198 protein-coding genes, 4 tRNA genes and 1 pseudogene are annotated in these 230,686 nt (G+C 65.3%); 93 read left to right on the forward strand and 110 right to left on the reverse strand.

What is annotated here, in order from left to right; all coding sequences use genetic code 11:
* A partial coding sequence (locus CEJ42_RS11630) for an aromatic amino acid lyase (protein ID WP_165774422.1) occupies positions 1 to 242 on the reverse strand: 242 nt, incomplete at its 3' end.
* A gap of 82 nt (positions 243 to 324) precedes the next feature.
* Complete coding sequence (locus CEJ42_RS11635; protein ID WP_079219001.1) at positions 325 to 1,581, reverse strand: urate hydroxylase PuuD; 1,257 nt, start codon at positions 1,579 to 1,581, stop codon at positions 325 to 327.
* A 794-nt stretch (positions 1,582 to 2,375) separates the two neighbouring features.
* Between CEJ42_RS11635 and CEJ42_RS11640 the strand changes: the two genes are divergently transcribed.
* From CEJ42_RS11640 to CEJ42_RS11665, 6 genes are all read left to right on the forward strand, one after another.
* Positions 2,376 to 3,320 (forward strand): LysR substrate-binding domain-containing protein, encoded by a 945-nt coding sequence (locus tag CEJ42_RS11640; protein ID WP_079219000.1) that lies wholly within the window; start codon positions 2,376 to 2,378, stop codon positions 3,318 to 3,320.
* Between the two features lie 240 nt (positions 3,321 to 3,560).
* The gene (locus CEJ42_RS11645; protein ID WP_088751178.1) at positions 3,561 to 4,955 is read left to right on the forward strand and encodes a nucleobase:cation symporter-2 family protein; all 1,395 of its coding nucleotides are present in this window, start codon (positions 3,561 to 3,563) and stop codon (positions 4,953 to 4,955) included.
* A 298-nt stretch (positions 4,956 to 5,253) separates the two neighbouring features.
* Complete coding sequence (locus tag CEJ42_RS11650) at positions 5,254 to 7,017, forward strand: allantoate amidohydrolase (protein WP_088751179.1); 1,764 nt, start codon at positions 5,254 to 5,256, stop codon at positions 7,015 to 7,017.
* A 644-nt stretch (positions 7,018 to 7,661) separates the two neighbouring features.
* Positions 7,662 to 9,041 carry an 8-oxoguanine deaminase gene (locus tag CEJ42_RS11655; protein ID WP_088751180.1) on the forward strand — a complete coding sequence of 460 codons (1,380 nt, stop codon included), beginning with the start codon at positions 7,662 to 7,664 and terminating at the stop codon, positions 9,039 to 9,041.
* Between the two features lie 415 nt (positions 9,042 to 9,456).
* Complete coding sequence (locus CEJ42_RS11660; protein WP_088751181.1) at positions 9,457 to 11,193, forward strand: methyl-accepting chemotaxis protein; 1,737 nt, start codon at positions 9,457 to 9,459, stop codon at positions 11,191 to 11,193.
* Positions 11,194 to 11,310: 117 nt separating this feature from the next.
* Positions 11,311 to 11,898: a hypothetical protein gene (locus CEJ42_RS11665; RefSeq protein ID WP_088751182.1), complete on the forward strand. Its 588-nt coding sequence runs from the start codon at positions 11,311 to 11,313 to the stop codon at positions 11,896 to 11,898.
* Positions 11,899 to 11,956: 58 nt separating this feature from the next.
* On the opposite strand, the gene pyk is transcribed toward CEJ42_RS11665, so the two are convergent.
* The 4 genes from pyk to gcl form a co-directional block, all read right to left on the reverse strand.
* Positions 11,957 to 13,375 carry a pyruvate kinase gene (pyk, locus tag CEJ42_RS11670; RefSeq protein WP_079218992.1) on the reverse strand — a complete coding sequence of 473 codons (1,419 nt, stop codon included), beginning with the start codon at positions 13,373 to 13,375 and terminating at the stop codon, positions 11,957 to 11,959.
* 203 nt (positions 13,376 to 13,578) lie between these two features.
* Positions 13,579 to 14,469, reverse strand: coding sequence for a 2-hydroxy-3-oxopropionate reductase (gene glxR / locus CEJ42_RS11675; protein WP_079218991.1), 891 nt, complete (start codon positions 14,467 to 14,469; stop codon positions 13,579 to 13,581).
* A gap of 68 nt (positions 14,470 to 14,537) precedes the next feature.
* Entirely contained in the window at positions 14,538 to 15,317 is a 780-nt protein-coding gene (gene hyi / locus CEJ42_RS11680) for a hydroxypyruvate isomerase (protein WP_088751183.1), read from the reverse strand.
* 166 nt (positions 15,318 to 15,483) lie between these two features.
* Positions 15,484 to 17,259 (reverse strand): glyoxylate carboligase, encoded by a 1,776-nt coding sequence (gcl, locus tag CEJ42_RS11685; RefSeq protein ID WP_088751184.1) that lies wholly within the window; start codon positions 17,257 to 17,259, stop codon positions 15,484 to 15,486.
* Between the two features lie 187 nt (positions 17,260 to 17,446).
* Here gcl and CEJ42_RS11690 point away from each other — a divergent pair, with 187 nt between their 5' ends.
* Positions 17,447 to 18,367, forward strand: coding sequence for a LysR family transcriptional regulator (locus tag CEJ42_RS11690; RefSeq protein WP_079218988.1), 921 nt, complete (start codon positions 17,447 to 17,449; stop codon positions 18,365 to 18,367).
* Between the two features lie 109 nt (positions 18,368 to 18,476).
* Here the strand turns inward: CEJ42_RS11690 and CEJ42_RS11695 are convergent, their stop codons facing one another.
* From CEJ42_RS11695 to CEJ42_RS11705, 3 genes are all read right to left on the reverse strand, one after another.
* Complete coding sequence (locus CEJ42_RS11695) at positions 18,477 to 20,120, reverse strand: methyl-accepting chemotaxis protein (RefSeq protein ID WP_088751185.1); 1,644 nt, start codon at positions 20,118 to 20,120, stop codon at positions 18,477 to 18,479.
* 179 nt (positions 20,121 to 20,299) lie between these two features.
* A complete protein-coding gene (locus tag CEJ42_RS11700) occupies positions 20,300 to 21,097 on the reverse strand; it encodes a transporter substrate-binding domain-containing protein (RefSeq protein WP_088751186.1) in 798 nt (265 codons plus the stop codon).
* Between the two features lie 123 nt (positions 21,098 to 21,220).
* The gene (locus tag CEJ42_RS11705) at positions 21,221 to 22,417 is read right to left on the reverse strand and encodes a M20 aminoacylase family protein (RefSeq protein ID WP_088751187.1); all 1,197 of its coding nucleotides are present in this window, start codon (positions 22,415 to 22,417) and stop codon (positions 21,221 to 21,223) included.
* Positions 22,418 to 22,559: 142 nt separating this feature from the next.
* On the opposite strand from CEJ42_RS11705, the gene CEJ42_RS11710 reads away from it, so the two are divergent.
* The 16 genes from CEJ42_RS11710 to CEJ42_RS11785 all read left to right on the forward strand — a co-directional run bounded on the left by CEJ42_RS11710 (position 22,560) and on the right by CEJ42_RS11785 (position 38,813).
* Entirely contained in the window at positions 22,560 to 23,465 is a 906-nt protein-coding gene (locus tag CEJ42_RS11710) for a LysR family transcriptional regulator (protein ID WP_079218984.1), read from the forward strand.
* A gap of 204 nt (positions 23,466 to 23,669) precedes the next feature.
* Positions 23,670 to 25,070 carry an aminotransferase-like domain-containing protein gene (locus CEJ42_RS11715; protein WP_088751188.1) on the forward strand — a complete coding sequence of 467 codons (1,401 nt, stop codon included), beginning with the start codon at positions 23,670 to 23,672 and terminating at the stop codon, positions 25,068 to 25,070.
* Between the two features lie 269 nt (positions 25,071 to 25,339).
* Positions 25,340 to 25,792 carry a hypothetical protein gene (locus CEJ42_RS11720; RefSeq protein ID WP_088751189.1) on the forward strand — a complete coding sequence of 151 codons (453 nt, stop codon included), beginning with the start codon at positions 25,340 to 25,342 and terminating at the stop codon, positions 25,790 to 25,792.
* A gap of 772 nt (positions 25,793 to 26,564) precedes the next feature.
* Positions 26,565 to 27,548 (forward strand): porin, encoded by a 984-nt coding sequence (locus CEJ42_RS11725; RefSeq protein ID WP_088751190.1) that lies wholly within the window; start codon positions 26,565 to 26,567, stop codon positions 27,546 to 27,548.
* A 221-nt stretch (positions 27,549 to 27,769) separates the two neighbouring features.
* On the forward strand, positions 27,770 to 28,447 hold the full coding sequence (locus CEJ42_RS11730) for an SOS response-associated peptidase family protein (RefSeq protein WP_088751191.1): 678 nt from the start codon (positions 27,770 to 27,772) through the stop codon (positions 28,445 to 28,447).
* 145 nt (positions 28,448 to 28,592) lie between these two features.
* Positions 28,593 to 29,579: a LysR family transcriptional regulator gene (locus CEJ42_RS11735; protein ID WP_079219378.1), complete on the forward strand. Its 987-nt coding sequence runs from the start codon at positions 28,593 to 28,595 to the stop codon at positions 29,577 to 29,579.
* A 257-nt stretch (positions 29,580 to 29,836) separates the two neighbouring features.
* Positions 29,837 to 31,318, forward strand: coding sequence for a 2-hydroxymuconic semialdehyde dehydrogenase (locus CEJ42_RS11740; protein WP_420840758.1), 1,482 nt, complete (start codon positions 29,837 to 29,839; stop codon positions 31,316 to 31,318).
* Between the two features lie 10 nt (positions 31,319 to 31,328).
* A complete protein-coding gene (locus CEJ42_RS11745) occupies positions 31,329 to 31,727 on the forward strand; it encodes a RidA family protein (protein WP_088751192.1) in 399 nt (132 codons plus the stop codon).
* Between the two features lie 7 nt (positions 31,728 to 31,734).
* On the forward strand, positions 31,735 to 32,520 hold the full coding sequence (locus CEJ42_RS11750; RefSeq protein ID WP_079218978.1) for a 2-keto-4-pentenoate hydratase: 786 nt from the start codon (positions 31,735 to 31,737) through the stop codon (positions 32,518 to 32,520).
* Between the two features lie 22 nt (positions 32,521 to 32,542).
* On the forward strand, positions 32,543 to 33,487 hold the full coding sequence (locus CEJ42_RS11755; RefSeq protein WP_088751193.1) for an acetaldehyde dehydrogenase (acetylating): 945 nt from the start codon (positions 32,543 to 32,545) through the stop codon (positions 33,485 to 33,487).
* 8 nt (positions 33,488 to 33,495) lie between these two features.
* Positions 33,496 to 34,527 (forward strand): 4-hydroxy-2-oxovalerate aldolase, encoded by a 1,032-nt coding sequence (gene dmpG, locus CEJ42_RS11760; protein WP_088751194.1) that lies wholly within the window; start codon positions 33,496 to 33,498, stop codon positions 34,525 to 34,527.
* Entirely contained in the window at positions 34,524 to 35,303 is a 780-nt protein-coding gene (locus CEJ42_RS11765; protein ID WP_079219376.1) for a 2-keto-4-pentenoate hydratase, read from the forward strand. The genes dmpG and CEJ42_RS11765 overlap by 4 nt, the downstream gene beginning before the upstream one ends.
* The gene (locus CEJ42_RS11770; protein ID WP_088751195.1) at positions 35,300 to 35,731 is read left to right on the forward strand and encodes a RidA family protein; all 432 of its coding nucleotides are present in this window, start codon (positions 35,300 to 35,302) and stop codon (positions 35,729 to 35,731) included. The genes CEJ42_RS11765 and CEJ42_RS11770 overlap by 4 nt, the downstream gene beginning before the upstream one ends.
* A 31-nt stretch (positions 35,732 to 35,762) precedes the next feature.
* Positions 35,763 to 36,332 (forward strand): 3-hydroxyanthranilate 3,4-dioxygenase, encoded by a 570-nt coding sequence (locus CEJ42_RS11775; protein ID WP_079218974.1) that lies wholly within the window; start codon positions 35,763 to 35,765, stop codon positions 36,330 to 36,332.
* Positions 36,329 to 37,336 (forward strand): amidohydrolase family protein, encoded by a 1,008-nt coding sequence (locus CEJ42_RS11780; protein ID WP_217507524.1) that lies wholly within the window; start codon positions 36,329 to 36,331, stop codon positions 37,334 to 37,336. Before CEJ42_RS11775 ends, CEJ42_RS11780 begins: the two co-directional genes overlap by 4 nt.
* A 79-nt stretch (positions 37,337 to 37,415) precedes the next feature.
* Positions 37,416 to 38,813, forward strand: a complete 1,398-nt coding sequence (locus tag CEJ42_RS11785; protein WP_088751196.1) for an amino acid permease — start codon at positions 37,416 to 37,418, stop codon at positions 38,811 to 38,813.
* 277 nt (positions 38,814 to 39,090) lie between these two features.
* Here the strand turns inward: CEJ42_RS11785 and CEJ42_RS11790 are convergent, their stop codons facing one another.
* From CEJ42_RS11790 to CEJ42_RS11850, 13 genes are all read right to left on the reverse strand, one after another.
* A complete protein-coding gene (locus CEJ42_RS11790; protein ID WP_079218972.1) occupies positions 39,091 to 39,420 on the reverse strand; it encodes a c-type cytochrome in 330 nt (109 codons plus the stop codon).
* Positions 39,421 to 39,639: 219 nt separating this feature from the next.
* Positions 39,640 to 41,346, reverse strand: a complete 1,707-nt coding sequence (locus CEJ42_RS11795) for an acyl-CoA carboxylase subunit epsilon (protein ID WP_165774423.1) — start codon at positions 41,344 to 41,346, stop codon at positions 39,640 to 39,642.
* Positions 41,347 to 41,434: 88 nt separating this feature from the next.
* Entirely contained in the window at positions 41,435 to 42,469 is a 1,035-nt protein-coding gene (locus CEJ42_RS11800; RefSeq protein WP_079218970.1) for a porin, read from the reverse strand.
* Between the two features lie 143 nt (positions 42,470 to 42,612).
* Positions 42,613 to 43,848: a kynureninase gene (gene kynU, locus CEJ42_RS11805; protein ID WP_088751198.1), complete on the reverse strand. Its 1,236-nt coding sequence runs from the start codon at positions 43,846 to 43,848 to the stop codon at positions 42,613 to 42,615.
* Positions 43,849 to 44,087: 239 nt separating this feature from the next.
* Positions 44,088 to 44,687, reverse strand: a complete 600-nt coding sequence (locus tag CEJ42_RS11810; protein WP_088751199.1) for a malonic semialdehyde reductase — start codon at positions 44,685 to 44,687, stop codon at positions 44,088 to 44,090.
* Complete coding sequence (locus CEJ42_RS11815; protein ID WP_088751200.1) at positions 44,684 to 45,058, reverse strand: RidA family protein; 375 nt, start codon at positions 45,056 to 45,058, stop codon at positions 44,684 to 44,686. The genes CEJ42_RS11810 and CEJ42_RS11815 overlap by 4 nt, the downstream gene beginning before the upstream one ends.
* 1 nt (position 45,059) lies before the next feature.
* On the reverse strand, positions 45,060 to 45,971 hold the full coding sequence (locus CEJ42_RS11820; RefSeq protein WP_079218966.1) for a dihydrodipicolinate synthase family protein: 912 nt from the start codon (positions 45,969 to 45,971) through the stop codon (positions 45,060 to 45,062).
* A gap of 31 nt (positions 45,972 to 46,002) precedes the next feature.
* Positions 46,003 to 46,923 carry an alpha/beta hydrolase gene (locus CEJ42_RS11825; RefSeq protein WP_088751201.1) on the reverse strand — a complete coding sequence of 307 codons (921 nt, stop codon included), beginning with the start codon at positions 46,921 to 46,923 and terminating at the stop codon, positions 46,003 to 46,005.
* Positions 46,923 to 47,735 (reverse strand): ABC transporter ATP-binding protein, encoded by an 813-nt coding sequence (locus CEJ42_RS11830; protein WP_088751434.1) that lies wholly within the window; start codon positions 47,733 to 47,735, stop codon positions 46,923 to 46,925. The genes CEJ42_RS11825 and CEJ42_RS11830 overlap by 1 nt, the downstream gene beginning before the upstream one ends.
* Before the next feature lie 13 nt (positions 47,736 to 47,748).
* Positions 47,749 to 48,492: an ABC transporter permease gene (locus tag CEJ42_RS11835; RefSeq protein ID WP_079218964.1), complete on the reverse strand. Its 744-nt coding sequence runs from the start codon at positions 48,490 to 48,492 to the stop codon at positions 47,749 to 47,751.
* Positions 48,493 to 48,514: 22 nt separating this feature from the next.
* Positions 48,515 to 49,057: a VOC family protein gene (locus tag CEJ42_RS11840; RefSeq protein WP_088751202.1), complete on the reverse strand. Its 543-nt coding sequence runs from the start codon at positions 49,055 to 49,057 to the stop codon at positions 48,515 to 48,517.
* A 39-nt stretch (positions 49,058 to 49,096) separates the two neighbouring features.
* Positions 49,097 to 50,104 (reverse strand): ABC transporter substrate-binding protein, encoded by a 1,008-nt coding sequence (locus CEJ42_RS11845; protein WP_088751203.1) that lies wholly within the window; start codon positions 50,102 to 50,104, stop codon positions 49,097 to 49,099.
* Positions 50,105 to 50,182: 78 nt separating this feature from the next.
* On the reverse strand, positions 50,183 to 51,061 hold the full coding sequence (locus CEJ42_RS11850; protein WP_338064255.1) for a fumarylacetoacetate hydrolase family protein: 879 nt from the start codon (positions 51,059 to 51,061) through the stop codon (positions 50,183 to 50,185).
* 197 nt (positions 51,062 to 51,258) lie between these two features.
* Between CEJ42_RS11850 and CEJ42_RS11855 the strand changes: the two genes are divergently transcribed.
* Positions 51,259 to 52,203 carry a 2-hydroxyacid dehydrogenase gene (locus CEJ42_RS11855; protein ID WP_088751204.1) on the forward strand — a complete coding sequence of 315 codons (945 nt, stop codon included), beginning with the start codon at positions 51,259 to 51,261 and terminating at the stop codon, positions 52,201 to 52,203.
* 151 nt (positions 52,204 to 52,354) lie between these two features.
* On the opposite strand, the gene CEJ42_RS11860 is transcribed toward CEJ42_RS11855, so the two are convergent.
* Positions 52,355 to 52,825: a VOC family protein gene (locus tag CEJ42_RS11860; RefSeq protein WP_088751205.1), complete on the reverse strand. Its 471-nt coding sequence runs from the start codon at positions 52,823 to 52,825 to the stop codon at positions 52,355 to 52,357.
* Positions 52,826 to 53,069: 244 nt separating this feature from the next.
* Here CEJ42_RS11860 and CEJ42_RS11865 point away from each other — a divergent pair, with 244 nt between their 5' ends.
* On the forward strand, positions 53,070 to 53,714 hold the full coding sequence (locus CEJ42_RS11865; RefSeq protein ID WP_079218958.1) for a GntR family transcriptional regulator: 645 nt from the start codon (positions 53,070 to 53,072) through the stop codon (positions 53,712 to 53,714).
* Positions 53,715 to 54,043: 329 nt separating this feature from the next.
* Positions 54,044 to 55,153, forward strand: a complete 1,110-nt coding sequence (locus tag CEJ42_RS11870) for a porin (RefSeq protein WP_243397845.1) — start codon at positions 54,044 to 54,046, stop codon at positions 55,151 to 55,153.
* A 15-nt stretch (positions 55,154 to 55,168) separates the two neighbouring features.
* Here the strand turns inward: CEJ42_RS11870 and CEJ42_RS25380 are convergent, their stop codons facing one another.
* The 9 genes from CEJ42_RS25380 to acs form a co-directional block, all read right to left on the reverse strand.
* Entirely contained in the window at positions 55,169 to 55,297 is a 129-nt protein-coding gene (locus CEJ42_RS25380) for a hypothetical protein (protein ID WP_269087221.1), read from the reverse strand.
* Positions 55,298 to 55,458: 161 nt separating this feature from the next.
* A complete protein-coding gene (locus tag CEJ42_RS11875) occupies positions 55,459 to 57,168 on the reverse strand; it encodes an ABC transporter permease (protein WP_088751207.1) in 1,710 nt (569 codons plus the stop codon).
* An 18-nt stretch (positions 57,169 to 57,186) separates the two neighbouring features.
* Positions 57,187 to 58,080: an ABC transporter substrate-binding protein gene (locus CEJ42_RS11880; protein WP_338034031.1), complete on the reverse strand. Its 894-nt coding sequence runs from the start codon at positions 58,078 to 58,080 to the stop codon at positions 57,187 to 57,189.
* Between the two features lie 61 nt (positions 58,081 to 58,141).
* On the reverse strand, positions 58,142 to 58,867 hold the full coding sequence (locus tag CEJ42_RS11885; protein ID WP_088751208.1) for an ABC transporter ATP-binding protein: 726 nt from the start codon (positions 58,865 to 58,867) through the stop codon (positions 58,142 to 58,144).
* Positions 58,867 to 60,009, reverse strand: coding sequence for a porin (locus CEJ42_RS11890; protein WP_079218953.1), 1,143 nt, complete (start codon positions 60,007 to 60,009; stop codon positions 58,867 to 58,869). The genes CEJ42_RS11885 and CEJ42_RS11890 overlap by 1 nt, the downstream gene beginning before the upstream one ends.
* Before the next feature lie 550 nt (positions 60,010 to 60,559).
* Entirely contained in the window at positions 60,560 to 60,697 is a 138-nt protein-coding gene (locus tag CEJ42_RS25020; protein WP_165774424.1) for a hypothetical protein, read from the reverse strand.
* Positions 60,698 to 60,939: 242 nt separating this feature from the next.
* On the reverse strand, positions 60,940 to 61,623 hold the full coding sequence (locus CEJ42_RS11895; RefSeq protein WP_088751209.1) for a PEP-CTERM sorting domain-containing protein: 684 nt from the start codon (positions 61,621 to 61,623) through the stop codon (positions 60,940 to 60,942).
* 317 nt (positions 61,624 to 61,940) lie between these two features.
* Positions 61,941 to 62,031, reverse strand: a tRNA-Ser gene (locus CEJ42_RS11900).
* Between the two features lie 196 nt (positions 62,032 to 62,227).
* Positions 62,228 to 64,210, reverse strand: coding sequence for an acetate--CoA ligase (gene acs / locus CEJ42_RS11905; protein WP_079218890.1), 1,983 nt, complete (start codon positions 64,208 to 64,210; stop codon positions 62,228 to 62,230).
* 428 nt (positions 64,211 to 64,638) lie between these two features.
* Between acs and CEJ42_RS11910 the strand changes: the two genes are divergently transcribed.
* The 4 genes from CEJ42_RS11910 to CEJ42_RS11925 all read left to right on the forward strand — a co-directional run bounded on the left by CEJ42_RS11910 (position 64,639) and on the right by CEJ42_RS11925 (position 68,221).
* Positions 64,639 to 65,262 (forward strand): YqhA family protein, encoded by a 624-nt coding sequence (locus tag CEJ42_RS11910; protein ID WP_079218889.1) that lies wholly within the window; start codon positions 64,639 to 64,641, stop codon positions 65,260 to 65,262.
* Positions 65,263 to 65,295: 33 nt separating this feature from the next.
* Positions 65,296 to 66,837: a fumarate hydratase gene (locus tag CEJ42_RS11915; RefSeq protein WP_088751210.1), complete on the forward strand. Its 1,542-nt coding sequence runs from the start codon at positions 65,296 to 65,298 to the stop codon at positions 66,835 to 66,837.
* A 118-nt stretch (positions 66,838 to 66,955) separates the two neighbouring features.
* Positions 66,956 to 67,777, forward strand: a complete 822-nt coding sequence (murI, locus tag CEJ42_RS11920; RefSeq protein WP_165774425.1) for a glutamate racemase — start codon at positions 66,956 to 66,958, stop codon at positions 67,775 to 67,777.
* Between the two features lie 368 nt (positions 67,778 to 68,145).
* A tRNA-His gene (locus CEJ42_RS11925) sits at positions 68,146 to 68,221 on the forward strand.
* A 251-nt stretch (positions 68,222 to 68,472) separates the two neighbouring features.
* Here CEJ42_RS11925 and CEJ42_RS11930 read toward each other — a convergent pair.
* The 4 genes and pseudogenes from CEJ42_RS11930 to CEJ42_RS11940 all read right to left on the reverse strand — a co-directional run bounded on the left by CEJ42_RS11930 (position 68,473) and on the right by CEJ42_RS11940 (position 72,567).
* Complete coding sequence (locus tag CEJ42_RS11930) at positions 68,473 to 70,983, reverse strand: fimbria/pilus outer membrane usher protein (RefSeq protein WP_243397846.1); 2,511 nt, start codon at positions 70,981 to 70,983, stop codon at positions 68,473 to 68,475.
* Positions 70,984 to 71,170: 187 nt separating this feature from the next.
* Positions 71,171 to 71,506, reverse strand: a complete 336-nt coding sequence (locus CEJ42_RS25415) for a fimbrial biogenesis chaperone (protein ID WP_338064257.1) — start codon at positions 71,504 to 71,506, stop codon at positions 71,171 to 71,173.
* A pseudogene (locus CEJ42_RS25420) lies at positions 71,495 to 71,917 on the reverse strand (fimbria/pilus periplasmic chaperone); the annotation flags it as partial. The pseudogene CEJ42_RS25420 and the gene CEJ42_RS25415, both read right to left, overlap by 12 nt.
* Before the next feature lie 122 nt (positions 71,918 to 72,039).
* Positions 72,040 to 72,567 carry a fimbrial protein gene (locus CEJ42_RS11940; protein ID WP_088751213.1) on the reverse strand — a complete coding sequence of 176 codons (528 nt, stop codon included), beginning with the start codon at positions 72,565 to 72,567 and terminating at the stop codon, positions 72,040 to 72,042.
* Positions 72,568 to 73,280: 713 nt separating this feature from the next.
* Here CEJ42_RS11940 and CEJ42_RS11945 point away from each other — a divergent pair.
* A complete protein-coding gene (locus CEJ42_RS11945) occupies positions 73,281 to 73,775 on the forward strand; it encodes a disulfide bond formation protein B (RefSeq protein WP_088751214.1) in 495 nt (164 codons plus the stop codon).
* Positions 73,776 to 73,904: 129 nt separating this feature from the next.
* Complete coding sequence (locus CEJ42_RS11950) at positions 73,905 to 74,972, forward strand: tetratricopeptide repeat protein (protein WP_165774426.1); 1,068 nt, start codon at positions 73,905 to 73,907, stop codon at positions 74,970 to 74,972.
* A 282-nt stretch (positions 74,973 to 75,254) separates the two neighbouring features.
* On the opposite strand, the gene CEJ42_RS11955 is transcribed toward CEJ42_RS11950, so the two are convergent.
* Positions 75,255 to 75,920, reverse strand: coding sequence for a response regulator (locus CEJ42_RS11955; RefSeq protein WP_088751216.1), 666 nt, complete (start codon positions 75,918 to 75,920; stop codon positions 75,255 to 75,257).
* A 154-nt stretch (positions 75,921 to 76,074) separates the two neighbouring features.
* Positions 76,075 to 76,323: a hypothetical protein gene (locus CEJ42_RS24500; RefSeq protein ID WP_129587707.1), complete on the reverse strand. Its 249-nt coding sequence runs from the start codon at positions 76,321 to 76,323 to the stop codon at positions 76,075 to 76,077.
* On the opposite strand from CEJ42_RS24500, the gene CEJ42_RS11960 reads away from it, so the two are divergent.
* Positions 76,322 to 76,807 carry a hypothetical protein gene (locus CEJ42_RS11960; RefSeq protein WP_088751217.1) on the forward strand — a complete coding sequence of 162 codons (486 nt, stop codon included), beginning with the start codon at positions 76,322 to 76,324 and terminating at the stop codon, positions 76,805 to 76,807. The genes CEJ42_RS24500 and CEJ42_RS11960 overlap by 2 nt on opposite strands.
* Before the next feature lie 159 nt (positions 76,808 to 76,966).
* Here the strand turns inward: CEJ42_RS11960 and CEJ42_RS11965 are convergent, their stop codons facing one another.
* Positions 76,967 to 77,749: a ferredoxin--NADP reductase gene (locus tag CEJ42_RS11965; protein ID WP_243397847.1), complete on the reverse strand. Its 783-nt coding sequence runs from the start codon at positions 77,747 to 77,749 to the stop codon at positions 76,967 to 76,969.
* A gap of 330 nt (positions 77,750 to 78,079) precedes the next feature.
* On the opposite strand from CEJ42_RS11965, the gene CEJ42_RS11970 reads away from it, so the two are divergent.
* Entirely contained in the window at positions 78,080 to 79,855 is a 1,776-nt protein-coding gene (locus CEJ42_RS11970; protein ID WP_088751219.1) for an autotransporter assembly complex protein TamA, read from the forward strand.
* Positions 79,856 to 79,898: 43 nt separating this feature from the next.
* On the forward strand, positions 79,899 to 83,933 hold the full coding sequence (locus CEJ42_RS11975) for a translocation/assembly module TamB domain-containing protein (RefSeq protein ID WP_088751220.1): 4,035 nt from the start codon (positions 79,899 to 79,901) through the stop codon (positions 83,931 to 83,933).
* Between the two features lie 106 nt (positions 83,934 to 84,039).
* On the opposite strand, the gene gloA2 is transcribed toward CEJ42_RS11975, so the two are convergent.
* From gloA2 to CEJ42_RS11995, 4 genes are all read right to left on the reverse strand, one after another.
* A complete protein-coding gene (gene gloA2, locus CEJ42_RS11980) occupies positions 84,040 to 84,426 on the reverse strand; it encodes an SMU1112c/YaeR family gloxylase I-like metalloprotein (RefSeq protein ID WP_207760417.1) in 387 nt (128 codons plus the stop codon).
* Between the two features lie 14 nt (positions 84,427 to 84,440).
* Positions 84,441 to 85,427, reverse strand: coding sequence for a magnesium and cobalt transport protein CorA (locus CEJ42_RS11985; protein ID WP_079218875.1), 987 nt, complete (start codon positions 85,425 to 85,427; stop codon positions 84,441 to 84,443).
* Positions 85,428 to 85,506: 79 nt separating this feature from the next.
* Entirely contained in the window at positions 85,507 to 86,406 is a 900-nt protein-coding gene (locus tag CEJ42_RS11990) for a DMT family transporter (protein WP_088751221.1), read from the reverse strand.
* 27 nt (positions 86,407 to 86,433) lie between these two features.
* Complete coding sequence (locus tag CEJ42_RS11995; protein WP_088751222.1) at positions 86,434 to 87,837, reverse strand: MFS transporter; 1,404 nt, start codon at positions 87,835 to 87,837, stop codon at positions 86,434 to 86,436.
* A gap of 171 nt (positions 87,838 to 88,008) precedes the next feature.
* Between CEJ42_RS11995 and pabB the strand changes: the two genes are divergently transcribed.
* Positions 88,009 to 89,841 carry an aminodeoxychorismate synthase component I gene (gene pabB, locus CEJ42_RS12000; protein ID WP_088751223.1) on the forward strand — a complete coding sequence of 611 codons (1,833 nt, stop codon included), beginning with the start codon at positions 88,009 to 88,011 and terminating at the stop codon, positions 89,839 to 89,841.
* Between the two features lie 105 nt (positions 89,842 to 89,946).
* On the opposite strand, the gene CEJ42_RS12005 is transcribed toward pabB, so the two are convergent.
* The 5 genes from CEJ42_RS12005 to CEJ42_RS12025 all read right to left on the reverse strand — a co-directional run bounded on the left by CEJ42_RS12005 (position 89,947) and on the right by CEJ42_RS12025 (position 100,495).
* Positions 89,947 to 91,452: an efflux transporter outer membrane subunit gene (locus CEJ42_RS12005; protein WP_243397848.1), complete on the reverse strand. Its 1,506-nt coding sequence runs from the start codon at positions 91,450 to 91,452 to the stop codon at positions 89,947 to 89,949.
* A gap of 23 nt (positions 91,453 to 91,475) precedes the next feature.
* The gene (locus CEJ42_RS12010) at positions 91,476 to 94,715 is read right to left on the reverse strand and encodes an efflux RND transporter permease subunit (RefSeq protein WP_088751224.1); all 3,240 of its coding nucleotides are present in this window, start codon (positions 94,713 to 94,715) and stop codon (positions 91,476 to 91,478) included.
* Between the two features lie 12 nt (positions 94,716 to 94,727).
* Complete coding sequence (locus tag CEJ42_RS12015; protein WP_088751225.1) at positions 94,728 to 97,877, reverse strand: MdtB/MuxB family multidrug efflux RND transporter permease subunit; 3,150 nt, start codon at positions 97,875 to 97,877, stop codon at positions 94,728 to 94,730.
* Between the two features lie 9 nt (positions 97,878 to 97,886).
* A complete protein-coding gene (locus tag CEJ42_RS12020) occupies positions 97,887 to 99,563 on the reverse strand; it encodes an MdtA/MuxA family multidrug efflux RND transporter periplasmic adaptor subunit (RefSeq protein WP_088751226.1) in 1,677 nt (558 codons plus the stop codon).
* Positions 99,564 to 99,955: 392 nt separating this feature from the next.
* A complete protein-coding gene (locus CEJ42_RS12025) occupies positions 99,956 to 100,495 on the reverse strand; it encodes a Spy/CpxP family protein refolding chaperone (RefSeq protein ID WP_079218867.1) in 540 nt (179 codons plus the stop codon).
* 221 nt (positions 100,496 to 100,716) lie between these two features.
* Here CEJ42_RS12025 and CEJ42_RS12030 point away from each other — a divergent pair, with 221 nt between their 5' ends.
* The gene (locus CEJ42_RS12030; RefSeq protein WP_276329109.1) at positions 100,717 to 101,454 is read left to right on the forward strand and encodes a response regulator; all 738 of its coding nucleotides are present in this window, start codon (positions 100,717 to 100,719) and stop codon (positions 101,452 to 101,454) included.
* Positions 101,451 to 102,866: an ATP-binding protein gene (locus tag CEJ42_RS12035; protein ID WP_088751227.1), complete on the forward strand. Its 1,416-nt coding sequence runs from the start codon at positions 101,451 to 101,453 to the stop codon at positions 102,864 to 102,866. The genes CEJ42_RS12030 and CEJ42_RS12035 overlap by 4 nt, the downstream gene beginning before the upstream one ends.
* A 190-nt stretch (positions 102,867 to 103,056) precedes the next feature.
* On the opposite strand, the gene trpS is transcribed toward CEJ42_RS12035, so the two are convergent.
* From trpS to rpsP, 11 genes are all read right to left on the reverse strand, one after another.
* Entirely contained in the window at positions 103,057 to 104,094 is a 1,038-nt protein-coding gene (gene trpS, locus CEJ42_RS12040; protein ID WP_088751438.1) for a tryptophan--tRNA ligase, read from the reverse strand.
* 325 nt (positions 104,095 to 104,419) lie between these two features.
* The gene (locus tag CEJ42_RS12045) at positions 104,420 to 104,980 is read right to left on the reverse strand and encodes a glycine zipper family protein (RefSeq protein WP_079218864.1); all 561 of its coding nucleotides are present in this window, start codon (positions 104,978 to 104,980) and stop codon (positions 104,420 to 104,422) included.
* Positions 104,981 to 105,066: 86 nt separating this feature from the next.
* The gene (locus tag CEJ42_RS12050) at positions 105,067 to 105,393 is read right to left on the reverse strand and encodes a hypothetical protein (protein WP_079218863.1); all 327 of its coding nucleotides are present in this window, start codon (positions 105,391 to 105,393) and stop codon (positions 105,067 to 105,069) included.
* A 402-nt stretch (positions 105,394 to 105,795) separates the two neighbouring features.
* On the reverse strand, positions 105,796 to 107,184 hold the full coding sequence (fumC, locus tag CEJ42_RS12055; protein ID WP_079218862.1) for a class II fumarate hydratase: 1,389 nt from the start codon (positions 107,182 to 107,184) through the stop codon (positions 105,796 to 105,798).
* Positions 107,185 to 107,498: 314 nt separating this feature from the next.
* Positions 107,499 to 107,834, reverse strand: a complete 336-nt coding sequence (locus tag CEJ42_RS12060) for a DUF3579 domain-containing protein (RefSeq protein WP_079218861.1) — start codon at positions 107,832 to 107,834, stop codon at positions 107,499 to 107,501.
* A 333-nt stretch (positions 107,835 to 108,167) separates the two neighbouring features.
* Positions 108,168 to 109,127: a CobD/CbiB family protein gene (locus tag CEJ42_RS12065; protein WP_079218860.1), complete on the reverse strand. Its 960-nt coding sequence runs from the start codon at positions 109,125 to 109,127 to the stop codon at positions 108,168 to 108,170.
* A gap of 154 nt (positions 109,128 to 109,281) precedes the next feature.
* A complete protein-coding gene (locus CEJ42_RS12070) occupies positions 109,282 to 109,953 on the reverse strand; it encodes a CoA pyrophosphatase (RefSeq protein ID WP_079218859.1) in 672 nt (223 codons plus the stop codon).
* A gap of 106 nt (positions 109,954 to 110,059) precedes the next feature.
* The gene (gene rplS / locus CEJ42_RS12075) at positions 110,060 to 110,437 is read right to left on the reverse strand and encodes a 50S ribosomal protein L19 (protein ID WP_079218858.1); all 378 of its coding nucleotides are present in this window, start codon (positions 110,435 to 110,437) and stop codon (positions 110,060 to 110,062) included.
* 166 nt (positions 110,438 to 110,603) lie between these two features.
* Positions 110,604 to 111,368, reverse strand: a complete 765-nt coding sequence (gene trmD / locus CEJ42_RS12080) for a tRNA (guanosine(37)-N1)-methyltransferase TrmD (protein ID WP_079218857.1) — start codon at positions 111,366 to 111,368, stop codon at positions 110,604 to 110,606.
* Between the two features lie 67 nt (positions 111,369 to 111,435).
* On the reverse strand, positions 111,436 to 112,044 hold the full coding sequence (gene rimM, locus CEJ42_RS12085) for a ribosome maturation factor RimM (RefSeq protein WP_088751228.1): 609 nt from the start codon (positions 112,042 to 112,044) through the stop codon (positions 111,436 to 111,438).
* 72 nt (positions 112,045 to 112,116) lie between these two features.
* Entirely contained in the window at positions 112,117 to 112,368 is a 252-nt protein-coding gene (rpsP, locus tag CEJ42_RS12090; protein WP_079218855.1) for a 30S ribosomal protein S16, read from the reverse strand.
* Between the two features lie 294 nt (positions 112,369 to 112,662).
* Here rpsP and CEJ42_RS12095 point away from each other — a divergent pair, with 294 nt between their 5' ends.
* Entirely contained in the window at positions 112,663 to 113,088 is a 426-nt protein-coding gene (locus tag CEJ42_RS12095) for an NINE protein (RefSeq protein WP_088751229.1), read from the forward strand.
* Between the two features lie 93 nt (positions 113,089 to 113,181).
* On the opposite strand, the gene CEJ42_RS12100 is transcribed toward CEJ42_RS12095, so the two are convergent.
* The 17 genes from CEJ42_RS12100 to CEJ42_RS12180 all read right to left on the reverse strand — a co-directional run bounded on the left by CEJ42_RS12100 (position 113,182) and on the right by CEJ42_RS12180 (position 133,233).
* Complete coding sequence (locus CEJ42_RS12100; protein ID WP_088751230.1) at positions 113,182 to 114,966, reverse strand: acyl-CoA dehydrogenase; 1,785 nt, start codon at positions 114,964 to 114,966, stop codon at positions 113,182 to 113,184.
* Between the two features lie 163 nt (positions 114,967 to 115,129).
* The gene (locus CEJ42_RS12105) at positions 115,130 to 116,059 is read right to left on the reverse strand and encodes an electron transfer flavoprotein subunit alpha/FixB family protein (RefSeq protein ID WP_088751231.1); all 930 of its coding nucleotides are present in this window, start codon (positions 116,057 to 116,059) and stop codon (positions 115,130 to 115,132) included.
* A gap of 2 nt (positions 116,060 to 116,061) precedes the next feature.
* The gene (locus CEJ42_RS12110) at positions 116,062 to 116,817 is read right to left on the reverse strand and encodes an electron transfer flavoprotein subunit beta/FixA family protein (protein WP_079218851.1); all 756 of its coding nucleotides are present in this window, start codon (positions 116,815 to 116,817) and stop codon (positions 116,062 to 116,064) included.
* A 393-nt stretch (positions 116,818 to 117,210) separates the two neighbouring features.
* Positions 117,211 to 118,170: a 2-hydroxyacid dehydrogenase gene (locus CEJ42_RS12115; RefSeq protein ID WP_088751232.1), complete on the reverse strand. Its 960-nt coding sequence runs from the start codon at positions 118,168 to 118,170 to the stop codon at positions 117,211 to 117,213.
* A gap of 35 nt (positions 118,171 to 118,205) precedes the next feature.
* Complete coding sequence (locus tag CEJ42_RS12120) at positions 118,206 to 119,156, reverse strand: sugar kinase (protein ID WP_079218849.1); 951 nt, start codon at positions 119,154 to 119,156, stop codon at positions 118,206 to 118,208.
* A 13-nt stretch (positions 119,157 to 119,169) separates the two neighbouring features.
* Entirely contained in the window at positions 119,170 to 119,913 is a 744-nt protein-coding gene (locus tag CEJ42_RS12125) for a sugar phosphate isomerase/epimerase family protein (protein ID WP_088751233.1), read from the reverse strand.
* On the reverse strand, positions 119,910 to 120,644 hold the full coding sequence (locus CEJ42_RS12130; protein WP_079218847.1) for an amino acid ABC transporter ATP-binding protein: 735 nt from the start codon (positions 120,642 to 120,644) through the stop codon (positions 119,910 to 119,912). The genes CEJ42_RS12125 and CEJ42_RS12130 overlap by 4 nt, the downstream gene beginning before the upstream one ends.
* Complete coding sequence (locus tag CEJ42_RS12135) at positions 120,631 to 121,281, reverse strand: amino acid ABC transporter permease (RefSeq protein WP_079218846.1); 651 nt, start codon at positions 121,279 to 121,281, stop codon at positions 120,631 to 120,633. The genes CEJ42_RS12130 and CEJ42_RS12135 overlap by 14 nt, the downstream gene beginning before the upstream one ends.
* Positions 121,281 to 121,976, reverse strand: a complete 696-nt coding sequence (locus CEJ42_RS12140) for an amino acid ABC transporter permease (protein WP_079218845.1) — start codon at positions 121,974 to 121,976, stop codon at positions 121,281 to 121,283. Before CEJ42_RS12140 ends, CEJ42_RS12135 begins: the two co-directional genes overlap by 1 nt.
* A 259-nt stretch (positions 121,977 to 122,235) precedes the next feature.
* The gene (locus tag CEJ42_RS12145) at positions 122,236 to 123,039 is read right to left on the reverse strand and encodes a transporter substrate-binding domain-containing protein (RefSeq protein ID WP_079218844.1); all 804 of its coding nucleotides are present in this window, start codon (positions 123,037 to 123,039) and stop codon (positions 122,236 to 122,238) included.
* 297 nt (positions 123,040 to 123,336) lie between these two features.
* Complete coding sequence (locus tag CEJ42_RS12150; RefSeq protein ID WP_088751234.1) at positions 123,337 to 124,464, reverse strand: LacI family DNA-binding transcriptional regulator; 1,128 nt, start codon at positions 124,462 to 124,464, stop codon at positions 123,337 to 123,339.
* Positions 124,465 to 124,817: 353 nt separating this feature from the next.
* Positions 124,818 to 125,045, reverse strand: coding sequence for a formate dehydrogenase subunit delta (locus CEJ42_RS12155; protein ID WP_079218842.1), 228 nt, complete (start codon positions 125,043 to 125,045; stop codon positions 124,818 to 124,820).
* A 48-nt stretch (positions 125,046 to 125,093) separates the two neighbouring features.
* Positions 125,094 to 125,939, reverse strand: coding sequence for a formate dehydrogenase accessory sulfurtransferase FdhD (gene fdhD / locus CEJ42_RS12160; protein WP_088751235.1), 846 nt, complete (start codon positions 125,937 to 125,939; stop codon positions 125,094 to 125,096).
* 225 nt (positions 125,940 to 126,164) lie between these two features.
* A complete protein-coding gene (gene fdhF, locus CEJ42_RS12165) occupies positions 126,165 to 129,044 on the reverse strand; it encodes a formate dehydrogenase subunit alpha (RefSeq protein WP_088751236.1) in 2,880 nt (959 codons plus the stop codon).
* Between the two features lie 38 nt (positions 129,045 to 129,082).
* Complete coding sequence (locus CEJ42_RS12170) at positions 129,083 to 130,642, reverse strand: formate dehydrogenase beta subunit (protein ID WP_088751237.1); 1,560 nt, start codon at positions 130,640 to 130,642, stop codon at positions 129,083 to 129,085.
* Entirely contained in the window at positions 130,639 to 131,118 is a 480-nt protein-coding gene (locus CEJ42_RS12175) for a formate dehydrogenase subunit gamma (protein WP_088751238.1), read from the reverse strand. Before CEJ42_RS12175 ends, CEJ42_RS12170 begins: the two co-directional genes overlap by 4 nt.
* 465 nt (positions 131,119 to 131,583) lie before the next feature.
* Positions 131,584 to 133,233, reverse strand: coding sequence for an OFA family MFS transporter (locus CEJ42_RS12180; RefSeq protein WP_088751239.1), 1,650 nt, complete (start codon positions 133,231 to 133,233; stop codon positions 131,584 to 131,586).
* Between the two features lie 220 nt (positions 133,234 to 133,453).
* Here CEJ42_RS12180 and CEJ42_RS12185 point away from each other — a divergent pair, with 220 nt between their 5' ends.
* Positions 133,454 to 134,521 (forward strand): substrate-binding domain-containing protein, encoded by a 1,068-nt coding sequence (locus tag CEJ42_RS12185; RefSeq protein ID WP_079218836.1) that lies wholly within the window; start codon positions 133,454 to 133,456, stop codon positions 134,519 to 134,521.
* A 59-nt stretch (positions 134,522 to 134,580) separates the two neighbouring features.
* On the opposite strand, the gene CEJ42_RS12190 is transcribed toward CEJ42_RS12185, so the two are convergent.
* From CEJ42_RS12190 to CEJ42_RS12200, 3 genes are all read right to left on the reverse strand, one after another.
* Positions 134,581 to 137,085 carry a TonB-dependent siderophore receptor gene (locus CEJ42_RS12190; protein WP_088751240.1) on the reverse strand — a complete coding sequence of 835 codons (2,505 nt, stop codon included), beginning with the start codon at positions 137,083 to 137,085 and terminating at the stop codon, positions 134,581 to 134,583.
* A gap of 140 nt (positions 137,086 to 137,225) precedes the next feature.
* A complete protein-coding gene (locus CEJ42_RS25025) occupies positions 137,226 to 138,215 on the reverse strand; it encodes a FecR domain-containing protein (protein ID WP_165774427.1) in 990 nt (329 codons plus the stop codon).
* A complete protein-coding gene (locus CEJ42_RS12200; RefSeq protein WP_079218834.1) occupies positions 138,212 to 138,724 on the reverse strand; it encodes a sigma-70 family RNA polymerase sigma factor in 513 nt (170 codons plus the stop codon). The genes CEJ42_RS25025 and CEJ42_RS12200 overlap by 4 nt, the downstream gene beginning before the upstream one ends.
* A 209-nt stretch (positions 138,725 to 138,933) precedes the next feature.
* On the opposite strand from CEJ42_RS12200, the gene CEJ42_RS12205 reads away from it, so the two are divergent.
* Positions 138,934 to 139,854: a LysR family transcriptional regulator gene (locus CEJ42_RS12205; RefSeq protein ID WP_088751241.1), complete on the forward strand. Its 921-nt coding sequence runs from the start codon at positions 138,934 to 138,936 to the stop codon at positions 139,852 to 139,854.
* A 15-nt stretch (positions 139,855 to 139,869) separates the two neighbouring features.
* On the opposite strand, the gene CEJ42_RS12210 is transcribed toward CEJ42_RS12205, so the two are convergent.
* Complete coding sequence (locus CEJ42_RS12210; protein WP_088751242.1) at positions 139,870 to 140,784, reverse strand: LysR family transcriptional regulator; 915 nt, start codon at positions 140,782 to 140,784, stop codon at positions 139,870 to 139,872.
* Between the two features lie 169 nt (positions 140,785 to 140,953).
* Here CEJ42_RS12210 and CEJ42_RS12215 point away from each other — a divergent pair, with 169 nt between their 5' ends.
* From CEJ42_RS12215 to CEJ42_RS12240, 5 genes are all read left to right on the forward strand, one after another.
* A complete protein-coding gene (locus CEJ42_RS12215; RefSeq protein WP_088751439.1) occupies positions 140,954 to 141,898 on the forward strand; it encodes a D-hexose-6-phosphate mutarotase in 945 nt (314 codons plus the stop codon).
* A 203-nt stretch (positions 141,899 to 142,101) separates the two neighbouring features.
* The gene (locus tag CEJ42_RS12220; RefSeq protein ID WP_088751243.1) at positions 142,102 to 143,181 is read left to right on the forward strand and encodes a tartrate dehydrogenase; all 1,080 of its coding nucleotides are present in this window, start codon (positions 142,102 to 142,104) and stop codon (positions 143,179 to 143,181) included.
* A 201-nt stretch (positions 143,182 to 143,382) separates the two neighbouring features.
* Positions 143,383 to 144,399, forward strand: a complete 1,017-nt coding sequence (locus tag CEJ42_RS12225; protein WP_088751244.1) for a DctP family TRAP transporter solute-binding subunit — start codon at positions 143,383 to 143,385, stop codon at positions 144,397 to 144,399.
* A 175-nt stretch (positions 144,400 to 144,574) separates the two neighbouring features.
* Positions 144,575 to 145,063: an Hcp family type VI secretion system effector gene (locus tag CEJ42_RS12230; protein WP_079218828.1), complete on the forward strand. Its 489-nt coding sequence runs from the start codon at positions 144,575 to 144,577 to the stop codon at positions 145,061 to 145,063.
* A gap of 324 nt (positions 145,064 to 145,387) precedes the next feature.
* A complete protein-coding gene (locus CEJ42_RS12240; RefSeq protein WP_079219366.1) occupies positions 145,388 to 145,831 on the forward strand; it encodes a surface-adhesin E family protein in 444 nt (147 codons plus the stop codon).
* Between the two features lie 54 nt (positions 145,832 to 145,885).
* Here CEJ42_RS12240 and CEJ42_RS12245 read toward each other — a convergent pair whose 3' ends face one another.
* Positions 145,886 to 147,847, reverse strand: coding sequence for an APC family permease (locus CEJ42_RS12245; protein WP_088751245.1), 1,962 nt, complete (start codon positions 147,845 to 147,847; stop codon positions 145,886 to 145,888).
* Positions 147,848 to 147,971: 124 nt separating this feature from the next.
* Here CEJ42_RS12245 and CEJ42_RS12250 point away from each other — a divergent pair.
* From CEJ42_RS12250 to CEJ42_RS12350, 21 genes are all read left to right on the forward strand, one after another.
* Positions 147,972 to 148,056: transfer RNA gene (locus CEJ42_RS12250), tRNA-Leu, on the forward strand.
* Positions 148,057 to 148,375: 319 nt separating this feature from the next.
* The gene (locus tag CEJ42_RS12255) at positions 148,376 to 149,158 is read left to right on the forward strand and encodes a beta-ketoacyl synthase chain length factor (protein ID WP_088751246.1); all 783 of its coding nucleotides are present in this window, start codon (positions 148,376 to 148,378) and stop codon (positions 149,156 to 149,158) included.
* Complete coding sequence (locus tag CEJ42_RS12260; protein ID WP_088751247.1) at positions 149,151 to 149,939, forward strand: lysophospholipid acyltransferase family protein; 789 nt, start codon at positions 149,151 to 149,153, stop codon at positions 149,937 to 149,939. Before CEJ42_RS12255 ends, CEJ42_RS12260 begins: the two co-directional genes overlap by 8 nt.
* Positions 149,940 to 149,942: 3 nt before the next feature.
* Positions 149,943 to 150,200 (forward strand): phosphopantetheine-binding protein, encoded by a 258-nt coding sequence (locus CEJ42_RS12265; protein ID WP_088751248.1) that lies wholly within the window; start codon positions 149,943 to 149,945, stop codon positions 150,198 to 150,200.
* Positions 150,201 to 150,285: 85 nt separating this feature from the next.
* Positions 150,286 to 150,564 carry an acyl carrier protein gene (locus tag CEJ42_RS12270; RefSeq protein ID WP_088751440.1) on the forward strand — a complete coding sequence of 93 codons (279 nt, stop codon included), beginning with the start codon at positions 150,286 to 150,288 and terminating at the stop codon, positions 150,562 to 150,564.
* A 4-nt stretch (positions 150,565 to 150,568) separates the two neighbouring features.
* Positions 150,569 to 151,126 carry a COG4648 family protein gene (locus tag CEJ42_RS12275; protein ID WP_088751249.1) on the forward strand — a complete coding sequence of 186 codons (558 nt, stop codon included), beginning with the start codon at positions 150,569 to 150,571 and terminating at the stop codon, positions 151,124 to 151,126.
* A complete protein-coding gene (locus CEJ42_RS12280) occupies positions 151,119 to 152,900 on the forward strand; it encodes an ApeI family dehydratase (RefSeq protein ID WP_088751250.1) in 1,782 nt (593 codons plus the stop codon). The genes CEJ42_RS12275 and CEJ42_RS12280 overlap by 8 nt, the downstream gene beginning before the upstream one ends.
* Positions 152,897 to 153,706 carry a glycosyltransferase family 2 protein gene (locus CEJ42_RS12285; protein WP_088751251.1) on the forward strand — a complete coding sequence of 270 codons (810 nt, stop codon included), beginning with the start codon at positions 152,897 to 152,899 and terminating at the stop codon, positions 153,704 to 153,706. The genes CEJ42_RS12280 and CEJ42_RS12285 overlap by 4 nt, the downstream gene beginning before the upstream one ends.
* Positions 153,706 to 154,668: an LpxL/LpxP family acyltransferase gene (locus tag CEJ42_RS12290; RefSeq protein ID WP_088751252.1), complete on the forward strand. Its 963-nt coding sequence runs from the start codon at positions 153,706 to 153,708 to the stop codon at positions 154,666 to 154,668. The genes CEJ42_RS12285 and CEJ42_RS12290 overlap by 1 nt, the downstream gene beginning before the upstream one ends.
* On the forward strand, positions 154,655 to 156,217 hold the full coding sequence (locus tag CEJ42_RS12295; RefSeq protein ID WP_088751253.1) for an HAL/PAL/TAL family ammonia-lyase: 1,563 nt from the start codon (positions 154,655 to 154,657) through the stop codon (positions 156,215 to 156,217). The genes CEJ42_RS12290 and CEJ42_RS12295 overlap by 14 nt, the downstream gene beginning before the upstream one ends.
* Positions 156,210 to 156,683: an acyl-CoA thioesterase gene (locus CEJ42_RS12300; RefSeq protein WP_243397849.1), complete on the forward strand. Its 474-nt coding sequence runs from the start codon at positions 156,210 to 156,212 to the stop codon at positions 156,681 to 156,683. Before CEJ42_RS12295 ends, CEJ42_RS12300 begins: the two co-directional genes overlap by 8 nt.
* The gene (locus CEJ42_RS12305; protein WP_207760418.1) at positions 156,680 to 157,294 is read left to right on the forward strand and encodes an outer membrane lipoprotein carrier protein LolA; all 615 of its coding nucleotides are present in this window, start codon (positions 156,680 to 156,682) and stop codon (positions 157,292 to 157,294) included. Before CEJ42_RS12300 ends, CEJ42_RS12305 begins: the two co-directional genes overlap by 4 nt.
* On the forward strand, positions 157,287 to 159,689 hold the full coding sequence (locus CEJ42_RS12310; RefSeq protein ID WP_088751255.1) for an MMPL family transporter: 2,403 nt from the start codon (positions 157,287 to 157,289) through the stop codon (positions 159,687 to 159,689). Before CEJ42_RS12305 ends, CEJ42_RS12310 begins: the two co-directional genes overlap by 8 nt.
* Positions 159,686 to 160,258, forward strand: a complete 573-nt coding sequence (locus tag CEJ42_RS12315; protein WP_088751256.1) for a DUF3261 domain-containing protein — start codon at positions 159,686 to 159,688, stop codon at positions 160,256 to 160,258. The genes CEJ42_RS12310 and CEJ42_RS12315 overlap by 4 nt, the downstream gene beginning before the upstream one ends.
* 6 nt (positions 160,259 to 160,264) lie before the next feature.
* Positions 160,265 to 161,461, forward strand: coding sequence for a beta-ketoacyl-[acyl-carrier-protein] synthase family protein (locus CEJ42_RS12320; protein WP_088751257.1), 1,197 nt, complete (start codon positions 160,265 to 160,267; stop codon positions 161,459 to 161,461).
* Positions 161,462 to 161,932: a hotdog family protein gene (locus CEJ42_RS12325; protein WP_088751258.1), complete on the forward strand. Its 471-nt coding sequence runs from the start codon at positions 161,462 to 161,464 to the stop codon at positions 161,930 to 161,932.
* On the forward strand, positions 161,929 to 162,666 hold the full coding sequence (gene fabG / locus CEJ42_RS12330) for a 3-oxoacyl-ACP reductase FabG (protein WP_088751259.1): 738 nt from the start codon (positions 161,929 to 161,931) through the stop codon (positions 162,664 to 162,666). Before CEJ42_RS12325 ends, fabG begins: the two co-directional genes overlap by 4 nt.
* Complete coding sequence (locus tag CEJ42_RS12335; protein WP_088751260.1) at positions 162,663 to 163,907, forward strand: beta-ketoacyl-ACP synthase; 1,245 nt, start codon at positions 162,663 to 162,665, stop codon at positions 163,905 to 163,907. The genes fabG and CEJ42_RS12335 overlap by 4 nt, the downstream gene beginning before the upstream one ends.
* 51 nt (positions 163,908 to 163,958) lie before the next feature.
* On the forward strand, positions 163,959 to 164,408 hold the full coding sequence (locus CEJ42_RS12340) for an excinuclease ATPase subunit (RefSeq protein ID WP_088751261.1): 450 nt from the start codon (positions 163,959 to 163,961) through the stop codon (positions 164,406 to 164,408).
* A 13-nt stretch (positions 164,409 to 164,421) separates the two neighbouring features.
* A complete protein-coding gene (locus CEJ42_RS12345) occupies positions 164,422 to 165,159 on the forward strand; it encodes a 4'-phosphopantetheinyl transferase family protein (protein WP_088751262.1) in 738 nt (245 codons plus the stop codon).
* A 59-nt stretch (positions 165,160 to 165,218) separates the two neighbouring features.
* Positions 165,219 to 165,977, forward strand: a complete 759-nt coding sequence (locus tag CEJ42_RS12350; RefSeq protein WP_088751263.1) for a hypothetical protein — start codon at positions 165,219 to 165,221, stop codon at positions 165,975 to 165,977.
* A gap of 84 nt (positions 165,978 to 166,061) precedes the next feature.
* Here the strand turns inward: CEJ42_RS12350 and CEJ42_RS12355 are convergent, their stop codons facing one another.
* The 4 genes from CEJ42_RS12355 to CEJ42_RS12370 all read right to left on the reverse strand — a co-directional run bounded on the left by CEJ42_RS12355 (position 166,062) and on the right by CEJ42_RS12370 (position 174,743).
* Positions 166,062 to 167,393 carry a sigma-54-dependent transcriptional regulator gene (locus tag CEJ42_RS12355; protein ID WP_088751264.1) on the reverse strand — a complete coding sequence of 444 codons (1,332 nt, stop codon included), beginning with the start codon at positions 167,391 to 167,393 and terminating at the stop codon, positions 166,062 to 166,064.
* Positions 167,393 to 169,195: a sensor histidine kinase gene (locus CEJ42_RS12360; protein WP_079218820.1), complete on the reverse strand. Its 1,803-nt coding sequence runs from the start codon at positions 169,193 to 169,195 to the stop codon at positions 167,393 to 167,395. Before CEJ42_RS12360 ends, CEJ42_RS12355 begins: the two co-directional genes overlap by 1 nt.
* 185 nt (positions 169,196 to 169,380) lie before the next feature.
* Complete coding sequence (locus CEJ42_RS12365; protein WP_243397850.1) at positions 169,381 to 170,781, reverse strand: MFS family transporter; 1,401 nt, start codon at positions 170,779 to 170,781, stop codon at positions 169,381 to 169,383.
* A 1,649-nt stretch (positions 170,782 to 172,430) separates the two neighbouring features.
* Positions 172,431 to 174,743 carry an NADP-dependent malic enzyme gene (locus CEJ42_RS12370; RefSeq protein ID WP_088751265.1) on the reverse strand — a complete coding sequence of 771 codons (2,313 nt, stop codon included), beginning with the start codon at positions 174,741 to 174,743 and terminating at the stop codon, positions 172,431 to 172,433.
* 508 nt (positions 174,744 to 175,251) lie between these two features.
* On the opposite strand from CEJ42_RS12370, the gene thiL reads away from it, so the two are divergent.
* From thiL to CEJ42_RS12385, 3 genes are all read left to right on the forward strand, one after another.
* Positions 175,252 to 176,217, forward strand: coding sequence for a thiamine-phosphate kinase (gene thiL / locus CEJ42_RS12375; protein WP_088751266.1), 966 nt, complete (start codon positions 175,252 to 175,254; stop codon positions 176,215 to 176,217).
* Entirely contained in the window at positions 176,214 to 176,798 is a 585-nt protein-coding gene (locus tag CEJ42_RS12380; protein ID WP_420840760.1) for a phosphatidylglycerophosphatase A family protein, read from the forward strand. The genes thiL and CEJ42_RS12380 overlap by 4 nt, the downstream gene beginning before the upstream one ends.
* Positions 176,799 to 176,913: 115 nt before the next feature.
* On the forward strand, positions 176,914 to 177,396 hold the full coding sequence (locus tag CEJ42_RS12385) for a CinA family protein (protein ID WP_079218815.1): 483 nt from the start codon (positions 176,914 to 176,916) through the stop codon (positions 177,394 to 177,396).
* A gap of 78 nt (positions 177,397 to 177,474) precedes the next feature.
* Here CEJ42_RS12385 and pyrF read toward each other — a convergent pair whose 3' ends face one another.
* Entirely contained in the window at positions 177,475 to 178,293 is an 819-nt protein-coding gene (pyrF, locus tag CEJ42_RS12390; RefSeq protein WP_079218814.1) for an orotidine-5'-phosphate decarboxylase, read from the reverse strand.
* Between the two features lie 157 nt (positions 178,294 to 178,450).
* Between pyrF and CEJ42_RS12395 the strand changes: the two genes are divergently transcribed.
* The 3 genes from CEJ42_RS12395 to CEJ42_RS12405 are packed head-to-tail and all read left to right on the forward strand — an operon-like array spanning position 178,451 to position 180,458.
* Positions 178,451 to 179,053 carry a LemA family protein gene (locus CEJ42_RS12395; RefSeq protein ID WP_079218813.1) on the forward strand — a complete coding sequence of 201 codons (603 nt, stop codon included), beginning with the start codon at positions 178,451 to 178,453 and terminating at the stop codon, positions 179,051 to 179,053.
* A 21-nt stretch (positions 179,054 to 179,074) separates the two neighbouring features.
* Positions 179,075 to 179,932, forward strand: a complete 858-nt coding sequence (locus CEJ42_RS12400; protein WP_088751268.1) for a TPM domain-containing protein — start codon at positions 179,075 to 179,077, stop codon at positions 179,930 to 179,932.
* A gap of 1 nt (position 179,933) precedes the next feature.
* Entirely contained in the window at positions 179,934 to 180,458 is a 525-nt protein-coding gene (locus tag CEJ42_RS12405) for a TPM domain-containing protein (RefSeq protein WP_088751269.1), read from the forward strand.
* 91 nt (positions 180,459 to 180,549) lie between these two features.
* Here the strand turns inward: CEJ42_RS12405 and dacB are convergent, their stop codons facing one another.
* A complete protein-coding gene (gene dacB / locus CEJ42_RS12410; protein ID WP_088751270.1) occupies positions 180,550 to 182,007 on the reverse strand; it encodes a D-alanyl-D-alanine carboxypeptidase/D-alanyl-D-alanine endopeptidase in 1,458 nt (485 codons plus the stop codon).
* A 399-nt stretch (positions 182,008 to 182,406) separates the two neighbouring features.
* Between dacB and CEJ42_RS12415 the strand changes: the two genes are divergently transcribed.
* Positions 182,407 to 183,564, forward strand: a complete 1,158-nt coding sequence (locus CEJ42_RS12415) for a diguanylate cyclase (RefSeq protein WP_243397851.1) — start codon at positions 182,407 to 182,409, stop codon at positions 183,562 to 183,564.
* 320 nt (positions 183,565 to 183,884) lie between these two features.
* On the opposite strand, the gene CEJ42_RS12420 is transcribed toward CEJ42_RS12415, so the two are convergent.
* Entirely contained in the window at positions 183,885 to 184,067 is a 183-nt protein-coding gene (locus tag CEJ42_RS12420) for a hypothetical protein (RefSeq protein ID WP_088751442.1), read from the reverse strand.
* A gap of 893 nt (positions 184,068 to 184,960) precedes the next feature.
* Between CEJ42_RS12420 and mgtA the strand changes: the two genes are divergently transcribed.
* Positions 184,961 to 187,723, forward strand: coding sequence for a magnesium-translocating P-type ATPase (gene mgtA / locus CEJ42_RS12425; RefSeq protein WP_079218808.1), 2,763 nt, complete (start codon positions 184,961 to 184,963; stop codon positions 187,721 to 187,723).
* A 197-nt stretch (positions 187,724 to 187,920) separates the two neighbouring features.
* A complete protein-coding gene (locus CEJ42_RS12430) occupies positions 187,921 to 188,190 on the forward strand; it encodes a hypothetical protein (RefSeq protein WP_079218807.1) in 270 nt (89 codons plus the stop codon).
* 42 nt (positions 188,191 to 188,232) lie between these two features.
* On the opposite strand, the gene CEJ42_RS12435 is transcribed toward CEJ42_RS12430, so the two are convergent.
* The 10 genes from CEJ42_RS12435 to CEJ42_RS12480 form a co-directional block, all read right to left on the reverse strand.
* Positions 188,233 to 189,351, reverse strand: a complete 1,119-nt coding sequence (locus CEJ42_RS12435; protein WP_088751273.1) for a hybrid sensor histidine kinase/response regulator — start codon at positions 189,349 to 189,351, stop codon at positions 188,233 to 188,235.
* Positions 189,344 to 189,973: a chemotaxis protein CheB gene (locus CEJ42_RS12440; protein ID WP_088751274.1), complete on the reverse strand. Its 630-nt coding sequence runs from the start codon at positions 189,971 to 189,973 to the stop codon at positions 189,344 to 189,346. Before CEJ42_RS12440 ends, CEJ42_RS12435 begins: the two co-directional genes overlap by 8 nt.
* Positions 189,970 to 190,797 carry a CheR family methyltransferase gene (locus tag CEJ42_RS12445; RefSeq protein WP_079218804.1) on the reverse strand — a complete coding sequence of 276 codons (828 nt, stop codon included), beginning with the start codon at positions 190,795 to 190,797 and terminating at the stop codon, positions 189,970 to 189,972. The genes CEJ42_RS12440 and CEJ42_RS12445 overlap by 4 nt, the downstream gene beginning before the upstream one ends.
* A gap of 13 nt (positions 190,798 to 190,810) precedes the next feature.
* Entirely contained in the window at positions 190,811 to 194,317 is a 3,507-nt protein-coding gene (locus tag CEJ42_RS12450; protein ID WP_088751275.1) for a response regulator, read from the reverse strand.
* A gap of 224 nt (positions 194,318 to 194,541) precedes the next feature.
* Positions 194,542 to 195,195, reverse strand: a complete 654-nt coding sequence (locus CEJ42_RS12455) for a DUF1345 domain-containing protein (RefSeq protein WP_088751443.1) — start codon at positions 195,193 to 195,195, stop codon at positions 194,542 to 194,544.
* 125 nt (positions 195,196 to 195,320) lie between these two features.
* Positions 195,321 to 195,824 (reverse strand): SecDF P1 head subdomain-containing protein, encoded by a 504-nt coding sequence (locus CEJ42_RS12460; RefSeq protein WP_243397852.1) that lies wholly within the window; start codon positions 195,822 to 195,824, stop codon positions 195,321 to 195,323.
* On the reverse strand, positions 195,821 to 196,039 hold the full coding sequence (locus tag CEJ42_RS12465; RefSeq protein WP_079218802.1) for a hypothetical protein: 219 nt from the start codon (positions 196,037 to 196,039) through the stop codon (positions 195,821 to 195,823). The genes CEJ42_RS12460 and CEJ42_RS12465 overlap by 4 nt, the downstream gene beginning before the upstream one ends.
* 94 nt (positions 196,040 to 196,133) lie before the next feature.
* Positions 196,134 to 197,033: an NAD(P)-dependent oxidoreductase gene (locus tag CEJ42_RS12470; protein ID WP_088751276.1), complete on the reverse strand. Its 900-nt coding sequence runs from the start codon at positions 197,031 to 197,033 to the stop codon at positions 196,134 to 196,136.
* 219 nt (positions 197,034 to 197,252) lie between these two features.
* Entirely contained in the window at positions 197,253 to 198,623 is a 1,371-nt protein-coding gene (locus CEJ42_RS12475) for a sensor histidine kinase (RefSeq protein WP_088751277.1), read from the reverse strand.
* Positions 198,624 to 198,636: 13 nt separating this feature from the next.
* The gene (locus CEJ42_RS12480) at positions 198,637 to 199,299 is read right to left on the reverse strand and encodes a response regulator transcription factor (protein WP_079218799.1); all 663 of its coding nucleotides are present in this window, start codon (positions 199,297 to 199,299) and stop codon (positions 198,637 to 198,639) included.
* 400 nt (positions 199,300 to 199,699) lie between these two features.
* Between CEJ42_RS12480 and CEJ42_RS12485 the strand changes: the two genes are divergently transcribed.
* Positions 199,700 to 201,928 (forward strand): TonB-dependent receptor, encoded by a 2,229-nt coding sequence (locus tag CEJ42_RS12485; RefSeq protein WP_088751278.1) that lies wholly within the window; start codon positions 199,700 to 199,702, stop codon positions 201,926 to 201,928.
* Positions 201,929 to 201,951: 23 nt separating this feature from the next.
* Positions 201,952 to 202,638, forward strand: a complete 687-nt coding sequence (locus tag CEJ42_RS12490; protein WP_088751279.1) for a Fe2+-dependent dioxygenase — start codon at positions 201,952 to 201,954, stop codon at positions 202,636 to 202,638.
* Between the two features lie 64 nt (positions 202,639 to 202,702).
* Here the strand turns inward: CEJ42_RS12490 and mdtD are convergent, their stop codons facing one another.
* The 5 genes from mdtD to CEJ42_RS12515 all read right to left on the reverse strand — a co-directional run bounded on the left by mdtD (position 202,703) and on the right by CEJ42_RS12515 (position 208,263).
* Positions 202,703 to 204,109, reverse strand: a complete 1,407-nt coding sequence (gene mdtD / locus CEJ42_RS12495; RefSeq protein WP_088751280.1) for a multidrug transporter subunit MdtD — start codon at positions 204,107 to 204,109, stop codon at positions 202,703 to 202,705.
* A 122-nt stretch (positions 204,110 to 204,231) separates the two neighbouring features.
* Positions 204,232 to 205,089 (reverse strand): ABC transporter permease, encoded by an 858-nt coding sequence (locus CEJ42_RS12500; RefSeq protein WP_079218795.1) that lies wholly within the window; start codon positions 205,087 to 205,089, stop codon positions 204,232 to 204,234.
* Positions 205,090 to 205,134: 45 nt separating this feature from the next.
* Entirely contained in the window at positions 205,135 to 205,962 is an 828-nt protein-coding gene (locus tag CEJ42_RS12505) for an ABC transporter ATP-binding protein (RefSeq protein ID WP_079218794.1), read from the reverse strand.
* A 148-nt stretch (positions 205,963 to 206,110) separates the two neighbouring features.
* The gene (locus CEJ42_RS12510; protein WP_079218793.1) at positions 206,111 to 207,127 is read right to left on the reverse strand and encodes an ABC transporter substrate-binding protein; all 1,017 of its coding nucleotides are present in this window, start codon (positions 207,125 to 207,127) and stop codon (positions 206,111 to 206,113) included.
* A gap of 89 nt (positions 207,128 to 207,216) precedes the next feature.
* Positions 207,217 to 208,263 carry an ABC transporter substrate-binding protein gene (locus CEJ42_RS12515; RefSeq protein WP_088751281.1) on the reverse strand — a complete coding sequence of 349 codons (1,047 nt, stop codon included), beginning with the start codon at positions 208,261 to 208,263 and terminating at the stop codon, positions 207,217 to 207,219.
* 149 nt (positions 208,264 to 208,412) lie between these two features.
* Here CEJ42_RS12515 and CEJ42_RS12520 point away from each other — a divergent pair, with 149 nt between their 5' ends.
* From CEJ42_RS12520 to CEJ42_RS12540, 5 genes are all read left to right on the forward strand, one after another.
* On the forward strand, positions 208,413 to 209,084 hold the full coding sequence (locus CEJ42_RS12520; RefSeq protein ID WP_088751282.1) for a response regulator: 672 nt from the start codon (positions 208,413 to 208,415) through the stop codon (positions 209,082 to 209,084).
* Positions 209,085 to 209,087: 3 nt separating this feature from the next.
* On the forward strand, positions 209,088 to 210,482 hold the full coding sequence (locus CEJ42_RS12525) for a sensor histidine kinase (protein ID WP_088751283.1): 1,395 nt from the start codon (positions 209,088 to 209,090) through the stop codon (positions 210,480 to 210,482).
* A 56-nt stretch (positions 210,483 to 210,538) separates the two neighbouring features.
* A complete protein-coding gene (locus CEJ42_RS12530) occupies positions 210,539 to 211,471 on the forward strand; it encodes a LysR family transcriptional regulator (RefSeq protein ID WP_079218789.1) in 933 nt (310 codons plus the stop codon).
* A 162-nt stretch (positions 211,472 to 211,633) separates the two neighbouring features.
* Positions 211,634 to 212,185 (forward strand): phosphonopyruvate decarboxylase, encoded by a 552-nt coding sequence (locus tag CEJ42_RS12535; RefSeq protein WP_088751284.1) that lies wholly within the window; start codon positions 211,634 to 211,636, stop codon positions 212,183 to 212,185.
* Positions 212,182 to 212,775 carry a thiamine pyrophosphate-dependent enzyme gene (locus CEJ42_RS12540; RefSeq protein ID WP_088751285.1) on the forward strand — a complete coding sequence of 198 codons (594 nt, stop codon included), beginning with the start codon at positions 212,182 to 212,184 and terminating at the stop codon, positions 212,773 to 212,775. Before CEJ42_RS12535 ends, CEJ42_RS12540 begins: the two co-directional genes overlap by 4 nt.
* Positions 212,776 to 212,978: 203 nt before the next feature.
* On the opposite strand, the gene CEJ42_RS12545 is transcribed toward CEJ42_RS12540, so the two are convergent.
* Entirely contained in the window at positions 212,979 to 214,184 is a 1,206-nt protein-coding gene (locus tag CEJ42_RS12545) for an ABC transporter substrate-binding protein (RefSeq protein ID WP_079218786.1), read from the reverse strand.
* Positions 214,185 to 214,491: 307 nt separating this feature from the next.
* Between CEJ42_RS12545 and CEJ42_RS12550 the strand changes: the two genes are divergently transcribed.
* The 3 genes from CEJ42_RS12550 (at position 214,492) to CEJ42_RS12560 (ending at position 218,464) form a co-directional block, all read left to right on the forward strand.
* Positions 214,492 to 215,922 (forward strand): aldehyde dehydrogenase family protein, encoded by a 1,431-nt coding sequence (locus tag CEJ42_RS12550; protein ID WP_088751286.1) that lies wholly within the window; start codon positions 214,492 to 214,494, stop codon positions 215,920 to 215,922.
* A 133-nt stretch (positions 215,923 to 216,055) separates the two neighbouring features.
* Positions 216,056 to 216,967 carry an NAD(P)-dependent oxidoreductase gene (locus tag CEJ42_RS12555; RefSeq protein WP_079218784.1) on the forward strand — a complete coding sequence of 304 codons (912 nt, stop codon included), beginning with the start codon at positions 216,056 to 216,058 and terminating at the stop codon, positions 216,965 to 216,967.
* A gap of 18 nt (positions 216,968 to 216,985) precedes the next feature.
* Positions 216,986 to 218,464, forward strand: coding sequence for an aldehyde dehydrogenase (locus CEJ42_RS12560; protein WP_088751287.1), 1,479 nt, complete (start codon positions 216,986 to 216,988; stop codon positions 218,462 to 218,464).
* An 89-nt stretch (positions 218,465 to 218,553) separates the two neighbouring features.
* Here the strand turns inward: CEJ42_RS12560 and CEJ42_RS12565 are convergent.
* Together CEJ42_RS12565 and dnaQ are read right to left on the reverse strand one after the other, a co-directional pair.
* Positions 218,554 to 218,628 (reverse strand) — tRNA-Val (locus CEJ42_RS12565).
* A 141-nt stretch (positions 218,629 to 218,769) separates the two neighbouring features.
* The gene (dnaQ, locus tag CEJ42_RS12570; RefSeq protein ID WP_088751288.1) at positions 218,770 to 219,522 is read right to left on the reverse strand and encodes a DNA polymerase III subunit epsilon; all 753 of its coding nucleotides are present in this window, start codon (positions 219,520 to 219,522) and stop codon (positions 218,770 to 218,772) included.
* 168 nt (positions 219,523 to 219,690) lie between these two features.
* On the opposite strand from dnaQ, the gene CEJ42_RS12575 reads away from it, so the two are divergent.
* From CEJ42_RS12575 to CEJ42_RS12590, 4 genes are read left to right on the forward strand one after another with little or no spacing between them, the layout of a single operon-like run.
* Positions 219,691 to 220,965 carry a site-specific integrase gene (locus CEJ42_RS12575; protein WP_088751289.1) on the forward strand — a complete coding sequence of 425 codons (1,275 nt, stop codon included), beginning with the start codon at positions 219,691 to 219,693 and terminating at the stop codon, positions 220,963 to 220,965.
* 8 nt (positions 220,966 to 220,973) lie between these two features.
* Entirely contained in the window at positions 220,974 to 222,617 is a 1,644-nt protein-coding gene (locus CEJ42_RS12580) for a site-specific integrase (RefSeq protein ID WP_129587708.1), read from the forward strand.
* Entirely contained in the window at positions 222,610 to 224,679 is a 2,070-nt protein-coding gene (locus CEJ42_RS12585) for a hypothetical protein (protein ID WP_207760419.1), read from the forward strand. The genes CEJ42_RS12580 and CEJ42_RS12585 overlap by 8 nt, the downstream gene beginning before the upstream one ends.
* 2 nt (positions 224,680 to 224,681) lie before the next feature.
* Positions 224,682 to 225,095, forward strand: a complete 414-nt coding sequence (locus CEJ42_RS12590) for a hypothetical protein (RefSeq protein ID WP_088751291.1) — start codon at positions 224,682 to 224,684, stop codon at positions 225,093 to 225,095.
* Positions 225,096 to 225,316: 221 nt separating this feature from the next.
* Here CEJ42_RS12590 and CEJ42_RS12595 read toward each other — a convergent pair whose 3' ends face one another.
* Positions 225,317 to 225,553 (reverse strand): hypothetical protein, encoded by a 237-nt coding sequence (locus CEJ42_RS12595; RefSeq protein WP_088751292.1) that lies wholly within the window; start codon positions 225,551 to 225,553, stop codon positions 225,317 to 225,319.
* 541 nt (positions 225,554 to 226,094) lie between these two features.
* Between CEJ42_RS12595 and CEJ42_RS12600 the strand changes: the two genes are divergently transcribed.
* Positions 226,095 to 226,376 carry a helix-turn-helix domain-containing protein gene (locus CEJ42_RS12600; RefSeq protein ID WP_088751293.1) on the forward strand — a complete coding sequence of 94 codons (282 nt, stop codon included), beginning with the start codon at positions 226,095 to 226,097 and terminating at the stop codon, positions 226,374 to 226,376.
* Between the two features lie 85 nt (positions 226,377 to 226,461).
* On the opposite strand, the gene CEJ42_RS12605 is transcribed toward CEJ42_RS12600, so the two are convergent.
* From CEJ42_RS12605 to CEJ42_RS24505, 3 genes are all read right to left on the reverse strand, one after another.
* The gene (locus tag CEJ42_RS12605) at positions 226,462 to 226,719 is read right to left on the reverse strand and encodes a prevent-host-death protein (RefSeq protein ID WP_088751294.1); all 258 of its coding nucleotides are present in this window, start codon (positions 226,717 to 226,719) and stop codon (positions 226,462 to 226,464) included.
* Positions 226,720 to 227,501: 782 nt separating this feature from the next.
* Positions 227,502 to 228,221 carry an XAC2610-related protein gene (locus CEJ42_RS12610; RefSeq protein WP_088751295.1) on the reverse strand — a complete coding sequence of 240 codons (720 nt, stop codon included), beginning with the start codon at positions 228,219 to 228,221 and terminating at the stop codon, positions 227,502 to 227,504.
* 60 nt (positions 228,222 to 228,281) lie between these two features.
* Positions 228,282 to 228,833: a hypothetical protein gene (locus tag CEJ42_RS24505; protein WP_129587709.1), complete on the reverse strand. Its 552-nt coding sequence runs from the start codon at positions 228,831 to 228,833 to the stop codon at positions 228,282 to 228,284.
* Positions 228,834 to 229,256: 423 nt separating this feature from the next.
* Between CEJ42_RS24505 and CEJ42_RS24510 the strand changes: the two genes are divergently transcribed.
* Complete coding sequence (locus CEJ42_RS24510; protein ID WP_129587710.1) at positions 229,257 to 229,565, forward strand: hypothetical protein; 309 nt, start codon at positions 229,257 to 229,259, stop codon at positions 229,563 to 229,565.
* Between the two features lie 387 nt (positions 229,566 to 229,952).
* Positions 229,953 to 230,327: a hypothetical protein gene (locus CEJ42_RS25240; RefSeq protein WP_243397853.1), complete on the forward strand. Its 375-nt coding sequence runs from the start codon at positions 229,953 to 229,955 to the stop codon at positions 230,325 to 230,327.
* Positions 230,328 to 230,686 lie beyond the last annotated feature (359 nt).

Below are 230,686 nucleotides of genomic sequence, written 5' to 3' on the forward strand. Positions count from 1 at the left end.
GTCTGGAACAGCTCGATGTGCTCGACCTTGATGCGGGTGTCCTTCAGCAAGCCCACGCCGGTGTTGAAGCTGTACATCATCGGCGCCTCGTCGTGCATCCAGGTGCTTTCGATGTAGTCACGGCTTTGCTTCAGGGCCGCGCGCGAGGAGTCCGCCAGCGCGACCTTCAGGAAGGGTGCGCGCGATACGTTGACCACTTGCTGGGCCGTGAGGTTGAAGCCGTCGATGGTGATGGTTTGCATGTCTTGTCCTTGCAATCGGTGAAATGGATCAGCGCGCACCGCACCGTGCCGGGCGATGCGCGCATTGAGGCGACGGTGACGCTTACTTGGCGCCGGCCTGGAACCAGGCGGCGACTTCGGCGCGTTCCTCATCGGTCATCTGGGTCATGTTGGCCAGCGGCATGTCCTTGGTCTGCACCGCGCGCTGGAACACCTTGGCCGCGTGCTGGTGGATCAGCTCGGGGGTCTGCAACATCATGCCCGCCGGCGCGGTGGCGAAGCCGGCCTGGGTCGGCTTGTCCGAGTGGCAGGACGCGCAACGCTGGGTGATGATGGCCTGGATCTTCGCGAAGTCCGGAGCTGCTGCTGCGGCGGCAGGCGCCGCGCCGTCGGCGCCCGGCGCGGTGGCCGCTGCAGCGCTGGCGATCGGCGCTGCCGGACGCGGGGCGATCGCCACCGCCACGGCCAGCAGCAGGATCACGCCGGCGATCGGGTAACCGACCGACACCTTGCCCTTGTGGCGCAGGTTGAAGAAGTGGCGGATCAGCACGCCGGCCGCCATGATGGCCGCCAGCACCAGCCAGCTGTACGGATGGGTGTAGGTCATCGCGTAGTGGTTGCTGATCATGATGAACAGGATCGGCAGCGTGAAGTAGTTGTTGTGCACGCTGCGCTGCTTGCCGCGACGGCCGTGGATCGGGTCGGGCGACTTGCCTTCCTTCATCGCTTCCACCAGCTTGCGCTGGCCGGGGATGATCACCATCAGCACGTTGCCCACCATGATGGTGCCGATCATGGCGCCCACATGGATATAGGCCGCGCGGCCCGACAGCAGGTGCGTGAGCATGTAGGCCACGGCCACGATGAAGACGAACATCACCAGGCCCAGCAGGCCTTCCTTCTTGCCCAGCGGCGAGCGGCACAGGAGGTCGTAGACGATCCAGCCGACCACCAGCGTGCCGATGCCCACGCCCACCGCTTCGATGCCGGAGAGGTTGGCGACCGACTTGTCGACCATCATCGCCGAGGCGTTGAAGTAGTAGACGATGAACAGCATGGCGATGCCGGTGATCCAGGTGGCGTAGGCCTCCCACTTGAACCAGTGCAGTTCTTCAGGCAGCTCGGCCGGGGCCACGAGATATTTCTGCGGGTTGTAGAAACCGCCGCCGTGCACGGCCCACAGCTCGCCGGAAACGCCCTTCTTCTCCAGGTCGCTGCCCGGCTTGGGCGGGCGGATCGAGTTGTCCAGCCAGACGAAATAGAACGATGCGCCGATCCACGCGATGCCGGTGATCAGGTGCAGCCAGCGCACCAGCAGGTTGGCCCATTCGACGCCGTACGATACCAATAATGCTTCCATGTCTTCCTCAACTTGACTCCCGTCCGCCACCGCGGGCAACTCCGAACAGGCGAGGCAACGCCTCAGGAAAGGGCCGCGATGAAAGTCCGTCTTCCCCTTTCACGCGCAGGCATGGCCGGCGCGCGGCAGATGCCGCGCGGCAATGCGAATGTGTGTGGATGAGAGACTTCCAGCGAGCCAGGAAGCCGCAACAGGCGCGTTGCGCCCCGCTGGTCTCCTGCCGTCGCCGCCGCTGCGACCCGATGGCTGCGCGCTATGCGGCGCCATCTGTTATTACGGTCCGCGCTTCGTACTGTTGGCAACGGCCGCCCTCATGAGGCTGGCCTGTTCCGTGGCTCGGACCGGTTGCACGAAAGATAAACGCCGACGGCGCACCAAAACATGCCCCGCAACGTATATTTGACATACGCCGCGCCATATACAAAAATGAGTCGGAAATGTGGGACGCTTGCGGTCGCGCGCAATTAAGCAATATCGACCAAGCTCTCCCGGACCGGGCCGCCAGGCCGGACGGGAGCAAAAAAGGCCGCAGAGACCGGCCGGCGCGCAACGACGGCAATGACCAGGGACTTCCCGACAGGCGAACGACCCGCGGAAAATTGCCGCCGGGCATGACGCTTGCATCCGGGGCATCCCCTGTTGTGCCGTCGATGCAAGACCAAGTGACGAACCGAACCGGCATGCGCGTGTGCAGACGCGCAACGCCACCAGAGTGAACGAAAAACCGTCACCTGCCCTTAGTACGTAATTGGGCGAGAACCACGCCCCAGAACGAAGAACCCGGAGACATCCACATGTCCAGGCTGCCAGACCATCTCGACATCCACCTCATCCGCATCCTTTACCTGTTGCTGTGCGAGAAGAACGTCTCGCGCGTCGCCCTGAAGCTGAACCAGCCGCAGCCGTCGATCTCGGCCTCGCTGCGCAAGCTGCGCGAGCTGACCGGCGACCCGCTGCTGGTACGCGGCGCGCGCGGCATGGTGCCGACCCAGCACGGCGAGAGCCTGTTGAAGCCGGCCAAGCGCATCCTGGACGAGACCGAGCGCCTGTTCGTGCCCAAGACCGCCTTCGTGCCGCAGGACGAGGAGCGCACCTTCCACATCGCCGCGCCCGACTACATGAACACCCCGTTCTTCACCGAGGTGATCGCCCGGCTGCGGCGCGAGTCGCCGCGCAGCCACATCGTGATCCACGCATTGGGGCCGGAGACCGATTACGTGCGCCTGCTGTCGGACGGCGAGCTGGACCTGGTCATCGCCAACTGGGACGAGCCGCCGCCGCACCTGCACCTGTCCAAGCTGTTCGACGACCCCATCGTATGCCTGATGCGCGCCGACTGCGCCTACGCCAAGCGCACCGCGCGCGACGCCATGACCATCGAGGACTACCTCTCGCTGCCGCATGCGGCGCCCTCGCAGATCCTGCCGGGCTACCACGGCACCATCGACACCTTCCTCGAAAAGCAGAACCTGCGCCGCAACGTGGTGGTCGAGTCGGCCCACTTCCGCATGCTGCCCTACATGGTGGCGCAGACCGACCTGGTGCTGACGGCCGGCCAGCAGTTCGCCAGCTTCTACGAGAAACTGCTGTCGCTGAAGAGCTATACGGTGCCGGTGAAATTCCCGCCGCTGCGCTTCTACCAACTGTGGCACGAGCGCGTGCACCAGGCCACCGAGCACAAATGGCTGCGCGCCCAGGTCAGCGCGGCGGCCAAACTGGTCGCCCAGGTTCGCAGCTGATCGGCCACCGGCGCGGGATGGCGGGCGCAACGACTATATCGGCAACGCGCCAGCCGGTATGCCGGGCCTTATATATCGGGCTGACGGGATTGCATTAGTATCCGATGCACCAGGCCTGCATCCGCACACAGAGACGGAGCCGTGACCTGAACCGGAACCACCTTTCAATCGACAAGGCACACCCCGTGAGACGGGTGCGGTCACATGTCAGGTTCCTTTATAAAAATATCAGGAGACAGCATGCAAACCCAAAGCCATCCGGTGGATGAACGCCTACCCGTATTCAAACTCTTTGCACTCGGCATGCAGCACGTGCTGGTGATGTACGCCGGCGCCATCGCCGTGCCGCTGATCATCGGCGGCGCACTGAACCTTCCCAAATCGGAGATCGCCTACCTGATCAGCGCCGACCTGTTCTGCTGCGGCCTGGTTACCATCATCCAGAGCGCCGGCATCTGGAAATTCGGCATCAGGATGCCGGTCATGATGGGGGTCACCTTCGCCGCCGTGGGGCCGATGGTGGCGATGGCCAACAATCCCTCGCTGAGCATTTTGCATATCTATGGCGCCGTGATTGCATCCGGCGTTTTTTGTATCCTGGCGTCGCCTTACATGAGCAAGCTGATGCGCTACTTCCCGCCGGTGGTCACCGGCACCGTGATCACGGTGATCGGGGTCTCGCTGATGGGCGTGGGCATCAACTGGGCCGCCGGCGGCCAGCCGGTGATCGGCAAGCTGGTGGACGGCGTCTTCGTCAAGGTGCCCAACCCGGACTACGGCTCGCCGCTGTCGCTGTCGATCGCGGCCGTGGTGCTGGTGTCGATCCTGCTCATCACCAAGTACACCAAGGGTTTCATTTCCAACATCTCGGTGCTGATGGGCATGGTGGTGGGCTTCGTGATCGCCTTCGGCCTGGGCAAGATCAGCTTCGACGGCCTGGACGCGGCCGACTGGTTCGCCATGATCAAGCCCTTCCACTACGGCGTGCCGCAGTTCGACCTTCCCTCCATCATCAGCATGTGCCTGGTGATGATCGTGACCATGATCGAGTCGACCGGCATGTTCATGGCCCTGGGCGACATCGTCGGCAAGAAGGTCGATGACAAGACCCTGGCCACCGGCCTGCGCGTGGACGGCCTGGGCACGGTCATCGGCGGTATCTTCAATACCTTCCCTTACACCTCGTTCTCGCAGAACGTCGGCCTGGTGGGCGTAACCGGCATTCGCAGCCGCTTCGTCTGCGTGGCCGCCGGCGTGATCCTGATCGCCTTCGGCCTGTTCCCCAAGATGGCGCACGTGGCGGCCTCGATTCCGCAGTTCGTGCTGGGCGGCGCCGGCATCGTGATGTTCGGCATGGTGGCGGCGACCGGCATCAAGATCCTCTCCAAGGTCGATTTCCACGCCAACCGCAACAACCTGTTCATCGTGGCCATCAGCATCGGCGTGGGCATGATCCCGATCGTCGCCCCGACCTTCTTCGACAAGATGCCGCCTTTCCTGGGCACCATCTTCCATAGCGGCATCCTGCTGGCCTCGGCCATGGCGGTCGGGCTGAACCTGTTCTTCAACGGCCGCGGCAGCGAGGAAGACGTGGCGCGCTACGCCGTGGCGGCCGCGCAGAGCTCGGACCACTGAGGCCGGGCGGCAACAAACCGGCAAGGGGCGGCGGATAGGCGGGCCATGCAGATGGCTTATATATCCGCCGCCATATGCCGTGTAATAAGCGAAAACACATATCTCCCAGATAAAACCGTTGATGCCATTCCTGCCCGGATGTTTTAAAGTCTAGGCTAAGGAAAGCCCGCCCCCGGGCGGTTTCCGGCAACATCCGGACACAACAATCGCGGCCGACAATCGGGCACACCCGATGTCGCCCGGCAGCGCAATACCGAACACAAACGAAGGGACCGGTCGGACAGCCGCCGGCAAGCACATGACGACGACACTGGAACAACTCAACCACACCGAGGCCTCGGCCTTCATCGCCGCCCTGCACGGCATCTACGAGCATTCGCCCTGGATTCCCGAGCGCGCGGCGCTGCAGCGTCCCTTCCGCAACCTGACCGCGCTCAAGCTGGCGCTGCAAAAGGTAGTCACCGACGCCACCCGCGCCGAGCAGCTGGGCCTGATCCGTGCCCACCCGGAGCTGGCGGGCCGCGCGGCCATCGCCGGCGAACTGACCGCCGAATCCACCGGCGAACAGGCCAAGGCCGGGCTGAACCTGTGCTCCCCGGAAGAATTCGCCAACCTGCAAAAGCTCAACGCCGACTACAACGCCAAGTTCGGTTTCCCCTTCATCCTGGCGGTGAAGGGCCCGACCGGCGCCGGCCTGACGCGCCAGCAGATCATCGCCACCTTCACCCGCCGCCTGCGCAACCAGCCTGAAGACGAGCTGCGCGAGGCGCTGCGCCAGATCGGGCGGATCGCCGAGATGCGCATCAACGACCTGGTCGGCTACAAGCCGGCGCTGGGCGCCACCGTGATGCAATGGGCCGAGGAGATCGGCGCGCTGTCCGAGGACGAAGGCGCGCTCACCTGCACCTACCTGACCGACACCCACCGCCGCACCGCCGACCAGATCGCGCACTGGATGCGCGAAGCCGGCATGCACGTGCACATCGACGCGGTCGGCAACGTGGTCGGCCGCTATCTCTCCACCGATCCGCAGGCCAAGACCCTGCTGACCGGCTCGCACTACGACACGGTGCGCAACGGCGGCAAGTACGACGGCCGCGAAGGCATCCTGCTGGCCATCGCCGCGGTCAAGCACCTCAACGAGCGCGGCGAAACGCTGCCCTTCCACTTCGAAGTGATCGGCTTCTCGGAAGAAGAAGGGGTGCGCTTCAAGAGCACCTTTCTGGGCAGCAACGCCGTGATCGGCCAGTTCGACCTGAAGCTGCTGGAGCTGCAGGACCGCGACGGCGTCTCCATGCGCGAAGTCATCACCCAGGCCGGCCACGACGTCACCGCCATCCCGCAGATCGCGCGCGACCCGTCGGACATCCTGGGCTACGTCGAAGTCCACATCGAGCAGGGCCCGGTGCTGCTGAACCGCGACCTGCCGGTGGGCATCGTCACCTCGATCGCCGGCAGCTCGCGCTACCTGGTGGACCTGAAGGGCGTGGCCAGCCACGCCGGCACCACGCCGATGGACATGCGCAAGGATGCCGCCGCCGCCGCCGCCGAGATCATCCTGTATGTGGAACAGCGCTGCTCGCAAGACCAGCACGCCTCGCTGGTGGGCACGGTCGGCCAGCTGCAGGTCACGCGCGGCTCCACCAACGTCATCCCCGGCAACTGCCAGCTCTCGCTGGACATCCGCGCCGCCCGCGACGACGTGCGCCAGGCCGCGGTGGCCGACGTGCTGGACAAGATCGAAGAGATCTGCGAGCGCCGCATGGTCGACGCCAAGATCGAAGAAACCGTCTCCGCCCCCGCCGCGCCTTGCGCGCCATGGCTGATGGAACAACTCGCCGCCGCCACCGAGCGCGCCGGCATCCCCCCGTTCCAGCTCGCCTCCGGCGCCGGGCACGATGCGATGACGATCGCCAAGATGACCGACGTCTGCATGCTGTTTACCCGCTGCGGCAACGGCGGCATCAGCCATAATCCGCTGGAGACGATGACGGCGGATGACGCGGAGGTGTCGGGGCAGATCCTGTTGGACTTCCTGCGCAGCTTCAAGGCGAAGGCTTGAGGCTTTCACAGGCACTTAGGTAAAGGCGGGACAGGCTTCGAGACGATGCAATGGAGCACCCGGATCTGGACCGAGTGCGGTGAGGCGCGACGAACGCCGCTGGATCCCGGCCTTCGCCGGGATGACGGATTGCATCAGATAGCGAGCCAGTAGATCGAAGCCGAAGGCGAGGTGCAAACAGCGCGAGGCCGAAGGCGAGCCGGCAACGCTGTCCCCTTGGGGGCCAGCCGCCGGAGCGCGGGGGAAAATGGATCAGAAAGGAGGCCGGAGCGCAGCGACTTGCCTCCTTTCCCATTTTTCCCCGCGCTCCGGCGGGTACCCTCCGCAGGAGGGCTGGCACTTAGGGGCCGCCTTCTTTTGCTTACTTTTCTTGGCGGAGCAAGAAAAGTGAGCGGCTGCCGGGCCGCTCCCGGCGCTCCGCTTCGACCGGAGAAAGAAAGAACCAGAGCCAGTACACCGGCACGCAGCAAGACCAGACTGCCAAACACGCAAACAACAAAACGACCGAGCAATAAAACAAGCAACAAAGAACACCAACCAAACCCGTCGCAGAGTTAATAGGGCTTCAAAGGGACTCCCCTGTCACATGCGCCGACCAGCACCACCACCACCCACAAATAAGGAACAAACAAGGAGTCCCTGCAATGCCCCAGCAACAAGCCAACGACAAGACCCTGCTGATCAAGAACGCCAACGTCGTCGTCACCATGAACGACGCCAGGGAAGAGATCAGCAACGGCGCCATCTTCATCCGCAACAACATCATCGAGCAGGTGGGCAAGAGCGCCGACCTCCCGCAGCAGGCCGATGAAATCATCGACGCGACGCACCACGTCGCCATCCCCGGCCTGGTCAACACCCACCACCACATGTACCAGAGCCTGACGCGCGTGATTCCCGCCGCGCAGAACGGCGAACTGTTCAACTGGCTGACCAACCTCTACCCGATCTGGGCCGGCCTGACGCCCGAGATGATCAAGGTCTCCACGCTCACCGCGATGGCCGAGCTGATCCTCTCCGGCTGCACCACCAGCAGCGACCATCTCTACATCTACCCCAACAAGACCCGCCTGGACGACAGCCTGGAAGCCGCCGCCCAGATCGGCATGCGTTTCCACGGCGCGCGCGGCGCGATGAGCGTGGGTCAGTCCAAGGGCGGCCTGCCGCCGGACCGCGTGGTGGAGGAGGAAGAAGACATCCTCAAGGACACCCGCCGCCTGATCGAGACCTACCACGACGGCAGCCGCCACGCGATGCAGCGCATCGTGGTGGCGCCCTGCTCGCCGTTCTCGGTCTCGCGCGACCTGATGCGCGAGGCGGCCGATCTGGCGCGCCATTACAAGGTATCGCTGCACACCCACCTGGCCGAGAACGTCAACGACATCGCCTACAGCCGCGAGAAATTCAACATGACCCCGGCCGAATACGCCGAGGACTGCGGCTGGGTCGGCCACGACGTCTGGCACGCCCATTGCGTGCAGCTGGACGACCACGGCATCGACCTCTTCGCCCGCACCGGCACCGGCGTGGCCCACTGCCCCTGTTCCAACATGCGGCTGGCCTCGGGCATCGCGCCCATCCGCAAGATGATCGACGCCGGCGTGCCGGTGGGCCTGGGCGTGGACGGTAGCGCCTCCAACGATTCCGCCCACATGATGGGCGAAGTGCGCCAGGCCATGCTGCTGCAGCGCGTGGGCTTCGGCCCGGACGCCATGACCGCGCGCCAGGCGCTGGAAATCGCCACGCTGGGCGGCGCCAAGGTGCTCAACCGCGACGACATCGGCGCATTGAAGCCGGGCATGTCGGCCGACGTGGTGCTGTTCGACACGCGCCAGATCGGTTTTGCCGGTGGCCTGCACGACCCGGTCGCGGCGCTGGTGTTCTGCACCCCGTCCAATGTGGCGTGGAGCATCATCAATGGCCGCGTCGTGGTGCGCGAGGGACAATGCACCACCATCGACCTCGGTTGCGTGTTGGAGCGCCATAACGCACTATCGCTGGAACTGGCCGAAGCAGCGCGCTGACGCCCCAAGCTCGGCAGTAGCGCGTTAGGCAAAGCAAATCGGCAAGACTATTCGTCACGACAAGCCGGGCATGGAAGGGATGCCCGCAGGCGTCGCACAGCGGATCGCAAGCGCCCCCACCCGGGGCGGCTTGCGACGACGCCCCGCATGACAAGAGCAAAGGCGCGCCGCTCGGCGCGACTCATTGCCGCCGCACAACAAGAAAAAACTTCGCCTGATTTTTGGCACAAGACTTGCAATTAGTGACGAGGGGAGTCGTCCGCTTCATTGCGTTCATCCGCTGTGCCGCAATACTCACACAAGCACATATCCAGCGCTCGCCGGATACGCGCGCCTGTATGCGATGCCGCGCACGCCGCTCCTTGTTTCCGCCAATCCCGTTTTGCCTGAACAACGCTAGCGCACAAGGTCCACCATGAACATCTCCAACATGAAAATCGGCGCCCGCCTGACTCTCGGCTTCGGCGCCGTCATCGCGCTGCTGCTCGCCATCGCCGTCCTCGGCAACGTCCAGCTCGGCCGCCTGGCCGACGGCATCAGCCTGATCGTCAAGGACCGCTACCCCAAGACCGTCATGGCCAACACCGTGCAGATCCAGGTCAACAAGATCGCGCTCGACATCCGCGACATCCTGCTCACCAGCGATGCCGAGCGCATCAAGGCGCTGGCGGCCGACGCCACCGCCGCCGACAAGAAAATGAACGAGTTCCTCGCCCGCCTGCGCGAGGTGGCCCGCACCGACGAAGACAAGAAATTCGTCGAAGCCGCCATCGCCGCGCGCGACACCTACATCCCGGCGCGCGACAAGCTCATGGCCCTGGCCCAGGCCGGCCAGGTCGACGAGGCCAAGGCCTACCTGCCGCAGCAATTCATGCCGGTGCAGATCAAGTACTTCATCGCGCTCGACGCCATGTTCGACTACCAGGGCGGCCTGATGGACGCCGCCGGCGCCGCCGCCGCGCAGGACTCCGCCAGCGCCCGCACCATCATCAACAGCCTGGCGGTGGTGGCGCTGCTGCTGGCCGCCGTGGTGGCCTGGCTGGTCTCGCGCAGCATCACCCGTCCGCTGGTCAACGCCGTCGGCGTGGCGCGCCGCGTGGCCGAGGGCGACCTCACCACGCGCGTGGAAGTCACCTCCAGGGACGAAACCGGCGAACTGATGGCCGCGTTGAAGCTGATGAACGACAACCTGCGCAACATCGTCTCGCGCGTGCGCACCGGCACCGACACCATCAACCACGCCTCGGGCGAGATCGCCAGCGGCAACCTCGACCTCTCCTCGCGCACCGAGCAGCAGGCCGGCTCACTGGAAGAAACCGCGTCGGCCATGGAAGAGCTCACCTCCACCGTCAAGCAGAACGCCGACAACGCCCGCCAGGCCAACCAGCTGGCGGCCTCGGCATCGAGCGTCGCGGTCGAAGGCGGCGCCGTGGTCGGCCAGGTGGTCGAGACCATGGCCTCGATCAACGCCTCGTCCAAGAAGATCGTCGACATCATCGGCGTGATCGACGGCATCGCGTTCCAGACCAATATTCTTGCGCTCAACGCCGCGGTGGAAGCCGCGCGCGCCGGCGAACAGGGCCGCGGCTTCGCGGTGGTGGCCTCCGAAGTACGCTCGCTGGCCCAGCGCAGCGCCACCGCCGCCAAGGAAATCAAGGCCCTGATCGACGACTCGGTAGCCAAGGTCGACACCGGCAGCCACCTGGTGGAACAGGCCGGCAGCACCATGACCGAAGTGGTCGCCAGCGTCAAACGGGTGACCGACATCGTCGCCGAGATCAGCGCCGCCAGCACCGAGCAGAGCACCGGCATCGAAGAGATCAACCGCGCCATCACGCTGATGGACGAGTCGACCCAGCAGAACGCCGCCCTGGTGGAAGAAGCCGCCGCCGCCGCACAGGCGATGCAGGACCAGGCGGCGCAGCTGATGGAGGCGGTCAGCGTGTTCAAGGTGGACGCCGGCATGGCGGCCGCACCCTCGCCAGCGGCATCCGCCGCACACGCGGCGCCGAAGGCCGCTGCCCCGGTGATCAGGAAGCCCGCCTCCCCGGCCCGCGCCCTGGCGCACAAACCGGCGGCGCAGACCAGGCCCAACCGCGCGCCGGCAAGCGCGGCGGGCAAGGTGACGGATGACGATTGGGAGCAGTTCTGAGCGGTTTCCTCCGCATGACTGACAAAGGCGCCGGTAGGCGCCTGTGTTTTTGCTTCGCAAGTTTCCTGCGATTTGGCACACTGTGGCGATCTGCGCCCGCCGCATCCCGGATAGACCATGAAGAAACTGCTGCCCGCCACCCTGCTCCTGTGCCTGCTCAACGCCCATGCGCAGCAACCGCGCGTCTTTAGCGGCTACGAGGAGTTCTACGCCAGCCTGCCGGATCGCTTGTTCACCGGCGAGGGCGAAGACATTGCCGTCTCGTCGCGCCATAGCGTGCGCATCGACGGCAGGGAGCATCGCTTCAGGCGCGCCATTGCCTTTCCTGGCGAGAGTGTCTATCCCGATGACCTGGGAAGAAGCGCCACGCTCTATCGCAGCGCCGGACACTACTGCGTAGATGGGATAGGCGCAACCAGCGGGACAGGTTCACGCCACATATCGGTGTACCTGATCGACAGGAACAAGGGCCGATCGTACAAATTGCCGAGCCTGTTCGGCTCCTGTCGAGCACTTTCCCGCAGTGCGAACGGCGTTGGCTTCCTGCGGGCCGACATCGTCAACTATCGGGCAGCCTACGATGCGGACGGCGTGTTGTTCAGCGAACATGTTTTGGCCGACGATAAATTTCTGGCCGGCTCGAGGCAGCTGGAAGTACGCTTCGTCGAACCGGACAACTTCTATCGCTTTCGTCTGATGAAATAAAAAGGCCGTGAAGTTCGCGGCCTTTTTATTTCATCAGCTTCACTGCACTAAGGTATTCCTAGCCCCACACCTCCGCCAACCGCAACAGATTGGTGCTCCCCGGCTGCCCGAACGGCATGCCGGCGGTGATGGCGATCTGGTCGCCCTTCTTCGCAAACCCTTCTTTCAGCGCCGTCTGGCAGGCAGCGCTGACCATTTCGCTTTCGTTGTGGATCTGGTCGCTGATGGTGGAGTGCACGCCCCATACCAGCGCCAGGCGGCGTGCCGTGGCCAGTTGCGGGGTGATCGAGAGGATCGGCGCCATCGGCCGTTCGCGCGCGGCGCGCAGGCTGGTGTGGCCGGAGCTGGTGTAGGTCACGGTGGTGGTGGCGCCGACGATGCCGGCCACGTCGCGCAGGGCCGAGCAGATCGCGTCGGAACGGTTAGGCTGCGGTACTTCGTGCTGGGCGTCGATCATGTTGCGGTACAGCGGATCGCGTTCCACCTCGGCGATCACGCGGTCCATCATCGTCACCGCCTGCAGCGGGTAGGAGCCGTTGGCCGATTCGGCCGAGAGCATGACGGCGTCCGAGCCGTCGTAGATGGCGCTGGCCACGTCCGATACTTCGGCGCGCGTGGGCACCGGCGCGGTGATCATCGACTCCAGCATCTGGGTGGCGATGACGATGGGCTTGCCGTGCTGGCGACAGGTGCGCAGGATGCGCTTTTGCGTCCCCGGTACGCGCTCGGGCGGCAGCTCCACGCCGAGGTCGCCACGGGCGACCATGATGGCGTCGGAGGCCTGCACGATCTCGTCGAGCCGGTCCAGCGCGGCCGGCTTCTCCAGCTTGGACAGCACGGCGGCGCGGTTGCCGATCAGGCCGCGCGCCTCGAACACGTCCTCAGGACGCTGCACGAAGGACAGCGCGATCCAGTCGGCGCCCATGTCCAGCGCGAAGGCCAGGTCGCGCCGGTCCTTCTCGGTCAGCGCGGGAATCGGCAGCACGGCGTCGGGCACGTTGACGCCCTTGCGGTCCGACAGCACGCCGGCATTGACCACGCGGGTGCGGATGCGCGCGCCGTCGCTGTACTCGACCTGCAGGCGCAGCTTGCCGTCGTCCAGCAGCAGCGACTGGCCGGCGGCGATGGCCTCGAACAGTTCCGGATGCGGCAGGCACACGCGGCTGCCGTCGCCGGGCGTGGCGTCGCGGTCCAGCGTGAAGGTCTGGCCCTGCAGCAGCGTCACTTTGCCGTCGGCGAACTGGCCGATGCGCAGCTTAGGGCCCTGCAGGTCGGCCAGCACCGCGATCGGACGGCCGACCTCGCGCTCCACTTCGCGCACGATCTGGTAGCGCGCCTGGTGGTCGGCATGGGTGCCGTGGCTGAAGTTGAAGCGGAACACGTCGGCGCCGGCTTCGAACAGCGCCTGGATCATCTGGCGGGAAGCGCTGGCGGGGCCCAAGGTGGCGACGATTTTGGCCTGGCGTTGGCGGCGCATGGTGAGTCTCCGGAAAATGGTTTTTGGTTGTTGTTTGAAATGACGCTTGCTTGAACGGACAAGCGACCAAGCGATCGAGCAATTGAACAGCGACTTCAAAAGCAAGTCGTCCCCGCGCAGGCGGGGACCCAAGAACTTTCAACATGCCTCGACGGCCGTTCAACGTCGCTGGGTCCCCGCCTGCGCGGGGACGACAGGCTGCATCAGGATGCCTTGGCGATCTCGTGGTTCGACATGATCTCCACCGCGCGGCACAGCGCCGAGTGGTCCAGGCCGCTCATGCCGTTGGCGGCGCAGGCGTTCATCAGTTCCTGGGCGGCGGCGGTGTTGGGCAGGCTGATGCCCAGCTGCTTGGCGCCCTGCAGGGCCAGGTTCAGGTCCTTCTGGTGCAGCTCGATGCGGAAGCCCGGGTTGAAGGTGCGCTTGACCATGCGCTCGCCGTGCACTTCCAGGATGCGCGAGGAAGCAAAGCCGCCCATCAGCGCCTGGCGCACGCGCGCCGGATCGGCGCCGGCCTTGGAGGCGAACAGCAGCGCCTCCGCCACGGCCTGGATGTTCAGGGCGACGATGATCTGGTTGGCCACCTTGGTGGTCTGGCCGTCGCCGTTGCCGCCGACCAGGGTGATGTTCTTGCCCATCAGTTCGAACAACGGCTTCACGTCGTTGAAGGCCGATTCCGAGCCGCCGACCATGATGGTCAGCGAGGCGGCCTTGGCGCCCACTTCGCCGCCGGAGACCGGGGCGTCCAGGTACTGGCAGCCCAGCGCGTTGACCTTTTGCGCGAAGCCCTTGGTGGCGATCGGCGAGATCGAGCTCATGTCGACCACGATCTTGCCGGCCGACAGGCCTTCGGCCACGCCCTTTTCGCTGAACAGCACCGCTTCGACGTGCGGGGTGTCGGGCACCATGATGATGATGATGTCGGCGCGCTTGGCGACTTCGGCGCCCGAGGTGCAGACGGTGGCGCCGCCTTCCAGCAGCGCCGCCGGCGGGTTCTTCTGGTCGTGCAGGTAGAGCTTGTGACCGCCCTTTTGCAGGTTTTCCGCCATCGGTGCGCCCATGATGCCCAGGCCGATGAATCCGACTTTTGCCATGATGTTTCTCCTCAAGAAATTGGTTTGATTGATAGATGCGATGTCATGCCGCTCGGGGCGTCGCCCTGTTACAGGCCGTGATCCTTGATCCAGCCGAGGCCTTCTTTGGTGCCGGTCCGGGGCTTGTACTCGCAGCCGATCCAGCCGTCGTAGCCGATCTCGTCCAGGAAGCGGAACAGGTAGCGGTAGTTGATCTCGCCGGTGCCGGGTTCGAAGCGGCCCGGGTTGTCGGCCAGCTGCACATGGCGGATCAGCGAGAGGTTGGCCTTGATCGTGTTGGCCAGCTCGCCCTCCATGCGCTGCATGTGATAGATGTCGTACTGGACGAACAGATTGTCCGAGCCGGTGGCCAGGATCAGTTCCACCGCCTGCCGGGTGGTGTTGAGGAAGAAGCCGGGGATGTCGAAGCTGTTGATCGGCTCGATCAGCAGGCGAATGCCGCTCTCTTTCAGCTTGCCGGCGGCGTACTTCAGGTTGCCCACCAGGACTTCACGCGCCGCTTCGCGCGACACGCCTTGCGGCAGGATGCCGACCAGGCAGTTCAGCTGCGGCACTTCCAGCGCGCGGGCATAGCGGATCGCATCGTCGACGCCGGCGCGGAACTCGGCCACGCGGTCCGGATGGCAGGCGATGCCGCGCTCGCCGCCGTCCCAGTTGCCGGCCGGCAGGTTGTGCAACACCAGTTGCAGCTTGTTGGCGCGCAGCTGGTCGGCGATCTGCTCGGGATCGAAGGCATAGGGGAACAGGAATTCCACTGCCTTGAAGCCGGCGTCGGCGGCAGCCTTGAAGCGTTCCAGGAAAGGCTGTTCGGTGAACAGCATGGTGAGGTTGGCGGCGAGTCTGGTCATGGGTTCTCCTTGTGCGGCCATCCGGATCGGAGGCCTCTGTTCATTTCGCCGCCCGGTTCGGGCGACGACGTTCGATGTTCTTGCGCGATCGCATGCCTCGACGGGCGTCGCTCTTGCCGGCGACTTTTGTCTCCTCTTCGGATCGGCGCGGATGCAGCGTGCGGACTTAGTCCAGCAGGCTGATGGCGGTCGGTGCGTGCTCCGGCTTGGTGGCCAGTTCCTCGAACTCGTTGACGGCGTCGATCTCGGTGCCCATGGCGATGTTGGTGACGCGCTCCAGGATGATTTCCACCACCACCGGCACGCGGAACTCGGCCATCAGGCGCTTGGCCTGGGCGAAGGCATCCTGGATGGCATTGGGATCGGTCACGCGGATCGCCTTGCAGCCCAGGCCTTCGACCACGGCCACGTGGTCCACGCCGTAGCCGTTGAGCTCGGGCGCATTGACGTTCTCGAACGCCAGCTGCACGCAGTAATCCATGTCGAAGCCACGCTGCGCCTGGCGGATCAGGCCCAGGTAGGAGTTGTTCACCAGCACGTGCAGGTAAGGCAGGTTGAACTGCGCGCCCACGGCCAGTTCTTCGATCATGAACTGGAAGTCGTAGTCGCCCGAGATCGCCACCACCTTCTTGGCCGGATCGGTGGCCACCACGCCCAGCGCGGCGGGAATGGTCCAGCCCAGCGGGCCGGCCTGGCCGCAGTTGATCCAGTGGCGGTCCTTGTAGACGTGCAGGAACTGCGCGGCGGCGATCTGCGACAGGCCGATGGTGGCGACGTAGCAGGTGTCGCGGTCGAAGGCGCGGTTCATCTCTTCATAGACGCGCTGCGGCTTGACCGGGGTCTCGTTGAAGTTGGTCCGGCGCAGCATGGTCTTCTTGCGCTGCTGGCATTCGGCCAGCCAGGCCGAACGGTCGGGCAGGCGACCGGCCGCCTTCAATTCCTTGGCCACCTCGACGAACAGCTTCAACGCCGCGCCGGCGTCGCTGACGATGCCGTAGTCGGGACCGAACACACGGCCGATCTGGGTCGGCTCGATGTCGACGTGGACGAACTTGCGGCCCTTGGTGAAGACGTCCACCGAACCGGTGTGGCGGTTGGCCCAGCGGTTGCCGATGCCCAGCACGAAGTCCGACGCCAGCATGGTGGCGTTGCCGTAGCGGTGGCTGGTCTGCAGGCCGACCATGCCGGCCATCTGCGGGTGGTCGTCGGGGATCGCGCCCCAGGCCATCAGCGTGGGGATGACCGGCACGCCGGTGAGCTCGGCGAACTCCACCGCCAGCGCGGCGGCATCGGCGTTGACCACGCCGCCGCCGATGGTCAGCAGCGGGCGCTCGGAAGCGTTGAGCATCTCCAGCGCCTTCTCGATCTGGGCACGGGTGGCCGAAGGACGATAGACCGGCAGCGGCGAATAGGTGTCGGGATCGAACTCGATCTCGGCCATCTGCACGTCGAAGGGCATGTCGATGAGCACCGGGCCGGGACGGCCCGAGCGCATCAGGTGGAAGGCTTGCTGGAACACGCGCGGCACCAGCGCCGGCTCGCGCACGGTGACGGCCCACTTGGTGACCGGCTTGGCGATGGATTCGATATCGACGGCCTGGAAGTCTTCCTTGTACAGGCGGGCGCGCGGCGCCTGGCCGGTGATGCACAGGATGGGGATGGAGTCAGCCTGGGCCGAGTAAAGACCGGTGATCATGTCGGTGCCGGCCGGGCCCGAGGTGCCGATGCACACGCCGATGTTGCCGGCCTTGGCGCGGGTGTAGCCTTCGGCCATGTGCGAGGCGCCCTCGACGTGGCGCGCCAGGATATGCTTGATGCCGCCATGGCGCTTCAGCGCCGAGTAAAACGGGTTGATCGCCGCGCCCGGCACGCCGAAGGCCTGCAGGCAGCCTTCCTTTTCCAGCACGTAGGCTGCTGCGTCGACTGCTCTCATCTTTGCCATGTTGTTCTCCAGGATTGCTCAAAATTGCTATAAGAGATGGCGGCCCGCCGTTTGCACGGCGCACCGTTCGCTGATTTCTGGGGATCATCCTAGTCGCTACAATTTCGTTTGATAAGAACAATAAAAATCTGTTTATTACTTATCAAAAGTATGGAAATATAGAAAAAGTACCGAATAGAGGCGAAATATGGACAAACTCAAACAGATCGAAGCCTTTGTCTCCGTCGTCGACAAAGGCAGCCTGGCGGCCGCCGCGCTGGAAGAAAAAGTGACGCCGGTGATGATGGGGCGCCGCATCGACGCACTGGAAAAGCGCCTGGGCACCAAGCTGATGCACCGGACCACGCGCCACCTGACGCTGACCGAGCAGGGCAGCGTGTTCCTCGATCACTGCCGCAAGCTATTGGAGCAGATGGAGACGGCCGAGAAGAGCATCGCCGAAGGACGCCACAAGGCCACCGGCCACCTGGTGGTCTCCACCCCGGCCGCCTATGGCCGCCTGCATGTGGCGCCGCACGCGCCGACCTTCCTGGCGGCGCATCCTGAGGTGCAGATCTCGTTCAACCTGACCGACCGCGTGGTCGACCTGGTGCGCGAAGGCTACGACCTGGGCATACGCATCGGCGGCGCGATCGAACCCAGCTTCGTGGCCGTGCGCCTGGCCAGCAACCGCCGCGTGGTCTGCGCCTCGCCCGAATACCTGCACCGCAACGGCATGCCCAAGACGCTGGACGACCTGGCCGACCACAACTGCCTGGCCTTCAACCTGCAGGGCGGCCAGCAGCGCGGCTGGTATTTCCAGCAGAACGGCAAGCCGGTGATCGCCAAGGTGCAAGGCAACCTCGACTGCAACGACGGCGAGCTGCTGCACCGCTGGGCCGGCGAAGGCCTGGGGCTGGCATGGCGCTCGACCTGGGAGATCCAGGCGCAGCTGGCCTCGGGCGAGCTGGTGACGGTGCTGGACGAATACGCCCTGCCCCACTACGACATCATGGCGGTGTATCCGCAGCAGCGGCACCTGCCGGCCAAGACCCGGTTCTTCATCGATTACCTGAAGGAAGTCTATGCGCAGCCGGATTACTGGAACCGGGCGGTGAAGAAGCCCTGATGCCGCCGGTACGGACGCATCAGCGACCTGGAAAACAACGCGCACCAAAGAAAAAGGGAGAACCGGAGTTCTCCCTCATCACAACCGGCAACAGGTAACAGGCAAACCATCAGGCCTGGACCAGACCCCGCTTGCGTGACAGCAGGGGCAAGCGGCGGCGGGCAGCGGTGGTTTCTTCCAGCTCCACCACCAGCGAAGCGCCGCCTCCCTCCACATTGAACACGCTGACCAGCTGGCTCAGGTTGCCCGCCTGGCCGCGCATGGACGCGGCGGCGGCGGCCGCCTGCTCGACCAGCGCCGCGTTCTGCTGGGTGACGTCGTCCAGTTGCGAGATGGCGTCGTTGACCTGCTGGATGCCCTCGGTCTGCTCGGCGCTGGCGACGCTGATCTCGTTGACGATGGCGTTGACGTGCTGCACGCTCTCCACCACGCGCGTCATGGTCGCCCCGGCCTGCTCCACCAGCGCGCTGCCGGCGCCGACCTTGTTCACCGAGTCGTCGATCAGTTGCTTGATCTCCTTGGCGGCGGCGGCCGAACGCTGCGCCAGCGAGCGCACCTCGGAAGCCACCACGGCAAAACCACGGCCCTGCTCGCCCGCGCGCGCCGCTTCCACCGCCGCGTTCAGCGCGAGGATGTTGGTCTGGAAGGCGATGCCGTCGATCACGCTGATGATGTCCACGATCTTCTTCGACGAGTTGTTGATCTCGTCCATCGTCTCCACCACGCGCCCCACCACCGCGCCGCCTTCGCTGGCGATGCCGGAGGCGGACGCGGCCAGGCGGCTGGCCTCGTGAGCGTTGTCGGCGTTGGTGCGCACGGTGGAGATCAGTTCTTCCATCGCTGAGGCCGTCTCTTCCAGCGCCCCGGCCTGCTGCTCGGTGCGCGCCGACAGGTCCTGGTTGCCTTCGGCGATTTCGCCCGAGGCGGTGGCGATGGCATCGGTGCCCTGGCGCACGCGCGTGACGATGTCGCGCAGGCGGGCGTTCATGTCCATCAGCGAGCTGAGCAGCTGGCCGACCTCGTCATGCGAGCGGATCTCGATCTGCGCCGCCAGGTCGCCCTCGGCCACGCGCCGCGACAAGGCCACCGCCTGCCTGAGCGGGCGCACGATGCCGCGCGTGAGCATCCAGGCGCACAGCACGCCGAACAGCAGCGCGGCCGCTTCCAGCGCCATCAGCAGGATGCGGCTTTCGCGCGCGACCTGCTCGATGTTGGAGGAGGCGTCGTCGATCTCGGTCTGCTCCGCCTTCTGCAGCTTTTGCATCGCCGCCTGGTATTTCTTGGCCATGGGCATGAACTCCTGGATCAGCACCATGTTGGCGCCGTCCTGGTCGCCGGTGGACTTCATGTCCATCATCTTCAGGTAGACCGTCCTGTAGTTCTTCTGCAGGCCCTCGATCTCGGCGTACAGCGACTTCTCCTCATCGGAGGCGAACAGTTGCGCCAGCTCCTTCTGCAGGTCGGCGCTCTCCTTGCTGGAGGCCAGTTCTTCGTTGAGGAAGTAGTTGTTCAGTGTCGGGTCGGTGCTGCGCGACATGGCGATGGTGCGCAGGATGGCTGCGCGCAGGTTGCCGTACCAGGCGGAGATCAGGCGCTCCTTGCGCACCGACTGCGTCACCATCTGGTGCGTCACGTCGGAGACCACCTGCAGGCGCCATACGCCGATGGCCATGATCAGGATCGACAGCGCCAGCACCACCGAGAAACCGATCGCCAGGCGCCCGCCTATCCTCATGTTCGAAAAGACCTTCATTTCTGCTTCCCCTTCATTGGCTGTTGTACGGCGGCCCCCAATATTGCCGCCCCGCATTTTTCCAGCAAGAAACGTACCCGCCGCGCAGGCGGCAGGCCCGTGCGGATGGCGTCATGGCAGTCGCGGTCCAGGCCCGCAGGGTGGGAAAGTCCGCCGCAGGACGCGGCGGACGCATGGACTTACTGGTAAGTGCTGGCGATCTTCTCGGACAGCGGGACGTTGAGCCACTTCTTGACGATGCCGTTGAGCTCGCCGCTCTTCTTCGATGCCGTCAGCGCATCGTTGACCTTGGCCACCAGCGCCGGCTCGCCCTTGTTCATGCCGACATAACAGGTGGAGACGTTGATGATGTACTTCAGCAGCGGCTTGTTGGTCGGCGTCTTCTCGGCCAGCGCATAGGCCACGAAGTCGCCGGTGCCGACGATCTGCACCTGGCCGGAGACATAGGCGGAGATCAGGCTGTTGTTGTCTTCATAGCGCTTGAGCACGGTGCTCTTGGGCACGCTGTCGGTCAGCATCAGGTCTTCGAAGGTGCTGCGCGCCACGCCCACGGTCTGGTTGGCCAGGTCCGCCGGCCCGGCGACCTTGATCGCGGCCACGCCGAACACGCTGTTGTTGTACGGCGCATAGCCCTGCGAGAAATCCATCACGCGTTCGCGCTCGGCGTTCTTGCCCAGCGTGGAGATGACCATGTCGATCTTGTGCGTCTGCAGGAAAGCCATGCGGCTGGAGATGGGCACCGGGATCAGCTCCGCCTTCACGCCCAGCCCCTTGGCCACCAGCCTGGCGACGTCGATGTCCAGGCCCTGCAGCTGCAGGTCTGCGTTGACCGAACCGTAGGGCGCGAAGTCTTGCGGCACGCCGATCTTCACGACGCCGGCCTTCTGGATGTCGGCCAGCGTATCGGCGCGGGCGGCGCCGGCGAACATGGTCATCAGGCCAATGGATGCGGCCAGTACGGTCTTGACGAACTTCATGGTTTTCCCCTGTTTTGAAAGCACGATGAATGCGGCTTGGGGTCTTGCCCCGCCCCGCGTGGATGGAACTGCGATGCTGCGACTTTTGCTGCCCTCTCCCCTGCCTCGCCGCGTTTCATGGCTTCACGCGGTCCTGGCCAATATCCTTTCCGCCAGCCTGACCCAGTAACTCGCGCCGATGGGCAGCAAGTCGTCGTTGAAGTCGTAGCTGGTGTTGTGCAGCATGCAGGGCCCGGCGCCGTGGCCGTGCTCGCGGTGGCCGCCGTCGCCGTTGCCCAGCAAGGCGTAGCAGCCGGGCCGCTCCTGCAGCATGAACGAAAAATCTTCCGCGCTCATCGGCGGCTCCAGGTTGGCCTCCACGTTGTGCTCGCCGACCAGCGCGCGCATCACCTCCACGCACACCGCTGTCTCCCGCGCATGATTGACCGTGGGCGGATAGTTGCGACTGAACACCACCTCCGCCTCGCAGCCGAAGCCGGCCCCGGTGTGCTGCGCCAGCTCGCGCATGCGGCTTTCGATCAGGTCCAGCACCTCCAGCGAGAAGGTGCGCACCGTGCCGCCCAGCCAGGCGTTGTCGGGAATGACGTTGCTGGTTTCCCCGGCGTGGATCTGCGTCACCGACAGCACTGCCGAATCGGTCGGCCGCTTGTTGCGCGTCAGGATGGTTTGCAAGGACTGTGCCAACTGCACGATGGCGGCCACCGGGTCGATGGCGTTGTGCGGCAGCGCGGCGTGCGATCCCTTGCCGCGGAAGGTGATGCGGAATTCGCTGGAGGAAGCCATGATGGCGCCCGGATTGACGCCGAAGAACCCGGCCGGCATGCCCGGCCAGTTGTGGATGCCGTAGACCGATTCCATCGGGAAGCGCTCGAACAGGCCGTCCTCGATCATGCGGCGGGCGCCGCCGCCTTTTTCTTCGGCCGGCTGGAAGATCAGGTAGACGGTGCCGTCGAAATTGCGTGTGGCCTGCAGGTGGCGCGCCGCGGCCAGCAGCATCGCGGTGTGGCCGTCGTGGCCGCAGGCGTGCATCGTTCCCGGATGGCGGGAGGCGTGCTCGAAGGTATTGGCTTCCTGGATGGGCAGCGCGTCCATGTCGGCGCGCAGGCCGATGGCGCGGCCGCCGTCGCCGGACCGGATGACGCCGACCACGCCGGTGCCGGCGATGCCGGTGTGGACGGGAATGCCCCAGCCGGCGAGAAGTTCGGCCACGCGCTGCGCGCTTCGTCGTTCCTCGAAGGCCAGCTCGGGATGGGCGTGCAGGTCGCGCCGGATGCGCTGGAATTCTGCCCGCGAATGTTCTATTTCACTGATCAGGTTCATACGTGTTGCTGCAAGGTTGCCGGACCACCGCGCCGGATTGAAAGCGTGGCAGAGCTTGTGGCAAAGTGTAGGCAGCGCCGCATATGCTTGAAAATTACTATATTGGTATAAACAATATGCCTTGCAGGCATAGGGAGAGAAAATGGAAATTCGCCATCTGCGCTACTTCCTGGCCGTGGCCGAACACGGCAGCGTGGCCCAGGCCGCGCGCAAGCTCAACATCGTGCAGCCGGCCCTGAGCCGCCAGATCCACGACCTCGAAGACCAGCTCGGCACGCCGCTGTTCGAGCGCAGCGTGCGCGGCGTGCAGCTGACGGCCGCCGGCAAGCAGTTCGTGCGCGACACGCAGCGCCTGCTGGCCGACCTGGATGCGGCCAGGGACCGCGCGCTGCGCGCGGCGGCCGGGATGGAGGGCACGGTGCGCATCGGCATCTCCCACAACCACACCTGGCATCCGCTGATCCTGCAGCGCCTGCGCCGCTTCCAGCGCGCCTTCCCCAACGTGGCGCTGATGCTGGAACCGTCGATCTCCACCCAGCAACTGATCCGCATCAAGGAGGGACGCCTGGACGGAGGCTTCATCGCGCTGCGCGACCCCAACGACAGCGAGCTGGCCGGCATCAAGGTGCTCAGCTCAGGCCTGCTGCTGGCGGTGCCCTCGCACAGCAAATATGCGAAGAAGCCGCCGGCGCGCCTGCGCGACCTCAAGGACGAACCCTGCGTGTGGTTCCCGCGCGAGCGCTCGCCGGTCTACCACGACTACCTGATCCACCAGTGCCAGCGCGCCGGACTGTCGCCGCGGCTGGTGCCCATCGGCACCGACGTCGCCACCACGCTGGGCATGGTGGCCGCCGGCATGGGTTATTCCATCGTCACCGAAATGTCCAAGTACAACAGCCCCAAGGAAGTGGTGCTGCACCACCATCCCGATTTGTCCGACGTGCATGATGTCGAACTGGTCACGCGCAGCGATGCCGACAGCCCCATCCTGCGGGAATTCGCCAGGGTCATGAGCACCGCCGGTCCGCGCGACGCCAAGTACGCCTGAGCCGCCTTCCCATGCCGCGCCGCGGGCAAGCGCCCGTTTCTCAAGGCTTGGCATGAAGCTTGCAAATAGCTGACAACCTCATGTTCGCGGCCTCGCCGCGCATCCGATATCTGTACCGCCCGCGCGGCGGTACAGCCATTCCCGCCGCCCGTTCCAGCACGGGCGCGCGCGGCAATACATCAATGCAATAAGGGTTTCGTTTCAATGGCGCTGGTCAGTATTTCAGTCAGTTCGGGGCTCTCGCTGGTAGAGCAGATCGTGGTGCAGATGAAGCAGCTCATCGACGACGGCGTGGTGCGCGACGGCAGCCGCGCGGTGTCGATACGCTGCTTCGCGCGCGACCACCGGATCAGTGCGCACACCGTGGCCGAGGCCTACGAGCGGCTGGTCGCGCATGGTTATTTCCAGTCGCGCCCGCGCAGCGGCTTCTTCGTCTCGCGCCCGCAGGTGTATGCGCAACACAACGGAGACGGCGAGGACGGCGCGATGGAGCCCGACCACCTGTGGCAGCTGCGCTCGCACTTCACCACGCGCCACGACCGGCTGGGCGCCTCCAGCGGGCGCATGCCGCCGGACTGGCTGGATGTGGAGCTGATCCGCAGCGGCATGAAGTCGCTGGCGGCCAAGGCCGACACCAGCCTGGCGCAGTACGGCGATCCCTACGGCTACGCGCCGCTGCGCGGCCTGCTGCAGACGCGCCTGCTGGCGCTGGGCATTCACGCGCAGCCGGAACAGATCCTCCTGACCAGCGGCGCCACCCAGGCGGCCGACCTGGTGATGCGCTGCTTCCTCAAGCGCGGCGACCGCGTGCTGGTGGACGACCCGGGTTACTTCAACCTGTTCAGCAACCTGCACCTGCACGGCATCCGGCCCATCCCGGTGCCGCGCAAGCCCGACGGTCCCGACCTCGACCTGCTCGACGCGCTGGCGCGCGAGCATCGTCCGGCGATGATGTTCGTGCAGTCGATGCTGCATGCGCCGACCGGCTCCAGCATCGCGCCCGCCAACGCCCATCGCCTGTTGAAGCTGGCCGAACAATACGATTTCCGCATCGTCGAAAACGACGTCTACTGCGACATGCTCGGCCTGACCCTGCCGCGCATCGCCACGCTGGACCAGCTGGCGCGGGTGTTCTATGTCGGCAGTTTTTCCAAGACGCTGTCGTCGGCCACCCGCGTGGGTTTCATCGCCGGCGCGGCGCAATCGGTGGGCGAACTGTGCAACCACAAGATGGTGGCCAGCATCACCGGCAGCCAGGTCGACGAGCGCCTGGTCTATCACGCGCTGACCGAAGGCCAGTACCGCCGCAGCGTGGAGCGCATGCGCTATCGCCTGGCCAACGCGCTGCAACTGGCCGGCGACATGCTAGAGGAGCAAGGCTTCGAGGTCTTTTGCCGGCCGCTGGGCGGCAAGTTCGTATGGGCGCGCCATCCGCAGATCGACGACTCAGAAGAGATCTGGCGCCGCGCCTCCCAGGCCGGCATCCTGATCGCGCCGGGCAAGGTGTTTCGCCACAACCTGCAGCCCACGCCGTGGTTCCGGCTCAATGTCGCCTATTGCATGGAGCCGGCGCTGCAGCACTTCCTCGGCAGCCTGCGCGCCTGAGCCGCGCGCGATTCCCGCGCCGCGATAGCGGCTTGATGCAATCGGCACCTGCCTGTGCCGAAAACGCAATTGCGCCCCCTCGCCCGCTTCTATACTGCGCAGGCAATTGGCGAACGACATGCCGGCGACGCGGCCATGCCCACAAGGCATCGCTGCTATGCAAATAGAGTAATTTTCAAGCATAGCCCGCGCGCCTACACTTGCCTGAATTTCAATCGTTCCGCCGCGGCCGCAAGGCCGCGCGTGGCCACCCATCTGCGGAGAACGGCATGCCACCTTCGTCACAGCAGCAACATGCCCTCGCGCCGGATGCGCGCCATGCGCCGGCCGTAACGCCGGCGTCGCAGCGCCTGCGATTCGGCTTCCCGCGCGACTATCTGGTGAAGATGCTGCAGCAAAAGATCGTCGAACAGCTCTACATCGGCGGCGAGGCCTGCATCATCGGTTGCCGCGACGACGCCGGCGCCTTCCGCGCGCTGGACGAAGGCGACGATTTCGACGGCCCCGACTTCAGCCTGCGACTGCGGCACACGGTCGGCTCGCACCAGGTTTTCGACCATGAGATCGATCTCGACGTCGGCCTGCTGCTGGGCAGCTATGTGCTGACCGTGCGCGGCCACCGTTTCGACATCGGCTTCATGCCCACGCTGGACGAAGCGATGCTGACCACGGCGACGCGCTGGATCATCCGCAATCTCGATACGGCCGCGCAGCTGCGCTGACCATCACAGGTTCCCTGGCGACTTTTACAAGTCACCCTCTGTTGCCGCGCCTTCGGGCGCGGCTTTTTTTCGTCCGCGCCACTTGCGCGATGGTGCACGCAACGCGCGTTTGCGGTGCGCGCACGCATGCTTTGCGTGCATGCGCAATAGCGCGCGTCCAGGCATGCAAGCCGCGCCGCCGGCGGACGAAGATCGCCGCGGGAATATTTTTTATCACATTGTTGTTGCCCCGCCACTGAAGCGCAAAATAGTTCACCGCGCACATTTCCGCCGATGCGCGTGGCGGCGCCTTCTGTACTGCCTGCCGCAGCCGATCTGTGGACGAAGCTTTACGCCGCATCCGGCACCCCCGCCTTCTCTTGCCGGCAGTCCAGGCTTGCGTCGCGGCCCGCCGGCCGATCGCGGACATGCGCGCCGGCGGCTGCCGTACCGGCGCAGATGAAGATGCGCGGCCAGGATGCGCGCCCCTGTACCGGCATCACATCGATACAGCAATGGCGACTCGCTGGTCATCTGTCTATCGCCGCGCCGCGCCCCCGTCCCTACCATCGCTTCAACAAAAATCTTTCGGGGGAATGCTTCGCCGCAGTCCATGCGGACCAAGTCTTTCCACAGCAGTGATGCCGAGCCGCCGCGCATGCGGCGGCCGCACCGGGCAGTGTCCGCGGCCGCAAGGCTGCGGATGACCGCGCATGCCGCATGCGCCGCTTCGTCCAGCACGATCGGCTGGCGCGTGCAGCAACTACACGACGTTCAACTCACAGGGGTAAAAATGAAAAAATCGCTGTTGGCATTTGTCGCACTCGCATCCATCACCGGCGCCGCTTCGGCGCAAAGCAGCGTCACCATCTATGGCGTGGTCGACATGGGCCTGAAAGTGGAAAACGCCGGCTCCGGCACCCGCCTGTCGCTGGACAGCGGCAACCAGAGCGGCAGCCGCATCGGCTTCAGGGGCACCGAGGACCTGGGCGGCGGCCTGAAGGCCAACTTCGTGCTGGAAGCCGGCTTCAGCGCCGACACCGGCGCCATGGGCGCGACCAACCAGCTGTTCAACCGCCAGTCCTACGTCAGCCTGTCGGGCGCCTTCGGTGAAGTGAAGATGGGCCGCATCCAGACCGTGGTCTACTCCAACGCATCGGTGTTCGATCCGTTCGGCGATACCCTGGCCGGCGACTCCGCCCGCATCTTCAACTACGGCGGCAGCCGCACCGACAACACCGTCAACTACAGCTACTCCGCCGCCAACGGCGTGAACGGCCAGGTTGCCTACAGCTTCGGCGAAGTGGCCGGCGACAACAGCGCCAACCGCACCATGGCCGGCGCGATCGGCTACGCGGCAGGCCCGCTGGCAGTGGTGCTGACCCACCAGAACACCAAGAACGCCACCGGTTCCGACGCGGCCAAGACCACCCTCTTGGGCGGCAACTACAACTTCGGCCTGCTGCAACCCTTCGTCGCTTACGCGATCAACAAGGGCGTCGGCACCCTGGACACCCGCGACGCCCTGATCGGCCTGAACATCAACGTCACGCCCAACGACGTCATCATGACCTCGCTGATGCACAAGTACGACAAGTTCGCCGACCACCGCGACGCCACCCAGATCGCGCTGGGCTACACCCACAACCTGTCCAAGCGCACCAACCTGTACACCAGCTGGTCGCGCCTGTCGAACAACTACTCCGTGGCCTACAAGGCTGACCGCAACGGCTCCGCCGACAACCTGTTCAACGTCGGCATCCGCCACAAGTTCTGATGCATGCCTGCCGCCGCGCAAGGGGCGGCAGCATCATCCTTCGCAGTTCTTGAGGGGCCGCGCCGCCGCGACATCGGCGGCGCGGCCTGCAGTGCCGGCAGTGATTGATGCGAACAGGTCACTGCTTTTCATGTCCGGCCCGCCTCCTGGCGCGGCCGGACTTTTTTCGTGCGGCGCCGATATGGCAAAATCCCGCCACTCCCGTACGAAAAGATCCCGGCATGTGCGTCAACTACAAACCCGCTTCCAAGCAGACCGTCACCGAACTCACCGGCGCCGATACCTCCGGCACGCCGGACTGGTCCGACGAGACATGGCAGGACTACGCAGCGCCGGTGGTGCGCGCCGATGAACGCGGCGAGCCGGAGCTGATCGTCGGCACCTACGGCATGATCCCCAAACGCAAGATGGAGCCCGGCGTGCGGCTGACCACGATGAACGCGCGCGCCGAATCCATCGCCGAGCGCCGCAGCTACGCCCTGCCTTGGCGCCGCGCGCAGACCTGCCTGCTGCCCCTGCACTGGTTCTGCGAACCCGGCTACGCATCCGGTCGCGCGCAACGCTGGGCCATCGGCATGGCCGACGACGCGCCGTTCTGCGTGGCCGGCCTGTGGCGCGCCTGGGAAGAGCCCGAAGGCGGCTACAGCTTTTCCTTCACCCAGATCACCATCAACGCCGATCATCATCCGGTGATGAACCGGTTCCAGAAACCGGAAGACGAAAAGCGCAGCCTGGTGATCGTGCCCAGGGCGCAATATGGCGACTGGCTCAACGCCGGTTCGGCCGAAAACGCCTGGCCCATGCTGCGCCTCTATCCGCCGCACGAGATGAAGGCCTGGGGCCTGGAACAGGGCTACGGCAACGCGCGCCGCGACACGGCGCAGGCCTCGCTGTTCTGAGCGCGCGCGCCGGCGCGGCTCCATCGCCGCTTCCGGCCACGCCTGCTTGTGCATTAAACTGCAGGGCATTCGCCCGTTCCCGCCGGGAGCGGGCCGCACAGAACAGACCGGCATGGCGCACGACGCCGCCGGCAGGGAGACCAGCATGTCCGATCCAAACGCCGCCGGCGCCGACGGCGGCAAAGCCGCGATCACGCTCAACGATGTGATGCTGCGCCGCCTCAAGCTCAAACCCTTGCTGATCTTCGAGCGCGTACTGGGCTCCTGCTCCATCGCGCGCGCCGCGCGCGAGCTGAACCTGACCCAGCCGGCCGTCACCAAGGCCATCCAGGAACTGGAGGCCGATCTCGACGTGCCGCTGTTCGAGCGCACCAACCGCGGCGTCTCGCCGACCTGCTACGGCCAGCTGCTGGGCAACCGGGTCAAGACCGTGATCGCCGAACTGCGTTACCTGACCGACGAGATCAACGCCTTTCGCACCGGCGACAGCGGCCACGTGATCATCGGCACCGTGATCTCGGCCTCGGCGCGCCTGCTGCCCATGGCCATCACGCGCCTGAAGCAGCAGCGCCCCGGCGTGCTGGTAACGGTGCGCGACGGACCGACCGACCAACTCTTTCCGGCGCTGGCCACCGGCGAACTGGACATCGTGGTCGGCCGCCTGCCCGAGCGCGACCTGCCGCTGGCGCGCATGTACGCCTTCGAGCACAGCAAGCTGTACCGCGAGGCGCTGTGCGCGGTGGTCGGCTGCAAGCATCCGCTGGCCGGCGTGGCCGACGTCAAGCTGGCCGACCTGCTGGACTGGCCCTGGATCTTTCCGCTGCAGGTGTCGCCGGCGCGCCTGACGGCCGAGCACCTGTTCCGCGATGCCGGCCTGGAGCTGCCCACCAACGTGGTGGAGTCCCTGTCGGTGCTGACCAATATCGGCCTGATGCACGACTCCCCTTCCATCTCGCTGATGCCGCGCGCGGCGGCCGAACATTTCGCCGGCCTGAACCTGTTGTCCATCCTGGCGCTGGGCGAACTGGGCGATTTCGGCGACATCGGCTATTCCATCCGCAGCGACCGCGATCCCACCCCGGCGGCGCAGGCCATGATCAAATGCCTGCAGGAGACCGCGGCGAGCTTCTGAAGACGCCGCGAAAATCCACGCCAACCCAGCGCCAGAGCGGTTCTCCGGGCCATCAATTTATGGAATACCGAAGTCCCGCTTTTTCATTATGTGCCGTCCCGGCTTCTCCCTATACTCGCTTCAACAAGTGATCCGGCAGGGCTGCGCGCACGGCGACGACACAACAACAACCGGCGCGGACGACGACAACAGATTCAACGATAACGACGCCATCCACGCCTGCCGGTCCGCCATGATTTCTATCGGGAGACCAGCACGTGATTTCCACATCCTCAGCGCCGCCGCGTCCGCAGCTGCGACATTTCATCAATGGCGAGTTCATCGCCGGCGGCAAGACCTTCCGCAACATCTCGCCGGTCAACGGCGAGCACATCGCCGACATCGCTGAAGCCGACGCCGCCACCGTGGACGCCGCCGTCAAGGCCGCGCAGTCGGCCATGCGCGGTCCCTGGGGCCGCACCACGATGTCCGAGCGGGCGGCCGCGCTGCACCGCATCGCCGACGGTATCCAGGCGCGCTTCGACGAGTTCGTCGCCGCCGAGGTGGCCGACACCGGCCGCCCGGTGCACCAGGCGCGCACACTGGATGTGACGCGCGGCATCGCCAATTTCCGCACCTTCGCCGACCTGGCAAGAAGCGCCAACACCGACCTGTTCCAGAGCGAGAGCGCCGACGGCCTTGGCGCGCTCAACTACACCGTGCGCAAGCCGCTGGGCGTGGTCGGCATCATCTCGCCGTGGAACCTGCCGCTGCTGCTGCTGACCTGGAAGATCGCGCCGGCCCTGGCTTGCGGCAACGCGGTGGTGGCCAAGCCGTCGGAAGAATCGCCCTCGTCGGCCACGCTGCTGGCCGAGGTGATCCGCGACGCCGGCCTGCCGCCGGGGGCGTTCAACCTGGTGCACGGTTTCGGCGGCGGCTCGGCCGGCGAGTTCCTGACGCGCCATCCCGGCATCGACGCCGTGACCTTCACCGGCGAATCCAGAACCGGCGCCACCATCATGAAAGCGGTGGCCGACGACATGAAGGAGGTCTCGTTCGAGCTGGGCGGCAAGAATGCCGCCGTGGTGTTCGCCGATGCCGACTTCGACGCCGCCGTGGCCGGCGTGATGCGCTCCTCCTTCACCAACTCCGGCCAGGTCTGCCTGTGCTCGGAGCGCGTCTACGTCGAGCGCCCGATCTTCGAGCGCTTCGTGGCGGCGATGAAGGAAAAGACCCAGGCCCTGAAGGTCGGTTATCCGGCCGAGGACAACGTCGACATGGGGCCGCTGATCTCGCACGGCCACCGCGACAAGGTACTGTCCTACTACCGCCTGGCCGAGCAGGAAGGCGCGACGGTGGTGGCCGGCGGCGGCGTGCCGCACTTCGGCGACGAGCGCGACCGCGGCGCCTACGTCCAGCCCACCATCTGGACCGGCCTGCCCGACGACGCCCGCTGCGTCACCGAAGAGATCTTCGGCCCGGTGTGCCACATCGCGCCCTTCGACAGCGAAGACGAGGCCGTGCACCGCGTCAACGACAGCCAGTACGGCCTGGCCTGCGCCCTCTGGACCTCGGACCTCAAGCGCGCGCACCGCGTGGCGCCGCAGATCGAGGCCGGCCTGGTGTGGGTCAACACCTGGTACCTGCGCGACCTGCGCACCCCCTTCGGCGGCGTCAAGCAGTCCGGGCTGGGGCGCGAAGGCGGCCGCTACTCCCTCGATTTCTACTCGGAAATCACCAACATCTGCATCAAGCTGTAAGGAGCCGACCATGAGCAGCAGCAACCGCGTCTGCATCCGTTCCGACGCCATTCCCGCGCCGCGCTTTCGCTACAGCCTGTGCGTGCAAATCGGGCCGGTGGTCCAGGTGTCGGGCATGGTGGCGCTGGACGCCGCCACCGGCCAGCTGGCCACAGGCGGCCCGGGAGCCGAGACCGCCCTCATCCTGGCCAATCTGCAGAAGGCCCTGCCCGACTACGACGTCACCCTCGACGACCTGTTGATCGCGCGCATCTTCACCACCCGCTTCGACGCCTTCGCCGACATCAACGCCGCCTGGGAGGCGGTGTTCACCGCAACCACGACGCCCCCGGCGCGCACCACCGTGGGCGTCAGCGCGCTGCCGCTGGGCGCCACCATCGAGATCGAATTTTCCTTTGTCCAATCCTGAGGCCACCATGAGCAATGCCATTGAACAAGCCGCCGAACGCCTGTGGCAGGCGCATGCCGGCGCCACGCCCTGCGATCCGGTGCGCGACCTGATCGGCCCGTCCGACATCGACGCCGCCTATGCCGTCCAGCAGCGCAATACCGAACGCTGGCTGGCGCAGGGGCGCCGCCTGGTGGGACGCAAGATCGGCCTGACCTCGCGCGCCGTGCAAAAGCAATTGGGCGTCGACCAGCCCGACTTCGGCATGCTGTTTGCCGACATGTGCGTGGCCGACGGCGAGGCCGTCGACATCGCGCGCATCCTGCAGCCCAAGGTCGAGGCCGAGATCGCCCTGGTCATCGAGCGCCCGCTGCAACACGAGAAGCACACCGTGGCCGACATCATCAACGCCACCGCCTACGCCCTGCCGGCGCTGGAGATCGTCGGCAGCCGGGTGGCCGGCTGGGACATCCGGCTGGCCGACACGATCGCCGACAACGCCTCCAGCGGCCTGTTCGTGCTGGGCTCGCGCCCGGTGCGCCTGGCCGACTTCGACATCACCGGCTGCGGCATGCTGATGGAGCGGCGCGGCGACCAGGTCTCCACCGGCGCCGGCGCGGCCTGCCTGGGCAATCCGCTGCACGCCGCCGTCTGGCTGGCCGACGTCATGGCCCGCGTGGGCATGCCGCTGCAACCCGGCGACGTCGTGATGACCGGCGCGCTGGGACCGATGGTGGCGGCCGCCGCCGGCGACGTTTTCGAGGCGCAGATCGAAGGCCTGGGCCGGGTCGGCGCCGCTTTCCTGTCCAACTGATTCACAAGCGAGGCACAGCAGCATGAGCGAGACAAACAACGCGCGTGTGGACGTGGCCATCATCGGCTCCGGTAACATCGGCACCGACCTGATGATCAAGGTCCTGCGCAACTCCCGGCACCTGAAGATGGGCGCCATGGTCGGCATCGATCCGGCCTCCGACGGCCTGGCGCGCGCCGCCCGCATGGGCGTGGCGACCACCCACGAGGGTGTTCCCGGGCTGACCCGCATGCCCGGTTTCGGCGACATCCGGATTGCCTTCGACGCCACCTCGGCCGGCGCCCACGCCGAGCACAACCGCATCCTGCAACAGCACGGCATCCAGGTGATCGACCTGACGCCGGCGGCCATCGGCCCCTATGTGGTGCCGGTGGTCAACCTGCGCGACCACCTGGGCAGCCCCAACATCAACATGGTCACCTGCGGCGGCCAGGCCACCATTCCGGTGGTGCGCGCGGTGTCGCGCGTGGCGCCGGTGCACTACGCCGAGATCGTCGCCTCCATCGCCAGCAAGTCGGCCGGCCCCGGCACGCGCGCCAACATCGACGAATTCACCGAGACCACCTCGCGCGCCATCGTCAGCGTGGGCGGCGCCGCGCGCGGAAAGGCCATCATCATCATGAACCCGGCCGAGCCGCCGCTGATGATGCGCGACACCGTGTTCTGCCTGGCCGACGGCGACGCCGACGAAGACCGGATCCGCGCCTCGGTGGAACAGATGGTCGCCGACGTGGCCGCCTACGTGCCCGGTTACCGGCTCAAGCAGGCGGTGCAGTTCGACCGCATCCCGGCCGACCGGCCGATCAACGTCCCGGGCCTGGGTCGCGTGTCCGGCCTCAAGGTCTCGGTGTTCCTGGAGGTCGAGGGCGCGGCGCACTACCTGCCGGCCTACGCCGGCAACCTCGACATCATGACCTCCGCCGCGCTGGCTGCCGCCGACAGCATCGCCGCGCGCCGCTTCAACTGAGGACCAGCATGCAAACCGACAAGAAAATCCACATCTCCGACGTCACCCTGCGCGACGGCATGCACGCCATCGGCCACCGCTACTCCCTGCAGCAGGCGGCCGACATCGCCCGCGCGCTGGACGCCGCCCGCGTCGACAGCATCGAAGTCGCGCACGGCGACGGCCTGTGCGGCTCCAGCTTCAACTACGGCTTCGGCGCCCATACCGACCTCGAATGGATCGAGGCCGTGGCCGGCGTGCTGCAGCATGCGCGCGTGGCCACCCTGCTGATCTCCGGCATCGGCACCGTGCACGACCTCGACGCCGCCTACGCCGCCGGCGCGCGCACCGTACGCGTGGCCACCCATTGCACCGAGGCCGACATCTCGAGGCAGCACATCGAGCACGCCCGCAAGCTGGGCATGGACACGGTCGGCTTCCTGATGATGTCGCACATGACCACGCCGGCGGCGCTGGCGCAGCAGGCCAGGCTGATGGAATCCTACGGCGCGCAATGCGTGTACGTGGTCGACTCCGGCGGCGCACTGTCGATGCGCGACGTGGCCGACCGCTTCAAGGCCTTCAAGGACGTGCTCAGGCCCGAGACCGAGACCGGCATGCACGCCCACCACAACCTGTCGCTGGGCGTGGCCAACTCCATCGTCGCCGTCGAGCACGGCTGCGACCGCGTCGACGCCTCGCTGGCCGGCATGGGCGCCGGCGCCGGCAACGCGCCGCTGGAAGTCTTCATCGCCGCGGTGGATCGCCTGGGCTACCGCCACGGCACCGATCTGTTCAGGTTGATGGATGCCGCCGACGACCTGGTGCGTCCGCTGCAGGATCGCCCGGTGCGGGTGGACCGCGAGACGCTGGCGCTGGGTTATGCCGGCGTGTACTCCAGCTTCCTGCGCCACGCCGAGGCGGCCTCCCGCCGCTACGGCATCGCCGCCGTCGATATCCTGGTGGAACTGGGCCGGCGCCGGATGGTGGGCGGCCAGGAAGACATGATCGTCGACGTCGCGCTGGACCTGGTGGCGCAACGCAAGCAGGTGGCGGCATGAGCCCGGCCAGCCTGGAGCAGTTGGCCGCGCGGCTGGACGATGCCGCGCGCGAACGCCGGGAAGTCGACCCGCTGACACCGCAGCATGCCTTCTCGCTGGAACAGGCCTACCTGATCCAGCGCGCCTCCATCGCCCGCCGCCATGCGCGCGGCGAGCGCGCCGTCGGCATCAAGCTGGGCTTCACCAGCCGCGCCAAGATGGTACAGATGGGCGTGGACAGCCTGATCTGGGGCCTGCTGACCGACGCCATGCTGCGCGAGGAAGGCGCCGCCGTCGACCTGGGCGATTTCATCCACCCGCGCGTCGAGCCCGAGATCTGCTACCTGACGCGCCGTCCCATCGACCGCCCGCTGACCCTGCTGGAGGCCGGCAGCTACCTGGAGGCGGCGGCGCCGGCGATGGAAATCATCGACTCGCGCTACCGCAACTTCAAGTTCACGCTGGAAGACGTGGTGGCCGACAACTGCTCCTCGTCCGCCCTGGTGGTCGGCGCCTTCACCAGCGACTTCGCGTCGCTGGCCAATCGTGGCGTGGCGATGCGCTTTGACGGCCAGCCGGTGCAGCTGGGCAGCACCGGCGCCATCCTCGGCAATCCGCTGCGCAGCGTGGTGCAGGCCTCGCGCCTGCTGGCCGGGTCCGGACTGGTGCTGCCGGCCGGCTCGCTGATCATGGCCGGCGCCGCCACCGCGGCCGAAGCCTTGCGGCCCGGCCTGCATGTGAGCACCGATATCGGCGGCCTGGGCCGCGTCGAATTCTTCACCGGAGCAGCGCAATGAATACCAAACAGGACGGCGCCATCGCCAAACTGGTCGAGGGCAAGGCCCTGCCGCGCGGGAAGTTCCCGCACGTCAAGCGGGCCGGGGATTTCCTCTTCGTCTCCGGCACCAGCTCGCGGCGCCCGGACAACAGCATCGCAGGCGCCGGCGCCGACGCCATGGGCGCCACCTCTCTCGACATACGGGAACAGACGCGCGCGGTGATCGACAACATCCGCGACATCCTGAAAAGTGTGGGCGCGGACCTGTCCGACGTCGTCGAAATCTCCAGCTTCCTCGTTAACATGAACGACTTCGCCGGATACAACGAGGTGTACGGAGAATATTTCGATTACGACGGGCCCACGCGGACCACCGTGGCGGTGCACCAGCTGCCCCATCCGCACCTGCTGATCGAGATCAAGGCGATCGCCTGGAAACCACAATAAGCAATACAACAACCGACAAACGGGAGACAGCATGTTTAGCTATGGCATGCCATTGAATTTCAAGCAATGGCTGGACGATCACGCCGACCGGCTCAAGCCGCCGGTGGGCAACCAGCAGGTCTGGCAGGACGCCGACTTCATCGTGACCGTGGTGGGCGGCCCCAACCAGCGCACCGACTACCACGACGATCCGCTGGAAGAGTTCTTCTACCAGTTCAAGGGCAACGCCTACCTCAACGTGATGGACCGCGGCAAGGTCGAGCGGGTAGACCTGAAAGAAGGCGACATCTTCCTGCTGCCGCCGCATGTGCGCCACTCGCCGCAGCGCCCCGAGGCCGACAGCCGCTGCATGGTGATCGAGCGCCAGCGCCCGGCCGGCGTGATGGACGGCTTCGAGTGGTATTGCCTGCAGTGCAACCACCTGGTGTACCGCGTGGAGGTGCAGCTCAAGAGCATCGTGGCCGACCTGCCGCCGCTGTTCGAGCGCTTCTACGGCGACGCCGGCCTGCGCAAGTGCCCGCACTGCGGCGTAGTCCACCCCGGCCGCCATGCCCGTCCCTCCGCCTCCGACCAATCCCAACCGCAAGGGGCCAAGCCTTGAGAAATACCGTACCGCAAGTGGTGGACATCCACTCGCACTTCTTCCCACCGATCACGCAGGCCGAGGCGGCCGCACTCGATGCCTCGCATGCGCCCTGGCTGCGCGACGACGGCGCCGGACGCGGCATGATCATGACCGGCGACAAGGCGTTCCGCCCGGTGTATTCGGCGCTGTGGGATCCCGCGCGCCGCATCGAGGAGATGGACGCCTGCGGCGTCGACCTGCAGATCATGTGTGCCACGCCGGTGATGTTCGGCTATCGCTACCCGGTGGACAAGGCCCTGCCGTGGGCGCAGCGCATGAACGACTACGCCGTGGAGCTGTGCGCGCATGCGCCGCAACGCCTGAAGCCGCTGGCCCAGGTGCCGCTGCAGGATCTCGACGCCGCCTGCGGCGAAGCTTCGCGCGCCATGAAGATCGGCCACATCGGGGTGCAGATCGGCAACCACCTGGGCGACAAGGACCTGGACGACGACACGCTGCTGGCCTTCCTGACCCATTGCGCCCACGAAGGCATCCCCCTGCTGGTGCACCCCTGGGACATGATGGGCGGCGAGCAGCGCATGAAGAAGTGGATGCTGCCCTGGCTGGTGGCCATGCCGGCCGAAACCCAGCTGGGCATCCTGTCGCTGATCCTGTCGGGCGCATTCGAACGCTTGCCGCGTTCGCTGAAGATCTGCTTCGCCCACGGCGGCGGCAGTTTCGCCTTCCTGCTGGGCCGGGTCGACAACGCCTGGCGCGAGCGCGACATCATCCGCGAGGACTGCCCCAACCTGCCCTCGTCCTACGTGGATCGCTTCACCGTCGACTCGGCCGTGTTCGACAGCCGCGCGCTGGAACTGCTTGTGGACGTGATGGGCGAGGAGCGCGTGATGCTGGGCTCGGACTATCCCTATCCGCTGGGGGAACAACAGGTGGGACAGCTGATCCGCGACTCGCGCTTCAGCGCCGCCACCCATGCGCGGCTGCTGGGCGGCAACGCCCGCGCCTTCTTCGGCCTCTGAGCCGCCGCAAAAAATACGACAACAAGACCGCCGCGCCGCCCGCCTGACGGGACGGCCGCGGTCGCAAGGGAGACATGACATGCACGACAACGCCAATCCGGCCAAGCACTTCCAGGACATCGTCGACCAGGAGCACGGCCTGCAGCGCCGCCTGAGCAGCAGCCAGATGTCCATGATCGCCATCGGCGGCGCCATCGGCACCGGGCTCTTCATGGGCAGCGGTTTCGCCATCGGCTTCGCCGGCCCCAGCGTGCTGATCAGCTACGCCATCGGCGCGCTGATCGCCCTGCTGCTGATGGGCTGCCTGGCCGAGATGACCGTGGCCCATCCCACTTCCGGCTCCTTCGGCGCGTATGCCGGCTACTACGTCGCGCCCTGGGCCGGCTTCATGGTGCGCTACGCCTACTGGGCCTCGATCGTGCTGGCGGTCGGCACCGAGGTGACGGCCGTGGCGCTGTACATGCAGTACTGGTTCCCGCAGTCGCCGGCCTGGCTGTGGATCGTGCTGTTCTCGGCGGCGCTGATCGGGGTCAACGCGCTGAGCGTGAACGTGTTCGGCCTGATCGAGTACTGGTTCTCGATGGTCAAGATCGTGGCCATCGTCGGCTTCATCCTGGTGGGCGCCTATGTGGTCTACGGAGCGCCGGCTGGCGGCCAGATCGGCCTGCGCAACTACGTCGAGCACGGCGGCTTCTTCCCCAAGGGCTACTGGGGCACCTGGGTGGCGGTGATCGTATCGATCTTCAGCTACCTCAGCATCGAGATGATCGCAGTCGCCGCCGGCGAGGCGAAGGAGCCTGAAAAGGCGATCACCCACGCCTTTCGCGCCGCGATGCTGCGCCTGGTGGTGTTCTACCTGCTGACGCTGGCGCTGATGCTGGCCATCCTGCCGTGGACCGCGGCCGGCACCGACAAGAGCCCCTTCGTGCTGGTGATGGAAGCCATCCACATCGCCGGCGCCCCGGGCATCATCAACTTCGTGGTGCTGGTGGCGGCGCTGTCGGCGATGAACAGCCAGCTCTACATCACCACCCGCATGATGTTCAGCCTGTCGCGCGCCGGTTACGCCTCGCCGGCGCTGGGCAAGCTGAACGGACGCGGCGTGCCGGTGCGCGCGCTGGCGCTGTCGTGCATCGGCATCGCGGTGGCGGCGGCGCTGAGCATCTTCTACCCCAAGGCCTCGTTCTCGCTGATGATGTCGGTGTCGATGTTCGGCGCCATGTTCACCTGGTTCATGATCTTTGTGACCCACTACTGCTTCCGCCGCAGCTGGGACGGCGCCGGCCGCGCGCCGCTGGCCTTCCGCATGCGCGGCTTCCCCTGGCTGACGCTGCTGGGCGCGGGACTGATGCTGGCCACCATGGTCACCACCTACTTCACCGACGAGTTCAAGGCGACCCTGCTGACCGGGATTCCCTTCGTGGCGGTGCTGAGCGTGATCTACTTCATCTGGTATCGCAAGCCCGAGCAGCTCTGAGTCCCCTGCGTAATTTCCCTGTGTAATTTCCTGCCCAAACAGAAAGAGCCGTGAAGCGATTCACGGCTCTTTTTTTCGCCTGCGACCTGCGTGAGCAATACGCTGCCGGCCGACTCGAAAACCTGACGCTTCCTGTCCGGCCCGGCGTTCGCGGCGCCTGCAAATGACGGCGGGCGGGCGATCTTCCACTTCTGTCACTTCTATTGCTTCCCGGCCTTGTTCCTTTTGACTTGTCCGCCCGGCCGCAGGGCGGCCGGGTGGCCGGGGCAAGCCCGCTTCACTTCTTCGCGGCCGGCTTGTTCAGGCTCATGATCCAGTGCGCGAAGCGCTCGGCTTCGGCTTCGCTCAGGCCGGCGTTGGGCGGCATCGCCACCGCGCCCCATTTGCCGCTGCTGCCCTGGAGCATGCTGCGCTTGAGTTTGGCGATGGCGTCCTTGTCCTTGGCATAGCGGGCCGCCACGTCCATGAAGGCCGGGCCGACCAGCTTGCTGTCGATCTTGTGGCAGACGCGGCAGCTCTCTTCGGAAGAAGATGCGGCCATGCCGGCTGCCGGCAGCAGCAGCGCCGAGAGGGTGAACAAGGAGGGGACGATGCGATGGAGTTTCATGATGGTTCCTGTTGCGGTGAATGAATCGGATGCGCGGCGGCGGTGGGCCGCCCCGCCAAAAAAAAGTGCCATCCAGCCGGATGGCTGAACGGCACAAGCTCAAGAGAAGGACAACTTCCTGAATCGCCGGACCCCGTCAGGGATCCGGACTGCATGCGGCGGGCCGGTATCCATCGGATGGATGCCGCCCCGCCCCATTTGTTGGCGCGGGGAACGCGCTTATTTCTTGGCAGGCATGCCGAACACCGGCTTGCCCAGGAGCGGCACCGACAGCGTGTAGATGCCGTGGTTGGAGAAGACCCAGACCAGGTTGCGGTCCCATTCCACGAAGATGCTGTGGACAGGATTGGGCAGCGCGCGGATCGATTGCGTCTGCTCATCCTTGGTGTGGCGCGCCGGATCGATCATCTTGGGCACGAAGTAGGCCGCGATGGTCGGGTTCAGCGGATCCTTCACGTCGAACATCTGCATGCCGGCGTTGTAGTACGAGTACGGCATGTAGCGCGGGCTCGGGGTACCGGGCTGGATCTGCGCGTAGCCGCTGCGCTTGGGCCCGAAGCTGCCGCGGCGCTGGCAGAAGTCGGTGAACGGCGCGTCCTTGGGCGGCACCGGCGTGGGCAGCGTGTTGACGATCTTCGGGTTCTTCGGATCGCGCACGTCGATGGTGTAGATCGCCTTCAGCGGTTCATAGCAATCCTCGGTCATCGGATAACCGCTGTAGTAGATCATGCCGGTGGACTCGACCTTGGAGACGTCGATGTTGTCGCCCTCGGTGCCGGTCACGCTGACAGGCATGTCCAGGTGCGCCACCTGCTTCATGTTCTTCGGGTCCGAGATGTCGATCACGTAGAAGCCGAAGCCGCCCATGGCCGCGTAGCCGTACTTGCCGCCCTGCTCGACCGGCTTGGGAATGAACAGCGGCATGCGCGAACCCATCCACGAGGTCTTGTTGCCGGCGCGCGGGTTCTTCTTGTATTCCTCTTCCTCGCCCAGGCGCGAACCGGGCGCCCACCACATCGACAGGCGCTTGGGGTTGCTCGGGTCGGAGACGTCGAAGGCCAGCTGGCCGCCGGTGTAGAGGTAGTTCTTGTATTCCTGGTTGGCGAAGCTGTCGTCCGGCGCGCCGGCCACGAACAGGTACTGGTCGCCGTTGTAGACCGGTACGTCCTGGCAGCCCGAGCCTTCCTGCGGCTGCTGTTGCGCCGAGTGGTAGGGATCCAGCGAGGTTTCGGACAGCAGCTTCCAGTCGGTCCACATCGGGCTGGTCACCTCGAAGATGCGAAAGCCGCGCAGCATCTGGCGCTGGCGCACGTTCTTGACCTCGTCGGGCTTGGTGTACTTGTTGGAGAGCAGGCCGTAGCGGGTGATCTCGTAGCACTGCACCGCGATCATCTTGTTCAGCTTCTTGTTGAACTTGACGTTGAACGGGCCGAACTGGTGCTCGCCGCCGCGGGTGTTGAAGGTCTTCTGCTGCACCACCTTGACGTCATGCGGATCGGTGATGTCGAACAGGTTGTACATCCAGGTCTCGTAGTCGTACAGGTAGCGGCGGCCGTTCCAGTCGAACGAGGCCTGCCAGCTGTGACCGGCGCCGGCGACGTAGGGCGTGAAGTTCTCGACCTTGACGTTCTTCTCGTACTGGTTCAGGTCCAGGTAAGGCAGGCTGCCTTCGACCGGGTGCGCGCCGTAGGCGTCGGGCGCCATGTCGGGGCTCTTGAACTTGCCGGTGGCCTTGTCGTAGCCCCAGCTGCCCGGCGCCGGGTAAGGCGGCTCGCCCGGCAGCAGCGGGCGTTGCGCGCCGGCCGCGGGGGCATCGGGCGCATTGAGGTTGACGCCGCTGCGCGGCTGCTGCGCCTGCGCCTGCATGGCGAAGACGCCGGCCGCCAGCGCGGCCACGGTGCTGAGTTGGAACAATCTTGTTTTCATGACTCCTGCTTTCATTGAAAGGCCTCCTTGAAACTTGCAGGACCGGCGGCGACTGCCGCCGGTCCCTTGCCGCCCGCTCCGACCTGCGTCAGAACGCGTGCCGCATACCCAGCTGGATACCGCTGTTGGGCGCCGGCGAAGCGCTGCTGTTGAAGGTCATCGGATAGGCGACGGTGGTGTTGTTCTTCATCCAGATGCGTCCCCAGTTGGCGTACAGGTCGGTGCGCTTGGACAGGTTGTAGCCGTAGCCCAGCAGCATGCCCTTGGCGTCGGAGATGGCGACGTTGTTGTCGTCCTTCTTGACCACGAAGCTGCCGAAGACGCGATGGCGGTCGGTGATCTGCCAGCGCGCGCCCAGCTGGGCATCCCAGCCGCTGGTCTGGAACCCGACATACGGCGGATAGGCGTAGTAGCCGTTGTAGGTGTGATAGATGAAGGTCGGTTCGATCGGGCCGAAACGATAGGCCAGCGCGAAATAGTTGTCGCGCGAGCTGCGGATGTCGGAGCCGAACACGTTCTTGTTGTACTTCAGGTCGCTGACCGCGCCGGCGAACAGCGGGCCGTCGCGATACTCGACCGCGGTGCTGACGTAGCGGCCGTTGCTGGAACCGTCCTCCTGGCCCGCCGTGACCATGAAGCGCCCCATGAAACCGCCCACGCGCGGCGTGTTGTAGGCCAGCGAATTGTTCTCGCGGTACGGCGCGTAGAAGAACTGCATGTTGCTCACGATGCTGTAGTCGGCCGACCAGCTGGGGTCGGCGTAGCCGGCGATCCAGTAGGACGGCGTGTTCTGGCGGCCCATGGAGATCGCGCCCCAGGAACCGCTCAGCCCGACGAAGGACTGGCGCGGCGTGGGGCCGGCGCCGGTGTCGGCGGAGAACTGCATTTCATGCGTGAAAAAGGCCTTGCTGCCGCCGCCCAGGTCTTCCGATCCGCTGAAGACCAGGCGCGAGGCGTTCAAGCCGCCGCTGGAGACGCGGTTGTACGTCTGCTTGGGCGTCGACAGACGCTCCAGGTTGATATCGACGAAGCCGGAAATCGTCACGCCGTCGGCCGCATGCGCCGCCGTTCCTGCGCAAGCCAGCGCCAGCGCGGATACCACTACACCTTCAAGTTTCCTCACAACTCCTCCCTGATTGGATTTTTTTACCCGTTACGATTTATTGCTATCTCGAGAGCGTTCATTCCCATCCCTTTCTGTGAAGCGATTGGGGACAACTTGGGTAACGCCGGCCATGCCGGCGCGGGCGCATGTTCCTGCGCTGTTCAGGTCACCGCCTTCTTGGTGATGAATTTCTCCTGGTTCCATTCGCCGCTGTGCATGATCTCGGCGATGGCCTGCACGGTGTCGTAGACGTCTGCATAGCCCACGTACAGCGGAGTGAAGCCGAAGCGCAGGATGTCGGGCATGCGGAAATCGCCGACGATGCCGCGCGCGATCAGCGCCTGCACGATGGCGTAGCCCTGCTCGTGCGTCAGCGACACCTGGCTGCCGCGCACCTGGGCGTCGCGCGGCGAAGCCAGGCCGAAACCGTAGGGCGCCAGCTTCTCGTCGACCAGGCGGATGAAGAGTTCGGTCAGCGCCACGCTCTTGGCGCGCAGCACGCGCATCTCGATGCCGTCGAACACCTGCAGCGCGGATTCCAGCGCCAGCATCGACAACAGCGGCGGCGTGCCGCATTGCATGCTCTCGATGCCGCCGGCCGCCTCATAGCCCAGCGTGAACGCGAACGGGCGGGCGTGGCCGTGCCAGCCCGACAGCGGCTGGCGCATCTCCTTGTGGTGGCGCTCGGCGACGAACACGAAGGCCGGCGCGCCGGGGCCGCCGTTGAGGTACTTGTAGCCGCAGCCCACGGCCATGTCGACATTGGCGTCGTTGAGCGCCACTTCCACCGCGCCGGCGCTGTGCGCCAGGTCCCACACCACCAGCACGCCCGCGTCGTGGGCGCGCTTGGTGATCTCGTGCATCGGATAGATGCGGCCGCTGCGATAGTTGACGTGGGTCAGCATGAGCACGGCGACGCTGTCGTCCAGCGCCGCCAGCACGTCCTCGGGGGTGGAGTCGACGTAGCGGATCTCCAGGTTGAACATCTCGGCCACGCTTTGCGCGATGTAGAGGTCGGTGGGGAAATTGCCGCGCTCGCTCAGGATCACCTTGCGTCCGGGACGCAGGCGCACTGCCGCCACCAGCGCCTTGTACAGGTTGACAGATGTGGAGTCGCCCACCATCAGCTCGTTGGGCGCCGCGCCCACCAGGCGCGCCACCTTGGCGGCCACGCGCCTGGGCAGGTCGATCCAGCCGGCGTCGTTCCAGGAGCGGATCAGGCCCTGGCCCCACTCCTTTTCCATCACTTCCTGCATGCGCGCCACGACGTGCCTGGGCATCGCGCCCAGGGAATTGCCGTCCAGGTAGATCTCGCCGGCGGGCAGCGCGAACTTGTCGCGGCAGGCGGCCAATGGATCCTGCTGGTCGAGGGTGATGCAGTCCTGTCTCGTTGTCATGTCTTTTCCTGATTGCCGAATGGCTGATTTGCTGATTCCAATAAAACCGCCGGCGTGCGCGCGACGTGTCTTGCTCTCGTGTTCATCCCGCGCGCCGCCGCGTTCTTGCCTGCGGCTTTTTGCGAGGCGGCGCTGCATGGATATGCAGTTCAGTATGGAGCGGCGCCGGGATAAGTGAAAATGAATAATTCCAACCCAGCTATTCCCTTAATTTATATTCGGCCGCGACCGCGGCGCGCTTACAGCAGCGTGCAGGCCTGGTCGAAGTCGAGGCGCGGACTGCGCGGGAACAGCTTGTCCGGATCGCCGTAGCCGAGGTTGCAGATGAAGTTCACGCGGCAGCGGCCGTCGGCGAAGAAGGCGGCATTGACCTGCTCGGCGTCGAAGCCCGACATCGGCCCCACATCCAGCCCGATGGCGCGCGCGGCCAGCATCAGGTAGGCGCCCTGCAGGCTGCCGTTGCGCACGGCGGTGGCCTGCGCCAATGCCGCGTTGCCCGCGAACAGCTCGCGCATCGCGGGGTTGTGCGGGAACAGCTGCGGCAACAGTTCATGGAACTGCGTGTCGTAGCCGATCACCGCCACCACCGGCGCGCTCATGGCCTTCTCGACGTTGCCGGCGCTGAGCGCGGGACGCAGGCGCTCCTTGGCCCGCGCGCTGCGCAGGAACACGATGCGCGCCGGCGAGCAGTTGGCGCTGGTGGGCGCCATCTTCATCAGGTCGTAGAGGCGGCGCAGCTGCTCGTCGTCCACCGGTTTGGGCAGCCAGCCGTTCTGGCTGCGCGCCTGCAGAAAGAGGCGATCGAGCGCGTCCTGCGCAATGCTGTCCTGGCTGCTCATGTGTTCTCCCCGTGTTGCGGTTTATAGGCGGTGGCGGTCAGCTCGACCAGCATGTCGGGATGCGGCAGCTGGTGCACCGCGACCGTGGTGCGGGCCGGTCCCGGCGTGGCGAAGCTGGCGTTGTAGACCTCGTTGTAGCCGTCGAAGTCGTGCATGTCGACCAGGTAGCTGGTGATGGCCACGCAGTCGTCCAGCCCGGCGCCGAAGCCGGCCAGCGCGTCGCGGATCTTGCCGATGACCACGCGCGTCTGTTCGCGCACGTCGCCGGGCACGCTGCCGTCGGCCATGCGCGCGCTCATGCCGGAGACGAACAGGTAATCGCCGCCGCGCCGGGCGCCGGGATATTTTCCCAATGGCTTGATCGCGCCCATGTCAGTGCGCCAGCCCGGGCATGGCGAAGCCGATGCGCTCCAGCTCGGCCAGCAGCTCGCCCTGCTGCTGCGCGCCCAGCGCGCCCAACGGCGGGCGCACCGTGGACCAGGCCGGATTGCCGCTGTAGTGGGCGGTGGCGAACTTGAGCGCGGCGATCATCGGATATTTCTGGAAGGTCTTGCGCACCGCATCGGCCTGCTCCTGCAGTTGCGCCGCGCCGGGCTGGTCCCAGGCGGCGCACAGGCGGCCGATGCCCGCCGGGTTGACGTTGGCGGTGGCCGAGATGCAGCCGGCCGCGCCCAGCGGACGAGCGCGCGAGAGCAGCGACTCCGAAGCCGGGAAGATGGCGAAGCCCGGGAAGGCCGCCAGCATCGCCGACAGGTTGTCCCAGTCGCCCGAGCTGTCCTTGATGCCGACCACGGTGTCGGGAAAGTCGCGCACCAGCCGGTCGATCAGGCCCAGCGTGATGGGCACGCCGGTGAAGGCGGGGATGTGATAGAGGTAGAGCTTCAGGCGCGGCGAGCCGACTCGCTCGATCACCTCGGCGTAGTAGCGGTACAGGCCGTCGTCGGACACGCCCTTGTAGTAGAACGGCGGCAGCATCAACACGCCGGCGCAGCCCGCCTCCACCGCATGGCGCGTCAGCGCAACGGTGTCGTCGATGGCGCAGCAGCCGGTTCCGGGCAGCATGCGGGCGGGATCGATGCCTTCTTCGACCAACAGGGTCAGCAGCTGGCGCCGCTCGGCCACCGACAGCGAGTTGGCCTCGCTGTTGGTGCCGAAGATCGCCAGGCCCGCGCCCTGCCCCAGCAGCCAGCGGCAATGCTGCACGAACAGCTCGGCGTCGACCCCGAGATCGGCCTTGAATGGTGTGACGACGGGCGCGAAGACGCCCGAGAGCGGGTGGCTCATCTGGTTTCCTTCCTTCAGATTGGAGTGGACTTCAGGGCGTCCCGATGAAATCGAGGATCTGCTGCCCCAGCATGTCGTCTTCGGTGCCCATGTGGGCCACGATGGAGGTATGGTTGTGGTGCCGCACCTGCACGAAACGCGGCGCCTGCGCGCGCGCCTGGGCGACGCGCCAGAACAGTTCGGCGCCGTAGACATCGAGATACGGGTTCTCGTGCTCGGCCACGGCGATCATCAGCGGCACGTCGATGTTGGCGGCGTACGTGACCGGCGAGCGCGCTTCATGCTGCGCGGCATCCTCGCCCCAGTAGGCGCGCACGCCGGCGGCGTTTGGGTTGTCCGCGTGCACGTCGGCGCGCAGCCTGGCGCTGATCAGCACCAGCGCAGCCACGCCATGGCCCTGCCTGCGCTGCTCGCGCAACGCCGGGTCGGCCACGTAGGCCGCGGCATGCGCGCCGCCGGCCGAATGGCCGACCAGGATCAGGCGCTGCGCATCGCCGCCGTATTCATGCGCGTGCTCCCGGGCCCACGCCACCGCCGCGGCCACATCCAGCGAACCGGCCGGATACGGCGCCTGCGGCGCCAGCCGGTATTCGACGTTGATGCCGATCATGCCGCGGCGCGCGAAGTAGTACAGCACGTTGCCGTAGATCTGCGCGTTGGCGTTCATGTTGCCGCGCAGGAAAGCGCCGCCATGCACGAACATCACGATCGGGCGCGGTTGCCCGGCCTGCCCGCGCGGCAGGTACAGGTCCAGCCGCTGGCGCTCATGCTCGCCGTAGGCGATATCGCGGGTGACGATGACGTCGTCCGCGGCCTGCGCCGCGTGCAACGGCGAGTAGATGTCGACCACGGCCTGGCGATGGCGGTTGATGTCGTTGCGCCAGACCGGGCCCAGCGCCAGCAACTGCTCGCGCGCCGGCGCCGGCAATCCGGGAAATACCTGGTGCGGCATCAGTACACTCCCATGATCTTGCTGATCTCGGCGATGTACTGGCCGTAGCGCGGGTTGCCCTTGATGTTCTCGGGCAAGCGCGGACGCGGCAGGTCGATGCGGATGTCGTGCAGGATGCGCCCCGGGCGCGGCGACATCACCAGTACCCGGTCGGACAGGAACACCGCCTCCTGGATACTGTGGGTGATCAGCATCACGGTCTGCATGCGCTCCTGCCAGATGCGCAGCAGCTCGACGTTGAGCAGGTCGCGCGTGAGGGCGTCGAGCGCGCCGAAGGGCTCGTCCATCAGCAGGATGGAGGGGTCCAGCGCCAGGATCTGGCCGATCGATGCGCGCTGGCGCATGCCGCCGGAGAGCTGGTGCGGATGGCTGTGCTCGAAACCGGACAGGCCCAGCATGCGGGTCAGCTCGCGCACCCTGCCCTCGGCCTGCTGCATGGGCAGCTTGCGCAGCCGGGCGCCCAGCAGCATGTTCTTTTCCACGGTCAGCCAGGGCAGCATATTGCTGGTCTGGAACACCACGCCGATCTCGGGCGAAGGCCCGTCCACCGGCTTGCCGTTGACCAGCACTTCGCCCTCGGTGCGCGGCACCAGCCCGGCGACGATGCGCAGCAGCGTGCTCTTGCCGCAGCCGCTGGGGCCCAGGATGGAGACGAATTCGCGCTCGCGGATCGAGAGCGAGACGTCTTCCAGCGCGTTGAAGGCCTTCTTGCCCGGGTAACGCTTCAACACATTGCGCACGCAGATCGCGTCCTTGCGTTCGGCGCGCTGGGCGTCGCCTTCTTCCACCACCTTGAGGTTGGTCGTCGTCATGATCTGTCCCACCTTACACCGCCTTTCCGCGCCACCACACCAGGCGCGATGCCATTTCGACGATCCAGTACAGGAAGGTCGCCATCACCGTGATCACCAGGATCGCCGCGAACATCAGGTCGCTCTTGGCGTTGGCCGTGGCCAGGGTGATCAGGTGTCCCAGTCCTTCTTCGGCGCCGATGAATTCGCCGACGATGGCCCCGATCACCGCCAGCGGCATCGAGATCTTGATGCCGTCGATGAAGCTGGGCATCGCCGCCGGCACATGCAGGCGCCAGAAGGTGTCCCAGCGGGAAGCGCCGAGCGCGCGGAAATGCTCGTCGAGATTGGCGGCCACGCCCGACAGCCCGCCCAGCGTGGCGATCACCACCGGGAAGAAGGCGAACAGGAAGGTGGCCGCGATCTTGGAGGCGAAGCCGTAGCCGAACCAGACGATCATCAGCGGCGCCAATGCGATCTTGGGCATGCTCTGCAGCGCGGTGATGAAGGGATAGAGCGTGCGCCGGGTGAAGGCGCTGAAGTGGATCAGCATGCCCAGCACCACGCCGCCCAGCACCGCCACGGCAAAGCCGATCAGCACCTCGCACAGCGTGACCCAGGCGTCGCCGGCGACCATCTCGCGCTCGGCCCAGCCCGCCTGCAGCACCGCCGACAGCGGCGGCAGCAGGTAGCGCCGTATGCCCAGCGCGGCGACGCCGTATTCCCAGATGAGCGCGAACGCGCCCCAGAAAACGATGGTTTCAATCCAGCGTTTCATATGTCTCCTCCGTTTTTTGTTTTTATTTTTTGTTTGATTTGGCGTCGACCACCGCCTGCGGCGGCGGCACGACGAAGTGCTTGAAGCGGTACTGGTCGAAAGACTCGATGTTGCGCTCCCAGACCTTGGGCTGGTAACCGGAGTCCGGCGTGATCTGGGTCATCTCGCAGTAGATCTCGACGTTGTTGCCGTCGGGATCCTTGAAGACCAGGAACAGGTTCTCGCCGGGGCCGTGCTTGCCGATGCCGCGCACGATCTCGATGCCCATGTGCTGCAGGAACTCGGCGGCGCGGTCCATCTCGGCGCGGTCTTCCACCAGATAGGAGAAGTGCTCCATGCCGGGCCGGGTGTAGCGCGGCAGGTCATCGATATCTGCCGAGTCCTTTGGGATCTGCGACAGGGCCAGGTCGTGGTGATCCGTGCCGGCGCGCAGGAACACCATCTGGTCGCTGATCCAGTCCGACACTTCCAGGCCCAGGATCTCGGTGTAGAACTTGACCGAGGCGTGGATGTCGCGCACGGTCAGCACCAGGTGGCCCAGGCGCTTCGGGCGTATTTTTTCCATTGTCTCCTCCTTGTTTCCGGATGCCGCCAGCGCGGCTCCTTATTCGACGAACTTGTTGGTATAGATGTCCGACGCCTTGACCGGCGCCTGTACGTTGAACGCCTTCTTCACGAAATCGACGGTGGCGTTCATGCGGTCTTCGCGCATCCAGCCCAGCTTCTTGTTGGCGGCGCCGGCGTCGTCGATGATCTGGTTGGTCTCGGCGATCTGCTGCAGCAGGATGCCCTTGTCCATCAGCTTCTGCTGCGAGGCGATGGCGTCGGCGGCTTCCTTCGGATGGCTGCGCTGGAACTCATAGCCGCGATAGGTCGCCTGCACGAAGCGCTTGACCAGGCCGGGGTTGTCGGCGACCAGCTTGTCGCTGGTGACGATGCCGTTGCCGTAGAGGTTGAGGTTGAAGTCGCGGTAGCGCATCCAGCCCAGCTTCTTGCCTTCCTTTTGCAGCAGCGCTTCGAGGATGGGCTTGTTGGCGCCCTCCCAGCATTCGGCCAGGTCGATGCGCCCTTCCAGGAAGGACGAGTTGATGACCGAGGGGTCCAGCCGCAGCAGCTTGATGTGGTCTACCGGCAGCTGGTTGGCCTGCAGCCAGCTGGGCACGATGTTCTGCAGCGGCGAGGCGGCGCCGCCGCCCAGCGACAGCCCCTTGAGGTCGGCCGGGCGCGCCAGCTTGCGGCCGGGCTTTTCGGCGTAGCACAGGGCCGCCGGCCATTGGGTGTTGATGACGCCGACCATCACGGTCTTGCCGCCCTGCACGCGGTTGAGCATGACGCTGATGGGGTCGCCGTAGCCGAACTCGAACAGGCCCTGGTCGATTTCATTGACGGTGCGCTGGCCGCCGTAGCCGCGCACGGCGGTGACGTCCAGCCCGGCCTCGGCGTAGAAGCCCTTGGCGATGGCGACCAGGATGCCGCCGGTGCTGCCCTGCGGCAGCCAGGCCAGGTTGAACTTGACCTTGTCGGCCGACCACGCCGGCAACGCCGCCAGGGCGCAGCACGCTCCGGCCGCGAGGGTACACATGAGACGCTTGATGCTGTTGCTGATGACCATTCCATTCTCCATAGGGTGTCGCGGGATGAGGCAGGATCTGCAGGCGCGAGGGACCGGCGCGAACCGGTCCCCCGGCCGTCAGCGCGCCGCCGCGACCACCTTGTTGCGGATGCTGCCGATGCGTTCGATCGAGGCCACCATTTCATCGCCCGGCTTGAGATAGACGCCGCGCCCCATGCCCACGCCGTCCGGCGTGCCGGTGGCGATCATGTCGCCCGGCTTGAGCGTGAGGATGCCCGACAGATAGGCGATCTGCTCGGCGATGTTGAAGATCATGCCTTCCGCAGTGTCATCCTGCATCACATCGCCGTTGACCTGCAACTGCATGCGCAGCTTTTGCGGGTCGGCAATGCAATCGCGCGGCACGATCCACGGCCCCATCGGACCGAAGGTGTCAAAGCTCTTGCCGCGGAACCAGTCGTGCTTGAACGGATAGTCGCTGCGGCGGTTGAGGTCGCGCGCGCTGATGTCGTTGAAGACGGTGTAGCCGGCGATCACGTCGTAGGCCTGCGCCACCGGCACGTCCTTGCAGGTGCGGCCGATGACCACCGCCAGCTCGACCTCCCAGTCCAGCTTCTCGGTGTCGCCGGGCATCACCACGTCGGTGCCGGTGGCCGTCACGCTGGTCTCGGCCTTCATGAAGCAATAGGGCGAACTCTCGGCGCGCGGCGCCAGCTCGGTGCCCATCTCGGCCGCGTGGTCGTAGTAGTTGGAGGCGGTGGCGAAGATGCGCCCCGGCACGAACGGCACCGCCAGCGTGTAACCCGCCGCCAGCGGCCTGATCGCGCCGGCGGCGCGCATGCCCTGCGCGGCCTCGGCCAGGGCGCGCAGCTGGCCGCCCTGCGTCTCCCAGGCGTCGATCAGCGCGGCCACGCTGGGAATCTCGGCAGCCGCCAGGCCGCCGGCGCGAGCAGCGCTCACCACCCCGACCATGTCGAACAGTTCATCACCCAGCACCAGCGCGGAACGCGCCTGGCCACCTTGCTCATATGTCGCTATCGCATGCCAAACCAAAATGTCTCCCCTTCCAGAATTATGAACATCGGATACGTTATATGAATACATTAAAACTTATACGTATACATTGCAATACAAATGTGCAAAAATTTTCTCCATCACTTCACAACGTATTCATATAGCCGGAGAAAGCACACATGAGCACCGCCGCAGAACTGTTGATCCTGATTCCCCTGGCCGATGCCCTGCTGGCGCAGCTGCGCGCCGAGCCCGGGCTGCCGCCCCTGCGCTATGTGCCCAACGGCGTGGACTGGGACGACCCGCAACTGGGCCGGGTGCGCTACCTGCTGACCAACGGCTCGACCGGGCTGTGCGCCGCGCAGATGAATGCGCTGCCGCAGCTGCGCCTGGTCGCCGCCTTCGGCGCCGGCTACGAGAACATCGATGTACAGGCCGCCCACGGACGCGGCATCGCCGTCACCCACGCCCCCGGCGCCAACGACGCCACCGTGGCGGACCACGCGATGGCGCTGATGCTGGGGATCTCGCGCGGCCTGCACCTGCTGGACGGCGCGGTCAAGGCCGGTCGCTGGGACGGCAGCCGCGCCGCCCGCCCCACCGTCAACGGCAAGCGTCTGGGCATCGTCGGCCTGGGCAACATCGGCGAGAAGATCGCGCGCCGCGCCGCCGCCTTCGACATGGAGATCGGCTACCACACGCGCCGCGCGCGCGCGGACTCGCCCTATCGCCACTACCCGGGCGTGCCGGCGCTGGCCGCCGCCAGCGACTACCTGATCCTGGCCTGCCCCGGCGGCCCGGCCACGCGCCACCTGATCGACGCGGCGGCGCTGGATGCGCTGGGCCCGCAGGGCTTCCTGATCAACATCGCGCGCGGCAGCGTGGTCGACACCGCCGCCCTGGTGGCGGCACTGCGCCAGCGGCGCATCGCCGGCGCGGCGCTGGACGTGGTGGACGGCGAGCCGGCGTTGCCGCCGGAGTTCAGCGCGCTGGACAACCTGCTGCTGACGCCGCACATCTCCGGCCGCTCGCCGGAGGCGCTGCAAACCCAGCTGCGCATGTTCATCGCGGCCTTGACGGCCACCGCCAACGGCGAAGCGCCGCCGCACCAGGTCGCGCAATGAGGCAGGCGGGCGGCCATGAAAAATGCCGCCGCCTGCTGCATGCAACAGGACGACGGCAACGCTCCCCACCTCAGAGAAGCCGGTACAGCTCAGCAACTGCCCCCGGCATCGCCGGGAGCGGATACAAAGTTGAAAATGAATACGGAAGCGCTCACAGGCCGCTGCGGTCGGCCTGCAGGTCGGGATGGCGCAGCGCCGGGCCGCCGGCATCCTGGACGCCGTCCTTGGAGGCGCCGCCCCAGCCGTGGTCGGTGAGGTCGCAGATGACGCCGTCGGGGTCCTTGTACTTGACCTCGTAGAAGATGTTGCCCTTCACCGGCACCTCGCCCATGTAGTACTGGCCGCCGGCCTGCTCGACCTCGCGGCGGGCGTCGACGATGTTGTCGACCCAGACGCCGATGTGGTGCAGGCCGACGTAGTCGCGGCCGCGATCGCCGGCGGCTTCGTCGGTCTTGTAGTTCAGCAGCGCCAGCGACATGGTGCCGTCGCTGAGGTAGACCCCGCGCGCCAACGAGGAGTCGGTCTCGCCGACTTTCTTGAAACCGAACGCCTGCTGGTAGAACTCGGCGGTCTTCCAGGGATCGGGGACCGAAATAGCGATGTGACGCAATTTGTTAGCCATGTTGCCTGCCTCCTCTTTTTGATTGAATGGTCGTTGCCTGATGCGGCTGATTCTACTGAATAGGTTTTTATATGTATACTTTATTTTTTAAATGTATTCATAATTAAATATATAGACACACTTAATTCAACTCTAGGCACACCAATCAATTTTTGCGATGATGCGGCCGTTGTAAAATACGTCCGGCCGGATATCGTTGCCCCGGTTCAACGCGGGGCCATACAAGAACACCGAGAACACAAGAATGGAAACCATCTCCCTTCGCATCTACCGCACACTTACCGACGAAATCATCAGCGGCGCCCTGCCGCCGGGCTCGGCCCTGGAGGAAATCGCGCTGTCGGAGCGCTTCAAGGTCTCGCGCACGCCGATCCGCCAGGCGCTGCGCGAACTGGCCGCGCGCGGCATGATCGAGCTCAAGCCGCGCAAGGGCGGCATCGTCACCAGCATCGGCGTGGCAGAGCTGTCCGACATGCTGGAAGCCATGTGCGAACTGGAGGCGCTGTGCTGCCGCATCTGCGCCGAGCGCATGAGCGCGGTGCAGAAGAAGCAGCTGGAGCTGGTGCACCTGGAAAGCCAGGAGTGCGTGGCCAACGGCGACGACGCCGGCTACCTGGCGCTGAACAAGAAATTCCACCACCTGATCTGCGCCGGCGCCCACAACAAGAGCCTGTCGGACATGATCGACAACCTGCGCGACCGCCTGGCCATGTTCCGCGCGGCCCAGACCGGCGTGGACAAGCGCCTGACGATGTCGCACGACGAGCATGACGCGATCATCTCGGCGATCCTGGCGTCCGATCCCGAGAAGGCCTACCTGGCCATGCGCAACCACACCACGCGCCTGAGCATCCACGTGCTGGAAGTGATCAAGGAACACCAAGGCTGAACGCCGCCGGCGGCGGGCTTCGCAGCCGGCGGCACGCCCCCTTCCACACCCTTTTCCTCCTCAATGCCGTCCCGTCCTGGCGCGCGACGGCATTGTCGTTTGTCGCTGCCGTCCCGCTACTGAATCCGCTCCCTTGCTGCGCTTTCACCTGTCATCCGGGCAGTGTCGGCCGGCACCTCCGCGCGCCCGTCGGGAGCGTTTTCCCCGCAGAACGAGAAATACCAAAAACAACAAATAAATTCATTAATAATTTATCCGTATACATATAAATTCATATGGATTAGGATTTCTTCCAGAAGATGACAAACATCACAAGGAGGAGACCAAGCATGAAGCAGACGAAGAAAGCGGCCATCCTGGCCGCGGGCATGGCCGCGCTGGCGCTGGGGCCAACATCGGCGCGGGCGCAGAGCGATGCGGTGACCATCTACGGGTTCCTGAAGGTCGACGTGGAGAGCGTCTGGGCCGGCGGCGCCAAAGGCGGCCAGGGACGCATGGGCCGGGTGTCCAACAATTTGTCGGTGCTGGGCTTCAAGGGGGTGGAAGACCTCGGCGGCGGCCTGCAGGCGTTCTTCCAGATCGAGTCCAACGTGGGCGTGGACACCGGCGCCGGCAGCTTTGCCGACCGCAACGACAACGTCGGGTTGCGCGGCAGCCTGGGCGAGATCTTCGCCGGGCAGTATGAAACGCCCTACCGCTTCGTCTCGGTCTATGCGATCGATCCGTTCACGGCCGGCATCTTCGCCTCCAACTCCATCATGGGCAACGGCTTCACCACGGCGGCCAACGCCCAGTCGCCGGCCTCGTTCGACCGCCGCCAGAAGAACCTGGTGCAGTATTCGACGCCCAACTTCGGCGGTCTGGTCGGCAAGATCGCCTACGCCGCGCGCGAGGAGCGCACCGCCACCAGCGATCCCAGCCTGGTGTCGGCGCTGCTGACCTATGAAAGCGGGCCGCTCTACCTGGCCTACGGCCACGAGCAGCACAAGGACTACTTCAGCGGCGGCTCGGTGGACACCGGCAACAAGATCGGCGGCGCCTACTCCTTCGGCAACACGCGCGTGCGCTTCGTGTGGGAGCGCCTGCGCTACGAGCCGGCCCCCGGCACCAGCCTGCGCCGCGACGCCTGGCAGGTCGCGCTGACCCACAACGTGGGCAACGGCCAGTTGCGCGCCTCCTACGTACGGGCGGAGCGCTCCAAGGGCAATGCGGCGGCCGGCATCGGCGGCATCGGCAAGCCGGGCACCGCTTCCGGCGCGCAGCAGGTGTCACTGGGCTACGGTTACAGCCTGTCGAAACGGACCGAACTGTGGGGCGCGCTGACCAAGATCTTCAATGAGCAGAACGCCAGCTACAACCTGTCGGCCAATCCGATTCCCGGCCTGAGCGCGGGCCAGAGCCCGGCCGGCGTCGGGCTGGGCATTACCCACAAGTTCTGAGCCCGGCGGCGCTGCTCAGCCGACCCATTGATGGAACAGGTGGCTGAACAGCCGGACCAGGTCCTTCGCCAGCATGGCGCCGCCGCGACCGGCGTGGGCTTCGAAAGCTACCATCATCATTGCTGCAAAGACGGCGATACGCATGATGTTCTCCTTGAGATGTGCGGTTGGTGTGAGAAGCATCTTGCGCCCCGCCCTTTTCAGCTTTATTGCAAAGGCGGCAAGCCGCGTTTCAATTGAAACATTCGCCCCGCGCGAATGAAAAAAGGCCTCCGCGCGGGAGGCCTTTTTTCATCGTTGCGCGGTCACGGCGCGTCGCCGAAACGCCGGCTCCAGTACGAGCCGAGCGCCAGCATGGTGCCGCTGGTGAGCACCGTCACCACACCCATGGCCATGCCGTCGCCGACCGAGCCTTGCTCGAACTGCTGCCAGATGTAGATGGACACGGTCTGCACGCCGCTGGGCGCCAGCAGCAGCGAATTGACCAGCTCGCGCGAGGCGATGGCGAAGACGATCAGCATCGACGACACCAGCGCCGGCGCGGTCAACGGCAGCACGATGCGGCGCATCGCCTGGGCGGCGGTGGCGCCGTGCACGCGCGCGGCCGCCTCCAGGTTGTCGCCGATCTGGCGCAGCGCGGCGCCGGCGTAGCGCACCGGATACGGCAGTAGCAGGCAGCTGTAGGCCAGCAGCAGGATGCCCCAGGTGTTGTAGGGCGTGATCGGCCAGAAGGACTGGTTCCACGTCAGGATCAGGCCGACGCCGACCACCACACCGGGCAGCGCGTGCGGCATCAGGGTCAGCGCGTCCAGCAGCGCGCGGCCGCGCATGCGCGTCTTGACGATGGTCCAGGCGCTGAGCAAACCCAGCGCGCCGGTGATCAACGCGGTCAGCGTGGCCAGGCTTAAGCTGGTCGACAGCGCCGTCACGCCATCGCCGTCGACCCACAAGGCGCGGAAATGCCCCAGCGTCAGGTTGCCGATGTTGAGCCCGCCCGAGAGCGTGCGGGTGAACGCGGTGGCCATGATGGCAAACAGCGGCATCAGCGTGGCGGTGCCGGCGATCAGGGCGAACGCCAGCAGCACCGGCCAGCGCCAGGCGCCCAGCTCGCGCGGCGTGGCCGCGGCCGGCTTGCCGGAATGCGCCTCGAAGCCGCGCCTGGCCAGCAGGCGATGCTGCAGCCAGAACGCCGCCAGCGCCAGCGTCGCCAGCAGCAGCGACAACACCGACGCGCCGCTCAGGTCGATGGGCCAGTCGGAAAAGCGCTGCTCGATCGAGGTCACCAGCAGCTCGACGCCGGCGCGATGGCCCAGCGCCGCCGGAATGCCGAACTCCTCGATAGCCATGATGAAAGTCAGCAAGGCGCTGGCCGCAATCGACGGCGCCACCAGCGGCAAGGTGATGCGCAGCACGCTGCGCCAGGGCCCGGCGCCGAAGATGCGGGCCACGTCCGTCAGGCGCAGGCCGACGGCGGCCAGCGCGCGCGACACCGAGAAATAGACCACCGGGAAGACGTTCAGGGTCATCGCCGCGACCACGCCGTTGAAGGAAAACAGGAAGTGCCCGAGGTCGAACCCGGCCATGCCTTCAAGATAGCCGTGCGGTTGCAGGAACAGCATCCAGCCGAGGGCGGCCAGGTAAGGCGGAATCAGGAACGGCGCCAAAAACAGCAGGTCCCAGAGGCGCGCCAGCGGCACCCGGAACAGCCCGCGCAGCGCCCCCAGCGGCACGCCGATCAGCACGCTGGCGACCGAGACCACGAGGCCGAAGCGCAGCGTGTTCATCAGCAGCGGCAAGGTCTTCTCGTTGCCCAGCGCGGCGCCGAAGGCTGAGAACGGCTGCGCGAAGGAGCCGGTATTGACCGCCGGGAAGACCGCCTGCAGCACGACGAATCCTATCGGCAGCGCCACCAGCAATCCCAGCACCAGCAGCAGCGCCATGAGCGGCAGCGACACCCGCAGCGCCGGCGACGGCCGCGCGGACGCCGCGGGCAGGCCCGCATCCAGGGTTTTCATGGAAGTCATCGCAACCGCTCAGCGTTGGCCGAACAGCCTGGAGAAGCGCTGCAGCGTCTCGGCATGCACCACCGGCGTGGCGGCGCCGTCCTGCGGCAGCAGCTTCAGGTCTTTCAGCAGCGGGCGCTCGGCGGCGATGTCGTCGCGCGCCGGGATCAGCCAGGCGTCGGCGACGATCTTCTGGCCCTGCGGCGAGAGCACGTAATCGATGAAGGCGCGCGCCTCGTTCTGCGCGCGCGAGCTCTTGAGGATCATCATCGGGCGCGGCGCCACCACGGTGCCGCTGGAGGGGAAGATCACCTTGATCGCTTCGCCGCTGGTCACGGCGCCGTAGGCGACGTAATCGACCGCGCCGAACACCGCCGACTTGGCGCCCTGCAGCACGGGGTTGAGCGCCTGGGCGTTGGGCCCCAGCACCACCATGCCGTTGCCGTGCAGGTTGCCGAACAGCGCGTCGGCCTGCTTGCCCAGCCGCGCCTGCAGTCCCAGCAGCAGGTCCAGCGTGGCGCCGGACAGGGCCGGATCGGGCATGGTGACCTTGTTGCGGTAGACCGGCTGCGCCAGGTCGCTCCAGTCGCGCGGCTCGGGCAGGCCGGAGCGCGTGTTCCAGACGATGCACAGCGCCGAGACGCCCTGCGCGACATAGGACGGCGTCTTCAGCATGGCCGGCACGTGGGCGGCGTTGGGGCTTTCGTAGTTGAGCAGCCAGCCGCGCTTCTCAAGGTCGCGGGCGGTGTCCCACGAGGCCGAGATGAGCACGTCGGCGTGCGGGTTGTCGGCCTCGGCTTCCAGGCGCGCCATCACCTTGCCGGTGGTGGCCTGGAACAGGTCGACCTTGATGCCGGTTTTCTTTTCGAAACCCTGGGCGAGTTTCTTGCCCAGGCTGCCGGGTCCGGCGGTGTAGACGGTCAATGCGTTTGCGTGTTCTGCCGCGAACCCAAAAGATAACGACATGGTGAAAAAAGTGAGGATGCTAAAACGTTTCATTATATTGACTCCCGGATCGGTGTGAAGCGTGGACGACCCGTCCCTGCTTCAGGGTGACGACCTGATGCGCCAGCGTCTGCGCCTCTTCGCGGTCATGCGTCACGTACACGGCGGTGGTGCCCAGCTGCGCCAGCAGGTCGCCGATTTCGCGGCACAGGCTCACGCGCAGGTCGCGGTCGAGATTGGACAGCGGCTCGTCGAACAGCAGGATGCGCGGCTCGGCGACGATGGCGCGCGCCAGCGCGACGCGCTGCTGCTGCCCGCCCGACAGGGCCGAGATGCGCCGCTTGCCGACATGCTCCAGCCCCACGCGCGCCAGCGCGGCGGCAACGCGCCGCTCGCGCTCGGGCCGGGCGACGCCGGCCATCTCCAGCGGAAAGCCGACGTTGCCGTCCACCGTCATGTGCGGCCACAAGGCGTAGTCCTGGAACACCATGCCCAGCCCGCGCCGCTCGGGAGCGACGCAGGTGCGGGCATCGGCGACCAGTTCAGCGCCGAAGCGGATGCTGCCGGCGCCGGGCTTCTGCAGCCCGGCCAGCAGCTTGAGCAAGGTGCTCTTGCCGCAGCCGGACGGGCCGAGCAAGGCCAGCGTGGTGCCGGCCGGCACTTCCAGGTCGATCTCGGAGAGCACGGCCTGGCCGTCGAAGGACAGGCCCAGTCCGCGCACCGAGATCGACGTGCCGGCCGATGGTTTGCCAGTAGGCGAGGCCATCAGAAGGTATGGCGGATACCGATCTGGGTACCGAACTGGTTGTGCCCCGCCACCACCGAGGAGGCGAAGCCGTTCAGGCCAAGATCGGAGCCGCCGCGGTTGATGACGTAGCCGGTGTTGATGTACAGGTCGGTGCGCTTGGACAGGAAGTAGTCCATGTCGACCTGGAAGGACATCGGCGCCAGGTTGCTGCCGTAGAACTTCTGGTACATCGCCGTGCCGGAGAACTGCAGCTGCTGGGTCGCGCGATAGGTCGAGCCGAACCACAGCAGGCTGGAGGCCTGCACCGGCCCCTTGGTCAGCGCGGTCAGGTGGATCGCCTGCGAGTTCAGGTAGCGGTAACCGCCGAAGAGATCGACCTTGTCCATCTTGTACGACAGTCCCAGGCCGAGGCGGCGGTCGGTGTTGCCCTCATAGCCGCCGACGGCGGTGGTCATGGCCGCGGCCGGGTTGGTGGTCTGGCCGTTCTTCTGGTCGTAGACCAGGGTGGCGCCGAAGTCGCCGCCTTCGTACAGCACGCCGGCTTCCATCACGCGGCCCTTGAGGTTGTCGCCGGCCGGCTGCGCGCCGTAGGCGACGTTGTCGTAGCCCATGCTGTATTGCAGGACGGTGGTCACCGGGCCGAACTTCTGCTGGTAGCGCACGGTCTTGTCGAGCCGGTCGGAGAAGGCCGGATCCATCATCTTGATGGCGTAGACCGCGTTGTTGAGCGGGTTGAACTTGCTGACCCAATCCAGGAACAGGCCGCCGATGCGGCCCACCGACACGGTGCCCAGATCCTTGTCGGCCAGGCCGACATAGGAGAGACGGCCGAACAGGCGATTGCCCTGCAGCATGGCGCCGGTATCGGACGCGAAGCCGCTTTCCAGCAGGAAGAACGAGGAGCTGCCGCCCCCGAGGTCTTCATTGCCGGTGACGCCCCAGCGCGAGCCGGACATGTTGCCCGGGGTCATGCGCGTGAGGCTGGTGGCCTTGCCGCCGACGTTGGCGGCATTGGTCAGATACTCGACGCCGGTATCGACAATGCCGTACAGCTTGACGCTGGAAGAAGGAATCTGGGATTGGCCGAAGCCGAGGGATGGCAGCGCAAGACAGGCAGCCGCAAGGCAGCCAGCCGCGCCGAGGCGGTGGTGAATGTTCATGAATTGTGGGTCCTCTTTGGGATTAAATGGGTACGCGACCGACGGTCACGTGGCCGAGAGTATCGGGTCGAAATATTTCGGGGGTGTGAATGGTTTGTGTCAGTTCAGTGACATGACCACACGTTGGCGAGCCGGCCGAAGGAGGATCCCGGCGGCAGTCGGAGGGAGTGGTGAACCGGTGCGCAATGCGCAGACTGCGCCGGCGATGAACGGGTCGCGAACGGGTCGCGGCAAGACCGCCGCGACGCCGGTGAAGGGTGTTCAGTTCAGAATGGCGCCGCGGAGAACGGCAAGAATCGCTCGAGGTAACTCAGGTAGTGCAGCGCCTGTTCGGCATAGGGTACTTTGGCGCTCAAGTAGTGAAATACCATGTGATATCTCCGGGTTCAGGTCTCAGATCGAGGCGGTGCCAGATTCCGCGCCAGATGCCGGCACGAGGTTCAGATGACGCGCACGAACCAGCCGGCGACGATGACGGGCACGTCGGAGTGAGCCAGTGCGATGATGTGTTGGCAGAGGTAGTCCATGTGGTTCTCCCGTTGCGAGATGGTCAGCGTGCGTTGCCGGTCAGGGCGCCGGACAGCCATGCCCCGCCGCTGTCGACGAAGCCCCCAAAACCCGCCGCCTCGGCGCTGCCCATGGCCAGCAGCGCGACGATCGCGAAAAAGTAGAACGAATAGATGCGCATTGTTTTCTCCTTGGAATGAAGTTCGTACCGCATTCGGTATGGATGCATCTTGGGCGTTCCGGGTTACCACGGCATTTCAATTGCGGCGCGCCGTGTTTCAACTGAAACGATGACGCCTGCCGCGGACGGCGACGACTTGGCCGCGACCGCACAGGATCATGAATCCGACGACGCCTGCGGCAGCGGCGGCGCCAAAAGAAAAAGGGCCGGACAAGCCGGCCCTTTCGCTGCGCAAGACAATATCAGGCTTGCGCCGGCTTCTTCTTGCGACGGCTTGCGCACAGGCCGGCCAGGCCGACGCCCAGCAGGGCCAGGCTGGCGGGTTCCGGCACGGCCGCGAAGTCCGCGGTCCAGGCCAGCGAGCCGTTGATCCAGGGGCCGTCCCAGGCAGAGCTGGTGAGCAGCGAGATGTTGCCGTTGTTGTTGAACCAGACGACGTTGCCGTCATTGGCGACGCCAGGATTGCTGGACAAGAAGCCCCAGACGGCGTTGCCCGCCTGGCTGGTGTTGGTCACCGTGATCAGCGCCACATAGCTGCTGCCTGCATTGAGCGCCAGGCCGCCGGTGTTGAAGGTATAGGCCTGCAGGCTGCTGCTGTTGAGCGTGACCGCCTGGCTGAACAGCGCGGAGCCGGTCGCGGGACCGTGTCCATTGAACGCGCCGCTCCAGGCATAGACCTGCGCCGTGGCGGCGATGCTTTGTCCGAAGGTGTTGACGTAGAACGTGAAGTCATTGAGCGCGCCGCCCGGCGCACTGAACGTCTCGCCATAAGTGGACGTGGAGCTGCTGCCACCGAAGGTGCCGAGAGTGCTCGATCCATTCCAGTACGGCGTGGTATCGATCGTGGTGGCGCTGGCGGAAGCGACACCGACGCCCATGACGGCGGCGGCGAGTGCGAACTTCATGGCGATTTTCTTGATGGACATTGAGCTTCCCCTGAGTAAGTTGAATTTGCCCAGGGTATTTAGCAATTCTGATGCCAGAAAATTAATACTTTAAAATCAATCACTTATGATTTCAGTGTTAAGGCTTTGTAAAGAAAATCGACAAACCGGACGGCTGCCGTGTCCTCGCCGGCGGCGAGCGTGTGGGAACGTGTCGGAAGCATTCGTCCACGCTGTCAGGGCCTCATGCGGGCCAATCGCAATGATGTGTGCGAGATGCGCGCGTGATGTGTACGTGATGTGTGCATTCGGCGCGCACAAAGAAAAAGGCCCCCAAGTTGGGGGCCTTTTCTTGATACTGGCGGAGAAGGGGGGATTCGAACCCCCGATAGGCTATTAACCTATACACGCTTTCCAGGCGTGCGACTTAAACCACTCATCCACCTCTCCAGAATCCTGGTTCGCGTTTTGCGAAGCCGCTGATTATAGCAAGATTTTGCCGAAATCCAAGCTTTTTCAGCGTTTTTTCACACCCGGCAATGAAAAAGCCGGTGGAGCGGGCTCGAATGCTGCATGCGCCCTGCTCCACCGGCGTCTCCGATCGCGCCGCTGCGCGCGACCGGGTTCTACTGCTCATCCATTGCGCTTACTGCGCTTCCTTCAGCTGATCCAGGATGGCCGGGTTCTCCAGCGTCGAGACATCCTGGGTGATGGCCTCGCCCTTGGCCAGCACGCGCAGCAGGCGGCGCATGATCTTGCCGGAGCGGGTCTTGGGCAGGTTGTCGCCGAAGCGGATTTCCTTGGGCTTGGCGATGGGGCCGATTTCCTTGGCGACCCAGTCGCGCAGTTCCTTGGCGATCTGCTTGGCTTCGTCGCCGGTGGGACGCGGGCGCTTCAGGACCACGAAGGCGCAGATCGACTCGCCGGTGGTCTCGTCCGGCTTGCCGACCACGGCGGCTTCGGCCACCAGGCTGTTGGCGACCAGCGCCGATTCGATTTCCATCGTGCCCATGCGGTGGCCGGAGACGTTCAACACGTCGTCGATGCGGCCGGTGATGGTGAAGTAGCCGGTGTCCTTGTTGCGCACCGCGCCGTCGCCGGCGAGGTAGATCGTGCCGCCCAGCTCCTCGGGGAAGTAGCTCTTCTTGAAGCGCTCGGGGTCGTTCCAGATGGTGCGGATCATCGAAGGCCAGGGACGCTTGACCACCAGGATGCCGCCGTTGCCGTTGGGGATGTCATTGCCAGTCTCGTCGACGATGGCGGCGGTGATGCCCGGCAGCGGCAGCGTGCAGGAGCCCGGCACCTGCGGCGTGGCGCCCGGCAGCGGCGAGATCATGTGACCGCCGGTTTCGGTCTGCCAGAAGGTGTCCACGATCGGGCACTTCTCGTTGCCGACGTTCTTGTAGTACCACATCCAGGCTTCCGGATTGATCGGCTCGCCGACCGAACCGAGGATGCGCAGCGTGGAGAGATCGTACTGTTTGGGGTGTACCTTCTCGTCGGCGTCGGCGGCCTTGATCAGCGAGCGGATCGCGGTCGGCGCGGTGTAGAAGATGGTGGCCTTGTGGCGCGCGACCATGTCCCAGAAGCGGCCGGCGTTGGGATAGGTCGGCACGCCTTCGAACACGATCTGGGTCGCGCCCACGGCCAGCGGGCCGTAGGCGATGTAGGTATGGCCGGTGATCCAGCCGATGTCGGCGGTACACCAGTAGACATCGTCGGGCTTGATGTCGAAGGTCCACTTCATCGTCAGCACGGCCCACAGCAGGTAGCCGGCCGAGGAGTGCTGCACGCCCTTGGGCTTGCCGGTGGAGCCGGAGGTGTAGAGGATGAACAGCGGATGCTCGGCGTCGACCCATTCCGGCTCGCACACCTCGCTCTGGCCCGCGACGACGTCGGAGAGCCAGCGGTCGCGGCCTTCGACCCAGTTGATCTCGGCGCCGGCGCGCTTGTAGACGACCACGTTCTTGATGGTGTCGCAGCCGCCCATGGCCAGCGCTTCGTCGACGATGGACTTCAGGGGCAATTGCTTGCCGCCACGGACCTGGTAGTCGGCGGTCAGCACGGCCACGGCGCCGGCGTCGATCACGCGCTCCTGCAGCGACTTGGCGGAGAAGCCGCCGAACACCACGGAGTGGGTGGCGCCGATGCGGGCGCAGGCCTGCATCGCAGCCACGCCTTCGACCGACATCGGCATGTAGATGACGACGCGGTCGCCCTTCTTGATGCCCAGCGACTTCAGGCCGTTGGCGAACTGGCAGACCTTCTGGTGCAGTTCGCGATAGGTGACCCTGGTGACCTTGGCGTCGTCGGACTCGAAGATGATGGCCGTCTTGTCGGCGTTGCCGTTGTCGAGGTTGACGTCGAGGCAGTTATAGGAAACGTTGACACGACCGTCCTCGAACCACTTGTAGAACGGCGCGTTGGATTCGTCCAGGGTCTTGGTGAAGGGCGTGTTCCACTTCAGGTTGTCCTTGGCCAGTTTGGCCCAGGTGCCTTCGTAGTCGCGTTCGAATTCGGCGTTCAGGGCCTTGTAGGCATCCATGCCGGAAATGGCGGCATTCCTGGCCAGTTCGGCGGGCGGCGCGAACACGCGATTCTCTTGTTTGAAAGTTTCGATTTCTGCCACGATAGTCTCCAGAGGATAATTTTTGCTTTCCGCAGAACATAGGCCGCTTCACTTACTCAGTCCTTACACAACAGGCAATGTTCCCGGCCGGGAACGCCGCTGCGACAGGGCTTTGCGGGCGATGGCCCGGCCGGTGCGGGAAGACGGCACAACAGGTCCGGCACGGGTGAGCCCGGCGAAAACCGCATTCAGGGAGACCTGAATGATGTCGGGATGTTCACATTGCCTTCATTGTGGCACAGGCCGATGTTTCCCGCAGGCACTGCGCGGCTCGCATTCGGCGGCGATTTCTCTTGCGCGCCGCCGCGAGCCGGTGCGCAAGGCCGTGTAAAATACGGCCCCAAATTCGAGGCCGATCGCGCAGTGCGATCGGGACAATCGGATCCAGCCATACCTCGCCAGAATCAAGCATCCAGCCATCGACTTTCATGAAAGATCCGAAACCCCAATCCCCCCGCAAGATCGGCATCCTGCCCAACCTGATTTTCATGAGCCGCTGGTTGCAACTGCCGCTCTACCTGGGCCTGATCCTGGCGCAGTGCGTCTATGTCTATCACTTCTGGGTGGAGCTGTCGGACCTGATCGGCGCCGCCATGGGCAACGCCGCTTCGCTGGATCACATCCTGGACGCCGTGGCCATTACCGGCGCGCCGCGTCCGGAAAAGCTCAACGAGCAGACCATCATGCTGGTGGTGCTGGCGCTGATCGACGTGGTGATGATTTCCAACCTGCTGATCATGGTGATCGTGGGCGGCTACGAGACCTTCGTCTCGCGCATGAACCTCGAAGGCCACCCCGACCAGCCGGAATGGCTGTCGCACGTGAACGCCTCGGTGCTGAAGGTGAAGCTGGCCACGGCCATCATCGGCATCTCCTCGATCCACCTGCTGAAGACCTTCATCAACGCCAACCTGTACGACGTCAAGACGCTGCTGGCGCAGACCGGCATCCACGTGACCTTCCTTGTTTCCGCCATGGCCATCGCATATTGCGACAAGCTGATGGCACATCCCGCGCCGCCGTCTTCTGATTCGCCTGACAAGCCTCACTGACGACACCCCATTCCAAACCCGAGAGAACCAGCCATGACCATCATCAAGCAAGACGATCTCATCGAATCCGTAGCCGCCGCGCTGCAGTACATCAGCTACTACCACCCGGTGGACTACATCCAGCACCTGGCGCGCGCCTATGAGGCCGAGCAGAACCCGGCCGCCAAGGACGCCATCGCCCAGATCCTGACCAACTCGCGCATGTGCGCCGAGGGCAAGCGCCCGATCTGCCAGGACACCGGCATCGTCAACGTGTTCCTGAAGGTGGGCATGGGCGTGCGCTTCGAAGGCTTCAGCGGTTCGATCGCCGACGCCGTCAACGAAGGTGTGCGCCAGGGCTACATGCACCCGGACAACGTGCTGCGCGCCTCGATCGTGGCCGACCCGCAGTTCGAGCGCAAGAACACCAAGGACAACACCCCGGCCGTGATCCACATGGAGCTGGTGCCGGGCAATACGGTGGACGTGCGCATCGCCGCCAAGGGCGGCGGCTCGGAAAACAAGACCAAGTTCGTGATGCTGAACCCGTCCGACAACCTGGTGGACTGGGTCCTGAAGACGGTGCCGACCATGGGCGCCGGCTGGTGCCCGCCGGGCATGCTGGGCATCGGCATCGGCGGCACCGCCGAGAAGGCCATGCTGATGGCCAAGGAAGTGCTGATGGACGACATCGACATGTACGAGTTGAAGAAGCGCGGCCCCAACAACAAGACCGAAGAGCTGCGCATCGAACTGTGCGACAAGGTCAACGCGCTGGGCATTGGTGCGCAAGGCCTGGGCGGCCTGACCACGGTACTGGACGTGAAGATCATGATGCACCCGACGCACGCCGCCTCCAAGCCGGTCGCCATGATCCCCAACTGCGCCGCCACCCGCCACGGCCACTTCGTGCTGGACGGCTCGGGCCCGGCCTACATGGAACCGCCGTCGCTGTCGGAATGGCCGGAAGTGCACTGGGTGCCGGACACCGAGAAATCCAAGCGCGTGAACCTGGACACGCTGACCAAGGAAGAAGTCGCTTCCTGGAAACCGGGCCAGACCCTGCTGCTGAACGGCAAGATGCTGACCGGCCGCGACGCCGCGCACAAGCGCATCCAGGACATGCTGGCCCGTGGCGAGAAGCTGCCGGTGGACTTCACCAACCGCGTGATCTACTACGTCGGCCCGGTCGATCCGGTGCGCGACGAAGTGGTGGGCCCGGCCGGCCCGACCACCGCGACCCGCATGGACAAGTTCACCGACATGATGCTGGAGCAGACCGGCCTGATCTCGATGATCGGCAAGTCCGAGCGCGGCCCGACCGCGATCGAGGCGATCAAGAAGCACAAGTCGGCTTACCTGATGGCGGTGGGCGGCTCGGCTTACCTGGTGTCCAAGGCGATCAAGTCGGCCAAGGTGCTGGGCTTCGCCGACCTGGGCATGGAAGCGATCTACGAGTTCGACGTCAAGGACATGCCGGTCACGGTGGCGGTCGACGCCAACGGCATCTCGGTGCACAACACCGGCCCGGCGGAATGGAAAGAGAAGATCGCGCAAAGCGTCTCCCTGTCCAAGATCCCCGTGACCACGGCCTGATCGCGCGCGCGTCGTTCGATCTGGCAGGCATCATCGCGGGAGAAAATTCGGTAACATGAAGCAATCAGGTTCCATGGTTTCTTCCGCGATGACGCAGACAGACAAGGCAGTTCCCCCAATGCCGACGGCAGCCGACGCTGCCGTCGGCATTTTCGATTCCGGCGTCGGCGGCCTGTCGGTGCTGCGCCATGTGCACGCCGCCCTGCCCCGCGAACAGCTGCTCTACTTCGCCGACTCCGGCTACGCGCCCTACGGCGACCGGACCGAAGAAGAAATCGTGGCGCGTTCGCTGGCGATTGCCTCCTTCTTCATCGAGCGCCGGGTCAAGGCGCTGGTGGTGGCCTGCAATACCGCCACCGCCGCCGCGATCCAGGCCATCCGCGAACGCTGGCCACAGCTGGTGGTGGTCGGCATCGAGCCCGGCCTGAAACCGGCGGCGCAACAGACCCGAAGCGGTGTAGTCGGGGTACTGGCCACACGCAGCACGCTGGCCAGCAAGCGTTTCGCGCTGCTGCAGCAGCAGATGGAAAACCAGTACAAGGTGCGCTACCTGCCGCAGGCGTGCGTCGGGCTGGTGGACCTGATCGAAAAGGGCGAGCTGCATTCGCCGGCCACGGTGGGCTTGCTGGAGCGCTATCTCGCGCCGCTGCTGGCGCAACAGGCCGACACGCTGGTGCTCGGCTGCACGCACTATCCCTTCGTGCGCGAAGCCATCGAAAGCGTCTGCCGGCGGCTGGCGACCAGCGTGCCGGCGATCGTCGATACCGGCGACGCCGTCACGCGGCAACTGGTGCGGCTGCTGGAAGCCGACGGCCTGCTGGCCGATGCCCCGCAGGGATCGCTGGCCGGTTACACCACCGCCAGCCAATCGACGCTGGAGCAGGCTTTCGCCACCCTGCTGCGCCTGCGCCCCGAAGTGCATGCGTTGGGGCAAGGCTAGGCACACGCCTGCCCTCTGCCCTGCCCGCCATGCCTACTGCGTGCGGAACGGCAAATGCGCGGCGGATGAGTTTGCATCGGCGTTTGCGCCGGCAAGTCCAGGTGTTGTCATTGTTCGTATCCCTTGACACCGGCGAACCGCGCGGCTTAGCCTGCAGCCATTGCCTTATTTCGTCATCGCGTCCACGCATCGGAAAAAAAACCGGCAAAGCCGGCGTTTTGCCGTGCCCGATGCGCGCTTTGGCGGCCCCGGGAGGAATGTTGGAAAGAAATCGGGAATTTAGTTGCCATCCTTGGCAAAGCTTTATATAATCGTGCGCTTCACTGATGACGGGCAGTAATTCAACCCCAAGCATCGGTGCATCAGTGGTGGCTGTAGCTCAGTTGGTAGAGTCCAGGATTGTGATTCCTGTCGTCGTGGGTTCGAGTCCCATCAGCCACCCCACCGGATTCAGCGGATCGCGCAACACGGATCTGCAAGCAAAAAGAGCCTTGAGGCTCTTTTTTTTCGTCCATACGTCGTGGTCGACTTGCCGCGTATCGCATATCTCTTAGATGCATCATGGATGCGGTTGCATGCAGCGGCGCGCATGACCTTGCCCTCCTCCCCGTCGAAAAAAAGTCCGCATGCCCTGGCAAGGGCAATGCGGACATCTTTTCCATGCTCGCGCGAATCGGGCGACCGCTGCGCGTCGATCAGGACTTGCCGGCGGCTCCGCCTTCCCGGCTGACCATCTCGGGCGCGTTCTTGCGCTTGACCACCTCGGCCGGGGTCTCGCAGGTCGCGCTGATCTGTTCCATCACCGCGTCCTTGCTCACCTTGCCGCGCACACTCACGGCATAGTCGAGCGAGCACTGCTCCTTGCGCCCATTTCCCCACTTCACGTTCAATGCGCCGGCCTCCTGCTCCGCCAGCCGCACGAAAATGATGCCGCCCTGGCCGGCCATGCCGACCACGTTGTTGCGCTCGTCTCGCACCTCGGCGCCGAACGGCACGGGATCGCCGCCGGACTGGATGGCCTTGATCAGCAACGAACGGCCGCTGGCGGTTTCATATTTCATCAGCACCACGGCGCCGGCATAAGGCGCCACGCGCTGGCTGGTGACCTTCATCTCGACATCGGTGGACGTGCCCTTGGGGTCCACGACGACTTCGTTGGTGCGATACGGCGTCAGGTAAGGAACCACCGCATAGCCGCTATCGCTCACGCGCACGCCGGAGCTGTTGACCATGGCGCCGCCCGCGGCCTGCGCCTCGACAATGGCGATGGTGTCGCCCAGCGCCTGCGACAGGATCACGCCGCCGGCGTGGGCGACCAGCGCCCCGGACACCTGCGCCGACATCTGGCGCGAGCCGCCGCTGCCGTAGCCGTAACTGCCGCCGATGGTGGCATACGGCGCACGGTATTGCGCATTGACGGACGAGTTGACGTTGCCCGGGTTCTTCGCGCTGCTCACGCCGTAGGAAAACGCGTTGTCCTCGCCTGCGGTGCCGTTCAGCGTAGCCTGCATGGCGGTTCCGCTGCGCGAATCGCGCGACATGCTGGTGCTGAGCATCGGTGAATATATCTCGCGCCCCAGCGGCAGCGACATGCTGGCGAAATACTGGGTGTTGGTCTGCCCGCTGGCAAGGTCGCGCTGACGCTGCAATGCAAGGCTATAGCTGGCGACACTCCAGTTGTTGCTGTATCCGATCTGGTATTGCGTGGTCGAACCCGGGCGGTTCCAATAGTTCAGCGACGAACCGGTGAGGTAGAACGACCCGCGTCCCTCGCCCAGGCGCTGGGTGATGTTGAGCTGGAACTGGCTGCGCTGGCGGTCTTGCAGCGCGAGGCTTTGTCCGCGATCGGCCAGCTGCTTCAACCCGATCAGGTCCTGCAGCCGCAAGAAGCCGCTGCTGGAGTAGCGATACGCGGCAAGGGTGAAGTTGGTATCGGTGCTCTCGAGGAACTTGCTGTAGTCCAGGCGCATGCTCTGGCCGTTGCGCGTATCGTTCTCACCGACCTTGGCATGGGACTGGGTGACGCTGGCCGACATCGCGCCGATCGGCGTGCTGAAGGCGCTGCCGCCGGTCAGGGCCAGGTACTCCGGCGCAAGCTGCGTACCGCCGAACAGCGTCAGCTCATTGGAAATCCCCCGTTCGTAAGTGGACTGTACGAAGTTGACGTCCTTGCCGGAACCATTGCTGCGGGTGCGACCGGCGATGACGCTGTAACGGTCGCTGCCCGGGCGCAGCAACTGCGCCACCGATGCGTACGGCACGCTGAAGCTCGATTGCGCGCCATCGGCTTCGGTGACCACCACCTGCAGGTCGCCGCCGAAACCGGTCGGATTCAGGTCGGTGATCTCAAACTGTCCCGGCGATACGGTGGTCTCGTAGATCACGACGCCGTTCTGCGAGATACGCACCTTGGCGTTCGAACGCGCCACGCCACGCACCACCGGGGCATAACCGGTCTGGGATTCCGGCAACATGCGGGGGTCGGACGCCATCTGGACGCCACGATAGGAAATGCTGTCGAACAACTGGCCTGAGGTAAAGAAGTCGCCGACGGTCAGCATGCTGCTCAAGGGCACGATGCTGCGCTGCGCGTAGGAAGCGATCGTCTGGAAGCGCGTGCCGCCGCTGGACTGCTTCATCACCGACGAGCTGTTGCGCAAACGCCAGTCGCCCAGATTGAGCCCGCCATTCAGGCCCAGATAATACGAGGTGTTGGTCTGCTCGCTGAAACTGGTGCGATAGGCGTTGAAGTTGTAGCTGAGCATGCCGGCCGTCACGCCCTTGTCCCACAGCTCGGGGCTGACATAACCGCGCGCGCTGCGGCGCATGGAAATCTGGGGGATACCGATGTCCATGCGCAGGTCGCCGCTGTCGAATTTCACCGTTGCATCGGGCACGATGTTTTCCAGCGCGAGGCAACTGTTGGCACCGGCCGCCTTGATCGTCTCGATGGTTTCCGGGCTCAGTTTTGCGAAATCCACACCGACGGCGTCGAGCAAAGAACGAGTGAAGCAGGCGCTGGCCTCATTTCCGTCGGCGGGAGTGCGAAAGACCACGTCCTGCCGCCCCATCCAGGCGCCGTTCACATAGAGATCCACGCGATAGCTGCCCGGAATCACCGGATTGCTACCGCCAAAGCGGGAAGTGTCGATGCCGCCATGTCCATCGCGCCACAGAAAATCGTTCCCGAACTCTACCTGGGCCAATGTCGTCTTTTTCTCTGCATGCGCGAGATGCACATGCATAGCCGCCATGGCACCGAATACGACGGCGCAGAATGGTTTGAGCTGAAAATCGGAACGGCGGGTCTTCATAGGGGGCAATCGCAAACACATCAAACAAACATAAAAACCATGCGGCCTTGCCTTGACCGCACAACAGTGGACCAGCAACTTACTTTGACACCTGCGTCTCGCCGGCGATGGCAGCACCGAAGTCGTTGAGCCAGTTGTAGGTCAGTTTCAAGGGACCCGGAGGCAGCTCCCCGGCGTCCAGTGGGAAGCTGGCCGTCTTCATCGGCTCGACCATGCCGCCGTCATCGTTGGTCACACTCTTGCCGCCTGCACCCTCGATCTTGAATCGCATGAAGCTCACGTGATAGGGCGTCGGGTTGCTCACTTCCAGCGAATAAGCTTTACCACCGGCCGACTTTGCCAGACTCCATTTGAGCTGAGCGGCGGCCTCTTGCACCTTCTCCTGAACATTGAGTTCCTTGGGGCGGAAGAACACCTTGATACGCGTGCGGAAGGCCATCTGGATGTAGTTGACATCTTCGTCGCTCGCCTTGGGTGGAACCTCCAGCATGTTCAGCCAGTACACCGACTCGCGGTCCTGCGGCATGGGCGACTGGTTGTACAGCAGGCGCACGGTCTGTCCCTTGCCGGGATCGATCCGGAACATCGGCGGCGTCAGCACGAACGGCACCTTGATCTGCTCGGGCGCGGCCTTGAGGTCGCCGTCGTCCAGTCAGACCTGCACCAGACCCGGTTGCGTTCCTTCGTTGCTCAGGCGGATCGTCACCTCCTTCTCATTCGAAGGAAAAACCACGCGCGTACCGTTGATGATCACGCTGGCCAATGCCGCGCCATGCAGCGACAAGGCCATCGCCGCCGCCACCGCGGCCCTCATGTATTTGTTCATTTACCGCTCCCCGAAAGACAATGGAAATGCTTGAATTAAGACGCATGAGCGCCCTCATCGAAACACTTCAAACCAGAAAATGCGGATGCCGACCGAACGGCCGGCATCCGATATAAACAGGATTAGTTGTAGACGACGGTGAAGCCGACCGAAGTGTCGGTCTTGCCGGCGGTAACGGTTGCAGCAGTCGCGTAGTACTGCGAGAACATGTTGATGGTGGCGCCACCAGAACTGATGTTGACCGAAGGAGTCTTGCCGCCATCCGCGCGTACCTTGGCGCCAGTCGAATCCAGCAGTTGGACTTGTACGTTAGCGGCCTTGCCTGCCGTTGCGGTCGCGATCTTCAGATTGCCGGTGGTGGTATCAACGTTCGGGCCAAGTTCGAACAGACCCGCCACCTTGGTGACGGTAGCCGGGCAGTTGGTCAGCGTTACCTGGAACGGCGTAGCACCGCCGACGTCGCCCACGGCCTTGAACTGGCTGGCCGACACGGAAGGCATTGCCACATTCAAAGCGCCGCCAGTGGCGTTGCTGATGGTGCAGGTCTGGTCGGTGATGTTGCCGGTGAAGTTGATGGTGAGGTCGGCTGCGGACGCGAACGCGGGAATCATTGCGGCGGCGAACAGCGAAACCAGGACGGTCTTTTTCATTGTTGGTTACTCCAGAAGATATAGGGAAGGTTTCAAGGGAAGGTTTCAGCGCGATGCGTCCGGCGTGACCGGCTGCGATTGCGCTTTTTCGCCTGTCTGATCATCGGAAGGATCGCTCCGGATCCGACGGGCCTGTGCGAAAACGCCATGGCATCTTATTGAAGCGATCTGCGTTTTTACATAGGAAAATTCTCAAAAGCCAAATGCGCACAAGTCATCGACGGCCACGTCAAGATGGCGATGAGGATGAGCGCCGTTGATTGCCGCGAAAAGAAAAAGCGAACTCCCGCTCACACACACGAGACCCGCGCACGAAACGCGACGACAAGTCGCAAGTACGTGCGAGCGGGGCACACAGGGCCGCAATTTGAGAATTTTCCTATCCATTCACGCGGATCATTTCGCTATGATCCCCTCGGCCCGTTGCTAGGAATTCTTCCGAATCTGCATGGAGTCCCTCACCGTCCTCGCCCTTCTCGCGCTCGCATGAGCGCGTCTGTGCAACAACCGGAGACCTTGAGGATGCTGGAGACGTCGATCTTTCCGTGTGCTGCAAACAGTGCAAGAACATGTGGATGGAGTCCCGAAGGAGTCACCGGGGACTCACCGTCGTCCACAGGCACTCCCGGCCTGGCGTTCGTCGACAGGAAGCGGCAACGCGGCCATTTCGTCTTTCTTGTTACCTGCTTGCCCCTACGCGCCGGACCCGTCACATGAAATCCTCCAGATCCATTCTTCTTGCCATCGCGACCCTTTGCATCGCCCTCTTCGCCACGGCGCTTTACCTGCAGGCCGCCAGGGACATGCCCCCTTGCCCGCTGTGCATCGTCCAGCGTTATCTGCTGGCCGCGCTTGCCCTGACGTGCGGTGGCTTTGCATGCCTGGATCCGCGCCTTCACAAAGCCGGCGCCGCCGCCGGCCTGTGCCTGGCGATCGGCGGCATCGGCATTGCCGCCCGGCACCTGTGGCAGCAGAACCGCCTCGACACCTTCTGCGATGTCGATCCGCTGGGAAAATGGCTCAACGCGATGCCGAGCGCACACCTGCTTCCCTTGCTGTTCAAGGCCGATGAAGGCTTGTGCGCCATGCCCTCCGCGCTGCTCGGCATGAGCTTGCCGCAATGGTCCATGCTCGGCTTCATCGTGATCGCGTTGGGGCTGCTGCGCTACCTCGCCCGACAGGAACCGCTGGTTCCATGGCTGGCATAACCCGACTACCGCAACAAGCGGTGCGGCGGTCGCAAGCGCGGTCCCGCCTCACGTTCGCATCACAAGAGCTCTGCTCCCATCACCTGGAAACCCGTCATGAACAACATCAAAATCTGGCAAACCTGCGCCTTGCTGGCGCTGTGCCAAATACCGCTGCATTCCCCTGCGCAAACCAATTCGGCGCGCGCCAACGCCCAGGCCGAGGGGCCTGCGACGCTGTCTGCGGAAGTTGAAAAACTGGGCAAGGCCGCCTCCGGCGGCGACGCCGAGGCCCAGTACCGCCTGGCGCAAAAATACAGCACCGGCAGCGGCCTTCCCAGAAGCACCCAGACGGCCGTGTTCTGGCTGGCCAAGGCCGCCGCCCAGGGGCATGTCGCGGCGCAGGCGACGCTGGGCACCAGCTATCTGGTCGGCGAAGGCACGAACAAGGACATGCCCATGGCAATCCACTGGCTGACCAAGGCGGCCCAGCAGGACAACGTGCTGGCGCAGACCAATCTCGGCGCGATCTACCTCAATGGCGACAACACGCCGCAGAACTTCCAGCAGGCCCTGTTCTGGCTGGAGAAGGCCGCATCGCAGGGCGCACCGTTGGCGCAGTACAGCCTGGGGAAGATGTACCAGCACGGCTACGGCGTTCGCACCGACGAAGCCATTGCCGCGCAGTGGTTCAACAAGGCGCTGCAGCAGAATTACCCGCCGGCCAGGGAAGCATTGGCCGAGCTGTCGAAACGCGCGACGGGCGAAAAGAATCCTGCGACAACGAGCGCCGCGCCGGCCGTCAAGGTCACGCAAGCGGCATCCGTCGGTCCCGCGGATGCCGCCGCCGCGGAGCGGGATGCGATTCTCGGGACGATACAAGGCTGGGCGCTGGCATGGAGCGGCAGGAAGACGGACGACTATCTCGGCTACTACGCGGAAAGCTTCATCCCGGCCAACGGCGAGAGTCGCGGCGCATGGGCTGCGCAGCGGCGCACGAGAATCGGCGGCAAGTCGCATATTGCGGTATCGGTCTCGTCACCGGAGATCAACGTGCGCGGGACTGTGGCGTCGGTCGTGTTCCTGCAGAAGTATTCGTCGGATCAATTGGCGGAGACAAGCAAGAAGAAGCTGATCCTGGTCCGCCAGGAAAGCGGCTGGAAAATACAACAGGAAAGCGCGGAAAAGATTTCTGCAAAAGCGACAGGCCAGCACTAACCGATCGGGCGCATTGGCGCCCCTCCCACCTTCCCATCGCTGGTATCCCCGGGGCCTAGTCGCTACCGACTTGCCGCACTCTCCGCGCACCGAAGATGTCGCAGGCCACGTCAAGCTCGATGGCCGAAGCGGCCATGCTGCCATCGGCAAAGCCGTGCGCGCCCAACGCAGCACGGACATTGCACGCGCCTCTCCGGCAACGGGCAACGGCGCACGATGACGCCCAAAAGAAAAAAGCAGCGAAGGCTCGCTGCTTTTCCAGTCGAAAACTACCTCGTCTTCTCAGGTGATCATCCCGGTCGAATAGGCATACTTGATCAGCTCCGCATCGGTGCTCAGGCCCAGCTTGCGCATCGCATTGTTCTTGTGCGTGCTCACCGTGCTGGGCGTGCGCGACAGGCGATCGCAGATATCCGACAGGGAGTTTCCCTCGACGAAAAGGCGGACCACTTCAAGCTCGCTCAAGGTCAGCTCCTTGGACTGCGAGAACGCCTCGCCCTGCGCCCAGCTGACTTCCAGCTCGCCGCGCAGCGACACCGGGAAGTACACCTGCTTGCTGCTTTGCGTGGCCAGGCAGGCGTTGATCAGTTCCTCGGGCTTCTCGCGCTTGTTGATGACCGAGAACACGCCCATGCGGTACAGGCGCTTGACCACGGCGCTGTTGGCCATGGCGGTGTAGACGATCACCTTGCTGGACGGATGGTCGGCCTTGATGCGCTTGATCAGCGAGAAGCCGTCGGAATCGTCCTTCTCGTCGTTGGGCATTGTGAAGTCCGTGATGACGATCTCGCACGGCGAGCGCTTGAGCGCGTTGAGCAGCGCGTCGCCGGTTTCCACTTCGAGGTCGATGCGCACATCGGGTAAGCGTCCCAGTTCGTTTTTGAGTGCCCCCAGCACCACAGGATGATCGTCGGCAATGGCGACGTGCAAGACTTTGTTCAGACTCATTACTACCCCCAGATTGATTTGATTGGCTGATGTCGATGATGTCGACGAATGTCGTTGACGGCAGCGGGCCACCCCATGGCGCCGCCTGCCTGACACATGACCTCGACCAGTCGCAGCGGCGCTTGGTTCCCGACTTTTTCCGTCCTGCCGGCCGTCAAATGCCGGATTTCCCTATGAAAGCCGCGCGCGGAAAATCATTAAAAAAATGGAGATAGATGCTGCGCAAGAATAGCGAGTTAACGAAAAGCAACAGCAAACCACAGGTTGCTTTGATATACTTCTCGGATAATTTCGAGACGGAAATAGAAATCTTTTCTGGATTCGACACACTGGAAAATGCCGCGACAAAGAATGCGGCGACCTTGGGCCCAGGGGGGGCAACCAAACCAGGAGTACTTTCCATGTCCAGCCAATTCGCCATCGCCAAGCGCATCGTCGCTGCCGGCGCTCTCGCCCTGACTCCCGCCCTGTGCCTGGCCGACGGCATCACCGTCAATTTCAGGGGCGCCATCGTCGAAGAACCCTGCGCGGTCTCCGCCGGTCGCCTGAACTACGCCGCCGGCAATCTCCAGCGACCGCCGGCCCGGGGAGTGATCGCCAGCGCCCCGCTCGAACTCAGCCTGAATTGCCATGCCGCCCAGGCCGTGCGAATTTCCTTCGAACAGGGCGGACGCGAAACGCGAGCCGGATTCGGCACCGGCGTGGATGGCGTGACCATGACCATGAGCCGCAACGGTCGCGAGCTGCCGCCCGGCGAAGTCATCGCGCTGGCGATGGCCTCCGGCCAGCAGCGGCAGGTGCGCCTGGACACCCAACTGCGCGGCGCCGCCGCCTCGTCCGGGGAAACGGTGCGCAGCGCGATCCTGGTGTCGCTCGACTACCGCTGACCGGCATCGGCATCACAGACACAGACCCGGACGGCCCGCACCGCGGGATCGCTGTAGCGGTGCGGCCGGCGCAAAAAAAAGCATCCGCAACGGATGCTCCTTGCGCCTTGAGGCAGGCGCTGTGCCGTCGCTGCCTGCACGCGGCAGGCGCCGTCCGGCTCACCAGTAATCTTCGGTCACGAACTGTCCGCCGCCGGTGCGGCGCAGCGGCGTCATGCCGCGTTCGCGGAAAATCTCGCGCACTTCGGTGACCATCTCCGGATTGCCGCAGGCCATGAAGCGCGATTGCGCGGCGTCGATCGCCAGTCCGGTCGCCTGCTCCAGGCCGCCGTCCCGCAGCAGCGCGGTGATGCGTCCTTCCAGCACGCCCTCGCCGCCCGGCTCGCGCGTGACCGACTTCAGGTAGTGCAGCCGGGCCGGCAGGCCCTGCGCTTGCGCACGCGCCGCCAGCGCCGCGAAACGGTCGGCATAGGCAAGCTCAGCGCGGTTGCGCACGCCATGCACCACCACCAGATCGTCGAACTTGCGCCAGACGTCTTCCTGCTGCAGGATCGACAGGTAAGGCCCGAGCCCGGTGCCGGTGGCCAGCATCCACAGCTGGCGGCCGTCGGTGAAGCGGTCGGCCGTCATGAAGCCGTAGCTGAGCTTCTCCACCCACACCGCGTCGCCGGGCTGCAGCCGGTCCAGCCGCGTGGTGAACTTGCCGTCGGGGACGACGATGGCGTAGTACTCGAGCTCATCCTCGGACTCGGCCGAGGTGATGGAATAAGCCCGCGAGACGATCTCGCCGTCGATCTCCAGACCCAGCCGCGCGAACTGCCCGGCGGTGAAACGATAGCCGGCCGGGCGCGTGGTGCGGAACGTCAGCAGCTTGTCCGTCCAGCGATGCACCGACAGCAGGCGCTCGCAACTGGCCTTTTCCGAATAGACGTCGACACTCACCTGCATCCCTCCAACTTGCTTCACAGCGATTAAGAAAATTCTGAAAATGCGTCCGGACGCCCGGAAATCGGCCCGATCCGCACCCAAGCCCGCTTGGGCGGCATTACAATTCGTTGTTGGCCATGGCCTGGACGCGACACTGCGCAACACTGCGGCCAGGCGCGAAACCGGCGACACGGCAGCCCGGCCGGAACTATCCGCCCCGGCGCCGGGTCTGGCCTTGGGAACACCACGCTCAGCGCCGGCCCAAACCGTCATCGTACCCGACTTTGCAGGAGCCCCGCAGCAGACGGCGGCCCCGCCCGCATCAACCGAGAATGAAGTGATTCAATGAACTGGACCTGCCGCCTGGCCATCGCATGCCTTTGCTGCGCCGCCGAGACTGCCAACGCCGCCTACAAGGTGGACATCGAAGCGCCCAAGCCGGTGCAGTCGCTGCTCAAGGATTTCCTCGACCTCGCGCGCTACAAGGACCGCGACGACATCAGCGACGAGCAGCTGAAGTTCATGATCGACACCGCCGGCGACCAGGTGCGCGACCTGACCTCGACCGAGGGGTATTTCTCTCCCGTCACCAAGGTGGAACTGAAGACCGCGCGCGGCGCCGACGGCAAGGATGACGTGCGTACCGTGATCGTCACCGTCGATCCGGGCGAGCGCACCATGGTCGAATCCGCCGATATCGCCGTCACGGGCGCTGCCGCCGGCCAGGACGCCGCGCGCATCGCCGCCATCCGCCAGGACTGGAGCCTGCCCGCCGGCCAGCCGTTCCGCCAGGAGGACTGGGACAAGGCCAAGAACGCCGGCCTGGAAAAGCTGCAGCAGAAGACCTACGCCGCGGCCCGCATCGCGCAGTCGCAGGCCGAGGTCGATCCCGAGGAGCGCCGCGCCGACCTGAAGGTGCAATACGACAGCGGACCGGCCTTCACGCTCGGCGCGCTGCAGATCACCGGCGCCCGCCGCTATCCTGAAAGCATCATCCGCAACGTCAACCCGCTCAACGTGGGCGAGCCGTACGACGTCAACCGCCTGCTCTCGCTGCAGCGGCAGATCCAGAACACGCCCTACTTCTCCAACGCCATCGTCGGCATCGACGACGATCCCGAACACCCAGACATGACGCCGGTGAAGGTGCAGGTGACCGAGTTCCCGACCCAGCGCATCCGCACCGGCGTGGGCTACGGCACCGACACCGGCGCCCAGGTGGAAGGGCGCTACTCGCACTACAACGTGTTCAACAAGGCCTACGTGTTCGACAGCCAGGCCCGCATCGAGCAGAAGCGCCAGTACGGCCAGATCAGCCTGGCCATGCCGCCGGACCAGAAGGCCTTCGTCAACAGCATCAGCACCACCTACGACCGCACCACGCTGGAAGGCGTCGACCTGCGCAGCCAGCAGATCGGCTTCAAGCGCGCGCGCACCGGCGAGCTCTACGACACCGCCTATTCGCTGACCTACTACCGCGACGAACTGACGCAGGAAGACGGCAGCACCCTGCCCGCCAACACCATCGTCACCCCCGGCAAGCACCGCGCGCTGGTGCCCGGTTTCGCCTGGGCGCGGCGCAACGTCGACGATCCCATCTTCCCGCGCAAAGGCAACCTGCTGACGCTGGAAGCCGGCTTCGCCGTCAAGGGCGTGCTGACCGACCAGAGCTTCGGCCGCCTGTACGGCCGCTTCAAGCAGTTCGTGCCGGTCGGCCGGCGCGATGTGGTGGTGCTGCGCGCGGAGCTGGGCGGCGTGTTCACCGCCGGGCGCGCATCCTCGGTGCCGGCCTCGCTGCTGTTTCGCACCGGCGGCAACGACTCGGTGCGCGGCTACAGCTACCAGAGCATAGGCAACGAACAGAACGGCACCGTCTACCCGACCAAGTACCTGGCGGTGGGCAGTTCGGAATACCAGCACTGGTTCACCGAGAGCTGGGGCGCGGCGGTGTTCTACGACATCGGCGCGGCCGCCGACAACTGGAACAACAAGACCTTCTACAACGGCGTGGGCACCGGCGCCCGCTGGCGCAGCCCGGTCGGCACGCTCAACCTCGACCTGGCCTACGGCATACAGAAGAAACAGATCCGCCCGCATATCTCGCTGGGCATCGCCTTCTGAACCGCCGACCGCACCGTGAACCCGATTTGAACGACGACTCCGCATGACCGACCAGCAACCATCATCGCAACAGCAACACGAAGAGCAGCCGCCGGCCCCGCGCCGCAGCCGCAGCCGCTCCCGCAGCCGCAGCATTGCCCTGTGGTCGGGCGCAACCGTCGCGGTGCTGGTGCTGGCCGCCGGCGGCGCGGCGTTCTACGCACTGAAGACCGAGAGCGGCACGCGGCTGGTCTGGAACACGGCCGTCAATGCCCTGGGCGGCAAGCTGTCCGGCCGGCTGCTGGGCGGCACCATCGCCGACGGCCTGCAACTGCGCGACCTGCACTACAAGGACGACAAGCGCATCCTCGACATCGACAGCATCGACGCCGCCTGGCACCTGTCGCTGGCGCAGCGCAAGCTGACGCTGCGCTTCCTGCGCGTGGGATCGGTGCAACTGAACCAGCAGCCCTCGCCGCCCGAGCCCACCACCATGCCGGCCTCGCTGGAGATACCGCTGGCGCTGGACATCGGCGAGATCTCGCTGGGCAAGCTCAGCTTCACCCAGGGCACGTCCACCACCGAACTCTCCCGGCTCAGGCTGCATGGCGACTCCGACGGCAGCCAGCACACCCTGGTGCTGGACAGCCTCTCCACGCCCTACGGCGACGCCGCCGCCCTGCTGCACCTGAACGGCAAGGCGCCCTTCGCCATCAGCGGCGGCCTGGAGCTGTCGGGCGAATACAAGAACGCCAGCCTGCAGGAGAAATACCGGCTGGCGGCCGAGTTGTCCGGCTCGCTGCAAGACCTGGGCATTGCGCTGAAGGCCTCCGGCGACAAGCTCAACGGCTCGGCCGACATCCAGGCCACGCCGTTCGCGCCGGTGCCGCTCAAGAGCGCCAGGGTCGACCTGCAGCACATCAACCCGCAAGCCTTCAGCGCCGGCGCGCCGCAGGCCGACCTGCGCCTGCGCGCCGACCTGGCGCCGGCGCCGCAGGCGGCGGATGCCGGAATGAAGGTGACCGGCAAGGTCAGCATCGACAACGCCAGGCCCGGCAGCCTGGACCAGCAACTGCTGCCGCTGCAGTCGGCGCGGGCCGATCTCGACCTGGACCTGAAACAGCAGACGATCTCCAACCTCGACGTGCGCCTGCCCAAGAACGCGCGCATCGAAGGCGGCGGGCAATTCCGCCCCGGCAGCGACGAAGAAGGCAAGAAAGAGGACATGGCCGGCCAGTTCAGGCTGCGCATCGCCGGCCTCGACCTGAACCAGATCCATCGCCAGCTCAAGCCGACGCAACTGGCCGGCCCGCTGGAGGTCACGCTCGCGCCCGCAACCCAGAAGATCACGCTGGCGCTGGACGACCGCGCCCTCAGCCTGCGCGTGGACAGCACCATCACGCCGGAACAGGTGGAACTGCACCGGGCGCAACTCAGCGCAGGCAAGTCGCGCCTGGAGGCGGCGGGCACGCTCAGAACGGTGGGCGCGATGGAGTACGCGGTGAAGGGCAAGCTGGTGGACTTCGATCCCACCGCCGTGCTGCATGCGGTCGCGCCCGATGCCCCTGCGTCCGGCAAGGGCAAGAAGAAGCAAACCGCCGCGGCGTCCAAACCGGTACAGGCCAAGATCAACATGGACTTCGACGCCGCCGGCGCCATCTCGCCCGAGCTGCGCCTGAAGCTGGCTTTCGCCGTGCACGACAGCACCTACGGCGAGCTGCCCATGGGCGGGGGCGGGAACATCAGCCTGGCCGGTACGCGCCTGCTGCCCAGCAAGGCCAACCTGCAGATCGCGGGCAACACCATGGACCTGGACGGCAGCTTCGGCGCCGCCTCCGACCGCCTGAACTTCAAGGTCGACGCGCCGCAACTGCAGCGCCTGGGCTACGGCTTGTCCGGCCTGCTGCGCCTGGAGGGCCAGTTGACCGGCACGCGCCAGCGCCCCAACCTGCGCGCCAGCTACCAGGCCGAGCAGTTGGCCTTCGGCCCGCACAAGCTGCGCCGCCTGGCCGGCGAGGCCGACCTGCGCACCAACCTCGCCGCCGGCGTCGCCTCGCCCGACAACAAGCTCGCGCTCACGCTGGACGGCGAAGGCTACAGCGGCCCGCAAGCCGACCTGAACAAGCTCTCGCTCAAGCTCAACGGCACCTGGGCCGACCATGCGCTGGACCTGCAGGCCAACGGCAAGCTGCTGGATCATCCGCTGGACGTAGCCTTCGGCGCCCACGGCAAGGTCACCGAGAAGACCCGCGGCAACTACGGCTGGGCCGGCACCATCTCGACGCTGGAAAACAAGGGCTTCCCGCGCGTTGCCATGGCCAGCCCGCTGGCACTGGACGTGGCGGCCGACGCCATCGAGGCCGGCCCCACCCGCATCGCCATCGACCGCATGGCTGTCGACCTCAAACGCCTTTCCTACAGGCAGGGTCGCATTGCCTCGGCCGGCCAGGCGCAGGCGCTGGATATCGGACGCATCCTGGAGATCGTGCAGGAGTTCACCGGCACGCCGCCGCCCGTCAAGACCGACCTGGTGCTGGACGGCGACTGGGACTTCTCGCTGGCCGAAAGCGCCTCCGGCCACGTGCAGATCGCGCGCAAGTCCGGCGACGTGCGCGTGACCACCAGCAACGGCGAAGCGTCGCTGGGCCTGTCCGAGCTGAAGCTGCGCAGCGATTTCCAGGGCCAGCAGATGCGCATCGCCGGCCGCGTCAATGCGGCGCGCGTGGGCACGCTCGATCTCGGCGGCAATGTCGGCCTGGTGCGCAGCGACAAGCTGCTGACGCTGGCCGACGGCTCGCCGCTGGAGCTCAAGGCCAGGCTGGATGTGCCTGAACTCAAACGCGTGGGCGACCTGATCGGCCCGCAAGTCAGCCTCAACGGCAAGCTGGGCGCGGAGCTGAGCGCGGGCGGCACGCTCGGCCAGCCCCGGCTCAACGGCGCCATCAACGGCGACAACCTGGCCGTGACGCAGTTCGACCAGGGCATCCAGCTGAAGGACGGCATCGTGCGCATCGTCATGGACAACAACGTGATCGACCTGCGCCAGATCGAGTTCCACGGCGGCAAGGGCACCTTGAAGGCCGGCGGCAAGGTGCAGCTGGGCGCCGACAATCCCGACCTGAACGCCACCATCACCGCCGACCGGCTGGAGCTGTTCGCCAGCCCGGACCGCCAGCTGATGCTGTCGGGCGAGGGCAAGATCGCCAACGTCAAGGACCAGCTGCGCATCGACGGCAAGTTCACCGTCGACCATGCCCTGTTCGATCTGCCCAAGAGCAGCGCGCCCAAGCTGGGCGACGATGTGGTGATCGTGCGGCGCGACGGCCGCAACAAGGTCGGCGCCAGCGCCACCTCCAAGGAAAAGCTGCAGGCCGCCACCGAAAAGCCGGCCGGCAAGTTCGCCCCGGTGATGAACATCGCGGTCGACCTCGGCAACGACTTCCGCTTCCGCGGCAGCGGCGCCGACCTGCGCCTGCGTGGCGACATGACGGTGCGCAGCGAACCGCTGTCGCCGCTGCGCGCTACCGGCACCATCAATGTCGCCGAGGGCACCTACGAGGCATTCGGCACCAAGCTCAACATCGAGCGCGGCATCATCAACTTCCAGGGGCCGATCGCCAACCCCAACATCAACATCCTCGCCATGCGCCGCAACCAGGACGTGGAGGCCGGGGTCTCGGTCACCGGCAACGCCAACCAGCCGCGCGTGCAGCTGGTGTCCGAGCCCAATGTGCCGGACGACGAAAAACTGTCGTGGATGATGTTCGGCCACGGCACCGACAGCTCCAGCATCGGCCAGCGCAGCGCCAGCAGCCAGGCACTGGCGCTGGTGGGCAACATGGGCGGCAAGCGCATCGCCAAGGACATCGGCCTGGACCAGTTCTCGATCGGTTCCAGCGAGTCGGGCCTGACCAACGACCAGGTCATCAACCTGGGCAAGGCGATCACCGAGAAGATCACGCTGGGCTACGAGCAGAGCCTGCAAGGCGCGGCCAGCGTGGCCAAGGCGACCTGGCAGATCTCGCGGCGCTGGTCGGTGGTGGCGCGGGCCGGCACCATCAACGGCTTGAACATCCTGTTCAATCGCCGCTTCGACTGATCGGCCGACCGACTGACGGAGCAATGGAGCAATAAAAAACGCGCCGGAAACGGCGCGTTTTTTTATTTGAGGCCCGGTCATCGGTCATCAGGCCAGCCCGGCCCGCTCAGGCTTCATAGAGCTCCAGCGGCAAGCCGTCCGGGTCGGCGAAGAAGGTGAAGCGCTTGCCGGTGTATTCATCCACCCGCACCGGCTCAACGGCCACGCCGCGCGCCTCCAGCCAGGCCTTGGTCGCGGCCACGTCGTCCACCACGAAGGCCAGGTGGCGCAGGCCGCGCGCCTCGGGGCGCGACGGCCGCGGCGGCGGCGACGGGAAGGAGAACAGTTCGACCTGGCCGCCGTCCGGCAGCGCAAGGTCGAGCTTGTACGACTGGCGCGCTTCGCGGTAGTGCTCGGCCAGCACCTCCAGCCCCAGCAGGTCGACGTAAAACGCCTTCGAGACGGCATAGTCGGCGCAGATGATCGCGACGTGGTGGATGCGTTTGAGGATCATGACAAGCGCTCCGGCTACAGCCAGCCTGCCTTGCGCAGTCGCCGCCACAGCAGCGAACAGCCGGTGAAGATGCCCACCAGCACCACCGGGAAGCTCCATTGCCACGACAGGCCCGGCATGTTGGCGAAGTTCATGCCGTACAGGCTGAATATCATGGTCGGGATGGCCAGGATCGCACCCCAGCCGGCCAGGGTCTGCACGATCTCGTTCTGGTGGATGGTGACCTGGGCCAGGTTGATCTGCACCGCGGACTCCACCATTTCACGCAGGCGGTCGCCGGTGTCGATGAAGCGCACCACGTGGTCGTAGATGTCGCGGAAATAGGCCTTGCCTTCCTTGGTGATCAGCCCCTCATGGAAGCGCAGCAGCTGGGTGCACACGTCCAGGAGCGGCGAGGCCGCCGAGCGCAGGCGGATCAGCTGGCGTTTCAGCTGATACAGCTCCTGCAGGTAGGCCTTGCCGGTATTGGCGGCGGGGTCGAACAGCTGCGCCTCGTATTGGGTGAACTTGGCTTCCAGGTCGTCCATGATGGGGCGGTAGTTGTCGACCACGAAGTCCATGATGGCGTACAGCACGAAGCTGGGGCCGCGGCCCAGGCGCTCGGGCAGCATCTCGCAGTGCTCGCGCACCTTGGCGTAGCTGCGCGAGGCGCCGTGGCGCACCGTGACCACGAAGCGCGGCCCGGTCAGGATGTGGGTCTCGCCGAACTGCACCTCGCCGCCGGAGAGCTGCGCGGTGTGCAGCACCACGAACAGGGTGTCGCCGTATTCCTCGATCTTGGGGCGCTGGTGGGCGGCGTAGGCGTCTTCCACCGCCAGTTCGTGCAGGCAGAATTCTTCCTTGATCTTGTTCATCAGCTCGACGTTGGGCTCGAGCAGGCCGAGCCAGACGAAGGTGCCCTCTTCTTCCAGCACGTCGCTGATCTCGTCGAGGGTGATGTCGCGCAGCTTCTTGCCCTTCTTGTAGACCGTGCAGTTGACGATCATGTTGGCGTCGATCATGTTTGGCTCCTGTTGTTCGCGCAGCCGCGTCTCGGGCTTTGTCTCGTTATTGGCCGGTCCCGTCGCTCGCAGCCTGCCGTCAGCCGGCCTTGGCGCGGCGCATCGGCAAGCGCTGCTTCAACACTTGCGCCATGATCACCCCGACCAGCGTGATCAGGCCGCCGACGGCATGGTAGCCGTGCAACTCTTCACCCAGCACTACAACAGCGATTATGACGGTGAAAACCGGCATCAGGTTCACGAAGATGGAGCAGCGGCTCGCCCCCAGGTGGGCCACGCCGCGCATCCACAGGAATTGCGACAGGATCGATGCCGCGATGCCCGCATACAGCAGCACCGGAAGATTGTCCGACGTCACCGGCGAATGATGGCCGAAGACGAAGCCCGGGAACAGCAGCACCATCGCCATCAGCACCTGCATGTAGAGCAACTGCCAGGTGCGCAGCGGCAAGGCCCAGCGCCGCAGCATCACGCCGTACAGGCCGTAGGCGACCGTCGCCAGCAGCATCAGCAGGTCGCCGATGACCACGCCGTTGTCGAACAGGTCCAGCGGATGGCCGCGGCCGATCAGCACCGTCAGTCCCAGGAGCGAGAGGACGCCGCCGGCCAGCGTGCCCACGGTGGGCGGCTCGGAGAGCAGCTGGATGCTCAGCAGCAATGTCAGCAACGGCATCAGCGAGGTGATGATGCCCATGCTGGTGGCCGATGAGGTGGCCGCGGCGAAGTAGGCCAGGCTCTGGAACAGCACCATGCCCATCAGCGCCAGCGCCAGGATCTTGCCCAGGTGCGGGCGGATTTCAGCGCGCGCGGCCCAGGTCTGGCGGGCCAGGAAAGGCGACATCAGCAGCGCCGCCAGCACCCAGCGGTAGAAGGAAATGTCTTCCGGCGCGATCACGCCCGCGGCGATCTTGTTGATGATGATGTTGCCGGCCCAGATCAGGACTGCGCCCAGCGGAAAGCCGATGTATCTGATTTGCATGGATGATTTTTCGCAAATGACAAAAAGTCAGGCCGACTTGGCCTCGGAGCGCCCCGCCATCTCGGCGCCGGCATTGGGCGGCAGGCGGCGCAGCATGAACAGCGAGCAGGACGCCACCGCGCCCACCACCAGGAAGGCCGGCCAGAAGTCGGTGGCCACCAGCGTGGCGTGCCCCTGGATCTCATTGGAGGCCTGCAGCGCGAAACCGGCCAGCACCACGCCCATGCCGATGGACAGCTGCTGCGCCACGCTGGCCATGCTGGTGGCCTGGCTCAGGCGGACCTTGTCGACGTCGGCGTAGGAAATCGCGTTCAGGCTGGTGAACTGCAGCGAGCGGAAGCAGCCGCCGACCAGCAGCACCAGCATCATCACCACGTAAGGCGTGGTCGGCGAGAACAGCGCGATGGCCCACAGCCCCACGATGCCGCAGGCGCCGTTGACCAGCAGCACCTTGCGAAAACCGTAGCGCTGCAGGAAGCGCGAAGCGATGGTCTTCATGAACATGGCGCCGGCGGCCGAAGCGCAGGTCAGCAGGCCCGAATGGAAAGGCGTGTAGCCGAAGCCCAGCTGCAGCATCAGCGGCAGCAGGAAGGGAATGGCGCCGATGCCGATGCGGTACAGCGAGCCGCCGTAGACGCCGGCCTGCAGGGTCGGGATCTTCAGCAGCGTCAGGTCGATCAGCGGCGCCTTGGCGCGGCGCGCGTGCCACACGTAGAGAGCCAGGAACACCACGCCGCCGGCCACGCAGGCCAGCGAGATCTCGCCCGAGATCAGGTGGCGCCCGGCGGTGGCCAGGCCCATCATCAGCAGCGAGCAGCCCAGCGCCGAGAGCACGAAGCCCGGCCAGTCCAGCGGCGACACCTGCTCGGCCTTGAGGTCGGGAATGAAGCGCGTGGCCAGGTACAGGCCGAGGATGCTGATCGGGATGTTGATGAAGAAGATCCAGCGCCAGTGGAAGTAAGTCGTGATGAAGCCGCCCAGCGGCGGGCCCAGCACCGGGCCGAACAGCGCCGGGATGGTCAGGTAGGACAGCGCCTTGACCAGGTTGACCTTCTCCACGCTGCGCAGGATCACCAGGCGGCCGACCGGCACCATCATGGCGCCGCCTATGCCTTGGAAGAAGCGCGCGGCGACGAACTCGGGCAGCGTCGAAGAGATGCCGCACAGGATGGAGCCCAGCATGAACACGCAGATGGCCGAACGGAAGATGGTCAGCGAGCCGAAGCGGTCGGCCATCCAGCCGGAGATCGGGATGAACACCGCCAGGCTGACCAGGTAGGAGGTCAGCGCCAGCTTGAGCGAGATCGGGTCGACCTGCATGTCCAGCGCCAGCGCCGGCAGCGAGGTCGAGATCACGGTGGAGTCCATCTGCTCCATGAAGAGCGCACAGGCGACGATCAGCGGGATGACGAAGGTGCGTGGAATGGACATCGGAAAGTTGGCAGTCTGTTATGTGAGGCGGCGCGGGGCTGGAGATTGCGCGCATGGCCGCGCCCCGGCAAGCTGACAAGTATACCTTTTACGCTATGATGCTGCCGGACGCCGCCCGCCGCGCGGGCGCGCGCAAGTAGCAAGTACCAGACACGCCTCCCCCGCCGCACCATGACCGACTGCTTCGCCCTCCTCGACGACCACCTGGCCACCCCGGCCGAACCGCGCTCGCGCCTCTACACCGGCCACGTGCGCACGCTGGCCTGCCATGACGCGGAGCAATTCCCGGCCATGCTGGCCGGGATGGAGGGCGAGCTGGCCGCCGGACGCCACGCGCTTGCCCTGTGGCACTACGAACTGGGCGCGGCCATGCAAGGCCTGCCGCACCGGCATGCCGGCGGCCCGCTGGCCCGGGTGCTGGTGTTCGAACGCTGCGAGCGCTTAAGCGCCGCCGAGGTGGAAGGCTGGCTGGAGCAACGCTCAGCCGGGGAGCCTGCCGGCATCGCCAACGTCAGCGCCAGCGTCGACGAGGCCGGCTTTGCCGCCGCCATCGCCCGCATCCGCGACTACATCGCCGCCGGCGACACCTACCAGGTCAACTACACCTACCGCCTGCACCTGGACGCCTATGGCGATCCGGTCGACCTCTACCGCCGGCTGCGCGCGCGCCAGCCGGTGCCCTACGGCGCCCTGGTGCTGGACGACGAGGGCGGCGCGGTGCTGTCGTTCTCGCCGGAGCTGTTCGCCGCCCATGCCGGCGGCATGCTCAAGGCCAAACCCATGAAAGGCACCGCGCGCGCCGCCCCGGATGGCGACGCCGATGCCGACGCCATCAACGCGCGCCGGGCGCTGGAGTTGGCCGCCGACGAAAAGAACCGCGCCGAAAACCTGATGATCGTCGACCTGCTGCGCAACGACCTCGGCCGCGTCGCCGCACCGGGCTCGGTACAGGTGCCGCACCTGTTCGACGTGCGGCGCTACGGCCAGGTGCTGCAGATGACCTCCACCATCCGCGCCCGCCTGCGCGCGGATGCCACGCTGGCCGAGACCATCGCCGCGCTCTACCCCTGCGGCTCGATCACCGGTGCCCCCAAACGTCGCACCATGGAAATCATCGACGAACTCGAAACCACGCCGCGCGGCCTCTACACCGGCGCCATCGGCTGGTTCGAAGCGCCGCGCGCCGGCTGCCATGCGGTGGGCGACTTCTGCCTGTCGGTGCCGATCCGCACGCTGGCGCTGGCGCCGCCCGACGCGACCGGACACGGCATGCGCCGCGGCGTGCTGGGCGTGGGCGCCGGCATCGTCTACGACAGCCAGGCCGCCTCCGAATTTGCCGAGTGCCAGCTGAAGGCTGCGTTCCTTACCGGGCTGGGACATGACTTCAGCCTGTTTGAAACCATGCACGCCACGCGCGAGGGTTGCCGCCATCTGGACCTGCATCTGCAGCGGCTGGGCGCGTCAGCCGCGGTCTTCGGCTTCCCGTTCGATGCAACATCGATCCGGCAACAGCTGGTGCAAGCCTGCGCCGCGCTCGATCCCGATGCCGCGCACCGCATGAAACTGTCGCTGGATACCCAAGGCCGGATCGCCATCCAGCATGCGCCGCTGGCGCCGCTGGGCGACAGCGTCAAGGTATTCCTGGCCGAGCGCAGCACCGACAGCGGCGACCTGTTCCTGCGGCACAAGAGCACGCGGCGCGAGATCTACGACGCGGCCTGGCAAGAGGCGGAGCGGCGCGGCGGCTTCGACATGTTGTTCTTCAACGAGAAAGATGAGCTGACCGAGGGCGGGCGCAGCAACGTGTTCGTCAAACTGGACGGGCGTTGGGTGACGCCGCCGCTGGCTGCGGGCGTGCTGCCCGGGGTGATGCGCAGCGTGATGCTGGCCGATCCAGCGTGGGATGCCGTCGAGCGGCCGGTGAGTCGCGACGAACTGATGACGGCAGAAGAAGTTGTCGTGTGCAATGCCTTGCGGGGTGCCGTTCGGGCTGTTCTGGGCTGACACCGCACCATCGGGTCGCCGGGTACGCCGCTGGATCCCCGCCTGCGCGGGGACGAAAAATGGGAAGAGCCGCAGGCTCAGGCGAGCAGCCAAGCTGCGGCACGCTCAACGCAGCGCCGCATTCTCCTTCAGTCCCTTGGCCTTTTGCGCACTCTGCTCCGCCAGCGGCTGCAGATCCTCCAGGCTCTTGCCATCCCATCCCCCGCCCAGCGCCTTGGCCAGCAACACGCTGGCGGCCATGCGGCGGTTGCGGATATCCAGCGACGAACGTTCGGCCGACAAGGCCGTGGCCTGCGCCGTGATCACGTTGACGTAGCTGACAGTGCCGGCCTTGTACTGGTTGGTGACCAGCACCACGGCCTGGCGCGCCGCCTGCAGGGCCTCGTCCTGCACTGCGGCTTCCTGCTCCAGGATGCGCAGTGCGGCCAGGTTGTCTTCCACCTCCTGGAAGGCGGTCAGCACGGTCTGCTTGTAGCTGGCCACGGTGCCGTCGTAGGTGGCGATGGCCTGGTCGGTGGCCGCGCGCCGGGCGCCGCCGTCGAAGATGCTTTGCGCCAGTTGCGGCCCCAGCGACCACACCCGGCCCGGCAGCGAGAACCAGTCGGCGAACGTCGAGCTCTGGTAGCCGCCCGAGGCCGACAGCGTCAGGCTGGGGAAGTAGGCCGCCTTGGCCACGCCGATCTTGGCATTGGCCGAGGCCACGCGACGTTCGGCCGCCGCCACGTCGGGACGACGCTCCAGCAGCATCGAGGGCACGCCCTGCGGAATCAGCGGCGCGGCGGCCGCCAGCGGCGCCTTGGGCAGGGTGAAGTTCGACGGCGTCTTGCCCACCAGCAGTGCGATCGCGTGCTCGGTCTGGGCGCGCGTGACGCCGTTGTCCAGCGCCGACGCCTGCGCCGTCTTCAGCTGGCTCTGCGCCTGGATCACGTCCGACTTGGCGGCCATGCCGGCGGCGTACTGGTTCTGCGTCAGCTGGTAGGAGCGCTGGTAGGCCTCCACGGTCTCTTCCAACAACTTCTGCTGGGCGTCCAGCACGCGCAGCTGCAGGTAGCTCTGCGCCAGCGAAGCCTGGGCCGAGAGCCGGGCAGCGGCCAGATCGGCGGCGCTGGCCTGGGCGCTGGCGGAGCTGGCTTCGACGTCGCGCCGCACCTTGCCCCAGACGTCGGCCTCCCACGAGGCATTGAGCGCGAACGAATACGAATTGCGCACGCCGGCGCCGGCAGACGATGACGAGGAGCTGCTGGAACTGGAGCGCGAACGGGTGGCCGAGGCGGACGCGTCCAGCGTGGGCGAATAGGCCGCGCGCGAGCTTTGCACCAACGCCATGGCGGCGCGGAAGTTGGCCTCGGCCAGCGCCAGGTTCTGGTTGGAGATGTCGACCTGGTCCACCAGCGCGTTCAACTGCGGGTCGCCGAACATTTCCCACCACTTGCCGTTGGCGGCCAGGTCGCGCGGCTGCGCCGGGTTCCAGTTCTGGCCCTCCTTGAATACGGCGGGCGCCTCGTCCATCTGCGGACGCGCATAGTCGGGGCCGACCGAACAGGCCGCCAGCGCGAAGGAAGCCGCCAGCGCCAGCAGCAGCGGTTTGAGGTTCAGTGGTTGCGGTTTCATTCTTTTCTCCATGGCAGCGTCATTCATGCCGCCGAGGTTTCAGTGCTGCTTTTGTTTTTGCCGAACTTGCGGTGGCCCCAGGCGCGCAGGCGCTCCATGTAGAGGTAGACCACCGGCGTGGTGTAAAGCGTGAGCAGCTGGCTCACCACCAGCCCGCCGACGATGGAAATGCCCAGCGGCGTGCGCAGCTCGGCGCCGTCGCCGCGGCCCATGGCCAGCGGGATCGCGCCCAGGAGCGCGGCCATGGTGGTCATCATGATCGGGCGGAAGCGCAGTTTGCAGGCCTCGAAGATGGCGTCGCGCGGCGACAGGCCGCGGTTGCGTTCGGCGTCCAGCGCGAAATCGATCATCATGATGGCGTTCTTCTTGACGATGCCGATCAGCAGGATCACGCCGATCAGCGCGATCAGGCTGAAGTCGGTGCCGGTCACCATCAGCGCCAGCAGCGCGCCCACGCCCGCCGACGGCAGCGTGGAGATGATGGTGATGGGATGGATCAGGCTCTCGTACAGGATGCCCAGCACAATGTAGACCGCCAGCAGGGCCGTGAGGATCAGGATGGGCTGCGACGACAGCGAGGACTGGAAGGCGTTGGCGGTGCCGGCGAAGGTGCCGTGCACGCCGGTGGGCACGCCCAGCGAGGCCATGGCGCGGTCGATGGCGTCGGTCGCCTGCGACAGCGATACGCCCTCGGCCAGGTTGAACGACAGCGTGGAGGCGACGAACTGGCCCTCGTGGCTGACCGACAGCGCCGTGGTGGTCGGCGCGAAGCTGGAGAAGGCCGCCAGCGGCACCTGGCGCGAGGCCGCGGTGGAGATGGTCTGCGCCAGGCCGGTGTTGGCGTTGAGCTTGCCCGCGGCCGACAGCGCCGGCGGCGTCGACAGCGTCGAGGTGGTCGGCGAGAGGTTGCTTGACCCGGCCAGGCTGACATAGGTGTCGCGCAGGATCTCCGGGCTTTGCCAGTACTGCGGCGCGGCCTCCATCACCACGTGGTACTGGTTCATGCCACTGTAGATGGTGGAGATCTGGCGTTGGCCGAACAGGTCCGACAGCGTGGCGTCGATCAGCTGCGGCGTGACGCCGGAGCGAATCGCCGTCTCGCGGTCGATGGTCAGCGTGGTCTGCAGGCCGTTGTCCTGCTGGTCGGTGCTGATGTCTTCCAGCTCCTTCAGGTTGGACAGCGCCGCCCGGATCTTGGGCTCCCAGACGCGCAGCAGCGCCACGTCGTCCGACTTCAGCGAATACTCATACTGCGAATCGCTCTGGCGCGCGCCGATGCGGATGTCCTGCACCGGCACCAGGAACACGCGCGCGCCGGCCACCTTGGAGGTCTTGATGCGCAGCCGCGCGATCACCTGGTCGGCCGATTCCTTGCGCTGCGACAGCGGCTTCAGAGTTACAAACATGTTGCCGCTGTTGCGCCGCTGGCCGCCGGTGAACGCCACCACGTCGGCCACGGCCGGGTCGGCGCGGACGATGTCGATGAAGTCGTTGAGCTTGACCTTCATCGCCTGGAAGGAAATCGCCTGGTCGCCGCGGATGCCGCCCACCAGGCGCCCGGTGTCCTGCTGCGGGAAGAAGCCCTTGGGAATGGCCTTATAGAGATAGACGTTGAGCGCGATGGTGCCCAGCAGGATCAGCATCATCAGGGGCGCCGCGCGCAGCGCCCAGGCCAGCGAGCGTTCGTAGCCCAGCAGCATGTCGTTGAACATGTGCTCGGTCTGGTCGGCCAGCTTCTGCAGCAGCGGATGGCGACGACGACGGCGCGCCTCGTCAGCCTCCGGATCGTGGCGCAACAGCTTGGCGCACATCATCGGCGTGGTCGTCAGCGATACCACCAGCGACACCAGGATGGCCACCGACAGCGTGATGGCGAATTCGCGAAACAGCCGGCCGACGATGCCCTCCATCAGCAGGATGGGAATGAAGACGGCGATCAGCGAGATGCTCATCGACAGCACCGTGAAGCCGACCTCGCGCGCGCCCAGCAGCGCCGCCTTGACCGGCTTCATGCCGGCCTCGATGTGACGCGAGATGTTTTCCAGCACCACGATGGCGTCGTCCACCACGAAGCCGGTGGCAATGGTCAGCGCCATCAGCGACAGGTTGTCCAGGCTGAAGCCGGCCAGGTACATGATGCCGAAGGTGCCGATCAGCGACACCGGCACCGCCACGGCCGGGATCAGCGTGGCGCGGCCGCTGCGCAGGAACAGGAACACCACCATGATCACCAGCGCCACCGACATGATGAGGGTGAACTCGGTCTCCTTGAGCGAGGCGCGGATGGTCGGGGTGCGGTCCATCACCACCTTCATGTCGATGGCGGCGGGAATGGACGCCTGCAGCTGCGGCAGCAGCTCGCTGACGGCGTCGACGGTGTCGATGATGTTGGCGCCGGGCTGGCGGTTGATCACCACCAGCACCGAAGGCTTGCCGTTGGCGGAGCCGGCGTTGCGCACGTCAGCCACCGAGTCGCGCACCTCGGCCACGTCGCGCACGCGCACCGGCGTGCCGTTGCGGTAGGAGACGATCAGCGGGGCGTATTCGGCGGCGGTCTTGGCCTGGTCGTTGGCATAGATCTGCCAGTTGCGGTCGCCGTCCTCGAGTATGCCCTTGGGGCGGTTGGCGTTGGTGGCGGCCACCGCGGTGCGCACGTCGGCGCTGCCGATGCCGTACTTGTTCAACGCCGTCGGATTGAGCTCGATGCGCACCGCCGGCTGCGAACTGCCGCCCACGCTCACCTGCCCCACTCCGCGCACCTGCGACAGCTTTTGCGCGACGATGCTGTCGGCGGCGTCGTACATCTGGCCCTGGGTCATGGTGTCCGAGGTCATCGCCAGGATCATGATGGGCGCGTCGGCCGGATTCACCTTGCGGTAGGTCGGATTGCTCGGCATGCCCGAGGGCAGCAGGTTGCGCGCCGCGTTCAGGGCCGCCTGCACGTCGCGCGCGGCGCCGTCGATGTCGCGCGAGAGGTCGAACTGCAGCGTGATGCGGGTCGAGTTCTGCGAGCTGGTCGAGGTCATCTCGGTGACGCCCGCGATCGAGCCCATGGCGCGCTCCAGCGGCGTGGCCACGGTGGCGGCCATGGTTTCCGGGCTGGCGCCGGGCATCGAGGCCGAGATCGAGATGGTCGGGTAATCCACCTGCGGCAGCGGCGACACCGGCAGCAGGCGGAACGCCACGATGCCGGCCAGCGCGATGCCGATGGTCAGCAGCGTGGTGGCGATGGGCCGCTGGATGAACGGGAGCGAAATATTCATGAGGCTCCCGGATCAGACCGCCGGCGGCAGCGGCGCCGGATGGCCTTCGTCGTCATCGTCGCCGCCGCGGCCGGGCTCCTTCTGGCCGAAGCGCGCGCGCATGCGGCGCGCCAGGCTGTCGAAGCCGAGGTAGATCACCGGCGTGGTGAACAGCGTGAGCACCTGCGACACCAAGAGGCCGCCGACCATGGTGATGCCCAGCGGCTGGCGCAGCTCGGAGCCGACGCCGGTGCCCAGCATCAGCGGCAGCGCGCCCAGGAGCGCCGCCATGGTGGTCATCAGGATCGGGCGGAAGCGCAACAGGCAGGCCTGGTAGATCGCCTCGCGCGGGGTCTTGCCTTCGTGGCGCTCGGCCTCCAGCGCGAAGTCGATCATCATGATCGCGTTCTTCTTGACGATGCCGATCAGCAGGATGATGCCGATGATGCCGATGATGCCCAGGTCCGTGCCCGAGATCATCAGCGACAGCAGCGCGCCCACGCCCGCCGAGGGCAGCGTCGAGAGGATGGTGATGGGGTGGATGTAGCTCTCATAGAGCACGCCCAGCACGATGTACATGGTCACGATCGCCGCCAGGATCAGCCACAGGGTGTTGGACAGCGAAGCCTGGAAGGCCAGCGCCGCGCCCTGGAAGTTGGTGACGGTGGAGGCCGGCATGCCGATCTCCTGCTCGGCCGCCTTGATGACCTTGACCGCCTCGCCCAGCGACGCGCCCTTGGCCAGGTTGAAGGAGATGGTGGCGGCCGGGAACTGGCCGATATGGTTGACCACCAGCGGCGCGGTGCGCTCGGTGACGGTGGCGATCGACGACAGCGGCACCTGGCGGCCGGCCGAGGTCACCAGGTAGATGCTGTCCAGCGCCGACGGGCCGCGCTGGAATTCCGGCTTGACCTCCATCACCACCCGGTACTGGTTGGACTGGGTATAGATGGTCGAGATCAGGCGCTGGCCGAAGGCGTTGTACAACGCGTTGTCGATGGCCGCGGTGGTGATGCCCAGGCGCGAAGCCGCGTCGCGGTCGATCTGGATGTAGGCCTGCAAACCCTTGTCCTGCAGGTTGCTGGCCACGTCGGCCAGCTCGGGCTGCTGCTGCAGGCGCTCGACCAGCTTGGGCCCCCATTCGCTCAACGTATCGGGGTCGGCGTCTTCCAGCGTGAACTGGTATTGCGTGCGCGAGACGCTGTCCTCGATGGTCAGGTCCTGCACCGGTTGCATGTACAGCGTCACGCCCGGCACCTGCTGCTCCAGCTTGGGTTTCAGGCGGCGGATCACGTCCGAGGCGGAGACGTCGCGGTCGTCATGCGGCTTCAGGTTGATCAGCATGCGGCCACTGTTGAGCGTGGCGTTGGTGCCGTCCACGCCGATGAAGGACGACAGGCTGTCCACCGCCGGATCCTCCAGCACCACCTTGGCCAGCTGCTGCTGCTTCTCGCCCATGGCGCCGAAGGAGACCGACTGCGTGGCTTCGGAAATGCCCTGGATCACGCCGGTGTCCTGCAGCGGGAAGAAGCCCTTGGGCACGAACATGTACAGCAGCACGGTCAGCGCCAGCGTGCCGACGGCCACCAGCAGCGTGAGTTTCTGGCGCTCCAGCACCCACTCCAGCATGACGCCGTAGCGCGCGATCACGCGGTCGAAGAAGACCTGGCTCTTGTGATAGAACCAGCCCTGCTCTTCTTCCGGCTGATGGCGCAGCAGGCGCGCGCACATCATCGGCGTCAAGGTCAGCGACACCACGGCCGAGATCAGGATCGACACCGCCAGCGTCACCGCGAATTCATGGAACAACCGCCCCACCACGTCGCCCATGAACAGCAGCGGGATCAGCACCGCGATCAACGAGAAGGTCAGCGAGATGATAGTGAAGCCGATCTGCTCGGCGCCCTTCAGGGCTGCCTGCATCGGCTTCATGCCCTCTTCGATGTAGCGCGAGATGTTCTCGATCATGACGATGGCGTCGTCGACCACGAAGCCGGTGGCGATCGTCAGCGCCATCAGCGTCAGGTTGTTGATCGAGAAACCGGCCACGTACATCACCGCGAAGGTGCCCACCAGCGACAGCGGCACGGCGACGCTGGGGATGATGGTGGCCGGCACGTTGCGCAGGAACACGAAGATCACCATCACCACCAGCGCTACCGACAGCAGCAGCTCGAACTTCACGTCGGCCACCGAGGCGCGGATGGTGGTGGTGCGGTCGGTCAGGATCTTGACGTCGATCGAGCCCGGCAGGCTGGCCTCGAGCTGCGGCAGGATCTTCTTGATGCTGTCGACCACGGCGATCACGTTGGCGCCGGGCTGGCGCTGGATGTTGACGATCACGGCCGGCTGGGTATTGGCCCAGGCGCCCAGGCGCACGTTCTCGGCGCCGTCGAGCACGTCGGCCACGTCGGAGATGCGGATCGGCGCGCCGTTCTTGTAGGCGATGATCAGGTTCTTGTACTCGTCGGCCGAACGCAGCTGGTCGTTGGCGTCGATGGTGGAGGCGCGCGTGGGGCCGTCGAAGCTGCCCTTGGCCTGGTTGACGTTGGCGTTGCCGATGGCGGTGCGCACGTCGTCCAGGTTCAGGCCGAGCGCTGCGACGGCGCGCGGATTCAACTGCATGCGCACGGCCGGTCGCTGGCCGCCCGACAGGCTGACCAGGCCCACGCCCGAGAGCTGCGAGATCTTCTGCGCCAGGCGGGTGTCGATCAGGTCCTGCACCTTGGGCAGCGGCATGGTCTTGGAGGTGACCGCCAGGGTGATGATGGGCGTATCGGCCGGGTTGACCTTGCTGTAGACCGGCGGCATCGGCAAATCCGACGGCAGCAGGTTGCCGCCGGCGTTGATGGCGGCCTGCACTTCCTGCTCGGCGATGTCGAGGTTGAGGTCGAGGTTGAACTGCAAAGTGATCACGGAAGCGCCGCCCGAGCTGGTGGACGACATCTGCTTCAATCCCGGCATCTGGCCGAACTGGCGCTCCAGCGGCGCGGTGACCGACGAGGTCATCACGTCCGGGCTGGCGCCGGGATAAAGCGTGACCACCTGGATGGTCGGATAGTCGACTTCAGGCAAGGCCGACAGCGGCAGCAGCCGGTAGGCGACGATGCCCACCAGCAGGATCGCCAGCATCAGCAATGACGTGGCGACCGGCCGCAGGATGAACTGGCGGGATGGATTCATGCGCCCGCCTTACTTTGCGCCGTTGCCGGTGTTGCTGCCGCCATTGTTGCCGGCGCCTTCGCGCTGGCGACGCAGCTCCATCATCTTCTGGCGACGCTGGTCTTCCGGCAGTTTCTTGATCTCCTCGCCGAACTCGCCGGCGTCGATGCGCTTGTTGAGCTCGGCCCAGCGCTTCTGGCGCTCTTCCGGCGACATGTCGCCCTGGGCGCCCTGACCGCCCTGCCCGCTGCCGGCTCCCGCGCCGCTTGCGCCCTGGCCCTGCGCATTGCGCTGGCCTTGCTGGCCCGTCTGGCCTGGTTGGCCGGCGCCCTGGTCTGCCTGGCCGCGCTTGCCGTGGCGGCGCGCGTTGGGGTTCTCGGTGGCCAGCTTGTTGGCCGGGTCGTCGGCGCCGCCGCGCGTGACGGCCTCTACCTTGGCGCCTTCGCGCAGGCGGTCGATGCCGTCGATCACCACGGTCTCGCCGGCGGCCACGCCGTCGGTGATCGCGGTCAGGTCGCCCTGCACGGCGCCGGTCTTGATGTTGCGCACGGTGACGGTATTGTCTTCCTTGACCACGTAGACGAACAGGCCCTTGGAGCCGCGCTGGATGGCGGCCGTCGGGATCACGGTGGCGCCGTCCTCGGTGTTGAGCAGCAGGCGCACGTTGACGAACTGGCTGGGGAACAGCGCGTAGTCGGTATTGGGGAACTGCGCCTTCAGCTTGACCGTGCCGGTGGTGGAGTCGACCACGTTGTCGATGGTCAGCAGCACGCCGTCGGCCAGCTTTTTCTTCTGTTCGCGATCCCAGGCCTCGGCCGGCAGCTTGCGGCCGCTTTGCAGCTGGCGCAGCACGCTGGGGATATTGTCTTCGGGGATGCTGAAGATGGCCGTGATCGGCTGCAGCTGGGTGATGATCACCAGGCCGTTGGTGTCGCCGGTGGTGATGTTGTTGCCGACGTCGGCCTGCTTCAGGCCGAGGCGACCGGAAATCGGCGCGGTCACGCGGGTAAAGGAGAGCTGCAGTTTGGCGCTGGCCAGCGAGCCTTCGTCGGCCTTGACCGTGCCTTCATATTGCTTGACCAGCGCGGCCTGGGTGTCGACCTGCTGGCTGGCGATGGAGTCCTGCGACAGCAGGGTCTGGTAGCGCTTCAGGTCGAGCCTGGCCGAATTGAGCAGAGCGCGGTCGCGCGCCAGCTGGCCTTCGACCTGGGTGACGGTGGCCTGCAGCGAGCGCGGGTCGATTTCCGCCAGCAGGTCGCCGGCCTTGACCACCTGGCCTTCCTTGTAATGCAGCTTCATCAGCTGGCCGTCCACGCGCGCCTTCACGGTGGCGGTCGCCGTCGGCGTCACCGAGCCCAGACCGTTGAGGTAGACGTCGACGTTCTGCACCTTCGCCTTGGCCACGCCCACCGGCATGGTCTGGCTGAAGCCACCCGCGCCGCCGGGGCCGCCGGGACCGCGCCCGCCGCCCGGACGCCCGCCCGGACCACCCGGGCCGCCCGGACCGCCCATCCCCATGGCGGCCATCTGCTCCTGCTGGGCCTTCTTCTTGGTCCAGTACTTGTAGCCGCCGCCGGCCGCGATCGCCGCCACCAGCACCCAGAACCACCAGCGCCGCAGCACGCTGCCCTTCGACGGCGGACGGCCGCCTTGCGGCGGGGTCGGGTTGGAAGGAGATTGCTGCCCGGAATTTGGTGTGTTTGTCATTTTATGAAAGCAACGAACTGGTCACGATGGAGCGGCCGGCCCTTGGCCGGGCCTGGAAACTGCCGCAAAACGGAAAACGCGGTGAAGCAAAAGAGCACGGGATGGCGGCCTGGCCCAGCCGGCCGGGCCGCCATCCGGTATTCTCCCGCAACAAACTTACAACGGTGCAACATCGAGCCGCCCCTGCCGCGGCAATTGCGCGCCTGACGCAGCAGGCTGGCAGTGTACCCAGCAAACGGGCCCCGCGCCATCGGCAACAGCGCCCGAAAAGCGCCTCATATCGGCATCCCGGGGCCGGCTACAGACGGCAAAAGCCTTGCGTATTGACCGCAAGGCTTTTGGGTAGATCCGCCGCCGGCGCAAACACCGGCGCACGGATGGTGCCTGGCGCCTTACTTGGCGGCCGGTGCGCCGGCGTCAGGCGCCGGACGACCTTGCGGCGGGCCCTTGCGCTCGCCGTGGTGGCGCATGCGTTCGAAACGGTGGCGCTCCATCTTGGCGAACTCGGCGTCGAAGGTCTTTTGCTGTTCAGGCGACAGGGTCGCGTAGAACTCCTTGGTGGCGGCCACGCGCTGTTCGGCGAAGGCTTCACGCTTGCGCATGAATTCCAGCTTCTTGTCCAGGCGCTGCGGCGTGGTCAGCTTGGCGAACTCTTCCTTGCTGGGACGGGCGGCCGGGTCGAACGGGGCCGGCTTGGTCTTGTCCAGGAACAGCTTCCAGCCGGCTTCCTGTGCGGCGGTGATCTTCAGCTTGTCGTGCAGTTCGGCCTGGTGCTTGGCGCGCATCTGCTCGAACTTGGCGATTTGCTCGGCACTGGGAGCGCGACCGTGCGGGCCTCCCGGCGGCGGGACCTGCGCGAAGGCGGCGGCGGTCACGGCGCTGATGCTCACGGCAGCGATGCCGGCCAGGATGCGGGTCTTGAGTTTCAACATGATTTGCTCCTTTCGGGGGTGTCTTACTGTTTCGTGCTGTCTTTGCACGGTTCCCATTAAACCGGCCGCGTGTATCGCCAATCTTTCCCCTGTGGCGGCATTTGTATCGTTTTGTATATTCCGCGGGCCGCCGAGTATCGTTCTATGTCCGGGCCAACCCTTGTTAAGAGGCGATACAAATCCGGCTTCCCGCGCTTAACAAGTTCGGCATAATGCAAAACATGGATACAAATACTCACATCCTCATCGTCGACGACGACCGCGACATCCGCACCCTGCTGGCCGAATACCTGGACAGCAACGGCCTGCGCACGCTCACCGCCACCAACGGCGCCGAAATGCGCAAGGTCCTGGAAGAGTCCCGCGTGGACCTGATCGTGCTGGACCTGACCCTGCCCGGCGAGGACGGCCTGACCCTGTGCCGCAACCTGCGCGCCACCTCCAACGTGCCGGTGATCATGCTGACCGCGCGCGGCGAGCCGCTGGACCGCATCCTGGGCCTGGAGATGGGCGCCGACGACTACCTGGCCAAACCCTTCGAGCCGCGCGAGCTGTTCGCCCGCATCCGCAGCGTGCTGCGCCGTACCCAGGCGCTGCCGCCCAACATGGCGCAGCCGGACGTGGCGGCCATGCGCTTTGCCAACTGGATGCTGGACCTGACCGCGCGCCACCTGGTGAACCAGGACGGCGTGGTGGTGGCGCTCTCGGGCGCCGAATTCCGCCTGCTGAAAGTCTTTCTCGACCATCCCAACCGGGTCCTGAACCGCGACCAGCTGCTGGAGCTGACCCAGGGCCGCGAGTCGGATCCGTTCGACCGCTCGGTGGATATCCAGATCAGCCGCCTGCGCCAGAAGCTGGGCGACGACGCCCGCACGCCGACCATCATCAAGACCGTGCGCAACGAGGGCTACGTGCTGGCCACCACCGTCACCACGGAGAGCGCGGGCCGGGCGTCATGAAGAACTTCCTGGGCTCCATCGGCAACCGCATCTTCGTGCTGCTGCTGGCGGGCATCGTGCTGTCCATCGTCGCCACCACCTGGCTGGCCTCCAACGAGCGCAAGAACTCGCTGCGCGAGCTGCGTTTCCAGCACGTGGCCGACCGCATCGAGCAAATCGTGCAGGCGGTGGACGACATCCCGCCCGAGCAGCGCGCCATCGTGCTCAATGCCGCCGGCAACCTCGGTTTCGAGGCCACCATCGTCGATGACATGAACGACGCCATCGGCGCCAACGCCAGCACCAGCCCGCTGGTGGACATCCTGCAGTCGCGCCTGGGGAGCGACCGCAAGATCGCCGCCCAGCGCGAAACCGAATGCGCCCCGCCACGCCGCGAGCGCGACGACGACCGTGGCGAGCGTCGCGGCGGACGGCGCGAAGGCCGCAACGAAACCTGCCGCGTGGTCTACGTCAGCCTGCACGACAGCGCGCTGCTGCGCATCCGCCTGCACCAGCCGGGCGAACCGCCGGCCCTGCGCGGACGCGGCGGCCAGCAGGGGCCGTACGGCCTGCAGTACATCGCGCTGTTCCTGGCCCTGATCGCCATCCTGGCTTATCTGGTGGCGCGCATGGCGACCCGCCCGATTCGCCAGCTGGCGCATGCGGCGTCGGCGCTGGGCCGCGACATCGACCATCCGCCGCTAGCCGAGGCCGGCCCCACCGAGATCCGCCAGGCGGCGCACGCCTTCAATGCCATGCAGTCGCGCATCCGGCGCCAGATCCAGCACCGCACCCACATGCTGGCCGCCATCACGCACGACCTGCAGACGCCGCTGACGCGCATGCGCCTGCGGCTGGAAAAGGTCGGCGACCGCGAGCTGCAGCAAAAGCTGATCGACGACCTGGGCGTGATGCACGGCATGGTGCGCGAAGGGCTCGACCTGGCGCGCAGCATGGATTCGTCGGAAAAGATCCGGGCGCTGGATATCGACTCGCTGCTCGACAGCGTCTGCGCCGACGCCGCCGACGCCGGCCAGGACGTGACGCTGGAAGGCGCGTCGCGCGCCTTCGTGATGGCGCAGCCGGGCGCGCTGCGGCGCTGCCTGACCAACCTGGTCGACAACGCCTGCAAATACGGCCAGCTGGCACGCGTGAGCGTGGCGCTGGAGCAGCAGAAGGTCGCCATCCGCATCCGCGACCACGGGCCGGGCATTCCGGACGCCGAGCTGGAGTCGGTGTTCGAGCCCTTCTACCGCCTGGAAACCTCGCGCTCGCGCGACACCGGCGGCACCGGGCTGGGCCTGACGATCGCGCTCAACATCGCGGAAAACCATCACGGCCAGCTGCAGCTGCGCAACCTCCCCGAGGGCGGACTGGAGGTGTTGCTGGAGCTGCCGCAGATGCCGCCGCCTCACAAAGGAAAAAACGCCTGATCCCCCGCGGCCCCCTCCCCCGGCAGCCAGCCGGGCGTGTCGATGCGATGACAGGATGACGGGGCGTGCGCCGCGCGCCGGCTGCGATAGCGGGCGAGATCGCCACCCGGCGCCAGCGCAATCCTGTGAACAAAGAAAAAGCCGCACTCCCTGACGGAAGTGCGGCTTTTTTACATGGGAAGCGCTGCGATCAGCCGAAGTAGTTCAACCCCAGCGCGGCGTTGACTTCGGACATGGTCTTGGCCGCCACCGCGCTGGCGCGCTCGGTGCCGCGCTTGAGCATGGCCAGCACTTCGCCGCGGTCCTTGGCGTAGTGTTCGCGGCGGGTGCGGATCGGCTCCAGCATTTCCTGCAGGATGCCTTCCAGGCGGCGCTTGACCACGCTGTCGCCCAGGCCGCCGCGGGTGTAGTGCGCCTTCAGTTCGGCCACGGCGTCGCGATCGGGGTCGAAGGCGTCCAGGAAGGTAAACACCACGTTGCCTTCCACCTGGCCGGGATCATCCACGCGCAGATGGTTGGGATCGGTGTACATCTGGTGCACGGCTTGCTTGATTTCCTTGGCCGAGGCGCCCAGCGCGATCGAGTTGCCCAACGACTTGCTCATCTTGGCCTTGCCGTCGATGCCCGGCAGGCGCGCGGTCTCGGACAGCACTTCCTTGCACTCGACCAGCACTTCGCGCTCGACGGTGGCGTTGAATTTGCGCACCAGCTCGTTGGTCTGCTCGATCATCGGCAACTGGTCGCCGCCCACCGGCACCAGCTGGCCCTTGAAGGCGGTGATGTCGGCGGCCTGGCTGACCGGATAGGTCAGGAAGCCGGCCGGAATATCGCGCTCGAAGCCGCGCAGGCGGATCTCTTCCTTGATGGTCGGGTTGCGCTCCAGGCGCGACACCGTCACCAGGTTCAGCAGCACCATCGACAGCTCATAGAGCTCGCGCACCTGGGACTGGATGAAGATGGTCGATTTTTCCGGATCGATGCCCACGGCCAGGTAGTCCAGCGCCACCTCCAGCACGTTGTCGGTGACTTTCTGGTGACGGCCGACGTTGTCGGTCATGGCCTGGGTGTCGGCCAGCAGCAGGAACTGGTTGGCGGTCTCCTGCAGCGCCACGCGCGACTTGAGCGAGCCGATGTAATGGCCGAGGTGCAGCGGGCCGGTGGGACGGTCGCCGGTCAGGACGGTGGGACGTGTTGCGGGGGAATTGCTGGCTGGTGCGTTCGAAGACATGGTCATTCCTGATCGATTATCTGTCTGGAATGCCGCCGGTCCCGAAGCTTGAAAACAATGCCGCCGGTTCCGGCGGCATCACATGGTCAAACTGTGAAGCGAATCACTTCGCTGGCCGCCTGGGTCAGGCGCGCCACCAATGCTGGATTTTCGCAAGTTGAAGTCGGAAAAGCATGGCGGCGAGTATAGCATCCCGGCGGCCCGATGTTGCGCCGCATCGTCGCCCCGGGCCGAAAAAAGCCCGGCCCGGAACGCCGCCCGCCCCGCCGCCGGCAACAAAAAACCGCATCCGTGGATGCGGTCTGCGCGGCAGCGGGCCCGGGTATCAATAGGCGCCCGGCGGCGGGCCGTAGTACACCGGCGGCGGACCGTAATAGCCCGGCGGCGGGGGCGGCGCGTAGTAGTAGCGGCGCGGATGGTAGGTGTAGGCCGTGGCCTGGCGCTGGGTCTCGACCTGGTTGCCCTTGCTGTACATGCACTGGGTATAGGTCATGTCGTAACGCTGCTGCATCGAGTAGTTGCCGCCGGCCGCGGCATTGCTGCCGGCCGCGCTGCCCACCAGCAGGCCGCCGCCGGCGCCGATGGCCGCGCCCGCGCCCGCATTGCCGGAAGCCGCGCCGATCAGGGCGCCGGCCACCGCGCCCACGGCGGTGCCGACGGCGGCGCTGTTGGCGGTATTGTTCTGGGTCTGCTGGGCCTGGCCGCCGATGGCGTCCTGCGCGTATTGCTGGCACAGTTGCTGGTCGGCGCGGAACTGTTCATAGCTCTTGTCCTTGCCCGGCATGGCCATGACCGAGGGGCCGGTGGGCACGCTCACGCAGCCGCCCAGCGCCAGCAAGGCGCCGATGGCGGTCACTGCGGTGGCTGTCTTGTAGATGGGTTTCACGTTGTTTCCTTTGCGCCGCCGAGGCGGCATGGCGTTTCAATCTTTTTTGCCGGCGAGGTCCTGGCCCGCCCGTGCGCCCTGGCGCCTTATTGCGGCGGCGGACCGTAGCCCGGGGCCGGCGTGTTGGGCACCACCTTCATCCAGGCGCTGGGGCAGCTCTGCACGTAGGGGTAGTAGGCCTTGGACTCCTGGCAGTAGTACCAGAAGTCCTGGCGCGGCTGCTCGACGTAGACCGGCGGCGGCACGCGCTCGACATAGACCGGCGGAGGATAGTAGACCGGCGGCGGCACCCATACCGGGCCGCCGATCACCACGCCGCCGTAGAAACGGGTATGCGCATAGGTCGCTGCGCTGGCCATCATGCCGGCCACGGCGAGCGCGCCGCAAATTCCGATTGCCGCTAATTTCTTCATGTTTTGCCTCTGGGAATTCCCACATTCGGCCGCCTCCGCAGCCGGTTCTCCTGTCGCGCCTCACGGCGCTGCTCCGTATCGATGCGTCGCTGCCCTGCCCGCTGCGGCGGCCTCTTCCCCTCGCCGGGAATCACTGCCGGCGCGGCCTGCGGGCGCATTGAGCGCATGAAAGCAATATACGCCGGGGCCATCCGGAAAGCCTGAGTTGTTTCAATTCGTAACCCAAATAAATATTGCTATACATAAGGCTGCAAAGCCTTTGCAATCAAGGGCTTGGCGAGGGGCAAAAACGGCTGGCATCGCCTTTGCCGGCGCTTCCGGGCCACCTGCCGTCGCCCATGAAAAACAGGGCATGGATGCGTTCATCCATGCCCTGCCTTGGCCTGTGCCGCCTTGGGGAAATCAGCCCGGACGGGTCATTTCCTCGGGCTTGATCCATTCGGCGAACTGCTGCTCGGTCACATAGCCCAGCGCCAGCGCAGCTTCCTTGAGCGTAGTGCCGTCATGGTGGGCCTGCTTGGCGATCTTGGCGGCCTTGTCGTAGCCGATATGCGGCGCCAGCGCGGTGACCAGCATCAGCGACTTTTCCATCAGGTCGGCGATGCGGTCGCGGTTGGCTTCGATGCCGCGCGCGCAGTGCTCTTCGAAGCTGGCCATGCCGTCGGCCAGCAGGCGCACGCTCTGCAGGAAATTATGGATGATCACCGGCTTGAAAACGTTGAGCTCGAAGTTGCCGGAAGCGCCGCCGATGTTGAGCGCGACGTCGTTGCCGAAGACCTGGGCGCACAGCATGGTCAGCGCCTCGCACTGGGTCGGGTTGACCTTGCCCGGCATGATGGAGCTGCCTGGCTCGTTCTCGGGAATGGTGATCTCGCCCAGGCCGGAACGGGGGCCGGAAGCCAGCCAGCGCACGTCGTTGGCGATCTTCATCAGCGAGGCGGCCAGCGTCTTCAGGCCGCCGTGGGAGGCCACCAGGGCGTCATGGCCGGCCAGCGCGGCGAACTTGTTGGGCGCGGTCTTGAACGGGAAGCCGAAATGCTTGGCCAGCTCGGCGGCCACGCGCTCGCCGAACGCCGGATGCGCATTCAGGCCGGTGCCCACGGCGGTGCCGCCGGCGGCCAGTTCGGACACGCCGTTCAAGGTCGCGATGATGGACGCTTCGGCATGCATCAGCTGGGCGACGTAACCGGAGAACTCCTGGCCCAGGGTCAGCGGGGTGGCGTCCTGCAGGTGGGTGCGGCCGATCTTGACGACGTCGGCGAACTTGGCCGACTTGTCTTCCAGCGTGGCGCGCAGCTTGTGCAACGAAGGAATCAGGTGGGTCGCCACCGCCATGCAGGCGGCCACATGCATCGCGGTCGGGAAGATGTCGTTGGAGGACTGGCTGCGGTTGACGTCGTCGTTGGGGTGGATCAGGCGCTCTTCGCCACGCACGCCGCCCAGCAGCTCCGAGGCGCGGTTGGCCAGCACCTCGTTCATGTTCATGTTGCTCTGGGTGCCGGAGCCGGTCTGCCAGACCGACAGCGGGAACTCCAGCGGATGCTTGCCGGCGATCACCTCATCGGCGGCGGCGATGATGGCGTCGGCCTTCTTGCCGTCGAGCTTGCCGAGGTCGCGGTTGACCGCCGCACAGGCGCGCTTGACGGCCGCCAGCGCCACGATCAGCTCGGCCGGCATGCGTTCGGTGGAAATGTGGAAGTGGTGCAGCGAGCGTTCGGTCTGCGCCCCCCAAAGCCTGTCGTCGGGGACTTCGATCAGGCCAAAGGTGTCGCGCTCCATGCGGTGTTTCATGATGCTTCTTCTCCGTGTTGTCGGAGCCGCTCGCCACAGGCCGCCGGCGGCGTTGCGCCCCGTGCGGCAGTCTGTCTGCAGCGGCTCTCAGGAGGGCCGGAAACGGCCCGGTAACCCCGTACGGCTCTGGCTAAGCACTGCCGGCTGAGCAATATGAGATGCTGAAAACCGTGGCCGCGCAGGCAGCCCGCGCGGCGCTGAAACTCTCTTAGTTTAACTGCTGGCAAGGCCGTTTGCAGGACGCAAGGGCGAAAGAAGCTGGCGTTGTAGGTGTTGCGGCCGGGGCCGAAAAGGAGGCGGCGCAGGGCCGGTGCTCAGCCCTGCTTGTCCTTCGGCGGATCCGGCAGGACACAGGCGTCGAGCACCTGCAGGTCGTTGTCCTTGGCGAAGTTGACGACGAAGTGGTAGGCCAGCGGATCGAGCTCGCGCAGCGCCTCGTTGACCACCACCGAGCGCACGCCGTCGATGTGGGTCGGCAACACGTAGGGGGAATACTTCAGGTGGGCGTTGCGGCCGCCGCTGCCCTCGGGGCGGAAGCACGACATCACGCCGCACAGGCGCTCGGCCCAGTCGCTGGGACGGAACTGCCGCCCATCCGAGGTCTTGCCGAGGATGATGAATTCTTGCGCGGGTTTGATGGGATCAGCCATACATGCAGTTCTTTTAAAGCGCTTGCAACCGAATGCCCTTGTCCTGATGGGACCGGAGCCCTGAATTCCGAGGTGCCTTCGCGACGATACGCGTGGGTGCCTGCGGCTCTATGTATTATATCTTATAGAAGACTTGGCTTCTACCCGATGTTCCCCTGCCCGCCCCGTCGCCCTTGCGGCGGATTCCCTCGCCGGGCTTGTCATTCATGCATGCGATGCCGGACAGCAACTCCAGTCTGGCCCAATGCAAACCGCAAGTATACCGGGCCGGCCGATTTTGCGTTGCAAAAAACTAAGCGGGCCTGAGCCCGCTTATCTGACTTGCGCCTGGGCTCAGCCCATCCACACCGCCACCGACAGCAGCAGCAGCAGGAACATCCACAGCAGCAGCGCCCGCCACACCAGGCCCACTGCGCTTTGCAGGGTGCGCGGGGAAGGCGTGTCGCCGGGCAGGCCGTCGGTCTCTTCCGGCAGAGTGTCGACGGTGGCGGCGTCCACCGGCAGGATGATGCCTGCCGCGGCTTCCTTGGGGGTGCCGAAGCGCACGCCCATGGCGCCGCCCCCGGCGGCCAGGATGATGCCCGCGGCCTCGTCGTCCCAGCGGCTGGCGAAGTTGCGCCAGGCGTAGATGGCGTCCTCGAAATTGCCGACCACGGCGAAGGCGGCGGCGGTCAGGCGCGCCGGAATCCAGTCGATCCAGTAGAAGGCGCGCGCGGCGAAGCGGCCGAAGGCCTCGTACTTCATGTGGTCGGGTTCGTTCCAGGCGCGCGAGAGGTATTCGGCCACGCGATACATCACGGCCAGCGCCGGGCCGACCGGCATCAGGAACCAGAAGAACACGCCGAACACATGGCGATGGGTGGTGATCAGCGCGCGCTCGGCGGCGATGCGCGAGATCTCGCTGACGTCCATCCCGGCGGTATCCTGCTTGGTCCACTCGGCCAGCAAGGCGCGCGCGGTCATTTCGTCGCCGCTGTTGAGCGCCAGCTGGATCGAGGTGAAGTAGTGGCTGTAATGGCGGAAGCCCAGCGTCAGGTAGACGATCAGCACGTTCCAGGCGAACGCCGCGATCGGGCTGATGTGCACGCACAGCCAGTAGATCAGCGCGACCGGCACGGTCAGCGCGCCGACCATCACCGCCCAGCCCAGGCGGCCGTGATGGGCATGGCCGGCGTTGAACCAGGCCTCTATGCTGCCGGCGAAAGACTTGATCGATGCATAAACCGGATTGTCCGCACGCAGTGGTTTGAGTTGTTCGATTAACAGCGCAAAGAGAATGGAGAGGAATGTCATCAAGCGGCCTTATGGTCTATAGACCGTACGATAGCGCAGTGCATGATGGGAATCAAACAATTGATTCGTTGACGGCACGCAATGGCGAAGCGCTTCGTCGTTTTGCCTGCTGGCGCCCTCAAGGCGGGCGCGCCGCCGCAATGCGCGCGCACGCTCAGGTGCGCAGGAAATGGAAGAGGTTGCGCAGCATCCCGGCGGTGGCGCCCCAGATGAAATAGCGCTGGTAAGGCATGGTGTAGAAGCTGCGGCGCCCGGCCGGCTGCGGCAGCTCGACCGAACGGCGCTGGTGGTTCACGCCGTCCATCAGGAAGGCCAGCGGCACCTCGAAGATCTCGGCCACCTCGCGCGTGTCGGCGACCGTCTCGAACGGCGGCGCGATCAGGCCGGCCACCGGCGTGACGCGATAGCCGGTGCCGGTGAAGTAGTCGGGCAACGAGCCGATCACTTCCACGTGGCCGCGCCCCAGGCCGATCTCCTCTTCCGTTTCGCGCAGCGCGGTCTCGATGGCCGAGCCGTCGTAGTCTTCGCGGCGACCGCCGGGGAAGCTGATCTGGCCGGCGTGGTCCTTGAGGTCGGCATTGCGCTGGGTGAACAGTACGGTCAGGCCTTCCGGGCGCAGCACGATGGGAATGAGCACCGAGGCCAGCCGGAAACGGCCATTGGACTCCACCATGCGCGCCAGCTGGTCGCCGCTGTGCTCGGGCTCCCAGCGCGGCGGATCGGCGAAGCGGCGGCGCAGCCAGTCGGCGTTCATGCGCGCGGGATCCAGGGCGTGCTCGCCGGCGACGGCATCAACAGGCAGGATGACTGGATCGAAACTGGCCACGGCGGAAGTGTTCGCTTGGAAAATTGAATAAGGTGAGATTGTGCCGGAAAAGAAAAAGGGGCGTCGCGAGACACCCCTTTTCTTCAAAGCATATGCATGCCGGATATTACTCTGCAGCCTTTGCCGAACGGCTGGGCAGCTTTTCCTTGATGCGAGCCGACTTGCCCGAACGCTCACGCAGGTAGTACAGCTTGGCGCGACGGACGTCACCGCGGCGCTTCACTTCGATCGAAGCGATCAGCGGCGAGTACAGCTGGAAAGTACGCTCGACGCCTTCACCGGACGAAATCTTGCGAACGATGAAGTTCGAATTCAGACCACGGTTACGACGTGCGATCACGACGCCTTCGTAGGCCTGGGCGCGCTTGCGGGTGCCTTCGACCACGTTGACGCTGACAATCACGGTGTCGCCGGGGGCGAAGTCGGGAATGTTCTTGTTGAGACGCGCGATCTCTTCTTGCTCGAGTTGCTGGATCAGATCCATTTTTTGCTCCTGTAACCATCATGCCGGCGCCTGTGGCCTTGCGGCCCAACTTGTTGCCCGGTAGAGGATGGGGTTTCAATTACAGCGGACGGGCCGCTGCACGTTGCTGCCGGCGCATGCCGGCGGGTACTGCTGGTACGACTTCCTTACGCGACGCCTTGCGGCATCAGCGATCTGCGCTTGCTTGCAGACCGCTCAAAAACTTTTCATCGACCTTGCTCAGCAGGCCGTTTTCACGCGCCCTGGCGATCAGGTCGGGGCGCTTGGCCTGGGTCGCCTCAAGCGCCCGCTGCCGCCGCCACTTCATGATCTCGGCGTGATGACCGCCCAGCAGGATCGGCGGAACCGGTTCACCTTCGTACACCTCGGGCCGCGTGTAGTGCGGGCAATCCAGCAGGCCGTTGACGAAACTGTCCTCGACCGCCGATGCGCCGTCGTTCAGCGCGCCAGGCAACAATCGGATCACCGCATCCATCAGCGCCATCGCCGGCAGCTCGCCGCCGGAGAGCACGAAATCGCCGATGCTGATTTCCTCATCCACGCACTTGTCGAGCAGACGCTGGTCGATCGCTTCATAGCGACCGCACAGCAGCACCACGCCCGGATCCTGCGACAGCCCCACCACCCGTTCATGGGTCAGCGGCGCGCCTTGCGGCGACAGGTAGATCACCCTCGGCCTGGCCAGCCCAAGGTCCTGCTGGCGCTGCCGGGCGGCGCCGATGGCGGCCTCCAGCGGCTTGGCCAGCATCACCATGCCGGGACCGCCGCCATAAGGCCGGTCATCCACGGTGCGGTGATTGTCGGTGGTGAAATCGCGCGGATTCCACAGCGACAGGCCCCAGCGTTTCTGTTCCAGCGCCCGGCGGGTGATCCCCGACTGCGTCAGCGCCGCGAACATCTCGGGAAACAGAGTGACGACATCGAACTGCATCACGCCTCCATTCCCATTAATCCTGTTGCGAACCCGTCGACGCCGGAAATGAAAAAACTGACCGAAGTCAGTAATCCATGCCCCAATCGACGATGATCTTCTTTTCTTTCGGCTGTACCGTCTTGACGAACTGGTCGACAAACGGAATCAGCAGTTCGGGCGCCGCTGCGGATTTCTCCCTGGCGCCCTTCTTTGCCTGCGCGGCTTCTTCGCCCTGCGGTGCGGTTTCCTGCACCGGCACGACCACCTTCAGGATCGGGTGGGCGCCGTTGTCCATCATGTCGGACACCACGCCCAGCTGTTCGCCCTGCAGGTTTTCCACCGCCGAGCCGATCAGATCGACCCAGTAGAATTCATCGTCATCCAGCACCGGGAAATGCTTGCGGGAGATGTAGACCGCCGTTCCCTTCAAGGCCTCCGCCGCATTGCGGTCGGCGACTCCGGTCAGGCGCGCAACGACATCGCCGCTGTGCTCCTTGGACTGCATGACGTCGATATCCTGCTTCGGTGCGCCGGACTTCTCCAGCCACCATGTTTTCGCATTCAGCAGGGCTTGCGCCTCCGTCGAATACGGACGCACGCGAATCCAGCCCTGAATGCCGTAGGCTCCTGTCACATGGCCGACGGTCACGAGGTCGTCGGGTGCGGAGAAACCCGCTTGGGCCGGATTATTCACTGATGCGTCAAACCTGACCTGCACACATGCGCCTGAAAACCAGGCGCTCGGCGACAGGCCGGATAAACTTTATTAGGCAGCGACCTTGGCGGCGTCAGCCACCAGGCGGGCAACGGTCGGCGACAGTTGAGCGCCAACGCCTTGCCAGTAGGCCAGACGGTCTGCAGCGACGCGCACGGTTTCTTCCTTGCCCGATGCAACCGGGTTGTAGAAGCCGATACGCTCGATGAAACGACCGTCGCGACGGTTGCGCGAGTCAGTTGCAACGATGTTGTAGAAGGGGCGCTTCTTGGCGCCGCCACGAGCTAAACGAATAACGACCATAATGGTTCCAGTAAGAATACGGACACGGAAAAGCCGCAGATTATAACGGACTTCCACCCGACTGGGCAACCTGCTTCCCGCTTTTGTGTGCTTATCCAACGCACAAAGCCGTCAAAAACCGCCGATTGTGATGCCAAATTGCATCACGACGGGGTTCCAGCAGGCCTGCGGGATACCGCCTGCCCCATTTCCGCGCAGGAACAGGCCCGCCGATCGGCTATACTCGCCCGATATCCTTACGACAACACGCCGCCGAGCCTGATCGGACGGCCGATGAACGAGAGAGACATAAAAATGCAGCAGCAATCCGGCAAGCACAAGAACAAGACCCTGGCCACCTTGATCGCCGCCGTCCTGGGCGGTATCGGCCTGCACCGCTTCTATCTCTACGGCATGCGCGACCGCTTCGGCTGGCTGCACATCCTGTCCGTTCCGCTCTCGCTGGCGCTGACGGCGGCCCGGCCGGATGCGCCGCAGCTGTTCACCGCCCTGCCCCTGGTGCTCTCGGCGCTGTGCGCCTGCCTGGAGGCGCTGGTGATCGGCCTGACGCCGGACGACAAATGGGATCAGAAGCACAACCCCGCCAGCGGCAGGCAATCCGAGTCGCACTGGATCCTGGCCGTGATCATCGTGCTGACCGTGGGCCTGGGCGCGATGGGCCTGATCGCCCTGCTGGCGCGCAGCTTCGACCTGTTGTTTACCGGCGGCGCGTTCGGCTGAACGAAGACCGCCGCACAGGCAAAAAGCCCGGAAGACCGCTGAGGTCTCCCGGGCTTTTTTGTTTCCCGCATTCCCGCGCGCGGCGGGAAGCGGTCAGAACTGGTCTTCGGACAGCGCCAGCACCGACTGCGCGCCGTCGACGATGGCGGTGCGATACGCCAGTGCCTGCGGCAGGATCTGGTCGGCGAAGAAACGCGCCGTGGCCAGTTTGGCTTCATAGAACTTCGCGTCGCCCTCGCCCGCCTTCAGCCTGGCCGCCGAAATCGCCGCCGCGCGCGCCATCTGCCAGCCGCCCAGCACCACGCCGGCCATCTTCAGGTAGGTCACGCTGCCGGCGAACACCGACTTGATGTCGCTCTTGACGTTGGCCACCACGTAATCGACCACCTCTTCCAGCGCGCCGGCCGCCTCGTTCAGGCGCAGGCTGATGACCTTGAGCTGCGCATCGCCTTCCAGTTCGGCCGCGGTCTTGCGCACCTGGGCGATGATGCCCTTGGCCACCGCGCCGCCGTCGCGCGCGGTCTTGCGGCCGACCAGGTCGTTGGCCTGGATGGCCGTGGTGCCTTCGTAGATCGAGAGGATGCGGGCGTCGCGGTAGTACTGCGCGGCGCCGGTCTCTTCGATGAAGCCCATGCCGCCGTGCACCTGCACGCCGGTGGAAGTGACATCGATGGCCAGCTCGGTCGACCAGCCCTTGACGATGGGCACCAGGTATTCATAGAAGGCCTGGTTGGCCTTGCGGGTCGCCTCGTCGGCGTGGAAGTGCGCGGCGTCGGAGGTGGCTGCGGCCACGTAGGCAAGCGCCCGCGCACCTTCGACCTGCGCGCGCATGGACATCAGCATGCGGCGCACATCGGGCTGGTGGATGATCGTCACCGGACCGGCGGAGCCGGCCAGGTCGCGCGACTGCACGCGGTCCTTGGCGTAGGCCACGGCCTTCTGGTAGGCGCGCTCGGACACCGACAGGCCCTGGATGCCGACCGCGAAGCGCGCGGCGTTCATCATGATGAACATGTATTCCAGGCCGCGGTTCTCCTCGCCCACCAGCGTGCCGATGGCGCCGCCGTGGTCGCCGAACTGCAGCACCGCGGTCGGGCTGGCCTTGATGCCCAGCTTGTGCTCGATCGACACGCAATGCACGTCGTTGCGCTCGCCCAGCGAGCCATCGGCGTTGACCAGGAACTTGGGCACGACGAACAGCGAAATGCCCTTCACGCCTTCCGGCGCGTTCGGCGTGCGCGCCAGCACCAGATGGACGATATTCTCGGCCATGTCGTGCTCGCCATAGGTGATGAAGATCTTGGTGCCGGAAATCTTGAAGGTGCCGTCGCCCTGCGGCACGGCGCGCGTGCGCACCAGCGCCAGGTCGGAGCCGGCCTGCGGCTCGGTCAGGTTCATCGTGCCGGTCCACTTGCCGGAGATGAAGTTGGCGATGTAGGTTTCCTGCTGTTGCTTGGTGCCGGCGGTCATCAGCGCCTCGATGGTGCCGTCGGTCAGCAGCGGGCACAGCGCGAAGGACAGGTTGGCCGAGTTCAGCATCTCGATGCAGGGCGTGGCCAGCAGCTTGGGCAGGCCCTGGCCGCCGAACTCCACCGGGTGCTGCACGCCTTGCCAGCCGGCTTCGCCGAACTGCCTGAAGGCTTCCTTGAAGCCGGCGCTGGTGGTTACCTTGCCGTCGGTCCAGAAGCTGGGTTGCTGGTCGCCGGAATGGTTCAGCGGCGCCACCACCTCGCCGCAGAACTTGGCGTTCTCTTCGAGGATGGCCTCGGCCGTTTCCGGCGTGGCGTCTTCACAGCCCGGCATGGCGTTGACTTCGGCCAGGCCGGCCAGCTCGTTCATGACGAACAACATATCCTTCAATGGCGCGGTGTAACTCATCTCCAACCTCCTGAGTAAAACTGAACTGAAGCGATCTGACGTCGCTCCTTGCTTGCGAAAAATACGTCCGGCGCAACGGCAAAAATGAAACCGCCGCCGGATGAAAACACCCCGGCCAAAGCCGGGGCGAAAACTGCTGTAGATGCTGCCGGTTCGCCGGGAATCAGCCCAGCTGCTTGACCAGCTCGGGCACGACCTCGAACAGGTCGCCGACGATGCCGTAATCGGCCACCGAGAAGATCGGCGCTTCCTCGTCCTTGTTGATCGCCACGATCACCTTGGAGTCCTTCATGCCGGCCAAATGCTGGATCGCGCCGGAGATGCCCACCGCGATGTACAGCTGCGGCGCCACGATCTTGCCGGTCTGGCCGACCTGCCAGTCGTTGGGCACGTAGCCGGCGTCCACCGCGGCGCGCGAGGCGCCCATGGCGGCGTTCAACTTGTCGGCCAGCGGCTCCAGGATCTTGAAGCTTTCCGACGAGCCCATGCCGCGGCCACCGGAAACGATGATCTTGGCGGCGGTCAGTTCCGGACGATCCGACTTGGCGACTTCACGGCCGACGAAGCTGGACTTGCCCGAATCGGCCACGGCCGAAATGATTTCCACCGCCGCCGAACCGCCTTGCGCGGCCTGGTCGAAACCGGTGGTACGCACGGTGATGACCTTGACGGCGTCAAGCGACTGCACGGTGGCGATCGCGTTGCCGGCGTAGATCGGACGCTCGAAGGTATCGGGCGAGTCGACCTTGGTGATGTCGGAGATCTGGCCCACGTCCAGCTTGGCGGCCACGCGCGGCAGGATGTTCTTGCCGTAGGCGGTGGCGGGCGCCAGGATGTGGCTGTAGTCCTTGGCGATCGCCAGCACCTGCTCGGCCACGTTCTCGGCCAGGCCGTCGGCGAACTGCGCGCCGTCGGCCAGCAGGACCTTGGCCACGCCCGCGACCTGCGCGGCGGCGTCGGCCACCGCCTTGGCATTGGAACCGGCGACCAGCACGTGGACGTCGCCGCCCACCTGGGTAGCGGCGGTGATGGTGTTGAGGGTGCTGCCCTTCAGGCTGGCGTTGTCGTGTTCGGCAATAACGAGTGCGGTCATGATCAGATCACCTTTGCTTCATTTTTCAGTTTGGCCACCAGGGTCGCGACGTCCGGCACCTTCACGCCGGCGCTGCGCTTGGGCGGCTCGGCAACCTTCAGGGTCTTCACGCGCGGCGCCACGTCCACGCCCAGCTCGTCGGGCTTGACGGTGTCGAGCTGTTTCTTCTTGGCCTTCATGATGTTGGGCAGCGTCACGTAACGCGGCTCGTTCAGGCGCAGGTCGGTGGTGACGATGGCCGGCAGGGTCAGGGCCAGGGTTTCCAGGCCGCCGTCCACTTCGCGGGTGACAGTCACCTTGCCGTCTTCCAGCACCACCTTCGAAGCGAAGGTGGCTTGCGGCCAGCCCAACAGCGCGGCCAGCATCTGGCCGGTCTGGTTGCAGTCGTCGTCGATGGCCTGCTTGCCCAGGATGATCAGCTGCGGCTGTTCCTTTTCGGCCAGCGCCTTGAGGATCTTGGCCACGGCCAGCGGCTGCAGCTCAACGTCGGCGCCCACTTCAGCCAGGATGCCGCGGTCGGCGCCAATCGCCATGGCGGTGCGCAGGGTTTCCTGGCACTGGGTCACGCCGGCGGAGACGGCGATCACTTCGGTCACCTTGCCGCCTTCTTTCAGGCGCACGGCTTCTTCCACCGCGATTTCGTCAAACGGGTTCATCGACATCTTGACGTTGGCGATATCCACGCCGCTGCCGTCGCTCTTGACGCGCACCTTGACGTTGTAATCCACGACGCGCTTGACTGGTACTAATACTTTCATCGCATGGCCCTTGAAAAAAGGAATTGACGTAAACGTAAACTTTTGCCGAATTATAAAAGCAAAACGAGGCGCAAACCGAAATTTAGCACGATCGTTCTTTTTGATGTTCGAAGCTTACACACTAATTTCTACGAGCGAAAGAGGAAAATCCGCCCGCAGGCAAAAAAAATGACACGTTGGGAACGCGGCGCAGGCCATCTTCCGCCTGGGAATCCTTTCGATATTGCGGCGCAATATCAACGGCCGCGTAACGGAATACCCAAGGGAATACCCAGGGGAATGACCTTGAAAGACGGCCGCCGGTTTCCGCCAGCCGCAGGATAAACCACAAGCAAGGCCGCAAGGTTCCGCTGCGCGGATCGGAATCGCCGGCGCGAACGCGCCCTGGCGGCTTCACACCGCCAGGTGCGGCACCTTCTCTCCGCGCAGCCCGGAGATGAGGTTGGCGACCGCCAGCTCGGCCATCGCCAGCCGGGTTTCGTGCGTGGCCGAGCCGATGTGCGGCAGCGCCACCACATTGGGCAGCGCCAGCAGCGGCGAATCGGCCGGCAGCGGCTCGACCTCGAACACGTCCAGGCCGGCGGCGTGGATGGTCTTGTCCTGCAAGGCCCTGATCATCGCCTGCTCGTCGACGATGCGCCCGCGCGAGGCATTGATGAAAATGCCGCTGCGCTTCATCAGCCCGAACTCGCGTGCGCCGAACATGCGCTCGGTCTCCGGCGTCAGCGGCAGCATCAGGCAGACGAAATCGGCTTGCGCCAGCAATTCGTCCTTGCTGACGAAGGTGGCATTCAGTTCGCGCTCGGCCTCGGGATTGGGACGGGTGTTGTTGTACAGGATCTTCATGCCAAAGCCGTGGTGCGCCCGGCGCGCCACCGCGCTGCCGATGCGGCCCATGCCGATCAGGCCCAGCGTCTTGCCGTGCACGTTCACGCCGAACTGCGCCTCGCCGATGCTGCCCTTCCAGTTGCCGGCCTTGACGTACTCAGCCAGTTCGACGATGCGGCGCGCACTGGCCAGGATCAGCGAAAAGATGGTGTCGGCGGTGGATTCGTTGAGCACGCCCGGCGTGTGCGCCAGCATCAGGCCGCGCTGCCGGAAGTAATCCAGGTCGAAGTTGTCCACGCCGACCGAGACGGTGGACGCGATCTTCAGCGCCGGCGCAGCGTCCAGCATCTCGTTGGTGATGGGCAGGCTGGCGCCGATGATGCCGTGGGCGCTCTTCAGGGATTCAAGAAAGGCGGCGCGGTTGCCGTCGTTGACGCGGTCGAAGAAGGTGACGTCGAATTCAGCTCGCAGTTGTTCGTTCAGATGCTCCGGCAATTTCTTGTACACCACCACGCGCTGTTTCATTCGTCTTCCTGTTCAATTGATCGTGTTTGAGATTGTCATGTGGCGGCCTCCAGCTCGGCGCGGGTGGGCAGGCCTTCCATGTCGCCCACGACCTGGATGGCAAAGGCGCCGATGCGGTTGCCGCGCATCACGGCCTGCTCGACCGGCAGGCCTTCCAGCATGCCGCTGATGACGCCGACCGCGAAGCCGTCGCCGGCGCCCACGGTGTCGACCACTTCCCTGACCTTGACGCCCGCCACCGTGCCTTCGCCCGCGGCGTTGCGCCAGTAAGCGCCTTGCGCGCCCAGCTTGATGACCACCATCGATACCCCGCGCTCCAGATAGAAGGCGGCGATATCGCGGGCTTCAGTGTACCCCGTCAGGATTTTTCCTTCAGACAGGCCCGGCAAGACCCAGTCCGCCTTGAAGGCCAGCTCGTTCAGTTTCTGCGCCATCGCCTGCTGTGACGGCCACAGCATCGGGCGCAGGTTGGGGTCGAAGGAGATGGTCTTGCCGCGCGCGCGCATGAAGTCCAGCGCGTGATGGGCGAAGGCCATGGTGCTCTCCGACAGGGCCGGCGCGATGCCGGTGGCGTGCAGGTGGCGCGCGTTGCCGAAGTAGCTTTCGTCGAAGTCGGCCACCGACAGGTGACTGGCGGCGGAACCCTTGCGGTAATACTCGATGGCGGGGTCGGCGCCGTCCACCGCCTTGGCCTTCAGCTGGATCGCGGTGCGAAACTCCATGTCGGTGATGACGCGGCTGACGTCCACGCCCTCCTGCGCCACGCGCTTGCTGATGAAGCGCCCGAACGAGTCGTTGCCCACGCGGCTGGCCCAGCCCACCTTCAATCCCAGCCGCGCCAGGCCGATGGCGACGTTGGTCTCGGCGCCGGCCAGCCGGCGCGTGTACTTTTCCACATCCTCGAAGGCGCCGACCTCGTCGGCCACCAGCAAGGCCAGCGCCTCGCCGTAGGTCGCCACATCCAGCTGCACGCTGCTCTCGCTCATGATCCTGTTTCCGTCAAACCGCGGCCAGCATCGCGACGTAGCGCCGCGTGACCTCTTCCAGGTCGCTGCCCACCAGCGGGAATTCAATGGCCCGCAAGATCCCCTTGGGGAAATGCGCGATCAGTTGCTGCCAGTCACTGTCCTGCGCCTGCAGCGGCACCGCTTTCAATTTGCCCTTGTCGTCGCGCACGCCCTTGCAGTGCACATAGCGGATGTAGGGCGCCAGGGTGCGCGCCGCCAGCTCGGGTTCGACGCCGTTCCAGCGCCAGTTGCCCATGTCGAAGGTCATGCCGAAGGCATAGCCGTTGCCGGTGCACAGCGACAGGAAGCTGACGATGGGCTCCAGCCGGCCGCCCTGCGGCGTCTGGTCGTTTTCCAGCAGCACCTCGACCGGCGCCTGCGACACGAAACGCAGCAGGCTCTGCAGGTCGCTGGCGGCGGAGAAATGTCCCAGCGACACCTTCAGGTAGCGGGCGCCGAGTTCCTCGCCCTCTTCCATGGCCAGCGCGATCTGTTCGCGGTCGAACTTGCCGTCCGCGCGGAACAGCTCGAACGGCGCCGAATAGACCGAATACAGCTTGTGCTGGTCCAGCAGCGCGCGCAGCGCCGGCAGGTCCTCGGGCCCGTCGAACAGCTCGCGCCGGATCTCGAAACCGGCCGCCCCGGCCGCCGCCACCACATGCACCAGGTCGGTGTGGCCGACGCGGCGCACCAGATCGGCGCCATAGGCGGAAGCGGCGACCAGGACCGGGCTCATTTGATCGAACCCGCGCCGATGAACTGCTTGGCCTCGGGCGTGCGCGGATCGGCGAAGAATTCCTCCGACGGACGCGCCTCCCACACCTTGCCCTGGTGCATGAACACGGTGAGGTCGGCCACGCGTCGCGCGAACTCCATCTCGTGCGTCACCAGCAGCATCGTCATGCCGCCGCGCGCCAGCTCCTCCATCACCTTCAGCACTTCGGCCGTGAGCTCCGGGTCCAGCGCCGAGGTCACCTCGTCGAACAGCATCACCTGCGGCTCCATGGCCAGCGAACGGGCGATCGCCACGCGCTGCTGCTGGCCGCCCGAGAGCTGCTCGGGATAGGCGTCGCGCTTGTGCTCCAGGCCGACCTGCTTGAGCACCTTGACGGCGGTCTCGCGGGTGGTCTCGGTGGCGATCTTCTTGACGATGCGCGGCGAGAGCATGATGTTCTCTTCCACCGTCAGGTGCGGGAACAGGTTGTAGTGCTGGAACACCATGCCCACATCCTTGCGCAGCTCGATCAGGTGCTCGTGCTTGTTGGTCAGCTTGTGGCCGGCCACGGTGATGCTGCCGCCGTCGATGGTCTCGAGCCCGTTGATGCAACGCAGCATGGTGCTCTTGCCCGAGCCCGAGCGACCGATGATCGCCACCACCTGGCCGCGCTCGACCGACAGCGAGATCCCGTTCAAGACCTGGTTGCTGCCGAAGCTCTTGGTGATGTTGTCAATCTCAACGATGGGCATGTAATTTCCTCTCTAAGGCGAAACTGAACCGCGACAGCGGATAACAGAATACGAAATAAATGGCGGCAACGATAGGGAACACCAGGAAAGGCTGGAACGTCGCGTTGCTGACCAGCTTGCCCGCCTGCGCCAGCTCGACCAGGCCGATGATGGAGGCGATCGAGGTGTTCTTGACGATCTGCACCAGGAAGCCCACGGTCGGCGGCAGCGAGATGCGCACCGCCTGCGGCAGGATCACGTAGCGCAGCTGTTGCCAGCGCGTCATGGCCAGCGCGGTCGAGGCCTCCCACTGCGGCACCGGCACCGCCTCGATGCATCCGCGCCAGATCTCGCCCAGGTAGGCGCTGGAATAGATGGTCATGGCGATGGTGGCCGCCACCATCGGCGGCAGCTTGTAGCCGAAGATCGCCAGCCCGTAGAACGACAGGAACAGGATGATCAGCACCGGCGTGCCCTGGATGATCTGGATATACACCGCCGACAGCAAGCGCAACGCCTGGATGTGCGAGGTGCGCATCAGCGCCACGATGAAGCCGGCGATGCCGCCGCCGACGAAGGCCAGCGCCGACAGCAGCAGCGTCCACTGCGCCGCCTCCAGCAGGAAGATGAAGTTATCGATGGAAAATTCAGCGAGCATTACATCCTCCTAGGACGGGCGACGCCCAGACGGCGGCGACGCTTGAACACGACCAGGCCGATCAGCCAGAACGCCAGGCGGAACAGCAGCGCCAGCGCGATATAGAGAAACATCACCACCAGGTAGATCTCGAAGCTGCGGAAAGTCTCCGCATCCAGCAGGTTGGCAGTGGCGGTCAGCTCCTCGGCCGAGATCGCCGAGACGATGCTGGAGGCCAGCATCATCAGCGTGAACTGGCTGGCCAGCGCCGGGTAGACCTTCTCCAGCGCGGGCGTGAGCACCACGTGGCGGATCACCTGGCCGCGCGTCATGGCCAGCGCCTGCGCCGCCTCGATCTGCGAGGGATGGATGGCCATCATGCCGGCGCGCACGATCTCGGTGGAATAGGCGCCGAGGTTGACCGTCATCGCCACCAGCGCGGCGATGTTGGCGTCGACCTGCACCCCGATGGAGGGCAGGCCGAAGAAAATGATGAACAGCTGGACCAGGAACGGCGTGCTGCGGATCAGCTCCACATAGGACGTCACCGCGAAGCGGGCCGGCGCGCTGCCGTGAATGCTCACGATCGCCCCGAATATCCCCACCGCCAAACCGCAGATCATCGACAGCGCGGAGAGCCGGATGGTGAGCAGCGCCCCCATCAGCAACTGGTCGAGATGCTGGAAGATGAACGCGAACTGAAAGTCATAGTGCATCGAAAACTCCTCCCGACACCCGGTAACCCGGGGTCACAAATCCGATGCATGCGCTGGATCACGCAGCACCGGTTTGCTTGATTCTTCAATGCCGAATAATCACATCGGCCAATTGCATCAAACTTGCCTTAGGTCCGTAGCGAGAGGCTGTCAGCGCGGCGCAGAGAAGCGCAGGCGCCGGAATGTACTTCAGTACATGAGGATGTCGAGCATCGCATGCGCCGCGCTGACAGCCTCGCCGTAGGACATAAGGCAAGTTTTAGAACACCGGCAGGTTCGGCAGCGGACCGGCCCACTTGCGCGAGATCGCGTCCAGCTCGCCGTTCAGCTTCACGTAGTAGATGAAGTTGTTCAGCCATTGCTGCAGCTCGTAGGAGCCCTTGCGCACGGTCATCGAGTTCGGTTGCACCGAGTACGGGAACTTGACTTCGATCTTGCCCTGGCCGCGGGTCTTCACGATTTCGGTCGCCATGGTGTTGGGGATCGAGATCGCGTCGACCTGGTTGGACAGCAGCGCCTGGGTCACGGTGGAGTCATCCTCGAAGCGCACCAGCGTGGTTCCCGGAGGCGCCAGGCGCGTCAGCGCGGTGTCGTTGGTGGAACCGCGCGAGACGCCGACTTTCTTCTTCACCAGGTCGTCGAGCTTCTTGTAGTTGCTGCCGACCGGGCCGACGATGGACAGCTCGAAGCCGCTGTAGGGGATGGTGAACAGCACGGCCTTGGCACGCTCGGGCGTCGGCGCCAGCGTCGCGGCCAGCATGTCGACCTTGCCGGACTCCAGCGCCGGGATGCGGGCCGGCGGCACCAGCGGAACGATTTCCACCGGCAGGCCCAGGTACTTGCCGATCAGGTTGGCCACGTCGACGTCGTAGCCGATGGGCACGCCCTTGGCATCGACGCTGCCGAACGGCGGCGTGCCGCTGACCACGCCGATGGTGATCTTGCCCTTCTTGGTCAGCTCGGCGATGCTCTGCGCGCTGGCGCTGGCGGCGCCTGCGACCGCGCAGGTCGCGGCCAGGGTCAGCGCGATGAATTTGGTGCTGAAAAGCTTCTTGATGCTCATCCTAGTCTCCTGAAAGTACGCCGTGGATCACGGCGAAATGTGCCGTGATCCACGGCAGTCCGTGTGGCTCCAAACCCGGTCGGGTTCTTGCGCCCCTCTTTGCTGCTACGCCTGATATGCCTCAGGTCTGTCTGCCGCCGATGAAGGCCGGCCCTTGCTTGCAAATCCTGCGGGCGACGACTGCGCCCTTCCGTCCTGTTCTAAGGTCTGACCAGTCGGGCGCAATGGCGCCGCGTTCTGAACTACCCTCCCCTGCAAATCACTGGTACCGGTTCCAGCCGGTCGCCTTAGACCTCGCTACGCGGCGATGCCAGGCGCCGTCGCCGCGGCCGCCTTGCGCATCTTCTGCGCCACCCGGCTGCTCAAGGCCATGTCCCCGCTGCCGGCGACGCTCACGCTCGATCCGCGGCTGATCAGCCTGCCGTCCAGGAGGATCTCCATGCGCACCGAGCGTTCACCGTTGATGCGCACCAGCAGGCGTTCGATCGCGGTGAAGCCGATTTCATAGGTCGGCTGCTCGATGGTGCTGATGCCGCTGCCCACCAGCGGCGACCACGACAGCTCGTCGAAGCACAGCAGGCCGACGTCGTCGGGAAACCCCAGCTTCATGCTTTGCAGCGCCAGCGCGATCTGCAGCGACACCATGCCGTTGCCGGCCAGGATGGCGACGCGCCCGCCGCTGCCGCTGCGCCGTTCGAAGAATTCGCGCAACACGGTCGCGGTGTGGCCGGGCTGGTCGATATGCACTTCCAGCGTCTCGCCGTGGCAGTCAGACCGCTCGGACATCGCCTGCAGGAAACCGGCCTGCCGCCCCTGGCGGGAACTCACGCCGTACAGCGGCTGCACCACCAGCGCGATATCGGTATAGCCCTGCGCCAGCAGGTGGCGCGTGGCCAGCTGCGCGGCCTTGACGTTGTCCAGCCCGACCAGGTCGAAGTCGCAGCCCTCGATGCGACGGTCCAGCAGCACCACCGGGAAGGCCGCCTGCCCCAGCTCCTTTAACGGCGTCACATTGCGCCCCTGGGTATTGAACAGCAGGCCCTCGACGCTGTAGGAATGTAGCGCCGCCAGCGACTGCTTCTCGCGCTCCTCGTCGTTGCCGGTATTGCACAGCATCAGCGTGTAACCGTACTTCTGGCAGGCCGCTTCCGCGCCGTGCAGCACCGCCACCGAATAGGGATTCAGGATGTCGGCCACCAGCATGCCGATCAGCCGGGTGCGCCCGCCCTTCAGTCCGCGCGCCATCTGGCTTGGCTGGTAACCCAGGCGCGCGATGGTCTTGCCGATCTGGTCGCGCAGGCGCACCGACAGCGCGTCGAATTCGCCGCCGAGGTAACGCGATACGCTGGTTTTCGACACCCCGGCCTCACGCGCGACCTGCGCGATCGTGACCCGGTCGGTGCCGGTCTTTGTGTTTTGTCTCACTGTTGCCCGCCAAATCTGTTGATCGCGTCGCGATCGTTGTCAGTCGATTTGTGCTTCTCGGGTTCCGGGCTGCTCATTTATTGAATCTTTTGGAACCGGTTCCAAGATAGCAGCGCAAAAAATGTTTGGCAAACGCTTTCAGATGAAAAATTTGAGGCGCTTGGATGAAGTTGAGCGGATAGTGACGGAATGCAATATGAAATGCGAGCAAGTACCCGCAGGCCGACCTTCTCATCGCATGCGACAACAGGCCGGCGACACCGCTGGGAGATGCGCCGGCCTTGGCCAGAAAAAGAAAAAGCCGCCCGAAGGCGGCTGGTGGATCGATGCGCGAGGTCCGCTGCGGGCCGCGCTCACACGGCCTGCTGCTGCATATGCTTGTGCACGGCTTCCAGCACGATGGGATCCAGGCCCTCGCCTTGCGTGCGATCGATATAGTCAAGGAAGGCCTTGCGCATGCGCGGCTCCCAGAAACGCTTGAGATGCGATGCCAGATCGGCCACGGCCTGCTCGCGGTCGGGCATGGTGGAGAAAAAAGAGCCGATCTGGTTGGCCATCTTGATCAGGTGTTCGGTGTTCATGTGTCGTCCTCCTGCAAATGTTGTTATATCGCTGCCCCAGCCTGCACTTCAGCGCAGCCGGTGCGGCCTGGCATAGACCACATGCCCCTGTTTGCGCACAAAACCGAGCAGCGTCACATCGGTCTCTTCGGCCAGCCGGATCGCCAGCGCGGTCGGCGCCGAGATGGCGGCGATGAAGCCGATGCCTACCGTGGCCGCTTTCTGCACCATCTCGTAGCTGGCGCGGCTGGTGATGATGGCCGCGCCTTGCGAGAAATCGGCGCCGTCTTCGGCCAGCGCGCCGATCAGCTTGTCCAGCGCGTTGTGGCGGCCGACGTCCTCGCGCACCAGGGCGATCCTGCCGTCGGCGCCCAGCCAGGCGGCGGCGTGGGTGGCGCCGGTGATCTGCTGCAATTGCTGGCCGCCCTGCATGTCTTCCAGCGCGGCGTGGATCTGGTCGATGCTGAAGCGTGCGCCGCCGGCGGCCACCGCTTTGGGATGGCGCACCGCCTGCTCCAGCGTCTCGGCGCCGCACAGGCCGCAGCCGGTGCGACCGGTCAGGTTGCGGCGCTTCTCCTTCAATGCCACGAAACGCTCGGTGGCGATGCGCATCTGCACCTGCACGCCCTCGCAACCGGGGACGATCTCGCATTCATACAACTCGCCCGGCTCGGCCACGATGCCCTCGGTGAGCGAGAAGCCCAGCGCGAAGTCCTCCAGGTCGGCCGGCGTGGCCATCATCACGGCGTGCGAGATGCCGTTGTATTCCAATGCGATGGGCACTTCCTCGGCCACCACGTCGTCCACCGTCTCGCGACGGCCGTCGCGCCAGCGGTCCACGCTCACGCGGGCTGAAGTTGCATATTCGCCGGTGGCTTCATCGACGTTGGGGGATGGGGGGATGCGTGCGTTCATGCTTTCCTGCGGTTCATTGTGTAACGGTATGACGATGCTGCGTGCTACGGAGAAATCACGTTAATGCCTCCACCGCCGTGTCGTTCCGGCGCAGGCCGGAACCCAGTGACGTGCGGGGTGCATCCACGGCCGTTTAACGTCGCTGGATCCCGGCTTTCGCCGGGATGACGGTTTATATTTCGACGGCAACCGGGCGGATCGTCGTGACACCGCGCCGGCCACCCATCACTTCGTCACCAACGGCTCCGCCGCCTTCTCACCCTTCAGCAGGTCAAGCTGCTCGCGGTTGAAGCGCTGGTAGTGCTGCTGCCATTGCGACGGCTGCACGACGGGCTGCGGCAGCACCTGCACCGCCGTCACCTTGTACTCGGGGCAGTTGGTGGCCCAGTCCGAGTTGTCGGTGGTGATCACGTTGGCGCCCGATTCCGGGAAGTGGAAAGTGGTGTACACCACGCCCGGCTGCACCTTCTCCGTCACGGTCGCACGCAGCACGGTCTGGCCGGCGCGCGATTCGATGCCGACCCAGTCGCCCTCGCGGATGCCGCGGTCCTCGGCGTCGTGCGGGTGAATTTCCAGCACGTCCTCGCTGTGCCACTGCGAGTTCTCGGTGCGGCGCGTCTGGGCGCCGACGTTGTACTGCGACAGGATGCGGCCGGTGGTCAGGATCAGCGGGTAGCGCTGCGTCACCTTCTCGTCGGTGGCGAAGTATTGCGTGTTGAGGAACTTGCCCTTGCCGCGGATGAAGCTGCCGATGTGCATGATGGGCGTGCCCTCGGGCGCGGCGTCGTTGCACGGCCACTGGATGCTGCCCAGCTTCTCCAGCTTGGCATAGTTGACGCCGTGGAAACTCGGCGTCAGCGCGGCGATCTCGTCCATGATTTCAGAGGGATGATTGTACGGCATCGGGTAGCCCAGCGCTTCGGCCAGGGCCACCGTGACTTCCCAGTCGGACTTGCCGGCCTTGGGCGGCATCACCTTGCGCACGCGCGAGATGCGGCGCTCGGCGTTGGTGAAGGTGCCGTCCTTTTCCAGGAACGAGGAGCCGGGCAGGAACACGTGGGCGTACTTGGCGGTTTCGTTCAGGAACAGGTCCTGCACCACGATGCATTCCATCGCCTGCAGGGCGGCCGCCACGTGCTGGGTGTTGGGGTCGGACTGCACGATGTCCTCGCCCTCGCAGTACAGGCCCTTGAAGCTGCCGTCCAGCGCGGCGTCGAACATGTTGGGAATGCGCAGGCCCGGCTCCGGGTTCAGCGTCACGCCCCAGGCCTGCTCGAACTGGCCGCGCACGGTGGAGTCCGAGATATGGCGATAGCCCGGCAGCTCGTGCGGGAAGGAACCCATGTCGCACGAGCCCTGCACGTTGTTCTGGCCGCGCAGCGGGTTCACGCCCACGCCTTCGCGGCCGACGTTGCCGGTGCACATGGCCAGGTTGGCGATGCCGATCACGGTGGTGGAACCCTGCGCGTGTTCGGTCACGCCCAGGCCGTAGTAGATGGCGGCGTTGCCGCCGGTGGCGAACAGCCGCGCGGCGCCGCGGATCTGCTCGGCCGGCACGCCGGTGACTTCGGCCATGGCCTCGGGCGAATTGTCCGGCCGCAGCACGAACTCCTTCCAGTCGTTGTAGGACTTCACGTCGCAGCGCTCGAGGATGTAGTCCTCCTTCTGCAAGCCTTCGGACAGCACCACATGCGCCAGCGCGGTGATGATGGCGACGTTGGTGCCGGGGCGCAGCTTCAGGTGGTAGTCGGCCTGCACGTGCGGCGACTTGACCATCTCGGTGCTGCGCGGGTCGATCACGATCAGCCTGGCGCCCTGGCGCACGCGGCGCTTGATCTGCGACGCGAACACCGGGTGGCCGGAGGCCGGATTGGCGCCCATGATCAGGATCACGTCGGACTTCATCACCGAGTCGAAGGTCTGGGTGCCGGCCGACTCGCCCAGCGTCTGCTTCAGGCCGTAGCCGGTGGGCGAATGACACACGCGCGCGCAGGTGTCGACGTTGTTGTTGCCGAAGGCGGCGCGCACCAGTTTCTGCACCAGGTAAGTCTCCTCGTTGGTGCAGCGCGAGGAGGTGATGCCGCCGATGGAATCCTTGCCATGCTTGGCCTGGATGCGGCGGAACTCGCTGGCCGCATAGGACAGCGCCTCGTCCCACGACACCTCGCGCCACGGATCGTTGATGCTCTTGCGGATCATCGGGTTGAGGATGCGGTCCTTGTGCGTCGCATAACCCCAGGCGAAACGCCCCTTCACGCAGGAGTGGCCGTGGTTGGCCTTGCCGTCCTTGTACGGCACCATGCGCACCACCTCGTTGCCCTTCATCTCGGCCTTGAACGAGCAGCCCACGCCGCAATAGGCGCAGGTGGTGACCGCGCTGTGCTCGGCCTGGCCCATCATGATCACGGTCTTCTCGGTCAGCGTCGCGGTCGGGCAGGCCTCCACGCAGGCGCCGCAGGACACGCACTCGGATTCCATGAAGCTGTCCATCTGGCCGGCCGAGACGCGCGACTCGAAGCCGCGGCCGTTGATGGTCAGCGCGAAGGTGCCCTGGGTCTCCTCGCAGGCGCGCACGCAGCGGTTGCAGACGATGCACTTGGATGGGTCATAGGTGAAGTAGGGATTGGACTCGTCCTTCTTCAGCTCCAGGTGGTTCTCGCCCTCGTAGCCGTAGCGCACTTCGCGCAGGCCGACGGCGCCGGCCATGTCCTGCAGTTCGCAGTTGCCGTTGGTCGGGCAGGTCAGGCAGTCCAGCGGGTGGTCGGAGATGTAGAGCTCCATCACGCCGCGGCGGATCTCGGCCAGCTTGGGCGTCTGCGTGCTGACCTTCATGCCCGGCTCGCAGGGCGTGGTGCAGGAGGCCGGGTAGCCTTTCATCTTGCGGCCGTCCTTCTCGATCTCCACCAGGCACAGGCGGCAGGAGCCGAAGGGTTCCAGGCTGTCGGTGGCGCACAGCTTGGGCACGTTGATGCCTGCCTCGACCGAGGCGCGCATGACCGAGGTGCCGGCCGGCACCGTGACGGCGACGCCGTCGATCTCCAGCGTGACTTCCTGTTCCGCGACGCGCGCCGGAGTGCCGTAGTCGGTTTCATTGAGCTGATTCATGATGCAAACCTCCGCAATACGATGAACTTGAGTGGGGATCAGGCAGCCTTCTCATTGGGCGTGCCGAAGTCTTCCGGGAAATGGTTCAGCGCCGACAGCACCGGGAACGGCGTCATGCCGCCCATGGCGCACAGCGAGCCGTTGACCATCGTGTCGCACAGGCTGCGCAGCAGGTGGATCTGCTGCGGCCGCTCGTGGTTGGCGACGATCTTGTCGATCACCTCCACGCCGCGGGTGGAGCCGATGCGGCACGGCGTGCACTTGCCGCAGGATTCGACCGCGCAAAACTCCATCGCGTAGCGCGCCTGCTTGGCCATGTCCACCGTGTCGTCGAACACCACCAGGCCGCCGTGACCGATCATCGCGCCGATGGCGGCGAAGGCCTCGTAGTCCAGCGGCGTGTCGAACTGGCTCTGCGGCATGTAGGCGCCCAGCGGGCCGCCCATCTGCACGGTGCGGATCGGCCGGCCGCTGTCGGTGCCGCCGCCGAAATCCTCCAGCAGCTCGCGCAATGTCAGGCCGAAGGCCTTTTCCACCAGCCCGCCGCGCTTGATGTTGCCGGCCAGCTGGAACGGCAGCGTTCCCATCGAACGACCGACGCCGTAATTCTTGTAGAAGTCGGCGCCGCGCGCCAGGATGATGGGCACCGAGGCCAGCGAGATCAGGTTGTTGATCACGGTCGGCTTGCCGAACAAACCCTCCAGCGCCGGCAGCGGCGGCTTGGCGCGCACCACGCCGCGCTTGCCCTCGATGCTCTCCAGCATGGCGGTCTCTTCGCCGCAGATGTAGGCGCCGGCGCCCTTGCGCACTTCCAGCCGGAAGCGCTTGCCGGAGCCCAGGATGTTGTCGCCGAGGTAGCCCCTGCCAGCGGCGATGGCGATGGCCTCGTTGAGCGTGGCGATGGCGTGCGGATATTCCGAGCGCACGTAGATGTAGCCTTCGGTGGCGCCCACCGCGACGGCGGCGATCGTCATGCCCTCGATCAGCATGAAGGGGTCGTCTTCCATCACCATGCGGTCGGAGAAGGTGCCGGAGTCGCCCTCGTCGGCGTTGCACACCACGTACTTCTGCGCCGCCTTGGCGCCGGCCACGGTCTTCCACTTGATGCCGGTGGGGAAAGCCGCGCCGCCGCGGCCGCGCAGGCCTGAGTCCAGCACCTGCTGCACCACGCCTTCGGGCGTCAAGGCCAGCGCGTTCTTCAGGCCCACATAACCTTCATGGGCCAGGTAGTCGTCCAGCGACAACGGATCGGTGACGCCGACGCGGGCGAAGGTCAGGCGCTCCTGCTTCTTCAGGTAGGCGATCTCCTCGGTCGGGCCCTGCGCCAGCGCATGCGCGCCGCCGCCCAGGAAACCGGCATCGAACAGGCCGGGCACGTCGCCCGCGTCGACCGGGCCGTAGGCGACGCGGCCGGCGCCGGTGGCCACTTCCACCAGCGGCTCCAGCCAGAACATGCCGCGCGAGCCGTTGCGCACCAGCTCGACCTTCAGGCCGCGCCTGCCGGCCTCGGCGGCGATGGCCGCGGCCACCTCATTGGCGCCCAGCGCCAGCGCGGTGGAGTCGCGCGGGACATAGACCGTGATCGCGTCGGCGCTCATGATGCCTCCCGCTTGGCCTGCACCAGCCGCTGGAATTTGTCGGCGCCGACGCGCGCGTGCAGCTCGTCGTCGATCGTGAGGTTGGGGCCGCAGGCGCACTGGCCGAGGCAATACACCGGCTCCAGCGTGAACATGCCGTCCGCCGTGGACTCGTGGAAACCGCAGCCCAGCACGTTCTGCGCATGCTCGGCCAGCGCCTCGGAACCGCGCGCCTGGCAGGCCTCGGCCCGGCATACCTGCACCACGTGCTTGCCCGGCGGCTGCTGGCGGAAGAAGTGGTAGAAGGAAATCACGCCATGCACCTCGGCGCGCGAGACGTTGAGCTCGCCTGCGATCATGGGCACGGCGTCGGCCGGAATGTAGCCGACCTTCTCCTGTATCCCGTGCAGGATGGGCAGCATGGCGCCGGCCATCCCCTTGCGTTCGGCGATGATGCCGCGCACCGCCGCCACGTCGAAAATCTGTTGCCTGTTCATTGAAGTCTCCTGCCTTGCGATGGTGCGGCCGTCGTCCCTGGGGATCTTGTTGCCGGCCGCGAATTTCAAATGAAACCGGGTAGGGGCAGGCCTGCTATGGGCCGGCCCGCTCGAACGAAGTGAGGTAAAGAAGGGAGAGGAACGCCGCGGCCGGCGCGACAAGGCGCGGCGCCGGGATACGCGGCGCGGGCAAAAGCGATGCCCGGGAACCATGAGAGATGGCCCTGCGCATGGATACAGCTGGTCTCCGTTGTTGCATGTTCTCCCTGCCTTTGCGGGTTGGTACAGAACACTGCGGATACGGCCCCTGCACATACCGGACATGCCGGCGCCGTTCCCTGTTTTTTGATAGTCGCTGACACAACCCGCCTGCGGATGCGCTCCCCTTGCGGGTTGTGTCAGCGGCTTTCGCCGCTTGCCGGCCCTCTTGCGGGGGCCGGCGGTATTGCCTGCGTCAGGTTCCGATCAACGGAACAGCACTGCCGACTTCTGCAGCACCAGGGTGATGCCCCAGATCAGCGGGATGCCCACTGCCGCCCATGCCAGGCCGATCACCAGCGGGTTGCCGCCGGAACCGATCTTGGACATGTCGTCCGAGGACGCGGTGGCGGCCGCTTCGGCAGCCGACTTCTCGTGCGCCAGCTTCTTCTCGGCAGCCAGTTCTTCCGGCGTCATGAAGTGCTTGGCGGCGACCGGGCGGATCAGCAGGTTGCAGATCAGGCCCAGCACCAGCATGCCGGCCAGGATGTACATCGTGGTGTTGTAGACCTGGTCCTTGGGCATGCCCAGCGACAGCTGGTACTCACGCATGTAGTTCACCACCACCGGGCCCAGGATGCCGGCGGTCGCCCACGCGGTCAGCAGGCGGCCGTGGATGGCGCCCACCATCTGGGTGCCGAACAGGTCGGCCAGGTAAGCCGGCACGGTGGCGAAACCGCCGCCGTACATCGACAGGATGATGCAGACCGCGCCGACGAACAGCGCGATGCTGTGGCCCTTGGCCGACCACGGCAGGCTGACGTACAGCACGAAGCCCAGCACGAAGAAGATCGCGTAGGTCATCTTGCGGCCGAAGAAGTCCGAGCACGAGGCCCAGGCGAAGCGACCGCCGATGTTGAACAGGCTGATCAGGCCGGTGAAGCCTGCCGCCAGCGCGGCGATGGCGGCCTTCTGCTCGACCGACAGGTCGTTGAAGCCGACATTGACGCCCAGCAGGTGACCGCCGAACACTTCCTGCAGCATCGGCGAGGCGATGCCGATGACGCCGATACCGGCCGACACGTTCAGGCACAGCACCAGCCACACCAGCCAGAACTGGGGAATGCCCCAGACCTTGGAGACGTGCACGTGGTTCTGGGTGATCATGGTGCCGCTGCCGGCAGCGGGAACCGGCGGGGTCCAGCCGGCCGGCTTCCAGCCCGAAGGCGGAACGCGGTAGCCGAAGGCGCCGGCCATCATGAACACGAAGTAGATGATCGCCATGACGACGAAGGTTTCCCACACGCCCACCGAGGTCGGGGAGGCGAACTTCTTCATCAGCGCATCGGCCAGCGGGGTGCCGACCAGCGCGCCGCCGCCGAAGCCCATGATGGCCATGCCGGTCGCCATGCCGCGGCGGTCCGGGAACCACTTGATCAGGGTCGAGACGGGCGAGATGTAGCCCAGGCCCAGGCCTACGCCGCCGATGACGCCGGAGCCGACCCACATCAGCCACAGCTGGTGGGTCTTGACGCCCAACGCCGAGATCAGCAGGCCGCCGCACCAGCACACGGCTGCCACGACACCGGCCTTGCGGGGACCGGCGTGTTCCAGCCAGCCGCCCCAGATCGCCGCCGAGATGCCCAGCAGCACGAAGAACATCGTGTACATCCAGCCCAGCATGGAAATCTTCCAGTCACAGGCGGACGAGAAGATCTGCGCGAAGAAGCCGACATCGGCGCCGCAGGCGATGGGCGCGGTCACGCCCAGCGCCTTGGACAGCGGCAGCCAGAACACGGAAAAGCCGTAGGCCATGCCGATACAAAGGTGAATTGCAAGTGCGGCCGGCGGCACCAACCAGCGGTTGAAGCCCGGCTTGGCAACCGTATGTTCCTTGTTCAGGAAATCGAAAGCCATTATTCCTCCGAATATTTATGTAGAGATTGATGTGGTGGATCTGAGGAGGGAATCCGCGGCAAAGCCGGTAGGGGCGGTTCGTGGGCCGGCCCATCTTTGCGACGATGTCCCTCTCTTGTTTATATATGTACAACACTGCATATATTTTTTATCATTTATGCAGGCTGACGCGAAATTATCACCTAAAAACGGCCCGCTCAATATGCTATCTTTTACATAAATGTATAAAGTCCACATCAAACCGCACTGGGAGATCGCCTACGACAACGAGGCGGCGCTGGATACGGCCAACCTGCTCACGCTGCTGACCGCGATCCAGCAAAGCGGCTCCATTGCCCAGGCCTCGCAACAGATCCGCTACTCCTACCGCCATGCCTGGGGCCTGCTGCGCGACGCCGAGCGGATTTTCGGCAACAGCCTGATCGACAGCGGCCGCGGACGCGGCACCACCCTCACCGATTTCGCCAACAAGCTGCTGTGGGCCGACCGCCTGGTGGCGGCGCGCCTGTCGCCCACGCTGGACAGCCTGGCGTCGGAGCTGGAGATCGAGCTGGGCAAGACGGTGGAAGGCAAATCCGAGACGGTGCGCCTGAACGCCAGCCACGGCTTTGCCGTGGCGGCCCTGCTGGGCAAGATCAACGAGGCCCGGCTGCCGGTGGAGGTGCGCTATCGCCACAGCACCGACGCGGTGGCCGCGCTGTCGCGCCAGGAGTGCGACCTGGCGGGCTTCCACGTGCCGCTGGGCGAGTTCGAGAAGCCGGCCATCGCCACCTACGCCAAATGGCTCAACAAGCGCAGCGACTGCCTGATCCACCTCGCGGTGCGGGCGCAGGGCCTGTTCGTGGAGCCGGGCAATCCGAAGAACGTGCAGTCGCTGGCCGACCTGACCCGCCCCGACCTGCGCTTCGTCAACCGCGAGGCCGGCTCGGGCACGCGCATGCTGCTGGAGCTGATGCTGTCCGGCCAGGGCATCGCGCACAAGAAGATCAACGGCTTTGAAAACACCGAGTTCACCCACTCGGCGGTGGCGGCTTTCATCGCCAGCGGCATGGCCGATGTGGGCTTCGGCGTGCAGACGGCGTCCCAGCGCTTCGGCCTGGAATTCATCCCGCTGGTGCGCGAGCGCTATTTCTTCGCGCTGCCGGCCGCCTCGCTGCACGACCCGCTGATCCGCGCGGTGATCGACATCCTGCAATCCGAATCCTTCCGCACCGCCGTCAACGGCCTGGCCGGCTACGACGCCACCGACACCGGCAAGATCCAGACGCTCAAGGAAGCCTTCGGCTGAAATGAAAACGGCGCGGCCCCAGGTCCGCGCCGCCTCCCCTCCTGCTTCTCCCCAGCGACTTACCAGCCGTACTTCATGGTCAGGTAGACGCTGCGGCCGTCGCCGTAATAGCAGCCTGCCGCAGAGAGGCACGCGGCGACATAGGTCTTGTTGAAGATGTTGGAGGCGTTGAGCGACATCCGCAATCCCTTCAGCTGCGCATTGGTCTTGCCGAAGTCGTAGCGCAGCGCGGCGTCGAACAGGGTGACGCCTGGCATGTGGTAGAGGTTGGTGTTGTCGCCGTAGCTCTCGCCCAGGTAGCGCGCGCCGAAGCCCCCGCCCAGTCCGGCCAGCGCGGCATCCTGCACCGTATAGTCGAGCCAGGCGCTGGCCTGGTTGCGCGGCACGAAGGCCAGCCGGTTGCCGGTGGTGTTGACGCCGCTGCCGTTGGCGTTGGCCCGGGTGATCTTGCTGTCGGTGTAGGCGTACGAGGCGATCAGGTCCAGGCCCTTGTCCAGCTCCACCTTGCCCTCCAGCTCCAGCCCGCGCACGCGCACTTCGCCGGTCTGTTCGTTGAAGCTGGTATTGAGCGGATCGGGCGTGGTCACGTTCTGCTGCGTCATCTCATAGGCCGACAGCGTGACCATGGTGCGCGAACCGTCCGGCTGGTATTTCACGCCCGCTTCGGTCTGCTTGCCCTTGGTCGGCTTGAACACTTCCAGCGTACGGCTGGTGCCCACCGTCGGCTGGAACGAGGTCGAATAGCTGACGTAAGGCGTGATGCCGTTGTCGAAACTGTAGAGCAGGCCGAGGCGGCCGGTGAAGGCGCTGTCGCGCTGGCTGACCGAGCTGCGCGCGGTCGTCGTGGCGGTGCGGGTGCCGGTATCGGCCCAGTCGTAGCGGCCGCCGGCCACCAGCGTCCAGCGCTCCAGGCGGATCTGGTCCTGCAGGTAGATGCCGAACTGGTCGCGATCCTGTTCGATGCGCGTGGCCACCGGCGGCACGGCGCCGCTGTAGCTGCCGTAGACCGGCGCGTAGGCGTTGAACAGCGTGCCCAGGATGCTCAGGCTGCTTTCTTCGTAGTGACTGCGCTCGGACGAATAATCCGCGCCCAGCAGCACCGTATGGCGCGTCGCGCCCAGATCCAGCTTGCCCTGGAGCTGGTTGTCGATGGTCCACATGCGCGAGGTTTCCGGGAACGCCCAGGCGTAGCGCGCCAGCGTCGCCGGGTTGCACGCGGCGCTCAGGCAGGCCGCCTGGATGCGCCGGGTATCGGCCCTGACCTCGCCGAAGCGCAGGTTCTGGCGCACGCTCCAGCTGTCGTTGAAGCGGTGCTCGAATTCATAGCCGAGGAAATACTGCTCGTTGGTGAAACGGTCGAAATTCGGCTCGCCGGCGAAGGTGCTGCGCGACAGCGCCGGGTAGACGCTGGTGTAGAGCGTGCCGTTGGCCGTCAGCACGGGCGCCCCGCCGCCGCCCTTCGAGTCGATCTTCTGGTATTGCGCCAGCAGCGTCAGCTGGGTGGCGGCGTCCGGCCGCCAGGTCAGCGAGGGCGCGAAGTAGGTCTTCTCTTCGCTCACATAGTCGTAGGCGGTGTCGCTCTTGCGCGCCAGGCCGACCAGGCGATAGCTGAGTTCGCCCTGCTCGTCGATCTGCCCGCCCAGGTCAATGCCCAGCTGCTTGCGGTTGTTGTTGCCGTATTGCAGCTCGACCTCGCGCACGGTCTCGGTGGTGGGACGCTTGCTGACCATGTTGACCAGCCCGCCCGGCGCCGCCTGTCCGTACAGCAGCGACGCCGGCCCCTTCAGCACCTCGATGCGCTCCAGCCCGAACGGCTCGATGCGCGGCTGCGAATAGCCGCGCGAGCCGAACGGCAGGCGCAGCCCGTCCAGGTAGCGTCCCGGCACGAAGCCGCGCACCGTCAGCCAGTCGTAGCGCAAGTCGGTATTGCCGTATTGCATGACCACGCCGGGCGTATAGCGCAGGCCCTCGGCGATGCTCTCCACGCCTTGCGCATCGAGCTGGTCGCGCGTGATCACCGAGATCGACTGCGGCGTTTCCTTCAGCGAGGTATCGGTCTTGGTGCCGACGCGGCTGACGCGCGCCACGTTGCCCGTCACCGGCGTCAGGGCGGTCTCGGCTTCAGCCCGCTCCTTCACCACCACGGTGGGCAGCGGCTGCGCCGCGCCCGGCGTCGATTGCGCCGCGGCGACGGCGCGCACCGCGTAGTCGCCGGCGGCCAGGCGCACCGCCCCCATGCCGCTGCCCGCCAGCAAGGCGGCCAGGCCGGCATCGACGGTGTAGCTGCCGTTCAGTCCCGCGCTTTGCAGGCCGCGCAGGCTGGCGCCGTCGTAGGTCAGCGTGATGCGGGCTTCGCGGGCGAAGCGGTCCAGCGCGGCATCCAAGGGACCCGAGGGAATGCGGTAGGCGTGTGCGGCGACGCTGCCGGCGGCGGCCTGCGCCCGGGCCGGCGATGCCGCCGGCAGGCCGAACGCCAGCACCAGCAAGGCGCCCGCAACGGCGTGCGAGAGCGGGCGAAGGACGGGAGCGGCGGTCGCCGCGGACGGGGTGGTTCGGGTAGGCATGTGATTTGAGTGGGGCATGGGGTCAGGTTGATAGGAGCTTCAACTTGTATGCCGCAGCAAATCGCCAATCCCCTCACTTATTTCGGATTATTTTCAAGGCCGGGCGGAAAGCCCCGCCCGCCATGCGGTTGCCGCCAACGTCACTGCGGCCTGCGCGGGATGATCGTGACCCACCAGCGCGTGCGATAGAGCGCTGCGACCGGCTGCGTGGCCAGCAGCACTTCCAGCGTGCGGTCGGTATCGGCCAGCTGGAAGATGCCCGACACCGGCAGGTCCGCCACCGCCGGGTCGCAGCGCAGCAGCCCGGGGCGATAGCGCGACAGCTCGGCCAGGAAGCGATCCATGCGCATCTCGCGCGCGGCAATCAGGCCTTCGGTCCAGGCGCCGGGATCAAACTCGGCGACGTCGGCGCGCCAGACCGCCGCGCGCGTCATGTAGTAGCTGTCGCCGGCCTGCGCCAGCACCGGCGCCGACGCCCCGCCGGCGCTCTCCAGTTCGACCGCGTGCTCCAGCACCGTCAGGCGGGTGCGCTCATCCTCCTTGCGCACCAGGAAGCGCGTGCCCATGGCCAGCATCGTGCCGTCGGAGGTGCCGGCGACGAACGGCCGATGCTGCGGCGACGCCTCGTCGCGCCCGGTGGTGATCATCACTTCGCCGCGGCGCACTTCGACCAGGCGCCGGCCGGCCTCGTAACGCACATTGACCGAGGTGCCGGTATTGAGCAGCAGCTCGGTGCCGTCGTCCAGCCGCACCTGCCGGCGCTGGCCCACGCCGGTGCTGTAGTCGGCCAGCGCCTGCTGCATCCAGGCGCTGTCGCGGCCGGCATAGGCGGTGGCGCCGACGGCCGCGCCGGCCAGCAGCAACTTGAGCGCATTGCGCCGCCCCTTGCGCGCGGACGCCTCGCCGGCGCGCGCAGCCAGCACCTGGCCGGCCAGCGTCGGCGGCACGTTCGCCAGCGCCTGCTGCATGGACGCGATGCGCTGCCACGCCGCCTCATGCCGGGCGTCGGCGCTGCGCCACGCCTGGCACGCCTGGCGCTGTACCGGATCGGCCGCGTGCAGGCGCAGCCGCACGCTCCAGGCGATCGCCTGGTCGACCAGCTCGGGATCGATGACGGGGACGGCGCTCACAGGAAATACACCCGGTAGCACTGCTGCCAGGCGGCGTTGAGGTCGCGTTCGACCGTGGCCAGCGAAACCCCGAGCCGGGCCGCGATGGCCGGGCCGCTCAGCCCCTCCAGCTGCGCCAGCAGGAAGGCCTGGCGCGTGCGCGGCTTGAGCGCATCGAGCGCGGCATCGATGCGCACCAGCGTGTCGATGATCAGTAGCCGGGTTTCCGGCGAAGGGAGCTCCGCTTCCGGCATGGCGGCCAAAGCATCGAGATAGGCCCGTTCGACGTCGCGGCGCCGCCAGTGGTCGATCACCAGCCCTTGCGCGATGCGGGTCAGGTAAGCGCGCGGCTGGCGCAGGCCGTGGGCCTGGGACTCGTCGCGGTTGAGCAGGCGCAGGAAGGTGTCCTGCGCAAGGTCGGCGGCATCCGCCGCGCAACCCAGCTTGCCGCGCAGCCAGGCCTTGAGCCAGCCGTGATGGTCGCTGTAGAGCGTAGCCAGGTGCCGATGCTGCGGGTCGGTGATAGACATGGAATGGATGCCGGCAAGGGTGGACGCCGTGCGCGCGCGGATCGGGCTCCTGCGGCGTCGGCATCTTTTTAAATGAGAATGGATATCATTCTACAGTATTGATGCGCCGCGCTGCTTGTCCACCGCACCTGATCAGGCTACACTGCCGCGCCCCGATCCGCCGCAACGCCCCGCCGCTGCCGGTCCGGATGAACTGACCAGCCCGTTTCATGAATCTCGCCTCCATCGATCCCAAGCTTCTTTCCCTGCTCAACGCCGTCCTGGACGAAGCCCATCTGGCGCGCGGCGCCGCCCGTATCGGACTGCCCTTGCCGGCCGCGGCCAGCGCGCTGGAGCGCTGCCGCCAGCTGTTCCAGGATCCGCTGCTGGAAGACGGCGGCGACGCCATGCAGCTGACCACGGCCGCGCAGGCGCTGCGCGAACCGCTGCGGCAGGCGCTGGCGGCCGCGGGTCATGGCGTGCAGGAGCAGGAGGCGGGCGTGGCCGGCGTGACGCAGCGGGTGCGATTGCTGATGGCCGACTATCCGGCCCAGGTGATCGCGCCGGCGCTGTACGCCGAGCTGGCGCAGAGCGCGCCGCGCCTGGATCTGGAGTTCCAGGCCTGGCACAGCGACGCCGCCGCGGCCGACAGCCTGGAGCGCGCGCAGGTGGACCTGGTCATCGGCTCGCCGGCAAAGCCGCAGGCCGCCGTGCGCAGCCGTGAAGTGCTGCAGGAGCGCTGCGTGGCAGTGATGCGTCACGGCCATCCGGCCGCGCAGCAGCTGACGCTGCAAAAGTGGCTGGCGCATCCGCATCTGCTGGTGGCTAGCCACGACACCCTCAACCGCATGCTGGAAGAGCAGCTCGCCGCCCAGGGGCTGGCGCGCAGGATAGGCGTGGCGGTGCCCAATTTCCTGATGGCCGCGCCGCTGCTGCAGAACTCCGACCTGATCGCACTGATGCCCATGCATTGCGTGCCGGCCGCCAGCGCCGCCCATCCGACGCCGCTGGCCTGCCTGCGCCCGCCGCTGCCGGTGGCGGGCCTGCCGCTGCACCTGCTGCGCCACAAGCGCAGCGACGACGACCTCGCCGTCATGCACGTGGCCCAAACGCTGGAACGCGTACTGCGCCAACACGTCGCCGGGCGCTGAGTCCTTGGCCGCCCCCTAAAGCGAGGCGGCCGGCGCGCTCACATCCAGGTGCTTCTGCAGGAAGCGCACGCACTCGCGCACCTTGGCGGAATTCTTCAACTGCAGCGGATACACCGCGCACAGGTCGGCCTCCTGGTAATACTGCGGCAGCACCCGCACCAGGCGGCCGCGCTTGATGCTGTCGGCCACGTCCCAGATCGAGCGCAGGATGATGCCGTGGCCGTCCACCGCCCACTGGTGGATGATCTCGCCGTGGTTCGACGCCAGCCCGCCCGACACCTTCACCGTCTCCGCCCCCTTGGGGCCGATCATGCGCCAGATGCCGAAGGACTGGTTGCGCTCGCGGATCACCAGGCACTGGTGCTGGCGCAGCGCCGACAGCTCGCCCGGCGTGCCGTGCTTCTTCAGGTAGGCCGGGCTGGCGCACAGCACGCGCTGGCTGGGCAGGATGCGCTTGGAAAACAGATGCTGCTCGTGGCCGGGACCGACGCGGATGTCGAGGTCGATGCCTTCGTTGACCAGGTCGATCTGGCGGTCCACCAGCTCCAGCTGGATCTTCAGCTCCGGATGCAGCGCCGCGAACTGCGACAGGATGGGCGAGACGAACTTGCGCCCCAGGCCGAAACTGGTGCTGACCTTGAGCAAGCCGCGCGGCACCCGCTTGGCGCTGCTGACGGTCTCCATCATCTGCTCGACGTCATCCAGGATCCTGCGCGCCCATTCGTGCACGTTGCCGCCCTCCTCGGTCATCACCACGCTGCGCGTGGTGCGGTGGAACAGCCGCACGCCCAGCGCCTCTTCCAGCAGCGCGATGCGCTTGCTGATGTAGGCGGGCGAGGCGCCGACTTCCTTGGCGGATTCGGCAAAACTGCTGCGGCGGGCGACCACGCAGAACAGGCGCAGGTCTTCGAGCAAGGGAGAATTGTTCACGATATGTGATGGATTAGGGCCACGATCCGTGGATTATAGCCAGCGCGGCGAATTGCCGTTTTGCCATCGCAAGCCCGGCCGTGGCGCGGCATCGTGGCGAATCCCTCCCGTGCGCGGCCGAAATGTGGCAGGCTTGCGCTATCGCAATGATCTTTCGGAGTTTCACAGCATGATCTTCACAGAGGACCAGGAAGTCCCGGCACAGCTGCCGCATATCCAGCGCATCGAAGTCAACCAGCTGTACTGCCTGCGCGTGCAGACGGCCAGGGCCGAGCTGCTGATCGCCGAGCAGGGCGCGCAGGTGCTGCGCTACCAGGAGCACGGCCAGGAGCCGGTGATCTGGATGAGCGAGGAAGCCGCCTTCGAGGCCGGCAATTCGGTGCGCGGCGGCATTCCGGTGTGCTGGCCCTGGTTCGGCGACCTGATGCGCAACCCGCCGCAGGTGCAGGCGCTGCATTCCGGCGGCCGCCTGCCGGCGCACGGCCTGGTGCGCGGCATCGAGTGGATCCTGGTGGAGAACGCCATCGAAGGCGACAGCGTGCGCCTGACGCTGGCCATCCCGCCGACATCGGAATCGCCCAGCCTGCGCCACCTGCCGCCCGGACTGGAGCTGCGCCTGGAGATCCTGCTGGACGACCGCCTGCACCTGAAGCTGACCACCCGCAACGGCAGCGAGCAGCACATCGCGCTGTCGCAGGCGCTGCACAGCTACTTCGCCGTCAGCAGCATCCACAACGCCACCGTCGAAGGCCTGGAAGGCCAGCGCTACATCGAGACGCTGGAAGGCTGGGCCGAACGCCAGCAGAAGCGCGCGCTGGTGGTCAGCAGCGAGACCGACCGCATCTACCTCGACCTGCCGCCGCAACTGGCCATCCGCGACGACGGCTGGAACCGCCGCATCCGCATCGAGGCCAGCGGCTCGACCTCGGCCGTGGTCTGGAACCCGTGGGCCAGCAAGGCGCGCCGCCTGTCGCAGTTCGCCGATGACGCCTGGCAGCGCATGCTGTGCATCGAGACCGCCAACGTCATGGACGACCTGGTGGAACTGGCGCCGGGCGAAGAACACAGCATGGGCGTGGCGCTGTGGGCCGAACCGCTGGGCGGCGCGGCCTGAACTGACTGCGTTCGGCCGGTATGGACCAGGGCGCGGCCGGATTCCGGCGGCGCCTTTTTTGCGTCCCGATTATTCACGATACGTGTTTTATGGAATCACCGATCCGTGCATGATCGGACGGCCGTTGCGCCTTATGATTTCCCTCCGACAGGCGCCGCCAGACTCCGTCAGCCAAGGCGCCGCATCAACGAGGAGAAATGCATATGGCAAAGAAACACCGGATCGCAGTCATCGCCGGCGACGGCATCGGCCAGGAAGTCATGCCCGAAGGCCTGCGCGCGGTCGAGGCCGCCAGCAAGAAGTTCGGCATCGACATCGAGTTCACCCATTTCGACTGGGCGCACTGCAACTACTACGCCAAGCACGGCAAGATGATGCCCGACGACTGGTTCGACCAGTTGAAGGGCTTCGAGGCGATCTTCTTCGGCGCGGTCGGCTGGCCGGCCACGGTGCCCGACCACGTCTCTCTGTGGGGCTCGCTGCTGAAGTTCCGCCGCGATTTCGACCTGTACGTGAACCTGCGCCCGGTGCGCCTGATGCCCGGCGTGCCCTGCCCGCTGGCCAACCGCAAGCCCGGCGACATCGACTTCTACGTGGTGCGCGAGAACACCGAGGGCGAGTACTCCTCCGTGGGCGGGCGCATGTATGAGGGCACCGAGCGCGAAATGGTGATCCAGGAATCCATCTTCAGCCGCAAGGGCACCGACCGCATCCTGAAGTTCGCCTTCGACCTGGCGCGCAGCCGCCCCAAGAAGCACCTGACCTCGGCCACCAAGTCCAACGGCATCGCCATCACCATGCCCTACTGGGACGAACGCGTGGAAGCCATGGGCAAGCAGTACGAGGACGTCAGGCGCGACAAGTACCACATCGACATCCTGACCGCGCACTTCGTGCTGAACCCGGACCGCTTCGACGTGGTGGTGGCCTCCAACCTGTTCGGCGACATCCTCTCCGACCTCGGTCCGGCCTGCACCGGCACCATCGGCATCGCGCCTTCGGCCAACATCAATCCCTCGCGCGAGCTGCCCTCGCTGTTCGAGCCGGTGCACGGCTCGGCGCCGGACATCTTCGGCAAGAACATCGCCAACCCGGTCGCCATGATCTGGTCGGGCGCGATGATGCTGGAGTTCCTCGGCAACGGCGACGCCAAATACAAGGAGGCGCACGACGCCATCCTGTCGGCGGTCGAGCGCGTGCTGGTGGACGGCCCGAAGACGCCGGACCTGGGCGGCAAGAGCAACACCACCGAAGTCGGAAAGGCGATCGCCGCCGCGATCTGATCCGCATCAGCGCTTTCCCGGCGGCTTCCCGGCCGCCGCGACGCCGGCGGGCTCATGCCCGCCGGTCCCTCCGCAGCATTGCAACACCGCAATATCCAGCCATCACCCGATGTTCCATTCGCATCCGCCGCAGAGCGGAGCAGCAGCATTGCAGGCCCCGAAGGCGGCGCCGTGCCGCCCATGACAACAAAGGAGACAAACATGAAACCCTGGAAGACCCTGGGCGCCCTCGCCCTGTTCGCGCAACTGGCCGCCGGCTCCGTCCACGCCCAGCAAGCCCCCATCGTCATCAAGTTCAGCCACGTGGTGGCGGCCAACACCTCCAAGGGCAAGACCGCCGACTACTTCAAGAAGATCGTGGAAGAACGCACCCAGGGTCGCGTGAAGGTGGAGGTCTACGCCAACAGCCAGCTCTACAAGGACAAGGAAGAACTCGAGGCGCTGCAGATGGGATCGGTGCAGATGCTGGCACCGACCTTCGGCAAGTTCGGGCCGATCGGCGTGCGCGAGTTCGAGGTGTTCGACCTGCCCTACCTGTTCGACAACATGGAGCAGGCGCAGAAGGTGACGCAGGGCCCCATCGGCGCGCGCATGCTCAAGCTGCTCGACAGCAAGGGCATCACCGGCCTGGCGATGCTCGACAGCGGCTTTCTCGACTGGACCTCCAACAAGCCCATCGTCAAGCCGGCCGATATCAAGGGCATGAAGATCCGCATCCAGTCCTCCAAGGTGATCGACGCGCGCACCCGCGCGGTGGGCGCGCTGCCGCAGGTGATGGCCTTCGCCGAGGTGTACCAGGGCTTGCAGACCGGCGTGGTCGACGGACAGGAAAATCCGCCCTCCATCGTCAGCACGTCCAAGTTCTATGAAGTGCAGAAATACCTGACCGTCTCCGAGCACGGCTATCACGGCTACGTGCTGATCGCCAACAAGCGCTTCTGGGATTCGCTGCCGCCCGACATCCGGCCGCTCATGGACCAGGCGGTGAAGGACGCCACCACCTACTTCAACAGCAACTCGAAGAAGGAAAACGACGACGCGCTGGAGGAGATCCGCCAGACCGGGAAAACCAAAATCCTGACCATGACGGCGCAGGACAAGGACGCATGGCGCAAAGCCCAGGCGCCGGTCTATCACGACATGGAGAAGCGCGTGGGCAAGGAGTTGATGATGGAGATCTTCAACACCACCGGGCGCGATCCGGCGGTGCTGAAATAGAAACGATGACGCAACGACAACTGTTTCATTCGTAACCTGAAGCGGATTTCCTGAAATGTGAGCGTAACCGTCGGTCCCTAGACTGCGAAGCATGCGCAGGACACAAAGACCGGCGCAGCAGAAAGACCGACGGTTCGCCCAACTCACTCATTGAACACATTGAAAGGAAATTATCATGCCGATGCCCTGCTACCTGATCCTCGAAGGCCAAAACCAAGGCAAGATCGAAGGCTCCACCAAAGTCAAAGGCCACGAAGGCAAGATCCTGGTGCAAGCCGTGGATCACACCATCGAAATCCCCAAGAGCCCGCAAAACGGCCTGCCCACCGGCAAGCGCGTACACTGCCCGATGACCCTGACCAAGGAAATCGACAAGTCCTCGCCCAAGCTGTTCCAGGCGCTGACCTCGGGCGAACAGATGAAGGATGTGACGCTGGAGTACTACCGCATCTCGCCCAAGGGCACCGAAGAGAAGTACTACACCGTCAAGCTGTCCAACGCCATCGTGACCAACATGCGCGCCTGGACCCCGAACTGCCTGACCGCCGAGAACAAGCAGATGGGCCACATGGAAGACATCTCGTTCACCTACGAGAAGATCACCTGGACCTTCGATCCGGACGGCATCGAAGCCGAAGATTCCTGGCTGGCGCCGAAGTCCTGATCCCGGCTCCGCCTTGCGGGTCCGCCGCCGGCGAGCCCGACCGATGTCTCCTCCTGAGCTTCATGCCCGCCCTTGTGGCGGGCTTTTTCATTGCCGGCCGCCATGACCGTTCGTCCGCCGCATGTTAGGATTGCTGCAACTCAAACTTTCGCGATACTGGTGTTGGACATGCATTCGAGCTTGTGGCGTACCTGGCACCTGCTGGCGGCGGAGACGCTGTTCTGGGGCGTGACCCTGGCGCTGCTGCTGGAAGACGACGTGGCCATGCTGGCCGTCATGTTCAGCTGACAGATGCCGCCCGTGATCGCGACGCACTCTGCCGATATGGACGTACAGAATTCCTCTTCTCTCCTCAGGCGCGCATCGGCACGCCTGGTTGCCGCACTGGCGCTGGGTTGCGCCGCGATGCCGGCCCTGGCCGACTGGTCGCCGCTGGGCGACAACACCATCGGCAGCTTCTTCGTCGACAAGAACAGCATCGTGGCCACGCGCAGCATCCGCCAGGCGCAGATCCTGCTGAACTGGAGCCGCCCGCAGCTGCTGATGGGCCAGGGCAGCAAGACCTACTACACCTCGGAAATCTCCACCGCCTACTTCGACTGCAACAACCGCCAGCTCGGTTTCGGCAGCCGCAAGATGTATTCGCAGCCGGACGGCAAGGGCCAGCTGCTGCTGGCGCCGCAACTGGCCTACTCCGACGTCAAGCTGCAGGATCCCATCCCCGGCTCCACCGGCGAACGCGCCATCGAGGCCGTCTGCGGCAAGTAAGCGCAGGCAGTCAACACCTGCCCGCGCCTGCTGGCGTTGGCATCGGCCCCGGGCTCACACCTTCATCGGCAAAATCACCATCTGCAAGCCGTCGAAATGCAGGCGACGCTGCACCGCCAGCGCCGCCTGGTTGTGCAGCAACCGGATGAACCAGTTGTCCTGCTCGAAGATCAGCTTGCTGGTGAAGAAGATGGCGTTGGGATATTGCTTGCTGATCTCGAAGCACAGCCGCGTGACTTCCTGCACCGCGTCGGTGCCGAAGCCCAGGCGCGACGACGCCGCCATGCCGTGGCTGCGGCAGAAATCGACGAAGAAGCGCAGCGTGGCATCGGCCTCGGCGCGCATCTGCTCGACCGCGCCCTCGCCGCCGTAGGCATGCGAATCCACGGTGCGCGCGTTGACGAAGATGAAGTTCTTGAAGTGCTCCGGGAACATGCGCTGCACCCACAACAGCGCATGCAGCCCGCCGCCGCGCGACGTGCCCACGATGAACACCGCGGTCTGGTTGGCCGGGTCGGGCACGATCTCGCCGGTCTCGGTGCCGAAGGGCTGGTTGGCGAAGATCTGGTCGACGGTGCGGATCGCCTCCTTGGTGTCGCGATAGTGATTGCGGATGTAGATGCACAGCGCCGACATGGCGGCGATGATCAGCGCCGTGGCCCAGCCGCCGGTGGTGAACTTCTCCGCCAGCAGCACGCACAGGATCGAGAAGCAGATCACGAAACCGGCCAGCGACAGCAGGAAGCGGCGCTTCCAGTGGTCCAGCCGGCTGCGGTGGCGCCACCAGTATCGGCACAGGCCGAACAGCGAGATCGCGAAGGTCAGGAACACCGAGATCGAATACAGCACGATGAGCAGCGTCACGCTGCCCTGGGTCCAGAACAGGATCGCCAGCGCCGCCAGGCCCATCACCAGGATGCCGTTCTGCGTCACCAGCCGGGTCGAGAGATAGCGGAATTTGTGCGGCACCCAGGAGTCGGCGGCCATGTTGGACAACACCGCCGGGCCGCCCAGGAAGCCGGTATTGGCGGCCACGAACAGCAGCCCGGCCTCGAAGGCCAGCACCACCATGAGCATCAGGTCGTTGATCCACTTCGCCTCGATGCTCAGGCTGGCGATGATGATGCGGAAGGTGGAGGCGTTGAGGGTCTGGCCATCGACGTGCCTGGCGTCCCACAACAGGTAGAGCAGGAAGATCCCGCCGGCGGTGAAGGCCAGCGACAGCGCCATGTAGATCATGGTGACCTTGCCGGTGCGCACGCGCGGCTCGGCCAGCATGTTGACGTTGTTGGAGACCGCCTCCAGCCCGGTATAGGTGCCGCCGCCCTGCGAATAGGCCAGCAGCAGCATGGCCGCCACGCCCGACCAGCCGATATGGTCGGCCAGGCGACCGGTCTCGGCCAGGGTATCGGGCACCAGCGAGGGGAAATGCCCGGCATGCGCGAACACGCCGTAGAGGATCAGCACCAGGTGCGTCGCCACGAAGCCGAGGAAGATCGGCAGCAATATCCGGATCGCCTCCTTCAGGCCGCGCAGGTTCAGCACGATCAGGATGCCGATGCAGATCGCCTCCACCCACAGCTTGTAGGGCTGGAACCCCAGCGGCAACATGGACGCCAGCGCATCCACGCCGGAGGCGATCGAGATGGCGATGGTGAGCACATAGTCCAGGATCAGCGCCACGCCGGACACCAGCCCGAGGTACGGGCCGACCAGCTTGGTGGCGACGCGATAGCCGCCGCCTCCGGTGGGGAACAGTTCGATCACCTGGTTGTAGGCCAGCGCGATGATGAACACGGTCAGCGCCGTGGCCAGCGCCAGGTAAAGGCCCAGGTGGGTGTATTGGCCCAGGGCACGGAAACTTTCCTCGGGACCGTAGGCGGACGAGGACAGGCCGTCCGCGCCCAGCCCGACCCAGGCCAGGAAGGCCACCAGGGCGAGCGAATGGCGGGTTTCGCTCTTGAGCGGATCGAGTGCTTTCCCGATCACGATTTCACGTATCTTCAACGGCTTCATTGCTTAGGACGGGCGCCGCCGAAGCGCGGCGCCGCGTGTTTTACCCAGCCCGCCATGATACCCGCTTCTCTTGTCCGGCACTTGCTCGCATCCCTGAAATCGGTCATAATATTCGGCTTGCGTTGCCGGGATGGCGGAATAGGTAGACGCACGGGACTCAAAATCCCGCGCCGCAAGGCGTGCCGGTTCGATTCCGGCTCCCGGCACCAGCGAATTTGATAAGCGCAGTAGGTCAAAACGTCTCGCGCGGACAACAGAAATCAGGTGGGTACGATAATCTCGTTCCTGCCTTTTTTTTGGTCTGAGTTTTCCGTGTAAATTCGTGTTTATTCAAGGGTTTTGTCGTACCATTCCCGCTTACAAAATTTAACTTTTACGCCACCGGATCCGGTCTGTACATCAACAAAAAGAACAGGCTGGGGGTTCCTTCCGCAACGAGGCTGCCGCAACGATGGCCGCCGGATGGAAGGGATAGGATCCGGCCAATAAATTACAGCCAGGACAAAAGCCTCACGGCTTTTCGACGATATGCTTTTTGGGGATGTCAGTTTTTCTGTTGCATCGCATGCAGCATGGGTTCCGGGAGTCGATTCCGCAGAAGCCTGGCAGCAATGGATCAATGGCGATCTGCGGGCGGCCGGTTCGGGGGAACCGGCGGTCAAGGCCATGCCGCCCATGCTGCGCCGGCGCGCCAGCCCGGCCGGAAAGCTCGCCCTGGAAAACGCCTACGCCGTCCTGCCGGCCGACGATGCCGCTGACGACATCCCGATAGTCTTCGCATCCCGCCACGGCGAGTGCGCGCGTTCGGTCGAGCTGCTGCAGGAACTGGCCGCCGGCGCGCCGCTGTCGCCGGCCTCGTTCAGCCTGTCGGTCCACAACGCCAATGCCGGCCTGTTCTCCATCGCCCGCCGCGCGCGCGGCAACGGCATCGCCGTCGCCGCCGGCCGCAGCACCATCGAGCATGCGGTGATCGAGGCCTGCTCGCTGCTGGCCGACGGCGCGCCGCGCGTGCTGCTGGTGGCCGCAGACGGCCCGCTGCCCGAAGTATTCGCGCAGTTCGCCGATTGCCGCGAACAAGCCTTCGGCTGGGCCTGGCTGATGCAGGCCGCCGACGAGAACGCGCCGCTGGCGGGCATGTCGCTGCAATGGAGCGCGGACGACGCCTCCGCCGAGACCAATGCCACGGCCAAGGCCGCGGACGAGACGGCTCCCGGCGGCATCGACGTGTTGCGGTTTTTCCTCGATGCGTCGGCCCGCAGCCTGGTACGCCGCGCCGACGGCCGCCGCTGGCACTGGATGCGCCATGTTTGAACAAGCGGCCAAGCGCCTCAACCGCTACTGGCGCGTGGCGGCCACCGGCCTGTCCTTCGCCGTCTTCGGCCTGGGCGGGCTGGCGCTGCGGTTGGTGGTGTTCCCGCTGCTCGACCTGGCCGTGCGCGACCGCGAGCGCCGCGTGCTGCTGGCGCGCCGCGTGATCCGCCTGGCCTTTCGCGGTTTTGTCGAGATGATGCGGGCGCTGGGCGTGATCCGCTACGAAATCACCGGCCTGGAGCGCCTGGACCGCAAGGGCCTGCTGATCCTGGCCAACCATCCCACGCTGATCGACACTGTGCTGCTGATGGCCTTCGTGCGCCACGCCGACTGCATCGTCAAGAATGCCCTGTGGCGCAATCCCTTCACGCGCGGCCCGATCCGCGCGGCCGGCTACATCAGCAACGAACAGGGCCCGGACCTGATCGACGACTGCATCGCCTCGATCCGCGGCGGCGGCAACCTGATCATCTTCCCGGAAGGCACGCGCACCCCGGCCGACGGCAACATGGCCTTCAAGCGCGGCGCGGCCAACGTCGCCGTGCGCGGCGACTGTCCCATCACGCCGGTGCATATCCGCTGCACGCCGGGCACGCTGGGCAAGGGCGAAAAATGGTGGGACGTGCCGGAGACGGCCGCGCACTTCCGCATCCAGATCGGGCAGGACATCCAGGTCGGCCACGCCATCGGCGCCGACGTCCCGGCGTGCGCCGACAACCCGACGCTGGCCGCGCGGCAGCTGACCACCTATCTGCAACAGTACTTCATGAAAGAAAGCTAGGCGATGCAAACGCTGGAACAAGAAATCAAGGAACTGATCATCGAGATCCTGGAACTGGAAGACATCGCCGCGGACGACATCGACAGCGCGGCGCCGCTTTTCGGCGAAGGCCTCGGACTGGATTCGATCGACGCGCTGGAGCTGGGCGTGGCGCTGCAGAAGCGCTACGGCATCACGCTGTCGGCCAATTCGGAAGAGACCCGAAAGCACTTCGCCTCGGTACGGGCGCTGGCGGCGCTGGTCGCCGGCCACAGGCAATAAGCCGTAACAAGCCGCAATAAACTGTCGCAATAAACGGTATTAAGCAGCAACAAGAGAAACGAAAGAAACACAAGAGAGGCTCATGATGACCACTTTGGCCCCCACCATGAACAAGGACGAGATCTACTCCTGGATCGTCGACATGCTGCATGAGATGTTCGAGCTCGACAAGGCTGCGATCACACCCCAGTCCAACCTCTATACGGACCTCGACATCGACAGCATCGACGCCGTCGACATCGTGGTCAAGCTCAACCAGATGACCGGCAAGCGCATCCAGCCGGATGTGTTTCGCACCGTGCGCACCGTGCAGGACGTGGTCGATGTGCTGGCCGCCCTGATGGGCGCCGACCAGCGCGGCTGATCGCATGAAACGCCCCGGGCTGCCGAGTCTGTTCGGCACGCTGCTGATCCTGCTCTACCCGCTGCTGGTGTGGAGCGCCCACGGCAAGGTCGAGCCGCGCCTGCTGGCGCTGCTGCTGGTGGCCATCGCCGCCGCGCGCCTGCTGGCCTCGCGCCTGTCGCGCAACTTCCGCTGGATGGGCGTGGCCGCGCTGGCGCTGGCCGCGCCTGCGCTGCTGTGGAATTCGCTGCTGCCGCTCAAGCTCTACCCGGTCGCTATCAGCGCCGGCATGCTGGCCCTGTTCGGCTATAGCCTGTTCCGGCCGCCTTCCATCATCGAGCGCATGGCGCGCCTGACCGATCCCGACCTGCCGCCCTTCGCCGTCGCCTATACCCGGCGCGTCACCCAGGTGTGGTGCGTGTTCTTCGCCGTCAACGGCAGCATCGCCTTCGCCACGGCCATGTGGGCCTCGCCTGCGGTGTGGTCGATGTACACCGGCGTGGTTTCCTATGTCGCCATGGGCGTGCTGTTCGCCGGCGAATACCTGGTGCGCCTGTACGTGCGGCGCCAGCACCATGCGTGAGGTCCGCGGCGCAGCAGCGCCGGACCTGCTGCTACTGCCCTTCCAGGATTTTCCGCCAGATCACGTGACCGGCTGGCGCGACGGTGCGCCCTATGCCAATGCGCAGTTTCGCGCCGATATCCTGGGCTGGCGACGCCGGCTGGCGGCCGCCGCCGGCACCCGCTTCGCGCTGTTCGACACCGACACGCTGCGCTTTGCCGCCGCGCTGTTCGGCGCCTGGCTGGCCGGCAAGACGGTCTACCTGCCCAGCGACGCGCTGCCAGACACCTGTCGCGCGCTGCAGGCCGAGGTCGACGGCTTCATCGGCGACTTCGAGCCGCAATGGCGACCGCTTGGCGCAGGCGAAAACCCGCTCCCCGCAGCAGGTGACGACGGCAGCGACGATGGCGCCGCCTGGCCGCCGCTGTCGGCCGCCTTCACGGGACTGGTCGTCTACACCTCCGGCAGCACCGGCCGGGCGCAGGCCATCCCCAAGACGCTGTCGCAGATGGCCAGCGAAGTGGCGACGCTGGAGGCGCTGTTCGGCCCGACCCTGGGCCGGGCCGAGATCGTCGCCACCGTGTCGCACCAGCATATCTACGGGCTGCTGTTCAAGGTGCTGTGGCCGATCGCGGCCGGACGCGCGGTGCATGCGCAGAGCGCCTTCTTCCCGGAAGACCTCAAGCGCATCGTGCCGCCGCGCCCGTGGGCGCTGCTGTCCAGTCCGGCGCACCTGAAACGTTTCCCCGAGCAACCCACGCGGCCCGACGCCGCGCAGCTGCGGGCGGTATTTTCTTCCGGCGGGCCGCTGCCGGCCGAAGCCTCGCGCCAGACCTGGCAGTTGTTCGGCCATCGCCCGCTGGAAATCTACGGCAGCTCGGAGACCGGCGGCATCGCCTGGCGCCAGCCGCACCACGAGCCCGGGCTGCGCAGCGAAAGCTGGCAAACCATGCCCGCGGTGCACGTGCGCACCGATGCCGAAGGCGCGCTTGAAGTACGCTCCCCGCACCTGCCCGACGACGCCTGGTTCACCATGGCCGACCGCGCCGAGATGAACGAAGACGGCTTCATCCTGCGCGGCCGCGCCGACCGCATCGTCAAGCTGGAAGAAAAGCGCATCTCGCTGGACCAGATCGAGCGCCTGCTGGCGGCCGGTCCGCTGGTGGCCGAGGCGCGCGTGCTGGTCCACGAAGGCAAGCGCGGCCGCGCGTTCATCGCCGCCTTCGCCGTGCCGACCGCGGCAGGCCATGCATTGCTCGCACGCCACGGCAAACCCGCCCTCAACGCCGCGCTGCGCGCGCTGCTGGCCGGCGCCGTGGAAGGCATCGCGCTGCCGCGCCTGTGGCGCTATCTCGACGCCATGCCGGTGAACGCGCAGGGCAAGATCACCGTGGCGGCGCTGGCCGCGCTGCTGGAGCCGCCCTCCCCGCCCTCGCCATCACCACAGCGGCCGACCATGCCGGAAGTCACCGAACTGCTGCACACCGGCGAAGAGGCCAGGCTGTCGCTGCGGGTGCCTGAGAACCTGCTCTACTTCGAAGGCCACTTCCCCGGCGCGCCCATCCTGCCCGGCGTGGTGCAGACCGACTGGGCGCTGGCGCTGGGACGCCGCTGCTTCGCGCTGCCGCCGCGCTTTCTCGGCGTGGCCGCGCTGAAGTTCCAGCGCGTGATCACGCCCGGCGCGACCGTGACGCTGGAGCTGCAATACGACGCCGCCAAGGCCGCGCTGTCCTTCCGCCTGCATTCCGGCTCCGGCCAGCATGCCAGCGGCCGCTTCCTGCTGGGGCCGCAATGAACGCGGTCGTCTCCCGTTCCAATGTCGCGCACGACGCCGCCTACGCGGCCGTGGTGGTGATCCCGGTCTACAACCACGAGCACGCGATTGGCGCGGTGGCCGAGGCCGTGCTGGCGCACGGCCTGCCTTGCGTGCTGGTCGACGACGGCTGCAGCGCAGCCTGCGCGCAGGCGCTGCGCGAGATCGCCGCGGCCCGCCCGCAACGGGTGACGCTGCTGGTGCACGCGCGCAACCAGGGCAAGGGCGGCGCCGTGATGACGGGACTGCGCCACGCCGCCGCCGCCGGCTACACCCACGCGCTGCAGATCGACGCCGACGGCCAGCATGAGGCGGCCGACATCCCGCGCTTCATCGCCGCCTCGCAAGCCGCGCCGCAGACGGTGATCAACGGCCAGCCGGTCTACGACGAGAGCGTGCCCAAGGGCCGGCTCTACGCGCGCTACCTGACCCACGTCTGGGTCTGGATCAATACCCTGTCGCTGGAGATCCGCGACTCCATGTGCGGCTTTCGCATCTATCCGCTGGCGCCGACCCTGCGGCTGATGGACAGCGCCCACATCGGCCGGCGCATGGATTTCGACACCGAGATCCTGGTGCGGCTGCACTGGCGCGGCCTGCGCGTGCGCAACATGGCCACGCGGGTGCGCTATCCGGCCGACGGCGTCTCGCATTTCAAGGTCTGGCTGGACAACGTGCTGATCTCGCGCATGCATGCCCGCCTGTTCTTCGGCATGCTGCTGCGCTCGCCGCTGCTGTTGTCGCGCCGGCTGGGCCGCTTGCTGCGGCCCTCGGCGGGAGGTGCCTGATGGCCGCGCCGGAGCAGTCGCGCCACTGGGCGCAGATCAACGAGGTCAGCTTCGTGGCCGGCATGCGCCTGCTGTTTGCGGTCTATCGGCTGTTCGGCCGGCTGCCGTTCCGGCTGATGCTCTATCCCGTGCTGTGCTGGTACATCGCCGCCAACGGCCGCGCGCGACAGGCCTCGCGCGCCTATCTTGCGCAGGTGGCGGCGTACCGTCCGGCGCTGCGCCTGCCCGCGGGCATCGGCGGCGTGTTCCTCCATTTCGCCGCCTTCGGCGAGAGCCTGCTGGACAAGATGCTGCTGTGGGGCGGGCTGTTTCCTACTGCGAGCGTGGCGCTGTCGGGCCAGCAGCAGATCAGCGACGCCGTCGCGCAGGGTCGCGGCGGCCTCATCATCTGCACCCACCTGGGCAACCTGGAGTTGTGCCGCGTCATCGGCCGCGGACACGCCGACCTGAAACTGACCGTGCTGGTCCACACCCGCCACGCCCAGGCCTTCAACCGCATGCTGGCCCAGCTCGATCCGCGCAGCCAGCTGAACCTGATGCAGGTCACCGAGATGTCGCCCGCCACCGCCATGATGCTGGCCGACAAGGTGGCGCAGGGCGAATTCGTGGTGATCGCCGGCGACCGCGTGCCGGTCTCGCCCAATCCGCGCGTGGCGCACGCCCGCTTCATGGGCCGCGCCGCCCCCTTCCCGGTCGGGCCGTATGTGCTGGCCGCGCTGCTGGGCTGCCCGGTCTACCTGATGTTTTCGCGACGCACGCCCGAGGGCGCGCAGCTGAGCTTCGAACATTTCCGCGACCTGGTCGAGTTGCCGCGCAAACAGCGCGCGCAACGCCTGGACGAGCTGGCGGCCGACTATGCCGCCCGGCTCGAATTCCATTGCCTGCAGTCGCCTTTCCAGTGGTTCAACTTCTACGATTTCTGGGCGGACTCCGCCATCGACGACCAACATGTCCCACACTGATACCGGCAACATCATTTTTGGCGCGCGCGCGCTGACCATCGAAGACGTGGTCGCGCTGTCGCAGCGCAAGGGCCGCGCCGAACTCTCCGGCCAAGCCCCCTTCCTCGACCGCATCCGCCGCGGCGCCGACTTCCTCGACCGCCTGCTGCGCGAGGACGGCACCGTCTACGGCGTCACCACCGGCTACGGCGACTCCTGCACCGTCACCGTGCCGCCCGAGCTGGTGGCCGAGCTGCCGCACCACCTCTACACCTACCACGGCTGCGGCCTGGGCGCGCTGTTCTCGCCGGAGCAGACGCGCGCCATCCTGGCCGCGCGGCTGAACTCGCTCACGCAAGGATTCTCCGGCGTGAGCGTGGCGCTACTCAGACAGATCGAGGCGCTGCTGCAGCACGACCTGCTGCCGCTGATCCCCAGCGAAGGCTCGGTGGGCGCCAGCGGCGACCTGACGCCGCTGTCCTACCTGGCCGCCGTGCTGTGCGGCGAGCGCGAAGTCTGGCGCGACGGGCAACAGGTCCCGGCCGCGCAGGCGCTGGCCGACGCCGGCATGACGCCGCTGCGCCTGCGTCCCAAGGAAGGCCTGGCGATCATGAACGGCACCGCCGTCATGACCGCGCTGGCCTGCCTGGCCTACGACCGCGCCCAGTACCTGTGCCGCCTGGCCACGCGCATCACCGCCATGGCCAGCTTCACGCTGGACGGCAACGCCCACCATTTCGACGCCACGCTGTTCTCGGCCAAGCCGCATCCGGGCCAGCAGCAGATCGCCGCCTGGCTGCAGTCGGACCTGCCCTGCGGCCAGCCGCATCGCAACGAAAAGCGCCTGCAGGACCGCTACTCGGTGCGCTGCGCGCCGCACGTGATCGGCGTGCTGGGCGACGCCCTGCCGTGGCTGCGCAGCTATATCGAAAACGAGCTCAACAGCGCCAACGACAATCCCCTGATCGACCCGGACGGCGAGCGCGTGCTGCACGGCGGCCACTTCTACGGCGGCCATATCGCCTTCGCCATGGACAGCATGAAGACTGCCGTGGCCAACATCGCCGACCTGCTGGACCGCCAGATGGCGCTGATGGTGGACAACCGCTACAACAACGGCCTGCCGTCCAACCTGTCGGGCGCCAGCGGACCGCGCGCCTCGATCAACCATGGCCTGAAGGCGCTGCAGATCAGCGCCTCGGCCTGGACCGCGGAGGCGCTCAAGCTGACCATGCCGGCCTCGGTGTTCTCGCGCTCGACCGAATGCCACAACCAGGACAAGGTCAGCATGGGCACCATCGCCGCGCGCGACTGCCTGCGCGTGCTGGAACTGACCGAACAGGTGGCCGCGGCGCTGCTGATCACGGTGCGCCAGGGCGTGTGGCTGCGCTCGCGCGCGCAGCAGGCCGGCGACACGCCGCTGGGCGACCTGCCGGGCGGCCGCCTGGCAGCGATGCAGGAAGCGCTGGCGCAGGACATCGCCGTGGTGGATGAAGACCGCATGCTGGAACCCGACCTGCGCCTGCTGCTCCAACGTATCCGCAACCAGGCCTGGACGCTCTATGAATGACGCACCCGCAACGGCGATGCCGCCCGGCAAGCTGACGCTGGCCAATTCGCCGTGGACGGCCGAGGTCGAGCTGCAGATCCAGTTCTACGACCTCGATCCGATGGAAATCGTCTGGCACGGCCGCTATGTCGAATACATGGAGACGGCGCGCTGCGCCCTGCTCGACAGCATCGGCTACAACTACCCGGCGATGAAGGAGTCCGGCTACGCCTGGCCCGTCATCGACCTGCACCTGCGCTATGCGGCGCCGGCCACCTTCGGCCAGCGCATCCGGGTGACGGCGGCCATCGTCGAATGGGAGAACCGCCTGAAGATCGACTACCAGGTCAGCGACGCCGCCAGCGGCGCCCGGCTCACGCGCGCCTCCACCATGCAGGTGGCGGTGCAGATTTCCAACCGCGAGATGTGCTTCGTGTCGCCGCCGGTGCTGTGGCGCAAGCTAGGACTGACTCCCCCCGCCCCATGATTTCCCTCAAACCCTTCGCCATTTCCCTGCTGCTGGCCGCGGCCGCCTTGCCGGCGCAGGCCGCCGCCCCGGTGCAGCAGATCCAGGCCGCGCTGGCCAAGCCGGCCGTGATGTGCGGCCGCTTCGACCAGACCAAGCAGCTGGCCGGCATCAAGAAGCCGCTGCAGTCCAACGGCCGCTTCTGCGTGCTCAAGGGACGCGGCATCCTGTGGCAGACGCTGCAGCCCTTCCCCAACACCCTGCGCATCACGCGCGACGCCATCGTCCAGATGCAGAACGGGCGCGTGGCCATGAAGCTCGACGCGCAGCAGGAGCCGGTGGTGAAGATGATCAACAGCGTGCTGTTCTCGCTGCTGGCCGGCGACCTGAGCCAGCTCGACACCCTGTTCGAGCTCGACGGCACGATCCGCGACGGCGCCTGGCAGGTCGCGCTCAAGGCGCGCCAGCCGGCGCTGGCCAAGGCCGTCGGCGACATCACGCTGGACGGCGGCGCCTACGTCGAGCGCGTGGTGATGAAGGAAGCCGGCGGCGACCGCACCGACATCGGCTTTTCCGCCATCAAGACCGGCGAGGCGGCGCTGACGCCGGAAGAAGGGGCGATGTTTGAGTAAGCAGAACGGATCCCTCCAACGTCGGCTGGCCGCGCTGTGGCTGCTGGCGGTGCTGCTGCTGGCCGCGCACAACGCCTGGCTGTGGCTGGGCCAGCGCGCCAGCCCCGACACCGACATCCTGGCCTTGCTGCCGTCGTCGCGCAACGACGCGGTGCTGCAGCAGGCCTTCTCGCACATGGTCGACTCGGCCCAGCAAAAGGTGGTGGTGCTGGTCGGCGACCGCGACTGGGAACAGGCCGCCCGCGCCGCCGACGCCTACCTGGCCACGCTGCGGCCGCAAGCCGCGCTGCTGGCGCCGATGGCCGACGACGCCGCGCAACTGCAGGAACAATGGCTGGGCGTGTTCGGCAACAGCCGCTCGCGGCTGTTGACCGACGACCAGCGCCGGCAGCTTGCCGCGGGGTCGGCCGAGCAGTGGAGCCAGCAGGCCCTGGCCGGCATGTACGGCGCCTTCGGCGGACCCAGGCTGGGCGCCTGGCAGGACGATCCTTTCGGCCTCTTCGCCGGCTGGGTGCAGGAGCGCGCGCGCGAGACGCCGGTGCGTCCGCGCGACGGCCGCCTGTTCGTCGAGCGCGACGGCAAGTCTTATGCGCTGCTGCTGCTGGAGCTGAAAGCGCCGGCCTTCTCGCTGCAGGCGCAGCGGCAGGTCGTCCCGCTGCTGGCGCAGGCGAAGCAGGCGGCGCTGGCGCAAGTGCCTTCGGCCGAGGTCGTCACCGGCGGCGTAGTGCTGCACGCCGCCGCCGCCGGCGAGCAGGCCAGCGGCGAGATGGCCACCATCGGCGCCGGCTCGCTGGCCGGCATCCTGCTGCTGATGTGGCTCACCTTCCGCTCGCTCAAACCCATCCTCTACATCGCCGCCTCGATCGCGGTCGGCTGCCTGGGCGCGCTGTCGGCCAGCATGCTGCTGTTCGGCCATGTGCACCTGCTGACCCTGGTGTTCGGCGCCAGCCTGATCGGCATCGCCCAGGACTACGGCATCTACTTCCTGTGCGCGCGCCTGGGCACGCCCACGGAGGTCTCTTCGCCGCGGCTGTTCCGCCAGCTGTTGCCCGGCCTGGCGTTGATGCTGCTGGCAGCCGCGATCGGCTACCTCGGCATGGCCGCCACGCCCTTCCCAGGGCTGCAGCAGATGGCGGTGTTCTCGGCGCTGGGCCTGGTGTTCGCCTGGATCACGGTGGCCTGCTGGTTCCCGCAACTGGTCGGCCCGGACAGCCTGCGCGCCACCGGCGCCGCCCAGGCCTTCGGTCGCGGCATCGACGGCTGGCCCGATTTTCTCGGCGGCCATGCCTGGCACCTGATGCTGCCGGCCGCGGCGGCCGTGATCGGCCTGAGCGCGGCCGGCATCGTGCGCCTGCAGGCCAGCGACGACATCCGCGCGCTGCAAAAGACGCCGCAGGCGCTGCTGGACGACCAGATCAGGATCGGCAAGCTGCTCGACATGGCCGCGCCGGTGCAGTTCTACCTGGTGCGCGCCGACTCGGCCGAAGCGGTGCTGCAGAAAGAAGAACAACTGAAGCAGAAGCTGCAGCCGCTGGTGGATCAACATGTGATCAGCGGCGTGCAGGCGGTGTCCAACTGGGCGCCCTCGCAGCGCCTGCAACAGGACAACCTGCAGCTGCTGCAACGCGCGCTGCTGCAAGAGCGCGACGGCCGGCCGGATGCGCTCGCCCTGGTGGCGCGCGCCATCGACGAGCGCCCCGACTGGGCGCGCGCCATGCGCCAGCGCATGCTGGACAAAGCGCAGCCGCTGGCGCCGGACGCCTTCCTGGCCTCGCCGGCCGGCGAAGCCTCGCGCCACCTGTGGCTGGGCAAGAGCGGCGACGGCTACGCCAGCATCGTCGCCCTGCGCGGCCTGGCCGACTATCGCGCGCTGGACCGGCTGGCCGCGCTGGCCGGCGATGTGCCGGGCGTGCAATGGGTGGACAAGGTGGGCGAAATCTCGGCGGTCCTGAAGTACTACCGGCAATACATGGGCTGGGCGCTGCTGGCGGCCTATGCGGCGATCTTCGCGCTGCTGTCGCTGCGCTACCGCCGCCGCGCCTGGCGCGCGCTGGCGCCGCCGCTGGCGGCCAGCTTTATCACGCTGGGGCTGTTCGGCTGGCTGGGCCAGCCGCTGCAGCTGTTCCACGTGCTGGCCGGGCTGCTGGTGCTGGGCCTGGGCGTGGACTACGGCATCTTCCTGCTGGAGCCGGCGCGCCGCGAACGCCGCTACGCCTGGCTGACGGTGGGCCTGTCAGCGCTCAGCGCGCTGCTCTCGTTCGGCCTGCTGGCGCTGAGCGGCAGCCCGCCGCTGCACGCCTTCGGCCTGACCATGCTGTGCGGCATGCTGCTGGTGTGGCTGCTGGCGCCCTGCTTCACCCACCCCGGCAACGCCGCCGACAAGGATCCCGCATGAGCGCCCGCCGCCTCCTCATTGCGCTGGCCGCCGCCGTGCTGGCCGCCTGCGCCTCGCCGACGCCGCCCGACGCGCGCCCTGCGGCGCGCCCTGCGGCGCGCCTGCAACTGCGCCTGGCGCCGGCCGCGCTGGGCCAGAGCATCAGCCTGCAGCAGCACCTGACGGTGGAACGCGAAGGCCGTACCGACCAGCTCGACACCGCGCTGGAAATCGATGCGCAGCACCTCGACCTGGTCGGCCTGGCCTTCGGCCAGCGCGTCATGACGCTGCACTACGACGGCCGCGAGCTGCAGGTGTGGCGCCACGCGATGCTGCCGCGACAGGTCCAGGGCGACGACGTGTTGCAAGACGTACAACTGACGCTGTGGCCCGCGCAGGCTATCCGGCAGGCGCTTCCCGCCGGCTGGGAGTTGCGCGAAACCGACGGGCAACGTACCCTCCTGCTCGACGGTGAAACGGTCGCCGTGATCGACTACCCCGACCGCAAGGCATGGGGCGGCAAGGTGATCCTGACCAATTTGCGCTACCGGTACAAACTGACCATCCAGTCGGTCGTCACCTCTGAATAACACCGCATGACCATCTATCTGAACGCCCTGGGAATGATCTGCCCGCTCGGCAGCACGCACGAGAGCATCCGCGCGCGCCTGTTCGCCGGCGACAGCGGCGTGCGTCCCGATCCGCAGCGGACCAATGCCGCCGGCCAGGCGTTGTGCCTGGGCGCGGTGGCCGCAGACGCGCGCCTGCCCGAGGGTGGGCACCTGCCGCTGCGCGAGCGCAGCCGCAACAATCTTCTCGCACTGGCCGCGCTGGAACAGATCCGCACCCAGGCCGACGCCGCCATCGCCCGCTTCGGCGCGCACCGCATCGGCGTGGTGCTGGGCACCAGCACCTCCGGCATTGCCGAGGGCGAGCAGGCCTTCCGCCGGCAGGTGACCGAAGGCGCATTCCCGCCCGGCTTCCACTACGGCCAGCAGGAGCTGGGGTCGCCGGCCGCCGCGGTGGCGGCGACGCTGGGCACGACCGGCCCGGCCTACGTGCATTCCAGCGCGTGCTCCTCCAGCGGCAAGGCCATGGCCAGCGCCGCGCGACTGATCAACATGGGCCTGTGCGACGCGGTCATCTGCGGCGGCGCCGACAGCCTGTGCGATTTCACCGTGGCCGGTTTCTCGGCGCTGGAGTCGGTCAGCGCGCAGCGCTGCAATCCGCTCTCGGCCAACCGCAACGGCATCAACATCGGCGAAGGCGCGGCGCTGTTCCTGATGAGCCGTGAGCCGTCGCGCGTGGCGCTCTCGGGCTGGGGCGAGTCGTCCGACGCCCATCACATCTCGGCGCCCGATCCCGAGGGCCGGGGCGCCAGCCTGGCGATCGGCCAGGCGCTGCAGCGCGCCGCCCTGGAGCCCGGCCAGATCGACTACATCAACCTGCACGGCACCGCCACGCAGCAGAACGACGCCATGGAAGCCCGGGCGATCGACGCCCTGTTCGGCGCCGGCGTGGCGCTCAGCTCGACCAAACCGTTCACCGGCCATGCGCTGGGCGCGGCCAGCGCCATCGAGGCCGGGCTGTGCTGGCTGGCCATGCAGGACGACAACGGCGACGGCCTGCTGCCGCCGCATCTGTGGGACGGCGCGGCCGATCCGCTGCTGCCGGCGCTGGACACGGTGGCCGTCGGCCGCGGGCTGGGCCGCCCGCCGCGCCATGTGCTGTCGAACTCGTTCGCGTTCGGCGGCAGCAACGTGGCGCTGGTGTTTTCGCGGGTGGAGGACTGAATGGCGCCGCAGACCGTTGCCATCCCGCCCATCGAACAGCTGCTGCCGCATGCGGCGCCGATGATCCTGATCGACCGCGTGAACGCCGTGTCCGAAGAGGCGCTGGAGGCCGAAGTCGAGATCCGGCCCGGCAGCCTGTTCCACGACGGCGCCGGCGTGGGCGCCTGGGTCGGCATCGAATACATGGCGCAGGCCATCGCCGCCTGGGCCGGCTATCACGCGCTGCTGCGCGGCGAGACGGTGAAGATCGGGTTCCTGCTGGGCTCGCGCCGCTACGCATGCGCGGTGCCTGAGTTCGCCACCGGAAGCCGGCTCAAGGTGGACGTGAAGCTGCTGCTGCAGGCCGAGAACGGGCTGGGCTCCTTCGAGTGCGCCATCAGCGATCTCTCCACCCAACAAGAACTGGCGCAAGCCACCGTGTCGGTGTTCCAGCCGCACGACGCAACACAATATCAAGAAGGCATGGCATGACAACACCGGGGGATCACACCATTTTCGTCACCGGCTCGAGCCGGGGCATAGGCCGGGCCATCGCGCTGCGGCTGGCGCGCGACGGTTACGACATCGTCCTGCATTGCCACCAGCGACGCGAGGCCGCCGACGAGGCCGCGCGCGAGATCGAAGCGCTGGGACGCCGCGCCCGCGTGCTGCAGTTCGACATCGCGCAGCGCGAGCAGGCCGCGCAGGCGCTGCTGCAGGACGTGGAAGAACACGGCTGCTACTACGGCGTGGTCTGCAACGCCGGCATCACCCGCGACAACGCCTTCCCGGCCATGCCTGGCGAGGACTGGGACAGCGTGCTGCGCACCAACCTCGACGGCTTCTACAACGTGCTCAATCCGCTGGTGATGCCGATGGTGCGCCGGCGCGCGCCGGGCCGCATCGTGACCCTGGCATCGGTCTCGGGCCTGATCGGCAACCGCGGCCAGGTCAACTACAGCGCGGCCAAGGCCGGCGTGATCGGCGCCACCAAGGCGCTGGCGCTGGAGCTGGCCAAGCGCGACATCACCGTCAACTGCGTGGCGCCCGGCCTGATCGACACCGACATGGCGCAGGACGCGCCGCTGGAAGAAATCATGAAACTGATCCCCGCCCGCCGCGCCGGCAAGCCGGAGGAAGTGGCCGCCGCGGTGGCCTTCCTGATGGCGCCCGACGCCGCCTACATCACGCGCCAGGTGATCTCCGTCAACGGAGGCCTGGCATGAGCAGACAGCACACGCCGCGCCGCGTGGCGGTCACCGGCATGGCCGGCATCAGCCCCATCGGCAACGACTGGGACAGCGCGCTGGCCCACCTGAAGAGCTTGCGCAACGCCGTGCAGCGCATGCCCGGCTGGGACGAATACGTCGGCCTGCACACGCGCCTGGGCGCGCCGGCGGCTGAGTTCTCCCTGTCCGACAAGTACAACCGCAAGACCACCCGCAGCATGGGCCGCGTGGCGCTGATGGCCACCCGCGCCAGCGAATGGGCGCTGGCCGACGCCGGCCTGCTGGACGATCCGCTGCTGCGCAGCGGCCGCCTCGGCATCTCGTACGGATCGTCGGCCGGCACGCCCAACGCGATCGCCGACTTCGCCATGATGTTCGCCGAGAAGAACACCCGCGACATCAACGCCAACACCTACCTGAAGATGATGGCGCATACCGCGCCGGTGAACATGGGCGTGTTCTTCGGCATCACCGGCCGCATCATCACCACCTCCAGCGCCTGCACCTCGGGCAGCCAGGGCATAGGCTACGCCTTCGAAGCCATCCGCAGCGGCCGCCAGAGCGCGATGGTGGCCGGCGGCTCGGAAGAACTGTGCGCCACCGAAGCGGCCGTGTTCGACACGCTGTACGCCACCAGCGTGCGCAACGACACGCCGCAGGCCACGCCCAGCCCCTTTGACAAGGATCGCGACGGCCTGGTCCTGGGCGAGGGCGCCGGCAGCCTGATCCTGGAAGACCTGGAACACGCGCAGGCGCGCGGCGCGCGCATCTACGCCGAGGTGGTCGGCTTCGGCACCAACAGCGACGGCTCCCACGTCACCAATCCCAACGCCGCCACCATGCAGGTCGCCATCGAGATGGCGCTGGACGATGCCGGCCTGCCGGCCGACGCCATCGGCTACATCAACGCCCACGGCACCGGCACGCGCCAGGGCGACGTGGCCGAAACCACCGCCACGGCGCGCGTGTTCGGCGCACGCACGCCCATCAGCTCGCTCAAGAGCTACATGGGCCACACGCTGGGCGCCTGCGGCGCGCTGGAAGCCTGGCTGACCATCGAAATGATGCGTCACGGCTGGTTCTCGCCCACCATCAACCTGCATCAGGCGGATCCGGAATGCGGCGAGCTCGACTACATCACCGGCCAGGGACGCGGGATAGATTGCGAATACGTGATGTCGAACAACTTCGCGTTCGGCGGGATCAACACCTCGCTGATCTTCAGGCGCTGGAGCTGAGCCGCCGCCGCGCACGCGAATTGCCGACTCACCAACAATAAGGAAACGACAATGAAAAAACTCTCCCTGCCCCTGATCGCCGCCGCCGTGCTCACCCTCTGCTCGCTGTCGGCGCAGGCGCGCGACACCAAGCACCTGCTGTCGATCGAAGAAGCCAGCGCCATGAAGGACAAGGACGGCATCCTGGACGGCTCGGTCAAGTTCTACTTCGCCGGCCAGCCGCATCCGGCCGTCGCCGCCAAGCTGCTCACCGACGTCACCAACCAGAAGACCAACGCCGTGGGCAAGTCCGATGAAGAAGCCTGCAAGTGGGTGTTCCTGTCGGCGCTGGTGCAGCTGCACAAGAAAGCCAAGGAGCTGGGCGGCAATGCCGTGGTCAACATCGTGAGCTACTACAAGAAGAACGAGATGGCCAGCGCCACCCAGTTCGAATGCCATGCCGGCGCCACCCTGGCCGGCGTCGCCCTGAAGGGCGACATCGTCAAGATCGGCGACAAGTAAGGACTGCCGGCGCATGCCCGCCACCTTCGTCTGGATCGTGGACGGTCGTGATTTCCTCGCTGCTTCCGCTGCCATCCCGGCCATCGCGCCCGAGTTCGCCGCCGCGCTTTCCGACGGCGAGCGCGCGCGCCTGCAGCGCTTCCTGAAGCCGCAGCGCGCGCGCGAATTCCTGCTGGGCAGGCTGCTGCTGCGCCATGCGCTGGTGCAGTCGCTCGATTGCCGCATGGCCGATATCGCCGTGACCGAACGTCCCGGTGCCTCTCCCCACGTGGAAGTGAAAGGACGCCCCGCCAACGGCGTGGCGCTGCCCGGCTTCAGCATCTCGCACAGCCGCGGCTGGCTGGCCTGCGCCGTCGGCGAAGTGTTCCCGCTGGGGGTGGACATCGAGGCCCCGGCGCCGCAGCGCGACCTGCGCGCGCTGGCCGGCCTGGCGTTCTCGCCCAGGGAGTCGGCATGGCTGGCCGGGCAAGAGGCGACCGGACAAGCAGGACACGAGGAGGCCTTCTACCGGCTCTGGTGCGCCAAGGAGGCGCTCTACAAATTTCGCCACAACGCCGGAATGCGCGACATGCAGGGTTTTCCGGAAATCAGCTGCGGAGAAGGCGGCGAGGACCTGGCGCTTGGCGCGCCGGACGCCTTCCTGCGCCACGAGGCCGGCGACGGCTACCATCTCTGCCTGTGCAGCGGCGCGCGGCCGCGCACCCATGCCAGCGAGCGCCTGGACTGCGCCCGCTTGTTGAATTTGTCCTGAAGCCGGGGCAAAATCGCTCTGCCCGCAAGGGCCACAAAAATCACACCACGGGGGAATCGATGTCCACACCACGCACCTGGCTGCTCGCAGCCTCCACAGTCCTGCTCGCCACCGCCTGCGCCACGCCGGAAGAGCGCATGGCCAAGCTGCAGATCAAGCAGCAACGCCTCGAGCTCAAGACGCAGCAGCTCGCGCTGCGCAACGAAGCGCGCGGCAAGCCGCAGACCAATGCGGTCCTCGACCAGCGCGCGCCGCTGGAAAACGTGGTCAAGGCGCTGGCCGCCTGCGACGCCAGCCTGGGCGCCACGGTGAAGCAATTCGCGCCCGACCTGAAGCCGGTCTTCCCGGTGACGGTCAAGGGCGAGGTCGCCTCCATCGACGTGCCTGACCGCAAGACGCCGGGCCGCACCGCGGTCGCGCCGATGGCGGCGGCCAAGGTCTATGGCCTGATGCTGTCGGGCTACTACGAGGAAAGCACCGAAATCAACGGCACGCTGCAAAAGATGGCCTGGGGCTTCACCACCCCGGCCGGCGCCGACCAGGTGGCTTCCGTGCTTGGCGCGGCCATTCCCAACTTCAAGCGCGTGAGCAAGGAAGTCAGCGGCACCTATACCCGCATGGAGATCTTCGACCGCGGCGGCTGGCACCGCACGTCGCGCTTCGACCACTACCGCGCCCAGCCCAATATCCTGGGCGAGCGCACGCTGGTGATCGAAGCCTCGCGCGACCCGGCCTTCCCCGGCACGCGCGTGGGCTGCGTCGTGCGCGGCTTCCAGACCGAGCAGTTCCAGGACACGCTGCGTCCGGAACTGGACTGACCCGCAGGCCAGGGGACCGGCGCCGTCCCCGCGAAAAACAAAAAGCCCGCTGTTTTCGCAGCGGGCTTTTTCATTGGCGCGGATTCAGGCGGCGCCCAGTCCGTACTTCCTGATCTTGTCGTACAGCGTCTTCTTGGGAATGCCCAGCCGGTCGGCCGCCAGCGCCACGCTGCCGTCGCTCTCCTTCAGGGCCGCGGCGATCAGCCCGGCCTCGAAGCTTTCCACCTGTTGCGGCAAGGGCGTGAGGCCGCCTGCCGCCGCCGGCAGCGCGGCGATCTGTTCCACGCCCAGCACCCAGCGGTCGGCGAAGTTGCGCAGCTCGCGCACGTTGCCGGGCCACTCGCGTTGGCGCCATTGCTGCATCTGGGCCGCGCTCCAGGGCGGCACCTCGCGCCGGTATCGCAGCGACGCCGCCTGGCAGAAATGCGCCAGCAGCAAGGGGATGTCCTCGCTGCGCTGGACCAGCGCCGGCAGGTCGATGGCGACCACGCCGATGCGGTAGTACAGGTCCTCGCGGAACTGGCCGTCGGCGCTCATCTTCAGCAGGTCGGCCTTGCTGGCGGCGATCACGCGGCAGTCGACGGCGATCGACTCGTTGCCTCCCAGGCGCTCCAGCCTGCGCTCCTGCAGCACGCGCAGCAGCTTGACCTGCATGGCCAGCGGCATGCTCTCGATCTCATCGAGGAACAGCGTGCCGCCATGCGCGTATTCCAGCTTGCCGATGCGGCGCTTCTGCGCGCCGGTGAAAGCGCCAGCCTCATGGCCGAAGATCTCGCTCTCGAACACGGTCTCCGGCAGCGCCCCGCAGTTCAGCGCCACGAACGCGCCCTTGCGGCCGCTGGCGGCGTGCAGCTGGCGCGCCACCACCTCCTTGCCGGTGCCGGTCTGGCCGTTGATCAGCACGTCGACGTTGGCCGGTCCCAGGCTGTGGATGAGCGTACGCACGCGTTCGATGGCCGGCGACTGCCCCACCAGCGGCGGCAGCTCGGGATGACTGGTCCAGGCCTCGCGCAGCCGGCGGTTCTCCAGCACCAGGCTGCGCTTCTCCTGGGCGCGCAGGGCGATCTCCAGCAGGCGATCGGAGCTGAACGGCTTTTCCACGAAATCATAGGCGCCGGCGCGCATGGCGTCGACCGCCATGCCGACGTCGCCGTGGCCGGTGACCACGATCACCGGCAGTCCGGCGTCCACCGCCACCGCGTGCTCCAGCACCTCCAGCCCGGACATGCCTGGCAGGCGCACATCGGTCACCACCACGCCGGCGAACTCGCGCAGGAGCAGCGGCAAGGCTTCCTCCGCGCTGGCGCAGGCGGACACCTCGAAGCCGCCCAGTTCCAGCGCCTGCGCGGTGGCGCGGCGCACCGCCTGCTCGTCTTCTATCAGGATGGCGCGCATGGCGCCGCCGTTGTGTTCCATCATGTCTCCGTCTTCAGCAGGGGCAGGCGCACGATGAATTCGGCGCCGCCCTCTTCATGGTTATGTGCGGTGAGCTGGCCGTTCATCGCCTGCACGATGGACGAGGAAATCGCCAGCCCCAGTCCCAGCCCCTTGCTCGAGGACTTGGTGGTGAAAAAGGGTTCGAACAGGTGCGGCGCCACTTCGTCCGGGATGCCGGCGCCGGAGTCGCGGATGCGCACCACGGCCTGGCCGTCCTCGACGTCCAGCACCACCCGCACGCGCTTGACCGGCTCTTCCTCGACCGCATCCAGCGCGTTGCGCAGCAGGTTGATCAGCACCTGCTCGGTGCGCACCGCGTCGCCGGTCACCTGCGCCGCCTGGCGCACGTCGATGGCGATCTCCACGCGGTGGTTCTGGAATTCGCTGCCCAGCAGCAGCGCCGCGGCCTCGATGGTCTGGCGCAGGTCGACCGCCGACACCAGCTCGCCGCTCTTGCGCGCGAAGCCCTTCAACTGCGCGATGATCTTGCCCATGTTGGCGCTGGCGCCGCTGATGTGCTCCAGGTTCTCGGCCACCTGCGCGGTCTGGCCGCGCGCCAGGAACTTCACCGAGTTGTCGGCAAAGGCCCGGATCGCGGCCAGCGGCTGGTTCAGCTCATGCGTGACGCCGGCGGCCATCTGGCCCAGCATGGCCAGCTTGCCGGCCTGCACCAGTTCGTTCTGGGTGGTGCGCAACAGCGTCTCGGTCTGCTGCAGCTTTTCGTACTTGACCGCGATGGCCTGGTTGGCCGCGGTCAGCTCGCCGGTGCGCTGGGCGATCCGGTGGTCCAGCTCCTCGGCAGCGCGGCGCAGCGCATCGCGCGACTCCAGGCGCTCCTGCACGCGGCGGCGGTGCTGGTACCAGGCCAGCAGGGAAATCGCCAGCGCCGCCATGGCCAGCGCCGCCGCCAGCGCCGACAGCGTGGCCGAGCGCACCATGCGCGCCTGCGACGGGAACAGCATCAGCTGCCAGCCCAGCCGCCCGACCGGGCGCGACACGTGCTCGCCGAAGCCGCGCTGCAACGCAGCCGGCAAGGCCGACACCGGCGTGATCGGCAGATCGGCGTACTGGTGGGTGCCGGCCAGCTCCTGCTGCACATTGCCCGCCAGCGGGCCCAGGCTGTGATACTTCCACTCGGGACGGTTGCTGAGGAAGACCACGCCGCCGGCGTCGGTCAGCGTGATCGGGTCGTCGCTGCTGCGCCAGGTGTGCTCGAACTCGGCGAGGTCGACCTTGACCACCATCACGCCGATCGGCACGTCGCCGTCGGCCTGGTCCTGGCGGCGGTAGATCGGCTGGGCGATGAAGTAGCCCGGTTCGCTGGAGACGTTGCCGATGCCGTAGAAGCGCCCCGCCCGGCCCAGCACCGCTTCGCGGAAATACGGCCGGAAACCGAAGTCGCGGCCGACGAAGCTGAACTCGTCGTCCCAGTTGCTGGACGCCAGCGTCAACCCGGCCGGATTGATCATGAAGATGTGCACCGCGCGCGATTGCTGCTGGATGGTCTTGAAGGCGCGGTTCAGCCGGTCCACGGCCAGCTCGTCCTCCGGATGCTGCAGCACCTGGCGCACGTCGGACTGGAAGCCCAGCGCGAACGGCAGCGCCTCGAACTTCTGCAAGATGGACTCCAGGTCGAGCGCGGCGATCTGCAGCTGGGCCGCGCCCATGCTTTTCTGGTCGGCGCGCGCCTTGTTCAGCGCGAGCCGGTACGTGAGCCCGCACACCAGCAGCGTGGCGGCGACGAAGACGGCGAACAGCAGCAGGTTTCTTCTGGCTCTCATGCGGACCGGTGGCGGCGAGGCAAGGGGTGAATCGGGAACGACGGGACGGAAAACCGGGCAGAAAATGGAACAAAAAACAGGCCCGGATACGACGCGGCGCCCCGCAAGGCGCCGCGCGTCCAGACCGTAATGATAGCGCGAGGCCGGGCGGCCCCGCGCGCCGGATCAGGCCGGCGTATGCGAACTTATGCAGGCTTGTGCTGCTCGTGTTGCTTGGCGGCTTGCGCGCCGGAGGTGTCGGGCTCGTCTTCCATGTCGACATCCTCATGCAGATGGCCGTCGCGCTGCGGATCGGGCATGCGCAGGGTGACGATCAGCGCCACCAGGCACAGCGCGGTCACGTACCAGTAGAAGCTCGACTCCATGCCGGCCGACTTCAGCGACAGCGCCACGAACTCGGCCGAACCGCCGAAGATGGCGTTGCCGACCGCATACGACAGGCCCACGCCCAGCGCGCGCACTTCAGCGGGGAACATCTCGGCCTTGATCAGGCCGCCGATCGAGGTGTAGAAGCTGACGATGGTCAGCGCCAGGATCGCCAGGCCGAAGGCGGCGTAGGGGCTGGTCACGTCCTTCAGCAGGTGCAGGATCGGGAAGGTGCAGATCATGCCGAGGAAGGCGAAGCACAGCATCGAGTTGCGGCGGCCGATCTTGTCCGAGATGGCGCCGAAGATCGGCTGCAGGATCATGTAGACGAACAGCGCGCCGGTCATCACGCCGTTGGCGACCTTGGGGTCCATGCCGGCGGTGTTGACCAGGTACTTCTGCATGTAGGTGGTGAAGGTGTAGAACATCAGCGAGCCACCGGCGGTGAAGCCGACCACGTTGATGAAGGCGCGCTTGTGCTTCAGCAAGCCCTTCAGGGTGCCGGCTTCCTTCTTCTTGCGGCTGCCTTCGGAGGCGGTCTCGGCCAGCGAGCTGCGCAGATACATCGCCACCAGCGCGCCGACCGCGCCCAGCACGAAGGGCACGCGCCATCCCCAGTCCATCAGCTCGGCCTTGGTCAGCCACTGCTGCATGCCGAACAGCACCAGCACCGCCAGCAGTTGCCCGCCGATCAGCGTGACGTACTGGAAGGACGCGAAGAAGCCGCGACGCCCCTGCGGTGCGACCTCGCTCATGTAGGTGGCCGAGGTGCCGTATTCGCCGCCCACCGACAGGCCCTGGAACAGGCGCGCCAGCAGCAGCAGCGCCGGCGCCCAGGCGCCGATGGTGGCGTAGGTCGGCAGCATGGCGACGGCCAGCGAGCCGCCGCACATCATCAGCACCGAGATCAGCATGGACGTCTTGCGGCCGTGCTTGTCGGCGATGCGGCCGAACAGCCAGCCGCCGATCGGGCGCATCAGGAAACCTGCGGCGAACACGCCGGCGGTGTTGAGCAGCTGGGTGGTCGGGTCGCCCTTGGGGAAGAAGGCCGGTGCGAAGTAAATCGCGCAGAAGGAATAGACGTAGAAGTCGAACCACTCGACCAGGTTGCCGGACGAGGCGCCGAGGATGGCGAAGATGCGCTTGCGGTATTCGGCCGGACTCAGTTTCTTGGCCGCCTGCGTGCCTGCTTGCTGGCTCAGTTGCGATGTGCTGCTCATGGATATCTCCTGTAATGGCCGCATCCTCCCTCTCAGATTCGGCGGCCTTGGTGTCCTGTCATCCCCGCGCACGCGCCGGCTCGAACGGCCGTTTGCCTGCAACGGGAAAACATCGTATGGACGGTTTGGAACGGATAAGGGCAATCGGCTGGGCGCGACGCAAATGCGCGTGCGGGATGCTTGCCTGCATCGTGTCTGCCTCCGTTTGCTTTACTTATGCGGGAGGTATTGCAGGCTTTGTGCCAGTGCGGGGCTACTCGGAGAATTAATTTAAGTCTTTGTTTTTAAATGAATTTATTTAAATCGCGCTGACGCGCCATGCGGCATTTGCGCGGATTCCCGGAATGCTGCGCAGCGGCATTTGCGGGAATCCAGCCATTGGCTCGATTGCCGGAAGCGGCCGAATGCGTATTTCGGCGCTCCCTCCTCTGCCGCCCATTCCCGTCGTCCTGACGAAAGTCGGGACCCAGTGACGTTTGCTGCACATCACGGTTATCGACCAGAGTGGCAGACGTCACCGTTATCGATGGGGGCAACGAACGTCACTGGGTCCCCGCCTTCGCGGGGACGACGGAGGTGGGGGGATAGCGCCATTGCGCGAGGCTGGCATGGTGCCTTTCAATTCTCAGGCGGTTTTCCGGCGCCGTGATCGCAGGTGCTCGACATCGCAAGCGCCAGAATGCATGGCAAGCGCGCGAAATCACATGCGTGCGAACGCATGGCAAGCGCCCAAAATCGCACGCGTGCGAATGATGGCAGGCGCCCGAATGCGTGTTCCGGCGTTCCCTCACCCGACTCCCATTCCCGTCGTCCTGACGAAAGTCAGGACCCAGTGTCGTTTGCTGCACATCACGGTTATCGAGCAGAGGAACGGACATCACTGCTATCGACGGGAGCGACTAACGCCACTGGGTCCCCGCCTTCGCGGGGACGACGGCGGTGGGGGATGGCGCCATTGCACGAGGCTGGCCTGATGCCCTTCAATTCTCAGGCAGCGTTCCGGCGCCGTGATCGCAGGCGCTCGACATCGCAAGCGCCAGAATGCATGGCAAGTGCGCGAAATCATATGCGTGCGAACGCATGGCAAGCGCCCAAAATCGAACGCGTGCGAATGATGGCAGGCGCCCGAATGCGTGTTCCGGCGTTCCCTCACCCGACTCCCATTCCCGTCGTCCTGACGAAAGTCAGGACCCAGCGACGTTTGCTGCACATCACGGTTATCGACCAGAGGGACGGACGTCACCGTTATCTACGGGAGCAACGAACGTCACTGGGTCCCCGCCTTCGCGGGGACGACGGAGGTGGGAGGATGGCGCCATTGCGCGAGGCTGACCTTGTATTCCGCCCCCATTCCCGTCGTCCTGACGAAAGTCAGGACCCAGTGTCGTTTGCTGCACATCACGGTTATCGAGCAGAGGGACAGACGTCACCGTTATCGATGGAATCGACAAAAGTCACTGGGTCTCCGCCTTCGCGGGGACGACGGCGGTGGGGAGGATCGCGCCATTGCACGAGGCTGGCCTGGTGCAATTGGCTGCTATGTTGGGCGTCCTGATTCCAGATACAAAACAAAAGCGGCGCATGCCTTCCGACATGCGCCGCCTTCGCGGTCTTGCGTGAGCGTCAGCTCATTTCATGCTATCGGCCGATCAACGCTCCGACAGCGCGTCCATCACGCACAGCGCCGTCATGTTGATGATGCGGCGGACGGTGGCCGATGGCGTCAGGATGTGGACCGGCTTGGCGCAACCCAGCAGGATGGGGCCGATCGCCACGCCGTTGCCCGATGCGGTCTTGAGCAGGTTGTAGGCGATGTTGGCCGCGTCGATGTTGGGCATGACCAGCAGGTTGGCGTCGCCCTTGAGCGGCGAATCCGGGATCACGGCGTTGAGCAGCTTCATGTCCAGTGCGGTGTCGCCGTGCATTTCGCCGTCCACTTCCAGGTCCGGCGCCACTTCGCGCAGGATCGCCAGGGCATTGCGCATCTTGCGGGCCGACTCGCTGTTGGAGGAACCGAAATTGGAATGCGACAGCAGCGCCGCACGCGGGTGCAGGCCGAAACGGCGCATTTCGTCGGCGGCCAGGATGGTGATCTCGGCCAGCTCGGCGGCGTTCGGATTCTCGTTGACGTGCGTGTCCACCAGCACCAGCTGGCGGTTCGGCAGGATCACGGCGTTCATGGCGGCGTAGACGTTCACGCCTTCACGCTTGCCCAGCACCTGGTCGATGTAGTGCAGGTGCAGCTGGGTGGTGCCGTAGGTGCCGCAGATCATGCCGTCGGCGTCGCCCTTGTGGATCGCCATGGAGCCGATCAGTGTGTGGCGGCGGCGCATTTCCAGCTTGGCGTACTGCTCGGTGACGCCCTTGCGGCGCGACATCTCGAGGAAGGTCTGCCAGTAGTCGCGATAGCGCTCGTCGAAGTTCGGGTTGATCACCTCGAAGTCGGTGCCGGCGCGCAGGCGCAGGCCGAACTTCTGGATGCGTTGTTCCAGCACTTCCGGACGGCCAACCAGGATGGGCTTGGCCAGGTTTTCGTCGACGATCACCTGCACCGCGCGCAGCACGCGCTCTTCTTCGCCTTCGGCGTAGACGATGCGTTTCTTCGCTTCGGCGGCCTTCTTGGCGACCTGGAAGATCGGGCGCATGAAGGTGCCGCTGTGGTAGACGAACTGCTCCAGCTTCTCGATGTAGGCGTCCATGTCCTGGATCGGACGGGCGGCCACGCCGGAAGTCTCGGCGGCGCGCGCGACGGCCGGCGCGATCTTGATCATCAGGCGCGGGTCGAAGGGCTTGGGAATGATGTACTCGGGGCCGAACGACAGGTTGGTCACGCCGTAGGTGGCGGCCACGATGTCGGACTGCTCCGCCTGCGCCAGTTCGGCGATGGCGTGAACGGTGGCGATCTCCATCTCGCGGGTGATGGTGGTGGCGCCGGAATCCAGCGCGCCGCGGAAGATGTAGGGGAAGCACAGCACATTGTTGACCTGGTTCGGATAGTCCGAACGGCCGGTAGCGATGACGGCGTCGTCGCGCACGGCCTTGACGTCTTCGGGCAGGATTTCCGGGGTCGGGTTGGCCAGCGCCAGCACCAGCGGGCGCGGCGCCATCTGCTTGACCATGTCCTGCTTGAGCACGCCGGCGGCGGACAGGCCCAGGAAGATGTCGGCGTTGGGGATGACGTCGGCCAGGGTGCGCGCGTCGGTTTCGCGGGCGAAGCGCTCCTTGTCCGGATCCATCAGTTCCTTGCGGCCCTTGTAGACCACGCCGGCCAGGTCGGTGACGTAGATGTTCTCGATCGGGAAGCCGAGGTCGACGATCAGGTCCAGGCAGGCCAGCGCGGCCGCGCCGGCGCCGGAGACCACCAGCTTGACTTCCTTGATGTTCTTGCCGACGACCTTCAGGCCGTTCAGGATCGCTGCGCCGACGATGATGGCGGTGCCGTGCTGGTCATCGTGGAAGACCGGGATCTTCATCTTCTCGCGCAGCTTGCGCTCGATGTAGAAGCACTCGGGCGCCTTGATGTCTTCCAGGTTGATGCCGCCGAAGGTCGGCTCAAGCGCGGCGATGACGTCGATCAGCTTGTCCGGGTCGGTCTCGTTGACTTCGATGTCGAACACGTCGATGCCGGCGAACTTCTTGAACAGCACGCCCTTGCCTTCCATCACCGGCTTGGAGGCCAGTGCGCCGATGTTGCCCAGGCCCAGCACGGCGGTGCCGTTGGAGATAACGGCCACCAGGTTGCCGCGGGCGGTGTACTTGAACGCGTTGAGCGGGTCGGCGACGATTTCTTCGCAAGCCGCGGCGACGCCGGGAGAATATGCCAGGGAGAGATCACGCTGGTTGGTCAGCAGCTTGGTGGGAGTGACGCTGATTTTGCCCGGGGTCGGAAACTCGTGGTAATCCAGCGCTGCCTGACGAAGTTGCTGACGCACTTCTTCTTTCTTACTGATCATCGAATCCATAACTCTGTATTCTCTATGTTGACTTGCGAAGACCGGTGATTCTAGCAGAGGTCGGCCCTCAATCATAGGCCGCCGGCCCGATGCTGCTCCGCGCAAAGCCTGTCCGGGACTGGCTTTGCGGCGTTTCACCGGCGGTGCGTGATGACCGCGAACATGCCCGTTCACAGTGCAAATGACGTCCGTTTGCGGCGTGATGGGTGCACGTTGCGCACAGCTTTGCAATGGCGAATCTTTGCTCGCTTGCATTGGCCGGCGACGGCACCTGTGGAAAGTCCTTATCGCCGGACGGCGCGCCCGGTCGGCGCGTTGGCGGGGATTGCGGGCCGGCTTGTGGCTGCCCTGCGCGTGAAGCCGCGAGGCCCCGGTTCGCGTTTGACGGCCTCTTGCGCCGCGCGCGATTTCGGTGCGTCTGCTGCATCGCAACACGCGACGCCAGGCGCTTCACTGTCCCCAACGATAGACCCGATTGTGCTCCAGAAGCAATGACGGATTGGTTACAATCGACACCATGCTGACCGAATTCGAACTCATCGCGCGCTACTTCAACCGCCCTCCCGCCCCGGACAGCCGCACGGCGCTCGGCGTGGGCGACGATTGCGCGCTGATGACCCCGGCCCCCGGCATGCAGCTGGCCATCTCCAGCGACATGCTGGTCTGCGGCCGCCATTTCTTCCCCGATGCGGATCCGACGGCGCTGGGCCACAAATGCCTGGCGGTGAACCTGTCCGACCTGGCGGCGATGGGCGCGCAGCCGATCGCCTTCACGCTGGCGCTGGCGCTGCCGCAGGCCGACCCGGAATGGCTGGCGCCGTTCTCCCAGGGCATGCTGGCGCTGGCCGACCGCCACGGCTGCGAGCTGATCGGCGGCGACACCACCAAGGGCCCGCTGACGATTTCCATCACCGTGTTCGGCGAAGTGCCGCCGCAACAGGCGCTGCGCCGCGACGCCGCGCGCGTGGGCGACGATATCTGGATCTCCGGTTCGCTGGGCGACGCCCGCCTGGCGCTGGCCGGCTACCGCAACGAACTGGCGCTGTCCGACACCGAACTGCTGCAGGCGGCGCCGCGCATGCATGAGCCGACCCCGCGCGTGGAGCTGGGCGTGGCGCTGCGCGGCATCGCGCACGCGGCCATCGACATTTCCGACGGGCTGGTGGGCGACCTCGGCCACATCCTCGAGCGTTCGCATCACGGCGCCACGCTGAACGTGGACGCGCTGCCGCCCGGCAACGTGCTGCAGCAGCGCGAGGTCGACCTGCGCCGCCGCTTCACGCTGGCCGGCGGCGACGACTACGAACTCTGCTTCACCGCGCCGGCGCGCCTGCGCGAAGCGGTGGAAAAAGCCGCCCGCGCGGCCGGCGCCGAAGTGGCGCGCGTGGGCAGCATCGACCGCGAACCCGGCCTGCGCCTGGTGGACGCCGCCGGCGAAGCGCTGCAACTGGACCTCGCGTCCTTCGATCATTTCCGCACATGAACCAAGAAACGCCCCCCTCCCCTGCAGCATCCGCAACATCCGATGCCCCGGCCGCGCCGGCATTCCCGCCTCCGCGCGCCGGCGGCAAACGCAAGCCGACCGCCCACTTCATGCTGGCGCACCCGGCGCACTGGATCGCGCAGGGCTTCGGCAGCGGCCTCTCGCCGATCATGCCGGGCACGGCCGGCACCTTGTTCGCATGGCTGTCCTTCGCGGTGCTCTCGGCGCGCTGGCCGCACATCTTCACCGCCGCCAACTGGCTGGCCATCATCGTGGCCGGCTTCGTGGTCGGCGTCTGGGCCTGTCATCGCACCGGACGCGCGCTGAACTCGCCCGATGACGGCAGCATGGTGTGGGACGAGATCATCGCCTTCTGGCTGGTGCTGGTGCTGGTGACGCCGGCCGACCTGAAGACCCAGTTCGCGGCATTCGTGGTGTTCCGCTTCTTCGACATGGTCAAGCCGCCGCCGATCGCGTGGTTCGACCGCCGCTTCAAGGGCGGCTTCGGCGTGATGTGGGACGACATCCTGGCGGCGTTCTACACGCTGCTGGCGTTCGCGTTCTGGCGCGCCTATTTTTGATACGGCGCCCCGGTTCAACAAAGCCTGTGGAGAGAGTATGCTTGTCCGTGCATGCTCATGATCAACCGGCCGCGGTCATCGGAAGGGGCTGACGGCATAACCAGGGGTAACATCCATGGACACCACGATTGACTTAGCCGCACGCGTCGGCCAGGCCCTGAAGGCCAAGGGCCTGCTGTTAGCCACAGCCGAATCGTGCACCGGCGGCGGCATCGCGCACGCCGTCACCGAAATCGCAGGCTCTTCCGAATGGTTCGACTGCGGCTTCGTCACCTATTCCAACGCCTCCAAGAACGAACTGCTGGACATTCCCGAAGCCATGATCGCGCTGCACGGCGCGGTCAGCGAAGAGATCGCCGGCGCCATGGCCGAAGGGGCCGTCGCCAACAGCAGCTCGGACGTGGCCGTCTCCACCACCGGCATCGCCGGCCCCGGCGGTGCGGTACCCGGCAAACCGGTCGGCACCGTCTGCTTCGGCTGGCGCGTGGGCGACAAGACCTTCACCGAACGGCTGGTGTTCTCCGGCGACCGGCAGGCGGTGCGCGAGCAGACGGTGATTCATTCGCTCAAGGGCTTGCTGAAGCTGCTGGCCGACTGACCAGGTTCCTCGCTCCCGAAAAACAAACAGGCGGCGCTCCTCACGGAGTCGCCGCCTGTTTGCATTTGACCGGTCGGATCAGCGGAACTGGTTGATCGCGTCGCGCGTCTCGATGGCCACCCGGCGCGCCGCCGCGGCGAAGTCCTCGCCGTCCTGCGGCTTGGCGTACAGGATGGCGCGCGAGGAGTTGATCATCATGCCGGCGCCGGATGCGGTCCTGCCGGACTTGACGGTCGCTTCCACGTCGCCGCCCTGGGCGCCCACGCCGGGCACCAGCAGCGGCATGTCGCCGATGATGGCGCGCACCTGGGCCAGCTCATGCGGGAAGGTCGCGCCCACCACCAGGCCGCACTGGCCGTTGGTGTTCCATTTTTCGGCCACCAGGCGCGCCACGTGCTGGTACAGCGGCTTGCCGTCGACTTCCAGGAACTGCAGGTCGGAGCCGCCGGCGTTGGAGGTGCGGCACAGCACGATCACGCCGCGGTCCTTCCATTCCAGGTAGGGCGAGACCGAATCCCAGCCCATGTAGGGGCTGACGGTGACGACGTCGGCGTTGTAGCGCTCGAAGGCTTCGCGCGCGTACTGCTCGGCGGTGGCGCCAATGTCGCCGCGCTTGGCGTCCAGCACCAGCGGAATGTCGGGATAGGTGCTGCGCAGGTAGGCGCAGATGCGCTCCAGCTGCTCTTCCGCGCCCAGCGCGGCGAAATAGGCGATCTGCGGCTTGAAGGCGCAGGCGGTGTCGGCCGTGGCGTCGATGATGGCGCGGCAGAACTCGTAGATGGCGTCGGGCTTGCCTTGCAGCTCCGCGGGGAATTTCTTGACGTCGGGATCCAGGCCGACGCACAGCAGGGAGTTACGCGAAGTCCACGCGGCGTTTAATTTCTCGATGAATGTCACGGTGATGCCTTAAGCTTGAAGATGCGCTATTGTATCGCGCCGGCATGCTCCACCCCCGTTTTTACCGCCTTTTCGATGCATTTCGGGCGAAAATCGGGCACTAGACCGGACTTGCACGGGTCTGAAGCGTTCTCTATTTCTGACAAGGAACAACAACATGAAGAAACCGTTCACCCCCTTCGCATGGCTGGCCGCCGCAGTTCTGGCGCTGACGCTTTCCGGCTGCGGCTACAACGATTTCCAGGCCAAGGACGAGGCCACCAAGGCCGCCTGGGGCGAAGTGGTGAACCAGTACCAGCGCCGCGCCGACCTGATTCCCAACCTGGTCAACACCGTCAAGGGCTATGCCGCCCACGAGAAGGACACGCTGGAAGCCGTGACCCAGGCGCGCGCGGCCGCCACCAGTTTCCAGATCACGCCGGAAGTGCTGAACAACCCGGAAGCCTTCGCCAAATTCCAGCAGGTGCAGGGCCAGCTGTCCTCGGCGCTGTCGCGCCTGATGGCGGTGTCCGAGAACTACCCGCAGCTCAAGGCCGATACCAGCTTCCGCGACTTGCAGTCGCAGCTCGAAGGCACCGAGAACCGCATCACCGTGGCGCGCCAGCGCTACATCGCCTCGGTCCAGGAGTACAACATCCTGGCGCGCAGCTTCCCCACCAACATCACGGCCAAGATCTTCAGCTACCAGGTCAAGCCGTCCTTCACGGTGGAAAACGAGAAGGCGATCTCGACCGCACCCGCCGTCAACTTCGGCAAGTAAGCCTGAAGCCGGGCATCGCCGATGCGTAGATTCCTCCTGCGACTCCAGCTGCTGCTGGCCCTGCTGCCCGCCCTGGGCGGCACGGCCGCGGCCCAGGAGTTCGTCGCCGTGCCGCCGCTGAGCGGCCATGTGATCGACCAGATCCGCATGCTCGACGCCGGGCAGCGCGCCGCGCTGGACAACGTGCTGGCCGAATACGAAACCCGCACCGGCAGCCAGATCACGGTGCTGCTGATGGCCTCCACCGCGCCCGAAGCGATCGAGCAGTACGGCATCCGCGTGGCCGAGGCCTGGAAGCTGGGCCGCAAGGGCATCGACGACGGCGTGATCCTGATCGTCGCCCGCGACAACCCGAAGGCGCTGCGCCGCCTGCGCATCGAGGCCGGGCGCGGCGTGCAGGGCAGCCTGACCGATGCGCAGTCCAAGCGCATCCTGGAAGACGTGATCGCGCCGCATTTCCGGCAGAACGATTTCTACGGCGGCCTGGCGGCCGGCGTATCGGCCATCACCAGCCTGCTCGACCAGGAACAACTGCCGGCCGCGCAGCGCCATGCGCCGCAGCCGCAGGATGACGACGGCGGCTGGGTCGCGCTGATCGTGGTGCTGGTGTTCCTGGCGGTATTTTTCACCGTCCTGCTCAAAGCGCGCCGCCGCGCGCGCAACAACCTCAACAGCAACGACTGGGGCCGCGGCGCCGGCGTGATCATCGGCAGCATCCTCGACCAGGCGGCGCGCAACGCATCGTCCGGCCGCTCGGGAGGTTTTCGCAGCACCGGCGGCTTCTCGGGCGGATCGTCCGGCGGTTTTTCTTCCGGCGGCGATTCGTTCTCGGGCGGCGGCGGCACATTCGACGGCGGCGGCGCCTCGGGGGACTGGTGACATGAGCGAACACAAGAACCAGCCCGCCGTCCTCGGTCGCCTGCTGCACCACCTCGCAATGACCCACGGGGCCGCGCGCCGCGCCTTCCCCTCGGCCACGCTCAAGGCGATCCAGGCCGGCATCGCGGCGGGCGAAAAGATGCATCGCGCGCAGGTGCGCGTGATCGTGGAGGCCTCGCTGTCGCTGGGCGCGATATGGCGCCGCGAAAGCGCGCGCCAGCGCGCGCATGAGCTGTTCTCGCGCTACCGCATTTGGGATACCGAAGAAAACTGCGGCGTGCTGGTCTACCTCAACCTGGCCGACCACAAGGTGGAGATCGTCGCCGACCGCGGCGTCAGCCGGCTGGTGACGCGCCGGCAGTGGCAGGATGTGTGCGGCGTCATGACCGCCGGCTACGCGCGCGGCGCCTATCACGACAGCACGCTGCAGGCGCTTGGGCAGCTCAACGCGCTGCTGGCCGGGGTCATGCCCAACGATGGCGCGAGCGACCGCAACGAGCTGTCCGACAAGCCGCTGGTGCTTTAAAGCCGCACTGCCGACTGCAAAGAAAAACGCCGCCTGCGGTTTGCCCGCGGCGGCGTTTTTTCATCGATGGCGGGGCTTCCCGCAAGCGACCTCAGCCGTTCTCGTACACCCACTGCAACAAGGCATCCTGCGCCTTCTGCCCGGCCGGCGCGTTCGGATGGTTGATCAGGAACACCACCACATAGGTCTTGCCCGACGCCGCCTGCACGTAGCCGGCGATGGAACGCACGTCGTTCAGAGTACCGGTCTTGATGTGCGCCTGCCCGGCCACGCTTTGCGTCTTCAGGCGGCGGCGCATGGTGCCGTCGTAGCCGACCAGCGGCATCGACGAGACGAACTCCGGCATCAGTGGCGAACGGTAGGCCTGCGCCAGCATGCCGCCCAACAGCGCGGGCGTGACACGTTCCACGCGCGACAGGCCGGCGCCGTTCTCGATGGCCAGGCCGCTGGTGTCCAGTCCCTTGTCGGCGAGCCACGAGCGCACCACGCGCGCGCCGTTGACGGTGTCGCCGGGCTGGCCGCTCATTTCGGCGGCCAGGGTCAGCAGCACCTGGCGCGCCATCACATTGTTGCTGTACTTGTTGATGTCGCGGATCACCTCGGGCAGCGTCGGCGACTGCGTCTCCACCATCAGCCGCGCCGACGGCGTCACCAGGCCGCCCAGCACGCGGCCGGAGAAGCTGCCGCCGAGGTCAGCCCACATCTGGGCGAACATGGCGCCCGCGTACTGCACGCTGCCCATGCGATAGGGATGCACGTACCAGACCTTGGGCCCGCAATCGGCGGCGAAACTGCCGGCGAAGCTCGCCGACGCCGCATCGTTGGACAGCATCAGCTTGCCCTGCCAGTCGCCGCAAGGCTCCTGCGACAGGCGCGGCGGCGCGATGGCGTAGCCGGCCAGCGGCGGCTCCATGGTCACAGCTACGGTGCCCGCGGCGGCGTTGGGCTCGAAGCGGAAAGCCAGCGTCTTGTAGTTCAGTAGCAGCGCGTCGGGACCGACGTTGTAGGGCTTCTGCGGATCGCCGTCGAACTGCGAAGGATCATAGGTCGACTCGGCGAAGAAGCTGCGATCGATCACTAGGTTGCCGCGGATGTCCTTCACGCCGCGCGCGCGCAGCTGGCGCAGGAACAGCCAGAAGTTTTCCATCACCAGCTTGGGATCGCCGCCGCCCTTGATGATCAGGTCGCCGTTGAGCACGCCCTGGTCGAGCGTGCCGTCGACATAGGCCTGGGTCTTCCAGGAGTAGGTGGGGCCCAGCAGCTCCAGCGCCGCGTCGGTGGTCACCAGCTTCATCACCGAGGCCGGATTGAACGGCTGCGCGAGATTGTTGGCCACCAGCGCGCGCTTGCCGCTGTCGGCGTCGACCACCAGCACGCCGGTGTTCTGTTGCGGAATATGCGCCACGCGCAGCGCCCCCACCACGGCCGGCGGCAGGCTCTGGGCGGTTGCGGCGCCGGCGGCCGCCAGCAGCGGGACGGCAAGCGCCAGGGTGCGAAGCGGGGACAAACGGAGACGATGCAAGGAAAAACCTGATGGAAAACGCAGCATGATTCAACCGAAAATGGAGATCACGCATTATAGGGGCAAGCCGCCAGGCGGTTTGGGAGGCGGTCGGCGATATGGGGACAACATGGGGACGACATGAGGGCGTCATCGCCCTGTGCGACAATGCGCCGCGCAGTTGCTGAAATGACATCTTTCCTCGGCCGCCGATTTTGCCCTGCGGTAAAGCGGCTTTGCGGTTACGATGGCCGGCAGGCTGTCAGGTTAAGCGAAGTTAAATCAGAAGTTTATTTCCATGTACGCTGCGGCGTTGCCGGAAATCGCGCTGCATACCCTTGACAGGTATGCGCAACAGAACGAAAGAACAACACCGACATGTCATCCGGCACCACCAGGCGGCAAGCAGGCAGAAGCGGCAGGCGGCGATGGCCAGCGCTGCTGGCCTTGCTCAATCCGGTCGCGCTCTACCGCAAGCGCCCGGCGCGGCCCGATGACCCGCCGCCCGAGGCGCTCATCGGCAAGGGCGTGCGCTTCGTCAACCGCATCTACATGCTGCGCGCCATCGGCCTGGGGATCGGCTTTTTCTGCGTGGCGGCCGGTTTCGTGCAACACCCGGTGGACTGGCCGCTGTGGGCGCTGCTGGTGTTCCATGGCTTCATCTGGCCGCATGCGGCCCGCCATTGGGCCTTGCGCAGCGAAATCCCGTATCGCGCCGAGCGCCGCAACCTGATCATCGACGCCGGGTTCGGCGGCTTCTGGATGGCCGCCATGAACGGCAATCTGGTGCCCAGCGCGGTCATCATCTCCATGCTCTCGATGGACAACATCGCCGCCGGCGGCGTGCGCCTGTTCATGCGCGGCGTCTGGGCCAGCATCGCCTGCTTCCTGCTGGGCTGGCTGCTGCTGGACTACCGCTTCATGCCGCAATCCGACATCGCCACCATCGTGGCCTGCCTGCCGATGCTGGCGCTGTATCCGCTGGCGCTGGGCAAGTCGACCTATGACATGTCCAAGAAGCTGGCCGAGCGCTCGCGCGAATTCGAGGTGGTCAGCCAGATGGATGGCCTCACCCGCCTGTTCAACCGCCGCTACTGGGAGAGCCTGCTGATCGAGGAGTTCGAGCGGTGCCGCCGCAACGCGGGACGCAGCGGCCACGACGCCTGCCTGCTGCTGCTCGACCTCGACCATTTCAAGAACATCAACGACACCCATGGCCACCTGGTCGGCGACGAGGTGCTGCGCAATTTCTCGCAGCTGCTGCGCAGCCGGCTGCGCGAGGACGACCTGATCGGCCGCTACGGCGGCGAGGAGTTCGTGGTCATCCTGCGCAATACCTCGGCCGCCGATGCCCTGCTGCTGTCGCAGCGCCTGATCGACGAGGCGCGCGAGCGCAAGAGCGGCGACGACAGCCTGTGGGGCTGCACCGTCAGCGCCGGCCTGGTGCCGTTCACGCCGGACATGGACGCCCACTACGTCTGGCTGCAGCGCGCCGATCACGCCATGTACTGCGCCAAGGAAAAGGGACGGGATTGCCTGGTCGCCTGGGACGCCGGGCTGCATCGCGCGCAGGCCAAGGCTGCCGCCGATGCGCGTGCGGCCTGATGCGGCAACGCTGAAGAAGGGGAATTTCATTGGCGCCGTCGCGATCAGTCACGATGGGCCGCGCGATGGGGCACGATTAGCGGAGAAGTGGAAAACCGGCGCCGTCGCAAGCTGCGTACAGATCGCACGAATCGAGCGGACGCAAAAAAGGCCGATGTCTTCGGGGCCGCCACGAGACCACTGTGAAAACATCGACCTAGGGAAATCAAGGGCGGAGCAATCGGCGAACAATGACGGGCGTGATTCCCTTTAAGAAATGCCCCCCGCCGATGCTCCTGCCACTGCCGCAACGAGCGGCAAAGCGGGCCGCAGAAAGCCCGCTAAATTAGCACTGGCAGAGCCTCCAGAACTAAGAGCGCGAGCAGTGCGCCGAACACCGCGCCCACTGCCCTCAAACTGGTCCTCACGATGCGCGAGGCTACCGGTACTTCGCCGCATAACAGCAGCCCGGCCAGCGTCATCGGGATAAAGAACATCAGGTTGTTCATGATGATGTTAGGCATGATGCGTCTCCTCATTCAGCCTTCTCATTCAAATTGAGCGCGCCGTCCCTGATGACTGGATAACTGCCCTGCCAGCCTTGCCCGGCGCGCCTTTCTGGATTTGAGTATAGGCCGCGCCCGGTATAAAACAAGCATGGCGTCGGCACTATCGTTGCTGCACAGCAGCGAAATTTTTCGATAGCGTCTTCCAACACCGGCGATATACCTGTGTTGCAGATGCACAAATTTTCGGCAACATCGGCAAATTGCCTTGACCCTGTTTTGAGCGCGAGCGTAGAATTCGCCCGTTCTCATTTTTTGGAGTCCCTCTCATGGGCACTTGTTCGGGTGACAGTTGTTGCCGGTTAATCACCGGATAAGCCTCAGCAAGGATTTCAGCAGGACTTCTCCTGTCGTCATCTTGCGCAAGGCAGATGACGGCATCTCAATGCCGGCGGCGCACGGGCCTCAGCAGTAGCGGGCTCCACACCACGCGCCGCCTCCAGGCATAGGCATTCCCTCACAACGACAGATCGACGATCGACCGCCGCAGACACCATCGTCACGGCGCACGGCCAGGTTTTACGTCCGCTCTCCCGCGTCGCGCGCCGGAGGGCGGCCCAGCTTGCGCCGCCGCAACCTGACGATATGCTGACAGACATGGCCGCCGCCATGCCTGTCGGTGTCCGCATGCGCCGCCAGGCGCCGATGACAGGGGTTCCTCCAACCAAGCGGAGGTTGCCATGCGACAGAAAACCATATGAACACGCGATGTTTGTCATCGATCCGTCAAGCGCGCCCGTTACAGTCCCAGACTCGCGAAGCTCTCTGACGACGCCCATGCCGCCGGCCACCACGACCGGCACCTTGCAAGCCCTCCGCGCAGGCGGAGACAACAAGAAAAGAAGTGCATCATGAACCTGAACCTGCTGAAAGAAACCTTCGCCAGCTTCATCCGCGCCCGCGGAATGGACCGCCATTTCCGCCGCCTTGGAATGGACATGTTCCGCAGCGCGCCGGTGACCAGGGAAGTCCCGCAGTCGCTGGCGCAGCAACTCAACGACGCCGCCCGCGCCGACGCCGCCGATCTCCTGCAGCGCCTGAAGTCGCGCCATGACGGCCTGACCGAATCCGAAGCCGACGCCATCCGCGCCGAGTCCGGCCCCAACGAGGTCGAACACGAAAAGCCGCTCTCCTGGCCGGTACACCTGTGGCACTGCTACAAGAATCCGTTCAACCTGCTGCTGACGCTGCTGGCCGCCGTGTCCTACTACACCGAGGACATGAAGGCCACCATCGTGATCGGCACCATGGTGGTGGTGTCCACCCTGCTGCGCTTCGTGCAGGAAGCCCGCTCCAACACCGCCGCCGACAAGCTCAAGGCGATGGTCAGCAACACCGCCACCGTGATGCGCCACGACCTGGCCGAGGAAATCGCCGCCGAAGCGCAACGCTACTTCGACGTCAAGCTGCACCCCAAGGGCGCCAAGCGCGTCGAGGTGCCGATCCGCAACCTGGTGCCGGGCGACATCGTGCTGCTGTCGGCCGGCGACATGATCCCGGCCGACCTGCGCCTGCTGGCCGCCAAAGACCTGTTCGTGAGCCAGGCGGCGATGACCGGCGAATCGCTCCCGGTCGAGAAATTCGTCACCCCGACCAACACCGACACCAGCAGCCCGCTGGAGCTGGACAACCTGTGCTTCATGGGCACCAACGTGGTCAGCGGCTCGGCCACCGCCGTGGTGCTGACCACCGGCAAGCGCACCTATTTCGGCGCGCTGGCCGAGCGCGTCACCGCCACCGACCGTTCGCCCACCGCCTTCCAGGCCGGCGTGAACAAGGTCAGCTGGCTGCTGATCCGCTTCATGCTGGTGATGACGCCGGTGGTGTTCTTCCTCAACGGCTTCACCAAGGGCGACTGGGTCGAAGCCTTCCTGTTCGGTCTGTCCGTGGCCGTGGGCCTGACGCCTGAAATGCTGCCGATGATCGTCACCTCGACGCTGGCCAAGGGCGCCGTCGCCCTGTCGCGCAAGAAGGTGATCGTCAAGCGGCTCGACGCGATCCAGAACTTCGGCGCCATGGACGTGCTGTGCACCGACAAGACCGGCACCCTGACCCAGGACAAGATCTTCCTCGAGCGCCACACCGACATCCGCGGCGAGCTCGACGACGAAGTGCTGCAATACGCCTACCTCAACAGCTATTACCAGACCGGCCTGAAGAACCTGCTGGACGTGGCCGTGCTGGAACACGCCGAGCTGCAACGCGAAATGTCGATCGCCTCGGCCTACCGCAAGGTCGACGAGATCCCCTTCGACTTCCAGCGCCGCCGCATGTCGGTGGTGGTGTCGGAGCGTGAAGACCACCACGAGCTGATCTGCAAGGGCGCAGTCGAAGAGATCCTGTCGGTCTGCTCGCGCGCGCGCCTGAACGGCGAGATCGTGCCGCTGACCGAAGAGCTGCTGGCCGAGATCCGCGAGACCACCGGCGGCCTGAACGCCGAAGGCCTGCGCGTGGTGGGCGTGGCCGCCAAGGACCTGCCGCCGACCAAGGAAGTCTACGGCCTGGCCGATGAGTCGGACCTGGTGCTGATCGGTTACATCGCCTTCCTCGACCCGCCGAAGGAATCGACCGCGCCGGCCCTGGCCGCGCTGCGCGAACACGGCGTGACCGTCAAGATCCTGACCGGCGACAACGAACTGGTGACCGCCAAGATCTGCCGCGAAGTCGGCCTCGAAGTGGACGGCATGCTGCTCGGATCGCATGTCGAGAAGATGAGCGATGAAGCGCTGGCCATCGCGGCCGAAAAGGTCACGGTCTTCGCCAAGCTCTCGCCGGCACACAAGGAGCGCATCGTGCGCGTGCTGCACGACAAGGGCCACGTGGTCGGCTTCATGGGCGACGGCATCAACGACGCGCCGGCGCTGCGCGCGGCCGACATCGGCATCTCGGTCGACACCGCGGTCGACATCGCCAAGGAGGCGGCCGACCTGATCCTGCTGGAAAAGAGCCTGATGGTGCTGGAAGAAGGCGTGCTGGAAGGCCGCAAGACCTTCGCCAACATGCTCAAGTACATCAAGATGACGGCCAGCTCCAACTTCGGCAACGTCTTCTCGGTGTTGATCGCCAGCGCGTTCCTGCCCTTCCTGCCGATGCTGCCGTTGCACCTGCTGGTACAGAACCTGCTGTACGACGTGTCGCAGATCTCCATCCCCTTCGACAACGTCGACAAGGAGTTCCTGGAAAAGCCGCAACGCTGGAATGCCGAGGACATCGGCCGCTTCATGGTCTTCTTCGGCCCCATCAGCTCGATCTTCGACGTCTCGACTTTCGCCCTGATGTGGTACATCTTCGGCGCCAACTCGGCCGACCACCAGACGCTGTTCCAGTCCGGCTGGTTCATCGAAGGCCTGCTGTCGCAGACGCTGATCGTGCACATGATCCGCACCAAGCGCATCCCGTTCTTCCAGAGCCGCGCCTCGTGGCCGCTGATGAGCATGACGCTGATCATCATGGCCATCGGCATCATCATCCCGATGTCGCCGCTGGCGCACTACTTCAAGCTGGAAGCGCTGCCGCTGTCGTACTTCCCGTGGCTGGTGGTGATCCTGCTGGCCTATGCCGCGCTGATCCAGTGCATGAAGAGCTGGTACTCCAAGCGTTACGGATGGCAATAACAGGCCACATCCGGCCGCAAGACAAAAAGGGTTGCCCACCGGGGCAACCCTTTTTTTATTTCCCTGCCGCATTGCCTTCGCCTGGCGGGCGAAGAATGTCCGAATCCTCCGGCCCTGGTTTCAGGTATTTCCTGATGGTGCGACGCGGCGCGAAAATTTATTCTTCGCACGCTGGAACAACAATCACAACAGCTCACATGAACACGGGGAATGACATGGAAAACAACGGCAGTTGCGAAGGCTCGTACAAGTGCATGGCCGACGGCAAGATCTACCAGTACCGGGCTACCTATCACGGCGGCCAGTCGATCGCATGGAGCGCCAGCGTCAGCTGGGGCCAGATGCAGGCGATGTCGCGCGTGGGTTCGATCTCGCACAACATCCTGTCGGGCCACTCGCTGCAGGAACTGGTGCGCGCCCATGTGGTGGCCGCCATCCAGGACGCGCTCGGCGAACGCATCGCCTGAGCCGCACATCCCGCCTCCCGTGCCCCCGCCGCCTGCCGGCGATCAGCGGCGCGGCATCCTGACGGTAAACACCGTCTGATCTTCCGGATTTGATTTCACTTCGATGACGCCGCCATGGGCGGCCGCGATCTGCTGGGCGATGTAGAGCCCGAGGCCCAAACCTTCCTTGCGTCCGCTGATGCGCTCGCCGCCGCGGAACGGGTCGAAGATGCTCGGCACCAGCGCGGCGGGAATCAGGCCGCGATTGGCCACCGACAACACCATCCTGTCCTCCGACATGCCGTCGATGACGATGCGAACGGGTTCGCCCGGCGTGCCGTGCTGCAGGGCGTTGCCCAGCAGGTTGGCCAGCACCTGCGCCAGGCGGTCGGCGTCCCAGTGGCCGGCGTCGTCGCCATGGATGCGGCGCTCGATCACGCAGCCGGGATAGGTCGCCTGGTATTCCTGCACCACCCGCTCGACCACCTCGCCCACGTGCACGCTCTCGCGCGAGAGCGAAATGCCGCCGGCCAGTCGCGCGCGCGCCAGGTCGAGCATGTTCTCGATCAGCTTGGCCATGCGCTTGCCGCTGTTGATGATCTGCTGCGACGCCTTCTGCGCCACTTCTTCCTTGTAACTGCGCTGCAGCAGCGTGGCCGCCATCATCACCGCGCCCAGCGGATTGCGCAGGTCGTGGCCGAGGATGGCCACGAACATCTCGTTCAGGCGCAGGGTCTCGGTGCGCTCGCGCAGCTCCAGCGCCAGCTGCTGCTTCTGGCGATACAGCTGGAAGAACACTTCGGCCTTGTTGCGCAGGATGTGCGGCTCGATCGGCTTGTAGAGGAAGTCCACCGCGCCGCTCTCATAGCCCTTGAACAGGCGATGTTCGTCGCGCGTGCCGGCGGTGACGAAGATCAGCGGGATGTTGCGGGTGCGCTCGCTGCCGCGGATCAGCTCGGCCAGCTCGAAGCCGTCCATGTCCGGCATCTGCACGTCGACGAAGGCCAGCGCCACGTCGTGCACCAGCAGCAGCTCCAGCGCCTCGAATCCGGAGCGCGCCTGCAGCAGCTCGACGTCGTCCCGTTGCAGCAGGGCCGACAGCGCGAGAAGGTTCTCGTCGAGGTCGTCCACCAGCAGGAATTTCACCCGCGGCAGGTCCGCTCCGTTATGTTTGTTATTCACCCGCTTCCCTTTCTCCCTGAACGCCCAAGGTGCGCAACAGATCGGCGATCTGTGCGAGCGTCAGTACGTAATCGATTTTTCCCAGCGCCAAGGCCTGCTCGGGCATGTAGGGCGCCTGGGCCTCCTGCGGATCCTGCACCACCGTGATGCCGCCGGCGCCGCGAATGGCCTGCAGCCCGGCCGCGCCATCCTGGTTGCCGCCGGTCAGCAGCACGCCCAGCAGGCGCTCGCCGTAGACGTCGGCGGCCGACTCGAACAGCACGTCGATGGCCGGGCGCGAAAAATTCACCGCCTCATCGTTCGACATCGCCAGCAGCGTTCCTTCCGGCGCGCGGTCCACCAGCAGGTGGTAATCCGGCGCGGCGAAATAGATCGCGCCGGCCAGCGCCGGCTCCTTGTCCTGGGCCTCGCGCACCGGCTGGGCGCACTTGGCCGCGAAGATCTCCGGCAACAGGCTGGGCCGCTCGCGCGGGATGTGCAGCACCACCATGGTGGCCACCGTGGCGCCGGCCCGCAAGGCCGGCAGGATCTCGGACAAGGCCTCCACGCCGCCGGCCGAGGCGCCGATCACCACCGCTTCGATGGCGCGTGCGTCCAGCGCCGGCAAAGGCAGCGCGCTCACAGCTCCCCCTTCTTCTGGAAGATGCGGTCTTCGCGCACCACCTCGTCGAAGGCGCCGGCATGCGAGGAAAACCTCAGCGACTCCTTCGAGCCCAGCCCGAGGAAGCCCTTGCGGCACAGCGAATCACGGAACAGCCCCAGCGCGCGCTCCTGCAGCTGGCGGTTGAAATAGATCAGGACATTGCGGCAGGACACCAGGTGCATCTCCGCGAAGACGCTGTCGGTGGCCAGGCTATGGTCGGAAAAGACGACGTGCTTGCGCAGCGACTTGTCGAACACCGCAGCGCCGTATGCAGCCGTATAGTAATCGGAAAGCGAGGTGGTCGCCCCGGATTTCTGGTGATTGCTGGTAAAGCCGGCGATGCGCTCGAGCTCGTAGACGCCGGCCTCGGCCTTCTTCAGCGCCGCCTGGTTGATGTCGGTGGCGTAGATCAGGCTGCGCTCCAGCAGGCCCTCCTCGCGCAGCAGGATGGCCAGCGAATAGACCTCTTCGCCGCCGCTGCAGCCGGCCACCCAGATCTTCAGCGAGGGATAGGTGCGCAGCAGCGGCACCACCGTCTCCCGCAGCGAGCGGAAGTAGCTCGGGTCGCGGAACATCTCGCTGACCTGCACCGTCAGGTAATCCATCAGCGCCGGGAACACGCTCGGGTCGTGCAGCACCTTGTCCTGCAGCTGCGACAGCGTGGCGCAGCCGAAGCGGCCCATCGCCGTGGTCAGGCGACGCTTGAGCGACGAGCCGGCGTAGCCGCGGAAGTCGCAGTGGTACTTGAGGTAGATCGCATCCAGCAGCAGCTGCATCTCGATGTCGAAGTGTTTGGTACTCATGCCCCCGCCTCGCTCACTTGGGCATCCAGACGCGCACCAGCGAGAGCAGCTTCTCCACATCCAGCGGCTTGGCGATGTAGTCGTTGGCGCCGGCGGCCAGGCATTTCTCCTGGTCGTCCTTCATCGCCTTGGCGGTCAGCGCGATGATGGGCAGGCGCTTCCATTCGGGCTTCTTGCGGATCTCGCGCATGGCGGTCATGCCGTCCATCTCGGGCATCATGATGTCCATCAGCACCAGGTCGACCGACGAGCTGCCGCCCTCGGTGCTGCGTTCCAGCGCCTCCAGCGCCTCGCGGCCGTTGCGCGCGATCTCGATCTTCATGCCCTTGGGCTCCAGCACCGACGACAATGCGAAGATGTTACGCACATCGTCTTCCACCACCAGGATGCGGCGACCTTCGAAGACGGTCTCGCGGTCGCGCGCCACCTTCAGCAGGCGCTGGCTCTCCGGCGGCAGCGTGGTTTCGACCTGGTGCAGGAACAGCGTCACCTCGTCGAGCAGGCGTTCCGGCGAGCGCGCGTCCTTGATGATGATGGAGCGCGAGAAGCGGCGCAGGTTCTGTTCTTCCTCGGCCGACAGCGAACGGCCGGTGTAGACGATCACCGGCGGGAAGGCCACATGGTCCTGCTCGGCCATCTTCTCCAGCAGCTGGTAGCCGGACAGGTCGGGCAGGTTCAGGTCCATCACCATGCAGTCGAAGGTGGTCTCGCGCAGTCGCTGCAAGGCATCGCCGGCGGTATGCACGCCGACGATGTTGGTGTTCTGGCCGGCCAGCAGCTGGCGGATGCTGTCGAGCTGGCGCGCGTCGTCCTCGACCACCAGCACGTGGCGCAGGTCCTGCAGGAACTTGGCCTCCAGCTTGCGGATGGCGCCCATCAGCTCTTCGCGCTGCACCGGCTTCAGCGCATAACCGATGGCGCCGCGCTCCAGCGCCTCGTGCGAATAGTCGGCCACCGACACCACATGCACCGGGATGTGGCGGGTCTTGGGATTGCGCTTGATCTGGTCCAGCACGCCCAGGCCGGAGAAGTCCGGCAGGTTCATGTCCAGCAGGATGGCGCTGGGGCGGTACATCTCGGCCGCGGCCACGCCTTCGTTGGCCGAATGCGTGATCACGCACTGGAAGCCCATCTCGTGCGCCAGGTCGCGCAGGATCAGCGCGAACGAGGTGTCGTCCTCGATCACCAGGATCAGGCGCGACGTGGGCTCGATGCGGTTGCGGTCGTCGTCGATGGAGATCTCCTGCAGGCGCGGGGCCGGCGCGCGCGCGGACGCCAGGCGCACGTCCGGCGCGGTGGCGGCCTGCGCCGCCTGCAGCGCCGACACCGAGGCCGCCAGGGGCATCGGCTCGGGCCGCGCCGTCACATGTTCGGCCGCGTAGATCTGCGGCAGCGTCAGCGTGAAGATGCTGCCCTCGCCCGGCTTGCTCTGGACGCGGATGTCGCCGCCCAGGAGGCGCGCCAGGTCGCGCGAGATCGACAGGCCCAGGCCGGTGCCGCCGTACTTGCGGTGGGTGCTGCCGTCGGCCTGGCGGAAGGCCTCGAAGATGAACTGGTGCTGGTCTTCGCCGATGCCGATGCCGGTGTCGCGCACCGAGAAGGCCACGCGGCCGTCGGCGGCCGAATGCACCGTCAGCGTCACCTCGCCCTTCTCGGTGAACTTGATGGCGTTGGACAGCAGGTTCTTCAGGATCTGGCCCAGGCGCTGCATGTCGGTTTCCATGCGCGGCGGCAGGCCCGGCTCCACCTGCACCTTGAAGCCCAGCCCCTTGTGCTGCGCGGTCACCGCGAAGATGGCGCTGAGCTCGTCGGCCAGCTTGGCCACGGCGAAGGACTCGGACACGATGTCGAGCTTGCCGGCCTCCATCTTGGACAGGTCGAGGATGTCGTTGATCAGCGCCAGCAGGTCGTTGCCGGCCGAGGAGATGGTCTGCGCGAAGCGCACCTGCTCGTCGGTCAGGTTGCCCTGCTTGTTGTCGGCCAGCAGCTTGGCCAGGATCAGGGTGGAGTTCAGCGGCGTGCGCAGCTCGTGGCTCATGTTGGCCAGGAACTCGCTCTTGTACTGGTTGGCGCGCTCCAGCTCCGAGGCCTTGTCGACCAGCACCACCTGGGTCTTGGCCAGGTCGTCCTTTTGCGTTTCCAGCAGCTGGGCCTGCTCTTCGAGCTGGGCGTTGGTCTCTTCCAGTTCGGCCTGCTGCGTCTCCAGGCGCAGCTGCGAGGCCTTGAGCGCCTGGCCCTGCTCCTCCAGCTCCTCGTTGTTCACGCGCAGCTCTTCCTGCTGCGCCTGCAGTTCCTCGGCCTGGCGCTGGGTCTCTTCCAGCAGCTCCTCCAGGCGAGTGCGGTCCTTGGACGAACGCACCGCCACCGCGACCTGGTCGGACAGGCGCGCCAGCAACTCCTCTTCCTCCGGACGGATGCGGCGCAGGAAGCCCAGTTCGAACACCGCCTGCACCAGGCCGTCGGAAGAAGCCGGCACGATCAGCAGCTCCAGCGGCTTGCGCTGGCCGACGGCGGAAGCCACGCGCAGGTAGTCGTCCGGCACGTCCTTGATGTGCATGGCGCGATTGAGCTTGGCGGCCTGGCCCAGCAGGCCGTCGCCGTTCTGCAGCGTGGCCGCGCCGCTGGCGTTCTCCACCGCGTAGGAGGCGAAGCGCTCGAAGCCGTTGCCGTTCTTGCGGATATAGATGGCGCCGACCTGGGCGTTGAGATAGCCGGCCAGGAAGGACAGCGTGTTGTCGCCCAGCACGTCCAGCCGCTGCTCGCCCTGCAGGCGCTCGGCCAGGCCCATCTGGCCGGCGCGGATCCAGGCCTGCTTTTCGCGCGAGCGATAGTCGCGCGAGGTCATCACCGCCGACGCGATGATCAGCACCAGCAACAGGCCCGAGCCGCCCCAGGTGACGGCGGTGGAAAACGCCACCGCATCCTGCCAGTCGGACTGGCGCGAGGCCAGCAGGTCGCGCTCATGGTTTTCCATCTCGCGCACCACGGCGCGCACGCGGTCCATGGCCATCTTGCCGCGGTCGGACTGCACCACCGCCAGCGCGCCGGCGGCGTCGCCGCTGCGGCGCAGGGCGATGGTCTGGCCCAGCTCATCCATCTTTTCGGTAGTGATGCCCTCGACCTGCGACAGGCGCTGCAGCTGCTCGGGGCTGTCGGAGACCAGGTCGCGCAACTTCTTGAATTCGCCCGGCAAGGCCGCCTTGGCCTGGTTGTACGGCGCCAGGTAGCTCTCGGCGCCGGCCAGCAGATAACCGCGCTGGCTGGTCTCGGCGTCTTTCAGCGTGGACACCAGCACCTGCAGCTGCTCGCGCACCTCGATGGTGTGCGACACGGCGCGCGCGGCTTCGGCCCGGGTGAGCGAAGCCTGCCAGGTAAAGAGCGAGATCAGGATGATCGCCAGCACGGCGATGCCGAAGCCCACCAGCGGGCCCGGCGGCAGGGGCGGCCCGGCAAAGGCGCCTTTCCCCTGACGTTTGAAAATGGCGATACGTTCTTCAGCTTGGCTGGAAAAAACCGGCACGGCGCGCTCCGTTTCTTGGAATCGTAATGAGCTGCGAGGGATCTGCGTCCCTCCTCCCCTTGGCACTGCTGCCTGATTGCTACCCGGCAAAAAGCAAGGATTATACTTGCCCGCCCGGCGGCGTGCGGACGCCGCGTATGTGCCCCCGGCGGGGCCGGAAAGGCTGAATCCTTGTTCTGCGCGGGCGTGCGAACCCGGCTAGGACATGCCGGCCGCGCTTCAGTTCAATTGCCGGCCAGGCCGGCGGCGATATTGATCGACAGCCCGATGATGGCGGCATTGAAGACGAAGCAGATCAGCGAATGCGCCAGCACCGCCTTTCTCATGGCGCGGGTGGCCACGCCCACGTCCGAGGTCTGGACGGCGACGCTGATCGTAAAGGCGAAGTAAAGGAAATCCCAGTAGTCGGGCGTGGTCTGGCCGTCGGCAAAACGCAGCGGCAACGCCTTGGGATCGTCGTCCTCGGCGTAGAACAGGCGCGCATAGTGCAAGGTGAAGATGGTGCCGATCAGGCACCAGGAGCCGAACACCGTGGCCGCGGTGAAGGCGTAGCGCCACAGCCGCCCGGCGTCGCCATGGCCGCCGGCCAGCTCCAGCAGGATGGCCACCAGGCTGGCGATGGCCGCCACGCAGACCATGGCCAGCACCAGCCGGGCGCTCTCGTCCTCGGTCTCGGCCAGGCGCTTGGCGTCCTGCGCATTGGCGCGATACATCATCAGCCAGATGGTCAGCAGGTAGGTCCAGACCCCGGCGTTCCACCCGACCAGGCAATAGGTGACGGGAGAGTGGGCCGGCGTCAGGAAACCGGCGACGAGGCCGACGGCGATGGCAAGCAGCAGGCGCGGATGAACCTGGACGATGTGGCGGGCGACGGACATGTTGGCGTTCTTGGTCTTGTTGGTCTTGTCGGATCCCCGGCGGGCAACGGGCGAGGCCGGAAATGGATGATGAGCGAACATAGCATGCCCGCCCATCCCCGTTCCAGCGGTATCGGCCGACCGGATTACCGGGTCGACGAAATCAGGTGCGCCACGCGGGCGGCATCCTCAAAACTCTTGAAGCCGGTCAGCGCCATGGTGTTGATGGTCATCGGCTCCTGCACCATGGCCATGTTGGTCACACGCCCTTCGACCACGGCCGCGAGCTGCTTGCCCCGCAGTTCGCGCGTGCCGGCCGTCAACTTGGCGGTGCCGGCGGGCGTGAATTGCAGGATCAGGATGGCGCGTCCGGCGGCGTCCTTCTGCGCGGTGGCGCGCTGCACGTCGGAGGCGTCGACCAGCATCCTGGGCGAGAGGTAGACCACGCTGCCGGGCTGGTCGCCATTCTCGGCCTTGGTCCAGCCGTCGGTGGGCACGGTGGTGGCGCCGCGCAGTTCGAAGGTGCGGCTCTGGGAGAGCGCGCCGGTGCCGGCGCAACCGGCCAGCGCCAGCAAGGCCGATGCGGCGATGGCCAGCGTCAGCGCCCGGCGGCGCGGCGAGGACGACAGGGGGATCATCGCGCCGCTCAAAATTCATGCTCCTTCAGTGCGCGCTGCGCGCGTTCGCGGGCGCCGGCCAGCGCCTCCTCCTCGGTGGGGAAGATGCCGGCCGGGATGTAGGTCTCGGCGACCTCGGGCTCGCGCGTCAGGCGCACGAAGACCTGTGCCTCGAAAGCATGGTCGGGCTTTTCAACCGCATCGTAGCGGGCGATGTGGGTACCGCTTTGCAAAACCTTGTCCGTCATGCTGCCTCCGGTGTCTGTCACGATGGAACCGGTTAGACACAGCGCCGCGTATGAGGTTCGAGACATTGACCGGATGCAATGTTTCCCGCAGTCACTATGACTGCCCGCCGCCCTGCTCCGGCTGCGGGTAATAGAGCATCACCGCCGAGTCGTCCAGCTTGCCCATGCCCACGCCCGCGACCCCGACGAAGCTCTGCAGCGCCGCCGCCGACAGTGGCGCCGGGAAGCGCATCGCGCGCGCCACGTCATTGACGATGCCAAGGTCCTTGACGAAGATGTCCACGGCGCTGGTGACCGAGCCGAAATCGCCCGCCGCCATGCGCGGCCCGCGGTCGTTGAGCATCCATGAGGCGGCCGCGCTCTGCCCCACCACGTCCAGCACGGCCTGCTTGTCCAGCCCGGCGCGCTCGGCCAGCGCCATCGCCTCGCCGGCGGCGGCCAGGTGCACGCCGCACAGCAACTGGTTGATGGCCTTCACCATGCTGCCCTGCCCGGCCTGGTCGCCCACCACCATCAGCCGCTTGCAGATGCGGTCGAAGATGAAGCGGCATGCGTCGATCACCCCGCGCTCGCCAGCCGCCATCACCGTCAGCGTGCCGGCGGCGGCGCCCACCATGCCGCCGCTGACCGGGGCGTCGATGAAATGCCAGCCGCGCTCGCGGCAACGCCGGCCGATGGCGGCGGCTTCGTCGGGCAGCATGGTCACGCAGGAGATGATGACCAGCCCCGGCCGCGCGGTCTCATGCAGGCCGCCGGCGCCGAAGATGACCTCTTCGGCCTGGCGGCCGTTGACCACGAACACCACCGCATAGCCGGCGTCCTGGTTGGCCTGCGCGGCGCTGGCGCAGGGCGTGCCGCCCGCGGCCTCCAGCGCCGACAGGGCCTCGGCGCGCAGGTCGAAGGCCCGCAGCGCGATGTCCGGCGCCGCGGCCAGCAGCCTGGCGCTGTTCAAACCCATCGCCCCCAGCCCGACGAATGAAACGGTATGCGTCATCTTGTCTCCCTTGTTGGTTGGAATATCCGTTGCGGCGGGCGTCGCAGGCGCACCGCCCCACGCCAGCTTAGGTGCCGCACGCGCGCGCCGCCAGAGACTTATTTTTGACAATGGGTGAAAGGGATTCAAGAATGCCGCGTCCGTCGGACCGGCGGGCAAACCCGCGGGCAGGTGCCGCGGGCGATACGGCGCCGGGCCCGAGGGCCCGATACCGGGTCGTCAGGCCGCCAGCGGGAAGCGCACGGTAAATACCGTGCCCTGGCCTTCGTCGCCGCAATCCAGGCTGATCACGGCGCCATGGTCGTGGGCGATCTCGCGCACGATGGCCAGGCCCAGGCCGCTGCCGGAGACCTTGTCGTTGGCGCGGTAGAAGCGGTCGAAGATCAGCTCGCGGTGCTCGGGCGCGATGCCCGGGCCGGAGTCTTCCACCGCCAGCAGCGTGGCGCCTTGTTCTTCCTGGCAGCGCACGGTGACGGTGCTGTGCGGCGGCGAATAGCGCACCGCGTTGTCGATCAGGTTGTCGATCAGGTCGCGCAGCAGGAAACGATCGCCGCGCATGCGGCCCTGGCGCAGGTCGAAGCCGAGGTCGATCTGCTTCTTGTCGGCCTCTTCGATGAAATGCTGCACCGACTCTTCCACCAGCTTGTCCAGCGACAGGTCTTCCAGCTTGCGCTGTTCGAACAGGCCGGGCTCGGAGCGCGCCAGCGCCAGCAACTGCCGGCTCTGGCGGATCATGCGTTCCACCGAGGAGTTCATCATCTCCAGCGAGCGGGCGGTGTCGGGCTGGTCCTGGTGCTTGTCGTGCAGCAGTTCCAGCTGGAGCTTCAGGCCGGTAAGCGGCGTGCGCAGCTGGTGCGCGACATCGGCCAGGAAATTCTGCTGCGCCTGCTCGCCCTTGCTGATGCGTTCCATCAGCTCGTTCATCGCCACGATCAGCGGCTGCAGCTCGACCGGCGAACCGGCGCCGTCGATCGCCCCCAGCTTGCCGTGGCCGCGCTGCTCAAGATTGCGCTGCAAGGTCTTCAGCGGCCGCAGGCCGCGCCGCACGGCGAACAGCACCGCGCTGATGGAGACGAAGGTGATCACGCCGTCCAGCGCCAGGAAGGACAGCAGGATCGTGTAATGCGCGCGGTTGCGCTTTCTCACCGTCTCGGCCACCGCCACCGAGATCACGCCGTTCTTGACGCGCACCTGCAGCGCGGCGATGCGCACGGGCTCCCCGCGCATCTCGGCGTCATAGTTGATCGGGCGTTCGAAGACGTCGCTTTCCGGCAGCGGCGGAAAGCCCTTGTCGCCCACCACGATCTGGCCGCTGGTGTTGCGCACCGCGAAGAAGGTGGTATCGGAGTGATTGCTGCGCAGGATCTGCTCGGCCTGCTGGGTCAGCTCGGCGGTGGTCTTCTCCTGCCGGTGCCGCACCTGGGCGTACAGGCCCCAGGTGGAATCCATCAGGTTCTGGTCGAAGGCGTGCTGCGCCGGCAGCCAGGCCAGCCAGTAGGTCACGCCCGCCGCCACCAGGTTGATCAGCAACAGCGGCGCGATCAGCCATTTCAGCAGGTCGCGCCGGATACTGGAATGCAGGATGGGCATGCGGATGGCCGCTTCAGCTCTCGCTCTTCTCGAGCATGTAGCCGAAGCCGCGGATGGTGCGGATGACCACGCCGGAGTCGGCGATCTTCAGGCGGATGCGCGAGACGTAGACCTCCACCGCGTTGATGGTGAAGTCCTCGCCCCAGGGCAGCACGGCGTCGATGATCTGCTGCTTGGAGACCACGCGCGAGGCGTGCTGCATCAGGTATTCCAGCACCGTCCACTCGCGCAGCGAGAGCTCGATCTTGCGGCCGTCGATGTCGGCGCGCTTGGTGGCGTTGTCCAGCGACAGCCCGCCCACCGACAGTTGGGCCGGCTGCGGCGCGCTGCGCCGGATCAGCGCCTTGATGCGCGCCACCAGCTCGGGCGTGGCGAAGGGCTTGACCAGGTAGTCGTCGGCGCCCAGCTCCAGGCCGTGCACGCGGTCGGGGATGGTGTCGCGCGCGGTCAGCAGCAGCACCGGCGTGTTGTTGCCGGCGGCGCGCATGCGCCGCAGGACTTCGAAACCGTCGATGCCGGGCAGGCCGATGTCGAGCACCAGCACCGAGGCGTTGAAACGCTGCGACAGCGCGTCGCTGCCGTTGTTGACGGTGTGCACGGTGAAACCGTGCGAATTGAGGACGCGCGAGAGACCGTCGGTGAGGACCGGGTCGTCTTCGACCAGCAGAACATTCATAGGGACTTCGTATGAGGAAAAACGGCAGGAACGACAGCGCAAAAAATCTGCGAACCGATGCATCGTATTGCAGCGCCGGGAATGCTGCAAATCGGGGCTTGCCCTAGATGGGCTGCCTGCGTTGCAATTTGTTTCATTTTTGTCACAGTCAGCAATTTGTCAGTGGCGCGACAGGATTTCGTCAGATCGCAGCTTTAGCCTAGCCGACCATGCGAATGAGAATCCACCTCATTCGCACGCTATAGCAGCACTAAGCAATACTAAGCAGCGCCAAGCAGCACGACAGTTTTCGCCAGCCAAACGGTCAACAAGGTCGGATTAGCCAGCCAACGGATTTTCCCGCCCTCGCCAGAGGACGGGCGAGCCCCTTCCGCGCCAACTCCAAACAGACCCTATAAAAATGAACCGTCTTTCTCCGATTGCCGCTGCGCTGGTCGCAGCATTTGCCGCGCCCCTGTCCGCCCATGCGCAGCAGGCCACCCCCGACAACCCGGCCGCCGCCGGCCAGCTGGCTCCGGTCACCGTCGAAGGCAAGCGCGACGACTTCGCGCCCGGCCCGACGGCGCTGAGCAAACTGCCCGCCGACCTGCATGACGTGCCGCAGTCGATCACCGTGGTCAACAAGGCGCAGATGCAGTCGCAAGGCGTGGCCTCGCTGTCGGACGCCCTGCGCAACGTCTCCGGCATCACGCTGGGCGGCGCCGAAGGCGGACAGATCGGCAACAACATCAACCTCAACGGCTTCTCCGCGCGCACCGACATTTACCTGGACGGCTTCCGCGACCGCGGCCAGTACTACCGCGACACCTTCGCGATGGAAGAGATCGAGGTCCTGATGGGCCCCTCCTCCATGCTGTTCGGCCGCGGCTCCACCGGCGGCATCATCAACCAGGTCACCAAGAAGGCCAACCTGAAGGACGCCACCGAAGTGTCCGCCTCGGTGACCACCAACGGCTTGGTGCGCACCACCGCCGACTACAACCACAAGCTGTCGGACACCTCGGCCATGCGCATCGAGGCGATGGCGCAAAACGGCGCCGCCAGCACCCGCAACCAGACCAACGTGCAGGACTTCGGCCTGGCCGGCTCCTACGTCCACGGCATCGGCACGCCGACCGAGATCACGCTGTCGGCGCTGGTCCAGCACAACCACGACCAGCCCGACTACGGCCTGCCGCCGCTCAACGGCCACCCGGTCAACGTCGACCGCAACACCGCCTATGGCCTGACCAGCGACCACACCGACCAGGACGTGGTCTCGCTCAACGCCGGCATCAAGCACAAGATCACCCCGGACGTGACGCTGCGCAACCAGACCCAGTTCAACTACGTGCGCACCAGCGCCGTGGAAACCGCGCCCAACACCATCGGCACCGTCTCGGCCAGCGGCTTCACGGCGCTGACCGGCGCCGCCAGCGCGCTGCCGCTGTCGAGCCTGTACGTGCGCGCGCAGAGCCACGACCGCGACATCCGCGACTACTCGATCTTCAACCAGACCGAACTGTCGGCCAAGTTCAGCACCGGCGGCATCAAGCACGACTTCCTGGTCGGACTGGAAGTGGGCCATGACGGCTACGACAACCAGGCCTACTACCGCAACGGCAGCTGCAACGGCCGCGCGCTGACCGACGCCACCACGCCGACCTCGGGCTATGCCGACTGCATCCCGGTGGTCAATCCCAGCTACAGCGCCGCCGGCAGCAGCGTGGCCGAGGCCGCCGGCAACCACCAGGGCGGCACCGCCAACACCATCGCCACCTACTTCGGCGACACGCTGGAGCTGAACAAACAGTTCAAGCTGGTCGGCGGCCTGCGCTATGACCGTTACGTGGCCAGCATCAGCAACTCGCTGAACTCCACCAACACCCCGGCGGCCGCGAAGAACACCGCGCTGGCCTACGCCAACCAGACCGTCAACTTCTTCTCGGTGCGCGCCGGCGCCATCTGGCAGCCGAGCAGCGCGCAGTCGTACTACGTCTCCTACGGCACCTCGTTCAATCCCTCGCTGGAACAGCTGACCGGCACCACCGGCCAGCAGAACCTGGATCCGGAAAAGAACCGCTCCTATGAAATCGGCGGCAAGTGGGATGTGGCGCAAGGCCTGGCGCTCAACGCCGCGGCCTTCCAGATCACCAAGGAGAATGCGCGCAGCCAGGTCTCGACCGGCGTGTACGAACTGCAGGGCACCGTGCGCGTGAACGGCGCGCGCGCCGGCGCCACCGGCCGCATCACCCGCGACTGGCAAGTGGCCGCGAACTACACCTACCTGGACGCCATCGTGACCGGCGGCGCGGTGGCCGACACCAGCGTGGGCAAGGTGCCGGTGAATACGCCCAAGCACACGCTGACCACCTGGACCACCTACGACGTCGCCCCGCACTGGCAGGTCGGCGGCGGCGCCACCTACATGTCGCAGCGCTACGCCACCGCGACCGATACCGTGCAGGTCGGCGGCTACACCCGCTGGGATGCCACCGTGGCCTACACGCAAAAGGCCTACGACATCCGCCTGAACCTGTTCAACCTGACCAACAAGATGTATTACGATGCGCTGATCCAGTCCGACGGCGGCCGTTCGGTCCCGGGTTCGGGCCGCACCGCGATGCTGTCGGTCAACTACCGCATGTAACCAGGAAGACAGGACGCCCACCCATGCTGATCACCATCCCCAGGCTGCTCGACGAAGAACAGGTCAAGGCCGTGCGCCGGCTGCTGGACGATGCGGGAGAAGCGTGGGTGGACGGCCGCGTCACGGCCGGCTACCAGGGCGCGCCGGTGAAGTTCAACCAGCAGATCGACGAGCGATCCGAGGTCGCCGCGCAATGCCAGCGCATCATCGTCGGCGCGCTGGAACGCAATCCGCGCTTCATCAGCGCAGCCCTGCCCAACCTGATCTACCCGCCGATGTTCAACCGCTACGGCGAGGGCATGACCTTCGGCGCGCACGTGGACGGCAGCGTGCGCATCCACCCGCACAACGGGCGCAAGCTGCGCACCGATGTCTCGGGCACGCTGTTCCTGGCCGATCCCGCCGAATACGACGGCGGCGAGCTGCAGATAGAAGACACCTACGGCGCCCACAGCGCCAGGCTGCAGGCCGGCGACCTGCTGCTCTATCCGGCCACCAGCCTGCATACGGTCACCCCGGTCACGCGCGGCGTGCGGGTGGGCTGCTTCTTCTGGGTGCAAAGCCTGGTGCGCGACGACCACCAGCGCAGCATGCTGTTCGACATGGACAACGCCATCCAGCGCCTGAACCAGACCGACGCCGACGCGCTGGCGCGGCGCACGCTGGTGGGCTGCTATCACAACCTGCTGCGCCAGTGGAGCGATACCTGATCCGGCTTCGCCTGTGGAAAACAAAAAGCCGCCCGTGGGCGGCTTTTTGCTTGCGGACTGGGGATTACCTGAAGTAGCGCGGATCCATCTTGCGAAACACCCAGGCCGACACCAGCGTGATCACGCCCACGATCACGAACGTGATCTGGAAGCTGAAACTGGTGGCCGCCCCCGACGGATCCTTGAACAGGTTCACCAGCGTGCCGCCGATGGTCACGCCCAGGCCGATGGCCAGCATCTGCACCATCGAGAACAGGCTGTTGCCGCTGCCGGCGTCATCCTTGTTGAGGCCCTTGAGCGTGACGCTGTTCATGGCCGCGAACTGCATCGAGTTGGCCGCGCCGAACACCGACAGCTGAGCGATGCCCAGCGCGATCGGCCAGTCCGGCGTGATCAGCGCGAACGACACGATGGAACCGCCCACCAGGATGGTGTTGACCAGCAGGAAATTGTCGTAGCCGTAGCGCTTGACCAGCGGCGCGATCCACGGCTTGGCGATGGTGCCGGCGATGGCCGCCGGCAGCAGCACCAGGCCCGCGTGCAGCGGCGAATAGCCCAGCCGCACCTGCAGCAGCAGCGGCAGCAGGAACGGCACCGCCGAAGAACCGATGCGGCACACCAGGTTGCCGGCCAGGCCGATGCTGAAGTTGGGCTCCCCGAACAGGCCCAGGCGAAACAGCGGCCGCTCGTGGCGCCGCGCATGCAGCCAGTACAGCCACACCGTCAGCGCCGCCAGCATGAACAGCGCCGCGCTCCAGGCGCCGCGGTTGTCGTCGAAAGGCACATCCAGCGCCAGCGAGAACGCCACCATGCAGCCCGACAGCAAGGCGCAGCCCAGCACGTCGAACCTTGGCGCGGCCGGCAGCAGGTCGTTGGGCAGGAAGCGCAGCACCGCCAGCATGCCGACGGTGCCGATGGGCACGTTGATCAGGAAGATCCAGTGCCACGACAGGCTCTCCACCAGCCAGCCGCCCAGCACCGGCCCCACCACCGGCCCCAGCTGCCCGGCAATCGAGATCGAGGCCAGCGCCGCGATGTACTGCGCGCCGGGCACGCTGCGCAATACCGCCAGGCGCCCCACCGGCAGCAGCATCGAGCCGCCGATGCCCTGCACCACGCGCGCCGCCAGCAGCTGCGGCAGCGTATGCGCGGTGGCGCACAGGATGGAACCGATCACGAACACCAGGATCGTCGCGAAATACATCTTGCGCGTGCCGAAGCGGTCCGCCAGCCAGCCCGAGGCCGGCGTGAGGGACGCCATCGTCAGCGTGTAGGCCACCACCACCGGGTGCATGTTGAGCACCGGCTCGCCCAGGCTGTGCGCCATCGCCGGCAGCGCGGTGTTGACGATGGTGGTGTCCAGCGTCTGCATGAAGAAGCCGGAGGCGACGATCCACAGCAGCGCGCGCTGCGAGAGGTCGGAAGACTTGGCGGAAGGGTCGGACAGCTGGTCTGGACGTTGGGCGGACATGGACTGTTATTGGGGCGCGGAAAATGCGGCGGGGACACGGAAGCCTGTGCCTCGGTGTCCCCGCCGTTGAGTGTTGCTTTCTTCGAAGCAGTAGCCGCTATTTTAAAGCCTTTGCCGCATCCTTATTGGAAGGACTGCGGACGCCACTTCAGCAGGCGGCGCTCCAGCGCGTGCAGCAGCCAGTCCGCCGCCAGCGCCACCACCGCCAGCACGATCATCGCCGCGAACACGCCGCTGGCGTTGAAGGCGCCCTGGGCGGTCGAGATCAGCAGGCCGATGCCCTGCTTGGAACCCAGGAACTCGCCCACCACCGCGCCCACCAGCGCAAAGCCGAAGCTCACGTGCAGGCTGGCCAGGATCCACGACAGCGCCGACGGGATCACCACCGCGGTGGTCACCTGGCGACGCGAGGCGCCCAGGATCTGGGCGTTGGCGATCATGTAGCGGTCGGCTTCGCGCACGCCCTGGAAGGCGTTGGCGAACACCACGAAGAACACCATCACCACCGCCAGCGCCACCTTGGAGGCCATGCCCAGGCCGAAGGCGATCACGAAGATCGAGCCCAGCACCACGCGCGGAATCGAGTTGGCGATCTGGATGTAGAGGCTGAACACGTCGGACAGCAGCTTGTTGCGGCCCAGTACGATGCCGGCGATGACGCCGGCCACCGAGCCGATCAAGAAGCCCAGCACGGTTTCTTCCAGCGTCACCAGCACCTGGGTCCACAAGGGGCCTTGCGAAGTGCCTTCGACCATCCAGTCATAGATCTGGATCACGATCAGCGACGGCTGCGAGAAGAAGAAGGGATCGATCCAGCCTATCCGGGCGAAGAGTTCCCAGCCGCCCAGCACCACCACCAGAATGGCGATGCGCAGGCCGATGACCAGGTTGCGGCGCGCGCGGATCTTGCGTTGCGCCTCGGCTTCGACGGCGGCGATGTCCATCGATGCCGCGCCTTGGGTTGCTTGTGCTTGTGTCATGTTGCTCACCTGTTTTTTGTTGAATTCCGTTGGTCTCGTCCGCGCTCAGGCGATATGCACTTCTTCCCGCAGGTCGGCCCAGATCTTGCGCGAGATGTCGATGAAGCGCTGCTCGTAGCGCACCTCCTCCATCACGCGCGGACGCGGCAGGTCGATCGGGTAGACGCTCTTCAAGGTGGCCGGGCGCGCGGTCAGCACGTAGACCTTGTCGGCCAGCGCGATCGCTTCTTCCAGGTCGTGGGTGACGAACACCACCGAGCCGGAATGGGCCGACCACAGGCGCAGCAGCTCGTCCTGCATCAGGGTGCGGGTCTGCATGTCCAGCGCCGAGAAAGGCTCGTCCATCAGCAGGATCTCGGGGCTGTTGATGAAGGTCTGGGCCAGCGCCACGCGCTTGCGCATGCCGCCGGAGAGCTGGTGCGGATAGTGGTCGCCGAACTTGTCCAGGCCGACGCGGCGGATCCATTCGTCGGCCAGCTGGTGCGCCTGTTCCTTGGGCTTGCCGCGGAACATGGGGCCGGCGGCGACGTTCTCGCGCACGCTGCGCCACGGGAACACGGCGTCGTTCTGGAACACGAAGCCGATGCGCGGGTCGATGCCGTTGACCGGCTGGCCCATCACGCGCACCTCGCCCATGGTCGGCTTGAGCAAACCGGTGATCAGCGACAGCGTGGTCGACTTGCCGCAACCGGTGGGGCCGACTACGGCTACGAACTCGCCGCGGCCCACGCTCATGGAAAAGTCGCGCAGCGCCACGGTCGCCTTGCCGTCGGCGGTGATGAAGCGGCAAGTCACGTTGCGCAGTTCGATGGCGGGCGTTTCTTGTGCGCCTCCGGCTGGTTTGGCGAAGGCGTTTTGGTTGATCGCATTCATCGTATGGGTCTTTCCTGGGCTGAGTGATCCCCTGACGCGGCACATCGGTCGTGGCGCATCATGGTCGTTGGCAAAAATCGGATTGAAAAGAGACCGTCGCTGCTGCTCCCGGGAAGAGCGGTCCCGCCCTCTTCCCGGCTGGTGCGTCTTACTTGACCTGGTTGACGAACTCGTCGGTGTAGGTCTTCGACAGGTCCACGTGCTTGCCCTTGACGTTGGGGTTGAATCCGGCCAGCACCGAGAGCACGGTTTCAGGTCCGCCCTTGGGCATCTTGCCGTCGGGCGAATACATCGGCAGCGAGTTGTTCAGGGCCTGCACGTAGAGCGCCTTGTTGTTGCCGTAGTAGTCCTTGGGCATCTTGTCGGCGATCTGTTCGGCGGTATGGGTATTGATGAACTTGAGCGTCTTGACGAAGGCGCGCGCCAGTTTCTGCGCGTCTTCCTTGTGGCCGTTCAGCCAGCTGCGCTGCACGTACAGGCTGGAGGCCGGGTACAGGCCGCCCAGCGCCTTGACCGTGCCTTCCACGGTGCGCATGTCGACCAGCACCTGGGCATCGCCGGTCTTCAACATCTGCGAGGCGGTCGGCTCGGTGGTCATGCCGGCGTCGATGCGGCCCTGCTTCATGGCGGCGATGAAGGTGTTGTCGGCGCCCACCGGCAGCACCGAGAACTCCTTGGAGCTGATGCCGTGGCGCGAGGCCAGGTATTGCGTCAGGAAATTGGTCGACGAACCCAGCCCGGTCACGCCCAGGGTCTTGCCCTTGGCGTCGGCCATGCTCTTGAAGTTGGTGGCGGACTTGGTGGACACCAGTTCCACCTCGCCGGGCACCTGGCCGAAGATGGTGATGGCGGTGATTTCCTTGCCCTTGACCTGCAGGTCGATGGAGTGGTCGTAGAAGCCGACCACCGCCTGCACGGCGCCGGCCAGCAGTTCGTTCTCGGCGTCCACGCCGGCCGGCTGCGACTGCAGCTCGACGTTCAGGCCTTCTTCCTTGAAGTAGCCCAGCTGGTCGGCCAGCTTGGCCGGCAGGTACACCATCTTGGTGATGCCGCCCACCATGATGGTGATCTTGTTGTCGGCCGCTGAGGCCTGGCCCGGCAGCGCGGCCAGGGCGGCGCCGGCGACTGCCAGCGAGAGGATGGTTCGGCGCATGTTCTTGTTCATGTCGGTCTCCGGTTGGTTGATGCCTTTGCAGGCGGAGCCTGCGGATTCTATGTCTTGTGCGGCGCGCCTGCCGGCGCGCCCGTGCCAGCTTATTTCACCTGGTCGACGAACTCGTTGGTGTAGGTCTTCGACAGGTCGATGTTCTTGCCCTTGATGTTGGGATTGAAGCCGGCCATCACCTTGAGCACCTGCTCCGGGCCGCCGGCCGGCATCTTGCCGTCAGGCGAGTACATCGGCATCGACGCCTTCAGCGCCTGCACGTAGATCGCCTTGTTGCCGCCGTAGTAGTCCTTGGGCATCTTGTCGGCGATCTCTTCCGGCGTGTGGGTCTGGATGTACTTCAGGGTCTTGACGAAGGCGCGCGCCAGCTTCTGCGATTCGGCCTTGTGGCTGTTCATCCACGAGCGGTTCACGTACACGCTCGAGGCCGGATACAGGCCACCCAGCGCGTTGCGGGTGCCGTCCACGCTGCTCATGTCGACCAGCACCTTGGCGTCGCCCGAGGCCAGCAGGATGGAAGTGGTCGGCTCGGTGGTCCAGGCCACGTCGATGCGCTTTTGCTTCATGGCGGCGATCAGGGTGTTGCCCGCGCCCACCGGCAGCATCGAATAGTCGGAGGTCTTCAGGCCGGCGCGGCTGGCCAGGTATTGCGCGATGAAGCTGGAGGACGAGCCCAGGCCGGTCACGCCCAGGGTCTTGCCCTTCAGGTCGGCCATGCTCTTGACGCTGCCGGCGAGGTCGGCGCGCACCATTTCCATGCCGCCCGGCACCAGCAGCAGCTGGGTGATCGAAGTGATTTCCTTGCCCTTGCTCTGCAGGTCGATGGAATGGTCGTAGTAACCGACCACCGCCTGCACGGCGCCGGCCAGCAATTCGTTCTCGGCGTCCACGCCGGCCGGCTGCGACTGCAGCTCGACGTCCAGGCCTTCCTCCTTGAAGTAGCCCAGGTTTTCCGCCAGCTTGGGCGGCAGGTAGATCAGCTTGTTGATGCCGCCCACCATGATGGTGATCTTGTCGGCGGCATGCGCATGGGGCGCGGCCAGCGCCAGCGCGGCGCCGACGACGGCAGTGGCGCCTAGCGCCAGGAGGGAACGGCGGATGGGGGAAGCCTGGAACACACGAGCGTCGCGACGCATTATGATTGTCTCCTTTTGGTGGGATGGTCTTGCGCCATCTTCGCTTTTTATAGAATTGCGGGCCTATTCTAAGAAGCCGAAACCTTCATCCAGCCTTCAAAAAAACGGCTTTTTTATTTGCAGCGCAACAAAAACATAGACACTTTGGCATGAAACTGCTCCTCATCGAAGACAACCCGCAGCTCGCCCATTGGCTGGAGCAGATCCTCAAGGAACACAAGTTCAGCGTCGACATCGCCGCCGACGGCGAGATCGCCGACCAAGTGCTGCGCGATGAAAACTACGACGTGGTGCTGCTGGACCTGATGCTGCCCAAACTGGGCGGCAAGCACGTCCTGCGCCGCCTGCGCGAGCGCCACAACGGCGTGCCGGTGATGATCCTGACCGCCAGCGGCTCCATCGACGAGAAGGTGGAATGCCTGGGCGCGGGCGCCGACGACTACCTCGTCAAGCCCTTCGAAATACGCGAGCTGGTGGCGCGCATCAAGGTGCTGATCCGGCGCCAGACGCCCGACAAGGCGGCCGAGATCCATTGCGGCGACCTGGTGTACGACAGCAACACGCGTCAGTTCGCCGTGGCCGGAAATACGCTGGCCTTGCCGGCGCGCGAGCACGACGTGCTGGAGATCCTGATGCTCAAGCAAGGCAAGACGGTCTCCAAGACGGCGCTGATGAAAGGCATCTTCAGCCTCTCGGAAGAGCCCAGCGCCGACGCCATCGAGATCTACATCTCGCGCCTGCGCAAGAAGCTGGAGAGTTCCAGCGCCGCCATCATGACGCTGCGCGGCCTGGGCTACCTGCTCAAGCAGAAAGACGAATGAACGATGATCGATAGCCTGCGCCTGCGGCTGCTGCTGTGGCTGCTGATCCCGATGACGGTCTACGTCGGCCTCTCGGCCAGCGACGCCTACGACAACGCCGCCGCCAGCGCCACGCTGATCCAGGACCGCGCGCTGGTGGCGTCGGCGCGCATGATGGCCGGCCAGGTCACCTGGCAGGATGGCGCGCCGGTGGTCTCGATCCCGCCGGCGGCGCTGGAAATGTTCGCCTCGCCGGCGCAGGACGCGGTCTACTACCAGGTGCTGATGGACGACAACACGCTGCTGGCCGGCCGCCCCGACTTCCCGGCCGAGCCGGACTTCGCGGCGCTGCACCCGGCCTACACCACGACCGACTTCGACGGCCGTCCGCTGCGCGTGGTCAGCTACATCCGCGCGCTGTACGACGAAGGCACGCTGCGCATGGTGGCGGTATCGGTAGGCCAGACCATGCAAGGCCACCAGCAGATGATCGGCGAACTGTGGCAACCCTCGCTGCGGCGCCAGCTGGTGCTGCTGCTGCTGGCGGTGGCGCTGGTGGTGCTGGGCCTGACCATCGAGCTGCGCCCCATCCTGGCGGTCAAGGACGAACTGGCCGCGCGCGACCCCAACTCGCTCACCCCCTTGCGCGCCGGCCAGCTGCAGTTGGAGCTGCGCCCCATCGTGGAGGCGATCAACCAGTACATCCAGCGCCTGAACGCCCAGGTGACGGTGCAAAAGCGCTTCGTCGCCGACGCCGCCCACCAGCTGCGCACGCCGCTGACGGTGATCGACTCGCAGATCCAGTTCGCGCGCCAGCTGGACGATCCGGCGCGCCTGCCGCAGGTGCTGGCGGCGCTGCACGAGAGCAGCCGCAACATGACCGACCTGACCAACAAGCTGCTGCAGCTGTCGCAGGCCGAGGCGTCCAACAGCGGCGCGTTTCCGCGCGGGCCGGTGGACCTGATCGCGGTGGCGGCGACGGTGCTGGAGGAACTGGCCGGACTGGCCCTGAAGAAAGGCATCGACCTGGGCATGGAGACGGAGCTCGAAGGCGCCGTCGTCAACGGCAACGAGACGCAGCTGGCCGGCATGCTGATGAACCTGATCGACAACGCGCTGCGCTACACCCCGCACGGCGGCAAGGTGACCGTGGGGCTGGCGCGCGAGGACGGCGCGGGCGACGGCGCGCAGTTCGTGATCACCGTCAGCGACAACGGTCCCGGCATCCCGGCCGAGGTGCGCGAGCGCGTGTTCGAGCGTTTCTACCGCAATGCCGCGCCCGACCAGCCCGGCTCGGGCCTGGGATTGCCCATCGTGCGCGAGATCGTGCAGGCCTCCCAAGGCAGCATCACGCTGGATGCGCCCGGGGACGGCAGCGGCCTGGTGGCCACCGTGAAGCTTCCCGCCCTGCCGGGTTAAACTTGCGACAATAAAAAAACTCATCAGCACCACGCAAGGCAATTCAGGGAGACAAATTGGACGTCAAGCAATTGCGGGCCCTTCTGGCCATCGCTGAAACCGGCAGCGTCACGCGCGCGGCCGAACTGCTTCACATCGTGCAGCCGGCGGTATCGCGCCAGCTGCGGCTGCTGGAGGAGGACGTCGGCACGCCGCTGTTCGAACGCGGCCGCCGCGGCATGGACCTGACCGAAGCCGGCCGCATCCTCGCCAACCACGCGCGCCGCGCGCTGCACGAGCTGGACCAGGCCAAGGCAGAGATCGCGCCTTCGCCCGACGTGGTCAGCGGCTCGGTCACCATCGGTCTGTTGCCCAGCACCAGCGACCTGCTGGCGGCCTCGCTGGTGATCCACCTGCGCGAACTCTATCCGCGCCTGACGGTGAACATCTCGGTGGGTTTCGGCGGCTACCTGCAGCAATGGCTGGAGGATGGCGAGGTCGACCTGGCGCTGATGTACGAACCCAAACCCTCGGCCTTGCTGGAGACCGCGCCGCTGGTCGACGAGACGCTGTACGTGCTGGGCCTGCCCGACAAGGACCTGTCGCTGCAGGGCGAGCTGGCGCTGTCGGCGGTGGCCGAGCTGCCGCTGGTGCTGCCGGCGCTGCCGCACGGCGTGCGCTCGCTGCTGGACCGCGCCTGTTCGCTGGCCGACCTGCACCTGAACGTGATCGCCGAGACCAACGCGATGAACGTGCAGAAGAGCCTGGTGCAGTCCGGCATCGGCTACACCATCCTGCCGGGCGTGGCGGTGTTCGACGACGTCGCCGCCGGCCGCTTCGCCGCCGCGCCCATCTCCAAGCAGGCGGTGCATCGCAAGATCGTGCTGGCCCAGGCACTGACGCGGCGCTCCTCGATCGCGGTGCGCTGCGCGGCCACCGAATTGCGCGCGCTGATCAAGCGCAAGCTGGAGCAAGGCGCCTGGCCCGGCGCCACCTGGCTGGACGACTGAACCCACCTGCCGTTCCCCGTTCCCCGGTCCGCATGGCCGTGCGCGCGACGCGTTTCCTGCCATGCCGAAAACTGATTGTCCGAACAGATTTCTGTATTGGACGGCCCTGCACGCGGCCTCTACGATGACCGCTCCAGTACAGAGACCGGGGAAACACATTCCATGAACACCAAAACGGGCGTAACGCCAGACGCGTCGGAAGACTGGCGCGAAGACATCTTTTCCATCCTCAAGGAAGGCGGCGTCAAGCAGGTCGCCTACGTGCCCGACGCCGGGCACTCGCACGTGATCCGCCGCGTGCATGCCGATCCCGAGATGCGCGGCGTGGTGCTGACCACCGAGGAAGAAGGCGTGGCCACCGTGTGCGGCGCCTGGCTGGGCGGCCAGCGCGCGGCGCTGCTGATGCAGAGCAGCGGCGTGGGCAACTGCATCAACATGTTCTCGCTGATCTCCAATTGCCGCTTCCCGTTCTTCTCCATCGTCACCATGCGCGGTGAGTGGGCCGAGTTCAACCAGTGGCAGTCGCCGATGGGCAAAGCCACGCAGGCCGCCATCGAGCTGATGGGCATCACGGTGCTGCGCGCCGACCGTCCGGAAGACGTGGCGGCCACGGTGGCAGCCGGTTTCTCGGCCGCCTTCGAAGGCGGCGAAGCGGTATGCGTGCTGCTGGGACAGCGGCTGATCGGCAAGAAGAAATGGGAGGCAGGCAAATGAGCGCAGCACAATCCAAGGGCATCGACCGCCGCGCCTTCGTGCGCCAGCTGGTGGAGGCGTTTCCGCAGGCGCTGGTGGTGACCGGCCTGGGTTCGTCCTCCTACGACCTGTACGCCGCCGGCGACCGCGACGAGAACTTCTACCTGTGGGGCGCCATGGGCGGCGCCGCAGCGGTGGGCCTGGGCATCGCCATCGCCCAGCCGACGCGCACCGTGATCGTGGTGACCGGCGACGGCGAACAGCTGATGGGTATCGGCGCGCTGGCCACCATCGGCTCGCAGCAACCCGCCAACCTCAACGTGGTGGTGCTGGACAACGGCCACTTCGGCGAGACCGGCATGCAGCGCAGCCACACCAGCCTGGGCACCGACCTGGCGACGGTGGCGACCGGCTGCGGCATCGGCCAGACCGTGCGGGTGGATTCCACCGACCAGGCCGGCGACCTGTTCCAGAAGATCGCCGCCGCCGGCGGGCCGCTGCTGGCCACCGTCAAGGTGCTGCCGGACGAGCTGCCGCGCGCGCTGCCGCCGCGCGACGGCGTGTATGTGAAGAATCGTTTTCGTGCTGTGCTGGGACTGGCGCCCATGTAAGCCTGCCCGGCCTTCTTCAGCCCGCCTTTTCGGCGGGCTTTTTTTATTCGGAGTTGTTGCGACCAACGACGCTGGCTTCCCGCCTGCGCGGGGACGACACGGCAATTTCAGACACGGCTTCGCCGGCTCCGTATCAAGACGAGCGCAAAAAAACGCCTGCATCCATCCAGATGCAGGCGTTCCCGGTACACCGAAAACTCAGATCACTTCCAATACTGGCACTTCGACTCCGCCTTGCTCATGTAGGCCTGGTCGCCGGGAATGGTCTGCACGATGCGCGCGTAGTCCCAGGGATACTTGGAGTCGGCCGGCGCCTTCACCTGCATCAGGTACATGTCGTGCACCATGCGGCCGTCCGGGCGGATCACGCCGTTGGTGGCGAAGAAGTCGTTGATCTTGTTGGCCCGCATGTAGTCCATCACGCGGTCGGCATCGGTGCCGCCGGTGGCCTTCACCGCCGCCAGCCAGGTCGCGGTGACCGAGGCGTCGCCGGCCTGCAGCGAGCTCGGCATGCGCTTGGTCTTGGCGAAGAAGCGCTTGGAGAAGGCGCGCGACTCTTCGGTGCGGTCCCAGTAGAAGCCGTCGGTGAAGTACAGCCCCTGCGACAGCTGCAGGCCCAGCGCGTGGATATCGTTGATGAACATCAGGATGCCGGCCAGCTTCATGCTCTTGGTGATGTTGAACTCGGCCGCGCCCTTGATGGCGTTGACCAGGTCGGTGCCGCCGGTGGACAGGCCCAGCACCTGCGCCTTGGACGACTGCGCCTGCAGCAGGAAGGAGGAAAAGTCGGACGCCCCCAGCGGATGCTTGACCGCCCCCACCACAGTGCCGCCGTTGGCCTTGACGGTGTCGGCGGTGTCCTTCTCCAGCGAATTGCCGAAGGCCACGTCCGCGGTCAGGAAGTACCAGCTCTTGTAGCCCTGCTTGACCATCGCGGTGCCGGTGCCGCGCGCCACCGACAAGGTGTCGTAGCTGTACTGCACGGTGTAGGGATTGCACTCCTCATTGGTCAGGCGGGTGGTGCCACTGCCGGGAGAGAGGAAGACCCGCTTCTTCTCGGCGGCGATCTTGGCAATCGCCAGCGCGGCCGACGAGTTGGTGCCGCCGATCACCACGTCGTAGCCGGCGTCGTACCACTCGCGCGCGCGGCTGGCGGCGATGTCGGCCTTGTTCTGGTGGTCCACCACGGTCAGTTCGATCTTCTTGCCGTTGACGCTGCCGCCGGCGTCGGCGATCGCCATCTTGATGGCCTCCACGCCGCCGGGGCCGTCGAGGTCGGCGTAGACGCCGGACATGTCGGTGATGAAGCCGATGCGGATGGTGTCGCCGGCGGCGGCCGCCGGGCCGGCTGCGGCCAGCGACAGCGCGGCCGCGAGCGCGCCGGCCAGGGTGGTCAGTCTCAGGTTCATGTCGTCTCCGTTATAGTCGTATGGTGCCGCCTGAGCCGTCGCGCCTGCCAAAGTCCCCAACCCGTCGACGGTCCGATTGCGGTCGAAGCAGACCATATCCCGGGCCGATTCCGGCCGTCCAATGTTAGCTTGTGATGACGCCATTGCACTTTGCTATGGATGTGTTTGCGTTGCAACAAACCCGCTCCCGGCAAGGCTCCCGCTGGCATGCGCAAACGTGATGGAGGGATCAGAAACCGGTATTGGACGCTGTCGCTTCCCACATGCAATGCTGCGGTTCCGTCTTCAATCTCTGCAAGGAATCCCGATGACGCAATACAAGAACCTGATCGCCGGCGAATGGGTGGCCGGCGCCAGCGAGGCAGACAACATCAATCCGTCCGACACCAACGACATCATCGGCCGCGCCAGCCACGCCAGCGCCGCGCAGGTGAGCGACGCCATCGCCGCCGCGCGCGCCGCGCTGCCCAAGTGGAACCCCGGCACCTCGCAGCTGCGCTCGGACCTGCTGACCACGATCGCCAACGAACTGTTCGCCCGCAAGGAGGAACTGGGCGAGCTGCTGGCACGCGAAGAAGGCAAGACCCGCGCCGAGGCCATCGGCGAGGTCGGCCGCGCGGCCAACATCTTCCGCTTCTTCTCCAGCGAAGTGGTGCGCATCCGCGGCGAGAAGCTGGCCTCGGTGCGCCCCGGCATCGACGTCGAGATCACGCGCGACCCGGTGGGCGTGGTCGGCATCATCACGCCGTGGAATTTCCCGATCGCCATTCCGGCGTGGAAGATCGCCCCGGCGCTGGCCTTCGGCAACACGGTGGTGTTCAAGCCCTCCGAGCTCACGCCCGGCACCGCGCATGCGCTGGCCGAGGTCATCCATCGCGCCGGCGTGCCGGCCGGCGTGTTCAACCTGGTGCACGGCACCGGCGCGGTGGTGGGCGACGCCCTGCTCTCGGGCGTGGACGCGATCACCTTCACCGGCTCGGTCAAGACCGGCAACCAGATCGTCAGGCGCGCCACCGAGCGCATGATCCGCGTGCAGGCCGAGATGGGCGGCAAGAACCCGCTGGTGGTGCTGGACGACGCCAACCTCGACGTCGCGGTGGGCTGCGCGCTGGACGGCTCCTTCTTCCAGACCGGCCAGCGCTGCACCGCGTCCAGCCGCCTGGTGGTGACCGAGGGCATCCATGACCGCTTCGTCGATGCGCTGGCCACCCGACTGGCCCAGATCAACATCGGCCCGGCGCTCAAGGCCGGTACCCAGGTCGGTCCGGTGGTGGACCGCCGCCAGCTGGAGCAGGACTTGCGCTACATCGACATCGGCAGCAGCGAAGGCGCCAGCGTGCGCGTCAAGGGCGAACTGCTCAAGCGCGAAACGCCGGGGCATTACCTGTCGCCGACGCTGTTTACCGACACCACCAACCAGATGCGCATCAACCGCGAGGAAGTGTTCGGCCCGGTGGCGGCGGTGATCCGCGTCAAGGACTACGACGAGGCGCTGGCGGTGGCCAACGACACCAGCTTCGGCCTCTCGGCCGGCATCTGCACCACCTCGCAGAAGTACGCGCGCCACTTCCAGCAGCACGCCGAAGCCGGCCTGACCATGCTCAACCTGGCCACCGCCGGCCTGGACTATCACGTCCCCTTCGGCGGACGCAAAGGATCGAGCTACGGCCCGCGCGAGCAAGGCACCTACGCGATCGACTTCTACACCATCGTGAAGACCTCTTACCTCAGCGTGTGAGGCAGGCCCGCCGTTCCGGGCCGCGGCCCGTTTGCGCACAGCCGCCGGCGCGCAAGGCGCAGCTGTGACATAGTCGGAAGGCGGCGCCGGGCAGGCGCCGTCCATCAAGAGAACAATATCCAGGAGACGTGAAATGAGTCAGCAATCCCCGAAGATCGGTTTCATCGGACTGGGCCGCATGGGCCTGGGCATGGCATCCAACCTGCAACGCAAGGGCTTCCCCCTGACCGTGTACGACATCAACAAGGATGCCGTCGGCGCGCTGGTCAAGCTGGGCGCGCAACCGGCGGCCAGCGTGGCGGAGGCGTCGCGCGGCTGCGACATCGTCATCACCATGCTGCCCAATTCGGCCATCGTGAGCGAGGTGGTGGGCGGCGCCGACGGCGTGCTGGCCAATACCGCCGGCGGCGCGCTGGTGATGGACATGAGCACGGTGGAGCCGGAAGTCACCGACCGCCTGGCAGCCGAGGCGAAGCAGCAAGGCAAATCCTTCGTCGACGCGCCGGTGGGCCGCCTGGCCAGCCACGCCGACCGCGGCGAATCGCTGTTCATGGTGGGCGGCGCCGAGGCCGACTTCCAGCGCGTGCTGCCGATGCTGCAAGCCATGGGCTCGACCATCCACCACTGCGGCGAGGCCGGCGCCGGCACCCGCACCAAGCTGGTCAACAACTACCTGGCCGTGGTCTCGTGCCAGCTCAACGCGGAAGCGCTGACGCTGTCGCAGCGCTTCGGCCTGTCGCTGGAGAAGACGCTGGAAGTGCTCTACGGCACCACCGCCACCAACGGCCAGCTGAAGATCGCATGGCCGGACAAGGTGCTCAAGGGCGACATCAGCCCCGGCTTCACCATCGACCTGGCGCACAAGGATCTGACGCTCATCGTCAGCGCCGCCAACACCGCCAAGTCGCCCATGCCCATCGGCGCGGCCGCCAAGGAAGCCTTCAGCACCGCGCGTGCGCGCGGCTTCGGCGGCAACGATTTCTCGGCCATGGTGGACGTGCTGTGCGACCTCTCCCACACCGAGAAGCCGCGCCTGAAACAGTGAGAATGCAAGGAGAATAGCGTGCAGCGTTACCAACTCTTCATCGACGGCCAGTTCCGCGATGCCGCCAGGGGAAACTGGTTCGACTCTTGGAATCCCTTTACCGGCGAAGTCTGGGCGCAAGTGGCGGCCGGCACCGCCGAGGACGTCGAGCGCGCGGTGCAGGCCGCGCACCGCGCCTTCACCAGCGGTCCATGGCCGGCGCTGAGCCATAGCCAGCGCGGCGCGCTGCTGCGCCGCCTGGGCGAGCTGATCGCGCGCGACGCCGAGAAGCTGGCCGAGACCGAAGTGCGCGACAACGGCAAGCTGATCGCCGAGATGCACGGCCAGCTGAACTACATCCCGCAATGGTTCCACTACTTCGGCGGCCTGGCCGACAAGGTCCAGGGCGCGGTGATCCCGCTGGACAAGCAGGATTACTTCAACTTCACCCGCCACGAGCCGGTCGGCGTGGTGGCCGCGATCACCCCGTGGAACTCGCCGCTGCTGCTGACCGCATGGAAGATCGCGCCGGCCCTGGCGGCCGGCTGCACGGTGGTGTTGAAGCCCTCGGAATTCACCTCGGCCTCGACGCTGGAATTCGTCAAGCTGTTCGAGGAAGCCGGGTTCCCGCCCGGAGTGGTCAACGTCGTCACCGGCTTCGGCAAAGATGTCGGCACGCCGCTGGTGGAGCACCCGCTGGTGCGCAAGATCAGCTTCACCGGCAGCGACGCCACCGGCCGCGCCATCAACCAGGCCGCCGCCGGCCACTTCAAGCGCGTGAGCCTGGAGCTGGGCGGCAAGTCGCCCAACATCGTGTTCGCCGACGCCAACCTGGAAGACGCGGTCAACGGCGCCGTCTCCGGCATCTTCGCCGCCACCGGACAGACCTGCATCGCCGGCTCGCGCCTGCTGCTGCAGGACTCCATCCACGACGCCTTCCTCGACAAGCTGACCGCGCTGGCCCGCACCGCGCGCATGGGCAACCCGCTGGAAGCCGGCACCCAGGTCGGCCCGGTCACCACACGCCAGCAATACGACAAGGTGCTGGGCTACATCGACGTGGCCAAGCAGGACGGCGCGCGCCTGGTGATGGGCGGCGCCCCGGCCGAGCGCCCCGAGTGCGGCCGCGGCTGGTTCATCGAACCGACCATCTTCGCCGACGTGAACAACAAGATGCGCATCGCGCAGGAAGAAGTGTTCGGCCCGGTGCTGTCGGTGATCCGCTTCAAGGATGAGGACGAGGCCGTGGCCATCGCCAACGACTCGGCCTACGGCCTGGGCGCGGGCGTCTGGACCGGCGACATCGGCCGCGCCTTCCGCATGTCGGCGCGCATCCAGTCCGGCACGGTATGGGTCAACACCTACCGCGCGGTGAGCTACATGTCGCCCTTCGGCGGCTACAAGGATTCGGGACTGGGGCGGGAGAACGGCATGGACGCGATCCACGAGTACCTGCAGGTGAAGAGCGTGTGGATCAATACCGGGGCCAAGACGGGGAATCCGTTCACGATGCGCTGATTGCGCTGATGCGGGTCAAGAAGCGTGAATGAACGAAGCTGAAGCAGGAATGAAAAAAGCCGACTTGAAGTCGGCTTTTTTCTTGAATCTGGTGGAAAGTGCAAGGTTTGAACTTGCGACCCCTGCAGTGTGAATGCAGTGCTCTACCACTGAGCTAACCTTCCATTTGGACCAGCGTTTTGTGTTGCGCGCCAATCGAGAAGCAGGATTATTACAAAGTTTCGCGGCTTGTGCAAGGGCTGCGTAAATAATTGCTGGATTTTTATCCGGCATGCCTGCGATATGCGGCTTGCCGGCCACAAACCTCAGGCGGCCGGAGCGGCGGCGGCTGCGTCGGCTTCCGGCGGCGGCGGTTCGAAGCGCCACACGCAGCTGCCCCGCACTTCCTTGTCGAGCTGGTTGAGCACGTCCTCATGCAGCGCGAGGTCCTCGTCGCCGGCCGGGACCACGATCACCTGCGCCAGCGGCGCCAGCTCCATCGCGCCGGCGCCCTCGCCTTCATCCTCGCCGCCGGCCAGGTCCATGGTCAGCGAGTTCTGGCCGCGCGTCATGGCCAGATACACCTCGGCCAGCAGCGCCGCATCCAGCAGGCCGCCGTGCAGGGTACGGTGGGCGTTGGAGATGCCGTAGCGGTCGCACAGCGCGTCCAGCGAGTTGCGGCGGCCGGGGTGGATTTCCTTGGCCATCTGCAGCGAGTCGATCACTTCGTCGACGTGCTCCTTGAACGGCGGCAGGCCCAGGAGCGCCAGTTCGGCGTCAAGGAAGCCGACGTCAAACGGCGCGTTGTGGATGATGATCTGCGCGCCGCGCACGTAGTCCAGGAATTCCGGCGCGATCTTCGCGAAGACCGGCTTGTCGGACAGGAATTCGGTGGTCAGGCCGTGCACCGCCAGCGCGCCCTCTTCGGACTCGCGCTCGGGGTTGATGTAGAAGTGCAGGTTGTTGCCGGACAGCTGGCGGTTGAGCACTTCGACGCAGCCGATTTCAAGGATGCGGTTGCCGGCGCGCGGCGAAAGGCCGGTGGTTTCGGTGTCGAGGATTACTATCCTGTTATTCATGGTTTGTAAATTTCATTATCTGTCACACTATTTTTCCTGCATTTTTCTTCCAAGAAACTTAAGAACGTCAAAAATTTCACGCAAAAACTCTTGCGAGAAGTGTAAACAGAACCAATGCTTCTTTTAAAGTTAGTGAAAGCGTAAACGCAAAGATAGAGAGGCAAGCCGATGAGCTTAAAAATCCGATCCCTCATTGCCGGAGACGGCGAGCGACTCAGTCAGCTTTATTCGAGCCTAGAACCTTGGCCGCTATTTTACCCGACCGCCTTTATCGCCCGCAGTATTCGCCTATCGACGACCCATGCCACACAATTAGTGCATCTTGAGGCCATCAAACGGGCGCTTGAATGGGCAGACCAAAACAACATTGACTTGGAAGTGCGCTTCCAAAGACACGAATTCTTGCAGCTGCACGAAATCGACAGCCTGACACGATCCCTGAACACAGCTCGCCGCGGAAAGCAGGGCGAGACCATTGGTGAAAGCAAAGGCAACACGTATGTCTCATATGCCGCCCAGTATTTGAAGTGGCTCGCAGAGGAACTCGTCACAGACTCCTACCGCACTGAAGTCAGGAACATGATCGACCTCCAGCACAAAAGGCTGGTCGACAAACTGATTTCCAAAACAGGCTCTCAATCAGCAAAAAGGCAGCGGATATTGAATCAGCATCTCTCGGAAGCAACGCGAGCGCAACTGGAAGCGTTATGGATCGAACCGTTTGTCGGTCTCTTCCGGTCCGCAGATCGTGGCTCGCGCCTGCGCACCATCGTAATGCTTCGGATTCTCTATGAAACCGGAATGCGGCGCGGCGAAGTGCTCAGCCTAAAACTGAAAAATGTGTCGGAATCGACCGGTGGCATGGGCGCACGGTTGGAAATTGAGCGAAATCATCACGATGAGTTCGACAGCCGTGTTGCCCAGCCAGTCGCCAAAACCGGAGGGCGAATCGTACCGATCACACCAGAACTGGAAAAGCTGCTCACAGAATATATTGTCCGATATCGAGCTGATGTTCCTGGCGTTAGCTTTGACAATGAAGGCTTTATCTTTGTGACGCATCGCGCAGGGCGCGGGCAAGGCAAGCCCCTGTCGATCTCCAATTGCGATCAAGCTCTGGCAAGCCTCAAGAAGGACTTCCCCGCCTTGCTCGAACTCCACTTCCATTTGCTTCGGCACGACTGGAACTACCGGTTCTCGAAAGAGGCAGATACGGCCAAGATGGATGCGGAAAATGAGTCGGAAATACGCAAGACCTTGATGGGATGGTCCGTCGAGTCAAAAATGGCCGCGATCTATAACGCGCGCCACGTTCAGGAACAGGCGTTCAGCATTGGACTCAAGGTTGCTAGCGCTACCGAACGGCCGGTCCCCACCATTCTTGATGGCGGTGGCGCAAGCCCAGAAGCTGGGCCTCTTCGTCACCAACGCCGAATAAAGTGAATCTGATAATGACCACGTTAGAAGAACCCATAGCGTTCCCGAGCCTGGACCTGAACCGCACTACCCAGCCGCAAGCAGAGCCTAGCGAACTTGTCTGGAAGGGTGATACGTTGAAGTGGATTGGCATCGGAAACTTGAACTGCTCAGCTTTCAAGGTATTGGCACCTGAGGCCTACCGCTCCCTGCGAGCCCATGTCATTTCGTTCGCACAAAGCGGAAAGTACGCGTCTCAGACATGGTTTATGGCAATTGCGGCCATTCACAGATCTCTCGCTGCGCACCCTACCCGTGAATTCGACTTGGGGTGGATCGTCAACGCAATCACGCGGCCGGGCTTCCACTCGAGAAAAAGCACAATTGTGTCGTTCTTTATGTACTGGCATGACCGCTATCCCCACGCCATCACCAGCGACGCGCTCCAGTTTCTTGTACGCTCCCTACCCAAGAGAAAAAGAACTTCCAAAGTCCTGTCTGATGACCCGGAAGAGAGCTGGCTCACCGACCTGGAATATGACGCTCTAATAAGATGCACCTGGGATAACTACGACCGGGGCCACACCGGCACCCAGATCACACTGATGCGCCTGCTGTCGCTACAGTATGCCAGGCGCCCTATTCAAATTGCGCAACTCAAGATCGGCGACTTCCGTGACGACCCGGCGACGGGTGCCAGCAGTAGTGAACGCCGTATCCATTTTCCGGGCGCGAAGGACCAAGGTGCGAAGCAAAACTTCCGGGATAGTAAAGAAGAAGTACACCCGGTGGCTGACCACCTGTGGGACCTGTTCCAGATCCAAAAGCAGGATGTGAAAGCACTGTTCGAACAACAGCTAGGCAGCCCCCTGACCGAGCCCGAACTGAAACAACTACCGGCGTTTACCAGTGGAAAGCAAATAGATCAAGCCATTAATACGCTGAGCGAGCATTACCGTGCCAACTGGCGCGCTAGATTAGACCACCGTCTGTTCCACCTCGAGGACGTCAAGGTAAGCCGTGTTCTGAAGTGGGCAACAAACACGCTGGGAGACTACAGCAAGCAGGGCAAGCCCACACCGCCCCTTAGCCACCGCACTGGTCGACCAATCCGGGTCAATGCCACCCGCATGCGTCATACCCGCGCACGGCAGTTGGCACGGCTGGGCACGACAAAGCACGTCCTCTCCTTCTGGCTGGGCCATACAAGCGAAAAATCGCTTGCTGCGTACTATAACGACCCTGCCGAGGTAGCACGGCAAATCAACGACGCCATGAAGGGCGCGCTGGCTCCGATAGCCATGGCCTTCACCGGGAGGCTGCTGGACGATGAATCGCAGGCAACCCGGGCCAACGACCCGGAGAGCACACTGGAATTTGCTGCGCAACGTGATTTGAAGAATGTCGGCAAATGCGGAAAGCACAGTTTTTGCTCGACTACGTCGGTTCCGATCCCCTGCTATCGCTGCAAAATGTTCGAGCCACTGGTGTATGCGCCGCATGAAGAAGTGCTGTATGCGTTGGTGAAAAGGCAGACAGAAGAGGATGCGATGATCAAGATCGGCGGTGCCCGTAAACTGCTGGCCCCCATTGATCTCGGGCCTGACATCCGCGCCGTTCAAGCCTGCATCGCCCGGTGCAATGCCCGCAAAGCTGAGCTAGAGGCAAACCATGATTGACTCGAACATGATGAACGTCATTCAATTTATCCCGCGCAAGGATCTCGCAGCGCAAGAAAATCTCGACGCTTTCATTGCCCTAGCCCGCGATCGCCTCCCCACTTGGGGTCACCTGGAAGGCTTTTCTTGGGAAAGCGTGACCTGGCCGACGACGTTCAGAAACTTTCGCTTCACGAATGAAGAAAATTCCCGCTTGCATCCGTCAAAAACACCCACACCCGAACAGGTGATGCACCCGGCATTCATGCAAGTGGCAAAGGCGTACCTACGGCAGGGCCACCATCTAAAAGAACGCAAGACTATTGCCCGTGAGATGCAAGCGCTGCGCATCCTAGAATACGTTCTCCGGCGGGATATGGGTGTGCCCAACATTACCCAAGTTTCGCAGCGCCACTTCGACCAGGCAATGACCATACTGGAAGGACGTACAACAGCACCATCCATTGCCCAAGAACTCCTCACCATCCTGAAGCAACTGGCGGACTACGCCATTGTCACTCCGAGCGCCCATTACTGGCAGCATCCATACCATGGTGCGCGCAGCTATGAGAGAACTCGCGGCGCTCTGGCTCCACAGCATATCAAAGATGAAAAGCTACCAGACCAGGATAGCTTGCTCGCCATCGCAGAAGTGTTTGCCCGCGGCTTTCATCAGCCGCTAGAAGACTGCGATGTGCTAATCACTGGCCTTACGGCACTGCTGCTTTCTGCGCCGATGCGAATAATGGAAGCCATCCGTTTTAGAGTCGACTGCATAGACAGCGACCAAGATAAGGACGGCAAGACCCAGTATTTCCTAAAATATTGGGTTCCTAAAATCAACGAATTCGCGCGCAAGCCTATACCAGAAACCATGGCGGAGATAGCCATTGAGGCCTTGCGGCGCTTGGCCAAGGTGACGGAAAAGGGGCGGAGCCTGGCGCGTCACATGGAAGACAAGCCCACTGAATTCTACCGCCATGCAGCCTGTCCACGCGTTCCTGCCGACCAACCGCTTACACCTGCGCAGGTGGCTCAAGCCTTAGGTTTTTCAGATAGCAAAAGCGCAAGTTCCTTTTTCAAAATGCGCACTGGATCACATTCAATGACCGGATGCACCCTGAACTCCTTGTGGCAGATTGTCTTGGAGGACCATCGGCAATTCAACCCGCATTTCCCGTATCAGGAGCCGGTAGTCCCAGGCACCGAGCCCCCACTGAAAATGTCCGAATCACTGCTGTGCTGCCTGCGTAACCAGTTCTCGACCAAGGCTTTTACGAGCCCCGTTTTGCTGACCCCCTTCGACCTTAGTTACTACGCCCGGCACCTATGCGCAACACAAAAAGATGGGAAGGCATCATCCGCTTGCTTTTACACCCGCCATGGCTTTGAAGCCATCAAGTTCAAGTCCCACTCCGCGCGGCACTGGCTCAACCGCCGAGCTAAGCAAAGCGGCGTGCCTATCGACGTAATTACGTCTTGGAGCAGCCGTTCGACAAACCTACAAACCTGGACCTATCTCGACAACGATCAGGGCGCAGCGGCCTCAGCCTCCTTGAGGGTACAGGAAGTGGAGCAAAGCACGCAGGCACCTGTCACCAACGAGGAGGCCGAGCTCTATGCGCAAGGTCCCATTCACCGTAGCCGATATGGGCTGTGCCTACGCAGTTGGCGGGTCGGCCCTTGCAACAAGTTCGCGGATTGCCTGAACTGCTCGGAAGTCTTGATCTGCAAAGGAGACCGCTTTGCTACCGAGGTGATTGCCGCTGAGCGCGATGAACTGGCTAAAACGTATTTCGCTGCGCAAGAGGCCATCACGCGGGGCGAGCGCTCAGCCACGCGGTGGGTGAAGGTCAGCGGACCGCAGATCCAAAAACTGGACGAGTTGCTATCCATCCTGAATAACGAACAGATCCCTGACGGCAGCCCAATTACGATCACCGGCCCGGCAGATTTCAACCATGAGCAGCCCCTTGTCAACGGGAAGGCGGAGGAAGCCGGTGTCAAACTCCTGGAAAGAACCACTTTGACTATCGAGTATGGGGCCGATCTGCTGGCCTGCCTTGACGAGTTGAGGAACTAAAAATGCCCAGAGCAATTACAGACAAAGACGTGCAGTTGATAGTCGAGATGATACGAAACTGGCCAAAAAAAGAGCCGTTCAAGTGGGAGACAATTTGCATCGGCACCCGGACCATCCTCGGCTATGAGCCAACCAGACAAGCCCTACACAAAAAGCCGGCGCTGGTGAACGCCTACAAAGTTAAAAAGAAGCAGCTACGATCTGAAGCGGACAGAATCAGCAATGTGACGCGACCTCGGACCACTCTAGAGGCAATGGAAAGAATAGCCAAACTACAAGAGGAGAACGATCAATTAAAGGCCGAGATTGTAAAAATGGCAGAGATTGCTCAGCGATTTATATACAATGCCTCGATACATGGTCTCAAGCGCGAGCAGTTAATGAGACCTCTCGTAGAAAAGAAGTTGCAATCCTAAATACCAGAACAGCGATTTTCCATGCTTCGGAGCCAGAGCAATCTGGCATTTGGTCTGACCGTAGGACGACCAAGGCTACGCTCGTTCCAGGGGAGATCAGACGCTTGGGTCTAGCTCTGTACGAAAAAAATGTGATCGACGCAGATTCTGCTTCTCTTCTGCTGGACATGCCACGAGGCGATACTTGAAGCGGATGCATTGCCTCTGGAGCCAAAGTGCACTCAAGAGAAATAGTGCTGAAGGTCGCTCGATTGTGAGTCCTTGATCGCCTTTGCCCACTCCGCAAATTGCTCGAGCACCTCAGCGTCTGCAATTGGCTCCGTACTTTTTTTGGGGCGCACGGCTCTCCAGTAGACAATCAGGCGGCCATCAAGATCCATATTGATGGACTGAACGGTCCGAGTGATGCCACCATTACCGATGTAAGTCGAACGCGGCCTGATATCGCTTTGATCCATACTATCCTTACTGCCGCCAGTTTTTGCCCCACAGTGTCCGGCACCGCGTGCGCTTCTCCGACGACCTACGTCATCCTTTTTACTGATACTTTTTCGCCTCTTCCCGCATGCGCCGCTGATAGTCAGAGTACTTGCTGTCCGAACGAGCCTGCACGGCATTTCGGCAATTGACGCCTTGAACCGTCTCTTCCCAAGCCAGCCGCTCAGACGGCGACATCCTGCTCAGCTCCGCGCTCTCCATGTTCCTGCATGTCCCGGCCACTAGTTCAGCTTCGTCAGAATGCTGACTGAAATAGTTTTCTGATTTTGGCCCGTCAACGGAGCCTTTCTCGCATCCAGCTACGACGAGGCAGCTTAGTGCGACCATGATCGACAGCATATTTCGTTGAAGCATACGAATAAAACCCTTTGGTAGCGCCCTCCCCTGGCAGCATGACGTCGACCGCCCGCCAGAGCGATGGCATTAATGCGCTCTATAGTACGAATACAAAACAAATTATAAACGCGAAATTCTGTCTTTTGACAGAATTAAAGGCGGACTGTGGAGCTGAAGTATCGTAAAGCCCTTGGCAGAGCGGTGCGTCGCCTGAGAAATCAGGCCTCACTGACGCAGGAGGAGTTGGCGTTTGAAGCGGGATTGGAAAGAAGCTATGTGAGTCTGGTCGAGTTGGCCCAAAAGGATCCTTCCTTCACAACGTTACAGAAAATTGCCCTCGCCTTGAATTTCTCCATGCTAGAGCTCTTTCAAATCTACGAGGAAGAACTCAGATCGACTGAAAAGGAATTGCCGCCTCGGCGCGGGCGGCCCGTGCCGGAGAAATAGCATCGCTACACACCCGTAATAGTGAGTGACGCAGGTGTTAGTAGATGCAACTAGATGGGCTGATGAATTGCGTTTATCGCTTACCTTATGTGAAATCGGCTTTGCGCAATTGAATATCAACGCGAGTCACGTCGAAATCAACGTCTTCGACTTCCGGCATTGCCAGTGACGCCGCGATATTGCGAGGCCGTGTGAGCAATTCTTGGTAATCCTGAAAGCTCAAGAGGACATGCGTAGGGGCGGTGCCGTCACGGATAATTACTACCGGACCTTTTTCGGCTGCGCAAAGTGCAGTGTGCACATCTTTGGCAAGCTCTTGGTTGGACAAATAGGAAATTGGCATAAGGAACCCCTTCGGTGCGGTGCCGAGTCAGAGATCAAAACAATCTACCGGATGGAGAGGTGTGCAGCACCAGGAAGAAATTATACGGTTATCTGCACTACGGTTGATATCAGGCTTATGCCCCTAGCATGTGGTTTCCGGAGTCGGAATAGAAACGGCCCGCCAAAGCGGCCGATAGCAGTCCTAAACGCGGTGTGATAAGATTTATCTCAATCGCCTGGCAGCCCTCATCCCCGACAACGGTTCTAGTCGGCTGTCGAGTTTCAGGCAAAACGTAAGCGAAAGCCCGCCTCTGGCGGGCTTTCTCCATTTCCGGCCTCCGTTTTTTTCATCTTGCATTGCTGAAAATAAATTTCTAGCCTGCAAAGGTGACTCGACTCAATCCATTCGAGCCAAACGACCTTACTCCAGACGCTTGGCCGTCGGCACCAGCACCGAGTATTACTGCACATTTCATTTATATCTGTAGGGCCGCTACTGGCCGGTAGCAGACCAAGGATATAAACTCTAGCCAATTTATAAGCCCAGTGGAGGAAGAATGCTGGCTTCACCAATTGCAATGGCTATCCCCCTGCTGTTGCTTGTACTCGTATTAATCCTTCTAGGGTGTTTCGTAATGTGGCTTTTATCCCTCGGCGCCGCGCCTCTGGAGCCACGAGATGTTCCGGCACCGAAGGCGCAGACCCCGAAAGAGGATGATGATGACCAAGCTGAACACCAGAGTGCATCCACATAGCCAGTTATGCCGGATTCTGGCCGTTTTCGGACATGAAGAGATGCCTCTACTGATTTAGAAAAGCGCATCTTCCCCGCGCTGCCATCTTATTGAAATCATAGAGGTCATCAGAAAAAGACCGTTCTCGTGTGAGCCACTTATTGTGCTCAAGTGTTTTCACCGTGACTTTCACTAGGCTATCCGACATATCCCAAATTTCACTTTTCTCGCAGGTCTTTCTCACGCCTCGAACATCGGAGATGAATTCAAAGCTAGAAAAGGCGCGGTCGGCAGCCTTGTTATACGCAAGAAGCCGTCTTCTTTTCTTGTCTACGTGGAACATCCCCAGATACTCTCCGCCCGTAAGTCTGGTCAGTTCCAAATTCAATGAATAGACCTGTCTTTTTGCGTCGTATGTATAGACGTCATAAGAGGCGTAGCCGTAGCTGCCGTTGTGACCATTCTGAATTGCGACGTCGTCATGTCCATCGAAATTGAAATCTCCGATGACTATATCGCCGTCGTCTGTCGCAGTGAACGATTCTTCGTTTGAATTGGAATTTCTACTGACGCTGATGCTAAAGTCCTCCGACTCAATTTCTACAATTTTCTCGTGCGTTTCTAGACTAAATAAGGAGACCCTGGCTGATCCTTTGCACGCGTATTTGTCACATTGATTAATTTGGATTCTCGCGGAGTATTTCCCAGAGATCTGCGGTACGACGACAACCGCCGCCTGCGCCAATGAAGATAGAGAAAACATGACCGAGAACAATATGCTCTTCATTTTTCGATTGATCCTTCTTTTTCAAAGACGGCTCCTTGTGGCCGATAGTCGACGCACGATCTACAAATCGGTTTTAGACCGGCTGATACTGCGCCCGGCCATATAACCCGCAATAGCTGCCAAGAGAGATATAAGCCATTGTTCCTGGCTTTCGAGATAGTAAGGTGCCAAAACGGTATTTAGTGCCAACCAAGCCCCCCCAAAGGCAATCAGAGCACTGATGACAGCATATGTGGTGCGATCGGGTTGCGTCATGTTGGTCTTTGTATTCAAAGACGGTTTTTTAATCAACGGCGAATCCAAGTGGCGATTCTTCAACCGGAAATTGAAATGCAACGTCCTATCCCCCACAAGCCATTTAACAGGAGTTTTTGGTCCGATATTGGCTGCCCAGGTCGGAGGAGAAGAGGGATAAACCTCTGCAACTTGGCGATCGTCAATCTCGACGCTTAATCGGTCGTTGGTAGATGAATACTGTAGGAAATCTGATTCACATATTGTTAATAGCAGGGTTTCCATCGTAGCTTTTGAGTCAACCTCATAGACGGCTTGAAGCTCGTTTGCCTGGTCATCAGCAGAACAGCAGGCTTGGCGGAGAACGTTGATTCGCATGCTTGAATTAATGATTTAGTCGGCTTCTGGCCGGTAAGAGAAAGAGCTTTGAGTGCAGGATGTAGATACCGTCGCGGGTGGCGACCGGAGATATAAGGACGACGATAGACGTTTCATGGATTGCATTCACTTCCAAGATCTGGAATCAACCATATCCTTTGCTTCTTGACGTCCGCATGTCAACGCCTGCTGGGACGATGTTTGGAACGTCCGATGGATACTCGTCTGGATTCGACCGTCAATGCTGATACGCCATAGCCAGCCGTCCGCAAACAGCGGCTGAACTGCCTCCACCTGGATCAATCGCTCTCTGTACGAGAAGTTTTCTTGAGGCATTCTGCACCCGTCAAAAATATTGTTCTCCCACTAGAATGCCAAAAGGCCTTAAGTAGTGCATCATCAAATTGATAACAGGGAGGGAGAATGGCTGAAGACCTAGCTGCCGCATACGCACTTATTAAAGAGCAAGGCATTCAAATTGCTCAAATGGCAAAACTTCTCGAGAGTCACATTGCTATCCGTGAAGCTCACAATACCCTTCTGCAGTCGCTAATTCCATTCGTAAAGGACAATCCAGATTTCCGGCGCATAGTGACGGATGTGCATACTGTGCGCTTGACCTCTCATCTTGATCGAGACGTCAGCAATGACTTCATAGGAAAATATACCGAGGGAGTGAATGCTCTTCTACCGCAGGAACTGAGATTTCCAATACCTTCGGTAGAGTTCTAAACCATAGTAGCCCGACAGGGCTTCCTGGTGCAGGTTTCATTTTCTGGCCATGGATGTTGCGGGCACAGAAACACCCCCAAGCGTTCCGTGATCTCGGGGAGAAATGGAACCTTGGGGGCCGGCCTTATCGGGGGGATTTGGCCATTTGCTAGCATCAGCACTAGAACCATACAATTTCAGCGATTAATTTAAGTCCGCGAAAAGGGCCAATAACGAAGCTCAATTCTGACTTATATATCTCTCAGACTCTTGGTTCACGACTACCACACGGTTCTAACGCAATAGTCGTTCCTTTGAATTTACTTCAACGAGGTCTACTAGCGGCCAGGAGCCAATATCGCATGACTGCGAACTAGCATTCTTATTTCATTCGTTCGAGAACATAATATGGAAGAGTTTTCTTGGGATCCCCTAGATTTTCTATATGCGTTGGAAGTCATCCCTGAAATTGGCGAGTACGAAACTTCTTACAGATATGTCGTTAAACGGGCGTCTTTGCGTCTTGACCTAACGATCTGGCCGCTAAACAAAGATGTCGAACTCGCGCTCTCGGTCGAAAATATCGCTGAACCGGTGATTCACTTGCAGTTAATAGACTGTCCTGGTGCACGCGTCATCAACGATAAGCGCGGAAAATTTATAGAATTTTCTGCAGCCAATTTATTTACCGGCCGCTACGACACGACTAGTCCTGCCCCCTATGGTTTCCGGCTACATCTCCAACCCCAATTGCAAGTGACGACGTTTGCCTACGCCGTTTAGCATCCACCTCTCTTGAGGTAGTCCGGTTCCGGCCAATTGCGGTCATTCTAATATCCGAGAATTTTTCAGCGACACGACGACCAGTGCCGTCAGGCGTGTCCTTGCCATAGGAGTTGGACTGTCGGTTTTCTCGCGGATTTGATCTCCTCCATTTGGCCCAACTTTCATTCTCGTCCTTAGGTCCTTAACTCGCCACGGGAGTTCTTGTAGCCCTGATCCTCAAATCGAGGAAGGGAATTGATACGGTTCATCCCAATTTAAGCCGCTTCTCCGCCAATGGGCTACGTATTATTCCGGCTCGCCGCCAGATCAAGCGTACCCAAGATATATTCGCGGGTGGAAAAGTGCTTCCCAAGGCG

The sequence above is a fragment of the Herbaspirillum robiniae genome (assembly GCF_002213415.1).
GTDB classification, from domain to species: Bacteria; Pseudomonadota; Gammaproteobacteria; order Burkholderiales; family Burkholderiaceae_D; genus Herbaspirillum; species Herbaspirillum robiniae.

Bases quoted from the DNA above. Each gene is read 5' to 3' on its own strand.
- CEJ42_RS11635 (WP_079219001.1), bottom strand. From the start codon at position 1,581: ATGGAAGCATTATTGGTATCGTACGGCGTCGAATGGGCCAACCTGCTG.
- CEJ42_RS11640 (WP_079219000.1), top strand. From the start codon at position 2,376: ATGTCCAGGCTGCCAGACCATCTCGACATCCACCTCATCCGCATCCTT.
- CEJ42_RS11645 (WP_088751178.1), top strand. From the start codon at position 3,561: ATGCAAACCCAAAGCCATCCGGTGGATGAACGCCTACCCGTATTCAAA.
- CEJ42_RS11650 (WP_088751179.1), top strand. From the start codon at position 5,254: ATGACGACGACACTGGAACAACTCAACCACACCGAGGCCTCGGCCTTC.
- CEJ42_RS11655 (WP_088751180.1), top strand. From the start codon at position 7,662: ATGCCCCAGCAACAAGCCAACGACAAGACCCTGCTGATCAAGAACGCC.
- CEJ42_RS11660 (WP_088751181.1), top strand. From the start codon at position 9,457: ATGAACATCTCCAACATGAAAATCGGCGCCCGCCTGACTCTCGGCTTC.
- CEJ42_RS11665 (WP_088751182.1), top strand. From the start codon at position 11,311: ATGAAGAAACTGCTGCCCGCCACCCTGCTCCTGTGCCTGCTCAACGCC.
- pyk (WP_079218992.1), bottom strand. From the start codon at position 13,375: ATGCGCCGCCAACGCCAGGCCAAAATCGTCGCCACCTTGGGCCCCGCC.
- glxR (WP_079218991.1), bottom strand. From the start codon at position 14,469: ATGGCAAAAGTCGGATTCATCGGCCTGGGCATCATGGGCGCACCGATG.
- hyi (WP_088751183.1), bottom strand. From the start codon at position 15,317: ATGACCAGACTCGCCGCCAACCTCACCATGCTGTTCACCGAACAGCCT.
- gcl (WP_088751184.1), bottom strand. From the start codon at position 17,259: ATGGCAAAGATGAGAGCAGTCGACGCAGCAGCCTACGTGCTGGAAAAG.
- CEJ42_RS11690 (WP_079218988.1), top strand. From the start codon at position 17,447: ATGGACAAACTCAAACAGATCGAAGCCTTTGTCTCCGTCGTCGACAAA.
- CEJ42_RS11695 (WP_088751185.1), bottom strand. From the start codon at position 20,120: ATGAAGGTCTTTTCGAACATGAGGATAGGCGGGCGCCTGGCGATCGGT.
- CEJ42_RS11700 (WP_088751186.1), bottom strand. From the start codon at position 21,097: ATGAAGTTCGTCAAGACCGTACTGGCCGCATCCATTGGCCTGATGACC.
- CEJ42_RS11705 (WP_088751187.1), bottom strand. From the start codon at position 22,417: ATGAACCTGATCAGTGAAATAGAACATTCGCGGGCAGAATTCCAGCGC.
- CEJ42_RS11710 (WP_079218984.1), top strand. From the start codon at position 22,560: ATGGAAATTCGCCATCTGCGCTACTTCCTGGCCGTGGCCGAACACGGC.
- CEJ42_RS11715 (WP_088751188.1), top strand. From the start codon at position 23,670: ATGGCGCTGGTCAGTATTTCAGTCAGTTCGGGGCTCTCGCTGGTAGAG.
- CEJ42_RS11720 (WP_088751189.1), top strand. From the start codon at position 25,340: ATGCCACCTTCGTCACAGCAGCAACATGCCCTCGCGCCGGATGCGCGC.
- CEJ42_RS11725 (WP_088751190.1), top strand. From the start codon at position 26,565: ATGAAAAAATCGCTGTTGGCATTTGTCGCACTCGCATCCATCACCGGC.
- CEJ42_RS11730 (WP_088751191.1), top strand. From the start codon at position 27,770: ATGTGCGTCAACTACAAACCCGCTTCCAAGCAGACCGTCACCGAACTC.
- CEJ42_RS11735 (WP_079219378.1), top strand. From the start codon at position 28,593: ATGTCCGATCCAAACGCCGCCGGCGCCGACGGCGGCAAAGCCGCGATC.
- CEJ42_RS11745 (WP_088751192.1), top strand. From the start codon at position 31,329: ATGAGCAGCAGCAACCGCGTCTGCATCCGTTCCGACGCCATTCCCGCG.
- CEJ42_RS11750 (WP_079218978.1), top strand. From the start codon at position 31,735: ATGAGCAATGCCATTGAACAAGCCGCCGAACGCCTGTGGCAGGCGCAT.
- CEJ42_RS11755 (WP_088751193.1), top strand. From the start codon at position 32,543: ATGAGCGAGACAAACAACGCGCGTGTGGACGTGGCCATCATCGGCTCC.
- dmpG (WP_088751194.1), top strand. From the start codon at position 33,496: ATGCAAACCGACAAGAAAATCCACATCTCCGACGTCACCCTGCGCGAC.
- CEJ42_RS11765 (WP_079219376.1), top strand. From the start codon at position 34,524: ATGAGCCCGGCCAGCCTGGAGCAGTTGGCCGCGCGGCTGGACGATGCC.
- CEJ42_RS11770 (WP_088751195.1), top strand. From the start codon at position 35,300: ATGAATACCAAACAGGACGGCGCCATCGCCAAACTGGTCGAGGGCAAG.
- CEJ42_RS11775 (WP_079218974.1), top strand. From the start codon at position 35,763: ATGTTTAGCTATGGCATGCCATTGAATTTCAAGCAATGGCTGGACGAT.
- CEJ42_RS11785 (WP_088751196.1), top strand. From the start codon at position 37,416: ATGCACGACAACGCCAATCCGGCCAAGCACTTCCAGGACATCGTCGAC.
- CEJ42_RS11790 (WP_079218972.1), bottom strand. From the start codon at position 39,420: ATGAAACTCCATCGCATCGTCCCCTCCTTGTTCACCCTCTCGGCGCTG.
- CEJ42_RS11795 (WP_165774423.1), bottom strand. From the start codon at position 41,346: ATGAAAACAAGATTGTTCCAACTCAGCACCGTGGCCGCGCTGGCGGCC.
- kynU (WP_088751198.1), bottom strand. From the start codon at position 43,848: ATGACAACGAGACAGGACTGCATCACCCTCGACCAGCAGGATCCATTG.
- CEJ42_RS11810 (WP_088751199.1), bottom strand. From the start codon at position 44,687: ATGAGCAGCCAGGACAGCATTGCGCAGGACGCGCTCGATCGCCTCTTT.
- CEJ42_RS11815 (WP_088751200.1), bottom strand. From the start codon at position 45,058: ATGGGCGCGATCAAGCCATTGGGAAAATATCCCGGCGCCCGGCGCGGC.
- CEJ42_RS11820 (WP_079218966.1), bottom strand. From the start codon at position 45,971: ATGAGCCACCCGCTCTCGGGCGTCTTCGCGCCCGTCGTCACACCATTC.
- CEJ42_RS11825 (WP_088751201.1), bottom strand. From the start codon at position 46,923: ATGCCGCACCAGGTATTTCCCGGATTGCCGGCGCCGGCGCGCGAGCAG.
- CEJ42_RS11830 (WP_088751434.1), bottom strand. From the start codon at position 47,735: ATGACGACGACCAACCTCAAGGTGGTGGAAGAAGGCGACGCCCAGCGC.
- CEJ42_RS11835 (WP_079218964.1), bottom strand. From the start codon at position 48,492: ATGAAACGCTGGATTGAAACCATCGTTTTCTGGGGCGCGTTCGCGCTC.
- CEJ42_RS11840 (WP_088751202.1), bottom strand. From the start codon at position 49,057: ATGGAAAAAATACGCCCGAAGCGCCTGGGCCACCTGGTGCTGACCGTG.
- CEJ42_RS11845 (WP_088751203.1), bottom strand. From the start codon at position 50,104: ATGGTCATCAGCAACAGCATCAAGCGTCTCATGTGTACCCTCGCGGCC.
- CEJ42_RS11855 (WP_088751204.1), top strand. From the start codon at position 51,259: ATGAGCACCGCCGCAGAACTGTTGATCCTGATTCCCCTGGCCGATGCC.
- CEJ42_RS11860 (WP_088751205.1), bottom strand. From the start codon at position 52,825: ATGGCTAACAAATTGCGTCACATCGCTATTTCGGTCCCCGATCCCTGG.
- CEJ42_RS11865 (WP_079218958.1), top strand. From the start codon at position 53,070: ATGGAAACCATCTCCCTTCGCATCTACCGCACACTTACCGACGAAATC.
- CEJ42_RS11870 (WP_243397845.1), top strand. From the start codon at position 54,044: ATGAAGCAGACGAAGAAAGCGGCCATCCTGGCCGCGGGCATGGCCGCG.
- CEJ42_RS25380 (WP_269087221.1), bottom strand. From the start codon at position 55,297: ATGCGTATCGCCGTCTTTGCAGCAATGATGATGGTAGCTTTCGAAGCC.
- CEJ42_RS11875 (WP_088751207.1), bottom strand. From the start codon at position 57,168: ATGAAAACCCTGGATGCGGGCCTGCCCGCGGCGTCCGCGCGGCCGTCG.
- CEJ42_RS11885 (WP_088751208.1), bottom strand. From the start codon at position 58,867: ATGGCCTCGCCTACTGGCAAACCATCGGCCGGCACGTCGATCTCGGTG.
- CEJ42_RS11890 (WP_079218953.1), bottom strand. From the start codon at position 60,009: ATGAACATTCACCACCGCCTCGGCGCGGCTGGCTGCCTTGCGGCTGCC.
- CEJ42_RS25020 (WP_165774424.1), bottom strand. From the start codon at position 60,697: ATGCGCATCTATTCGTTCTACTTTTTCGCGATCGTCGCGCTGCTGGCC.
- CEJ42_RS11895 (WP_088751209.1), bottom strand. From the start codon at position 61,623: ATGTCCATCAAGAAAATCGCCATGAAGTTCGCACTCGCCGCCGCCGTC.
- CEJ42_RS11910 (WP_079218889.1), top strand. From the start codon at position 64,639: ATGAAAGATCCGAAACCCCAATCCCCCCGCAAGATCGGCATCCTGCCC.
- CEJ42_RS11915 (WP_088751210.1), top strand. From the start codon at position 65,296: ATGACCATCATCAAGCAAGACGATCTCATCGAATCCGTAGCCGCCGCG.
- murI (WP_165774425.1), top strand. From the start codon at position 66,956: ATGCCGACGGCAGCCGACGCTGCCGTCGGCATTTTCGATTCCGGCGTC.
- CEJ42_RS11940 (WP_088751213.1), bottom strand. From the start codon at position 72,567: ATGAAAAAGACCGTCCTGGTTTCGCTGTTCGCCGCCGCAATGATTCCC.
- CEJ42_RS11945 (WP_088751214.1), top strand. From the start codon at position 73,281: ATGAAATCCTCCAGATCCATTCTTCTTGCCATCGCGACCCTTTGCATC.
- CEJ42_RS11955 (WP_088751216.1), bottom strand. From the start codon at position 75,920: ATGAGTCTGAACAAAGTCTTGCACGTCGCCATTGCCGACGATCATCCT.
- CEJ42_RS11960 (WP_088751217.1), top strand. From the start codon at position 76,322: ATGTCCAGCCAATTCGCCATCGCCAAGCGCATCGTCGCTGCCGGCGCT.
- CEJ42_RS24500 (WP_129587707.1), bottom strand. From the start codon at position 76,323: ATGGAAAGTACTCCTGGTTTGGTTGCCCCCCCTGGGCCCAAGGTCGCC.
- CEJ42_RS11970 (WP_088751219.1), top strand. From the start codon at position 78,080: ATGAACTGGACCTGCCGCCTGGCCATCGCATGCCTTTGCTGCGCCGCC.
- CEJ42_RS11975 (WP_088751220.1), top strand. From the start codon at position 79,899: ATGACCGACCAGCAACCATCATCGCAACAGCAACACGAAGAGCAGCCG.
- gloA2 (WP_207760417.1), bottom strand. From the start codon at position 84,426: ATGATCCTCAAACGCATCCACCACGTCGCGATCATCTGCGCCGACTAT.
- CEJ42_RS11985 (WP_079218875.1), bottom strand. From the start codon at position 85,427: ATGATCGACGCCAACATGATCGTCAACTGCACGGTCTACAAGAAGGGC.
- CEJ42_RS11990 (WP_088751221.1), bottom strand. From the start codon at position 86,406: ATGCAAATCAGATACATCGGCTTTCCGCTGGGCGCAGTCCTGATCTGG.
- CEJ42_RS11995 (WP_088751222.1), bottom strand. From the start codon at position 87,837: ATGTCCATTCCACGCACCTTCGTCATCCCGCTGATCGTCGCCTGTGCG.
- pabB (WP_088751223.1), top strand. From the start codon at position 88,009: ATGACCGACTGCTTCGCCCTCCTCGACGACCACCTGGCCACCCCGGCC.
- CEJ42_RS12005 (WP_243397848.1), bottom strand. From the start codon at position 91,452: ATGAAACCGCAACCACTGAACCTCAAACCGCTGCTGCTGGCGCTGGCG.
- CEJ42_RS12010 (WP_088751224.1), bottom strand. From the start codon at position 94,715: ATGAATATTTCGCTCCCGTTCATCCAGCGGCCCATCGCCACCACGCTG.
- CEJ42_RS12015 (WP_088751225.1), bottom strand. From the start codon at position 97,877: ATGAATCCATCCCGCCAGTTCATCCTGCGGCCGGTCGCCACGTCATTG.
- CEJ42_RS12020 (WP_088751226.1), bottom strand. From the start codon at position 99,563: ATGACAAACACACCAAATTCCGGGCAGCAATCTCCTTCCAACCCGACC.
- CEJ42_RS12025 (WP_079218867.1), bottom strand. From the start codon at position 100,495: ATGTTGAAACTCAAGACCCGCATCCTGGCCGGCATCGCTGCCGTGAGC.
- CEJ42_RS12030 (WP_276329109.1), top strand. From the start codon at position 100,717: ATGGATACAAATACTCACATCCTCATCGTCGACGACGACCGCGACATC.
- CEJ42_RS12035 (WP_088751227.1), top strand. From the start codon at position 101,451: ATGAAGAACTTCCTGGGCTCCATCGGCAACCGCATCTTCGTGCTGCTG.
- trpS (WP_088751438.1), bottom strand. From the start codon at position 104,094: ATGTCTTCGAACGCACCAGCCAGCAATTCCCCCGCAACACGTCCCACC.
- CEJ42_RS12050 (WP_079218863.1), bottom strand. From the start codon at position 105,393: ATGAAGAAATTAGCGGCAATCGGAATTTGCGGCGCGCTCGCCGTGGCC.
- fumC (WP_079218862.1), bottom strand. From the start codon at position 107,184: ATGAAACACCGCATGGAGCGCGACACCTTTGGCCTGATCGAAGTCCCC.
- CEJ42_RS12060 (WP_079218861.1), bottom strand. From the start codon at position 107,834: ATGGCTGATCCCATCAAACCCGCGCAAGAATTCATCATCCTCGGCAAG.
- CEJ42_RS12065 (WP_079218860.1), bottom strand. From the start codon at position 109,127: ATGACATTCCTCTCCATTCTCTTTGCGCTGTTAATCGAACAACTCAAA.
- rplS (WP_079218858.1), bottom strand. From the start codon at position 110,437: ATGGATCTGATCCAGCAACTCGAGCAAGAAGAGATCGCGCGTCTCAAC.
- trmD (WP_079218857.1), bottom strand. From the start codon at position 111,368: ATGCAGTTCGATGTCGTCACTCTGTTTCCCGAGATGTTCGCGGCGCTG.
- rpsP (WP_079218855.1), bottom strand. From the start codon at position 112,368: ATGGTCGTTATTCGTTTAGCTCGTGGCGGCGCCAAGAAGCGCCCCTTC.
- CEJ42_RS12095 (WP_088751229.1), top strand. From the start codon at position 112,663: ATGCAGCAGCAATCCGGCAAGCACAAGAACAAGACCCTGGCCACCTTG.
- CEJ42_RS12100 (WP_088751230.1), bottom strand. From the start codon at position 114,966: ATGAGTTACACCGCGCCATTGAAGGATATGTTGTTCGTCATGAACGAG.
- CEJ42_RS12105 (WP_088751231.1), bottom strand. From the start codon at position 116,059: ATGACCGCACTCGTTATTGCCGAACACGACAACGCCAGCCTGAAGGGC.
- CEJ42_RS12110 (WP_079218851.1), bottom strand. From the start codon at position 116,817: ATGAAAGTATTAGTACCAGTCAAGCGCGTCGTGGATTACAACGTCAAG.
- CEJ42_RS12115 (WP_088751232.1), bottom strand. From the start codon at position 118,170: ATGAAACAGCGCGTGGTGGTGTACAAGAAATTGCCGGAGCATCTGAAC.
- CEJ42_RS12120 (WP_079218849.1), bottom strand. From the start codon at position 119,156: ATGAGCGAGAGCAGCGTGCAGCTGGATGTGGCGACCTACGGCGAGGCG.
- CEJ42_RS12125 (WP_088751233.1), bottom strand. From the start codon at position 119,913: ATGAGCCCGGTCCTGGTCGCCGCTTCCGCCTATGGCGCCGATCTGGTG.
- CEJ42_RS12130 (WP_079218847.1), bottom strand. From the start codon at position 120,644: ATGCCCATCGTTGAGATTGACAACATCACCAAGAGCTTCGGCAGCAAC.
- CEJ42_RS12135 (WP_079218846.1), bottom strand. From the start codon at position 121,281: ATGCTCGCTGAATTTTCCATCGATAACTTCATCTTCCTGCTGGAGGCG.
- CEJ42_RS12140 (WP_079218845.1), bottom strand. From the start codon at position 121,976: ATGCACTATGACTTTCAGTTCGCGTTCATCTTCCAGCATCTCGACCAG.
- CEJ42_RS12145 (WP_079218844.1), bottom strand. From the start codon at position 123,039: ATGAGCATCAAGAAGCTTTTCAGCACCAAATTCATCGCGCTGACCCTG.
- CEJ42_RS12155 (WP_079218842.1), bottom strand. From the start codon at position 125,045: ATGAACACCGAACACCTGATCAAGATGGCCAACCAGATCGGCTCTTTT.
- fdhD (WP_088751235.1), bottom strand. From the start codon at position 125,939: ATGAACGCACGCATCCCCCCATCCCCCAACGTCGATGAAGCCACCGGC.
- fdhF (WP_088751236.1), bottom strand. From the start codon at position 129,044: ATGAATCAGCTCAATGAAACCGACTACGGCACTCCGGCGCGCGTCGCG.
- CEJ42_RS12170 (WP_088751237.1), bottom strand. From the start codon at position 130,642: ATGAGCGCCGACGCGATCACGGTCTATGTCCCGCGCGACTCCACCGCG.
- CEJ42_RS12175 (WP_088751238.1), bottom strand. From the start codon at position 131,118: ATGAACAGGCAACAGATTTTCGACGTGGCGGCGGTGCGCGGCATCATC.
- CEJ42_RS12180 (WP_088751239.1), bottom strand. From the start codon at position 133,233: ATGGCTTTCGATTTCCTGAACAAGGAACATACGGTTGCCAAGCCGGGC.
- CEJ42_RS12185 (WP_079218836.1), top strand. From the start codon at position 133,454: ATGTATAAAGTCCACATCAAACCGCACTGGGAGATCGCCTACGACAAC.
- CEJ42_RS12190 (WP_088751240.1), bottom strand. From the start codon at position 137,085: ATGCCTACCCGAACCACCCCGTCCGCGGCGACCGCCGCTCCCGTCCTT.
- CEJ42_RS12200 (WP_079218834.1), bottom strand. From the start codon at position 138,724: ATGTCTATCACCGACCCGCAGCATCGGCACCTGGCTACGCTCTACAGC.
- CEJ42_RS12205 (WP_088751241.1), top strand. From the start codon at position 138,934: ATGAATCTCGCCTCCATCGATCCCAAGCTTCTTTCCCTGCTCAACGCC.
- CEJ42_RS12215 (WP_088751439.1), top strand. From the start codon at position 140,954: ATGATCTTCACAGAGGACCAGGAAGTCCCGGCACAGCTGCCGCATATC.
- CEJ42_RS12220 (WP_088751243.1), top strand. From the start codon at position 142,102: ATGGCAAAGAAACACCGGATCGCAGTCATCGCCGGCGACGGCATCGGC.
- CEJ42_RS12225 (WP_088751244.1), top strand. From the start codon at position 143,383: ATGAAACCCTGGAAGACCCTGGGCGCCCTCGCCCTGTTCGCGCAACTG.
- CEJ42_RS12230 (WP_079218828.1), top strand. From the start codon at position 144,575: ATGCCGATGCCCTGCTACCTGATCCTCGAAGGCCAAAACCAAGGCAAG.
- CEJ42_RS12240 (WP_079219366.1), top strand. From the start codon at position 145,388: ATGGACGTACAGAATTCCTCTTCTCTCCTCAGGCGCGCATCGGCACGC.
- CEJ42_RS12245 (WP_088751245.1), bottom strand. From the start codon at position 147,847: ATGAAGCCGTTGAAGATACGTGAAATCGTGATCGGGAAAGCACTCGAT.
- CEJ42_RS12255 (WP_088751246.1), top strand. From the start codon at position 148,376: ATGCTTTTTGGGGATGTCAGTTTTTCTGTTGCATCGCATGCAGCATGG.
- CEJ42_RS12260 (WP_088751247.1), top strand. From the start codon at position 149,151: ATGTTTGAACAAGCGGCCAAGCGCCTCAACCGCTACTGGCGCGTGGCG.
- CEJ42_RS12265 (WP_088751248.1), top strand. From the start codon at position 149,943: ATGCAAACGCTGGAACAAGAAATCAAGGAACTGATCATCGAGATCCTG.
- CEJ42_RS12270 (WP_088751440.1), top strand. From the start codon at position 150,286: ATGACCACTTTGGCCCCCACCATGAACAAGGACGAGATCTACTCCTGG.
- CEJ42_RS12275 (WP_088751249.1), top strand. From the start codon at position 150,569: ATGAAACGCCCCGGGCTGCCGAGTCTGTTCGGCACGCTGCTGATCCTG.
- CEJ42_RS12280 (WP_088751250.1), top strand. From the start codon at position 151,119: ATGCGTGAGGTCCGCGGCGCAGCAGCGCCGGACCTGCTGCTACTGCCC.
- CEJ42_RS12285 (WP_088751251.1), top strand. From the start codon at position 152,897: ATGAACGCGGTCGTCTCCCGTTCCAATGTCGCGCACGACGCCGCCTAC.
- CEJ42_RS12290 (WP_088751252.1), top strand. From the start codon at position 153,706: ATGGCCGCGCCGGAGCAGTCGCGCCACTGGGCGCAGATCAACGAGGTC.
- CEJ42_RS12295 (WP_088751253.1), top strand. From the start codon at position 154,655: ATGTCCCACACTGATACCGGCAACATCATTTTTGGCGCGCGCGCGCTG.
- CEJ42_RS12300 (WP_243397849.1), top strand. From the start codon at position 156,210: ATGAATGACGCACCCGCAACGGCGATGCCGCCCGGCAAGCTGACGCTG.
- CEJ42_RS12305 (WP_207760418.1), top strand. From the start codon at position 156,680: ATGATTTCCCTCAAACCCTTCGCCATTTCCCTGCTGCTGGCCGCGGCC.
- CEJ42_RS12315 (WP_088751256.1), top strand. From the start codon at position 159,686: ATGAGCGCCCGCCGCCTCCTCATTGCGCTGGCCGCCGCCGTGCTGGCC.
- CEJ42_RS12320 (WP_088751257.1), top strand. From the start codon at position 160,265: ATGACCATCTATCTGAACGCCCTGGGAATGATCTGCCCGCTCGGCAGC.
- CEJ42_RS12325 (WP_088751258.1), top strand. From the start codon at position 161,462: ATGGCGCCGCAGACCGTTGCCATCCCGCCCATCGAACAGCTGCTGCCG.
- fabG (WP_088751259.1), top strand. From the start codon at position 161,929: ATGACAACACCGGGGGATCACACCATTTTCGTCACCGGCTCGAGCCGG.
- CEJ42_RS12335 (WP_088751260.1), top strand. From the start codon at position 162,663: ATGAGCAGACAGCACACGCCGCGCCGCGTGGCGGTCACCGGCATGGCC.
- CEJ42_RS12340 (WP_088751261.1), top strand. From the start codon at position 163,959: ATGAAAAAACTCTCCCTGCCCCTGATCGCCGCCGCCGTGCTCACCCTC.
- CEJ42_RS12345 (WP_088751262.1), top strand. From the start codon at position 164,422: ATGCCCGCCACCTTCGTCTGGATCGTGGACGGTCGTGATTTCCTCGCT.
- CEJ42_RS12350 (WP_088751263.1), top strand. From the start codon at position 165,219: ATGTCCACACCACGCACCTGGCTGCTCGCAGCCTCCACAGTCCTGCTC.
- CEJ42_RS12355 (WP_088751264.1), bottom strand. From the start codon at position 167,393: ATGGAACACAACGGCGGCGCCATGCGCGCCATCCTGATAGAAGACGAG.
- CEJ42_RS12360 (WP_079218820.1), bottom strand. From the start codon at position 169,195: ATGAGAGCCAGAAGAAACCTGCTGCTGTTCGCCGTCTTCGTCGCCGCC.
- CEJ42_RS12365 (WP_243397850.1), bottom strand. From the start codon at position 170,781: ATGAGCAGCACATCGCAACTGAGCCAGCAAGCAGGCACGCAGGCGGCC.
- CEJ42_RS12370 (WP_088751265.1), bottom strand. From the start codon at position 174,743: ATGGATTCGATGATCAGTAAGAAAGAAGAAGTGCGTCAGCAACTTCGT.
- thiL (WP_088751266.1), top strand. From the start codon at position 175,252: ATGCTGACCGAATTCGAACTCATCGCGCGCTACTTCAACCGCCCTCCC.
- CEJ42_RS12380 (WP_420840760.1), top strand. From the start codon at position 176,214: ATGAACCAAGAAACGCCCCCCTCCCCTGCAGCATCCGCAACATCCGAT.
- CEJ42_RS12385 (WP_079218815.1), top strand. From the start codon at position 176,914: ATGGACACCACGATTGACTTAGCCGCACGCGTCGGCCAGGCCCTGAAG.
- CEJ42_RS12395 (WP_079218813.1), top strand. From the start codon at position 178,451: ATGAAGAAACCGTTCACCCCCTTCGCATGGCTGGCCGCCGCAGTTCTG.
- CEJ42_RS12400 (WP_088751268.1), top strand. From the start codon at position 179,075: ATGCGTAGATTCCTCCTGCGACTCCAGCTGCTGCTGGCCCTGCTGCCC.
- CEJ42_RS12405 (WP_088751269.1), top strand. From the start codon at position 179,934: ATGAGCGAACACAAGAACCAGCCCGCCGTCCTCGGTCGCCTGCTGCAC.
- dacB (WP_088751270.1), bottom strand. From the start codon at position 182,007: ATGCTGCGTTTTCCATCAGGTTTTTCCTTGCATCGTCTCCGTTTGTCC.
- CEJ42_RS12420 (WP_088751442.1), bottom strand. From the start codon at position 184,067: ATGCCTAACATCATCATGAACAACCTGATGTTCTTTATCCCGATGACG.
- mgtA (WP_079218808.1), top strand. From the start codon at position 184,961: ATGAACCTGAACCTGCTGAAAGAAACCTTCGCCAGCTTCATCCGCGCC.
- CEJ42_RS12430 (WP_079218807.1), top strand. From the start codon at position 187,921: ATGAACACGGGGAATGACATGGAAAACAACGGCAGTTGCGAAGGCTCG.
- CEJ42_RS12445 (WP_079218804.1), bottom strand. From the start codon at position 190,797: ATGAGTACCAAACACTTCGACATCGAGATGCAGCTGCTGCTGGATGCG.
- CEJ42_RS12455 (WP_088751443.1), bottom strand. From the start codon at position 195,195: ATGTCCGTCGCCCGCCACATCGTCCAGGTTCATCCGCGCCTGCTGCTT.
- CEJ42_RS12465 (WP_079218802.1), bottom strand. From the start codon at position 196,039: ATGACGGACAAGGTTTTGCAAAGCGGTACCCACATCGCCCGCTACGAT.
- CEJ42_RS12470 (WP_088751276.1), bottom strand. From the start codon at position 197,033: ATGACGCATACCGTTTCATTCGTCGGGCTGGGGGCGATGGGTTTGAAC.
- CEJ42_RS12475 (WP_088751277.1), bottom strand. From the start codon at position 198,623: ATGCCCATCCTGCATTCCAGTATCCGGCGCGACCTGCTGAAATGGCTG.
- CEJ42_RS12480 (WP_079218799.1), bottom strand. From the start codon at position 199,299: ATGAATGTTCTGCTGGTCGAAGACGACCCGGTCCTCACCGACGGTCTC.
- CEJ42_RS12485 (WP_088751278.1), top strand. From the start codon at position 199,700: ATGAACCGTCTTTCTCCGATTGCCGCTGCGCTGGTCGCAGCATTTGCC.
- CEJ42_RS12490 (WP_088751279.1), top strand. From the start codon at position 201,952: ATGCTGATCACCATCCCCAGGCTGCTCGACGAAGAACAGGTCAAGGCC.
- mdtD (WP_088751280.1), bottom strand. From the start codon at position 204,109: ATGTCCGCCCAACGTCCAGACCAGCTGTCCGACCCTTCCGCCAAGTCT.
- CEJ42_RS12500 (WP_079218795.1), bottom strand. From the start codon at position 205,089: ATGACACAAGCACAAGCAACCCAAGGCGCGGCATCGATGGACATCGCC.
- CEJ42_RS12505 (WP_079218794.1), bottom strand. From the start codon at position 205,962: ATGAATGCGATCAACCAAAACGCCTTCGCCAAACCAGCCGGAGGCGCA.
- CEJ42_RS12510 (WP_079218793.1), bottom strand. From the start codon at position 207,127: ATGAACAAGAACATGCGCCGAACCATCCTCTCGCTGGCAGTCGCCGGC.
- CEJ42_RS12515 (WP_088751281.1), bottom strand. From the start codon at position 208,263: ATGCGTCGCGACGCTCGTGTGTTCCAGGCTTCCCCCATCCGCCGTTCC.
- CEJ42_RS12520 (WP_088751282.1), top strand. From the start codon at position 208,413: ATGAAACTGCTCCTCATCGAAGACAACCCGCAGCTCGCCCATTGGCTG.
- CEJ42_RS12525 (WP_088751283.1), top strand. From the start codon at position 209,088: ATGATCGATAGCCTGCGCCTGCGGCTGCTGCTGTGGCTGCTGATCCCG.
- CEJ42_RS12535 (WP_088751284.1), top strand. From the start codon at position 211,634: ATGAACACCAAAACGGGCGTAACGCCAGACGCGTCGGAAGACTGGCGC.
- CEJ42_RS12540 (WP_088751285.1), top strand. From the start codon at position 212,182: ATGAGCGCAGCACAATCCAAGGGCATCGACCGCCGCGCCTTCGTGCGC.
- CEJ42_RS12545 (WP_079218786.1), bottom strand. From the start codon at position 214,184: ATGAACCTGAGACTGACCACCCTGGCCGGCGCGCTCGCGGCCGCGCTG.
- CEJ42_RS12550 (WP_088751286.1), top strand. From the start codon at position 214,492: ATGACGCAATACAAGAACCTGATCGCCGGCGAATGGGTGGCCGGCGCC.
- CEJ42_RS12555 (WP_079218784.1), top strand. From the start codon at position 216,056: ATGAGTCAGCAATCCCCGAAGATCGGTTTCATCGGACTGGGCCGCATG.
- dnaQ (WP_088751288.1), bottom strand. From the start codon at position 219,522: ATGAATAACAGGATAGTAATCCTCGACACCGAAACCACCGGCCTTTCG.
- CEJ42_RS12575 (WP_088751289.1), top strand. From the start codon at position 219,691: ATGAGCTTAAAAATCCGATCCCTCATTGCCGGAGACGGCGAGCGACTC.
- CEJ42_RS12580 (WP_129587708.1), top strand. From the start codon at position 220,974: ATGACCACGTTAGAAGAACCCATAGCGTTCCCGAGCCTGGACCTGAAC.
- CEJ42_RS12585 (WP_207760419.1), top strand. From the start codon at position 222,610: ATGATTGACTCGAACATGATGAACGTCATTCAATTTATCCCGCGCAAG.
- CEJ42_RS12590 (WP_088751291.1), top strand. From the start codon at position 224,682: ATGCCCAGAGCAATTACAGACAAAGACGTGCAGTTGATAGTCGAGATG.
- CEJ42_RS12595 (WP_088751292.1), bottom strand. From the start codon at position 225,553: ATGGATCAAAGCGATATCAGGCCGCGTTCGACTTACATCGGTAATGGT.
- CEJ42_RS12605 (WP_088751294.1), bottom strand. From the start codon at position 226,719: ATGCCAATTTCCTATTTGTCCAACCAAGAGCTTGCCAAAGATGTGCAC.
- CEJ42_RS12610 (WP_088751295.1), bottom strand. From the start codon at position 228,221: ATGAAGAGCATATTGTTCTCGGTCATGTTTTCTCTATCTTCATTGGCG.
- CEJ42_RS24505 (WP_129587709.1), bottom strand. From the start codon at position 228,833: ATGCGAATCAACGTTCTCCGCCAAGCCTGCTGTTCTGCTGATGACCAG.
- CEJ42_RS24510 (WP_129587710.1), top strand. From the start codon at position 229,257: ATGGCTGAAGACCTAGCTGCCGCATACGCACTTATTAAAGAGCAAGGC.
- CEJ42_RS25240 (WP_243397853.1), top strand. From the start codon at position 229,953: ATGGAAGAGTTTTCTTGGGATCCCCTAGATTTTCTATATGCGTTGGAA.